The following is a 227,966-nucleotide window of genomic DNA, read 5'->3' as shown; positions in this document are numbered from 1 at the left end:
GACCAGGAATACCTTGGATTCCGTCACGGGGCGGTGGATCGCCTGGAGGATGTTGGAGAAGATCGGGCCGACCACGAAGTCGACCTTGTCGCGTTCGAGCAGGCCCTTGACCTTGGTGACCGCCGCATCCGGCTTGAGCTCGTCGTCAACCACGACGACCTCGACGTCGCGGCCGCCCATCTTGCTGCCGAGGTCCTTCACCGCGAGCGCAAAGCCGTCGCGCACCTGCTGGCCGAGCGCGGCGGCGGGTCCCGACAGGGTCACGATCACGCCAAGCTTCAGCTTCTCTTGGGCGAGGGCAGGGCTCATCGCGGTGCCGAGCAGCAAGGCGGCCGCAGCCAAGGTCGTTTGCGTCTTCATGATCTGTCCCCCGTGACATCAGGGCCTGCGCCGCAAGCCGCGTACTCCAATCCAAGCTTATGCCGATGATGGCGGCCGCGGCAAGCAAAGTGCACGGCGTCGCCATCCAGCGCGCAGGGCGCATGCAAACTGCGCGCCAATTATTTGAAGCCTAAAGAAATTCGCGTGCGGTCGATTGTTGCAGCTTTGGACTTGCGGCCGGCGCGGATTTATTTGAAGCTCAAAACGTTGGGGAATCCGCGCCGACGCCAATGCCGGCCGTGAGTGACTGCACCGAGATGCTCGATTCCGAGACCAAGGCCGTCGAAACGCCGGAGGACCATGCCGAAGAGCTTCGGCTGTGGCTGCGCCTGCTCACCTGCACGACCCTGATCGAGGGCGAGGTCCGCGGCCGGCTGCGACAGCGCTTCGACGTCACGCTGCCCCGGTTCGATTTGATGGCACAGCTCGACAAGGCGCCCGACGGCATGACGCTGTCCGACGTCTCCAAGCGCATGATGGTGTCCAACGGCAATGTCACCGGCCTCGTCGAACGTCTCGTCGAATCCGGCCATCTCGACCGGCGCACCTCGGATACCGACCGCCGCGTCCAGGTGATCCGCCTCACGAAGCTCGGCCGTGCCGAGTTCCGCAGGATGGCCGCAGAGCACGAGACCTGGATCGCCGATCTCTTCGCCGACCTGACGCCGAAAGACGTACGCGAACTGATGCGCCTCCTCGCCAAGACCAAGGCGTCCGCACAAAAATCGGCCGCGCGCAGGCGGCCCTGAGCCCGCATCCGGGCCGGCCCCTCCAATCCCCTTTTGCCGCAGGAAAAAGCACGCCGTGCCCAAAATCGCCTATTGCGCCAAATTGTTTTAAGCCTAAAATGTTTTTCCAGATAGTGCTGCCGGGTGCTTTCCATGCGCAAAGGAGCGTGCGATGGCCAACGCCGCCAAGGTTCAAGTCTCGGGCTCGCATGACGGCAACGCCGCGACAGCCCATGTCGATACATTTGCGCGGCAGCATCTGCCGCCGCCGGAGCTGTGGCCCGAATTCATCTTCACGCGGCCGGAGCTGCATTACCCGCCACGACTGAACTGCGTCAGCTATTTCCTCGATCGTTGGGTCGAGCAGGGCCATGGCGATGCGCCATGCGTGATCAGTCCGGCCGTCAGCTACAGCTATCGCGAGCTGCAAGCGCTGGTGAATCGCATTGCCAATGTGCTGGTCGGCAAGCTCGGTCTCGTCACCGGCGAGCGCGTGCTGCTCCGCTCGGCCAACAATCCCATGATGGTTGCGACCTATCTCGCGGTGATCAAGGCCGGCGGCATTTGCGTCGCGACGATGCCGCTGCTGCGCGCCAAGGAGCTGTCCTATCCGATCCAGAAAGCGGCGATTACGCTCGCGCTCTGCGACGGAAAGCTCTCCGACGAATTGGAGAAGGCGAAAGCCGCTGCGCCCGGTCTCAGGCACGTGGTCTATTGGGGCAATGGCGCGGCCAATTCGCTCGAGGCGCTGATAGCGGACGCGAGCCCAGAGTTCACTGCCGTCGATACCGCCGCCGACGACATCTGCCTGATCGCCTTCACGTCGGGCACGACAGGCGATCCCAAGGGCACCATGCATTTCCACCGGGACATGCTGGCGGTCTGCGACGGCTATGCGCGCAACATCCTGCGCGCCGAGCAGAAGGATCGCTTCGTCGGCTCGGCGCCGCTCGCCTTCACCTTCGGCTTCGGCGGCGTGCTGTTCCCGATGCATATCGGCGCCTCCTTCGTCGTGCTGGAGAAGACGACGCCCGACGACATGCTGTCGGCGATCGAGCAGTACAAGACCACGGTCTGCTTCACGGCGCCGACCGCGTACCGGGCCATGATCGGCAAGCTCGCGGGCCGGGATATCGCCTCGCTGCGCAAATGTGTCTCGGCTGGTGAGACATTGCCAAAACCGACATTCGAGGCCTGGCTCAAGGCCACCGGCATCAAGCTGATGGACGGCATCGGCTCGACCGAGATGCTTCACATCTTCATCAGCGCGACCGAGGACGAGATCCGGCCCGGTGCGACCGGCAAGCCCGTTCCCGGCTATGAGGCCAAGATCGTCGACGATGACGGCCATGACGTGCCGCCGGGCACGATGGGGAATCTTGCGGTGCGCGGGCCGACCGGCTGCCGCTATCTCGCCGACGAGCGGCAGCGCAAATATGTCCGGCATGGCTGGAATATCACCGGCGACACCTATCTGATGGATAGCGACGGCTATTTCTGGTACCAGTCGCGCTCCGACGACATGATCGTGTCGGCGGGGTACAACATCGCGGGTACGGATGTGGAGGCGGCGTTGCTGACGCATCCCGCGGTCGTCGAGTGCGGCGTCGTCGGTGCGCCGGACGAAGCGCGCGGCATGATCGTGAAAGCCTATGTCGTTGCCGCGCCCGGCGTGACGCCGGACGCTCAGCTCGCAACCGAGTTGCAGGAGCATGTGAAGCGCGAGATCGCGCCGTACAAATATCCGCGCGCGATCGAGTTCGTGACGCAGCTGCCGAAGACCGAGACCGGCAAATTGAAGCGCTTTGCCCTCAGGCAATTGGCGCGGGCGGCAGCGACGTCCTCGGGCGTCGCCGCAGAATGAGATGAGGATCAAGAATTGTCCGTGACGACGCCGAAAGGCCCACAGCTCGCGGTGCTGCCGACCGCAGCCGAGAACGGCACCCGCCGAGGCGCGCAGGTGCTCCAGCCCTCGGGCTGGCCGATGCCGAAGGGCTACGCCAACGGCATGGCCGCCGAGGGGCGCATCGTCGTGACCGGCGGCGTGATCGGCTGGGATGCCGAGGAGCGTCTTGCCGACGGCTTCGTCGCGCAGGTCGCCCAGACCCTGAGCAATATCGCCGCGATCCTGGCGGAAGCTGGTGCCGGGCCCGAGCATCTGGTGCGCCTGACCTGGTACGTCGTCGACATGGACGAGTACCTGACGAACCTGAAGGAGCTCGGCAGGATCTACCGTGCCGTCTTCGGCGCGCACTATCCGGCGATGGCGCTGGTTCAGGTCGTCCGGCTCGTCGAGAGGGCGGCACGCGTCGAGATCGAGGCCACCGCCGTCATTCCCCGCTGAATTCGCTCAGCTCGCTTTGGCGAGGTTGTCGTCCTCCGGCGAGTTCAGGTAGACACCCGACATGGTGTCGACCCAGCACAGATGATCGTGCACCTTCTTCACGCCCTCGACGTTCTCGGCGGCAATAACCGCGGCCTGCCGCGCTCGTTCCTCGGTGATGACGCCACTGAGATGAACGATGCCGTCGCGGACGATGACGTTCAGCCCGTACGGGCACCAGTCGTTCTTCTCCATGGTGTCGATGATGCGTACGCGAATGTGATCATCGTCGGCGGTCGGATCCGGTACCTCGCGGGCGAGACCCGCCACCGCCTGTAGCAGGTTGGCCCGCGAGACGATGCCGACGACCTTGTCGCCGCGCACCACCGGCAGGCGCTTCACGTGGTTCCGTTCCATGAGATCGACGATCTCCGCGAGTGCCGTATCCTCGGTGATGGTGACAGGCGAGGGGGTCATCACCTCCGCGACCCTGCGGCCGTGCTCGTGGACAAAGTCGCTCGCGGACTGGCCCGGCCCGAGAATGAATCGCAACCAGCGTCCCCGCTTGCGCCCGGTGCCGATTTCGCTGCGGCGAATGAAATCCCCTTCCGAGACGACGCCGACCAGCTTGCCGGCATCGTCGACCACCGTGAGGCCGCTGACGTGCCGCGACAGCATGATGTTCGCGGCCTCGACGATGCTGGTGTCGGGGGTAACCGAGATGACCGACCGGGTCATGATCTGGTGGGCGCGCATGGCAAAGCTCCGAGGGCTCGTTGAATGTTGAAGGAGAGCCTAGCTCCGGCGCCGCGATGAGGTTTGACCCAGGTCAAGTGGACGAAGCCAGTCCTGCCTGGTTGAGCAATTTTGATCCGTTCCCAGAATTGATGCAGCTCAAGCTGCTCCAAAGCGCCGGAGCATATCCTGCCGCGAACATACATCAGCGCGCAGGAACCTTCCGTCATGAGCGTCGTGCAGATACTTTCGCGAGCCGGGCAGCCGGTGGCGCCGGGATCCCCCGTCGAGCCTGCTGCGCGTGCCGCTTTCCCCGAGGGACCGGCCGTAAGGCCGGTCGCGGACTTGCAGCCTCAGTCAGAGCCATACCCGCTCGACCGCGCATTTCACGCGATGCTGGCTCGGTTCACCGGCGGAATTTCACCGGCCGCCCTGTCTCTGGCCTGGCTCGACTGGAGTTCGCATCTCGTGGTTGCGCCGCAGCGGCAGATGGAGATCGCCCATAACGTCCTTCGCGACAGCGGCCGGTTCCTGGAAGCGTCAGTGCACGCGACCTCGCCGGGCCAAAAGCCGTGGTCGGTGATCCAGCCGCGGTCGCGGGATCGACGCTTCAGGGAGCCGCAATGGGAGGCCGCGCCGTTCAATCTGCTGGCGCAAGCATTCTTGCTCGGAGAGCGCTGGTGGCACGACGCCACGACCGGCGTGCGCGGCGTGTCGCGCGCGAACGAAGCCATCGTCGAATTCTCGGTCCGCCAGATGCTCGACATGCTGGCGCCGTCGAATTTCGCCGCGACCAACCCGGAGGTGCTCGAGAAAACATTGCGGAGCGGCGGAGAAAATTTCGTCTTCGGCTGGCAGAACTGGTGCAGCGATCTGATGCGCATGCTCTCGCTTGCAGCGCCGGCCGGCGACGCGCAGTTCGTCGTCGGGAAGACGGTTGCCGCGTCTCCCGGAAAAGTCGTCTACCGCAACGAGCTGATCGAGCTGATCCAGTACCATCCGACGACCGCGCAGGTGCGGCCTGAGCCGATCCTGATCGTTCCGGCCTGGATCATGAAATACTACATCCTCGACCTGTCGCCGGAGAATTCGCTGGTCAAATATCTGACCGGGCAGGGCTTCACCGTGTTCGCGATCTCCTGGCGCAATCCGGATGCAAAGGATCGGAACGTCGCCTTCGACGATTATCGCAAGCTCGGCGTGATGGCGGCGCTGGACATGATCGGGCGGATCGTGCCGGGCCGGACGACCCATGCGCTCGGCTATTGCCTGGGCGGCACGTTGCTGTCGATCGCAGCCGCCGCGATGGCGCGCGATGGCGACAAGCGGCTGGGCACCATCACCCTGCTTGCCGCGCAGACGGATTTCACCGAGGCGGGCGAGCTGACGCTCTTCATCAACGAGAGCCAGGTTGCCTTCCTCGAAGACATGATGTGGCAGCGCGGCTATCTCGACACGGCGCAGATGGCCGGTGCATTCGCGCTGCTGCGCTCCAACGATCTGATCTGGTCGCGGCTGTCGCGCGATTATCTGATGGGAGAGGCAGCGCCGCCGAGCGACCTGATGGCCTGGAACGCCGACGCCACACGGCTGCCTTATCGCATGCATTCGGAATATCTGCGCAAGCTGTTCCTCGACAATGATCTCGCCGAAGGCCGCTATCGCGTCGACGGCAGGAGCATTTCACTCTCCGACATCCATGCGCCGTCGTTCGTGGTCGGCACGCTCGCCGATCACGTTGCGCCCTGGCGATCCGTGTACAAGATCCACTATCAGGTCGATGCCGATGTGACGTTCCTGTTGACCAGCGGTGGACACAATGCCGGCGTCGTCGCGCCACCGGACGAGCCCGGGCACAGCTATCAGGTCATGACCAAGGCTGCGGATGCGCCTTATGTCGGTCCGGAAGAGTGGCTGAAGCTCGCGCGGCATGTCGAGGCCTCGTGGTGGCCGGAATGGGCGCAATGGCTGGCGGCGCGCTCGGGTGAGCCCTGCGCCCCGCCCCAGATCGGGGGCGATCTACCCGACGCGCCGGGGCAACATGTGCACACCTAATCCTCAGGCTCGGCATTCGGCGCGAGGTCGGAGGAGCGGAACGGCTTGGCCTTGTCCAGTTTGCGGTAGGCTTCCACGGCGGTTCGCAGCAGCTTCTTTTCCCGCTTACGGTTGAGGAAGCGGATGTGCGCCTCGGGGACGGCCTCGTTCAAGGATGCCGCCAGCGTCTGCCCCCGCGCATCGTCGTTCAGCTGTCCGAGGGACCGTTGCGCCTTGCGCAATTGCTTGAGGATCGACTTCTGCTTCGTCAGCGATTCCTCGGCAAAAAGATCCTGGAGCGATTCGATCGAATAGGTCAGCCGCTTGTTGAGAAGCCGCAGCTTGTGCCGTTTCTCGACGTCGAGCTTGCGGAGTTTGCGCGCTTTCTTGAGCAGCGTCTTTTCCCACTCCGTCAGTTTCGCCGTGGCATGGTCGGCGAGCGTGCAGCGGCGCAGCCTGATGGCCTCCTTGCTGCGCCGGGTCGACCAGGGGCCGTGCTTGATCCAGGCCGAGGTCTGCTCGACGAGGCGGCGATACCGGGCCGATTGCAGCGCGCGTGCCAGCAGGCGGTGGCTCTCGGCGCGCTTCTCGTCCCAATGCTGGAGCTCGGCGATCACGGCGAGCTCCTCGCCGCTTTCGGCGACGACGCGTTCGATCGCCACGTCGAGGTCCCGCACCATGCCGAGCTGGCTGTTCAGCCATTTCAACTCGGTCCAGACGCTTGGCCGCAGCGCGTCGTCGACCATGGGCGCGAAAAATCGGATCGCGGTGCGCAGATGCGTCAGTGCGATCCGGATCTGATGCAGCGCCTCCGGATCGCCGCGGCATGTGCCCTCATGCTGAGCGAGGACGGCATCGAGATGGCGGCGGGCAATGATCCGGAATGCAGTGTCGCAGGCCATGCCCGGGCTGAGGCGGCCGGGCAGGTCGCCACGTCGCGCCGCGGGCTTGGGGCGCGCGGCCGCCGTCGAACTCTTGGTGGGTCGCGCCATCTTAGCCCGCGCCAATCAGATTCCCTATTTGCCCTCAGCGATCGCGGCGCGGCAGCGCTCCAGCGTCTGCGCTTGTGTCCCGGATGCATCGATGGTCGCCCAACCGACATGACCGATATTATAGTGCTCTTGCAGCGCGGCAACCTCTTGCGTGGCGTCAGAAGCGTCGGCTTGACGGCCGCCGATTCGCGTCTGACGGGTGGCGAGGTCTGCGATCAGGAATAATCCGTTGAGCGGCGCGCCGCAGGCGTGGGCCAAGGCGGCGAGGTCGTCCCGTTCGGATTCGCGCGCAAAGACCGCGTCGACGATGGCAGAATGGCCTTGCGCCAGCACCTGCCGGGCGCGCTGCATCAGCACCTCGTAGACCCGCGCCGTCACCTCGGGCCCATACGCGGAGGGCGGCAGCCGGTCGGTATGCCCGACCTGAAACAATTGCTTGCGGATGACGTCGCTGCGCAGCACGACGGCGCCCGGCTCGGGCGCCACGGTAGGGGCCAGTGCACGGGCGAGGACCGACTTGCCGGCGCCCGACATTCCGCCAACCGCGATCAGGCGAGGGGCGGGCGGATGGATCAACGCCCGGGCAAGGTCGAAATAGCGACGCGCTTCGTCGAGAACTCCGGTACGCTCGGCATCTGGCCGATTGAGCCGCGCCAGCGCCACCTGCGCACGGATCGCCGCGCGGATGGACATGAACAGCGGCAGCGCGGCCAGTGCGTCGAGCATTTCGACGGGCGCCATCGTCAGATACTGGTTCAGCACTGCGTTGGCCGCGTTCGCCTGGCCGTAGCGCAGCAGGTCCATCAGCGCGAACGCGAGATCGTAGAGCACATCCACGGTTGCCATCTGCGCATCGAACTCGATCGCGTCGAACAGGACGGGCCGGCCGTCGATCAGCACGATATTGGCAAGGTGCAAGTCGCCATGACAGCGGCGCACGAAGCCACGGCGGCCACGCTCCTCGAGCGTGGTGCGGACGCGCAGGAATATCTCGTGTGAGGCCTTGCCAAGCTGCTCGATCGCCGCCGCCTCGAGATGGTCGCCGGCGCGCAGCCCGGTGCTGTTGCCGTCGATCAGGTGGGGAATCGAAGTGATCCACGCAGCACCGTCCGCGATCGTCGCTTGCGCATGCGAGCCTGCGATCGCGTCCGCGATGGCTGCGGCCAGCTCCGCATCCAGCGGGCCCGCCTTCGCCAGATGATCCAGCGTGCGGCTTTCGTCGAACCGGGACATGTCGACCGCATACTCGATCGGCCGGCCGCTTCCGCCGACCTGCACCGAGCCGTCCGGCTCTTCCGTGATCGCCACGACGCGATGATAGATCTGCGGGGCGAGCGGCCGGTTGATCCTGATCTCCTCCTCGCAGGCTGCCTTGCGCTTTTCGAGCGTCGAGTAGTCGAGGAACGGAAATTTGACAGCTCGCTTGATCTTCAGCGCGCGTGTCCGATCGAGAAACACCGAAGCTGCGTGGGTGTCGATCCGGTCCACGCCGGGACGCGCGCCGAGCGCCTGGAAGACCCGTTCCTGGGTAGCAGAATCATCCGTCATCTCTGGGGGCATGTCCCGATAGGTCGGCGAACGCTGAAGCGCCAAGCTAACCCTTAGAGCCGGATCGCGGCCAGTCCTTGACATCAATCAAGGCGCGCCGTCGGCGGCTGGTTCCTGCCTTGAGAAGGATCAAGGGTCCCGACGAAAGGCAGCGTATCCTAACCGGCAAGGAGAATCCCGATGCCCATCAAGGATGTCTTTCTGCCGCTTGTAGGCCAGCCGCGCGGGCCGACGCTCGCAGCGATCGAGAAATGCGTGGCGGTGACCGCCGACCTCGGCGCCAGGATCACCGCGCTCGCGCTTGAGGACGAAGTTTTCGTGCGGCCGAAAGTCATACGCCCCGGCGATCCGGAGCCCCCGGAGGCCAGCGGTTCGATCGAGCTGGGCGACACGGAGCAACTCATCAGCGCCTTCAGCCATGCAGCCGCCCGCGCCAACGTTCGCGCCCAGAGCCGATCGGCCAAGGTGCCGGCAGACCAGCTCGCCTTGACCCTGGCCGAGCATGCGCGCTTTGCCGACCTCACCCTGGTCCCTGTAAAGCCGCATGACAGCCGAACGGAGCACATCATTGAAGCGCTCCTGTTCGAATCGGGCCGGCCGCTGCTGCTCTGCCCGGAACAGCATGTGGACGAGCTGCGACCGGAATTCGAGAATGTCATGATTGCCTGGGATCACTCCGCCCGTGCCGCACGGGCCGTCGGTGACGCGTTGCCCATACTTCAGGCCGCTGCGTCCGTACGGGTGCTCACGGTGACGGACGACAAGACCGAGGCGATCGCCCAATCCGGCATGAGTCTCGTCGATCATCTCAGGGAACATGGGATCCACGCCACGTTCGAAACGACGGAGGGCGGAGGCAGCTCGACCGGAAAGGTGCTCGGAAGCTGGGCGAATTCCCATGCCATCGACGCCATCGTGATGGGCGCCTACCATCATTCGCGCCTGAACGAGATCGTGTGGGGCGGTGTGACAAAGACCGTCATTGGCGAGCCACCGTGCTGGGTTATGATCTCCTACTAGGCGCGGACCAGTCTTTCGACCTGACCTTCAACCATCGGAACCACTAGCGGCCGGGCGCATTTGCTGTCATGTCCACCTATCGCCTGAAGAATCTGCTGTCGCCACGTTCGGTCGCGCTCGTCGGTGCGAGCGCCCGCCCGGTCTCAGTGGGGCGCGCCGTTCTGGAGAACATCCGCAAGGCGGAATTCAAGGGGCAGTTCGGCCTCGTCAATCCGCGCCATGCCGAGATTGCCGGCATTGCGGCGGTGAAAAATCTGAACAAGCTGCCTTTCGTCCCCGAGCTCGTGGTGATCACCGCGCCGGCGCGCGAGGTTCCCGGCATCATCGACCAGGCGGGACGTCGCGGCTCGGCCGGCGCGCTGATCGTCTCGGCCGGGCTTGGTCATGGACCGGGATCGCTGCAAGAGGAAGCCATCGCCGCGGCCCGTAAATTCGGCATGCGGCTGATCGGGCCGAACTGCCTCGGCATCATGATGCCTGCCGTAAGCCTCAATGCCAGCTTCGCCGCGCACATGCCGGGGGCGGGAAATCTCGCGCTGATCTCGCAATCGGGCGCCATCGCGGCGGGCATGGTCGATTGGGCCGCGCAGCGCGGCGTCGGCTTCTCCGGCATCGTCACGATCGGCGATCAGATCGACGTCGACATTGCCGACCTGCTCGATCATTTCGCGATGGATTACAAGACCCGCGCGATCCTGCTCTATATCGAGGCCATCAAGGATGCCCGCAAATTCATGTCCGCGGCGCGCGCCGCGGCACGGGTGAAGCCGGTCGTCGTGGTGAAGTCCGGCCGCATGGCGCAGGGGGCGAAAGCCGCGGCCACCCATACCGGCGCGCTCGCCGGCGCAGACGCCGTTTATGACGCGGCGTTCCGCCGCGCGGGCGTGCTGCGGGTCTCCGATCTGCGCGAGCTGTTCGACTGTGCCGAAACGCTCGGCCGCGTCGAATCGCCGGCCGGAAAGCGCCTTGCCATCCTGACCAATGGCGGCGGCATCGGCGTTCTCGCCATCGATCGGCTGGTGGAGCTCGATGGAATTCCCGCATCCATCTCGGCCGACGCTCGCGCGAAGCTCGATGCGGTGTTGCCGCCGACCTGGTCAGGCGCAAATCCCGTCGATATCGTCGGCGATGCCGATGCCGCGCGCTATGCCGCGGCGCTGGAGGTGCTGCTCGCCGATTCCGACAACGACGCGGTCCTCGTCCTCAATGTGCAGACCGCGATCGCCTCGGCCGCCGACATCGCAGCGACGGTGACGGAGCTGGTCGGCAAGTACCGTAAGCAGCAGGGCCGATGGGCCAAGCCCGTGCTGGCCGCCTGGGTTGGCGCCGATCAGAGCATCAGTCAGGCGCTCTCCGGCGCCGGTGTTCCGAACTACCCGACCGAAGATGATGCCGTGCGCGGCTTCATGCATCTCGTGAGGCATCGCGAAGTGGTGGAGGAGCTGAGCGAGGTTCCGCCGGCGATGCCCGACACGTTCGTGCCCGATGCCCGGGCCGCCAGGCAGATCGTCACCGCGGCGATCGCCGACGGCCGCAAATGGCTCGAGCCCGTCGAGATCAAGCACCTGCTCGAAGCCTACGACATCGCGATGGTGCCGACCTATGCCGCCGGTGATGTCGAGCATGCGGTGGCTCGTGCGAATGAAGTGTTCGCGCAAGGCGCGACCGTCGTGCTGAAGATCATGTCGCGCGACATCACCCACAAGTCGGATGTCGGCGGCGTCGTGCTCAATCTGACCACGCCGGAGGCGGTGCGCGCGGCGGCGACCGACATTCTCGCCCGGGCGAGGAAGCTGCGTCCCGAAGCCCGCATCGAGGGCGTCATCGTGCAGGCCATGGTGGTCAAGGCCAAGGCGCGCGAGCTGATCCTCGGGCTTGCCGACGATCCCACCTTCGGCTCCGTCGTCGTGTTCGGCCGGGGCGGGACGGCGGTGGAGATCATCAACGACAAGGCGCTGGCGCTGCCGCCGCTCGATCTGCAACTGGCCCGTGACCTGATCGAGCGTACCCGCGTCTCGCGTCTGCTGAAGGCCTATCGGGACGTACCTGCGGTGAAGCAGGATGCCGTCGCCATGGTGCTGGTCAAGCTGGCCCAGATGGCGGCCGACATTCCCGAGATACGAGAGTTCGACATCAATCCGCTGCTCGCGGATGAGACCGGCGTGACCGCGGTCGATGCCCGCGTCGCGGTGGGGCCGCCGCAGCGCAAATTCGCCGGTTCAGGACCCGCCAATTTCGCCGTTCGCGCCTACCCGTCACAATGGGAGCGCCGCCTCGTGCTCAAGGACGACTGGCGCATCTTCGTGCGTCCGTTGCGTCCCGAGGACGAGCCGACCATCCACGAATTCCTGCGTCATGTCACTCAGCACGACCTCCGCCTGCGCTTCTTCGCGCCGATGAAGGAGTTCACCCACGAATTCATCGCGCGGCTGACCCAGCTCGACTATGCGCGTGCCATGGCCTTCATCGCGTTCGACGAGGCGACCAACGAGATGGTCGGCGTGGTCCGGCTCCATTCGGACTCGGTCTATGAGAGCGGCGAATATGCGATCCTGCTGCGCTCCGATCTCAAGGGCAGGGGGCTCGGATGGACGCTGATGCAGCTGATCATCGACTACGCGAAGTCGGAAGGGCTGAAGACCATCTCGGGCGATGTGCTTCAGGAGAACACCACGATGCTCGACATGTGCCGGCAGCTCGGCTTCGAGGTGAAGCCGGACCCGACCGAGCCGGAGATTTGCGACGTTCGGCTGAAGCTTCGCTAGGAGCGCGCCTCGGCCGACGTTGCACTGGCGGACTCGTTGGCCGTTTTCCGCAGGCTCTTGACGATGATCGCGATCAGCGGCACCAGCACCGGAACGATTGTGCTGAGCGGATGGTGAACCGCGCCTGACACCTGGGCCTGAAGCGCGCGCGCCTCGATCTGAAGCGCCTCGATGGATGCGCCGTGGATCTCGTTGGCGAGCTCGATGTCACGGCCGGACGGAGGACGACCGGCGATGACGAAGAGAATCCCGGCGATGAGGAAATTGACGGCCCCGAGAATGGCCGCCGCCGCGATGGCGCTCCAGATCTGGACCAGCGCGAAATAGGCCGACAGCTCCAGCATCAGCAGCCCGAATGCAGCGATCAGAGCCGCAAAGGCGCGGAGGCCGAGGCCCGTCAGCAGATGGCGCAGCCTGATGTCCGCAACGATCCTGTCGGTACGCCAGAGTACGCGCAGGTGTTTGACCATATTTTCCGTATTCACCTAGTGTCTCCTCAGCATGAAGCCGACGACCACGCCGAGCGCGAAAGCCGAGGCAAGCGACGTGATCGGGCGATCAGCAACCAGGCCCTGAAGCTGCTCCTGCTCGTCGCTGACGGTCTCGCCGAGCTCGGCAAGCGCGGCCTTGATCTGATCGGCGAGAGCTTCAGCCCGTTCTTTCGAGCTGTCGAACATTTCCTCGCCGGCGGTGCCCAGGAGGCGCGTGACGTCCACTTTCAGTGCGCGAAGCTCGTCGCTCATCCTGTCGCTGTCGAACATGGATCTCGGTCTCCATTGAATACAGAAGGAACTTAGGGCCGCCAGCGCGGCTGCGGTTGATTTGAGTCAAGAGGCGGCGCGCGATCCCGGTCTTGAGACAGGTCAAACCGGCCGTCACACCCTGGCCTAGAAATGCCGGTCGAATAGGGACCGGTTGTCCCGATGAGGTGAAGCGTGAGCACCGAACCGCTGTTGCTGGCAACGCCCTCCGGCGATGCGCTGAACCTGCGCCCGGAAGGGCCCTGGACCGCAGCCAATGTGTCGACGCTTGAAACGCTCTCCCGCTCGGTCGGGGCGGATGTCGATCGATCGGCAGCCGTGACGCTCGACATGTCGGGCGTCAGTGCGCTCGACACGCTCGGCGCCTGGGTCCTGGAGAAGCTGTCACGCCGGGCCGCATCATCCGGCAGATCGGCGGAGTTCGTCGGCGTCGCCGATCATTTCAGCGGCCTGATGGACGAGGTGCGCCAGGTCAACCGCCACACGCCACCGCCTGCGCCTGCGCCAAATCCGGTTCTGCTCAGGCTGGGCGATCTCGGCAAATCCACGGTCGGGGCGCGTGAAGACATCACGATCTTCCTGCAAATGCTCGGCGCATTGTTCATGGCCGTGATCGGCGTGCTGCGCCGGCCACGGTCGCTGCGGCTGACGTCCCTGGTCTACCAGCTCTACCGCATCGGCTGGCAGGCCATTCCCATCATCGTGCTGATCACCTTCCTGATCGGCGCCATCATCGCCCAGCAGGGCTTCTTTCATTTCCGCAGGTTCGGCGCGGAATCCTACACCGTCGACATGGTCGGCATCCTGGTGCTGCGCGAACTCGGCGTCCTGATCGTCGCCATCATGGTCGCGGGGCGGTCAGGCAGCGCCTACACCGCCGAGCTCGGCTCCATGAAGATGCGGGAGGAGATCGACGCGCTCTCGACCATGGGCCTCGATCCCGTCCACGTCCTGATCCTGCCGCGCGTTGCCGCCCTCGTCATTGCGCTGCCGATCCTCGCTTTCATCGGTTCGATCGCGGCACTCTATGGCGGTGGGCTGGTCGCGCAGTTCTATGGCGACATGGGGCCGGCGATCTACATCGCGCGGCTGCATGAGGCGATCTCCGTCACCCATTTCGAGGTGGGGATCCTCAAGGCGCCGTTCATGACGCTGGTGATCGGGATCGTTGCGTGCAGCGAGGGGCTCCGCGTGAAGGGCAGCGCCGAGTCGCTGGGACGGCAGACCACGACGTCGGTGGTGAAGTCGATTTTCCTCGTGATCGTGCTCGACGGCCTGTTCGCGATCTTCTTCGCCGCGATCGGAATGTGACGATGGACGCGACGCAAGAGGAGTTCGCGATCCGCGTCCGCGACCTCGTGGTCGGCTTCGGCCGCCAGACCGTGCTCAATCAACTGTCGCTCGACGTCCGCCGCGGCGAGATCCTCGGGCTGGTCGGCGCTTCCGGCGGCGGCAAGTCGGTGCTGATGCGGACCATCATCGGCCTCATTCCGCGCCAGGCCGGCACCATCGAGGTCATGGGACAGCCGATCGGCGGCCGCACTGAAGGCGCGGCCACGACATGGGGTATCCTGTTTCAGCAGGGCGCGCTGTTCTCCTCGTTGACGGTTCGGCAAAACATCCAGTTTCCGTTGCGCGAAAATCTGGTGCTGTCGCAGGAGCTGATGGACGAGATCGCGATCGCCAAGCTCGAGATGGTCGGGCTGCGGCCGCAGGATGCCGACAAATATCCGTCGGAGCTATCGGGCGGCATGACCAAGCGCGCGGCGCTGGCGCGCGCGCTCGCGCTCGATCCGCCGATCCTGTTCCTGGACGAGCCGACCTCCGGCCTCGATCCGATCGCCGCCGGCGATTTCGACGCGTTGATCAGGACCCTGCAAAAGACTCTGGGGCTCACCGTATTCATGGTCACCCATGATCTCGCCAGCCTCACCACCGTCTGCGACCGCGTCGCCGCGCTCGCAGACGGCAGGATCGTCGCGATCGGTCCGATGCGCGAGCTGCTGCAATCCGAGCATCCCTGGGTGCGCGCTTATTTCCACGGCAAGCGCTCGCAGATGCTGCAACACGAAATGAGATGAGACATGGAAACCCGCGCTCCCTACGTGCTGATCGGCAGCTTCGTGCTGGCCGCGATCGTTGCGGTATTCGGCTTCGTCTATTGGCTCAACAACACCGGCGGCATCGGCCCGCGCACGAATTACCACGTGCAATTCCAGGGACCTGTGCCGGGCCTGCTGGTGGGCGCCGGCGTGCTGTTTAATGGCATCCGCGTCGGTGAGGTGACCCAGCTTGGGCTTGCGCCGGACAATCCGCGCTTCGTCAATGCGACGATCTCCGTGGCCGCGACGACGCCGGTGCGCACCGACACCAAGGTCGGGCTCGACTTCCAGGGGCTGACCGGCGTGCCAGTGGTGACGCTGGAGGGCGGCATGATCGTCGCCAAATCCGGTGCCCCCCTGACCTTGATCGCGGAGGCGGGCGCAGGCCAGAGCATGACGCAGGCCGCGCGCGACGCGCTGCGGCGGGTCGACACTGTGCTCGAGGACAATTCCGGTCCGCTGAAGGACACCATCGCCAACCTCAGGACATTCTCCGACGGCCTCGCGCGCAACACCGGCAAGATCGACGGCATCCTAGCGGGGCTCGAGAAAATGACGGGGGGCGGAACGCCTGTGCAAAAGGTCACCTACGATTTGCGCGCGCCGCGAAATCCCGGGCCTGCCGGCAAGACGCTCTCGGGGTCACTGGCCATTCCCGAGCCGACCGCCGTCGCGATGCTCCAGACCCAGCGCATGCTGTTCGCGCCCAGCGGGGACAATCCGGGCTTTGCGGAATTTCTCTGGGCCGACAGCATTCCAAAGCTGGTGCAGGCGCGGCTCATCGACAGCTTTGAGAACTACGACATCGCGCATGCGCCGCTGCGCACGACCGAACTCGGGGCAGCGGACTATCAGCTTCTGATCGACATCAGGCGCTTCCGGATCGCCACCGAGGGCGAGACAAGGGTCGAGATCGGACTGTCGGCGCGGATCGTCGACAAGAGCGGCAAGGTGGTCGCATCGCGGCTCATTGAGGCCAGCGAAAAGCTCGACAAGGTCGAGCCGGCCGCGGCCGTCGCAGCGTTCGATGCAGCCTTCGCCCGCATCGCCAGGGAGCTGATCGGCTGGACGGTGCAGGCGGTCTAGCGCCGTGATCAGAGCAGGGCGGCCATGCCCGCAAAAATTTGATCTGCGTCAATCGGCTCTGGCGCAGTGCAGTAAAATGCAGTCCGCGCGGTGGACCCGGCCTGATGCGGAGGCCGCCGGCGCATGGAGCGGTGGATGAGAGCTTCCGTGGTGACGATCGAGCCGAACGGGCATTTCTGTAGCGACTGTGCCGTACGCGGATCGGCGGTTTGCGCGTCGCTGGATACAGCTGAGCTCCGGGAATTCGAGCATCTCGGCCGCCGCGTCCACTTCGCCGCGGGCGAGACCGTGTTCTCCGAGGAGGACATCGCGACTTCGTTCTACAACGTCCTCGAAGGCGTCATGCGGCTCTACAAGCTGCTGCCGGACGGCCGGCGGCAGATCGTGGGCTTTGCCTTGCCCGGCGATTTCCTGGGGATGAATATCTCCGGCCGCCACAATTTTTCGGCCGATGCGATCGGCGCGGTGACGGTGTGCCAGTTCGCGAAGACGCCCTTCGGCCGTTTCATCGAGGACCGACCGCACCTGCTCAGGCGCATCAACGAGCTGGCGATTCGCGAGCTGAGCCAGGCCCGCGACCACATGGTCCTGCTCGGCCGTCGTTCTGCGGACGAGAAGGTCGCGACCTTTCTGCTCGGCTGGCGCGAGCGGCTGTTCGCGCTCAAGGGGGCATCCGACACGGTTCCCCTTCCGATGAGCCGCCAGGACATCGCCGACTATCTCGGCCTGACCATCGAAACGGTCAGCCGCACCTTCACCAAGCTGGAGCGCCACGGCGCGATCGAGATCATCCAGGGTGGTATCGGTCTGCGCGATCCGGCGCGCGTCCGGGCTCTGGCCGCGGCCTGACGGGGGTTTTCGCGATGCTCGCGGATTTTTGATCCCGATCAATGACGCCGGCCGCCTGCGACAAATAATGCCCCCGGACAATCCGGGAGAAGCATGATGCCGACTGACGCGCTGCTGATGATCATTGTCGTCGTCGCGATCTTCGTGACGTTCGCCGCAGCCCTGGCCTGGGCGGACCGGCAAACCAGCGCAGGCCGGCTCGACCGGGATTCCAAGCGCCAAAGCTCCTGAGGTCATCGTCAGGTCTGTTGGGCCGACAGCCCGATGCTCAGCGGCCGACTCCTGGCTCGGCGGCAGCGCCTCAACGCAACCAGCGGCTTGGGCAGGCTGCAACCCTGCATCGATTCCAGTGCATCGAGCATCCTTCGGATGCGGGCTTCGGGCATTCCTAGGGCATTTGCCTCAAACCATGCCCGTGCTTTCCGGTTGAAAAGCCTGATAACGTTGACTACGCAGGAACTTCAGTGCCTTGAGTCTTAGGAGCCCGCGGCGTGCCTCAGGACAAGACCGGCGACCCCCGACAGTCGGTGGGTAACAAACTATCGGTCCTGCGCAAGCACCCGATCTTCGCGGATCTGGAGCCGGACGCGCTCGATCAGCTCTGCCGCTACGCCAAGCACACCACCGTGAAGCGCGGTGCGACCATCGCCGCCAAGGGCGATCCCGGCAACAATCTGTTCGCAGTGATCTCGGGGACAGTGAAGATTTCCTCTTCGTCGCCCGACGGGCGGAACGCCATTCTCAATCTGATCGGTCCCGGAGAAATCTTTGGCGAGATCGCCGTTCTCGACGGTGCGCCGCGATCGGCGGATGCGACCGCCAACACCAATTGCGAGCTCTACATCATCGACCGCCGGGACTTCCTGCCGTTCGTGAAGAGCCAGCCGGCGCTGGCGATGAAATTCATCGAGCTGCTCTGCGCGCGACTGCGCTGGACCAGCCAGCAGGTCGAGCAGGTGATCCTGCAAAATCTGCCGGGCCGGCTTGCGAGCGCGCTGCTCGGTCTCACCGAGGAGCGCAAGCTCGATTCCGGCAGCGGCACGCTCGCCATCACGCAGCAGGAGATCAGCGAGATGGTGGGCATGACGCGCGAGAGCATCAACAAGCAATTGCGTGCCTGGTCCGGACGCAGCTGGGTCCGGCTCGAGCATGGCGCCATCGTCGTGCTCGACACCGATGCGCTACGCGAGCTCGCCGAGAGCGGCCTCGACGGCGAGTGATGGCCTCGACCTAATTGTCGATGATGGCGACCGCGCGGGTCCAGCCAGCGGATGCCCGTTCAATCTTCACCGGAAAGCATGACACCGTGAAGCCGGTCGAAGGCAGCTTGTCCAGATTGTGCAGCTTCTCGAGATGGCAATAGCCGATGTGCCGTCCCGCCTTGTGGCCCTCCCAGATCAGCCCGGCATCTTTTGTTTCGGCATATTTCTTCGCGGTGTAGATGAACGGCGCATCCCAGCTCCAGCCGTCGGTCCCGGTCAGCCGCACGCCGCGTTCGAGCAGGTACATGGTCGCTTCATAGCCCATGCCGCAGCCGGAATTGACGTAGTCGGCCTGGCCAAATTTGGCGCCGGCGCTGGTGTTGACGACGACGATCTCCAGCGGCGACAGCGTGTGGCCGATGCGCTTCAGCTCCGTCTCGACATCGGCGGCGGTCGCCACATAACCGTCAGGCAGGTGCCGGAAGTCGAGCTTCACGCCGGGCTGAAGACACCATTCCAGCGGCACCTCGTCGATGGTCCATGACCGCTCGCCGCGATTCATGGTCGGATGGAAGTGCCAGGGCGCGTCGAGATGCGTGCCGTTATGGGTGGACAACGAGACCTGTTCGACGGCCCAGCCCTGTCCGTCCGGCAAATCCTGGGCCTTCAAGCCGTCGAAAAATTGCAGCATGCGGGGCAAGCCCTGCTGGTGATCGACATACTGGATGGTCGGGTGATTGCCCGGGGGATCGGCCGTCACGTCGTTTTTGAGCGGCACCGAAATATCGATCAGCTTCCGCGGCATGGGCATGTCCCCGAAATGGTCCGTTCTGCTTTGCAGCATCTTGAGGGGGCTCGCGCTGCGGCGTCAAGTAACGCGCCGGTGTGGACGACTTCGGAGAAACGGTATCATCCGCTGAAGGCCCTTGCGAGCACCGCGCGATCGATCGATGCAACTCCAGCATTGATCGATGCCGGATTTGGCTTGGACAGGGAATGCCGCCCGCCCTAGGGACGACAATGGCGCTTGACTTCGCACCTGAAGTGGAGCGACCCAAGGCGGCCCGCAACTGCCCGACAACGACATAATCACCCCAGGAGGAAAGCCCAGATGAAGACACTGACCGGTATCATCGCAGCCGCTGTGCTGGCGATCTCCGCGCCGCTGGCGACCGCACGCGATTTCCGCTCTGCCGACATCCACCCCGCCGACTACCCGACTGTCGAGGCCGTCAAGTTCATGGGCAAGCAGCTCGCGGCGGCGAGCGGCGGCAAGCTCGGCGTGAAGGTGTTTCCCAATGGCGCCCTGGGCTCCGAGAAGGACACCATCGAGCAGCTCAAGATCGGCGCGCTCGACATGATGCGGATCAACGCATCGCCGCTCAACAATTTCGTGCCCGAGACCATCGCGCTGTGCCTGCCCTTCGTCTTCCGCGACACGCAGCACATGCGCACCGTCCTGGACGGGCCGATCGGCGACGAGATCCTCGCCGCCATGGAGCCCGCAGGCCTGGTCGGTCTTGCCTATTACGACAGCGGCGCGCGGTCCATCTACACGGTCAAGGCGCCGGTCAAGTCGCTCGCCGACCTCAAGGGCCTGAAGATCCGCGTGCAGCAATCCGACCTCTGGGTCGGGATGATCCAGAGCCTCGGCGCCAACCCGACGCCGATGCCCTATGGCGAGGTCTACACCGCGCTCAAGACCGGCCTCGTGGACGCCGCCGAGAACAACTGGCCTTCTTACGAGTCCTCGCGCCATTTCGAGGCGGCCAAGTTCTACAACGTCACCGAGCACTCGCTGGCGCCCGAAGTCCTCGTGATGTCCAAGAAGGTCTGGGACACGCTGAGCAAGGAGGATCAGGCGATGATCCGCAAGGCGGCCAAGGAGTCGGTGCCGGTCATGCGCAAGCTCTGGGACGAGCGTGAGCAGGCCTCCCGCAAGACCGTCGAAGCGGCCGGCGTCCAGGTCGTGACGATCGCCAACAAGCAGGAGTTCGTCGATGCGATGAAGCCGGTCTACGACAAGTTCGCCGGCGACGAGAAGCTGAAGGGCCTCGTCAAGCGCATCCAGGACACGAAGTAAGGCCACGGCATCGGGTCCGGTTCGCCGCGAGGCGACACCGGACCCTCGCGAGCAGACGCGCAAGGAGACGCGGCAAATGACAGACCCACACGTCGCAGGCCACGAGCAGGAGGTCGCCGGACGTCCGTCGACCGGCCTGCTGTCGCGGATCAATGCTCCCGTCGCTCGCCTGGGCATGTATCTGTCGGTGACCGGACTGCTCGTCATTGTCACCATCGTGTTCTACCAGGTGTTCGGGCGTTACGTGCTCAATTCCAGCCCGACCTGGACGGAGAACCTCGCGCTGGTTCTGATCCTCTACGTCACGCTGATCGGCGCCGCCGTCGGCGTGCGCGATGCCGGACACATCGGCATGGACAGTCTGCTGGTCATGCTTCCGGATCACCTGCGGGAGAAGATCGAGATCGTGATCCACGTTCTCGTGGCCGTGTTCGGCATTGCGATGGCCTATAACGGCTGGATCCTCGGTGCGTCGGTCGGAACCGTCAAGATTCCCAATCTCGGCCTGCCCGAGGTGATCCGTTACGTCCCGCTGATCGCCTCCGGCATCCTGATCGTTTCCTTTTCCATCGAGCACATCATTGCTCTCCTGCGCGGCGAAGAGGTCGTCCCCTCATGGAACTGATCATCCTCGGCGCCACGTTCTTCGGCTTCCTGATCCTCGGCGTTCCCGTCGCTTTCGCGATCGGCCTCTCGGCGATCTGCACCATCCTTTACGAAGGCCTGCCGGTCGCCGTCATCTTCCAGCAGATGATGTCGGGGATGAACATCTTCTCGTTCCTGGCCATCCCATTCTTCGTCTTCAGCGGTGAGCTGATGCTGCATGGTGGCGTCGCCGACAAGATCGTCAAGCTCGCCAAGAATCTGGTCGGGCACATCCGCGGCGGGCTCGGCATGTCGAACGTGGTCGCCTGCACGCTGTTCGGCGGCGTCTCCGGCTCGCCCGTGGCCGACGTGTCGGCGATGGGCGCGGTGATGATCCCGATGATGAAAAAGGAAGGGTTCGACACCGACTACGCCGTCAATGTCACCACCCATGCCTCGCTGGTCGGCGCCTTGATGCCGACCAGCCACAACATGATCATCTATGCGCTGGCCGCCGGCGGCAAGGTCTCGATCGGCGCGCTGATCGCCGCCGGTCTCCTGCCGGCGCTCGTGCTGATGATCTGCATGCTGGTCGCCGCCTACGCGGTCGCGGTGAAGCGCGGCTATCCCGCCGGCAAGTTCCCGGGCTGGGCCGAGGTGTTCCGTTCGCTCGCCGCCGCATTGCCTGGCCTTCTGATCGTCGGCATCATTCTGGCTGGCATCCTCTCAGGCGTCTTCACCGCCACCGAATCCGCCGCCGTCGCGGTCACCTACACGATCCTGCTGACCTTCTTCATCTACCGCACCATGACCCTGCAGAACTTCCTGCGGGCCGCGGCCAAGGCGGTGAAGACGACGGGCGTGGTGCTGCTGCTGATCGGCGTCTCCACCATGTTCCAGTACCTGATGGGTCTCTACGAGGTGGCCGATTTCGCCGGCGACCTGATGAGCAAGGTGTCCTCGCAGCCCTGGGTGATCTTCCTGCTCATCAACGTCATCCTGTTCGTGCTCGGCACCTTCATGGACATGGCGGCGACCATCCTGATCTGTACTCCGATCTTCCTGCCGATCGCGATGAAGGCCGGCATGGATCCGGTGCAGTTCGGCATGCTGATGCTGATCAACTGCGCGCTTGGACTGAACACCCCGCCGGTCGGAACGACGCAGTTCGTCGGCTGCGCCATCGGTGGCATTTCGGTCGGCGCGGTGATGCGCACCATCCTGCCGTTCTACGCTGCGCTGATTGCAGCGCTGATGTTCGTCACCTACGTTCCCGCCTTCTCGCTGTGGCTGCCGCGTCTCCTGATGGGATACAAGGGATAGCTGCCGTGCGTGCGCCGGCACTTGGCCGGCGCACCCGCCTTGCGTAGTTTGCGTCACAGCAACAGGGAGAATCTGTCCGTGACCGACTATCGCAAGCTCTTCGATCTCACCGGCAAGACGGCCGTGGTGCTCGGCGCCGCCTCAGGGATCGGCAAATCGTCGGCCGAGGCGCTGGCTGGGCTCGGCGCCCGCGTCGTCTGCGCCGATCGTGCGCTTGACGCGGCGGAAGCGACCGCCGCCGGCATTCGCGACAAGGGCGGCTGGGCCGAGGCTGCCAGCTGCGATGCCGCCAGCGCAGCGGACGTCAACGCGCTGGCGAAAACCGTGATGCAGAAATTCCCGCGGCTTGATATCGCCGTGACGACGCCCGGGCTCAACATCCGCAAGACCATCCTCGACTACACCGAGGAGGATCTCGACCGCGTCCTCAACCTCAACGTCAAGGGGACGGTCTGGTTCTTCCAGGCCTTCGGCCGCATCATGGTCGCGCAGAAGGGCGGCAGCATCATCGCCTGCTCCTCGGTCCGCGCGGTGACCATCGAGCCGGGCCTTGGCATCTACGGCTCGACCAAGGCCGCGATCGGCCTCCTGGTGAAGGGTTTTGCCTCCGAGGTCGGTCATGCCGGCGTACGCGTCAACGCGATCGCACCGAGCATCGCCGAAACCGCGCTGACCGGCCCGTTCAAGCAGCGGCCCGACATCTACAATCTCTATGCCGGCCACACCGTGTTCAACCGCTGGAGCAGCGCGGACGAGGTCGCGACCGCCGTGGCCTATCTCGCTTCGGATGCCGCAAGCTATGTCAGCGGCAGCACACTGTTCGTGGACGGCGGCTGGACCGCGGTCGATGGTCCGCCGACCGGCCTCACCCAGCTGCACAAATAGAGCGGCTGGCCGTCTAGCCGGCAAAGCCCACGCGCTGGCGCAGCTCCTTGTGCTCTACGCCGGTCAACAGCGCAATCAGCACGGCCGCTTCATTCGGATGTGCGGCCCGCGCGGTCACGCCAGCCGTGTACATGGTCACCAGCTCACATCCAGGCGGCAGTGATCCTGACAGCGCGATGCCGTCGGTGGCGATGATCTCGGTGGCCTGCGTGCAGCCGATCGGACGCGCTGCGGTGGACGTCGCAAGCTCCCGCATCGCGGTTGCGCCGTTCGGAAATATCTTGAGGCGCGATGCGACCTCATAGGCGATGCCGAGCTGATCCAGCACTTTTGCAACGTGCTGTCCTGCCGTGGACGCCTTGATATCAGGGACGTAGATCGCGTCCGCCGAACGCAACACCTCGCGCAAATCGGCTTCGGTCTTCGCCGTCACCTTGGGATCACGGTTGCGGACCGCCAACGCGGTCTCGACCCGGCCGACATCCGCGATCGAGGAGGGGACGACAAGCTTCTCCTCGGCAAGTTTTGCGAGGAGGGCCTGCGTCAGGATCACGAGATCGGCTGCCGTGCCCGTACGCAGTTTGTCGGCCATGATGCCGACCGCGCCGAACTCGCCGTCGATACTGAGGCTGGTCTTTGTCTTGAAAGCGTCGCTGAGGCCGCGCACCAGGCCTTGCGCCGCGCCACCGCTCAAAATGGTCAAGGTCGTCACGATGCAAGCTCCATGGCTGCGATGATCCTGTCGCGCGTGATCGGCAGATCGCGGACGCGCACGCCGAGGCAATCGTAGACGGCATTTGCGATCGCCGCCGTCACCGGCCCGTGTGCCGCTTCGCCCGCGCCGACCGGCTCGATCTCCGGCCGCTGGATGATCTCGACGTCGACCGCCGGCACCTCGCTGAAGGTCAGGATCGGATAGTCCGTCCAGGAGGTCGAGGTGATGCGGGTCCGGTCGAAGCGAACGCGCTCCTTCAGCACCCAGCTGGTCGCCTGGATCGCGCCGCCCTCGATCTGGTTGATGACGCCGTCAGGATTGATGGCTTCGCCGACGTCGACCGCGAGCGTCAAGCGTTTGACGCGGATGTCGTCGTCGCCTTCGATCTCGGCAATCGCGGCGCAATAGGCGCCCGTGTTCTTGTAGCGGGCAAAGCCGGCGCCGTGGCCGACGCCCGATCGCTTCTGCGGCTTCCACTGCGCGCGTCGCGCCGCGGCGCGGATGACGTCCTTCGCCCGTTCGTCGCGCAGGTGGCGCAGGCGGAACGCGATCGGGTCCTCGCCGCGCAAGGTCGCGATCTCGTCGAGCAGGGATTCGATGGCGAACACATTGCCTTGCCCGCCAAGCGTCCGCAGCGCCGAGGTGCGCACCGGCATCGTCAATAGCCGGTGGCTCGTGATCGTCCACGCCGGTAAATCATAGAGTGGAACCGAGTTGCGGTCGCCGCCGCCGCCATTGGCTGCCGGCGGATTGGTCGAGATCATGCGCGGGTAGGGATTTGCGATCTCGGTTGCGGCGAGCAACGCCGGCTGCGCCGCGCGTCCCGGTCGCGCCGCGTGGCCGTTGCTCCAGAGCATATGGCGCCAGCCGACGATCTCATTGTCTGTATCGAGATCGGCCTCGATCTCGATGGCCATCGCCGCGCCGAACGGCGCGTGGCTCATCTCGTCGTGGCGCGACCACTGCACCCGCACCGAGCGGCCGCCGGCCGCTTTCGCCAGCAGCACCGCATCGAGCGCGACGTCGTCGGCGGCATTGTGCCCGTAGCAGCCGGCCCCTTCCATGTGCTCGACGACAATGTTCTCGGCGGGCAGCTTGAGCACGATGGCGAGATCGGCGCGCAGCAGGTAAACGCCCTGGCTGTGGGTCCAGACGTGGACACGGTCGCCATCCCACTGCGCCATGGCGCAGGACGGCGCGATCGAGCCATGGGCGATGTAGGGGCGGGTGTATTGCCGCCGAAGCGTGCGCGCGGCTTTCGCTGTCGTTGCCGCCGCTCTGGTATCGATGACGGTCGTCTCGACCGGCTGGCTCTTCAGGAAGCCCGCCAGATCGTCTTCGTCCGGCAGCGCCTCGCCGGCCGACCATGTCGCGCCCTTGCGCAAGGCCGTCAGCGCCGCTTCCGCCGCGGCCTCGGCGTCGGCAACCACGCCGGCAAAGCCGCCGTCGCGGATGATGGCGACGAGGCCGGGGACGGCGCGTGCGGCTGTTTCGTCGAGCGCGATCAGCTTGGCGCCCGAGACGTCCGGACGCAGCACGCGTCCGTGCAGCAAGCCGGGCAATGCCCGGTCATGGATGAAGCGCGGCTGGGCGAACACCTTGTCGGGAAAGTCCACGCGCTGGACGGAATGTCCGGCGACGGCGCGCTTGGTCGCGATCTTCGCTGCCGCGCTTGCGGAGGCGTCGTGGTCGAGCGAGACATCGCCGGCCAGCTCCCAATAGCTGGTCCTGACATTGCCGGGACCCGAGATCGTGCCGTCCTCGATGTCGAGCGAGGACGCATCGACGCCGAGACGCTCAGATGCTGCGGCGAGGAAGCGTTGGCGAACGTCGGCACAGGCGTGGCGCAGCGCGCGGCCGGATTGCTGGATCGACAGGCTGCCCGAGGTGACGCCCTCGTTCGGGCTCGTCGCCGTCGAGGCTCGGATCATGTCGACCCGCGCAAGATCGACATCGAGCTCGTCAGCCGCGATCTGCGCCAGCGCCGTGACGATGCCCTGGCCGATCTCGACCTTGCCGGGCGAGATCGCGACGCGGCCTTCATCGGTGAACCTTACCCAGGACGACAGCTTCGGATTGGCTGTCAGGCTGACCGGCAGCTTTGGGGCAGGGGACGTCATGGCACTGCCATCTCCGAGGCCGCCCGCAACACCGCGCGCACCATGCGGTTATGCGAACCGCATCGGCAGAGGTTGCGATCGAGCGCCTCTCTCACCTCCGCCTCCGTCGGCGATGGATTGCGCTTGAGCAGCGCCGCCGCACTGATCAGAATTCCCGAGACGCAATAGCCGCATTGCATCGCCTGCTCGGAAATGAAGGCGCGCTGTAGCGCGTGCGACTGCTCCACTGTCCCGAGGCCTTCCACCGTGACGACGTCCTTGTCCGCAACCGACCACATCGGCATGTCGCACGAGGTCATCGCGCGGCCGTCGACCATGACGTGACAGGCGCCGCACTCGCCGGCGCCGCAGCCGAAATGCGCCCCGGTGATGCCGAGCCGGCTGCGCAGCACATCGAGCAGCATCTGGTCCGGATCGGCGTCCACGGCGATCGCTGCGCCGTTGAGCCGGAATTGAACGGTAGGCATGAGCAGTACCGCCTCAGGACTTGTCGAATTTCTTGACGACATCGGCCCATTTCTCGATGTCGCCGCGCAGGAATTTGTCGAATTCCAGCGGTGTCATTGACATGGGTACGGCGCCCTGCTCGGTCCAGAGTTTGACGATGTCCGGCCGCTTCACCATTGCGTTGACAGCGGCGTTGAGCTTGTCGATGACAGGCTTTGGCGTGCCGGTCGGCGCCATCAGGCCAAGCCAGATTGTCGCCTCATAGCCCGCGACGCCGGCTTCGCCGGCGGTCGGCACGTTCGGCAGCACGGCGGAGCGCTGCTTGCCGGTGGTCGCGAGCGCGCGGACCTGGTTCTCGCCGATGTTCGGCGCCATCGCCGGCACCGCGTCGATCATCATCTGCACCTGGCCCCCGATCACGCCGCTGCGCGCCTCGCCGCTGTTGCGATAGGGCACGTGGACGACGTCGATGCCGGCCATGGCTTTGAACAGTTCGCCGGCCATGTGATAAGGCGTGCCCTGGCCGGAGGAGGCGTAGTTCAGCTTGCCCGGCTGCGCCTTGGCGAGCGCGATGAACTCGGCAAGCGTCTTCGCCGGGACTTGCGGGTTCACCACGATGACGAGATCGGAATAGTTCACAGGTGCGATCGGCGCGAGATCGCGCATCAGCTCGTATTTGCGCTGCGCGGGTGTCAGCAGCGATTCGTTCGCGGTCTGCGTGTTGGACATCATCAAGAGCGTATAGCCGTCGGCCGGCGACTTCGCCGCTTCGACCGTGCCGATGACGCCGCCCGCGCCGGTGCGGTTCTCGATCACGAACGGCTGGCCAAAGCTCTCCTGGAGCACGTTGCCAATCAGCCGGGCCGCGACGTCGGCCGGGCCACCGGCGCCGAAGGGCACGACGATGCGGACCGCGTGATTGGGATAATCTTGCGCCAATGAGGGGGCTGCGGCGAATGCGCCGAGCAGGCTGGCGGCCAGCGCCAGCATGAATTGTCGGGCCGTCACGCCCACCTCCCTGATGTCGTTCTTGTTGGCGGCCACTGTAGCGGCAGGGCAGGCGGACTGTCGACGCTCACAAAGTCGATCGTCTCAGGGAATATCGGGCGGTTTTCGGTGTGGCCGCGCTCCATTTCGCAGGCGCGATAGGAACCGGGGGCGCGCGCGGTTTGAGCAAATCGCATGGGCAATGCCGGCAAAATGCGCTCGGCGGGCCAGTATTTTGATGTTACGAACTGGGACATGAACCAGCACGCCAAGATCGAAATCCGCCATTCGACCTGCCCGCATGACTGTCCGTCGGCCTGCGCGCTCGACATCGAGGTCGTCGAAGGCCGCAGCATCGGCCGCGTGCGCGGTTCGAAAAAGCAGACCTACACGGCCGGCGTCGTCTGCGCCAAGGTCGCCCGCTATGCCGAGCGCATCCATCATCCCGAAAGGGTGACATTCCCGATGCGCCGCATCGGGCCGAAGGGCTCGGGCCAATTTGCGCGGATCACCTGGGACGAAGCGCTCGACGAGATCGCGGAGCGATTCAATCAGGCCGAGCGCGAGTTCGGCGCGGAATCGATCTGGCCCTATTACTACGCCGGCACGATGGGCATCGTGATGCGCGACGGGCTGAATCGTCTGACGCACGTGAAGAAATATTCGCGCTTCTATCAGACCATCTGCGCCAATGTCGCGCGCATCGGTTACGCGATCGGCAACGGCAAGATCGCCGGCGTCGATCCGCGCGAGATGGCGCTGTCCGATCTCGTGGTGATCTGGGGCACCAATCCCGTCAACACCCAGGTCAACGTGATGACGCACGCCGCGCGTGCCCGCAAGGAGCGCGGCGCCAAGATCGCGGCGGTCGACATCTACGACAACGAGACCATGAAGCAGGCTGACATCAAGATCATCCTGCGGCCCGGCACCGACGGCGCGTTCGCTTGCGGTGTCATGCACGTCCTGTTCCGCGACGGCTATGCCGACCGCGCCTATATGGACAAATACACCGACTGCCCCGCCGAGCTCGAGGCGCATCTGAAGACGCGTACGCCGGAATGGGCGTCGGCGATTTCAGGTGTGCCGGTGGCTGAGATCGAGGCCTTTGCCAAGGCGGTCGGCGAGACCAAGCGGACTTTCATCCGCCTCGGTTACGGCTTCACGCGGTCGCGCAACGGCGCGACGCAGATGCATGCGGCGACCTGCATTCCTGCGGTGACCGGCGCCTGGCAATATGAAGGCGGCGGTGCCTTCTTCAACAATTACGCGCTGTGGCGCTTCAACGAATCCATCATCGAAGGCCACGACGCGATCGACCAGAGCGTCCGCGCGCTCGACCAGTCCAAGATCGGCCGCATCCTCACCGGCGATGCCGAGGCCCTGCGCGGCAAAGGCCCGGTCAAGGCGATGCTGATCCAGAACACCAACCCGATGACGGTGGCGCCGGAGCAGGCGCTGGTAGCCCAGGGCTTTGCGCGCGAGGATCTGTTCGTCGCGGTGCATGAGCAGTTCATGACCGAGACGGCGCAAATGGCCGACATCGTGCTGCCGGCGACCATGTTCATGGAGCACGACGACCTCTATTACGGCGGCGGCCATCAGCACATCTCGGTCGGACCGAAGCTGATCGACCCACCCGGCGAGTGCCGCTCCAACCATGAGGTGTTGCAGGCGCTGGCGCCGCGCCTTGGCGCCAGGCACCGGGGTTTCGAGATGACGCCGCGCGAATTGATCGATGCGACGCTGCAGCTGAGCGGCCACGGCGACATCGCCGGCCTCGAAGCCGACCTCTGGCGCGATCTGCAGCCGGACTTCCGCACCTCGCATTTCCTCGACGGCTTTGCCCATCCCGACAAGAAATTCCACTTCAGGGCGGATTGGGCGCATCCGCCGTTCGGCCAGACCATGGGCGATATCGACAGCATGCCTGATCTGCCGGACCATTGGGCGGTGATTGAGCACGCCGACCAGGCCCATCCGTTCCGGCTTGCGACCAGCCCCTCGCGCAGCTTCCTCAACACCACCTTTAACGAGACGCCGTCCTCGCAGGCGCGCGAGGGCAAAGCGAGCGTGATGATCCATCCGCTGGATGCAGCCTCCCTCGACATCGCCGATGGCGATGCGGTGACGCTCGGCAACAGCCGGGGCGAGACCACGCTGATCGCGACGCTGTTCGACGGCGTGCGGCGCGGCGTGCTGATCGCGGAATCCGTTCATCCCAACAAGAACCATATCGGCGGCCGCGGCATCAACATGCTGACCGGCGCCGAAGCCGTCGCGCCGATCGGCGGCGCCGCGTTCCACGACAATAAGGTCTGGATCAGAAAAGCCGCCGCGGCCTGAACGCGCACCTGCCTCGCCAGCAATTTGTGTCGAGGCGCTAAAGCGGCGCCGCGCTGCAGATTGCCCTTGCACCTGCCGCCCGCCCTACCGCAAATGGCTGCAAAACGGACAGCAAGGAAGCGACGTCATGACCGACAGCATAGCCGTCATCACCGAGAAGCGCGGGCAGGCGTTCTGGATCACCATCAACCGGCCGGACAAGCGCAACGCGCTGAACGGCGAGGTCATCGCCGGCATCAGCAAGGGTTATCGCGACGCCCATGACGACAAGGACGTCCGCGTCATCGTGCTGACGGGTGCGGGCGACAAGGCGTTCTGCGCCGGCGCCGATTTGCAGAATTCCGGCGCCGCTTTCGCGATGGATCATTCGAGGCCGAATGTCGACTATGCCGATCTGCTCCGCCTGTCGCAGAACGCAACCAAGCCTGCGATCGCGCGGGTCGGCGGGGTCTGCATGGCCGGCGGCATGGGCCTGTTGTGCATGACCGACATGGCGGTTGCGGCCGATCACGTCATCTTCGGCCTACCGGAGGTGAAGGTCGGTGTGTTTCCGATGCAGGTGCTGAGCCTGCTGCAGTCCATCGCGCCGCCGCGTCTCGTCAATGAATGGGCGCTCACCGGCGAGCCATTCGATGCCAAGGCCGCGCAAGCCGCGGGCCTTTTGAACCATGTCGTACCGACGGCCGAGCTCGACGCCAAGATCGACTGGCTGATCGGCCGCATCGTCGACAAATCCCCGACCGCGATCCGCCGCGGCAAATACGCCATGCGCGCGATCGCCTCGATGTCGTTCGACGAGAGCATCGCCTACACCGAAAGCCAGATCGCCCTGCTCGCGATGACCGAGGACGCCAAGGAGGGGCTGAAGGCGTTCGGCGAGAAGCGGAAGCCGGTCTGGACGGGAAAGTAGGTTAGGATTTCGTCGCGAGCGGGTATTCTGCGTCCGGCGGCGCGCGCTAATCAGAGGGAGAGTTGGCATTTAATCGAACGAGCAGTGATCTTGTCCGCTCCTGGCGGCGCTTCTTTGTGGCTGTGATCAACTGCTTGCCAGTACGTTTGGCGTAAGTTGGCAGTTGGCGGCTCGATCGATGTCGACCCGCAGCCCGCAACTCCGCATCCGTGAGATCGCTGTCGGCGCCTTCCGTGAATCCACCGTGCCGGAACGACGTAAATGAAAGTTCCTGGCGAAGGCCAGCTTCTGCGATTATCTTCTTTACCACGCTGCGCAGATAACGCAGGTCCTTGCGTGGGGTAATCCATGGAAGCGGAGTTGCTGTCCGGCGATGCGCGTGGTCACGTCGAAAGACTAGGCCCGGGGTAGAAGCCTTCGAGATTTCGTCCAGCTCAGTCATCAGTTCAGGAAATAGAGGGGCTCCAGCTTCGTCGAACAACGGCCACCAGGCTTCCTCTCCATTCTTTGGGTGCACGATCCTGACGCTGTTTGGCCGTTCGCTCGGGCGATAGTGCGAAATGTCGAAGGCGCCGAACACGTGCTGTTCGCGCTGTAACCATTCCCACGCCAGCAGAGCGGCAGTCCCGATCGACCGGTAATCAAGCTTCCTTGCGGCAGCTCGGAAGGCGACAAGTTCATCCCAAGTAGCAGTGGGTGTCGGCCGTATCGGTCGCCCAGGCGCACGAGACCTCAGTCCCATGCGCGAAAATGGATTGCTGGCAGGTACTATCTTTTCTTGGGCACGTTGGCCAACGAACCAGGCGCGCCGGCAGCATGCCATGGCCATGTTGGCATAGCGGCGGCGCTCCCGGACGATCACGTTTCCATCGCTGCTGACTTTTGAAGTAACTAGCAGCTTCCCATAAACTGCGTCCACGAAGGCTTTCGTGAAATCGGACAGTTTCTTTGATCCCGCCCGATTTCCGTCCTTCAACTCATGACCGGCGAAGAGCTCGAGGCTCCTCCTGTACAAGCGTTGTGTGTTGCTGTCGAGTTCTGCCCACTTCTGATGAGCTTGGAAGACTCCGATTAGCCAATCGAACGTGCCCGGTTCGGGAGAAACGGGCATTATGTCACTTAGCCCTTGCGAGCGCCAACTCTCGAATGCGGGCAAGAGGACCTGCTCGACCCGCTCGACGGCATTGGCATAATCGCTCCCTAAAGGTTCAGGCCTCAATTCGCAGCCCTGCCGACGAGCCCAGCTTGGCGGTGCGAAATAATAGGCGACCGTATTGTTCGCCAGCAGCTTTTGCCGACAATATCGAGGAAGCCTCGTTTCAACCGATATCATACCAGACATAAAAGATCCTCCTGTTCCTTTGTGTCCCTTCTTTGAGGTGGTTCTGCGAACTGATCCAATATCGCCTTCGACCAAACCGGCTGTCGTAGCCTTCCTGTTCCGCGACAGCTGACCGGCGGAGGGGCTTCGCCGCGGCGGATTGCGCGCCCCAGTTCAGCTGTGTCTTCAAAGTCTAAGTAGGCAGCCGCCAGGTCTGCCCTCATCATTGCAGGCCAAGTTCCAGCAGGTGGGTAGCGAGCAGGCAGCGGAGTACGCGGCGAGAATGGGCGGTCTGATCTCACTGATGGTGCCCGCAGCTGAACTCGGCGAACCAGGACATTCAATTGGGAAGGTCTGAATTGATCTCTCTAGGAATCGTGATCGGTCAACGAGAGTTGCAGTTGATCACAAAAGGGAGTCTTACAATCGAATATGTTGACCCTCTACTGCGCAGTGCGGTCTGGCGGAGATAGGTTAGATTAGCGCAGTAAAAAGGAGGCTTGGCGTGCGGTTATCGAGGAGGACTATTCTGATCGGAAGGAAATGATTCAGTGTTTCCGTTCCCGGTCGTCGTTGGGGGAGCCGCTAACAGGCAGTCAACTGCTCTAGATGAATCATCAATGTCCCTTCCAACAAATTCACAGCGGAGTTGCACAGAATTCAACGGATCGTTGTCGGGTGTCGGAATTTTCTTGTTCGCTGTACCAGGCTGGATCTGGTCGACGCAGCGCAAATTTGGACATTTGCTCGGCTGGCTTCCCATCGACCACCGGTCATGCCTTGCCGTCTCATTGCGTGCGTTAGCCGTGAACTGACAGCTCTAGCTATACATCGAAGCAACCGAGGATTTCGGAACCGTTTCCGCATGCTTCAGAGCTGAATCTAGGACGCGCAGACGAATGCGCCGGGGGCAATCTGGATCGTGTCGCGCGTGCGGCTCGAACCGCACCGGGCTCTCGTGTTGGGGTGGACGGCCCCCTTCCGCCACACTGCGTGGCAAGATGAGGTCGTCGCTGACCTCGCACGAAGGAGCCTCCCGTGGAAACGATTGTTCGCATCGGTTTGGATACGTCAAAGAGTGTATTTCAGCTGCATGGCGTTGATGGCACCGAGCAGCCGGTTTTGCGGCGTAAATTGAGGCGCGGCCAGGTTTTGGAGTTCTTCAGGCGTTTGCCGCCTTCGCTTGTGGCTCTGGAGGCCTGCGGCGCATCGCACTATTGGGCGCGGGAGCTGCAATCGCTCGGGCATGAGGTGGCGATGATCCCACCGCAATATGTCAAACCGTATGTGCAGCGCGGGAAATCCGACGCTGCGGACGCGGAGGCGATTTGCGAGGCGGCAAGCCGGCCGAAACTGCGCAAAAACTTTGTGCCTATCAAAAGTCCCGAGCAACAGGGTGCACAAATGTTGACGCGTGTGCGCAACCAGTTCATCGGAAGGCGGACCCAACTCGCCAATTCAATCCGCGGCTACGCCGCGGAATTCGGCTTTACCGCGCCCAAGGGGCTTTCGCGGCTTCAACAATTGCTGATCGACATTCAGACCGACGCAACAGTCCCCGAATTGACGAAGGAGCTGGTGGATGCTCTGGCAGCAGAACTGGCGCGCGTCGATGACCAAATCGCCAAGCTCGACAAGAAGCTCATGCAACTCCACCGAAGTAACGAGATGAGCCAACGGCTGGCAGCTATCCCGGGCGTCGGTCCGATCGGTGCGACGCTGCTGTCGATCAAGGTCGTGGATGCACGCGGGTTCAAGTCGGCAAGAAACTTCGCCGCCTGGCTTGGCCTGACACCAAAGAATCACTCGACGGCCGGAAAGAACAGGCTCGGCGTGATTACACGCGCCGGCGACGGCATGTTGCGAACCGTTTTGGTGGCTGGCGCGACGGCTGTGATCGCAGATATGCGCCGACGGGAGACACGCTCCTGGCCATGGCTGAAAGACATCGTCGCACGCAAGCCGCCGAAGCTGGTGGCCATAGCGTTGGCAAACAAACTGGCCCGGATTGCCTGGAAACTGATGGTCAGCGGCGAGCGGTATCGGCCCGCAAGCAACGTCGCGCAGATGCCGACATAGACTTGAACGAATTGCAGAGCTTGGCGCCGGACCGGCAGGTCTGACGCTGGGGGCGGAACTTGCAGGACAGGACGAGGTGGTACGTTCGGCGCAAGCCGGTCAGTGGAATGCTCCGCTCGGTTTACCGGCAGAAAATGCCGCTCTCGTGTTCGGATCTCACTGTCCGCGAAGCCCATCTTGGCCGGTGGTCGCAAGACCCGAAAACAGGCTGGACATATGAGCGCAAGCGATCCGAGCATGGCTGCCAGAGCCAATCCTTGCAAGTCGGGGGCCGTCCACATATGAACCGAGCCGCGCAGCGTCTCGGCCGTACGGCTTCGATCCCTCGCCAGAGCTTTGGTGCTCCTCGCCGGGGGCACTCGGGAAAGGGGCTCGCCTGCGGCGATCGCTATCACTGCCCCGTTCCCGGGTGCCGCTATTGAACCGGTCTCGTCGCTGCACTCGGTCCCGCGTGCCGCCTTCGGCGTCGCTATGCTCACGCTCCTGCGGGTGCCATTTCTCGAAGGCGATGCGCCGTTTGCGCACGCTTGATCAGGCCTGTGGCCTGGCAGAATTCGAAGAGGCCGAGAGTAAGAGTGCAGGCTGGGTTTTTCCGTGACGGGTTACAAGCTGCGAGAGAGGCTCGCGGTGCCCGTCGCGGAGACCCGCGATGTTAAACCCTACTGCTCGCGCGCGCGGCGGCCAGGACCGCGCGAACCTCTATAACGAAATCACCGACAAGATCATCGCCGAGCTTGAGGCCGGACGCGTTCCCTGGGTCCAGCCCTGGAGTACGGCCGCGGCGAAGGCGCCGCTGGCGATGCCGAAAAACGCGTCGACCAACCGGCAATCCTCATCCTCTGGGGAGCCGTGATCGAACGCGAATTTACAGGTCAAAGTTGGCTCACCTTTCGTCAGGCGCTCTCGCTTGGCGGCCACGTTCGCAGGGGAGAGCGCGGCACCACTGTTGTCTACGCGGATCGTTTCGTGCCGTATGACGAAAAGCGACGCGCCGCCGTGACCGACGAAGACGCGCAGGCGATTCCATTCCTCAAACGATTTACCGTTTTCAATACCGATCAGTGCGAGGAACTGCCCGATGACATTGCCATCGCTGCGCCCCCACCGCCGGCTGGGCTTATCGAACCCACGGTCGACGCCCTGATCAAGGCCAGCGGAATTCCATTTCGGATTGGTGGGGATCGCGCATTCTATGCAACAACCGAAGACTATGTTCAAGTCCCGCCGCCGCAGGCCTATTTCGAGCCCATCAACTGGCACCGCACCGCGTTGCATGAACTCGGTCATGCGACTGGGCATCCCTCGCGCCTCAACCGCGACCAGAACGGATCCTACGGTACGAAGAAATATGCCTTTGAAGAGCTGGTTGCCGAGTTGAGTTCCGCGTTCAGCTGCGCGTCGCTCGGGATCGTGCCGACCGTGCGCCATGCCGGCTATATCGGCTCCTGGCTTCAGGTCCTGCGCGAAGACAATCGGGCCATCGTGCGTGCCGCCTCACAGGCGAGCAAGGCTGCGGACTATTTGCTCGGCTTCGTTCCCGGGTCCATTGAGCCCGCGTCGCTGAGGTCGGTTGTCGCCGATCACGAGGTGGCGTGATGCTTGGCCTCGTGTAGCCGCGCGAGAGTGAGAGGAGGGGAGGCTGTTCGCGACGGGTTGGAAGCCGAGAGAGAGTCTCACGGCCGCCCGTCGTGGAGAGCCAAAATGACGAAAGAAAGATCACGCTGTCGCCTTCCTGGAACAAGGGTGCTCGACACCTATCCAGTCGCGCGCGTCAGTGAGCGGGAAGTCGCGTGATGTTCCCCGACACCGCCGAACTGGCACGTCGTCTCGCGCGCGAGGCCGAGGCAGTGTGCCGATACTATCTCTCCAATGGCAAACGGGCGGGGCGGTACTGGGTGGTCGGCGATGTCCACAACACGCCGGGCCGCTCGATGTTCGTGCGGCTCCAGGAATCGCCGAAGGGCGCAGCCGGCAAATGGACTGACGCTGCGACCGGCGAGCATGGCGACCTCCTCGACATCATCCGCGAATGCCGGGGTTTGCGCGACTTCGGCGAGGTCACCGAGGAAGCGAGGCGGTTTCTGAAGCTGCCTCGTCCTGAGCCGCAGCTGGCCTCGAAACCCGTTCGTTCGGTGGCGCCGGCCGGATCACAGGAAGCCGCCCGCCGGCTCTTTGCGATATCCAGCCGGATCGAGGGGACGGTGGTCGAAACGTATATGCAGCGTCGTGGAATAGCCCTTGTCAACCATGGTGGCAGCCTCCGCTTCCATCCTCGTTGCTACTATCGATCGGACGAGCATTCGCCGACCGAAACCTGGCCGGCGATGATAGCCTGCGTCACGGACCTCGCGGGGCGGATCACCGGCGCGCACCGAACCTGGCTCGATCCAGACGGCTTTGATCGCATTCGTCTCGGCAAGGCTCCAGTCGACACGCCACGACGGGCCATGGGCGACCTGCTCGGCAACGCCGTTCGCTTCGGCGTGGTGGACGACGTGCTCGCCGCCGGCGAGGGAATCGAGACCATGCTTTCATTGCGCTGCGTGCTGCCGACTCTGCCTATGGCCGCGGCGCTCTCGGCCAATCACCTTTCAGCCATGTTGCTGCCGTCTGGCCTGCGTCGGCTCTATATCGCCCGCGACGCAGATGCCGCCGGAGATGCCGTTCAGGCGACGCTCACCCAGCGTGCGCAAGAAGCCGGCATTGAAGCGATTGCGTTGTCGCCCCGGCTGGGCGATTTCAACGAAGACCTGCACATCTTCGGTATCGAGCTCCTCCGAGCAGAGTTGCGGCTTCAACTCGTACCAGAGGACGTCGTCCGCTTCCTGCATTCGTCGACATTAGCCGCAGAATAGGCCGGTGCTTCGATCGACGTTGATAGGTCGGTCATAACGAGGCCATTGCCGAAGGGCACGCGACCTCGGCCTTCTAGAGGGCGATCGGACGGCAATCGGACCCGGCCGGCAATGGCTACGTCCGGCTATTTTCCGCCGCGCGCCGGCGATGAGCAGACACGACAGCCATCAAACCGGCGCGCTTTGCATCGCGAGGCAAAATAGCCGACCTCCGCCATCCTCCGCTGCCGCTTCGGCCCTTGCGGGTTCTGGCCCGCTCCGCCCGCCGTCTGAGTGATCGCCACGAAGGCCGCGATGGGCGCGGCCGATCCGGCAAAGGGTCCCTCCAATGACCGACCACGACGACGTTGAATCGCCGCATGCCACTTCTCCAACTGACCACGTCCTCACCCGACTTCAGCTCTTCGGCTACCGTCCCTTCGACGACGAGCCCGACCCACGACCGCTTCCCGAGGGCAAGATGATCGCTGGCGCCGTCGCCGATGTGTTCGACGCCCTGGTCGCGACATTGAGCGACACGCGGCTCGAGCCGGACCTGGGCGAACTACTCTGGTCGACCGTCAACCTGTTCCATCGTGCCGTCGACCGCATCGAGCGCCGTCTCGATGACAACGAGCAGGCGCAGCAGAAGAGCCAGCGCGAGCAGAATGGCTCTGAGGTACGATCAGTCGAACTCGAGCGCTTGACGGCCGAAGGCATAACTTTGATCGAGCGCCGCAACTGCCTGGAGCTCTTCCGCGACCAGGCTATTGAGCGCTTTGAGGCACACACAGGCTCATCTTGGCGCCCTCGATCGGGATCGCTGGTGACCCATCGCAAGTTGACCGCAGCAATGATCGACTCCCGCGACTTCATCGCGGCGAAGCGTCGTGCCGAGACTGAGCTCATGCTGCCGGCAGGACCGAAGATCGCCCTCACCGGTGGGCTGGACTTCAATGACCACCACCTCATCTGGGACCGCCTCGACAAGGTCCACGCCAAGCATCCCGACATGGTCCTGCTCCATGGCGGCTCACCGAAAGGGGCCGAGCTTATCGCCTCCAAATGGGCGACCAATCGCAGGGTGCCTCAGATCGCCTTCAAGCCCGACTGGACGAGGCACACCAAAGCGGCACCCTTCAAGCGCAACGACGCCATGCTCGAGTTCCTGCCGATTGGCGTCATGCACTTCCCGGGCACGGGGATCCAGGACAACCTCGCCGACAAGGCGAAGCGGCTCGGCATCCCCGTCTGGAGGTTCGGCGGCGCGTGAGCGCTGCCTTCTCGCCTCCAGGCGTGAACGCGTAGTTGCATGCGCCGCAACTCTGCCTCGTTTTCGATCTTATGTCCAGGTCGCGCCGTGGTGGTGGTGGAAGGCGCGACTCTCAGATCTATGCACATGGAGCCACCACCATGCTCGCCATTGGGCTTATTCTCAAAACACTCGGCATCGGTTTGTTCTGCTGGGCGATCTTTGCGCTTGCTGTGTATGCCTTGCCGTTTTTCGTCGCACTGAGTATCGGGCTGACGGCGTTGCAGAACGGCGCCGGCGTCGTCGGCGCGCTGCTTATCGCAACGGCGGGCGGTGCGCTGACGCTCGTCCTCGGCCAGATCGCGGTTGCCGTTGGTCGGTCCCTGGACTTGCGCATCGCAATCGCGACAGCATTCGCTATTCCCGCCGCCGTCGCCGGCTATCATGTGGCGTTCGCTCTGTCCCAGATCGGTATGCCCTCGCTGGCTTGGCGAGAGATCCTAGCTTGCCTTGGCGCGGTCTGTATTGGGGGCACAACGTGGACACGCTTGACTGCTTTTGCAGAGCCGCGCTCGCTCGAACTGGCTGGGCTCGCGGCGAATCCATCGCACCCAGTTCTTCCAGCCGCTACGCGCGAGGGATGACCTTTCATCGCCTTCTTCGTCGAGCAGGCTCGCATAGATCGAAGCATTGAACGAGGGATGATCGGGACCTGAGCGCGGGAGGAGCAGTCCCCCTCGGACGGCCTCGCAAGTTGCCCGCGTTTCGGCCGGCCCACTAAGCCGCGGCGGAGCGGTGATGTCTCGATCGTTTCTTCGGAGGCGATACCGCCCATTGCAGCAGATTGTTTCTCTTTCTGCGCCGAATCATTCTCACCTCTTGTTCAGCACAACCGAGATACGCGACGACTTCTCCGAGATTGCGGTTCAGCACGCGACGCACGTGGCCTCGTTGATGGCTTGATCTGGCCGAAGACCGGCTTCGCCTCGATCGTCTGAGCCGCAACACCGTTGTTGCGACTTTCTTCCCCTGGGCTTCGCCCATTCCTCGCGAGACAAGAAAGTCGCCACAACGGTGTCCTCCGCTGCGCTCCGGCCCGCGAGCGGGTGCGTCGCCGATCGTCTTCGGCCTGCAGATCGCCATCGAGGCCGCGGTGGTCGCGGGCCCGAAACACAACAGGAGAAGTCACATGGCTAACATCGGTTCTTTCAAGAAGGTCGGCAATGATTTCCAGGGCGAGATCGCCACCCTGAGCCTGCAAGCCAAGGGCGTCCGTATCGTCGCCGAGACAAGCCGGTCCAACGACAACGCCCCCAGTTACCGCATCTACGTGGGTCGCGCGGAAATCGGGGCAGCCTGGTCGAAGCGCTCCGAGGAGGGCCGTGACTACCTCTCGCTCAAGCTCGACGATCCCTCGTTCAACGCGCCGATCTACGCGAACCTGTTCGATGACGAAGGCGGCGAGGGCTACACCCTCCTCTGGTCGCGGCCGCGAAAGAACGGCGAGTAAGGGCGCCTCACCAAGCCCCGTCCGGTCCGCCGGGCGGGGCTTTCCAAATCCTCCCTCGGCCGATGATCGAGCGTTGAACCACTGTGCTAGGTACTTGCTGCCGATCTGAGCAAAACTTCGTTTGACGGCGCGCTCGGCGTGTCCTTTGGAACATGCCTGTTCGAGACCTGCTCGACGCCGCTCCAGCAAGCTAGGTCGGCAGTCGTAACGCGTGTCCACATCGCGACTTCCCGGGACGCGGACCTGGCTCGCGGAAGGTCAGGACCGAGCTTTGGACACCTTCTCCTCAAGCAGATCTGCTGGCCTGACCCCCAACGCTTGGGCAATCTGCCAGATTGTGAGCAGTGTCGCGTTTTGAAGCCCTCGCTCCATGCTGCTGACGAAGGCCCGGTCAACGCCCATGCGTTCCGCTACGGCCTCTTGGCTTAAGCCAAGGGCGAGTCGAAATCGACGCGCGTTTGCTCCAAAGACCTTGCGAATGTCCATCCGCAGGATAGGAAGCAATCGCGTACTTTGGCGCTACGTGTTATAATACGCGGGCCTGGCTGTATTAGGGTCTCTGACCGAGCTCCAATTAAGGAAAATACCGGAAATGCCGCTTCTAGAACGCTCGCCCGAGGAGGTGGCATGCCATATGCTGCAGCTGGGAATTCTTCGAGCCGGCGAGGCTGGCGCTTCGCCATTTGATTTTGAATCTTGCGCATATTGTCGTCTCTGATGTCGAAGCCGCCGCTAGATCCTGACGTCGCGGATGTCGCGCCGAATGAGCCGGCGCTGACTGCCTATGACGAACAGCATGTCGTCACGTACGTTCGCCTTCTGCAGGCCGAGGGCGAGGGGGCGGACTGGCGCGAAGTGGCTCGAGTGGTCTTGCACATGGACCCCAAGCGAGAGCCAGAACGTGCGCGGAGCGCATATCAGAGTCATCTTGCGCGCGCCAAATGGGTAACTGAGCAGGGCCGCATGTTACGTGGTACGGGCTCCAAGTAGTAGAAAATGGCCGGCTGCCGACTTGCAGGCAGAACCATTTTCTTTTGCTGACGGGTGGTCATTCCGGGGCACCACGTGGTGCCAAATTAGGGGCTTCCTACAACCGCCTCGTTCATACCTATTGCGCCGCAATCCTTCTTAGCTAAGTGCAATGGGGCGGAAGCAATGCCTGAATTAGACTGGCGGTCGCCGGATTCCTACAAGAGCCTACAAGACGCCGAAATCACCGACATCGCCTGGGAATGTCTTCGCCGCAACGCCGACTATCGGCGTGAGTACGAGGTGATGATTGCCAACAGTCCGAACGGCGAAGTGACTGACGAATTTAGGAGGAAATGGGGTATCTGCTTTCGCCCATGACCCGCAGAGGTCCTTCGACGAGCAGACGATCTTTTGGGCGCCTGAGGTTTTAGCGGCGGTCGTCCCGGTCAAGGTCGCAATGGCCGACGACGGCCGGGCGCCGTCTCGGCCACTGCTCGACCTTACGACCGGCCAGATGCGCCGCGCTGTCGACGGCTGGCACGCCGTGCTGCGTATTGGCGCTGTAGATCATCGTGTCTGGTCCAAAGAGCCGCCGGTGCTCGGCGCGTCATACACGGCCGAACTGCCGTTTGATGGCGATTTCGACGCGCGTACGTATGCAGCCCGCCGGCTGTGGCGTGCGATGAATGGACGCGCGCCAGGCCCTGCCTTTTACCGATTATCTAGACACCGGCGCGAACGCCTGAGCGCTGCGATCCGTGCGCTCGATGCTCACAGAGCCGGCGGAAGCTACCGCGTTATCGCCGCGGCGCTTTTCGGCAAAAAGCGGATCCCCGATCGTGCCTGGAAGACGTATGATCTGCGCAATCGAACAATCCGCCTGGTGCAAGGCGGCCTCACGTTGATGCGCGGTGGTTACCGCAAACTTCTGCGGCCCGGGCGCAGACACGGATAGCCTTTCCGCTTAAGGGTATCGGAAATCGCCCCCTCAACATTCGGCATCCCCCTCCGAGATCCTGCTCCTCCATGATGACCGCACACACGCCGGCCTAGCCAGGCGTGGTGCACTGTCCTCCTGGAGTCCTCAAATGCCCGATCCGATGGCCGGTCTTCCCCCGCGATTCCTGCGTACACCTGAGGCCGCGCGCTACCTTGGCCTCTCCGGCCGCACGCTGGAGAAGCACCGCACGTACGGCACCGGACCCACTTATCGGAAGATTGGCGGACGTGTCGTCTACGCCGTCGATGACCTGAAAGCGTGGGCCGACCGCGGTGCCAAGACGTCGACATCGGATCCCGGCAAGGGGACCGTACTGCCCGCTAAGAAGCATCCGGCCTTGCGTCCCTACGCTGGCCAAGAACGTCGCTGATTGCCGCGTGAGAGTAACGATCATGCGACGCAAGCACCATTCCGAGCGCGACCAGCTTGAGCTTTTTCGGGCGCTGCCCGGCGATCTGGCGCCTCGCGATGCGCAGGATCTGATGGCGTATCCGTTCTTCTCCCTCGCAAAGACCAAGCGGATCGTGCCGATCGATTTCCGTGCAGGCGCAATCGCAATTCGTGTCGAAGCCGTCCCGGAACATGGCATGGCGACCATCTGGGATGCAGACGTTCTGATCTGGGCTGCTTCCCAAATCGTCGAAGCCCGTGACGCCGGCTTGAAGACGTCGCGCCTGATGGCCGCAACGCCATACGAGATTTTGACGTTCGTCGGCCGCGGCACCAGCGCACGTGACTACGACCGGCTGAAGGCGGGTCTCGACAGACTTCAGTCAACGACCGTGCTGACGTCGATCCGTCAACCGGCAGAACGGCGACGCCATCGCTTCTCCTGGATCAACGAGTGGAAGGAGACGGCGGATGCAAATGGCCGCCCATTCGGGCTCGAGCTGATCCTGCCGGATTGGTTCTACGCCGGCGTCATCGACGACGCGCTCGTGCTGACGATCGACCGCGCCTATTTCGAGCTCACCGGCGGCCTTGAGCGGTGGCTCTACCGCCTCGTGCGCAAGCACGGCGGCCGCCAGGATGGGGGCTGGAGCTTTGACCTTCTGCATCTCCATGCCAAGTCGGGCATCCTCTCGCCGCTCAAGCACTTTGCTTACGACGTACGTCAGATCGTCCAGCGCCAGGCATTGCCGGGCTATCACCTCGTGCTCACGCGCGATCCTGATGGCACCGAGCGGCTGAACTTCGCGCCAACGCCTGTTCATCCCTTAACGGCACGCTTGCGTCGGCGCGGTCTCATTCCAAATTCGGAGGACAACCTGTGAATCAGCTCGTGCTATCGGGGACCGCAACCCTCGTGCTATCGGGGACCCGATGCTCGTGCTATCGGGGACCGGAATCGAGCTTAAGAGCTTGTTTCTCCGCCCTTTCCGGCCGCTCTAACTTTACTAACATACTGACACTAACTTCTTGTTGTGAATCAGTACGTTGTGGGCAAGTCGGCTGCGCATGCAACGAGAACGCCTCATGCATCCACTCTCTCACGCGCAAAGCTTCGCTGCAATGCGATTCTTGTCGCCAACGCACGCGCGCGAACGTGATCGCGCGCAAGTCTTCGCGATCACTGACGTCAACATCATCGCCTGCTGCGCGTCACGTCCTTTTGCAGCCACTCGCTCATCGAGGAGAACTCGCTAACATCCGTGGTTGGCACGACGGCCACCACAAGCCGGAATTTGAGGAATGGGCGGTCAGGCTAACCAGCGCCGTGCTTGTTGGCTTCAAACGTCTGCACGAAGCCGCCGGCAAGAAAAGTTGCGATCTCACCCAAAACCCCGTCCCCTCGGGAGACGCCGCTCCGCCGTGGCGGAAGGAAAAGGCGCGCGTGGAAGCGGCCGGGTCGCGGAGGCCCTTACATCGCCGCAGCAACCCGGCCGCGCTTGCCGCCGGCGCCAAACCGGAAGGTGGTGCCATCGATCCAGATCTTGTGCAGCAGCACGGCGAGCGCGCGCGCCACGGCGGTCGCCGCGCGCTTCAGTCCCTTCTTCCTGGCCAGCCGCAAGCCCCACAAGCGGAGTTTGAAGTTTTTCGAAATGCGCGTGAGGATCGCGATTGCCGCCTCGTACAGCATCGCCCGCGTCAGCTCGTCGCCGCATTTGGAGATGCTGCCGATGCGATCGGTTTGTCCGGATTGGTAGCGCCGTGGCGTCAGGCCGAAATGGGCGCCGACATTGGTCGACTTCTTGAAGCGCGCCGGGTCGTCGACCGTTGCGCGGAATGTCAGCGCCACGAGCGCGCCAACACCGGGCACGGTCATCATCCGCCGCACACAGTTGTCGCTGCGCGCCGCCGCCAGCGCCAGGCGCTGCAGCTTTGCCAGCTGCAGCCGCATTGCGCCGCGGGCGTCCAAGAGCGGCGTGACGATGGCCTCCAAATCCTTCTTCCCGGCCATGATCTCGCGCACCCGCGCGTCGAAGCGGCCCACCGAGATCTCGCCGACCTTGAGGCCAAACGGGCGCAACAGGCCGCGGATCATGTTCTCCATATCCAGCACCTTACCGAGCAGCGCCTTGCGTCCGACCAGCAGCGCCCGCAGCGTCTGCGCGCCCTCCGATTTGACATGGACCGCACGGAACCAGCCGGTTCGCATCATTTGCGCGATGCCCTTGGCGTCGTTGCGATCGGTCTTGTTCAGCATCGCGTTCAGTGCCGCCTTGGCATGCCGGGTCTCAATGCAGGTCACAGGGAGGCCCTTTTCGGCGAGCGCCGTGAACAGCCAGGCCGAGTAGGAGAACGCCTCCAGCCCGACGCGCTTGAGGTGAATGCCCCATTCCGCCAAAAACAGCTCGATCGCGTCCGGATCGGTGTCGAGTTTCGCCTCCCGGATGACCTTGCCGTCGCCGTCCACCACGCAAATATTCGTCGCCTCCAGCGATACGTCGAGCCCTGCATAGAAGTCCATCATGCGCCTCCGCCGCCGATCGCCGGACCGCACCATGCGTTCCGTGCGCGAATCGCTGCGAGGCATTTTCGCAGCGGCACGGCCGCCGAGGGGGCACCGCTCAGTACCCCGGCTAACCAGAAATCCTTCGGATTTCTTCTAACGAACCTGGCAGCAAAGTGCATTGGAGGTGGCTGGCAAAGCCGGCCCGTCTGTCCCGCTGGGCTTCACAAGCCATACACGCAATTCCCAGCCGCCAAAGCGAACGGCTCCCAATTCGAGTCTAGGGGAGCCACGCCATGAGCGATCTTACCGAAGTAGAAGTGCTGTGGCTCGAGAAGCGCATCGAAAACCGGATTCGGTTCGGTCGCATTGTCAAGGAGCGGAAGCTTGATCGGAACCGTCGCGTCCTGTCATTTGCGCCCGGCAGCATCTTTGCCTTCGTCCGTTGGACCTCGAACGACTTTGGGACGATTATTTCGCGGATCGACATCTTGCGCGCGGTCGCGCCCGGACAGCGCTGCTTGACCGTGCCATATGTGAAGCCCGGCGGAGAGATTTTGCTACGTCTGTCGGGCTGGCCGAAGGTCGAGCGAGTGCTGCAAATGATCGATGCCGTTGAGGCGCTCGGCATCGATCCAGCTGATGTCGCGCCTGATCATTGGCATCATGTTCATAACCGCCTGTCCGTCAACGAAAACCCGCGCCCATACACGAAAGCGCGCCATCAGGCCTGGCTTCATCGCCAAAAGGTGATGCGATGACAGGCCGCCTAATGATGCTGGCCGTGACGATGGGGGTTGCTGCTGCGCTCGTCGCGACGATCGTCCTGCAGCCGCTTCCGCTTTACATCTGGAACGCATCCTCGAGCGTGCCGATCGGTCTCTACCGCCTCCGACCGGCGGACCAATTCCAAGTCACTGAATTGGTCGCCGTGCAGCCGCCGGAGCCGCTCGCGACCTTCCTCGACCTTAACGGCTATTTGCCCATTGGCGTCCCCATGCTGAAGCGCGTGCTCGCCCTTCCCGGCCAGACCGTTTGCAGAACCGGCCTCACGATTTCGGTCGACGACGTCGCGGTGGGCGAGGCGAGGGATCGCGACGGACGCGGGCGGCCATTGCCGAAATGGCAGGGCTGCCGCGTCGTCGGAAACGGCGAGATCTTTCTCATGAACTGGCAGTCTCGCGACTCTCTTGATGGCCGATATTTTGGATTCTTGCCGGCGTCAGCAGTGATCGGCCGTGCGATGCCGGTGTGGACGTGGGAGGAGTGATCGTGCGTATTCGACGTGTTTTCCTTGCCATTCCCCTGTTCGATCGATTGCGGGATCATTTCTCCCTCTCGATCGATGTCTGCAAGGCTGGCGCAACCCTGACCGCGTGCTTGGGTCGGTTGGGCACGCGCGTTTGTGCTGTCGTGCCCCTGATGCTTCTTCTGACCGCGTATGGCAGTGCTGCTTTGGCCCAGAGCGGATCAGCCGCCCAGCCGGCGATCAGTCAGACCGCTCACCCATTTGCCAGCTTTATCAATGAAGCCTCACAACGCTTTGCGATCGCGCCGAACTGGATCCGATCGGTCCAAAGCATCGAGAGTGCTGGTGATGTGCACGCCAGATCGCCAAAAGGCGCAATGGGCCTGATGCAAATCATGCCGGCGACTTGGGCGGAACTTCGCGAGCGTTACAATCTCGGGAACGACCCCTACGACCCGCGTGACAACATTCTGGCCGGCACGGCTTACTTGCGCGAACTGCTGGATCGGTATGGCTCCCCTGGGGTGTTTGCCGCGTACAACGCGGGACCATCTCGCTATGAGGAGCATCTCGCAGGCGGTCCTCTGCCAGACGAGACGCGAGTATATGTCGCAAAGCCTGCAAATCTGCTTACCATCGAACTGCCGCCGAGATGGAGGTCCAGTGGACAGTCATCAGCAGCTGCGACGCTATTCGTCACGCGATCGGATCTCATGAAAACGCGCGATCGGCTGCTGGCGCTCATGCCGTCGGGCGGTGTCACGACCGCAATCTCGGCGGGCGATGTATCGCACCTGGTTCCCCGGCCCATTGGCATGTTCGTCCCTCGATCGGATTCGGGAGCATCGCAATGACCAAGTGTGCGAGTTCGCAAGCTGATGGCGTATGCGCGATGCCTTCGGCCCGCGCTCTACTCGTCGCTTCGCTCCTCACCGAGCCACCCTTCGGGTGTCTCGGCCCTTCGGGTAATGATCGCTATCGCAAGCGCTCGCAAACGGTTGGCGGCGTCCGGGGGGACTACGAGTATGCGTCCGGCCGCTGCACGTGGCATCAGGTCTTGACATGATCGGCCGGCTTCCAACTCCACGGCAGCAATTCGTCGAGACGGTTGACGGGATGTCCGTCGATCATCCGCTGCAGCACGTCACGCAGGTAGGAGTAAGGTTCGATGTCGTTGAGCTTACAGGTCGCGATAAGAGAACAGATCACGGCCCAACGATACCGCGCTGTGCATGTCAAGAATATCGACATGCAGAAAATGCGTACGTTGTTGACCAACCGGAAGCTGCTCAAGCGCAAATTGATCGACCTCGAGAACCATGTTCGGGGTGCACTGCGGGCCTATGGATTGCTCGTCGGAGCGGTTGCCCGAGGTGCCTTTGAGGCCCGTGTCCGCGAGCTGATCGAGCACAGCGACCCGATTTTTGTGATGTCGATCCAGGTCATGCTGGACGTGCGCCGCGCACTCCTCGAGGGCTACGATCGGCTGCATCGCGTGCTCCTGCAGGTGGTCCAGCATGATCCTGTTTGCCGGCGTCTGATGACGGTTCCGGGCGTCGGTCCGGTCGTCGCTTTGTCATTCAAGGTTGGCGTTGATGACCCTCATCGCTTTGCCCGATCCCGCACCGTGGGCGCCCATTTTGGCCTGACGCCGAAGCGCCACCAATCCGGTACATCGATCGATTTTGAGGGGCGGATCAGCAAACAGGGCGATATCTCCGTGCGGGAGGCGCTGTGTGAGGCGGCTGCAAGTCTGCTGCTACGGGTCAGAAAATGGTCGGCCTTGCGGGCGTGGGGCCTGCGGATAGCCAAGCGGTCGAGCATGCTGTGTGCGATTGCCGCGGTCGCGCGGAAGCTCGCGGGTATTCTCCACCGGATGTGGGTCAGCGAGACCGACTTCCACGTCGGATTCGGCGCCAAGGTCACGCAACGGCTGCGCCTAAAGCCAGCGCAGTAGCAGCTACGTAGACGAGCATAGGATGAGGCTGGGACCGCTCCCAACATGCTGAGGAGGGAACGAATTTAGAGATCCGCGCGCGCGGTGAGCGTCCCCTGGCGGGGCCGCGAAACGGGGAATGTCCGCTATCTCTTGCCTGCTGCCGTCCTTCGGGAACGAGAGCGCCGGACTGCTTGGACAGCCCTGTTTACGAACCTGATGAAGAGCATGCGACGGCCGAAGTGCTGAACGCGAAGGAACGCATGGACCCCGCCTGGTGAATGCTGATCGCAAGCGTTGCGGTGACGCGTGTGCGTTGTCGATGCAGGGAGTCTGTCATGGCCGAAGTGCGAAGAGTCGAAGAAAAGCGTAGGAATGAGTTGACTTGTATGCGTCCGGTGCCTGCACATGAGCTCAGGTCTTGACAGGATGCTGAGCGTTCCAGGCCCACGGCAGCAGTTCGTCGAGACGGCTGATCGGGTGTCCATCGACCATTCGCTGCAGCACGTCACGCAGATATGCGTAAGGCTCGACTTCATTGAGCTTGCACGTCTCGATCAGCGAACAGAGGATTGCCCATCGTTCGCCGCCGCCGTCGCTACCGGCAAAGAGATGGTTCTTGCGGCCGAGCGCCACAGGTCGGATCGCCCGCTCGACGGAGTTTGTGTCGAGTTCGATGCGGCCGTCATGGAGGAATCGGGTCAATCCATCCCAGCGCGACAGCGCATATCGGATCGCTTCGGCGAGATTGCCGCGGCCGGGCAGTTGAGGGAGCTGCACCTCGAGCCAAAGGCGAAGGCTGTCAACGATCGGCTTGGCGAGGGCGCGCCGCGTAGCCAACCGATGCGCCGGCGATTGACCACGCACCTGCGCTTCGACGGCATAGAGGCTGGCGATACGACGCAAGGCCTCGTGCGCGTTGGGCGTGTCCTCGGCTTGCGCAATCTCGTAGAACTTGCGCCTGGTGTGCGCCCAACATGCGGCGAGAGTGATATTTCCGGCATCGGTCAGCCGCTCGAATCCCGCGTAGCCGTCGACGTGCAGAACGCCCTTGAAGTGCGCCAGATGCGCCACCGGGCGCTCCGCTTTCCGGTCGGGCGCGAACACATAAACCGCAGCCGGCGGCTCGGGTCCACCCCAGTTCCGTTGATCGCGGGCATACACCCACAGCCGTCCGGTCTTGGTGCGCCCTCGGCCGGGATCGAGCACAGGGATTGGAGTGTCGTCGGCAAACAGGTGATCCGACGCGAACATGTGTTCGCACAGCCGATCGTGCAGGGCCGCAAACCACCAGCACGCGCCGCCGACCCATCCGGCCAATGTCGAGCGCTCCAGTTCGACGCCATGACGGGCAAAAATCTGCGCCTGCCGGTAGAGCGGCGTGTGGTCGCAATATTTGCTGACCAGCACCTGCGCGAGCATGGCTGGCGTGGCCAAACCGCCGGCGATCGGTCGTTCGGGCGCGGGAGCCTGGGTGATCGTTCCGCAGCTGCGGCAGGCATATTTCGGGCGGCAGATGCGCACCACGCGCAACTGCGCTGGCACCCAGTCCAGCATCTCACTGACGCTCTCACCGACCGCATGCAGCGCGCCGCCGCAGCACGCACATCCCTCACTATCGACGTTGAGCACAACCTCTTCGCGGGGCAGATGATCCGGCAGCGGCTTGCGCTTCGGCTGCAGTTTCTGCGTCGGCGCAGACGTCTCAACCGAGGCTTGATCTGCCTCGACAGCCGACAGATCGATGTCCAGGTCTTCCAGTCCAAGGGCGAGTTGATCAGCGTCGAGACGCTCGGAACGACGCCCAAATTGTGCACGCCGAAGCTGTTTGATGATTGCCTGGAGACGCTGGATCTCGCTGTTCCGATGCGCGATGACCGAGGCAATGTCGCGCACCAGGCGATGCAGAAGCGCAGTATCCGACGGCAGATTGTCGAGGTCGAGCTGCATGACCGATTCTACTCGGACACGCTGATTCGACGAAGCAACTTCGCTATATTCTATGCGGGTTTTTGCGATTCAACCCGCGATGGCCGGTCGCCATCGACGCTCGGGTGTGCGCCAATCGATGCCTTCGATCAGCATGGCAAGCTGTGCCGGGGACAGCGTCACGGTGCCGCCGGGATCGCTCATTCTCGGCCAGATGAAGCCGCCCTGGTCGAGCCTCTTACTGAACAGGCAAAGCCCGCTGCCGTCCCAGAACAGGATCTTCAGCGTGCTTGCCTTCTTGCCTCGGAAGGCAAACAGGTGGCCGGAGAATGGATCCTTCTTGAGTTGTTCCTGAACGAGCGCGGCGAGGCCATCCAGGCCCTTGCGCATGTCGGTATACCCCAAAGCCAAATGCACTTTTACGCCGGCCGGCACGATCATCATCGAGCGGTCTCCTGCTCAATGACGTGGCGACGGACTGCATCCGGATCGCTGCCGACCGGTGCGAAGACGCGACGCCCATCGTCCAATTCGATAGCCGTCATGCCGTCGGGCGGCTGTAACAGATCGTTCAGGACGAGCGTTGCGGATTGCGCTCCGGCGACCTTCACAGCCGCCAACTTAGCCCGCACCCGCTTGCTGAACCCGAACTGGACCCGCCACCGGAACAACATGCTGGTGACGATGCCGTGGCGCCGGCAAACCTCGGCGGCGGTGGCGTCGGGGAGCTCGGACTCGGTCACTATCGCGAGCTTTTCCTCGTCACTGAAGCGACGCCGGTTGGCGCGTCCGTCGCTCGGCGGATCGACGGTTGGTGCATCCGTCAAGCGACTTCTGATGCGAGACCCCTTAGCAGCGCTGCTAACACTAGTGCTTATTAGTGGGCGGGCACTCGGATGAAGGTGCGTCCGCCAGTCGATTTCAACCTCATTGGCGTCGATCAGATCGCGCCACCGCCGCAGGCTGTGCTGCGATATGCCATGTGCCCGGGCATACGCTTGCATGCTCAGTCCGCACCACCTCATCGCTTCAACGTGCATCGCCCAGAACGCTTGCACGGCTCTGCAGCGGAGGTCCTTCGACACTGGAGCCCGCTTCTTGCGGAGCCGCTCCCGACGTTCCTCGCGACGCAATTCGGCGCGCATTTTCAACGTCTCGGCGTCAACCAGATGCTGCAGCCAGCGATCGAATGTGCCGCCACTGAGACGGTGCTGACGACAGTATTTGCGCTTGCTGAGACCGCTTCGCCGCCACGCTTCAACGTGTACCGACCAAAAAGAACGACGCGCTTCGTTCTTGAAATATTCCGTACCCACCGGAGATCCTCCAATGCAGCAAGGAACCCGATATGGAACGACGACGCACTCTCGGAAAGTCGTGCAGGATTCGGACGCTTACACCACGACGGCAGGACGGCTCTTCAAATCGGGCTTCGAGAGATCGGTGCACGGGAATAAGACGGCCGTGGCCGAATCCGGAGCCTGGTGCAACGACTTGGAAGGTCGTTGCCACACAGGAGAGCTCCGATGAAACTGTACGTTGGATTGGACGTCGGCCTTGAAGAAACCAGCGTTTGCATCGTCGATAGCGAGGGTCTTACGATCCGCGAAGTTAAGGTCAGCACGGAGCCAGAGGCGATCCGCTCCGCTGTGGAGGGTTACGCGGATCGCCTCGATAGGGTCGGGGTCGAGGCGTCATCGCTGGGTATCTGGCTGTATCGCGAACTGCAGTCAGCCGGGCTTCCAATCATTGTCGTGGAGGCGCGCCACATGCGCGTTTCGCTATCGACAATGCGCAACAAAACCGACCGAAACGATGCGCGCGGCATCGCGCAAATGATGCGGTTGGGCTGGTACCGCGCCGTGCATGTCAAGAATATCGACATGCAAAAAATGCGCACGCTGCTGACGAACCGGAAGCTGCTCAAGCGCAAATTGATCGACCTCGAGAACCATGTTCGGGGCGCACTGCGGGCCTATGGATTGCTCGTCGGAGCGGTCGCGAGAGGTGCCTTTGAGGCCCGCATCCGCGAGCTGATCGAGCACAGCGACCCGATTTTTGTGATGTCGATCCAGGTCATGCTGGACGTGCGTCGCGCCCTCCTCGAAGGTTACGATCGGCTGCATCGTGTGCTCCTGCAGGTGGTCCAGCATGATCCTGTTTGCCGGCGTCTGATGACGGTTCCAGGCGTCGGTCCGGTCGTTGCCTTGTCATTCAAAGTCGGCGTTGATGACCCTCATCGCTTTGCCCGATCCCGCACGGTGGGCGCCCATTTTGGCCTGACGCCGAAGCGCCACCAGTCCGGGACGTCGATCGATTTTGAGGGGCGCATCAGCAAACAAGGCGATATCTCCGTGAGGGAGGCGCTGTGTGAAGCTGCCGCAAGTCTGCTGCTACGGGTCAGAAAATGGTCGGCATTGCGGGCGTGGGGCCTGCGAATTGCCAAGCGGTCGAGCATGCTGTGTGCGATAGCCGCGGTCGCGCGAAAGCTCGCGGGTATTCTCCACCGGATGTGGGTCAGCGAGACCGATTTCCACGTCGGATTCGGTGCCAAGATCACGCAACGGCTGCGCCTAAAGCCGGCGCAGTAGCAGCTACATAGACGAGCATAGGAAGGCGCTGGGACTACTCCCAGCATGTTGAGGAGGGAACGAAATTAGAGATCCGCGCGCGCGGTGAGCGTCCCCTGGCGGGGCCGCGAAACGGGGAATGTCCGCTATCTCTTGCCTGCTGCCGCCCTTCGGGGACGAGAGCGCCGGACTGCTTGGACAGCCCTGTTCACGAACCTGATGAAGAGCATGCGACGGCCGAAGTGCTGAACGCGAAGGAACGCATGGACCCCGCCTGGTGAAGGCCACTGCAACGCGGTGTGGTGACGTTTGTGCGTCGTAGATGGAGGGAAGCAGCGATGCTTATTTTGCGAGGACTCGAGGAAAAACCTAGGAATGAGTTGACTTTGCCCGCCCGATTAGGAAGGCGAGATAAAAGGGGCTCGCCGGTCGAACCGCAAGCCACTGACATGGCTTGGGTTCTGGCGTGCCGGTCGGTCGAGGCGCGTGCCGCGCCATGCATTTTGACGAATGCAATCAAAGGCGTTTTCGGCACCGTGTGCGCTTTTGATCGTTGGGAAGCCCTGCCGTGAGCGTGGGCGACAGCGACCTGCGTATCCGGCCTGGGCGCATCCGCAGCACACGCTCGCCTAAGCCGAAGAGCTTCATCAACCAGGTGCTGCGGGCGGCGAAGAAAGCAGGACACACCTCGGGTCAGGCCGTAGCCGGCAGGCGTTCGGCAGCCTATGGACGTTCGACGTTCGGCCGGGGGCGCCTTGCCTTTAGCCGCGCCAGATTGTTCAGCCCGACCCGGCGCGTCGTGGTGAAGGCGCGCGTGGTTCGTCACAAGGGGCGAGCGTTCCGCTCAGCACCACTGACCGCGCACATCTCATATCTGAAGCGCGACGGCGTGACCCGAAGTGGTGAGCGGGCCGAAATGTTCGACGCCGGGAGCGACCGTGCCGATAGCGCGGCTTTCGCGGAGCGGTGTGAGGACGACCGGCATCATTTCCGGTTCATCGTCTCGCCCGAGGATGCCGGCGAGATGAGCGACCTCAGGGCTTTCACCCGCGATCTCGCCCGGCAAATGGAGATCGACCTCGGCACGCGGCTGGATTGGGTAGCTGTTGATCACTGGAATACCGACAACCCTCACGTCCATCTTCTCGTTCGGGGAGTAGACGAGGAAGGGGCGGATCTCGTGATCTCCCGCGACTACATCAGCCAGGGCCTGCGCTCGCGCGCTGAGGAATTGATCGCGATCGAATTCGGTCCAAAACCAGAGCACGAGATCCGCAATTCCGTGGAGAGGGAAGTCACGGCAGAGCGATGGACGCGGCTCGATCGCGAGATCCGGCTGGCAGCCGACGAAACCGGCTATATCGATCTTCGCCCCGATAATCCGGGCAGCTCTGATCCCGAGATCCGGCGCCTGATGGTTGGCCGCCTCCAGCACCTCGACAAGATGGGCCTTGCCGCGTCCGCCGCACCGGGCGAATGGGTGGTCGGGCTTGAGGCCGAACGCAGCTTGCGCGATCTCGGCATGCGCGGCGACATCATCAAGACAATGCACCGCGCCTTTACCGAACGTGGGGAAGTGCGTAGTGTTGCCGACTACGTCATCGAAGGTGGACCGCCGGCATCCCAGATCGTCGGACGCTTGATTGATCGAGGATTGCATGACGAGCTGACCGGCGAGGCCTTCGCCGTGATCGATGGAACCGACGGACGTGTACATCACGTCCGATTCCTCGGGATCGAGGCCTTCGAATATGCGCCGCCGATCGGCGGCATCGTCGAAGTCCGTCGCTTTGGTCAAGCTAGCGATCCGCGTCCCACGCTGATGCTGGCGACCCGTTGCGATCTTGACCTTGGTGAGCAAGTCACCGCGAAAGGGGCGACCTGGCTCGACCACAGGCTGGTCGAACGCGATCCGATGCCGCTCGCCATGGGAGGATTCGGCCGTGAGGCCCGTGAAGCCATGGAAGCGCGGACCGAGCGTCTGATTCAGGACGGCCTGGCACAGCGGCAGGGCCAACGCATTATCCTGAAACGCGATCTCCTGAACACGCTGCGTCGATGCGAACTGGACCAGGTGGGAGCCAAGATAAAAGGGGCTCGCCGGTCGAACCGCAAGCCACTGACATGGCTTGGGTTCTGGCGTGCCGGTCGGTCGAGGCGCGTGCCGCGCCATGCATTTTGACGAATGCAATCAAAGGCGTTTTCGGCACCGTGTGCGCTTTTGATCGTTGGGAAGCCCTGCCGTGAGCGTGGGCGACAGCGACCTGCGTATCCGGCCTGGGCGCATCCGCAGCACACGCTCGCCTAAGCCGAAGAGCTTCATCAACCAGGTGCTGCGGGCGGCGAAGAAAGCAGGACACACCTCGGGTCAGGCCGTAGCCGGCAGGCGTTCGGCAGCCTATGGACGTTCGACGTTCGGCCGGGGGCGCCTTGCCTTTAGCCGCGCCAGATTGTTCAGCCCGACCCGGCGCGTCGTGGTGAAGGCGCGCGTGGTTCGTCACAAGGGGCGAGCGTTCCGCTCAGCACCACTGACCGCGCACATCTCATATCTGAAGCGCGACGGCGTGACCCGAAGTGGTGAGCGGGCCGAAATGTTCGACGCCGGGAGCGACCGTGCCGATAGCGCGGCTTTCGCGGAGCGGTGTGAGGACGACCGGCATCATTTCCGGTTCATCGTCTCGCCCGAGGATGCCGGCGAGATGAGCGACCTCAGGGCTTTCACCCGCGATCTCGCCCGGCAAATGGAGATCGACCTCGGCACGCGGCTGGATTGGGTAGCTGTTGATCACTGGAATACCGACAACCCTCACGTCCATCTTCTCGTTCGGGGAGTAGACGAGGAAGGGGCGGATCTCGTGATCTCCCGCGACTACATCAGCCAGGGCCTGCGCTCGCGCGCTGAGGAATTGATCGCGATCGAATTCGGTCCAAAACCAGAGCACGAGATCCGCAATTCCGTGGAGAGGGAAGTCACGGCAGAGCGATGGACGCGGCTCGATCGCGAGATCCGGCTGGCAGCCGACGAAACCGGCTATATCGATCTTCGCCCCGATAATCCGGGCAGCTCTGATCCCGAGATCCGGCGCCTGATGGTTGGCCGCCTCCAGCACCTCGACAAGATGGGCCTTGCCGCGTCCGCCGCACCGGGCGAATGGGTGGTCGGGCTTGAGGCCGAACGCAGCTTGCGCGATCTCGGCATGCGCGGCGACATCATCAAGACAATGCACCGCGCCTTTACCGAACGTGGGGAAGTGCGTAGTGTTGCCGACTACGTCATCGAAGGTGGACCGCCGGCATCCCAGATCGTCGGACGCTTGATTGATCGAGGATTGCATGACGAGCTGACCGGCGAGGCCTTCGCCGTGATCGATGGAACCGACGGACGTGTACATCACGTCCGATTCCTCGGGATCGAGGCCTTCGAATATGCGCCGCCGATCGGCGGCATCGTCGAAGTCCGTCGCTTTGGTCAAGCTAGCGATCCGCGTCCCACGCTGATGCTGGCGACCCGTTGCGATCTTGACCTTGGTGAGCAAGTCACCGCGAAAGGGGCGACCTGGCTCGACCACAGGCTGGTCGAACGCGATCCGATGCCGCTCGCCATGGGAGGATTCGGCCGTGAGGCCCGTGAAGCCATGGAAGCGCGGACCGAGCGTCTGATTCAGGACGGCCTGGCACAGCGGCAGGGCCAACGCATTATCCTGAAACGCGATCTCCTGAACACGCTGCGTCGATGCGAACTGGACCAGGTGGGAGCCAAGGTCTCGGTAGACTCTGGCCTGCCTCATGTGAAGTCAGCGTCCGGGGAACATGTGGCAGGCACGTATCGCCAGCGGCTGACGTTGGCGTCGGGGCGTTTCGCCATGATCGACAATGGGCTCGGCTTCCAGCTCGTGCCCTGGTCGCGCGAGCTCGAGAAGAAGTTCGGCCAACACGTCACTGGAGTCGCGAAGGACGGCGGAGGCATCGAATGGGGCTTTGGCCGCAAGCGCGACCTGGGTCTCTAGCTATCTCTCGGAGTTGGTTACGGAAGGACCGTCGGGATGTCAGGAACCAAGATCCTCTGGGGCCAGGTAATCGTTGTCGGCCTGATCGTCTTGCTGGCCATCTGGGGAGCAACCGAATGGACAGCTTCGCGGCTCGCCTACCAGCCAGAGCTTGGACGCCCCTGGTTCGAGTTTTGGGGTTGGAAGATCTACTATCCGCCGATCTTCTTCTGGTGGTGGTTCGTCTACGACGCCTATGCGCCAGGCGTCTTCGTGGAGGGGGCCTACATCGCCGCGTCCGGAAGTTTTGTCTCAATCGCGGTTGCGATCGGCATGTCGGTCTGGCGTGCGCGCGAAGCCAGGAATGTCGAGACCTATGGATCGGCGCGCTGGGCTGAGCCGGGGGAGGTGAGGGCGGCTGGCCTCCTTGGCGCCGACGGCGTCGTGCTCGGCAAGTTGGCGAAGGATTACCTTCGCCACAACGGACCGGAGCACGTGCTCTGCTTTGCGCCGACCCGCTCCGGCAAAGGCGTGGGCCTCGTTGTTCCCTCGCTTCTGACCTGGCCGGACTCGGCGATCGTCCACGACATCAAGGGCGAGAACTGGCAACTGACGGCCGGATTCCGCTCGCGGCATGGTCGGGTGCTGCTGTTCGATCCGACCAATGCAAAATCGTCTGCTTACAATCCGCTTCTCGAGGTTCGCCGTGGAGAGTGGGAGGTCCGGGACGTCCAGAATGTCGCCGACGTTCTGGTCGACCCCGAAGGCTCGCTCGACAAGCGGAACCATTGGGAGAAGACTAGCCATTCCCTCTTGGTCGGTGCGATCCTGCATGTCCTTTACGCGGAAACCGACAAGACGCTTGCTGACGTCGCCGCCTTTCTGTCGGACCCGAGAAGACCAATCGAAGCAACGCTGAAGGCGATGATGACGACGCAGCATTTGGGCGAGCAGGGGCCTCATCCAGTCGTCGCCTCAACCGCCCGCGAGTTGCTGAATAAATCCGAGAACGAGCGCTCGGGGGTGCTCTCGACCGCGATGTCCTTCCTTGGACTCTATCGGGACCCGGTGGTGGCCGAGGTGACGAGCCGGTGCGATTGGCGGATTACGGACCTGATCGACGATGCCCGTCCGACCACGCTCTACCTCGTGGTCCCGCCGTCGGATATTTCTCGGACGAAGCCGCTGATCCGGCTGGTGCTCAATCAGATTGGCCGCCGCATTACGGAAGACCTGCAGAGCAAGGACCGCCGGCACCGAGTTCTGATGATGCTGGATGAGTTCCCGGCACTGGGACGCCTCGACTTCTTTGAATCCGCGCTCGCCTTCATGGCGGGGTACGGGATCAAGGCCTTCCTGATCGCGCAATCGCTGAACCAGATCGAGAAGACCTACGGTCCCAACAACGCGATCCTAGACAATTGCCATGTTCGCGTGAGCTTTGCGACCAACGATGAGCGCACCGCGAGGCGCGTGTCGGATGCGCTCGGCACCGCGACCGAGATGCGGGCCATGAAGAACTACGCCGGCCATCGGCTGAACCCGTGGCTTGGCCATCTGATGATCTCGCGCCAGGAGACCGCACGGCCGCTGCTCACTCCCGGCGAGGTGATGCAGCTACCTCGATTAGACGAGATTGTCATGGTGGCCGGGATCTCGCCAATTCGTGCCAAGAAGGTGCGCTATTACGAGGATGGACGCTTCACCGAGCGGGTTCTCCCGCCACCGGATCCGGCCAAGTTGGAACGGCCTTCCCGCGTGGATGGTTGGTCCAACCTCAAGGCGCTCGCGCCCGATAGCACTCCGCCTGCCCAAGCGGACCAAACCCAATCCGATACCGCCGACAGCGGTCTTCGTCGCGAGCCTGAGCTTCCCGACCACGTCGCCATCGTCAAGGAGACGACCGACGTGACGCCGTCAGAAGAGTTCGCCGTCCTCGACGACGATGAGGATGCTGTCCGTCAGTCTCGGATCCTGCGCCAGCAGATGCGCGGTGTCGCGCGCCAGGTGGCTCTCGATCCGAACGACGGCATAGATCTGTGAGGGGTCCATGCGCAATCGCATGAACGTGTACTTCCCGCCGGAGCTTCTGAAGCAGATCTCGGAACTTGCCGATCGCAAAAACCTCTCCCGATCGGCAATCGTCGAGGCGGCCGTCACGTCCTTCCTGTCGCCAGACGGCGCGGACAGGCGAGAGGCAGCCCTCGCCCGACGTCTCGACCGGCTATCGCGTCAGATGCAGAGACTCGAGCGCGACGTTGGGCTGACGGCTGAGACATTGGCTCTCTTCGTGCGCTTTTGGCTGACGATCACGCCGCCCTTGCCGAACGACGCCCAGGCAGCCGCCCAGATCAAAGGCCGCGAGCGGTTCGAAGGATTCGTCGAGACCCTGGGGCGTCGCTTGCAGAAGGGCCAGAGCTTTTTGCGCGAGATCCCCGAGGACATCTTTCGCGGCCCGTCGGATGATGCCAGCAGTTGATGGAGCCTGTGACGTTTCCTTCCTGGCCCGCCGCACTCATCACACCGGATCAAGTCGCCGTTCCTTTCTTTCGCTACGCCCGTGTACGACAGCGGCGCGTGCGCGCTTGAAGCAACAATTGCCCTGCCCTTTGTAAGGCTCCGTAATCAACGGGGCAAATCAATCAGACCAGGTCACAGCAACGGCGCGGGGCGCACGATCTCCGGATCGTACGGAGTCCACCACTCTGCACTCCACAGGGCCGCTCCCGCAGTAGCCGAGATGTGACCGCCAACGGGATGGCGCGATGACAAGAAAAGTATGTATCCAGCTCTCCGAAGAGGTATACGAACAGCTTGAGGCTGCCATGGAGCACTCGGGCATAGCCAAGAGCATGGTCGTGGAGGCCGCTCTTGAACGCTTTCTGGATCCGGCGCCAACCATTGAAGACGTCATGCACGAACGTCTCGATCGCATCTGCATACAGCTTGAGCGTCTTGAGCACGAAATCCGCATCGTCAGCGATACAGCCGCCGTTCACGCCCGATATCACTTGACCGTCACACCAGCGATGCCGCAGTCGCAGCAACGCGAAGCGTGTCAGCTCGGTCATGACCGGTTCAAGGTCCTGGCCGAGCAGGTCGATCGCCGGGTGCGCCTGGGCCGATCCCTGATGCGGGAAACGATCGAAGGGCTCGCCCCGACCAGCTACAACGGCTCGCTGCTTGAATGCGATGAGGATACTTCGATTGGCTCGGCAGCAACCGATCAAGAGACTCTCAGGGCAACCGTTGCAGATCCGACCCCCGAGCTGACCGCTGCCGTCGAGGAGGGCGGCGGCAATCCCAACTTTCGGCACTTGCCAAACGCGTTCTGCTGAGCCGGCTGGCGAGGTCGAAAGGAACGCGCCTGAATCCACGAGCAGCCCATTTGACGCCCGGATCTTGCAAGAGGCACCGCGGCTCTCAACCTGGCGTCTGGTCGCCTGCGTCTTTCTTCCGTTCGCAGCCGGTTATTACCTTTCCTATCTATTCCGGACGATCAACACGTTGATCTCCGATCCGCTCATCGGAGATATCGGCCTCGATGCCGCCGAGCTTGGGCTGCTGACATCAGTGTATTTCCTGGTCTTCGCGGCGGCCCAGATCCCCATTGGCAGCCTCCTGGACCGGTTCGGGCCGCGCCAGGTCCAGAGCACGCTGATGTTGATCGCTGCCGCGGGGAGCGGCCTGTTCGCTATATCAACGGCATTTGTCCCGCTCTTGCTCGCTCGTGCGCTGATCGGACTTGGCGTTGCGGCTTCCTTGATGGCCGGCCTGAAGGCGATTGTGGTGTGGTTTCCGAGAGAGCGCGTCGCCCTGGTCAACGGCTACATGATCATGCTGGGCTCGCTCGGAGCCGTTACCGCGACCGCACCTGCCGAAGCACTGCTCGGCTGGACAGGTTGGCGGGGATTGTTTGAACTCCTGGCCGTGGTAACGGCAGGTGTAGCTGCGCTGATTTACCTGCTGGTCCCCGAGAGGCCGCGGGCGCCGCGACAGCATTCTCTCTTGCGCGGTCTCAAAGAGATCTATTCGAATCCACGCTTCTGGAGAATAGCGCCTCTTTCTGCGGCCTGCGTCGGATCAGCCTGGGCCTTCCAGGCCCTGTGGGCGGCGCCCTGGCTCACGGACGTGGAAGGGATGGACCGGCCGAGCCTGACCACACACCTCTTCGTTATGGCCCTAGGAATCAGCGTCGGCGCATTGCTTCTCGGTACCGTGGCGGACCGGCTACGCCGACGCGGCGTCGAAACCGAAGTAATGTTCGCCGTTCTGGCGATGCTGTTTGTTGTGGCTGAGGTTATTCTGGTTCTGCGTGTGCCCGTGCCGTCGCTGCTAGCGTGGTCTGTCGTGTCAGTCACAGGAGCGGCCACCGTCCTCAGCTACGCCATCATAGCCGAGTACTTCCCAATTGAGCTTGCCGCGCGCGCCAACGGTGGCTTGAACCTTCTCCATTTTGGATGGGCGTTCGTGATCCAATGGGGCATTGGATTGGTCGTTGGGCAATGGGCACCGCAGGATGGTCACTACCCTGTTGTGGCCTATCAGACTGCGTATGGCCTGTGTGTTGTTTTCCAGGTGCTGGCGCTGGCGTGGTTCATTGCGCCCGGTGCGTATCGTCTGGTGTCGCCGCTCATCGGGCTGCTCCTTCACGAGCCCGTAGGCGACTGGAACGATGCAACAATCCCGCCGGCCGACGTCGCAATCCTGGAGCCGCATGAAGCTCCGGAATGGTGAAGCCAACTTTCCTCGGTTTTTTTCACATTCGCGGATGATCGTTCACGGTAGTGCGCCGGCACGACCTGTGTGTAAACGGGCTTCTCCAAAACCTTTCTTTTCCTACGCCAGACTACGAACGTGGCAATAGCCTTGTTGCCCCAGGCAAGCTTCTGCCTTTTCTAATCATCCCCGTCTGAGGGCGCCGTTTATGCCGCTCTCAATCGGTGGTGGGCAGTGGCAATTCATTCCTTTCAGTCGGAGGCGGTCTCGCGCGGTGCGCGAATGCTCCGCACTGCGCTTGGACCCGCCATAGCGCGTTACCTTGAAGACGAGGCGATCGTCGAGGTGATGCTAAACCCGGATGGCCGGTTGTGGATCGACCGGCTATCAGGCGGATTAATCGATACAGGTGAACAGCTCTCTGCCGCGGACGGAGAGCGCATCATCCGCCTGGTGGCCCATCATGTCGGTGCCGAGGTTCACGCCGCTGCGCCTCGCATTTCTGCCGAGCTCCCCGAAACCGGAGAGCGGTTCGAAGGCCTGCTGCCGCCTGTCGTGGCTGCCCCGGCATTTGCCATCCGCAAGCCCGCGGTCGCGGTATTCACGCTCGACGACTACGTTGGCGCTGGCATCATGACATCGGACCAGGCGACCTTGCTCCGCAAGGCGGTTGCGGAGCGCAAAAACATTCTGGTTGCCGGCGGTACCTCGACGGCAAAACGACGTTTACCAACGCCCTGCTCGCCGAGGTCGCGAAGACCAGCGATCGCGTGGTGCTGATCGAGGACACTCGCGAACTGCAATGCAGTGCGCCGAACCTGGTTGCCCTCCGCACCAAGGACGGGGTGGTCTCGTTGTCGGATCTCGTGCGGTCCTCGCTTCGACTGCGCCCAGATCGCATTCCGATCGGCGAGGTGCGGGGCGCAGAAGCGCTTGATCTTCTCAAGGCCTGGGGCACCGGTCACCCCGGCGGCATCGGTACCATCCACGCGGGCACGGCGCTCGGCGCGTTGCGGCGGCTCGAGCAGTTGATTCAGGAAGCGGTCATTACCGTGCCGCGCCCCCTGATCGCCGAAACCATCAACGTCATTGCCGTCCTTTCCGGCCGCGGCGCCGATCGTCGCCTCGCCGAGCTCGCTTGCGTGACAGGCCTTGGCGCGACTGGCGACTACAGCCTCTCACCAGCAGGAGATTTCAAATGAACTGTCGATTTCTAACCTTGCGGCACGCCGCTTCCGCGGTTGTCGCCGGAATGAGCGTGCTTGCGAGTGCGCCAGCCTGGGCTGCCGGCTCCAACATGCCCTGGGAGCAGCCGCTCAATCAGATCCTGCAATCGGTCGAAGGGCCGGTCGCGAAGATCATCGCCGTGATCATCATCATCGTGACAGGGCTGACCCTTGCCTTCGGCGATACGTCGGGAGGCTTTCGCAGGCTGATCCAGATCGTGTTCGGACTCTCGATCGCCTTTGCGGCATCCAGCTTCTTTCTCTCATTCTTCTCCTTTGGCGGCGGTGTGGTGATCTGATGGATGAACCGGTCGCAGGCTTTCTCTCACCCGTGCATCGCGCGCTGACCGAGCCGATCCTGATGGGCGGCGCACCGCGGTCGGTAGCCATTGTCAACGGCACCTTGGCTGCGGCGGTCGGGCTTGGTCTGCGCCTCTGGCTTGCAGGCCTTCTCCTCTGGTTCGTTGGTCACATGGCGGCGGTGTGGGCGGCCAAACGCGACCCGGCCTTCGTCGAAGTCGTGCGCCGTCATTTGCGTATTCCCGGACATCTCAGCACCTGAGCTCGCTCCATGATGAATCTTGCCGAGTACCGCCGATCCAGCACTCGTCTTGCCGATTTCCTGCCCTGGGCAGCCCTGGTCGATGAGGGCATCATCCTCAACAAGGATGGTTCATTCCAGCGGACTGCCAGATTCAGGGGGCCGGACCTCGATAGCGCGGTACCGGCGGAGCTCGTTGCCGTGGCGGGCCGCCTGAACAATGCGTTGCGCCGTCTGAGATCCGGCTGGGCCGTCTTTGTTGAAGCGCAACGCCATTCGGCAGGCGCCTATCCGCCGAACACTTTTCCAGACGTGGCGTCCGCGCTGGTTGAGGCCGAGCGCAAGGCGCAGTTTGAGGAAGAGGGCGCCCACTACGAGTCGAGTTATTACCTGACCTTGCTCTATCTGCCGCCGGCAGAAGACGCGGCCGGGGCGGAACGGCTTCTCTATGAAGGCGGCAATCGCACTCCGAGCGCGGACGCGTGCGAAGTGCTCACCGGGTTCATCGACGGAACCAACCGCGTGGTGCAGCTCGTCGAAGGGTTTATGCCGGAATGCGTCTGGCTCGATGATCAGGAGACGCTGACTTACCTGCATTCGACGATCTCGACCAAGCGGCATCGGGTCCGTGTGCCGGAGATCCCGATGTATCTCGACGCGCTGCTGGCCGACCAGCCGCTGACGGGTGGTCTCGAGCCGATGCTCGGCGATGCACACCTGCGCGTTCTGACCGTGGTCGGGTTTCCGACAGCGACCACGCCCGGGATTCTCGATGACCTCAACCGCCTGGCGTTTCCGTACCGGTGGTCTACCCGGGCGATCATGCTCGACAAGACGGATGCCACAAAGCTCCTCACGAAGATCCGGCGCCAATGGTTCGCCAAGCGCAAATCGGTCGCAGCGATCCTGAAGGAGGTGATGACCAACGAGGCATCCTCGCTTCTCGATACCGATGCCCACAACAAGGCGATGGATGCCGATGCCGCACTTCAGGAGCTCGGCGCCGACCAGATCGGCCAGGCCTTCGTCACGGCCTCCGTCACCGTTTGGGACGCCGATCCGCGCGCGGCCGATGAAAAGTTGCGGCTGGTCGAGAAGGTTATTCAGGGGCGCGACTTCACCTGCATGATCGAGACTGTGAACGCTGTCGAAGCCTGGCTCGGCAGTCTGCCTGGACATGTGTACGCCAACGTCCGGCAGCCGCCCATCTCAACGCTCAACCTGGCGCACATGATTCCGCTATCGGCGGTGTGGGCCGGGGAGGCGAGGGACCTTCATCTCAAGGCTCCGCCTCTCTTCTATGGCAAGACCGAAGGGTCGACACCCTTCAGGTTCTCGCTTCATGTGGGGGACGTCGGCCACGCGCTTGTGGTTGGTCCGACCGGTGCCGGCAAATCGGTCCTGCTGGCCCTGGTGGCGCTCCAATTCCGCCGCTATCCCGCCTCGCAGGTCTTTGCGTTCGATTTCGGCGGCTCGATACGGGCGGCTGCGGTCGCGATGGGCGGTGACTGGCACGATCTTGGCGGCGCGCTGTCACAAGATGCGACCCAGCCGCTTGCCCTGCAGCCGCTCGCATGGATCGACGACCCCTCGGAGAGAGGCTGGGCCACGGAGTGGGTCGCGTCCATCCTCGCCCGCGAAAGAGTCGAGATTACGCCGGAGGCCAAGGACCATCTGTGGTCGGCGCTAACCTCTCTTGCCTCCGCACCTCGTTCGGAGCGGACGCTGACGGGACTGTCAGTGCTACTCCAGTCGACGGCTCTGAAGCGGGCCCTGCAGCCATATTGCCTTGGCGGCTCCTGGGGCCGGTTGCTTGACGCGGAGTACGAGCGCCTCGGCGACGCTTCCGTCAAGGCCTTCGAGACCGAAGGGTTGATTGGAACGGGCGCGGCGCCCGCAGTCCTGGCCTATCTATTTCACCGCATTGGCGACCGGCTCGACGGCAGGCCGACGCTCATCATCGTCGACGAAGGCTGGCTTGCGCTTGATCATGCCGATTTCGCCGGACAGCTCCGCGAATGGCTAAAGACGCTGCGCAAGAAGAACGCGTCCGTCGTCTTCGCCACCCAGTCGCTATCCGACATTGATGGCTCGGCGATTGCTCCTGCCATTATCGAGAGCTGCCCGACGCGACTGCTGCTGCCGAACGAACGGGCGATCGAGCCTCAGATCGCGGCGATCTACCGTCGCTTCGGGCTCAACGATCGCCAGATCGAGCTGTTGAGCCGGGCAACCCCTAAACGCAACTACTACTGCCAGTCCCGCCGCGGCAACCGGATGTTCGAACTCGGCCTCGGCGAGGTCGCACTGGCTTTGACCGCGGTCTCCTCAAAATCCGACCAACTCGCGATTGACCGAGTCCTCGCCGAGCATGGCCACGAGGGCTTTGTGCCGGCTTGGCTTCGCCACCGCGGCGTCGGCTGGGCCGCGGATCTCATTCCCAACCTTGAGAACCTGGAGAAGTCGCAATGAGCCGTCGCCGATTGACCATGGCCGTCAAGATCCTTGCCGTATCGCTGTTGGCCGCAGGCTCCGCGCGGGCGCAGTGGGTCGTCTTCGATCCCAACAACTACGTCCAGAATGTTCTCACCGCGGCGCGCGAACTGCAGCAGATCAACAATCAAATCACCTCGTTGCAGAACGAGGCGCAGATGCTGGTCAATCAGGCGAAGAACCTGGCGAGCCTGCCATACTCCTCGCTTCAGCAGCTCAAGGCCTCGATTCAGCGCACCCAGCAGCTGCTGGCCCAGGCCCAGCGCATTGCCTACGACGTGCAGCAGATCGATAGGGCGTTCGCGATCAGCTATGCGCCGGCAACCAGCAGCCATTCTAATGCAGCGCTGATCGCGGGTGCGCACGGGCGCTGGCAGAACTCGGTGGCGGCGTTTCAGGATGCGCTCCGTGTGCAGGCCGGCGTTGTCGGCAACCTCGACACCAACCGCATTCAGACGTCGGCCCTCGTGAGCTCAAGCCAGAATGCGAGTGGCGCCCTGCAGGCAACGCAAGCCGGCAATCAGATCCTAGCTCTCCAAGCGCAGCAGCTCGCAGATCTGACCGCGGCCGTGGCGGCGCAGGGCAGGGCTCAATCGCTCGAATCCGCACAACGCGCGGCTGCTCAGGATCAGGGGCGCGAGCAGCTTCGGCGCTTTCTGACGCCCCGCCAGGGCTATCAGTCCTCCAACGTGCAGATGTTTCATTGATGAGTGACGTAAGGGCCTTCAGAGCGATGTCGCTGGCTATCACCGCGCTCGTCGGAACGGCGGCCATCGTCGCCTGCACGATCCAGCTGCGCGGGCCCGGCAATGAAATGAGCCCGACACCATCCCGCTCGAAGGCGAGCAATGCGCTCGAATCGGATCTGGGGCGATGCCGTACTGTGACCTCTGAGCAAGCGCCCACTTACGAACATTGCCAAAGGATCTGGGCCGAGAACCGTCGGCGGTTCTTCGGTCCAAGGGCAAGCACGGAGAAGCCAGCTGAAGGCGATCCAGGCGGCGCGCCGTCGTCGTTGCCGCCCAAGGACCAGAGCCGGCTGCCGCAGGGCTATCCCTCCATCGCGACGCCCAGGGGGGGTGATCAATGACGGGTACCAGAGTCATCGATCATTTCCTCGAAACCTTCACCCGCTACATCGACAGTGGTTTCGGGCTCGTCGGCGGTGAGGTTGGCTATCTCGCGACCACGCTGGCGGCCATCGACATTACAATCGCGGCCTTGTTCTGGAGTTGGGGCGCGGACGATAATCTCATCGCGCGGCTCGTCAAAAAGACCCTCTTCGTGGGTGTCTTCGCCTACCTGATCGGGAACTGGAACAATCTCGCCCGCATCGTCTTCGAAAGTTTTGCCGGTCTCGGGCTGAAGGCGTCCGGCACGGGCCTTTCGGCCGTTGATTTCGTCCGCCCCGGGAAGATTGCGCAGGTCGGCCTCGATGCCGGCCGGCCGATTCTCGAGTCGATATCGAATTTGATGGGCTACATCAGCTTCTTTGAGAACTTCGTCCAGATTGTTGTTTTGCTGTTCGCATGGGCGGTCGTCTTACTGGCGTTCTTCATTCTGGCGATCCAGCTGTTCGTCACCCTGATTGAATTCAAGCTGACGACGCTTGCGGGCTTTGTGCTGATTCCCTTCGGCCTGTTCGGCAAGACTGCGTTTGCGGCCGAACGGGTTCTTGGCAACGTCGTCTCGTCGGGCATCAAGGTCCTGGTGCTGGCCGTCATTGTCGGCATCGGCTCTACATTATTTTCCCAATTCACCTCCGGGTACAATGGCGGCCAGCCGACCATTGAAGACGCGATGACCTTGATTTTGGCCGCGTTGTCGTTGTTGGGTCTCGGCATCTTCGGTCCGGGTATTGCCAATGGGTTGGTTTCGGGCGGGCCGCAACTTGGAGCAGGCGCCGCGGTCGGCACGGGTCTTGCCGCCGGCGGCATTGTTGCAGCGGGAGCCGGTCTCGCCGCTGGCGGCGTCGGGCTCGCCGGGGGAACGCTCGCAGGAGCGGCGCGAGGAGGCAGCGTGATTGTAGGCGGAGCAACTGCTGCCTACCGGAGCGATGGTGTTCTCGGCGCTGCCGAGGCGGGCTCTTCTGCAGCAGCCAGTCCACTGCGCCGCGTCGCGGCGGCTCTGGGCGGCAGTGCCCAATCTGTCACCCAGGCGACAGGTGGCTCGGCCCAAGGCCCACCGGGTTGGGCGCAGCGCATGAAGCGCAGTCAGGCGATCAGCCATGGCGTGTCGGCCGCAAGCCACGCCGTTCGATCAGGCGATCACGGTGGGGGTGGTAGCTCGGTCGATCTCTCCGAGGGCGGGCGCTAGTCGCCAGAGAATTCTGTTTCGTTAGGGGAATGCCGATGTTCAAGAGGACTTCAGTTCACTACGGGCGAACGCCCGCGCCGGTGACGCCATATCAGAAGGCAGCCCGGGTGTGGGACGAGCGCATCGGATCGGCGCGCGTGCAGGCGAGAAATTGGAGACTGATGGCGTTCAGTTGCTTGACGTTGTCGTGCTGTCTGGCCGGAGGTCTGGTCTGGCAATCAACGCAGGGCACGATCACGCCGTGGATTGTCGAGGTCGATCAGATTGGCCAGGCCCAGAGAGTGGTGCCGGCCAATTCGGAGTACGACCCGACCGATTCACAGATCGCTTATCATCTGGCCCGCTTCATCGAGGACGTTCGCGGTCTGCCGGCAGATGGCATCGTCCTCCGCCAGAACTGGCTAAGGGCTTACGACTTCACCACTGATCGTGGTGCTGCTGCGCTGAATGAGTACGCCAGGAGCGATGATCCGTTTGCCAAGCTCGGAAAGGTGCAGATCTCGGTTGAAGTCTCAAGTGTCATCCGGGCGTCGCCGGACAGTTTTCGTGTGGCGTGGGTCCAGCGCACGTACGACAACGGATCCCTGGCGTCGACCGAGCGCTGGACCGCCATTCTGTCGGTGGTCATCCAGACACCGCGCGACGCCGATCGGCTGCGCAAAAACCCGCTCGGAATCTATGTGAACGCGATCAATTGGTCGAAGGAGCTGGGACAATGAGTTCGAAGGCCTTCGATCCCCACGCAGTCGTAGCCAGAGCGACGTCGCAAACAAAGAGTCGCGTTCCGGCGATCGTTCTTCTCACCTGTATGCTTGGCGGTTGCTCAACGTTCGTCCCGCCTGAAATCGCTTACGACGCCGAGGTGCCGCCGTTGGCGCCAGCGCCAGCCGATGAGCGGCCGCGTCCGATTCATATTCCGCCGACATGGAAGCCGGCTCTGGGCGGCAGATCAGGAGTCAAAGAAGACGTCGAGCCGGTGACCAGGATCGAAGCGGCTAATAGCGCCGCGCGGGTTGAGCCGCGGAAGCGCGGATATTTCAACGCGGCTCAGATCTATAGCTTCAGCGCCGGCGCGCTCTATCAGGTCTATGCGGCACCGGGGCAGATTACGGACATCTCGCTGGAGGAGGGCGAGCGACTGGTCGGCTCCGGGCCGATCGCTGCCGGTGATACCGTGCGCTGGGTGGTGGGTGATACCGAGAGCGGGAGCGGTGACACGCGCCGCGTCCATGTTCTGGTCAAGCCCACCCGCGCCTTGATCGAAACCAACCTCGTCATCAATACCGACCGGCGTACGTACTTGATCGAGCTTCGTTCGCGCGAGAAGCCCTATATGCCCTCTGTGGCCTGGTATTACCCGGAGGAGAGACAAGGGAAGGCGCGATCGTCACCGCTGACGCCGGTTCTGCCCGATCCTTCGCAGCGCCGCCTCCGCTATACCATAGAGGGTGACACTCCGCCCTGGCGCCCACTAGCGGCCTATGACGACGGGCGAAAAGTCTATGTCGAATTCCCGCAGGGCATCGTTCAAGGCGAGATGCCGCCGTTGTTCGTCCTGGGGGCTGATGGCAAAACTGAACTCGTCAATTATCGCGCTTACGGCAATTTGCTGATTGTCGATCGATTGTTCGCCGCCGCTGAATTGCGTTTGGGAGGCGAGCACCAGCAGAAGGTCAGAATTGTCCGGACCGATGGGAAGCCGTCATCATGAACGCTCGGCGCCAGCAGGGGAGCCAGCCACGGGCTGAGGCGCAAACTTCCGACGAACTGGCGACGGAGTTCCGGCTGAGGCCTGAATATCCACGCGTGACCCGCCTTTCGCGAAAGGTCCTGTTGGCGGGGAGTGCGCTGGGATTGATCATTGTCGCTGGAGCGGTCCTGTGGGCCCTCCAGAGCAACAGGACAGCGAGTTTCAGGCCGGACGAGCTCTATAGCACCGAGCATCGCAATATCGCGGAGAGCATTACCGCGTTGCCGCGCGATTACGCCGGCATCCCCCGCCAGGTACCGCAACTCGGCCCGCCGCTGCTCGGCGATCTTGGTAGACCGATCTTGTCCGCTCAGGGACAGTTCCCGACATCAGCCGCCGGCGCGCCCGACCAGGAGCAGCAGCGCCGGGATCAGGAAAGGGAAGCGGCACGCGTCAGCCGTCTGTTCTCATCGACGAACGTCCGGGAGACCTCGGCCGCCAGCACTCAGCCGCCAGCAGGCGATCGGGGCCTCCCACCGGCGACAAGATTCGACGATGACGATGGATTCGGGCCGAATGCGCAGGATCGAAAGCTCACCTTCGTCAACGCTCCGGTCGATCGCCGCACCACCAGCCCGGATCGTATCGCGAAAGCAGCCTCACCTTATGCGGTTCAGGCAGGGACGGTGATTCCCGGCGCACTCATCACGGGCATTCGCTCGGATCTGCCGGGGCAAATCACGGCACAGGTCACCGAAAATGTGTATGACACGCCGACGGGGCGCTTTCTGCTGATCCCACAAGGCGCGCGTCTGATCGGTACCTCCGACAGTCAGGTTACATTCGGTCAGTCGCGCGTGTTACTCGTTTGGACCCGGCTGATCATGCCGAGCGGTCGTTCGATCGTGCTTGAGCGGCAGCCTGGAGCTGATGCCGCAGGTTATGTAGGTCTGCAAGACGAGGTCGATAACCGCTGGGGCGAATTGTTCAAAGCGGCCGCGCTATCGACATTCCTGGCTGTCGGCACGGAGTTGGGTGCGGGCTCCGATACCAATAGCGACAACAGCGCAATCATCCAGACATTGCGGCGCGGTGCCGCCGGCTCACTGAATCAGACCGGCCAGCAGGTCGTTCGGCGCAGCCTCAATATTCAGCCGACATTGACCGTCCGGCCGGGCTTCCGGGTCCGGGTCATTGTCAATCGCGATCTCCGTCTCGAGCCCTACAGAGGATAGCAACCATATGGCGAAGCTGAAAATTACAGCGCTTCCGGACGATAAGCCGGTCAAGGTGACCGCGGAATTGCCGGCATCGGTCCATCGGGACCTCGTCGCGTATGCAGACGCCCTGGCGCGCGATACCGGTCACCCTGCTGATCCGACCAGATTAATCGCGCCGATGCTGGCGAGGTTCATGGCGACAGATCGTGGATTCGCCAAACTGCGACGTCTAGCTCAGTCGCGCGACGTAGGTGTCGGATAGCGTTCAGTCAATATGTCCAAGAAATTGAGCAACACCGGGTTCTCGTTGTCAGCTCTCCTATGAGCACAGAAGTCTACTCGACTTGGCCCAGTTCCGTCTCGTAACTCTCGGTACACCAGCCCGGCGAAACTCGCGCCGACGTCTGACTCCATTACGAGACTGACGCCCATTCCTGTACTGACTAAGCTCTTGATGATACCGCGACTGACGTCATGCCACTCAATCTTGGGACGGTCCTCAGGAAGCGAAAGCTTTGATGTCAACAAGTCCTCAAGTTCGCGCCCAGGGTCGTATTGGCTTAGGAGAACGGTTTCATTTCGAAGGTCCGTCCAAAAAACGGTCTCTCGAGCTGCCAATGGATGGTCCGCAGGCATTGAAACCATGACGCGCTCACTCCAGAGCATGAGACTTCTACAGTCAGCTGACGACAGGCGCCCAGGAGTGATAATTACGTCGAGCGTCCCGCTACGAAGCGCGCTGACCATTCGAAGGCGGGAACGCTCCATGGTTGCCAGCTCAACTTGCGGAAAGCGCTTCTTAAATTCTACTAAGCTGGCGCGCAGGTTCCCGGCCGACATCGATGTACAAAAACCAATGGCCAGTCGACCAACCTCGCCATCGCCGCTGGTTCGCCCGATTACGACCAAAGTGTCGACTTGCTCAAGGATCATCTGTGCGATTCGTAGGATCCGGCGTCCAGCAACAGTTGGCACAACGCCTCCGGTTGAGCGCTCAAACAGAGAAACTCCCACTAGGTGTTCAAACTGTTTGATCGAGCGACTTAACACGGAATGCCGAACGGTCAGGAGGTCAGCCGCTTGTCGAAAGCTTCCGCAGTCGGCCGCAGCTACAGCCGATCGTAGATGATGCAGGCTAATGGCCATCGCTTTAATAGCGCGCGTCATGCTGTTCGCCTATCTAATGTGGAGGGCCCCGGGCAGGAGTCCTAGCCGACCTTCAGAACCGGTTCCCAAAGGATAGGTGACTGAAGCCTTCCCGGACTACGAACTCGGATCAGGCAATCCATCGAGATTTCAAGATAGCCGGCAACGGCTAATGTGCTTCCCAATGTCCTCGGCTGCCCGACGCGACGAAGGGGCCACCCCGCGCGACGCAGGATGCGCTCCATACGAGCATCCGTCACCGTGATGATACCCGTGAGCCGCCGCGAAAGGCCAAACTCGATCATGCCTGCGAAGAGCTCGTAGGTAGCGCTGCTGAGCCCCTTCACCGCAGTATGGGTATCGAAATCAACATCAAGCGCGAAGCGGCTGCTTTCCCAAATGGATCGGTCGGGTTCGAAGGGACTTCCATCGAGTAACGAGGGGAAAGTATCTCGCAGCATGATCGGACCAACGGATGGAAGAAGTCGTACGCAGCCCTGAATGCGGTAGTTGCTTGCGCGCTGAATCAAATACACAGGATGGAGCGCGTCGAACTCATCGACCTCCATATCCCCGCTTGTTTGGACGTCCCAATCTAGTCGCTCTTTGAACACGCGGTACCTCAGCCGATGCATTTCCGACAGATCTTCTGCAAACGCTCCATACAAATCCGGTGTGATTATCTGCATCATCCTAGGTCTCCAAGGCGATTGGCACTGGAGTATTGAAGCGATACATTGCGGATCACAACCTCCTTAGATCCGGAGGTGCGTCACCAGTTTTCTACGATTATAAGGATCGGTTTGCCGCCGCTATACGGGCGACCGCCTGTATTGTCGACCTGACGCCAAGCTTTGCCTTCGCGTTTTCGAGGTGGAAGGCTACGGTGTGCTGAGATATTCCCATAATCCGACCCGCTTCCCATGCAGACTTGCCTTCCGCTGCCCACTTCAGACATTGGATTTCGCGCCGTGACAGAGTAGCACCACCTATGCTGACGTCAGGCGCTAGTTTGCGGCGCACATGAGCGTGGAAGGACATGGCCATCAGCTGCAAAGCCCACATCTGATTGTCTATCGTGCGCTCGAACGAAGCACGGCATTCGTCGGTTGCAAACGTAACGGCTGCAAAGGCCCCTTCGCTGTCATGAACGGGTATAGTGAATCCGCAGCGCAGGCCAAATTTGGCTGCTTCCTCGAACATCTCTCTCTCCTCATCCGACCTCGTCGCGGGACCAAGCCCTTCCCCCCATCGAAATGGCTCTGGGCGACGAAATGCCTGAGCAAGGACGGGATCGATGCGCTCATAGTTTCGGCGCAAGTAATGGGAAGTCCACGTTGTCGGATAGCTTGAGATCAACAGCGGTGTGGCACTTCCTGTCCGGGGTGGCGCAAGATATGCGAACGAGCAGAGGTCGAGGGCCGAGGCTGCTTTTGCCATAGCTTGTCTCAGGTCATCAGGACTCTTGCTCTCCACCAGCCTGTCAACGAAAGCTTGAAAAGTGCATCGCATAGGCGCACCTGTTTGCGCTTGAAGGGCGATCTCGGCGGTCAGAACGACCAACTGCTCTTTGGCCATCCTGCTCGGGATTAACTTGCTCCTCACTGCGGCCGAGGATATGAGCAGCCGATCTTCCAAGCTGCACTAGGATATCGATCAATTCCTGCTTAGCGTGCAAGCCGCCGAACGAAACGGCTCAGATCTGCATCAGCTTCCTGCTCCCGGTAGCTTTGAAAAGTAGGCTTCGAATTTGCCTGGGGTACCGTCAAACGCGGCGGCATCAGGTAAGGGGTCTTTCTTTTCGGTAATATTAGGCCAGAGGGCCGACATCTCCGCGTTCAGCACGCCGAAGATGGCGGTAGCGAGCGGAAGCCTGATCTTGCCGACCATTTTCGCGCTCTTCGATGACATCCTTCCCTGCAAAGTGGCCACACTTCTTGGGAGCCACTTGATCCTCCAACCGAATCGCATTGGCGCCAGCTCGCTCGAGCGTGCGCACCGTTTGGCGTACATTGATCGCATTCCCGAATCCGGTGTCCGCATCAACGATCAGGCAGTTCGATTGAATCACGTACCGCGGCGGTATGGGAGGCGATGTCGTTGAGGTTAATAAAACCCACGGCGGGGATGCCGTAGAAGTTGTTGGTCAACCCGGCGCCGCCCAGATAGACCGCCTTGAAACCCATGGACTCAATGACTCGAGCCGCGAGTGCATTTCCCGCGCCGGGCACGAGCAATTCGCGACGAGCCTCTAGATGGTCGCGCAGTGCTTTTCCGAGTTCTGCTTGGGCCATTGGGTTCGTTCCTAAAAACTTGTTGAAGGAGAAGAGGGGCCGGTTCCGCGCTCGGATCCGGTCGCATCGCAGTCACCCTCATTTCAATTGGGTTTGATTTCGGCCTTCTTGATCACTTGGGCATATCGCCCGACTTCTTCGGCCAGATGTCGCTCGAACTGTTCCGGTGTACTTGCCACGATCTCGCCGCCGGTCTTGCTAATCGACTCTCGAACATCGTCCGCATTTAGAACTTGGACAGCTGACTGGTTCAACTTCTTGACGACATCAATGGGCATCCCACGCGGGCCCAAGAGACCAAACCAGTTGCCTGTTTCAAAGTTCGGGAGTGTGGACGCCATAGTAGGCAGATTGGGCAGAACGCTGGAGCGCTTCTCCGAAGTCACCGCCAAGCCGCGCAGCGTGCCGGCTTCCATATGGGGTTTGACGGTTGCCAGATTGGCAAAACTGAATTGGACCTCTCCAGTCAGCAATGCCGTCGTCGCCGGCGCGCCGCCCTTGTACGCAACGGAGATCACCTTTGCGCCAGCCTGCTGCGCGAACATCTCGGCGGCGATGTGGCTCGTGGTTCCGATGCCGCCGTGCGAAGCACTTAGCCCAGAGCTATTCGCCTTGGAGAGTCGCACTAGGTCAGCGACCGACTTTGCGTTGGAAGATGCTGGCACTGTCAACACGAGCGGCTCGGACGCCGCCAGGATGATGGGCGTGTAGTCCTTGCGCGCATCGATCTTGAACTGCGATGCCATCAGCGTGGAGTTCACAGTGATCGCAGCAGAGGCGAACAGAAGTGTGTATCCGTCCGCGGGGGCCTTCGCGACAAAGTCCGCGGCGATCATGCCGCCAGCGCCGGGCCGATTTTCGACGATGAAGGGCTGCTTCAGCTGGGTTGCAAGTTTGGTGGCAAGCATACGAGCCACACCGTCAGTCATTCCACCGGGCGCCCAAGGCACGATGATGCGGACTGGCTTGTCCGGCCATCGCGCCTGAGCGAAACCGGAAAGCGGAAGGATGCACATGGCCGCGAGAGCTGCCAACTTCTTGATCATGATCTAATTCCTGGACAGTTAATGAGCCGCTGCGTGCGGCGCCGCGCCTTCGTGGGGCAGGCAGAAGGCATCAAGGGGAGCGGTCGGCGGATGGGAATGTCTATGTCTCCTTCGCTTGTTTTTCGTCCTTGCGGACGTTGGATGCCGCGCTGCTCGGGTCCAACCAACCCTCGATTGGGTTTGTGTGCTGGAGGCGCTTCTGCAGGTGGCGGTCAAGCGCGTTGGCCGCAGCCTCAAGCGGCTTACACGGATCGCATGCGACTTTGGCCTGCGCGGCGTGTCGTTTCCTCAAGTTCACGCAGCGTTTGCGGCAGCACTCCGCCGTGCCGCAACGACTGCAGTGCTGCCTGCGTGTCGACCTTGACGATCAACTGAAAGGCTTGCGAGCTTCCATCGCCCCTCCGGACGACAAGCGTCACGCCCGCGGTTGGTTTGAGCTCGCAGTCCAGACCCAGGATGTCCAACTCCTCGGAGCCGTCTAGCGCGAGGTCACGGCGAGTCAGACCCGATGTGAACTCAAGGGGCCAGATGCCCATGCTGATCAGGTTGTTGCGGTGGATGCGCTCGAAGTTTTCGGCAATCACGGACCTGATCCCCAGAAGCGCGGTAGCCTTCGCCGCCCAGTCCCGACTGGAACCGGCCCCGTACTCCTTGCCGGCAACTACCACGAGGGGCACATGACGCTTGTCATACCGCATCGCCGCATCAAAGACGGGGAGGACTTCGCCCTCCGGCTGGATCCGCACATAGCCACCCTTGATGCCTTGGGGGGCCAAGAGCTCGTTTACAAGTCCCGGGTTGCTGAAGCCGCCACGAATCATCACTTCGTGATTGCCTCGTCGCGTATTGAACTGATTGAAGTCTGCGCGGCGGACTCCATGCGCCCGCAGGTACTGGCCCGCCACACTGTCCTCTGAGATAGAGCCCGCAGGGGAAATGTGGTCCGTTGTGACCCGATCGCCAACGACAAGAAACACGCGGGCGCCGTAGATATTCTCAGCAGCCGGCTTGTCCATCTTCATGCCGTCGAGGTACGGCGGACGGCGTAGGTAGGTGGATTTCCCTGACCAAGCGAAGAGTGACGATGAGACGCCGGTCGACACAGTGTCCCAAAGGATGCGACCTTCATGGTTGTCAGAATCGGCGCGGGCGAATAGTTTGGGCCCTATTACGGGCGCGAGCGCATCGTCGATTTGCTGCTGGGTTGGCCAGATGTCGGCCAGGAACACCGGCGTATCATTGCGGCCGACAGTGATAGGCTCTCGCTCGAGGTTGCGTCGTACTGTTCCTGCCAGTGCGTAGGCAACAACGAGCGCAGGCGAAGCTAGGTACGCCAGCTTGACGCTGGGATGCACGCGACCTTCGAAGTTCCGATTGCCTGAAAGCACGGCAGCGCCGAGCAGTCCGTATTCCTTCACGCACGCGTTGACACGATCGTCGAGTTCGCCGGAGTTTCCGATGCAGGTCATGCAGCCGAAGCCAGTCACGTGAAATCCGAGGGCGTCAAGATCCGCCTGCAGCCCTGAGTCCGCGAGATAGCCCGCCGTAGGGCGTGAACCGGGGGACAACGAAGTCTTGACCCACCAGGGAACGGTCAAACCGCGTTGCCGAGCGTTGCGAGCCAGTAGGCCGGCACCTGCCATAAGTTGAGGGTTGGCCGTGGTCGTGCAAGACGTGATGGCCGCAATCAGGATGGCGCCGTCTTCGGGACGCTCGCTTTCTATCGGCACCGAGACCGGGGCATCGCCGCGCAGACGCTTGATCTCGGCGGACACGCTGGCTGGAACAAATCCCAATGCGACGCGTTCCGCTGGATTGCGGGGCCCGGCCAAGGTTGTTTCAATGCCAGAGAGGCTGGACGCCGACGACGAGGCCGCATTCACCCGAGTCATTGTCGGATTCACCGAGTCGGCGTCCTTTAGCCCGATCGTGGCGAGCGTGATGACCAGGTTCCGCCAGTCTTGGCCAAACGTGATGTTGGTCCTGGAAGAAGATCTTTCGGAGACATTGGCTGGAGCGGTCGAACAGGGCCGGTTGGACCTCGCATTCGTACGGCCGCCAATCCGCACACCCAACCAACTCTCTATCGACGCGCTAGGTGACGAACCCATGGTTGTCGCTATGCCGCGCGAGCATCGATTCGCACAGCGTTCTTCGGTCAAACTTCGCGAACTGGCGGCCGAGGACTTTGTCCTTCGCCGTCGCACCACGGGTCTGCAAGCCGCCATTCTCTCTGCCTGCCGGGAGGAAGGCTTCTCACCTCGGATTACCCAACAGGCACCGCAGCTTTCGACAATCATCAACCTCGTGGCCGCCTCGATGGGGGTTGCAATCGTCCCCGAATGCATGAATAGCGTCCGGCCGGAGCGGGTGGTGTTCGTGGCGATTTCCGACCTAGGCGTGCGTGCGCAGCTCGGCCTTCTTCGTAAAAAGGGTGGGAGTCACGTCGTACAGCGCTTCATGGAGGTCGCGCGCTCGGCCTCCCATCAGTCCCCACCGCGTGGACGCTCAGGGGGATCAGCCAAGTAGTCAGAGCGAAAAGGCCGCAAAATGGACACGAAGCCTCACCGGCCTCCAGCGGTGGGCAACACACAAGTGTCCGCCGCATCAAGCTGCGGAGTGGATACCAGAATTCTGAACGGGCGTTGCAAGAGGGACGCAACGCTTAGATCAGTCATGTTCAGCGCAGTCGCTGGGAATATCGCCGTGCTTCTAGCCAACTCCGTGGTCGCCTTCAAGAAGTGGCCACGTTTGCAGCCCGTTGTCCGGTTTGGCTGACACCGTCTAGCGGTGAATTTTGGTTGGGTTGCGGGATCCAAAATGCGCCGCGCCGGTCACCGGACACGCTGCGCGCGCCTGCGTGCTCTTGTAGTGTCCGCGATGCGTCCGTTAATGCGGCAGCGTCAGCCGCTGGAGTACAGCTTGTGGCCCTCCGGGTAGATGCAGCAGTCGTTTTGCGCATCCACGAGGAAGTCCTCGGGCCTGCAGCGAGGCTGGCCGCCGCAGCCAACGCGCTTCTCCACGCACGCCGCATCGCACGTCCCAACGTGCTGGGATCGACGGGATGTGAGCTCTTGGCGCCGGGCCAGGCGACCACCTGTCCCGACATGACGAGCCGGTTACGCCCGCGGTCCCTTGGCCGCATAGAGTTCGCGCTCGGCGGCCGCCATAGCGAGCCGCAGTCGGGAGCGCCCCGCGCGGGCAGGTGATTCACGCCGCCCCAGGCCACCGTCACGATCTTGGAAGACGAGTTCAGCGCGTGCAGCATGCCGAGTTCGCGGAGCGCTCGCCGCACATTCTCGCCGACGAGCTCGCAGCCCTCCGCATCGGTGTTCGGCAGCAGCAGTGCGATTCCTCGCCGCCGTAGCGGGCCGCGAGGTCGGGCGGCCGGCGGACCTGCGCGGAGAGATCCGCGCCAGCGCGCGCAGGCAGGCGTCGCCGGTCTCGTTAGAAACGTCAGCGGACGCGCTCCGTCTCGGCCACGAAGCCGGGAAGGGACATCGACCGGCAATCTTTCCGCCAGATCAGCGCAATCTCGGCCGAGAGCCGGTCGCCTAGCGCCAAGAAGCGAAGATCGACCGCGCCGACCCGCGACATCGAGGCTGGGACGATAGCCACGCCGGCACCGGCGGCGACTAGGCGCAAGGCGGATGGGATCTTCGTGACGATTTGGCTTTCGCGAGGCGTGAAGCCTGCCCGTTCACAAGCCGAGATGATGGTATCGGTGAGGCCAGGCCGCACGCGCCGGTGATAGAACACGAACGGTTCGTCGCGCAGGTCGGTCAGCCGGACGGTGCGGCGCGCCGCAAGACGGTGGCCCTTGGGGATGGCTACGACCAGCGGCTCGCTGGCAAATGCCCGCCGCTCCCAGCCGTCGTCCGTCGGAAGCGGAGGTCTGATGAACGCGGCGTCTAGCCTGCCTTCGCGCAGGAGTGAGACGAGGGCGACCGATAGTTGCTCCTCAAGGACGAGTTCGACACCGGGATAGCGCTGTCGGAAGCGCAGGAAGCAGGCGACGACGCGCGGATGGAAAATTCCCGTCTCCGTAAAGCCGACCCGTAGCCGACCGGCGTGTCCCGTGCCGATGCGCCGGGCCTCGTCCACCGCGGCGGCGAAGGCGTCTTCGATGGCGCGGGCGCGGGCCACGAAGGCGTGGCCGGCTTCCGTCAGCACCGCGCCTCGCGGCAGACGCTCGACGAGCGCTGCGCCGATCTCATGCTCCATGTCGCGGATCTGCTTCGAGAAGGGCGGCTGCGCGATTCCCACCCGCTCCGCTGCGCGGGTGAAGCTGCCTTCCTCGGACAGGGCGAGCAGATATCGGAGATGCCGGCGCTCCATGCCATACCTTAAAGATATAAATATGGTATCTGCAAGATATTTTACATACAGGTGGCGGGACGTTAGTGACTCCGACAACGAAGAGGCCGGCTGGTCGCGCAATATCCCGCGATCCTCTTGAAGCCGGGACCTTGGCCAACACCGATGGGAGGAGGAGACATGGCGTCCCACATCAGCAACGTGCGACCGAAACCCGCTCAGGTCCTGACCGACATCGCCGACTGCGTCATCGGCTACCAGATGAAGAGCGACCTCGCCTACGCAGCGGCGCGCAACTGCCTTATCGACACCCTCGGCTGCGGCCTCGAAGCGCTCGAATATCCTGCCTGCCTCATGCTGCTCGGACCGGTCGTTCAAGGCACCGTCGTGCCAAACGGTGCGAAGGTGCCCGGCACGCAATTTCAGCTCGACCCGCTGCAGGCCGCGTTCAACATCGGCGTGATGGTCCGCTGGCTCGACTTCAACGACACGTGGCTTGCGGCGGAGTGGGGCCACCCCTCAGACAACGTTGGCGGCAGCATCCTCGCGGTCGCAGAGTGGCTCTCACGCACGGCGGTCGCCGCCGGCCGGACCCCCCTGAAGATGCGCGACGTCCTCACAGCGATGGTCAAGGCGCACGAAATCCAGGGCTGCATCGCGCTGGAGAACTCATTCAATAAGGTCGGCCTGGATCATGTCGTTCTGGTCAAGGTCGCCACGACCGCGGTGGTCGCGCAGATGCTCGGGCTGACGCGCGACGAGATCATCAATGCCGTCTCGCTGGCGTGGGTGGACGGGCAGAGCCTTCGCACCTATCGCCTCGCGCCGAACACCGGCAGCCGAAAGTCGTGGGCGGCAGGCGACGCAACCAGCCGGGGGGGGCGCCTTGCACTGATCGCGAAGACCGGCGAGATGGGCTACCCGTCGGTTCTGACGGCGAAGACGTGGGGTTTCCACGACGTGCTGTTCAAGGGACGGCCGTTCGAATTCCAGCGACCCTACGGCTCCTACGTCATGGAGAACGTGCTCTTCAAGATCTCCTTCCCGGCAGAGTTTCATTCGCAGACCGGCGTCGAAGCCGCGATGTCGCTGCACGGCGCCCTCAAGAAGGCCGACAAGACCACGGATGATGTCGAGAAGATCACGATCCGCACGCACGAAGCTTGCATCCGGATCATCGACAAGCAGGACCCGCTGAACAACCCGGCCGACCGCGACCACCGCATCCAGTACATGGTGGCGGTGCCACTGATCTTCGGGCGGCTCACGGCTGCAGACTACGAAGACCGCGTGGCCTCCGACCCGCGCATCGACGCGCTGCGGGCGAAGATCGTCTGCGTGGAGGATCCGGCGTTCACGAAGGACTATCACGATTCTGAAAAGCGCTCGATCGCCAACTCGCTGACCGTCCGGTTGAAGGACGGCACGACCTTGCCTGAGGTCGTCGTCGAATACCCGATCGGCCACAAGCGGCGTCGCGGCGATGGGATTCCCCTGCTGGAAGCCAAGTTCCGCACCAACCTGGCCCGCAAGTTTCCGGCCAAGCAGCAGGCGGCCATCCTCGACGTCTCCCTCGACCAGGCGAAGCTCGAGGCGATGCCGGTCAACGAGTACGTCGATCTCTACGTGATCTGAGGGGGCGAAGCATGACCTATCTCGTTGCAGCGGATCTCAATAAAGAAACGGCCGGATCGCGGTTTCGCCAACTCCTGAAGCGGCGGGAGATACTGCAAATTCCAGGCACGCACAACGGACAGGCATCCCTGCAGGCGAAGGCTGCGGGCTTCGATGCGGTGTATCTCTCCGGCGCGGCCATGACCGCCTCGATGGGATTACCCGATCTGGGCATCATCACCATCGACGAAGTCTGCTTCTTCATCCGCCAGGTGGCGCGCTCGTCCGGACTGCCGCTGCTTGTCGACGGCGATACGGGCTATGGCGAAGCTCTGAACGTGATGCACATGGTCCGCGCCTTCGAGGATTCGGGTGCGGCCGCGGTTCACATCGAAGATCAGTTGCTGCCCAAGAAGTGCGGGCATCTGAATGACAAGAAGCTGTCCGACGCCCACGACATGGCCGCCAAGGTCGCCGCGGCGGCGAAGGCGAGGCGGGACCTTGTCCTTATCGCCCGCACCGATGCCGCGGCCAGCGAGGGGATGGACGGCGCCGTCGCTCGCGCCAAGCTCTATGTGCAGGCAGGCGCGGACGCGATTTTCCCTGAAGCGCTCAACACTGCGGAAATGTTCCGCGAGTTTGCCAAGCGGCTCCCGGGCGTCCCGCTTCTTACAAACATGACCGAGTTCGGTCGCACGCCGTTTTTCACGGCGGCCGAGTTTCAGGATATGGGCTACCACATGGTGATCTGGCCGGTCAGCTCGTTGCGTGTGGCCAACAAAGCGCAGGCCGAGCTGTTTGCGGCGATCAAGCGTGACGGTGGCGCCCACAAGATGATCGACCGGATGCAGACGCGCCAAGAACTCTACGGCACGATCGGTTACCACGAATACGAAGCGCTCGATCACTCGATCGTCACGACTGTCGTCCCGCAGCCCATACTCAAGCGCGGTTGACGACGATCGTGATCCTAAACCGTTCGCCGATGATGCCGGACGGTGAATCACGACGACCCCTGCAATTGCGCAGGACCTGAACTGCCTGGCCGGCGGACAAAGACCCGTCGTCCAGAAGCTGCAAGCAAAGCTGCCCAAACACAGAAAAAGCCGGGACTACGGTGCCCGGAGGGAAGAGGCGTGCCATGTTGCTGACCATTCTCGGATATTCCATGATCGTCGTCTTCATGGCGTTGATCATGACGGAGCGCCTCACGGCGATGATCGCGCTCATCATCGTGCCGATCGTCTTCGCGTTGATCGGCGGGTTCGGAACCGATATCGGCCCGATGGTGATAAGCGGGCTGCGGGCCATTGCGCCGACAGGCGTGCTTACGCTGTTCGCGATCCTCTACTTCGGACTGATGATCGACGTCGGCCTGTTCGATGCGCTGGTTCGGCTCATCATCCGATTGTCCAAGGGCGACCCGGTTCGGCTCGTCGTTGGTTCGGCCGCGATGGCCCTTATCGTGTCCCTCGATGGTGACGGTTCGACAACGTTCCTGCTGTGCGTCACCGCGCTGCTGCCCCTGCATAGATATCTCGGTATCAACCCGCTGATCCTTCCCTGCGTAATTGGGCTGAGCAATAGCGTCATGAACATCGCGCCCTGGGGCGGCCCGACCGCACGCGTCATGAGCGTGCTGCATCTCGACGCGAGCCAGGTCTTCCTGCCGCTGGTCCCCGGCATGACAATGGCGTCGCTGGCCGTACTCGGCATCGCCTATTACCTCGGTCGCAAGGAGCGGGCGCGGCTGAGCAAGATCGGCAAGCCGGAGGCGCCCGACCACGTCTCGGCGTTCGGCGGCGATGTGGATTTCAGTTCGACCGATCTGCCTGCTCCGGAGCGTCGTCCGGCCTTGATGATCTTCAACTTGGTGCTCACCGTCGCTCTCCTGGTCTGTCTTGTCGGAGGCTGGCTGCCGCTGCCTGTGTTGTTCATGGCAGCGTTCGCAATCGCGATCACGGTGAACTTTCCGAAACAGAAGGATCAGAAGGAGCGCATCGCAGCGCATGCGGGCAGCGCTGTATCGGTCGTGGGCATCATCTTCGCGGCTGGAGTGTTCACCGGCATCCTATCGGGGACCAAGATGATGGATGCCATCGCGCAGAGCGTAGTGCACATGGTCCCGGCGCCGGCGGCCGGCCATTTGCCGTTGATTACGGCTCTGCTAAGCGCGCCGTTCACCTTCTTTATCTCTAACGACGCCTTCTACTTTGGCATCGTGCCGATCCTGGCGGAAACCGCAAAAACCTACGGCATCGCGCCCGAGATCATCGCCCGCGCATCTTTGGTGGGGCAGCCTGTCCACTTCCTTAGTCCGCTGCTAGCTGCCAATTACGTGCTGATAGGCCTTGCGGGGGTGGAATTCGGCGCGCACCAGCGGTTCACGATGAAGTGGTCGTTCCTGCTGATGTTGGTGCTGCTGGTCGCATCTGCCCTCGTCGGCGTCATCCCGGTCTTCTGAGCCTGTCCGTGCCATGAATAGCTATGGGGAACTCAACACCTTGTTCGAGCGGTTCTTCGCGCTGGTCGAGGCGTCGGTTCGGCTTCCTCCAGGCACGGACCGGCGCACCGCGTTTAGGAATATTCGCGACTACGGATATCGCATCGATGAAATCGCCGCGAAAGGGAGCCGACCTCTCGACGCCGATGCGGGCTCAGCGAGACGACAACGAGTATCGGAAGTGACGCGCTCGCGCGACGGCAGAACTAGTAGCTCACCCGCCGATACACGCGATAGCCGTCATCGACGCCGAACTGCGGATGTTCCGTGGTCAGCGGTGAAATGGTCTGGTTGTTGTCGCCCGCCAGAAAAAGGAGTCTTTCGCAACTTGCCGTAGCACTGATTCCGCCAACATCACGACTGCCCCCACGCCTTTGCGCTGGCAATTGCACGTGCTGCTACATCCGGCGCCCATACGATAGTAGCGCGTCATCGCCCATCGCCGCTGCGATCGGTGGTTGCGCCGGATTTGAACCTACTCCGAGACCATTGTGGGACGACGGATTGCGCACGCACGGTGGCTTTTGGCGGAGGCGCCGTGTTCGGCGCCAGGCTACCCGTCGCTAGGAAAATAGGGCTTCCGAAATAGTAGGGGTAGCGATGTAGCGGACCAGGGACTCGAACCCCCGACCAAGGCTGCTGCGAGACCATCTCTCGATGTATAACAAGGCGCAGGGTTTCAGTAGCGCGGAGGCTACCCCGCGTTAGCCTTCAGCCCCGCCGCCTGGATGCCGGCGACCGCGCAGGCCTCGTCATTGTCGGAGGTGTCACCGGAGACGCCGACGGCGCCGAGCAGCGTGGTGCCATCCATGATCAGCACGCCGCCGGGGACCGGCACCAGCGCGCCTTTTGCAATCGTGTTAACGGCATCGATGAAATAGGCCTGCTCCTGCGCGCGCTGGAACAGCGCACGTGAGCCCATGCCCATCGCGAGCGCGCCATAGGCCTTGCCATGCGCGATCTCGGCGCGCATCAGGCTGATGCCGTCCTGCGCGGCGGCGATCTTGAGCACGCCGCGTGCATCCAGTATGGTAACGACCAGCGGCTTGAGCTTCAGCTCGACGGATTTTGCGAAGGCGGCGTCAAGGATTTTTCGGGCGGTGTCGAGGGTGAGGTCAGCCATGGCTGGGTTCCTTTGTAGTAGGGTTGGTTGAGGAATTGGTCTCGGCGCGGTCGAGGCTCATCGCCAGCACGCGCGCGACGTGAAGCGCCTCGCGCTGGGCGCCGTCGTGGATCTGGTGCCGGCAGGAGGTGCCGTCGGCGACAACCAGTGTGCTCTGGTCCGCGCGGCGCACGGCCGGCAGCAGCGACAGCTCGGCCATCTCGATCGAGGCATCATAGGTGTCGGCGCCATAGCCGAACGCGCCCGCCATGCCGCAGCAGCTGGACTCGATGGTCTCGACCTTCAGGCCGGGGACGAGGCGCAGCACCTGCTCGACCGGCTTGAAGGCACCGAAGGATTTTTGATGGCAATGGCCGTGCACGATTGCTTTTTCCGTGACGTTGCCGAGCGGCAGTTGCAATCGGCCGGCCTCGGCCTCGCGCACCAGAAACTCCTCGAAGGTGAGGGCATGGGCGCCGACGGCCTTGGCGTCGTTGTCCTCGCGCAGTGAGGCGAGCTCGTCGCGCAGCGTCAGCAGGCAGCTCGGCTCGAGGCCGACGATCGGCACGCCGCGCGCGGCGAAAGGCGCGAACGCGGCGACGAGCCGGTCAAGCTCGGCCCTCGCTTCGTCGACGAGACCCGCCGAGAGGAACGTGCGTCCGCAGCAGAGCGGGCGGCTGCCGCTCGCAGGTTTTGGCATGTGCACGCGATAGCCGCCGGCGGTGAGCACGCGCAGCGCGGCGTCGAGGTTCTCGCGCTCGTAGATGCGGTTGAACGTATCGGCGAACAGCACGACCTCGCGGCCGCCCTCCGGTCCGACGCTCTCGGTTGGCGGCACGAACACATCGCTGCGGAAGGCGGGCAGGGCGCGGCGCGCGCTGATGCCGGCAAAGCGCTCGAACAGCTTTCGCAGCATCGGGCTGCTGTTGCGCAAATTCGCCAGCGGCGCGAAGCGCGCGGCGAGGCCGGCATAGCGCGGCAGGTACCCGACCAGGCGATCGCGGAGAGTGAGGCCGTGGCTGGCGGCGCGCGCGGCGAGCACCTCGATCTTCATCTTGGCCATGTCGACGCCGGTCGGACATTCATGGCGGCAGGCCTTGCAGGAGACGCAGAGTTTGAGCGTCTCCATCATCTCGTCGGAAGACAGCGTGTCGGGGCCGAGCTGGCCTGATATCGCGAGCCGCAAGGTGTTGGCACGGCCTCGCGTGACATCCTTCTCGTTGCGCGTGGCGCGATAGGACGGGCATATCACGCCGCCCTCGAGCTTGCGGCAGGCGCCGTTGTTGTTGCACATCTCGACCGCGCCCTGGAAACCGCCACCGGCGCCGGGATAGGCGGACCAGTCGAGCTTGGTCTTCAGCTCGCCGACGCGATAGTCCGGCTTGAAGCGGAACAGCGAGCGATCGTCCATCTTGGGCGCGTCGACGATCTTGCCGGGATTGAGGACGCCATCGGGATCGAAGCGCTGCTTCACCTCGCGGAAGTCGGCAACCAGGCGCTCGCCGAACATGGTCTCGTGGAATTCCGAGCGCACCAGGCCGTCGCCATGCTCGCCGGAATGCGATCCCTTGTATTCGCGCACCAGCGCGAAGGCTTCCTCGGCGATGGCGCGCATCGCCTTGACGTCCTTCTCCAGCTTCAGGTTCAGCACGGGGCGCACATGCAGGCAGCCCTCCGAGGCGTGCGCATACATCGTGCCGCTGGTGCCGTGCTTCGCGAACACCTCGTTGAGCCGCGCGGTGTAATCGGCAAGATGCGGCAGCGGCACGGCGCAGTCCTCGACGAAGGAGACGGGCTTGCCCTCCTGCTTCATCGACATCATGACGTTGAGGCCGGCGGCGCGGAAATCGGCAATCCCGCCCTGCAGCGCTGGTTCGGTGATCTCGACCACGCCGCCCCATTTGCGCGTGTCGTTATTCCAGCCGAAGCCGAGATCGCTCATCAACTCGGTGAGCTGTTTGAGGCGTTGCAGGTTATCCGCCTGGTCCTCTTCCGCGAACTCGACCACCAGCACCGCATCCGGATCGCCCTTGATCGCGGCGGAGATGATCGGGCGGAACATCGCGATGTCGCGGCCAAGCGCGATCATGGTGCGGTCGACCAGCTCGACCGCGATCGGCTTCAGCTTGACCAGGTGCTGGGCCGCATCCATCGCCTCGTAAAAACTGCCGAAATGGCAGACGCCGAGCGCCTTGTTGCGGATGACAGGCCACAGTTTCAGCTCGACCTTGGTGGTGAAGGCGAGGGTGCCTTCCGAGCCCACCAGCAGATGCGCCATGTTGTTGGGCGCGTTGCGCGGCACCAGCGCATCGAGATTGTAGCCGCCGACGCGGCGCTGCACCTTTGGGAAGCGCGCCGCGATCTCGTCGGCCTCGCGCGTGCCGAGATCGAGCATGTCGCGGAACAGGGCGCGGGTGCTGTCACTGGCTTCGACGTCGGAGAGATCGCGCGAGACCTCGCCGAAACGGCTCAGCGTGCCGTCGGCAAGCGATGCCTCCATCGACAGCGTGTTGTCGCGCATGGTGCCGTAGCGCAGCGAGCGGCCGCCGCAGGAATTGTTGCCGGCCATGCCGCCGATGGTGGCGCGCGACGCCGTGGAGACGTCGACGGGAAACCACAGGCCGTGCTTCCTAAGTTGGCGGTTGAGGTCGTCGAGGACGATGCCGGGCTCGACCACACAGGTCCGGCCCTCGACGTCGAGTGACAGGATGCGGTTGAGGTGCTTCGAGAGATCGACCACGAGGCCGTCATTGACGGTCTGGCCGCATTGCGAGGTGCCGCCACCGCGCGGAGTGACCTTGCGGCCTTCGTTGCGGGCAATCGCCAGCGCCCGCAACGCCTCGTCCATGGTCTTGGGGACCACCACGCCCGCCGGCATGATCTGGTAGAACGAGGCGTCGGTGGCGTAGCGGCCGCGGCTGAAGGGGTCGAACAGGACGTCGCCGGTCACTTCCGACCGCAGGCGCCGTTCGAGCGAGGAGGCGTTTGTCATCCCTGATCCCGGACTGCCCCAGCGAGGCTCAGGCCTTGCTGAGTTATTCATTATGGTTCCCGACCGATTATATTATGAATTCAAAATGAGCAAGCCGGGCCGCCCCTAGGGCGAAGCCGGTGCGTCCTCTTGGGGCTCGGTCAGATGCTCGATCGCAGCCGTCCGCTTGTTGCGCAGGTGCTGGAACAGGATGTCGCTGAGCTCGCTGGCGGCTCTCCGGCGCAGCGCGTCCAGGATGGCCTCGTGCTCGCGCATCGCCTCGGCCCAGCGCTGCCGCTTGCGGGCGAAGTTCGCGGAGTAGCGGACGCGGCGAATGCGGCCGGCGAAGTTGGCGTAGGCCGTTTTCAGCGTCTCGTTGCGCGCGGCCGCGACGATGCGCTCATGGATGCGCTGGTTGGTCTGGAAGTAGCCGTGCATGTCGCGATGCAGATAGTGGCCATACATCTCGTAATGCAGCTGCTCGATCGCGGTGATTTCCGCATCCGTAATGGCCTCGCAGGCAAGGCGCCCGGCAAGGCTCTCCAGCCCCGCCATGACGTCGAACAGCTCTTCCAGGTCGCGCTGGCTAAGCTGGCGCACCCGCGCGCCGCGGTTGGGCAATAGTTCGATCAGCCCCTCGGCGGCGAGCACTTTCAGCGCCTCGCGCAGCGGCGTGCGGGAGATGCCGAGCATCTCGCAGAGCTGCCGCTCCGGCACGCGCGCGCCTTCGGGGATGTTGCCCTCGACCACGTAGTCGCGCAGTCGCAGCAGGATCTCGCCATGAAGCGAGGCCTCGTGACGGTTTTCCTGGCGATCGCCGCCATTTGCGGTCGGCGGCGTGATCGGAACCCCGGTGTCGGGAATCGTGGATTTCATTTGCTGCACAGTAGTTTGCCTGCTGGGGCGCGTCGACGTCCACAATCGAATACCAAATTTCGATTGAAAGGACAAAAAATGAATGCAAAATAGCCTCCAGAGCCGGCCAAGGTCCGCCGACAGGGAGGTTTTCATGCATCAGGGACGCCATTTCCTTCAGATTCCGGGCCCGAGCCCGGTCCCCGAGCGCGTCCTGCGCGCGATGGACATGCCTGTGATCGACCACCGCAGCGCGGAGTTCGGCGAGCTCGGCCGCACCGTGCTCGAAGGCAGCCAGAAGATTTTCCAGACCAAAGGCCCTGTCATCATCTTCCCGTCGTCGGGGACCGGCGCCTGGGAGGCCGCGATCGTCAACACGCTGTCGCCGGGCGATAGGGTGCTGATGGTCGAGACCGGCCACTTCGCCACGCTGTGGCGGCAGATGGCCGGCCGCTTCGGCATCGAGGTCGACTTCGTGCCTGGCGACTGGCGCCGCGGCGCCGATCCCGCCGTGATCGAAGCAAAGCTCGCCGAGGACAAGGCGCGCGCGATCAAAGCCGTCATGGTCGTGCACAACGAGACCTCCACTGGCGCGACCAGCCGCATCGCCGAGATCCGCGCCGCGATCGATCGCGCGAGCCATCCCGCGCTGCTCATGGTCGACACCATCTCCTCGCTCGGCTCGGTCGACTACCGCCACGACGAGTGGAAGGTCGACGTCAGCGTTAGCTGCTCGCAGAAGGGCTTCATGCTGCCGCCCGGCCTAGGCTTCAACGCGATCTCGGAGAAGGCCCTGGCTGCGTCAAAGACCAACAAGATGCCGCGCTCCTATTTCGACTGGGAGGAGATGCTCAAGCCCAATGCCAAGGGCTTCTTCCCCTACACGCCCGCGACCAACCTGCTCTACGGCCTGCGCGAGGCGATCGCGATGCTGCTCGAGGAGGGGCTCGACAACGTGTTCACGCGGCATCAGCGGCTCGCGGCCGCAACGCGTGCCGCCGTCAATCATTGGGGTCTCGAAGTGCTCTGCCAGGAGCCGTCGGAATTCTCGCCGGTGCTGACCGCGGTGCTGATGCCGCCCGGCCATGACGCCGATCAGTTCCGGAAGATTGTGCTCGAGAATTACAACATGTCGCTCGGCTCAGGCCTGTCGAAGGTCGCCGGAAAGGTGTTCCGCATCGGCCATCTCGGTGAATGCAATGCGCTGACGCTGCTTGGCGCGCTCACCGGCGTGGAGATGGGTCTCTCGGTTGCCGGCGTGCCGCATCGTTCGGGCGGCGTCGATGTCGCGATGAAGCTCTTGGAGCAGCGTCCACAGGGCAATGCCTCGCCGCATCTGAAAGTGGTCGGCACTTAAGCCGCGCGGGACACGCGGCTGAAAATCATAACAAGCAATCAGGGAGGGGTGGAGATGGGAATTCGGTTCAAGGCGACGCATGTCGTGCTGGCGATGCTCTGCGCGATGTATTTCATCACCTATGTCGACCGGGTGAACATCGGCACCGCCGCGAGCGAGATCCAGAAGGAGCTGGGTCTCTCCAATACCCAGCTCGGCCTCGTCTTCTCCGCCTTCGCCTATCCCTATCTCTTGTTCCAGGTGATCGGCGGCTGGGTCGGCGATCATTTCGGCCCGCGCAAGACGCTGTTCTGGTGTGGCATGATCTGGGCGGCCGCCACCATCATGACCGGCTTCGTCAACGGGCTCGCGGCGCTGTTCGTCGCGCGCTTTGCGCTCGGTTTCGGCGAGGGGGCGACGTTCCCCACCGCGACACGCGCGATGCAATATTGGACGCCCGCGAACCGCCGCGGCTTCGCGCAAGGCCTGACCCATTCCTTCGCCCGGCTCGGCAATGCCGTGACGCCGCCGGTGGTGGCGCTCTTGATCCTCTGGCTGACCTGGCGCGGCGCCTTCGTCGTGCTCGGTTTCGTGAGCCTGATCTGGGGCGTGATCTGGGTCTGGTACTTCCGCAACGAGCCGAAGGACCACGCCTCGATCCACCGAGGCCGAGCTCGCGGCGCTGCCGCCACGCCCGACCGGCGAGCGGCCGCGCGTGCCCTGGGGCCCGCTGCTCGGGCGGATGTGGCCGGTGACGCTGACCTATTTCTGCTACGGCTGGTGCCTGTGGCTGTATCTGAACTGGCTGCCGCTGTTCTTCAAGAACAACTACAATCTCGACATCAAGAACTCGGCGCTGTTCGCCTCCGGCGTGTTCTTCGCCGGCGTCGGCGACAGCGTCGGCGGCGTGCTGTCGGACAAGATCCTCGACCGCACCGGCAATGTCCGCCTGGCGCGGCTCAGCGTCACCGTAACAGGGTTTACGGGGGCGCTGCTCTCGCTGTTTCCGATCCTGTTTGTCCACGACATCACGATCGTCGCGCTGTGCCTGTCGGCGGGCTTCTTCTGCGCCGAGCTCGTGATCGGCCCGATGTGGTCGATCCCGATGGACATCGCCCCGAAATATTCGGGTACCGCGTCGGGAATCATGAACACGGGCTCGGCCTTCGCCGCCATCGTCTCCCCGCTGGTTGCCGGCTTCGTGATCGACACGACCGGCAACTGGTACCTGCCGTTCCTGATGTCGATGGGCCTTTTGCTGCTCGGCGGCGTCTCGGCCTTCCTGATGCATCCGGAACGCCCGTTCACCGAGGCGAGGGCCAACTGCCCTCAGGCCGGGTGGTGGCTGCGGAGTAGGGGCGTTCACAATTGCCCGTCATGCCCGGGCTTTGTCCCGCCTGCGCGGCCGAAGCCGCTTCGGCGCGGCGAAGGCCCGGGCATCCACGTTCTTCGCGCTGCGGGGCAAGGCGAGGACGGCCGGGACAAGCCCGGCCACGACGCTGTGGAAATAGGGGCGGCGGGGGGCCCGCCGGTTATGCATGGGAGACGTCTTTAGGAGAGGGGACAAGCCGGTCAAATGGTGCTATTCGGCGGCCACCAAAATCAAGGCTAGACCGGGAAGGACGCCGATGACCGTGCATACTGGAAGGCATTTCTTACAGATTCCAGGACCGACCAATGTGCCCGACCGCGTGCTGCGGGCGATGGACATGCCGACGCTGGACCATCGCGGTCCGGAGTTCGCCGAGCTCGGTTTCGCCGTCCTCGCCGCGATGCAGCGCGTGTTCCGCACCAAGCAGCCCGTGATCATCTTCCCCTCGTCCGGTACCGGCGCCTGGGAAGCGGCGATGGTCAACGTGTTCGCGCCCGGCGACAAGGTCTTGATGTGCGAGACCGGCCAGTTCGCCGCGCTGTGGCGCGGCATCGCCGACAAGTTCAAGCTCGACGTCGACTTCATCCCGAGCGACTGGCGCCACGGCGCCGACCTCGCCGAGATCGAGACGCGCCTGGCCGCCGACAAGCAGCACAAGATCAAGGCGGTCTGCGTCGTCCACAACGAGACCTCGACCGGCTGCGTGACGCCGCCCCTGGAGGTGCGCAAGATCCTCGATCGCGTGAAGCACCCGGCGCTGCTGATGGTCGACACCATCTCCGGCCTCGGCTCGATGGAATACGAGCACGACGCCTGGGGCATCGACGTCTCGGTTGCGGGCTCGCAGAAGGGCCTGATGCTGCCGCCGGGCCTCGGCTTCAACGCCGTGTCGGAGAAGGCGCTCAACGTCGCCAAAGCCAATCCGGGCATGCGCTCCTATTGGGACTGGCAGGAAGTGATCAGCTTCAACAAGCTCGGCACCTTCCCCTATACGCCGGCGACCAATCTGCTCTACGGCCTGCGCGAAGCGGTGAAGATGCTGGAGGAGGAGGGCCTCGAGAACGTCTGGGCCCGCCACAAGCGTCACAGCGCGGCGACGCGCGCCGCGGTCAAGGTCTGGGGCCTCGAGACGCAGTGCGCCGATCCCGCCGCGCATTCGCCCGCTCTGACCGGTGTGCGCGTGCCGGAAGGACACGACGCCGACGCCTTCCGCAAGGTCGTGCTTGAGAATTTCGACATGTCGCTCGGCACCGGCCTGAACAAGGTCAAGGGCAAGGTGTTCCGCATCGGTCATATCGGCCATTTCAACGATCTGATGCTGATGGGCACGCTCGCCGGCGTCGAGATGGGCCTCGATCTTGCAAAGATCCCGCACCGGAGCGGCGGCGTGCTGGCGGCCATGGACGTCCTGAAGGGACGCGACGTGGTGCCGATGACCAAGGCCCAGGTGGCGTAAGGTTCAGGCGGCCTGAACCAACCTAAGAAAGTGAGCGCGCGATGAACGCACCGACGACTGCCAACGAAGACCTGCTCTACTCCGTCACGGACGGCATCGCGCGGATCACCTTCAACCGCCCCCAGGCGCGCAACGCAATGACCTTCGCCATGTATGACCGCATGGCGGAGATCTGCCAGGAGATCAACGCCGACCGATCGATCAAGGCGCTGATCCTCACCGGCGCCGGCGACAAGGCCTTCGCCTCCGGCACCGACATTTCGCAATTCCGAGCGTTCAAGACCGCGCAGGACGCGCTCGACTACGAGGCCCGTATCGACCGCGTGCTCGGCACGCTCGAGCAGTGCCGCGTGCCGGTGATCGCGGCGATCGCGGGCGCCTGCACCGGCGGCGGTGCCGGCATTGCGGCCTGCTGCGACTTGCGCATCGGGACCGAAACGACGCGCATGGGCTTTCCGATCGCGCGCACGCTCGGCAATTGCCTTTCGATGTCCAACATCAGTCGCGTCGTCGCGCTGGTGGGACCGGCCCGCACCAAGGATCTGATCTTCAAGGCGCGCCTCGTCGAGGCGCCGGAAGCGCTTGCGCTCGGCCTGCTGAATGAGGTGGTGCCCGACGTCGAGACGCTCCAGCGCCGCGCCGACGAGACCGCAAAGCTCGTCGCCAGCCACGCGCCGCTGACGCTCGAAGCCACCAAGGAAGCGGTGCGCCGCATCCGCCGCACGCTGTCGCGCGAGGAAGGCGAGGATCTGATCCTCAAGGCCTATATGAGCGAAGATTTTCGCGAAGGCATGGACGCTTTCCTCAACAAGCGTACGCCCGTCTGGAAGGGCAAGTAGCGCGTCCGGCGCGATCCTGCGCCGCGCGATGCGCGGCGTCATGACGATCGGCATCACCGTATCGCAGGCAAGATGCAGCATTGCATCGCGAGGCGTATGGATACTGTCATGTGTTCGGAATAGCCTGCTGCCGCGTGATAGGCGGGGATGCTGCATGATGAGGAAGATTGGGCTCGATCAGGCTGCGAGCTACGGCGGGCGGCCGCTGCGACACATGCTCATGTTGCTCGGCGTCGCCGGCTGGATGCTTATGGGTGCCACCGGTGCCCACGCCCAGTCGTTCCGCCAGGGCGTCGCCGCGTTCCAGCGTCAGGACTATGTGACGGCTTCCCGCATCTTCATTCCGCTCGCCGAGCGCGGCAATGCGCCGGCGCAGACCTATCTCGGCTTCCTGTTCGAGACCGGCCGCGGCGTGCCGATGAACTACACGGAAGCCGCGATGTGGTACCGCCGCGCGGCGGAGCAGGGCGACAGCCGCGCGCAATATTCGCTGGGCCTGCTCTATGACCGCGGCCAGGGCGTGCCGCAGGACATCGTCGAGGCCTCCAAATGGCTCAACCTGTCGACGGCTGCCGCACCGCCGCCGGTGCGGGAGTCGCGGGCCCGGATCCGCGATGCCGTCACCACCAAGATGACACGCGGGGAGATCGCGCAGGCCCGTCTGCGGGCGCTGGAATGGGCGCCGAGCCGCGAGCATTGATCGCGAATATTCCGGCTGGCGCGCCGCGGCCATGGTGACATCGTGCCAGTGTTTTGCCCGACGTGCCAAATGGATTCCATAAAATCCGAAATTGCCCCGCGTCGGCCGACAAGTCATTGATAAAGCTGTCCCCGTCTACTGTGCATGGGGTTGTTTTCGAGCTTTTGTACGGGGCGGGCTGCCAATCACGGCCAGTGGCGGTATGAGGCCTTAGCCCGGCAAGCCGCCGAGCCAGTTCACATACCAGGTCTCGCCCAGCCAGCCGATCCAGATCGCCGGCGCCAGGAACAGCCCGAACGGCAGGAAGGCGGTCGCGCGCAGCCGCTTCCTTTGCAGAACGGCGTTGCCGACATAGGCGCCGATCGCGAGCAGCGCGGCAAGCTCGATCACCGCAACCACGGTGGCAAGATCGAGCCAGGCCCCGCACACTGCCGCGAGCTTGACGTCGCCGAGCCCGAGCCCGTCGCGGCCGCGCCAATAACGGTAGACCAGCATCAGCAGCAGTAGCGGCAACGCGACCGCCACGGCGCGGGCCAGCGGCCAGAGCAGCGCCTCGATGCCGATGTCGGGTACGAAGGCGCCGGCGCGGAGCAGGGCGAGGGCAAAAGCTGCGCCCGTCAGCTCGTTCGGGATGAGGTAGTGGCGCGCGTCATTCGCCGCGATCGCCAGCATCAGCGCGGCCAGGAATGCGCCGTAGAGGCCTTCCGCGCCGGGCGCGATGACGAGGCTCGCGAACACGCCCAGCAGCAGGGCGATGCCGAGCGCCAGTGAAGGGGCCGTCTCTTCGTCCGCCACCTGATCCGTCACGGTTATCGTCTGGGCATGGTCCTTCCGGAAAGCCGCCGCGCGCTTGTCCCGATCATGCTCTAGCGTGCCACCTTGGGCGGGTTCACGGTTACCACGGGATTGCTGGTCCCGACCAGGCGGCTGTTCATCTTCGTGCGCATCTCCTCGGCGATGACATGCGCATCGACGCCGTCCTTGATCACGGTCGGCCTGATGAACAGGATCAGCTCGGTGCGGGCACGCGTGTTGGTCTGATGCGAGAAGGCATCGCCCATGCCGGGAATGGAATCGAGGATCGGAATGCCCTGGCGCTGCCTGTTCTCGGTCTCGCTGATCAGGCCGGCCAGCAGCACGGTCTGCCCGCTCGTCACCGCGATCGAGCTCTTGACCCGGCGCTGCGAGATCGTCGGCGTCAGCGAGTTGGCACTGCCGGCAGCGACGCTCGAGATCTCCTGCTCGATGTCGAGCACGACGTTGCCGTTGGCATTGGCACGCGGCAGCACGCGCAGGATGATGCCGGTGTTCTTGTAGTCGATGGTGTTGACCACGGTGTTGTTGGCGGTCAGCACGGTCGCGGTGCCGGTCGAGAACGGCACCTGGTCGCCGACCTGCAAGGTCGCGGCCTGGTTGTCGAGCACCACCAGCGAGGGATTCGACAGCACCTTGACGTCGGTGACGTTATGCAGCGCATCAAGCACGACGCGCGGCGAGTTTTCCGAGCCGATCAGGAAATTGAAGCCGGGCAAGGCGCGCCCGAGCAGGGCGCCGGCGGCGGCGTTGACCGCGTTGCTCGTCGGCTCGGTGTTGCTGCCGATCGTGGCGCTGTTGCTGATGCCCGAGATGGTGTTGGAGATCGAGCCTTTCTGGCTCGCCAGGAAGAACTGCACGCCATAGTTCAGCTGATTGTTCAGCGTCACCTCGGCGATGGTCGCCTCGATCGCGATCTGGCGCTGCGGCCGGTCGATCTGGCGGATGGTCTGCTCGACGATGCGCTGCGCGTCCTGGTTGGCGTAGACGAGCACGGCGTTGTTGGTGACGTCGGCGGTGATCCGCACGTTCTGGAGGATGGCGTTGGCGCCGGGCTTCGCACCGCCGCCGCCCGACAGTCCGCCCCCGAGGCCGTTGTCCTGCGCCGGCGTCGCGGAGGCGGCCGGAGCGGGACGGGCGCTGAACGCCGAGCCGGCGGGGCCGCTGACCGGCGTGGTGGCGCCGGCGGCGGCGGTCGGCAATGCGCTCAGCGAGGCGATCGGATTGGTGGAGGACGACGTCGTCGTCGACATGCCCGAGCCGGGCGAGATCTGGGTCGACGCGTTGTCGAGCGTCGAGCTGTTCGCCGAGCCCTGGTTGAGCAGCATGTCGTTCAGCATCGCCACGATCACCTTGGAGTTGCCGTAGCGCAGCGGATAGGATTTCAGGTTCACCCCGTCGGTGTCGGAGCGGTCGAGCCGCGCGATCCAGGTTTGCGCGCGCTTCAGATATTCCGGCTTCTGGCTCACCACGAGGATCGAGTTGAGCCGCGAGATCGCCTGCAGCTTGATCACGTTCTGGCTCATCCCGCCTTCGCCGGAATCCATGATCTTCTCGATCTCGCTGATGACGGGCTCCGGCGCGGAATTCTGCACCGGGAAGATGCCGACGGATTGTCCGCGCATCCAGTCGGCATCGAAGGAGAGAATGGTGTCGACGGCGGTCGCCCGGTCGGAGCCGCTGCCGCTGATGATCAGCGTGTTGCGGGCGTTGTCGGGACGCATGGTCGAGGCCTTGACGCCGAAGGCGTCGAGCAGCTTGAAGATGTTCTGGGCCGAGACATAGCGCAGCGGCACCACCGAGATGCCCTGGCCGGCCGCGACGTTCGCGCGGTCGACGCCGCCGGGACCTGCCTCCGGCGCCGGCAGCAGCCGATAGCCGGTACGGTCGCGCACCAATGCGACGCCGGACATGCGCAACGCGTTCTCCAGCACGTAGGCCGCGTCCGCCTTGGGCACCGGGCGCACCGAGGCCAGCGTCACGGTACCCTGCACGCGCGGGTCGATCGTGTAGCCGACATTCAACACGTCACCGAGGATCACCTTCGCGACGGTCGCCACCGGCGCGTTCTCGAAATTGAGATCGTAGCCGCTGCCGCCGCCATCATCACGCTCGGCCACAGCACTGCCCTGCGGCGTTGCATCATCGCCGAGATAGATTGCGGGCTTGGACGATTTCGACTGGGCGATGCCGCTCGCGCCAGTATCTGCGGGTTGACGCGGCTGCAGGTCGAGTGAGCGAACTTTATCGGCAATGTCCTGCGCGCGCGGATCTTTTGGGTCGGCCTCGATGGATTGGTCGGCGGTGACGATGCAGGCGCCGAGCAGGAAAGCGGACGACAACAGCATGAGCGCTCCAGGCAACGCTCTCCGGAGGCGCAAAAGCGGTTGGAGTAGTTTGAACGAAATATGACGAGTGCCGCTTCGAGTGGCCGAAAAATGCGTTTGATCCGTCATGGATCGTATGCGCCGAAATTTGCGTCGCCGCCATTTCTTGCTAGTAAACCTATCGTGGACTCCATAGTCGTGAGCAGGCCGGATGGATGTGTTGCTAACGAGCGTGGTGCGGTGAAGGGCATGCAAGACGTCGCGGTCGACACCTTCAAACAGCATCTTCTTGCAAAGCGCTCGTTGCCGTCACCTGCGCTTGCGCGCCTCGATGGTCCGACAGATGCCGGATCCGGTCGGTCGCTTCGCGAGCTGTGGGAGACAATGGACCTTTCGTCAGCTGAATTTGCCGACGAGGTCTCGGAACATTTTCGGCTGCCGCGGCTGGGTCTTCCGCAGTTACTGTCAATCACGCCTTGCCTCGACGGCTTCTCACATAGATTCCTGCGGGAATCGACCATATTTCCATTCCGCTCTTCGAACGGAACTTATGGAATAGCGATTGCCGATCCTTTGGATGCCGCCGCCATCCGCGCCGCCGAGATTGTCTTCGGCACACGGGTCGACATTGTCGTCGCGTCGTATGAAGATATTACGACAGCTCTCGACCAAAGGACCGGCGCCGCCGAAACAAGTGCGGACGAAGGCGTCCGGTTGCAGCAGCAGTCCGACGACGACATCGAAAGCCTGCGCGATCTCGCCAGCGGCGCACCTGTGGTGCGCGCGCTCAATGATCTATTGGAGCGCGCGGTGGACTTGCGTGCCAGTGACATTCACGTCGAGCCATTCCGCGCCGGGCTCACGGTGCGCATGCGCGTGGACGGCCTGCTGCGCGCGCTGTCGTCGCCGCAAGCCATCCCGCCGCAGGCGCTGATCTCGCGCATCAAGATTCTCGCCAGCCTCAACATCGCCGAACGGCGCCTGCCGCAGGACGGCGCCGCGCGCGTGCGCGTCGGGCGCAGCGAGATCGACGTTCGTGTCGCCACCATGCCGACGCAGCATGGCGAGAGCGCCGTCATCCGTCTGTTGCCGCGCGACCGCGGCCTGCTGGAGATGAGCAAGCTCGGGCTCGGCGCGCGCGACGAGGGCGCGATGACGCGGATGCTGGCGATGCCGCACGGCATGATCGTCATCACCGGGCCGACCGGCAGCGGCAAGACCACGACGCTTGCGACCATGCTGTCGATCCTGAACGAGCCGACACGCAAGATCCTCACCATCGAGGATCCCGTCGAGTACGAGATTCCGGGCATCAACCAGTCGCAGGTCAAGCCGTCGATCGGGCTGACCTTCGCCTCCGCCATGCGCGCCTTCGTGCGCCAGGACCCCGACGTGATCATGGTCGGCGAGGTCCGCGACGCCGAGACCGCTCATATCGCCATCCATGCCGCGCTGACCGGCCATCTCGTGTTGACGACGTTGCACACCGAGACGGCAGCGGCCGCCGTGCCGCGCCTGATCGATCTCGGCATCGAGGGATTTCTGCTGAAGTCCACCTTGCGCGCCGTGGTGGCGCAGCGCCTCGTGCGCATGCTCTGCGACCGCTGCAAGGTGCCGCATACGCTGACCGAGGCCGATCTTGCCAAGGACCCGCGCTTTGCGGTGATCGGCTTCAAGTGCGGCGAGGTCGTGCACGAGGCTGGCGGCTGCGAACGCTGCGGCGGCACCGGCTATCGCGGCCGCAACGGCGTGTTCGAGATCCTCGAAATGTCCGATGAGGTGCGCGGGCTGATCGGGCCGCAGACCGACTCCCACTCCATCGATTCCGCCGCGATGCGCGGCGGCATGACGACGATGCTGGAGGATGCGGTCGCCAAATGCCGGGCCGGGCTCACCACCGTACCCGAGGTCTTCCGCGTGACGACGGTGCGCTAGAACCCATGCCGAACTATCGCTACCGCGCGCTCAATGCCAACGGCGAACTGATCTCCGGCGCCATTGCTGCGCCCGCGCCGGGCGACGTCGGGCCGCGGATCGAGCGGCTCGGCCTCGTGCTGGTCGACAACGTCACGCCGGAGGAGGGCGGCGCGGCCGCCGGCGTCTTCAGCCTCTTCAACAAGCCGAAGCCGGAAGACGTCACGATCTTCACTCGCGACCTCGCGCTGTTGCTGCGCGCCGGCGCCCGCATCAATGACGGGTTGGAGCTGCTCGCAGCCGATCCCGATTTCGGCCGGCTGCGCCCGGTCGTGGCCGACATCCGTTCGCGCGTCGTCTCCGGTGAAAGCTTCGCCGAGGCGCTGGCACGGCACGAGGGGCTGTTCCCGGCGATGTATATCGCGTTGGTCCGGGTTGGCGAAGCCTCGGGATCCCTCGATCAGGTGCTGGAGGTGCTGGCCGGCGAGCGCGCGCGTGGCGAGGCCTTGAGGCGCCGGCTGTCGGATGCGATCCGCTATCCGATATTCGTGCTCGGCGCGGCCGGCTGCGTGCTGCTGTTCTTCCTCAGCTTCGTGCTGCCCCAATTCGCCAGCGTCTTGCAGGATTTCGATGCCAAGGTCGATCCAGTGGTCGGCGTCTTCCTCAACATCTCGACCTTCCTGCGCAGCAATTCCGACACGATGCTGGCCGGCCTTGCCGCCACGATCGCAGCGGCATGGCTGTTGCTGCGGCAGCAGCGGATCCGCCGCGGCATCACCAATGCGATCGTGCGTCTGCCGGCGATCCGCAACGTGATGAGCGCGTACCGGACGGCGCTGTTCTGCCGCAATCTAGGTCTGCTGCTCGGCAGCGGCGTCAATCTCACCACCACGCTGCGCATCCTGATCGACATGATGGCGACGACCGGACCGTCCACGGTCTGGAGCGATGCCGCCGATCGCGTTCGCCATGGCTCCAAGCTCTCCGACGCGCTGGCCGACACCGAGGCGCTGCCGGCGATGGCGGTGCGCATGCTCCGGCTCGGCGACGAGACCGGGCAATTGCCGATGCTCTCGGGGCGCGTCGCAGAATTCTACGAAACGAAGTTGCAGCGAACGCTCGACCGTGCGGTCGGCATCGCGGGGCCGGCGGCGATCATCGCGATCTCGCTGGTGGTCGGCGGCCTGATCACCTCGGTGATGACGGCGCTGATGTCGGTGAGCCAGATTGTCGGTTAGGCCAGGCTACGCGAGTAACGGGCAGGTAAGGGGAGAGACTTGAAGTGACCAAACATCCATCGTCAAGGCGCAGCCGGCGGCGCGCAGGCCGAGGCGAAGCCGGCTTCACGCTCGTCGAGATGCTGGTCGTCATCACCATCATCGGGATGATCATGGCGCTGGTCGGCCCGCGGGTGCTGAACTATCTCAGCGAGTCCAAGGCGAAGGCGGCGAAGATCCAGATCGAGAGCTTTTCCAGTGCGCTCGATCTCTATTACCTCGATCTCGGCCGCTATCCGACGTCGAACGAGGGCCTCACCGCGCTGACCCGCAGCAACAACCAGGCGGGCTGGAACGGCCCCTATTTGCGCGGCGGCATGGTGCCGAACGATCCATGGGGCCACATCTACGTCTATCGCTCGCCGGGCGCGAGCGCGCCTTACGAGATCATCTCGCTCGGATCGGACGGCCAGGAAGGCGGCAGTGGTACGGCAGCCGACATTGTCAGCGGCGCGCGCTGAGGGCCTCGCTGAGGCGCGCGGCTTTGCGCTGATCGAGATCCTGTGCGTGCTCGCCATCATCGGCTTGCTCGCGGCAATCATCCTGCCGGCGGTCCCGCGCACGACGACGCGCGCCAAGCTGGAGAGCTATGCGGTTGAGACCGCGGCGCTGCTGAAGGCCGACCGCAACGCGGCGCTGCGCCGGCAGACCAGAGTGACGACCACGGTGGATGCAGAGGCGCGTGCGATCCGTTCCGGCGTCACCGGGCAAATCATCCGTCTGCCCCGCGACGTGGTCGTGGCGGCGACCTTGGCCTCGCGCTGTGCCAACCGGACGGCGGGACAGTCGATCGATTTCTTTCCGTCGGGCATGTCGTGCGGCGGCACGATCGCGCTGGCGCGGCCCGGCATGGGTTATGAGGTGCGCGTCAACTGGCTGACCGGAGGCGTCGAGATTGTCCCGCAGAAGCTGCTCTGACGGCGCCGCCGGCTTCACCCTGATCGAGGCGCTGGTGGCGCTTGCGATCATCGTGGCCGTGCTCGGAACCATCGGCTCGGTCATCGCCACGACGGCGAAGGGCACGCGTTCGATCGACCAGCGCCTGGTGCTGGCCGGCACCGCAGAGCGGCTGCTCGCGGATCTGCCGCCGCGGGCCTTGCTCAAGCCGGGCCGGCAGAGCGGCGAGCTGGCCGGCAGCCGCTGGCGCGTCGACATCACGCCGATGAACGTGGCGGGCGATGATCCCGCCGCCAACCGCTTCGTGCCGATGGCCGTCAATCTGCGGCTCCAGCGCGCCGACGGAGCGGCGATCCAGATCACGACGGTGAAGCTGGTACCGAGGGCCGCACAATGAAGCGCCTGCGCCGCGCGCTGGCCGACGAAGCGGGCTTCACCCTGCTCGAAGTGTTGCTTGCGACGCTGCTGATGACGCTCATCCTGGCGGCGCTGGCGACGGTGACGGCGCAATGGCTGCCGAACTGGAATCGCGGCATCGCCCGCGTGCAGCGGGCCGAGCGTCTCGCGACCGGGCTCGACCGCATCGTCGCCGACCTCTCGGTCGCCGAGCAGATCACTGTGAACGGCGATGCCAAGGTGCCGCTGTTCGACGGCGCCGAATTGTCGGTGACGTTCCTGCGCACCGCGATTGGCCCGAGCACGCGACCGGGTCTCGAATTCATCCGCCTGATCGAGAAGGCGGACTCGCAGGGGCTGGCGCTGGTGCGCGAGCGCGCGCCGTTCCAGCCGATGCCGACCGACGGGCAGATCCGCTTTGTCGACCAGGTCGTGCTGATCCGCGCGCCGTTCCGCCTGAGCTTCTCCTATGCCGGGCCGGACGGCCAGTGGCAGCCGACCTGGCGCGGCCAGCCGCAACTGCCGGATCGCATCCGCATCACCGTGCGCAACAGCGCGACCGGGCAGGTGCTCGCGGTCTCGGGCGCGGTGATCCCGCACATCACCGCGCCGGCCGAATGCGCGCGGGCCAAGAATCCGGCGACCTGCGTCGCGGCGCGCGGCGGGCCGCAACAGGCGCAGAAAGAGGAGCAGCAATTGTGAGCCGTCCGGCGCAGAATTGCAGAGAGCTGCGCGATTCCCGCGGCTTCATCGTCGTCGCGGTGCTCTGGATGCTGGCGGCGCTGGCGACGCTCGCGCTGATCTATCTGACCTATGTCACCAACACGGCCGTCACCGTCGCTGTCAACGCCGACCGGTTGCAGACCGATGCGCTGATCAACGCCGGGCTCGAGCTCACGGCCTACCGGCTCTCGGCGCAGAACGAAGCCGTGCGTCCGACCAGCGGCACCTTCAATGCCCGCGTCGGCGCAGGCCGGGTCAGCGTAACGTTCCGCTCGGAGGCCGCGCGCCTCGATCTCAACATGGCGCCGAAGCCGATGCTGGCGGGCCTGATGACGGCGCTCGGCGTCTCCGCGAGCGACGCGCCCGTCTATGCCGACCGGATCCTCGCCTGGCGCACCTCGACGGAGGCCGGCCAGGACAATCCGGAGGATTCCTTCTACCGCACGCTCGGTGCGCCCTATCTACCGCGCCATGCGCCGTTTCCGCACAGTGACGAGCTCTGGCTCGTGCGCGGAATTCCGGCGGCCGTCATCGAGCGTGTGCTGCCCTTCGTCACCGTGTTCAGCAACATGCGGACGGTGAATCTGCTGGACGCAGCGCCGCAGGTGCTGGCGGCGCTGCCGGGCATGACGCCCGAGACGCTGCAACAGGTGCTGCGCGACCGCACTGACCCCAAGGTCGATCCGCGCTCCCTGGTCACCCTCGCCGGGAGCGCCAACGCGACGACCGACGGCTCGCGGGCCTACCGGCTGACAGTCGTTGCCGAGGCGCCGTCGCACCGGCGCAACTCGGCCGAGATCGTCATCCTGCTTCTCGAAGGCAGCGATGAGCCGTATCGTGTATTGTCGTGGCACAACGCCTATGACGGCTCTGCCGGAAAGCCTCTGTGAGATGAGTTCGCTCGATTCCCTCCGCGCCATTCTCGATACCTGGACCGGCACCGTGGCCGGCACGGCGGTTGCCGGCCTCGAGCGGATGGTGTCGCCGCGCGTGGTGCGGCTGGTCGAGACCGAGACCGGCGCGTTCGCGCTGGAGACGGCGAAGCCGGAGAACGGTTCGAAGGAGATCGCGTTCGAGGACGGCAAGTTCGCAAGCCCCAACCTGGCGCAGATCGTCCGCGGCAGCCGCGTCGAGATCGTGCTGCGGCCGGCGCGCTTCCTGTTCCGTCCGCTGGAGCTGCCGGCGCGCGCGGCCGATTTCCTCGAGGGCATCGTGCGGGCGCAGATAGACCGGCTGACGCCGTGGAGCGCGGGCGACGCCGTCTTCGGTTGCAGCGCTCCGGTGGCGCACGGCAGCGAGAGCATCACCACCGAGATCGCGGCGGCCCCGCGCAAGCTGGCGATGGGCTATGTCGAGGCGGTCGCGCCCTTCCATCCGGCGGCGATCGCGGTTGCGACTGAGACGGCCGAGGGCGGGCGCATCAAGGTGTTCGAGCAGAGATCGCGCGGGGCGGTCGACCCGGCGCGGCTGAGCCGGACGCTGCAACTGGTGCTGGCCTTCGCCGCCGTCGCCGCGGTGATCGGATCGGTCGCAGCAGGCTATCTCGCTGACAGCCTCAGCGCGCAGGAGAGCGAACTCGAACGGCAGATCACCCAGCGCCGCGCCGCGCTCCGCGGTGCCGACGGCGGCGAGCGCTCGCCGCTCGCCCAGCTGGAACGGCGCAAATACGAGACGCCGGCGAGCGTGATCGTGCTGGAGTCGCTCAGTCGGATATTGCCCGATCATACCTATGTCACCGAGCTGCATCTGGCCGGCAACAAGCTCCAGATCGGCGGCATCACCCGCGATGCGCCCTCGCTGATCCCGCTAATCGAGCAGTCCCAGCATTTCACCCGCGCGACCTTCTATGCTCCGACCACGCGCAGCTCGTCCGATCCCGGCGAGCGCTTCCACATCGAGGCGCAGATCGAGCCAAGGAACGTGCCATGAACAGCACCATGAGCAGCGCCAAGGTCGCCGGAGGAAATGCGGTCACGCGGGCGCTCGCAAGCTCGCCGCTGATCGCGGTCACGCTCTATGTGGCGGTTGCCGGTGGGCTGCTGCTGATGGCGGGCCTGTCGATCGCCGACGTCATCGCCCATCGCCAGGCGCTGGCGCAAACCTCTGACCTGCTCGACCAGCTGCGCGGCCGCAAGGGTGGCGCCAAGAATGCCGCGGCAGCTTTGGCCGAGCATCCGGGCACGCCGTTCCTGGAAGGGCCGACAGTGACGGTCGCGGGCGCCAATCTGTTGCAGCGGGTTGCGGCCGCAGTCGGCAATGTCGGCGGCTCGGTGCAGTCCTCGCAGGTCGACGTCACGGGCGCGCAAGTGAAGGACGGCTTCGTCGGTCTCGTCGTGAGCTGCGAGCTGGACCAGCCGGCGCTTCAGAAGCTGCTCTACGATCTCGAAGCCGGCATGCCGTTCCTCTACGTCGATCAGCTCGATGTCCAGGTGCCGCAGACCACTGCGCTGAACGAGGCCGGCACCGGCCGCGTCAGGGTGATCCTGGGTGTCTCCGGCCAATGGCAGGCGGGCAAATAGGGGGCTTTGGCCGGTCGCCCGGGTTCCGGTTCGATGCGGGTTGATGGCGACGCGCATCGGAACTAGTTTGCTGCGACGAGCGTCCCGCGAGCTTCCAAGGGAATTTTCGATGTCCGGGTGGCTGAGACCGACAGGATTGGCTGCGCTGTGCGCGGCAGCCGCATTGACGGCTCAGGGCATTGCCGAGGCTCCGGCCGCGACCTCTTCGCGCATGGATATCCTGTCCGACGATGCCGCGGGCAGCCCCGCCGAAAGCGTCGATGTCGGCGCGATGCGGTCGATCGCGGGCCCGGCGCAACCTGTCAGCAAACCCGTCCCCCGCGGCAATCCGCTGTGGGCGGTGCCGTTCTCGGCGCTGACGACGACCCAGGAACGCCCGATCTTCTCGGCCTCGCGCCGGCCGCCGCCGCGCGCGGTTGCCGCCTCTCCGGTCGAAGAGGTGCAGGCACCGCCGCCGCCCAAGCCGGCCGAGGCGCCACCGCCGCTGCTGCTGCTGGTCGGAGCCGTGGTGGGCGAGGGGGATGCGATCGCGATCCTCGTCAACCGCACCGACCAGTCGATCGTGCGCCTACGGCAGGGCGACACGCTGGGCGGCTGGTCGCTGACCTCGGTGCAGCCGCGCGAAGTGACGTTCAAGCAAGGCGATCGCAGCGAGATGTACTTACTGCAGCGGAAGGTTGAACCCGCAAGTCCACCCGTTGAATAGCATCCCGCCTGCACGGTGCGTTCCTGGGTGACAGTCGATCGCGTCCATTGGCCCTCTGGGTTCTTTGACCGCATTGCGGTCCATCTCGCCGGCAGCGAGACGCCATCTGTCGCGACCGGAGCAAAGCGCAAATGATTGGTGGCAAAGTAGTTTGGGAAGCGGCGCGTCATCGAAAGCAGTTCTGCCATCCTAGCCAACGCCGCGCCATCCGAACCCGCATGGCGGGAACAATACGAGGCATCTCTCAGCACGCAAAGGAGCGGCCATCGACTGCAGATTGGTGGCGGCGCGGACCGCTCTTGGAAGATCGATTGCAACCGGGCGCTTGCAATCCATCTCATTCCAAAGTCATAAGCGGGGCGGTGCCGGCCCGGCTTGAACTGGCCGGTATTCGCCCGCACAATGCGATCCGCGAGACTTCGCGAATTGCCAATCCGAACAAGAACATAGGCAAAAAACTTGGGGAAGACGCGCGTGGGACATGGAATGAAGGCTGCAATCACGCTGGCGGTCGCGCTTTGCGGCACGCCGGCCTTTGCCGGCTGGGAGCCGACCAAACCGGTGGAGATCGTGGTGGCAGCGGGCGCGGGCGGCGCCTCCGACCAGATGGCGCGCATGATGCAGGCCGCGATCCTGAAGAACAACCTGATGAAGCAGCCGATCGTGGTCTCGCTCAAGGGCGGTGCCTCGGGCGCGGAAGCGCTGATGTACATGAAGTCGAGCGAGGGCGATCCGAACAAGGTGCTGATCGCCTATTCGCTGATCTACATGCTGCCGCTGTCGGCGAAGATCCCGTTCAACTGGCGTGAGCTGACCCCGGTCTCGGTGATCGCGCTCGACCAGTTCGTGTTGTGGGACAACAGCGCCGGCCCCAAGACCGTGAAGGAGTTCGTCGCGGCTGCGAAGGCCGCGAGCTCACCGTTCAAGATGGGCGGCACCGGCTCCAAGCGCGAGGACCACGTGCTGACCGTGTTCCTGGAGCAGAAGACCGGCGCAAAGTTCTCCTATCTGCCCTACAAGTCCGGCGGCGAGGCCGCGACCCAGCTCGTCGGCAACCACACCGAAGCCAACGTCAACAATCCTAGCGAAAATCTCGAGGTCTGGCGCGCGGGCCAGGTGCGTCCGCTCTGCGTGTTCGACAAGGAGCGCATCTCCTACACCAGCAAGGTGACGGACACGCAGTCCTGGGCCGATATCCCGACCTGCAAGGAGGAGGGCGTCGACGTGCAGTATCTGATGCTGCGCGCGATGTTCCTGCCCGGCAAGGTCACGCCGGAGCAGCAGGCATTCTATGTCGAGCTGTTCCACAAGGTGACGCAGACCGCCGAGTACAAGGACTACATGGAGAAGCAGGCGTTGAAGCCGATCTTCCTCACCGGCAAGGACATGGTGCAATTCCTCGAAGAGGACGACGCCCAGAACAAGTCGCTGATGACGGAAGCCGGTTTCGTAGCGAAGTAGTCGTCTCTTCTACTCCCTGTCCCCGTTCTTACGGGGGAGCGACGAGCTTCGCTCGCGCTGGGAGGGGCGGGGTGAGGGGCTCTCTCCACGAGTTCAACTCTCGCCGTCCCCGTGGAGACTCCCCCTCGCCCCAACCCTCTCCCCGCAGGCGGGGAGAGGGAGAATTGATCGCACTCCGTCCCTAAGAACAGAGCATGTCCCAAACCGATCTTGAAATCGTCGTCGACGATCCGACCGCGCCTGAAGACGACTCTCGCTCCGTCGTCTCCTCCGGCGCGATCGAGATCGTCGTCTGCCTGTTGCTGCTCGCGCTCGCCGTCACGCTCGGCTACGACAATTGGCGCACCGGCGCGTCCTGGGACGCGACCGGGCCCGAGCCAGGCTATTTCCCGTTCTATCTTTCCGTCATCCTCGGCGGCGGCAGCCTCTATGGTCTGGTCGTGGCGCTGATCGCCCACCGCAAGGCATCCGAGACCTTCGTGACGCGCGCGCAGGCCCGCCGCGTCATGGCGGTGTTCGTGCCGACGCTGCTGTTCTGCGCGGTGACGCAGTTCCTCGGCCTCTATGTCGCGAGCTTCCTCTTGATCGCGGGCTTCATGCGCCTCGTCGGCAAGATCGCGCTGTGGAAGTCGCTGCTCACCGCTTTCCTGTTCACGGCGATCATGTTCGTCACCTTCGACATCGCCTTCGACGTCATCATGCCGAAGGGGCCGCTCGAAGCGGCCTTCGGCCACTAGGCGGTCCCGCGATGGAAGCTCTCGGTCTCCTGCTTCACGGCTTCGCCGTCCTGCTCACGTGGAAGACACTCGTCCTGATGATGGTCGGGCTGGTGCTCGGCATCTTCGTCGGCGTGCTACCCGGCCTCGGCGGGCCCAACGGGGTCGCCATACTGCTGCCGCTCACCTTCACGATGGATCCGACCTCGGCCATCGTGATGCTGTCCTGCATCTACTGGGGCGCGCTGTTCGGCGGCGCGATCACCTCGATCCTGTTCAACATCCCCGGCGAAGCCTGGTCGGTTGCGACCACCTTCGACGGCTATCCGATGGCGCAGCAGGGCAGGGCGGCGGAGGCGCTGACCGCGGCGTTCACGTCCTCCTTCGTCGGCTCGCTGGTCGCGGTGCTCCTGATCACCTTCCTCGCGCCGATGATCTCGTCCTTTGCATTGAGGTTCGGCCCGCCCGAGTTCTTCGCGGTGTATCTGCTCACCTTCTGCTCCTTCGTCGGCCTCGGCCGTGAAGCCAAGCACAAGACCGTCATCTCGATGGCGCTGGGCCTCCTGCTCGCCGGCATCGGCATGGACACGGTGTCGGGCAATCTGCGGATGACCTTCGGCTCGTCCGAGCTGCTCCGCGGCATCAACTTCCTCGTCGCCGTCATCGGCCTGTTCGGCATCAGCGAGATCCTGCTGACGATGGAGGAGCGCCTCGCGCTGCGCGGCCATGCCGCGAGCATCTCGCTCCGCGTCGTGCTCGGCGTCTGGAAGGACCTGCCGAAATACTGGGTGACGCTGCTGCGCTCCTCCTTCATCGGCTGCTGGCTCGGCATCACCCCGGGCGGCGCGATCGCTGCGTCGTTCATGGGCTACAATCTGGCAAAACGCTTCGCCAAGGAGCCCGAGAGCTTTGGCAAGGGCCGCATCGAGGGCGTGTTCGCGCCGGAGACGGCGGCGCATGCCTCCGGCACCTCGGCGCTGCTGCCGATGCTGGCGCTCGGCATTCCCGGCTCCGGCACCGCGGCGATCCTGCTCGGCGGCCTGATGGTGTGGGGGCTCAATCCGGGCCCGCTGCTGTTCGTCGAGCACAAGGACTTCGTCTGGGGCCTGATCGCCTCGATGTATCTCGGCAATATCGTCGGTCTCGTGCTGGTGCTGACGACGGTGCCGATCTTCGCCTCGATCCTGCGCGTGCCGTTCGCGGCGGTGGCGCCGATGATCGTGGTGTCCTGCGCGATCGGCGCCTATGCGATCCAGAATGCGATGTTCGACATCTGGCTAATGCTCGGCTTCGGCATCGTCGGCTACGTCTTCAAGAAGATCGGCATTCCCCTGGCGCCGTTCACGCTCGCGCTTGTGCTCGGCAACCGCGCCGAGGATGCCTTCCGCCTGTCGATGATCGGGTCCGGCGGAAACCTGAAGGTGTTCTGGTCGAACGGGCTGGTCGGTTCGATCACGACGCTGGCGATCGTGCTGCTGTTCTGGCCGGTGATCGATGGCGTGCTGGCGCGCGTGCGATCGCCACACCCACACGGGGTAAAGCCGACTATGTGAGCGAAACGAACCCGATCGTGGTTTGAAGCGACTATCTCTTCGGAAGCAGGCCTGGATCCAGCGCAATCCTCGATTGCGCGATTGGGCAGGACCAATCGGCACCACGACCGGTCCAACCGGGTTGCAGTAATAGCCGGGATCGGGGCGACGCACAGATCGTCGTTCACGCAACTGCAAAAGCCCCGGCTCGCCGGGGCTTTTTGTTACGTCTGTTTGCCTGCATTGCCTTGACGCGGGGCACAGGGTGACATCGCAATAGTCTCGACCAAGTCATGGCTTCGAGAAGCAACGCCGGCCTCGAGCCAGCCTTCGTCGTTTCTGTTCTGACTTTGGAAATCCGGCCGGCCCGATCGGCGGACAAGTGTGATCGAGTTGGAGCGATCGACGTTCGATCGTAGGACGCGGCGTAATGTGCTCTTCTGGAAGCGCGCACATCGTTCAAGCAGGTGAACAGGCAACGTCGTCTCGAAAGGCCCGGCGGTGACGCCGGGCCTCGTTATTTGATCGTGAAACGGTCAGAGGTCGTGACGCTTCTCTCGCTTGTCGGTGACGTTAATCGGGATCAAAATTCAAGCGTAGATAGAATTTTTCCGACCTCATTTTTCGGAGGATATCATGAGCATTGAACGCTACCGGGCTCGCAAGGGTGCGGAGATTTCCCACGCAGTCGCAGCCGAAGCCCGCGGAGGCTACACGATCGAGGTCCATTTTCTGGGTGGACTGACAACCAAGCAGAAGGCTGCCTTCAAGCTCGCAGCAAACCGGTGGACGCACGCCATCGTGGGCGATCTGCCCGACGTCACGGTCGGTGGCGAAAGGATCAACAATCTTCGCATCACGGCGCAGGGCACCGACATCGACGGCCCCGGCAACGTTCTCGGCCAGGCGGGGCCGAACCGTTTGCGTCCGAAGAATGCCGGCGCCGCTGCATTCCTGCCGGCAACCGGCGACATGCAGTTCGACACGGCCGATCTCGCGGCGATGGAAGCCGACGGCACCCTGAACGACGTCATCACGCACGAGATGGGCCACGTGATCGGCATCGGAACGATCTGGACGAACAAGAAATTGCTAAGGGGAGCCCACACCAGCAATCCGACATTCGTCGGTGCCAACGCCATGCGCGAATACGGCAAGCTCCGCGGCTCAGCGACGCTGCCCGTTCCCGTCGAAAACACCGGTGGTGAAGGGACGAGGGACTCGCATTGGCGCGACACGGTGTTCGGCGCGGAACTGATGACCGGCTTCGTAAATGAAGGCGGTAATCCGATGAGCCGGGTCACGATCGCGAGCTTGCAGGATCTCGGCTACGAGGTGAATATGGAGGTTGCCCAGCCGTACCATCTGCCGGATCACCTGCACATGGCGGAGGCGGGTCTCGTCGCCGCGCGTGCCGCCATGACAAGAGGCATCGTGCTGCGGCGAATTCCGATCACGTTGCCCGAGGAAAGCTTGGGCGTTTAGGCCTAAGGCATGATCCGGACCCGAAGGGCTGCGTTAGCGCAAAGTGCGAAGCGGTTTTCCGAAAGGATCATGCTCAAACAACAACCTGAAGCGCGATGACGTTTCGTCAATCTCATCGCGCTTTAGGGCCTCAAGCCAAAGGCCTGCCAAGCGAGGCTCCGTCGGGCGGCAAAACTTAGGGAAACCGGACCATGGAGGGCATGAAGCGACCGGAAGCGATCGTGCTTCCAGATTCGTCGTTGATCCCGTCGGACTGCTTGATCTCGCCTCCGCCCAATCAGTTCACCCACGAGGTGGCGAGATCGCAGCCGTTTTATGCCTCGCGCGGCCTGCCGAGCGGGCCACCGACCGGACAGTTCGAGGCTGGAGCCAAGGTCGTTCTGCTCTATCATGACGGCGGAGAGCTTTGCCGGGTTGTCGATGCCGCCGGCCACTACGTCGACACGCGGTTCGACGGATTGCGGAAGATGTAGACGATCGCGCAACCCGCCGATGCCGGACCTCGTCATGGCAGGGATCGTGCGAGGAACGGCCGCGCCGTCACACCACCTTGGCGTCCCGCAGTTTTGCGATTTCGTCCGCACTGAGGCCGAATTCCTTCAATACCTCTTCGGTCTGCTCACCGAATTCCGGCGGCCGTGCCACCATCTTGCTCGGCGTGCGCGACAGCGTCACGGGTTGGCCGACCAGGCGGATGCGGCGGTCCTCGTCGTTCGGCACGTCCTGCGCGATGCCGAGATGCTTGACCTGGGCGTCCTCGAACATCTGGTCGATCGCATAGATCGGCCCGCAGGGCACGCCGGCCTCGTTGAGCTCCCGGACCCAGGTCTCGGTCGATTTCGTCACCGTGCGCTTCTCGATCTCGGCGTTGAGCGCATCGCGGTTCTTGGAGCGGGCGGGGGCCGTTGCATAATCGGGATGGCCATAGAGCTCCGGTGCGCCGATCGCCTGCGCGCAACGTTCCCAGATCCGGCCGCCGGTCGTGGCGATGTTGATGTAGCCGTCCGAGGTCTTGAACACGCCGGTCGGGATGCTGGTCGGATGATTGTTGCCGGCCTGCTTGGCGACCTCCTTCTCCATCAGCCAGCGCGCGGCCTGGAAGTCGAGCATGAAGATCTGGGCCTGCAGCAGCGAGGTCTGCACCCACTGCCCCTTGCCCGAGACCTCGCGCTCGAGCAGCGCGGTGAGGATGCCCATGGCGCAGAACAGGCCGGCGGTGAGGTCGGCGACGGGAATGCCGACCCGCATCGGGCCTTCGCCCGGCGCGCCGGTGATCGACATCAGCCCGCCCATCCCTTGCGCGATCTGATCGAAGCCCGGCCGCTTGTGGTAGGGGCCGTCCTGGCCGAAACCGGAGATGCTGCCATAGACGATGCGCGGGTTGATCGCCGCGAGGCTCTCATAGTCGATGCCGAGCTTCTTCTTCACGTCGGGCCGGAAGTTCTCGACCACGACGTCGGCCTTGGCCGCGAGACGCTTGAACACGGCGAGCCCGCGCTCGTCCTTCAGGTTCAGCGTCATGGCCCGCTTGTTGCGGTGCAAATTCTGGAAGTCCGAGCCCCGCCGGGGCCCGCCCGGCTGTTCGCCGCCGGCATCCTCGGTCAGCGCGTCGATCTTGACGACATTGGCGCCCCAATCCGCAAGCTGCCTCACACAGGTCGGCCCGGACCGGACGCGGGTCAGATCGAGCACGGTGAAGCGTGACAGGGCTTCCGAGGCATGCGGAAAGGGCATCGTAAAAGGCTCCGGGCGAATTGCGGAGCCACCATAGTGCCGAAACATCACGCGGCAAGCCCGGTCTGGCGCCGAGGCCACCAGCCGAAATGCGATGCCTGGCAGATCAGCGCGACAGGCGCTTGAGCTCGGCGCGCGCCTGCTCGGCCAGCGGGTCATCGCTGTGGCGCGCAATGAAGAGCTCGAATGCCTCCCGGGTTCCCTTTCGCCGGGCGGCTTCGTATTCCTCGGCCACCGCGGCGGACGGATCGCGCGCCATCGGCATGGAGGCTGCGCGTCCTGCTTTCGCGCTTCCCTTGGCGCCGTCGTCCGCTTTGGCTTTCCCGACCATGACAGGCTGTTCTCCAAAGGGCCTCTGGTCCGGTCCGGCGAGCACTGCCAGCGCTCCGATCAGACCGGCTGAAAACGGACCCAGTTTCATGATTTCCCTTACGATTATACGGCTTGGCGGAACCTGCATCCTGCCGTACTCCGTATCCCTAGTGGATTTGATGGCTAACATGACCTCCCGGAAGGGGATGCGCGCCGATGCCCATTTTAAACCAAATGTATATCTCTCAAGCTAGAATCATGCGCCTGCACTTCGAATCGTGCTGAAGCATCGCTCGGGAGAGTTTCTTGGCTAACGCTGTCACTGTCAGTGCCACCAACAACGCCGAGATCGACGGCCTGCTGTCGGGCTATAAATGGTCCGGCACGATCACCTACAGCTTTCCCGACTCGCCCAGCGACTACGCCAATCCCTACCGCGGCGGCAGCAGCGAACCGACGCAGGCCGGCTTCGCCGCGGCGCCGAGCCAGATGCAGGCGGCGATCAATTATGCGATCGGACTGATCCTCAGCTACACCAACGCCAGCATCCAGTACGCGGGCACGAACGGCGCCGATATCATGATCGCGCAGTCGCCCGCAGCCAATCCGACCTCATACGCCTATTATCCCGGCAATTATGCGTCCGGCGGAGATATCTGGTTCGGCACCAAATACAATTACTCGCTGGCGCAGCTCGGCAATTACTACTTCGCGACCGCGCTGCACGAGCTCGGCCATGCCTTCGGTCTCAAGCACAGCCAGGAGGCCGGGGGCCCCGCTAACGTCGCGGTGCCGAGCGCGCATGACGACAGCGAATACACCGTCATGAGCTATCGCAGCTATGTCGGTGCCTCGACGACGTCCGGCTACACCAACGAGGCCTACGGATATCCGCAGACCTACATGGCCAACGATATCCTCGCGCTGCAAACGATGTACGGCGCGGACTACACGACCCAGAGCAGCAACACGGTCTACACCTGGAGCCCGACGACGGGGCAGGAGTTCATCGACGGCGTCGGACAGCTCGCGCCGGGCGGCGGCGCCGGCGGCTCGGCTAACCGCATCTACGAGACGGTCTGGGACGGCGGTGGCGTCGATACCTACGACCTGTCGAACTACACGACGAATTTGAGCATCAATCTCAATCCCGGTGCGGCGTCGGTGTTCTCCACCGTGCAACTCGCCAATCTCGGCGACGGACATTACGCGTCGGGCAATGTCTACAACGCTTATCTCTACAACGGCGATGCGCGCTCCTACATCGACAACGCCACCGGCGGGTCCGGCAACGACACGATCGTCGGCAACGCCATCGCCAACGTGCTGAAGGGCGGCGGCGGCAACGACACCATCAACGGCGGCTCCGGCACCGATACCGCCGTGTATTCGGGTAACCGCGCGAATTATATCGTCAGCTATAACGCGAGTACGCAGACCTTCTTGATAAGCGACCAGCGGGCTGGCTCACCTGACGGCATTGATAGCGTCACTGGCGTCGAGTACTTCCAGTTTGCCGATCGCACGATCGCGAGCTCCTCAGTGATCCCTCCGATCGTCATCGACGCCGTAGGCTCCACCAAACTGGACCAGATCGGCGGCTATTATTTCCTCGATCCCGTCAGCGGCGGTACGGGTCCATCAGTAAAATATGCTGGCACTCCATTTGCTGCATCCACTCAGGGCGGAGCCTGGACGCCGATAGGGGCAGAGCAGACGGCAAATGGATATCAGATTGCGTGGAAGGTGATCGGTTCAGATCAGTACGCGGTCTGGAACGCCGACAGCAACGGCAACTATGTCTCCTCCGCAACCGCGGTCGTCCCAGGAGGCAGTGCGATCCTTGAAGCATTTGAGAGTAGTTTCCAGCAGGACCTCAATGTCGACGGCGTGATCGGCATACCTGCCGCGAGCATAACCATGGTCGAAGCCGCTGGCTCCACCAAGCTGGACCAGATCGGCGGCTATTATTTCCTCGATCCCGTCAGCGGCGGTACGGGTCCATCAGTAAAATATGCTGGCACTCCATTTGCTGCATCCACTCAGGGCGGAGCCTGGACGCCGATAGGGGCAGAGCAGACGGCAAATGGATATCAGATTGCGTGGAAGGTGATCGGTTCAGATCAGTACGCGGTCTGGAACGCCGACAGCAACGGCAACTATGTCTCCTCCGCAACCGCGGTCGTCCCAGGAGGCAGTGCGATCCTTGAAGCATTTGAGAGTAGTTTCCAGCAGGACCTCAATGTCGACGGCGTGATCGGCATACCTGCCGCGAGCATAACCATGGTCGAAGCCGCTGGCTCCACCAAGCTGGACCAGATCGGCGGCTATTATTTCCTCGATCCCGTCAGCGGCGGTACGGGTCCATCAGTAAAATATGCTGGCACTCCATTTGCTGCATCCACTCAGGGCGGAGCCTGGACGCCGATAGGGGCAGAGCAGACGGCAAATGGATATCAGATTGCGTGGAAGGTGATCGGTTCAGATCAGTACGCGGTCTGGAACGCCGACAGCAACGGCAACTATGTCTCCTCCGCAACCGCGGTCGTCCCAGGAGGCAGTGCGATCCTTGAAGCATTTGAGAGTAGTTTCCAGCAGGACCTCAATGTCGACGGCGTGATCGGCATACCTGGCGCGAGCATAACCATGGTCGAAGCCGCTGGCTCCACCAAACTGGACCAGATCGGCGGCTATTATTTCCTCGATCCCGTCAGCGGCGGTACGGGTCCATCAGTAAAATATGCTGGCACTCCATTTGCTGCATCCACTCAGGGCGGAGCCTGGACGCCGATAGGGGCAGAACAGACGGCAAATGGATATCAGATTGCGTGGAAGGTGATCGGTTCAGATCAGTACGCGGTCTGGAACGCCGACAGCAACGGCAACTACATAGCGAATGTCGTTGGCGGGGTGTCCGGCGCCAGCACGGCACTGAAAGGTTTGGAGGCCAGTTTTCACCAGGACTTGAATGGCGACGGTGTGATTGGGGCCGCAGCCAGCGTCATCAAGGCGTTTGAGTCGACCAGCGTGGTCGAGATTGGCCACAATTTTCATTTTGATGGTGTCGGCGATGGCACGGGTCCTGCATTGACTGCGGCAGCTCTGGCGGGTCAGTTTGAAGCCTGGACTCCGATCGATTTGGAGCAGACTGCAACCGGGTATGACGTTGGTTGGAAAATATCGGGCGCCGATCAGCGTACCTTCTGGGACGCCGACAGCAGCGACACCCCCCAACAGGACTTGAATGGCAACGGAGTACTTTGCGTTCCGACGCTTGTGATTGCAACGAGCGGCCACTTGCAAATCACTCGAACTACTACATGGCCCGAGCTCGGGATCGCTGGCAACGATTTTTCTGTATTTCACCACGCCACCGATGGCAGCCCCGTGGTAGGCGCCGATGAATCTACTTTGGTCGCTGTTCGCAAGCAGCTGACAGAGCTCTTGCACGAACCTCCGAGCGATCGATCGCACGCCATGTCTCAGTCAGGATACGATTTTCATGATGCCCTCAGGGGGCGGGACCTAGCCGAGTTACATATCGCCGACCTGAATGCAGGCTCTTTTATAGTTCATTAGTCCCGTGGACGCTTACGTTATGACGAGCAGAGCGGTGGCGATAGTTATGATGGCGAAATAATTCCGTCGGTCCTTTCGTGGAGCGTGCGCGCGCCTGAGCCGCCCTCGTTTGAGAAGCAGTATTCGATCATTTGGATACTGCAGGTCGTTGGTTCGAATCCAGCTGCCCCGACCAACTAACCCGCTGAAACTGCGGCGACATTCGTTCTCCTTTCCATGATGATTGCGCCCGCACTATCTCCGGGGAAGCACGAGCGCGGATTTAGACCATTTCGAACAGGTTTTGTGCAGCCGTCGACGTCGTTTCAATGCAGTGTGTTCTCCATTGCCGTCTTGGCTTCAATCATCCGCAGAGCCATCGGCAAGGTCACGGCGGCGTCGATCTCGACCCGATTACCCGGCAAGGCGCGGAATTGACCGGCGGCCTTGCCCTTGAGCGGCGCCAACATTGCTGAAGCGATCGCCGAGCTGACCTGACATCGAACGAGGGCGTTTCCGTCCTCAACGGCCAGGATTAGGTCGGTACCGCGGCGGGCGAGTAGGGCGCCGAGATCATTGGTAGACGCTTCAGTGCGAACAGCGGTTTGGGTGCGCATAGTGTTTTGCCTTTCGAGCAAGATGCGAGTCCAGGGGCGAAATGACCGACACTAGGCGGCCCCGCGCACCTTTGGGCGTGCGCCTTGGACATACGCGCGCGGCCCCTGGACAAGATTTGTGATTGCCGCTCACCGGATTGGCTATCGGCTAGTGTTTCGGGCTTTCGACCCGCGATCAGGATGCGGCCTGCGGAAAAATCAGCAACGAATATTTTGTCTGGAAAAGTCTAATACGTAAAACCAGACAGGCTAAGCCTTGAGCCCTCTAGCGCATTTGTCGATTTCATCGTTTTTGTCGGATTTTCGGACTGTGCATTACTCGGCAAGAATTGCGCGCTTTGATTGGGTTGTCGCGCACAAACCTTCGAGCAACGCCAAAAGCTTAGACGCCATGCACAGCAAGCAAGAGGGGGCGAAGAGCGGACCGGCGATCGCGCCAGGTGAGGTGGTGGGCCGCATGCGAAGCTTATCGATCAATCGGCCGGCGAGACTCGGCGCATCCACCTCCCGGGCCACTCTCACCCTAGGGGGAGGAGCCGGCTTGTAGTCCAAAGGCCGCAAAGCCCCTCGGCTAAATTTCAGATTTTTGGAAGTTCGCGGTATTTTCAGAACGTGCCTATTCTCGTCGGACTTGGTTTGCTGAAATCGACCGTGGCCGGTAAGTCCCAGAGAGTGGAGCTTGAAATAGATGCCAGCCAGGCCGCTCGGCATCACTCAGCTGATTGCGCCCCTACAGAAGTCACGGCGGGCTTAGGCTTTTGGTTTGCCCCAGCCAAACAGTGTGGCACCAACGCTGACGACGGTATTCAGCTTATCTCGGCCTGTGGGGTCGAGTATTGAGAAGGTCCCCACTACAAAGCAGAGAGCCGCGAACTGGACCGCGACGCTTCGAACTGCCGCATCGCTGAAGTAAGGCCATAGCAGCCAAATGACGGTTGGCGCACCTAACGCGAGGACGCCCCCTTGCGCAATCGCGAACAAGCGACTTACCCATCGTATTGAGGATGCAGAAGGCGCGGGCGGCTCCGAGCCAGCCAGACGAGCCAAATCACAGGTTGCCGCCGCAATCAAAGCCTCTCCAAGCATCCGGGCAAGTTCTTCGCGTGTCGCGACGCCTGGTGTGGCAAGCCAAGCAAGTTTTTGGCGTAGACCCGCCGCGGCCGCTGCTAAGGGAGGCCGCACAACCGCATCGGCCGACGCATCGTCGCGGGCGAGCATTCGCACCATGGGGCCTTCCAGTAGGGTGGCGGCCGCTCGAAGGAGCATTGAAATCTCGTTTCGCCGGGCGAAGCTCCGAAAATCCACAGCACCCCCGGCGATGACGGCGGTGTACGCGTCCGCCAGAATGCAAACGAGGGCGACGTCTGGCGAATGCGAACCGATCCCCGTTCCGCTGCTTATCTTGAACCAAATGAAACCGAACGTTGTGAACCAAAGAGATGCCACACCTGCCGCTGTCATTGCGGGCCAAATAGAGCCCGGATGACTATCGTGCAGCGCTAGGCCGAACATCACCAGAAAGAAGGCCAGCCCCGCCACGCCAATCCAGCGCGACCTCGTCGTGAATCGCGTCGCGCTGCGCATTGCTGGGCGGCTGAACTCGACCAATTGCTTCCATTCAAGGCCTCGCATCTGAAGCTCTGCGGCTACGAACAACACGCAAAAATAACCGATGAGAAACAGGAATCTTGCGAGCGTGATTGCATCGTCGTCGAGTTCTGGAAGGAACAAGTTTGCCGGGAAAAGCAACGAATGTCCGAATCCAGAAATCCAAAGGGGTAGCGTAAGGATCAGGAGGAATAGAAACGCCCATCCTTGCCTTTTCTTACGGTGTAGCTCCGCCACAGCGAAACTTCTGGCTAGCGCCGGAATCGCCCGGGATATGTCACTGTGTTGTAGTCCGAGACGGGCCATGGATCGTCTGAACCCCCTGGCTCGCGTTCTGGAAGCCGCGGGTATCTCAGCTGTCGAAAAGATAGTTTTACGCCAACACCATCGAATCCAGGCCGTCAGCCGCCCGCGCGCCTGTTTGGTGTATCGGCGAAAGGGCTTGATCTGTGACATGACCGCACCGGCATCTATGTGGGCCAGAACCAGATCATGCACTATCGGGGCGCACTCCGCCAATGCATGACTTCATCGACTCGTAAATCGAAGACAACCAGCAGCGCGCCGAGACCATTTCGGATTAATCGGATCGGCCAACAGGTTGTATGATTTCTGTCCCGGGTGACGGATTGCCGTGGCTATGGCTCTTATATGCACTTCAACGAGCTTTAGGTTCCAAGCTAACAACGATCGATACTTTAAGACGCGTTGTCCCGGACAGGTGTTGCAACCTAGCTACAGCATCGTCCAGGTGGACCGATTATCCTTCCATTGCAGGTGGGCGAACGCACCGATTCACTGAAGTTCTTTCCTGGGGAGATAATGCGCATGAAGAAACTGTTTGCAGTCGCCGCTGGCGCCGGAGCGCTGGCTCTGGGCTTGGCGGCTCCGGCCAGTGCAGCGGACTTGGCTGCACGGCCGTACACTAAGGCGCCGCCGCCCATGGTCGCGACAATCTATGACTGGAGCGGCTTCTATATCGGCGTTAACGGAGGTTATGGCTCCTCGCATACCTGCGCGGACGTGGTTGCGGTTGGCGTCGTTCCGGTTGTGCCGGCGGCTGCCGAAGGGTGCCACAATGCCACCGGTGGCACCGCTGGTGGTCAAATCGGCTACCGTTGGCAGTCGGCCAACTGGGTGTTCGGCGTTGAGGGCCAGGGTAACTGGGCCGATTTCACGGGCAGCAACATTGGTCTTTTCACCGGGGCTGACAATCGCTCACGGATCGATTCGTTTGGTTTGATAACTGGCCAGGTGGGATACGCTTGGAACAATGTGCTGCTCTACGTGAAGGGCGGCGCCGCTGTGGTCGGAGATCGCTTCGACACGTACATTCCGCCTGGGTTCATCGGAGCTGGCACCCTGTTGGCGTCTGCACGCGACACGCGTTGGGGCGGCACGGTCGGAGCTGGCATCGAGTTCGGTTTTGCATCGAATTGGTCGGTGGGCTTCGAGTATGATCATATCTTCCTCGGACATCACGACGCGGTCTTCACCACCCCGGCTGCGGGTGTTTTCGGAACGGCTCGGATTGGACAGGATGTCGACATGGGACTCGTTCGGGTGAATTACCGTTGGGGTGGCCCGGTCGTCGCGAAGTACTAAGCAGCGTTCGCTGAATAAAATAGGCCGGCTCAAGAGCCGGCCTTTGCCTTTCCTGCATGTGCGGCGGATGTGAAGACGGCGCCGCCAATCACGACAGAGGCCGGATCCAGGTCAGCGGCAGAGCTCGTGCCTTGCATAACGCTGTTCGGCTTACCTCTCGAAAGCAGACATCGCGGCATGGGCGTCCTCGGCAGCTCCAGGATGCTATCCGCTCAGCCCTCGGAAGCGGACGGTGCGAGGTCAAGAGGGGAAGTCAGCCACGGGCCACAAGGCGACTGGGGTTGCGGCTAATCAGAAAAGAAACGAGTGGGACTAAACGTAAGCTCCCAATGGGTGTTATCGCTGACGTTCTCGTGCATCCAACCGATTTCAACGCTCTTGGTAAGACGTTAGCGCTGATGTCATAAACCAATTCCGAGGCTGCGGGCTCTGCCTCAACGAGCCCTCGGATCGCTTCATTAGCTTCGAGAGTTTAGCCACCGACGTACGAGATTTAGAATGTGCCTTGAGCAGCTTGACGTCCTCTTTGGTGTACTTTGCGCTTGCTCTTCTTTGCCACTCGAAGTTCTCCAACGTGATCACGCTCGGAGTTAAAGTGGTCGAGCGATGCGTCAAGCGCGGGTGCTGTGCACGGCCGGGCTGGTCCGACGGTTTCTTACTCCGACAACCCCACCAGGTATGGGATCATGGGCGTGGGCTCGGGTCCACCGAGTCCTGAGACAAAAGCGCGCCAGTTGGCGCTGGCGGGCCTTCTGTTGCGATCTGTGAACCACTTCACAAGGGCAATAGGTGTCCTCTGCTATGAGTGAGCCATCATCGTTTGAAAAATGCCCCTAGCGTTCGCCGGGGGGTGCTTGGCAGATACCCACAGGATCGACTTGGGCTGCTGATTTGAGCGCCGGTGGTTAACGCTGCCCGGGTCACGCTGTCACAATTCTTTGACAGACGAGTGCAAATCTTGCCGGCGCTGGGATTTCAGTGCCCAGGCTGGAATGCATTGCGAACGTGCCGAGCGCACATAGTCCGCTCGCGCGGTGTTCAAAAGGTCTCATATTTTCGGGGTTGGTGCATGTTCAGTGCGGAAACGACTGCTCTCCTTAGAGCCGTGCTTGAAGAAGTCTGCGAGGAAATTCCCGTCAGCGAAGTCGGCGTCAGAACGCACGTCGCCTCAAAGATCCTTGAGGCCGCGGCAAAGGGGCAACGTTCGACCGATGCATTGAGAACGGCGGGTCGCAAGGCCCTGGAACCACCAACGAGGTGGCGTTGATTGTAGGCGCGCCGGCTCACGGTAGGGCCATTTGCTATGCGCGAATCCCATCTCGCGCTGCTCTTGGCTTCCCGGGTTGCTGCAGTGATATGCCCCAGCCGAAGGTTGGTGTTTCCAACTGTGCCTTCTCCTGCGATGGCACGGGCGGCGAGAGCGGGCTTCTCTTGGCGCCTGAAAGGGATAGAATACCGTAATGGCGGAGCAGGTCACAATCTTCTTCTATAGAATGTTTATGGATCCCGAGGCCCTTCAAGCGAAAGGACTTCGGTCGCGCCAGGTTAGACAGGCTTACGTCGAGCGTTTTGCGCTTAAGCTTGGTGCACGTGCCACGCTGGTCGCGAGCAGAGATGGCCGGGTCTACGGCACGATCATGCGGCTTACTCACGCCGAGGTCGACCAGCTATATTCGGACCCTAGCGTCGCTGCGTACCGGCCGGAGCCTGTTCTTGCGCAGCTGGCCGACGGCTCAGCCGAGCTCGCTCTTTGTTTCAATCTGCCGATTGCGCCGCAGGGCGCGAGTGGCAATCCGGAATATGCCAAAGCATTGCAAGCTGTTGCGCGAAAGATGGGGTTGCCAGAACCCCATCGCTGGGCTCGCGAGCTGAGGCGGCATGTTCATGCTGCCTACTAATTTGCTTCGCCAGGGTCACCCCGTGAATTTCCCGGCGTCCTCTTCTGCGGGGCCTCAATGAATGTCATCGGACTCTTGATTTGCTTTGGACTCATGGCATGGGGACTGGCTCGCATATGGCCGGTGCTGCTCGCTTTAGGAGGGTGACCACCTAGCGGATTCCAGCAGCGTCCTAGCTGCCCTCGCGGTTCCCCAACCAGCTGGTCCCGAATGGGGCTTCTGCACCAAGGCTGGGGTCAAACGGGTTTGCACTTCCTTGATGCGAGAGGTTCCGCGGCCGGCACACCCCAAAATCAAAGCTCGGGGACTGCTCAGAACTACAGCTAAATCGCAGTGAATGTGGCCATTCAGTCACAGCTGTCAGCGATAGACGTCTGCTAAAAAGCCTTTTCGTTTTTTGGGAGTTCAGCATGCCAAATGATGTCGCTCAGACCTCTGCGGGACGCAACGACCAAACCAAGGTCGCTTCAAACCAGGCTCGCGTGTCGCGTCCCTCGAAGGTGCCTCAAGCAGAACAGGCCGCCGATGATGCAGCTCCGTATGTGCCAAGCAAGTGGAGCTGGGGCCCCCCGAGCGCTTCGTCCGAGTGGTAGCACCTTGGCACGCGCGAACTGATTCGGATCGATAGCGGGAAATCTCATCGGTCGCGGGTGGCCGCTCCAACTATCGTTCGCATGGAACGGAGAGCTTGCTGATGGAGCGCCAAAGCAAGGCGCAGCACCGGCGGCAAAGGCTGCCGTGAGGCCACCAGCGGCCGCGATTGCAGCGCTGAAACACAACTCTTCAGTCGCAGCCGCCTAAACCTCGCTCCACGGGGGCCGTGATGCGGGAAACAAATGCGGCCGAAGCGGATCTAGTCAAATGGACTCCGTCCTTGCCTAAATCGCTCCGGTTGAACTCTTCCCGTTTCGTCGACATAGTAATAACAACCGGAGAAAGTTTGCCGATCTCGCGAAGAAGGTCTGAAGTTCTTTGCTTCTGCAACGGGTCGTTTCCATCGTTTGCCCCTAGCGCGACGACCACGGCAGCCGGCTTTGAGCTAGCTAAAATCTCCGGACCAACCCGGAGGAAGTCGGAAGTCGTGGCACCTCCGATGCCGCCGCTAACAACAGGCTTCCCGCAAAGAGCCTTGGGAAAATCAGCCATCTCGATCAGGCTATCGCCCAGGACAACGATCGGCCTGTCCAAACCGTCGAGAGACGATCTGATTATTGTCTTTCGAACATCCTGATGGTCTTGAAACTGATGACGCGTCACCTCGCCGAACCTGGCGCGCATTCTCTGCAGCTCAGAGAACGAGGCTCCGAACGCCACGAAAATATAACCGCTAAAGCCCAGGGGACCGCGAGTCTCATGGAAAGCGCTTCTATACCAAGGAGTGGAAATTGATCAATGTTGCAGATGCTCAGGTCGAAGGAGTCACGTCAGACAGGCGGTGTCTAAGAATTTCATTACAACTCGATTGCCGGTGGGGCGGCTCCCGACACTCCGGCTCAGCAGACTCCTGAATGAATCCGCCCTCGTTAAGGCCGCACTCTCCGATTCACGTGCTGACTCGCATCACGCGGCAACATTGGGCTGATAGCATTTTGCGCAGTAAAGTCTGCCAAGTCTCACGAATGGAAGTTCGGTTAATCTGTACATCACCGCCGCGATGGCGACGCTGCAAAGCATACAGAGGGCGCCAATAAGCAGTGGCGGTAGGCCGTTGAGCACTCGAAACAGCACGCCAATCACGATCATGTGCCAAAGGTAGAGAGAATAGGAGATCTTTCCGAGAGAGAGCAGGGGACGCCATTCAAGGGCCCTCTGTACATTCCGGTCTGAAATGCGGACCGCGATCAAACCAGCCGCTGCAAGTCCGACATAGACAAGCCCGATTAGTCCGGATTGTTGCGATCGAAAATCGGTATAGTAGATCACAAGCGCGAGTAAGCCATATCGCAGGTATGGCTTGTCGGTCAGAAAGGCGCTCACCTCCTCTATGAAATGAGAAAGTGCGATTCCCGCGAGAAAAAACGACGCATAGAACGTCGTCATGAGGAGCCACGCATAGTCGGCGGTTTGCCAAGAGCTAGTCTTTGCAAGGAAGATGGCGGCGCCAAATACTAGGGACGAAAAGACGGCCGGCGAGAGTATGAATGCAGCGATGAGTAGCGAGACTCGCCACTCATAGACCAGACTCCATACTGGTCTGAGCAAGGCGTCCTCGCCCGTCAGCGGGAGATGCTGAAAATACTGGTCTGGGGTGATGCCTGCCGGCCAAGACGTGTCGTTGAACCATGCCGATAGGTTTGGAGCTGGTGCTGGTGCCCAAAACAAGTAGATCAGATACGAAGCTGTCACGGCAACTATGCATGGCGGGAACAGCCTAATGGCGCGTCGAAACACAAATGAAAGATAGCCCGGCCATTCAGTCTGGATCTGCTTGTAGAGCACAAAACCGCTGAGCACAAAGAACAAGTCAACGGCCGCCGGAGGCTCTGAAGAGTTTCAGGCCGTTTGTATCGATGAACGAGAGTGCTTGATCGGTAAACGATAGGTGCGAGGTTACGACAATTAGCGCCGCCAGCCCACGAATCGAGTCCGAGTAGAGAAGCCGTTCCCTGCCCATACGACGGATTTACCACCACAACCTCGGATCGAGCAACTCCGCGGAGAATCGCCAGTTCTTGCCGAATGCTAACGGCTAAGCACGATGGGCACGGGCCCGAAGAGCAGGGGGGCGTGTCGACAGCGGGACTGTGGACTGGGAAAAGGCTTGTTCGGAAGCGAGGCCGCCGGTCACGCTGGTGCGCGTTCGTCTTAGGATTTCACTTTGCCAGTGGTCTCGTCAAGAACGCGCCCATTCGTATCTTCGATCCACGCTTCACGGCCAGTTTTGCGAAACTCAGCGACGTCAGCGACCGCTTAGTTCCAGACATCCTTAAGGATTGAAGCTACGGTCTTATCTGCACCACGTACTTTCACGTACCAAGTCATAGAGACCTTCCTCCGATTATAGTTCGCGGTCCATCGCCGGATGGCTTCGGTTTTTGATCTTGATCCAGTGCTTCTGCCGACCACCACGATACGGTTTGTCGCGATGTTTGGAAACCAGGCCTTCTAGTCCCAGACGGCAGGCAGCCCGGAATAGATCGGGGCCGATCTCGCCGCGCTCGAAGGGCGCCACGCTGATCCCACCTGGCCGCCGGGCCAATAGCTGCTGCAGATTTGCCTTGCGCCGGTGGAGCGGGAGGGACCGCAGATCCTTCCCGCCCATCGCGAGGATATCGAAGGCATAAAGCTGCATCTCGTGGTCGTGCTGCCGGCTGTGCAGCGCGTTGAAGTCGCTGATGCCGTCCACGCCGAGGATGACGGCCTCACCATCGATCACAAACTGCTTCTGCCGGTTCTTCAACGCTGTCCCTGCAATCCAGGGGTAGCGCTTCGTCCAGTCGGTGCCATTGCGAGAGAGCAGGCGCACGTGGGCGTCCTCCCGAATGACCAACATCCGGTAGCCGTCGTGCTTCACTTCGTGGATCCAGTCCGGCCCTGAAGGCACTTGCTTGGCTGCGGTGGCCAGGCAGAGCTCGTACACCATACGCATGGGGCGGGAGATAATATTTTCGGCGGAGCTACGAGTCGGGAACAAGTGGCAAAGATGCAAATTATCTCCTTGCTCCGGCGCCCCTAAAGCCCCCTGAAGTCGGAGCGGGACCCCAAACGGCCCCAGCAGCCGACCCTCTGCTGGGGCCGCTGTTTTTGGTGGCCGCGAAGCTATGAACAGGGCGCGCGTCGGCGGCCTCTTATGCTAGGAATATGACGTGCCGCGCCGATCGTGCGGAACGTCGCGGCGCCGGCCGCAGGGGTCGTACCAGAGCGGCGCCTGCGGCCTTTTCTGTGGGAATTTTGGACAAACATCCGGGAATAGTGGGCAAGCGCAGGAACTGCAGATAGGAAATGTGCTTCTGTCTCGCGGTGATGGCCTCTGTCCCACGAGGCACGAGCCTGTCCGGAGGCCTCAGCATCATCATGCCCCCCGGCCCGATGCTGAGGCCACCACGGGCGCCGTTTCTGTGCGAGGCGTCGATTGGACGAAACTTGGAGAGTCCTGTTTGCGATTAGTGCCACGGTTGTTGTCGCCGTTGGCTCCTTCTTCGCCATCCGGTTTATTATCGGTTTGCACCTTTGACCTCGATCTGAGTGGATCGCAAGTTCCAGTGGTCCACGATTGCAAGTCGTCCATCACCACGCTCGAAGTCAGGGCGAATGTCGGCGCCGCGAGCACCGCAGCCTTTGCAGACGAACCGCGGCTCGATATCAGACAACCGAACATCATCAGGCCAGCGATCGGCGCTCAGCGCAACGTGGTGCCCGCAATGGCAGTAGACCAGCATATCGCGCAGCCCCATCTCGCGCATCTCGCCGAACGTGATCGTGAGTGGCCGGCCGTCGGCGTGCGTAGGAGTGTGGCGTCGGATTGGGCGAGGCATGCCGCCATCAAAGCTGCACCGTAAGTACTCGCAAATTATCAATTCCTAGCGGCTCGGAAGGCCGGCGAGCTACTGCCCATCGTGGGTGTGGAAAGGCCGATCGCCGAGGACAGACAGCCGGCGGCGACTGGCAGCACATGCCCGTCGGTCGATGCGGTAAGGGCAGAACCCGCCGGTCAACGATGGCGTGCTTACTTCCTGGAATTTGCCCAATCTCTGGCTATGATCTCGGGGTCGATTCGGGTGTATCCATTGGATGAAAATGGGCATCATCCAGGCGGTCACGTGGGCGGGGTTGATGACCCTTGCTGCGCTTCTCATCTCTGCTTGCGTGAGTTCCGACCAAGCGACGTCGGCGGTTCGTTCAGGCGCACCATGGGCGCGGGACCTCAACGAGCCGCCCCCCAGTCGAGAGCCTCCAAACACTGCGCAGATAAAGGCCGATCTAACTGCGGCGCGCGAGAGAGCACGGCGTTAGGACGCGGGCTTCGGTTATCGCGAACCGCCCGCCGGTTCATGCGGCGGGCCTCACGCACCATCACTCGGGCACGCCGTTCTTACCTCTCGAGTCGAGAAGTTGCGGCAAGGGCGGCATCTGCGCCTTGGGTGTCTGGACTGGCTTGTCCGGCACCCCATCTGATTCTTCCTCCTGCTTTCGGCGGACGAGCACACCGATGATGCCGAGGACGACCAGCGAGGCCCCTATGACTATTAACCAAGGGGCAAGCTCCTGCAGACTCACGTTAGCGGGCTACATCGGCAGTTGGAAGAAGCCATAGGCACCAAGGCCCAACAGCGCCGCCCAAAATGCCCAGTTCCAAGATCGCAACCCTTCAGAAAAACGGAACATGGCACTGCTCACTGATGCCCCAGTGAGACTATTACCGAAAAGGCGTGACATGGCCAGACCATCGCCCCCGATTCACGCCGTCGGGTTCCCGAGGTAGGCAGATGGCGTGGGGCCTTGGTCATGCGGAACGTCGCGGCGCCGGCCGCAGGGCCGCACCGCGGATCAGCGCCTCACTATGCCCTACAGCGACGAAATGAGCAGACGCGATCCAGGGACGATAGCCATGCGGTAGGGACGGGTTTCAGATCGATTTTCTGTGTACTCTACTCGTTATCCGCCGGGCGGAGGCGCAAGCTCTTTGAGGCCAGCTTCGATCAGCGCCACTTCATCTTGGATTGCTATAACCGCTTTCTCTGTGGTGACGCCCGAAACGGCTTGCAATTGAGCGAGCATCTCACGGCGATGAGCCAGCAACTCCGTCAGAGCTCGCCGATCTCGCACCTTCACGTAGCCAGCGACAATTAGCTCCATGGCCTTCGACATCGCCGCGCTCCATGCAATCACTGCTGTTCAGGTGCTCGCCAGAAGGCTCATGTAGTCGCTTTCAACCGCGGTTGGGTAACGAAGCCAAGCCGTCGCTGGGCACGATCGAAGGCGTCCAGCTCCGGGCATATTCAAAACTCCGCGCTTGCCGGCGGCCTCGAAGATAGTCGTGGAAGCCCGGACCCAGCGTCTTGCGCCCTCACTGCCGCCAGCCATCCTTGTCGAGTTCGACCAGGAAGCCCTCTGGCATGCGTGGCGTTTTGGGCAGCACGACGACGACCTCAATCACCTGTTTCAAGATCTCTGTAGCTAAGTCAGCAATCACCAAAGCGAAGTCATCCTCAATCTCCGCAGCGGTGCTTTCGTCCTTCGCATAGACGTACAAGAGCGGTCCGTCGACTTCGGCGAATCTGACGCCAGCGAACACCCGATAGAATACAGTCGCGCCTATTACACCGGCTAACTTTGCCTGTATTGCGTAATCCTGAGTATTGGTGAGATCCATGGCGCGGAGATAAACTCACATCGCGCGAAAACAAGTCATAAAAAAATTCAGCAGCCTAGGTGTGGTCTTGACGCATATCATCCAGCTAGAGCCCTATAGCCGCCGGTCACGCTGGTGCGCGTTCAATCCTGCTCTTCGTTCCAAGCTGCGCTCGTTCTCGCGATCAAAAGGCTCACGAGCTAAGGCGCCGTCTAAGCTCTGCCACAGACCAGCAGAAAGAAAAAGGCCGCCAGCAGGCGGCCTGTTTTGGATTTCGTCCTCTGCTATTTCTTGAGGGCGTCCGCGGCATCCCGCGTTGCATCCTTGATATCTCCTGCGGCGTTGTGGGCGGATCCCTTGGCCTTATCGATCTTGCCCTCGGTTTCCAGGTCCTTGTCCATCCGGCCAGCAGCTGCCGCAAACTACACCAACACGAGCATCGCCGCATCCGGGCTGCTTGGCCCGGCCTTCGCGGCAGGCCACTTCGGTGCATACGCGCTTGGAGCTGGCGTTGGCCTGGGCGGCAATTTCAATATCGACGTCTTGGAGAAATAGTTGTCTGCTATCAATGTTTTACTTCAGTCGAAATCGGCGTCCGTTCTCACGGACGGAGCGATTTACCAACTATACGGAACTTTGGTCGGCGTCGGACCAAAGGTGCGGCCGATGCCGCACCTAAAGTGCGCGGTGGCGATGCGGCGCGTATCTCGGCTGGGCACCGATCTGTGAGGAAATCAGCGCCGCTGCGCCCTCATTCGATAAATTGAAGAAGATTATGCCGGAGCTGCTTAAGGCGTGCGCGGTGGCGTACGAGCAATTGCTCGAACAATGTACGGCGGGACCATATATTGAGGTCGTAATCGCCGGCATCAACGGCCAGGGGCAACTAGAGGCCTACATAGCGCCTTCGCATGACCGGTACGGCAAGGCTTGAAGCATTATAGATCTTGAGGGACTTTCCGTCACGCCCACCAACAAAGCAGTTCATCGCCGCGTCATCGAGATCGCGAACGGCCGAACTGCTGATGAGCTAGATCCCGCGGTTGACGGCCTTGCGTTCTTGGAGGCGCAACGGGCGGCTGACACTGGCGCATTCGTCGGAGGCTTCGCGCAATTGACGACAATCGCAGCCGGCAGCATTTCCACGCGCATCATTCATCAGTGGGATGAAGCTGTCGTTGGGCGGAAATTGGCTGCGTGAGGTAGGCGTAGGCACGTGGATGAACAATGAAGATTGAGCTTCACAACCTTCCGCCCGACCTAGCCGCGCCGCCACCGGACGCAAAAGGCTGGCTCGCCTATCAACCATCTACCCGCAAAGTCTGGTGGAAGATCGATGGTGAGTGGACCGTCGCGCATCAAAAGGCCGCAGTGGCAAGCCACCGCGGCCGGCCGGGTTAAAATGTGTAGGTGAAATATGGGATCCAGCCCCGGCAGAAGTAGCCTATCCCGACTATGCCGAGTCGCAATGTCGTCGATGCCACACCTTGGAAAATGTTGCGTCTACGTCAGGGCTACTGACGGATGGAGGAAAGGGAGAACTCGCCGGGGCTGGCTATAGCGAGCCCTCAACCTCCACGCGCGAGCCGCCGCCTCGCAACACAACAGCCTGCATGCGATCGCGTCAGATTCATGTCGTCCCGATATCGAAATCTGGCGAACGGGCTCGATCACCGCTGATGGCCGAGGCCGATGCCCAAAGTCAATGCTTTCTGACGTAGCGCGCCCTCGGTGCGCTTAGTCATCTTGGCGAGTTTCATGACCGGAGTCCGAGCCTTCGAGTGCGCCTTCAATTCTTTGATGTCTTCTTTCGTCCATTCGCGGCGGACAGGTTTCTTAGTCTTCTTAGCCACTAGGTGACTCCATCAACGTTGATGGTCGCCGTTTAACACATGGCGCAGTGCGCGCAAACCTGCCGGTTGGTAAGCCGGTGAGGGGGAGAACCCGCCCATCGACTTTCGTCCCGCGTTATTGCGGACCGCGCTTGTGGAGGCTGATGATGACGATCCGGATGATGCAGTCGGAGATCGTTTCCCCATTGCGTTGCAACTTCTCCAGCCAATGTAGCGTCTTCGCGTCAACCGGGACCCGCCAGCTTACCGTTGGGTAGTCGCTGTTTCGCCTCTTCGGGTATTGGTTCTACCGAACTCTCGATTAGGGCGCGGCACTCGTCGGTGATTTCGATGTCCGGCATGATCGACGAGGAGGCCTTGAGTAGTGGTGATCGCGACCCATTCGCCTGCCTTGGCTCGAATGGCCAGTTAAATCGCGGCAATGCTCAGCCACAGCAGGTCGATAGGGTGACGCGAGCGAGAAGACGATTGCGCTCATCAGGGCGGCGATGGCTCAGCAGCACGACGATGCTATCAACGAAGGTGGTTGCGGCAGTCAAGGATGCCAAAGCAAGGCGGGTACTGGCTTAGGCTGCGGCGAGACGGGTGGCGGCGTGAGGGCGGCGCTGGACGCAAATATTGCGGAACACTTAACCCAGTTTTGGTATTGGAAAAAGGTCATGGCGCTCCTCGTGAACAAGATGCTCAAGCTTTAGAGCTCGCTATCGCGGGCGCCGCGACGTGTTCCTGCTGAGTTATTTGCAAGATCACCTGGGTAGGCCGGTCGCATGGTTTACCGGGTTACTAATCCTCGCCCTGGTCGTTGTCGGGCTTTATCGCCGCTTTCGGAAGCTCTAGCACCTCCTGCTTTGGGGCTGGCGACGTATTGATCACCTTCAACACACAACACGTTCCTTTCCTCGACCACCCATACGCCATTCTCTTTATCCTCCTTGGTCTGGAGTATCACATCCATTTCTATACCCGTGCGCATGACGATCGGATGCCGACCTTGAAGCACATCGCTTAAGAACACTTCGTCTTTGATTGGGGCTCCGAACTCTCCCTCGTGGAACGAGAAGCGCCAGCGACTTTCGCCCGGCAAAAGCACCGGACTTATTAGTGTGACTCGCTCGGGTTCTTCGCGCGTGCGCTTTTCAACAACAGACTCTTCTTCGAGCAGGGTGGTGTATCGCGGAAATTCGGACCTCTGCACAATCACGGCTGGTTTGGAGCCCGGCTTTGGAGTTGCTCCCACGCCCTTCACCGCCGGGTCCTTTTCCAACTCCCAATACACCTGCTGCACATTCCGTTCGGCGAGAGGCAATGGAGCACTATGTTGGATTAGACGTGTCACTGAAACTGACTTCGATCTGAATCGTCGATCGGACAGGAAAGGTCGAGCGCGAAGGGGTGGTTACGTCTGACCCGGAGGCGATCGCGACGTTCATCAAATTGCACGTGTCACACGTCGTTCGGATTGGACTCGAGACCGGAGCAACGTCGACGTGGCTATGGACCGAGCTGAATAACATCGGGTTACCCGTTATCTGCATTGACGCCAGGCCTGCGAAGGCGGCTCTGAAGATGCAGATCAACAAGAGCGACCGAAATGACGCTGCTGAGAAAGCGCGCATCATGCAATGTGGTTGGTACAAGGAGGTTTGCGTCAAGGATCTCGAAAATCATGCGACCAAAGCCCTTCTTGTCAGTCGAGCTCTGCTCGTCAAGACCAAGCGGGATATCGAAAATCAAGTCCGGCGGCTCCTCTAGAATCTTTGGGCTTGTCATCGGACGAGCAAATATGAATGTACTTGCTGTGCGCGCTGCGCAGTTGGCCGAGGATCGGTCGAGCTTTTTGCCGCGGTAGATCCATTGCTGAAGGCACGCGAAGCCGTCGAACAACAGATTGCGGACCTTGACCGCAAGGTGCTGCGGCTGGCTCGCAACAATGCTCAGGTGCGACGGCGGCTCCTGGCGTCGGCCCGGTCACGGCCTTTGCTTCCTTGCGACGATCGATGACCCCGCTCGCTTCAAGAGGTCACGAAGCGTCGGAGCCTACGCAGGGCTAACGACTCGCCGATACGCATCCGGGGAGATTGACTGGACGGGCGAATCTCGAAATGCGGCCATAAGATGCTGCGAAGTAACCTCTACGAGGCGGCCAATGTGCTGACACGCGTAGCAAAATGGTCAGCACTCAAAGCGTGGGGCATTCGGCTTGCGAAACGAAGCGGCCTTCGCAAAGAAGGTTGCGGTTGCCCGAAAACTTGCTGTCATTCTGCATTGGATGTGGATCGATGGTACCGAATTTAAATGGTCATCAAGGGATGCTGCTGATCAGCCTGCATAAAGGAGAGTTCCCGCCGAACAGCGGGAGCGAACGTCCCTGCCGGGACGCTGGCGTTGGTGAGATCGCCCCTGGCTTTGCGGTGCTCGAAAGGACAAAGCGCGCTTCACACATTGATCCGCCAACATCATCTTACGCCATCATGCGGAGGGCGCGCCCCTACCGCGGATAGAACCATGGATCCGGCAAGGACGTTCAAAGAGAGCTTGACCTCACGCCCGGAATTAGAGAACAGCCAGGGTCAGAAGCGGGCACTAGCCACTCACTCGATCACCTCGTCAGCGCGGGCGAGCAGCTCCGGCGGCACCGCGACGTCAAGCGCTTTCGCAGTCTTGAGGTTGATCGACAGCTCCAGCTTGTGAGGCAACGCGCGGCGAGTAGCCATCTTCTATGCAAGTTGCGAGACAAGCCAAGTCAAGTACGCCGCGCCGACCGGCGGGAAGATCATGGCTGAACTCTTCAAGAGCACGCCGAGGCACGCTGCTCCGCCGCTACACGCTTCCCAGTTCGAAGATAAGAAGTGGCCTGCGGCAAATAGACAAACCCCGAAAGAAACAGCAGCGCGTGCGTCCGTTCCCATTGTCGTGTCTGAAACGGCATCAAAAATTTCTTGAACGCTGTATTCAAGCAGGCACCAAACTGGCCACAGGAGCACGCATACGGCTTGCCGTAGCCCCAAGCGTCTCTGGTGGCGGCGATAGAAATGCCCAGCTGTGATCAGGAAGCCTAGAACATATACCCATAGAAACGGCATCAGCGGCTTAAATGAAGCCATTTTTTTCCGATCCCCGAGCTGCAATTATAAGTTCAGAATCAGGATTTTAAATACAAAAACGATTGTTGCCAACAAATTAGACGTTAGTGGTGACCTCAGGTTGAGCAATCTCGCGTCAGGAAATCTCGCCGGCGCCGCGTTCAGCGTTAATCCCCTGTGACACCCGGTTCTTGGCTATTTCTATTGGCATAAGCGCGATGGCGCGAGCCAGAAGAGCAGGACAGGCAGCTGCATGTCGCACCGGTCGCAAGTCTTCCCCGCGGCGCACGATGGCATGATGTGTGAGCGCTTCCGTCGTGTCGCGCGTGACATCTATAGCCCTTGCCCAGGCCGTGACTGACCCGCGCGCATCGCGGGGGGACCATTCGGCCATTTTCCGCTTCAGCCGAAGACGGCGGACAGCATGCGACAGAGCGTGCCTATCTATCGGCTTATCTCCTTCCACCGAGTGGACGGGAAGAACGAGGGGCTGTCCCTCGTACAGTCTTTGCGTAATCGCCTGCTTGATCAGTAACACTGGGCCGCAAAGCCAAGCACAAGTCTGCATATCGTTCGGCTCGCGGGGGGAGCTGAGGAGAGCGGCCTAGGGTCCTTGGGCATTAGCGGCTGCTCTAAGTAGCAGTCTAGTTCGATGAGGACTATGATACCTCCTAACAACAGGCCAACTTGGGCTTCTGCCTATTTGCTTGATACCTAGACGGGCCTTTCCGAGTTGCGACGGACAGCTTCGAAGACCGACAACCAAGTTCCGCGGAAGTCGGCTCTCGGCCTTGGCTGATTTGCCAGACTAGTCGTGGCTGCACCGGCAAGTCTCGACAATCACGCCGCGGACTGCTAGCCCGTCACCATGCCGAATGGGTTTTGCCGTTATGGAAGAGGCACTTGAGGGTGTATCGTAGATGGATTGAGGGCGGGAATGGCGTGAAAAAAGGTCCATCCCAGCTGCTCGGTAACTCGGCGTGGAACGCGACGGCCTTCGCGGTCGCGGTGCTGCTCAATCTCGCGATTCTCCCGTTCGTGATTTTCCGGCTAGGCCTCGCCGCGTTCGGTGTCGCCGGCCTCGTGACGGCCTGTGTCGCACCGGCGCTGATGTTCAGCAATGCACTTGGTCTCTCGACGGCGCGCGAGTTCGCGCAAAGGCTGGGACCAACCGATCGCGACGAGGCGCGCCGGTTTTTCGCGACCGCCCTCGGGCTCGCCATCGTCCTGGGCAGCCCGATCGCAGCTTTACTCGGCCTTACGGGCGCGCCGCTCGCGCGGCTGGGATTTCATCTTGGTGGTCCGGCCGCCGATGACCTCGGGCTTGCCTTCGGATTAGCCGGTGCCGGCTGGTTGTGCCAGTGCGTGCTTGCGGTGTTCCTCTCGCTATTCACCGCGCGTCAGGACTATCGACGGATCGCCTCGATCAGCATCACGGGCACGGTGGTGACGACAATGTCGATGCTGCTGCTGATACCATATGCGCCGCGCGCCTCGACCTTCCTGGGCTGTCAGGCCTTGGGCTTCGCGACCAATCTGCTGATGGCCATCGGCTGGTCGCGGCGTGCGATCAGTGACTGGCTGGCGCCGCCTGCGCTTGATCGCAGCGCGCTGCACGCATTGTTCAAGCTTGGTGGCTGGCAGGTCGCAGCCCAGGGCGGCGCGCTGTTTGCTGGACAGGCGGACCGCTACCTGCTCGGCGCGCTGCTGCAGCCGCAATTCGTCGGCTTCTACAGCGTCGCGCAGCGGTTGGAGGAGGCGGTCTATATCGGCGTGCTGAAGATCGGCGAGATCTTGTTCCCGTTCTTCAGCACGTTGCAAAAAGAGGGTGACGATCGCAAGGTCGACCTGCTGCTTCGCTCATCGTGGATCCTCAATGTGCTTGCCGCGAGTGCGCTTGGCGGCCTGATCCCGGTCGCTGGCGCATTGCTGCATCGATGGACCGGCGCCGAGGTCGCCGCCGAGGCTCAGCTGGTGCTGGTAGTGCTCTCGATGAGTGGAATATTCGGGTCCAGCGCCAACGTGTTTGCGTTCTATCTGCTGTCGCAGGGGCGCTCCAGTTCCAATGCGGTGATCTCGCTGGTCACTGGAATCTTCACGCTGGCGACCAGCGCCATCGCGTTGCCCTATCTCGGCTGGCAGGCAGCCGGTTGGAGTTCCTGCGTCGGAATGGTCGCGCAGATGGTGACCACCGTGCTGCTGTTGCGGCGGAGCTTCAGGCTTTCCACGATGTGGTCGCGGATGGTGCATTTCGTCCTGATTCCGCTCGGCACGGGAGTAGCCGTGGGGCTGGCGCTGCGCTCTCAGCTCAGCCCTGTGTCATTCGACCACGCGCCGTCTTGGTGGTATGTTGTGTCGCTTTACGGCGTGTCGGCGACGGCAATCTTTGTCGCCGCCGTTGCTATGTCGCAGTTGGGTCCTTATCGCGCCGTCTGCTGGCGGGATCTCCGCGTCATCATTACTTGCTTCCTGCCCTTCAAGGCCGCGTAGACATGTGTGGTATCGCAGGCATCGTCAATCTGCGCGGCGCTCCGGTGGCGCCGGCCGACATCTCGCGGCTCACCAGCCTGATCGCGCATCGCGGTCCGTTCGGTGAGGGCACCTGGTACAACACGAAGCGAAACGTCGCGTTCGGCCATCGCCGTCTCGCCATCATCGATCCCGGCGAGGGGGGCTATCAGCCGATGGTGTCGGGCGATGGCCGCCACGTGATCGTCTATAATGGCGAGATCTACAACTTCCTTGAATTGCGTCCCGAACTTGAAGCAAAGGGCGCGGTCTTCCGCAGCCAGTCCGACACCGAAGTGATCCTTGCCGCCTGGCAGGCGTGGGGCGAGGACATGCTACTGCGGTTCAACGGCATGTGGGCGCTGGCGATCTACGACACGGTCACGGACGATCTGTTTCTTGCGCGCGATCGTTTCGGCATCAAGCCCATGCTGTACGCGCTGTCGTCAGAGCGGTTCGTGTTCGCCTCCGAGCAGCGGTCGCTGGCGCGGAGCGGACTGGTCGAGACGTCGCTCGACGTCGACGTGGCGCGGCGGCTGTTGCTTGATCCGTTCGGCATCGAAGGCAGCGAACGGACCCTTTTCGCGCAGCTCCGTCGGCTGCAGGGCGGTCATTGCATGTGGCTGCGCCAGGGGCGTGTGCAGGTGCGCCGTTGGTGGCGGACCGTGGATCATCTGCCCGCGATCCCGGATACCGAAGGCGAACGCGCCGCGCGCTTTCGCGAATTGTTCCAGGATTCCGTCGCCCTGCGCATGCGTAGCGACGTTCCGATCGGGACCTGTCTATCCGGCGGCTTTGACTCCTCCGCGGTGATCTGCGCGATGGCGACACATGCGAAGGCCGGCATGGGACCGCGTGACAGCACCGCCTGGCGGCATGCCTTTGTCGCGACCTTTCCCGGCGCCAGAAACGACGAGCGGCCGATGGCGGAACAAGCGGCCGCGTGGGCCGATGTGGCGCCGAGCTTTCTCGAGATCGGGCGCTCCGACGCGCTCACCGACATCGACCGGATCCTCGATGATAACGACGACGTCTATATCGGGCTGCCGAGCGCGCCGTGGCTGATCTATCGCGAGCTCCGGCGCCAGAACGTCACCGTGTCGCTCGACGGCCACGGGGCGGACGAATTGATGGGCGCCTATCTGCAGGAGGGGCAGTCAACTGCATTTCGTATCCGGAACGCGGCAGCCGCGCTCACGTCACGGTCGCAGCTGGCACAGCGCGGCATCGATTTCTTGCGCGCGCAGATGATCAAGCGCCAGGGACATTACTTCCTGCGCGGAGGCCTGAACGCTGTGCCTGCACCGCTGCCACTGGTCGCCGAAGGCGACGAGTTACCGAGCGTGTGGGGCGCGCTGAACCGGCGCCTCTATCGCATGTTCCACTCGACCACGCTGCCCACCATTTTGCGCAATTTCGATCGGCTTTCGATGGCGCACGGGATCGAGGTTCGCATGCCATTCATGGACTGGCGGCTGGTGACCTATGCGATGGCTTTGCCGGAGGCGAGCAAATCGGCTGACGGGATGACCAAGGTGGTGGCGCGGCAGGCGATGGCCAACCTGATGCCCGAAAGCATCCGCACCGCGCGCCGCAAGGTCGGGTTCAACTCGCCGATGCCGGAATGGCTGAACGGACCGCTGGCCGGCTGGACTGCGGAGCTGCTCGATCGGAATGTGCCGGCATTTGCCGAGTTCGTCGACGAAGCGCCGCTGCGAACGGTGGTCGGCCGCCTGACTGCGTCGCAGAACTGGGATTGGCAATCCGTCGGCCGGATCTGGCCATACCTCAATATGAAATGGATGTTGGCAAGGACCGCGTAATTGATGCGTCTGTTCCAAAATAGCGGTCTCTATCCGTCCTATCTGCCGCGGCTGAATCAGCTCGCGGCAAAAGCGTCGACCTTCGCGGCGCGTCGCGACGCGTCCCTGCAGGATCGCTTTGGTGCGGCGCATATTCTCGAGCCCGTGCTCGACGGCGCACCCGAAGCCTTCTTCACCAATGGCGACGACAAAGTACTGCAGCGCCAATGGGCGCGCGAGCAGGGCATGAAGGGCACCCCAACGCTCGAGGCCATCCTGCTCGCGCAGATCGAGCATCATGGAACCGAAGTGTTCTATAATCTCGATCCGGTCCGCTATCCTAGTGCGTTCGTTGCCAAGCTGCCCGGATGCGTGACGAAGACGCTGTGCTGGCGGGCGGCGCCCTCCGGCAATGCCGATCTGACCGCCTATGGTGCGGTGCTTGGAAATTTCCCCTCAATCCTGGAGTCCTGGCGTGGCAAGGGCTGCCGGGCGGAGCTCTTCTTCCCCGCGGTCGATCCTGTCATGGAGCAGTACGGTCGTGGCGAACGGCCGATCGACGTGGCGTTCATCGGTGGATATTCGCGGCATCATGGCGCGCGGGGTAAGACCCTCGAACAGGTCGCAGCCCTGGCGGCCGATCGCAAGCTGGTGTTCTGCCTCGATGCGTCGCGGCTGACGCGGCTTGCCGAAAGCGCCGTCGGTCGGTTGCTGCCGCTGCGCAAGCATCGTCGTCCCGACGTCATCGCCCGAATCGCACGGCAGCCGCTGTTCGGCAGGGACCTCTACCAGCTGTTCGGATCAGCGAAGATCGTGCTCAACGGCGCAATCGATATGTCCGGCAACGATCGCGGCAATATGCGGTGCTTCGAGGCGATGGGGTGCGGGGCGCTGCTCGTGTCGGATGCGGGCAACTATCCGGACGGGATGGATCCAGGGCAGACCATTGTGACCTACGAGGCGGGCAACGACTGCATCGCCCAGATCGAGAATTGCCTGCAGAACTGGGATGAGATGAAGGTGAAAGCCGAGCGGGGACGACGAGTGGTTGGAGATTTGTATAGCAAAGAGCGCCAGTGGGCCCTATTTGAAAACCTCTTGGAGCACATCTAGGAGCAGGCATGCACGTCGACGGTGTAGTTTTCAGAATTAAGGAGATGGCTGACGCGCTTGCATTGCCTATCTACTTTGCGAGAGGACGTCGCCCGTGGTCAGTTGGTTATTTTACACGCAAGAAGAGCGCCATTCGGATAGCGATCGACGCGGCCGCAGTCCGACGGGGGCGCCCCCTGTCGGAGGCATTTGGCATCGGCATCGATGAGAGGGTCGTCGAATATCCATGGTTGTTCGATCGGTTGCGCCGCGATGGTGTCCAGCTGGGTCGAATGCTTGATGCGGGATCGACATTGAATCACGAGTACATTCTCGGCCGCGAACCGCTGCGCAAGGCAGACCTCACGATCATGACGTTGGCGCCGGAAAAGCGGTGCTACTGGTATCAGGGCTACTCCTACGTATTCGGGGATTTTCGCAAGACGAGGTTCGAGGACGGCTCCTTCGACACCATCATAAGCATATCCACTCTGGAGCATGTCGGGCTGGACAACACAATGCTCTACACCGATGATCCGGCTAAATCAGAAGACAACACGGATGGCTTTGCCGATGCGATGCGGGAGTTTCGGCGGATCATCGCTCCTGGCGGACGTTGCCTGATCACGGTGCCATATGGGCGATATGAGAATTTCGACTGGTTTCAGGTTTTCGACCGGGGCATGATCCAGGCCCTGATCGACGCTTTTGCGCCCTCATCCTACGAGCTCGAATTCTTCGGCTACGAGAAGACGGGCTGGCGCCGAGTAACGGAGGCTGACGTTGCGAATGCGACTGCTTTTGATCCGCATAGCGGGCGCGGCCGGCTCGACGACAAGGCTGGCTGCGCACGCGCCATTGCCTGCATCGAGTTGATCAGATGAATCTGGACTACTGGCTGCAAAGGATGCTGGGACGCGCAACTTGTCGTCTTGGGCCCCACGCCAGGCTGATGCCGACTGCACGCATTCGTAATATTCGAGGTGACTGTGATTGCATCGTCATCGGTGAGAACAGCGTTATCCGCGGTGAGCTTTTGACGTTTGCCCATGGCGGGCGGATCGAAATCGGTTCGTGGTGTTATGTCGGGGAGAATTCCCGAATATGGTCCGCCGGGTCGGTGCGCATTGGAGACCGGGTGTTGATCGCGCACGATGTGAACGTCTTCGACAATCTGACCCATCCGGTGGACCACGTGGCGCGCCACCGGCAAATCCAGGAGATGTTTACCAAAGGTCATCCGCGCCAACTGAATCTCGATGAGCGTCCTGTCGAGATCAACGACGATGCCTGGATCGGGGCCGGGGTTTTCCTGATGCGAGGAGTTCAGATCGGCGCCCGCGCGATTGTGGCGGCTGGTTCGGTCGTCACCGGTGACGTCGCCGAGGACACGATTGTCGCCGGAAACCCCGCGCGAATTGTAAGGTCAGTCCGTGAAACTTAGTTTGGTTAGGTCACCATGATCGTCTGGATTACAGGCGCGAACGGGTTCATCGGCCGCCACCTCGTGCATCAGTTGGCGGGCGCAGGCCATGCCGTGCATGGCGTCGGACACGGTGCGCTTGACGCAACGGAAGCCCGACGGCTTGGCTTGCAGAGCTGGATCAACGGTGAGATCGATGCGGCCAATCTCAACGCGCTTGCGGCTGCGCACGGGCTGCCGACGCACGTCTATCATCTGGCCGGCGGATCATCGGTCGGCATCTCCATCGAACGCCCGTTCGAGGATTTCTCGCGGACGGTCGCGAGCACCGCACGGCTGCTCGAATGGCTGCGCGGATCAGCACGAGACTGCGCCGTGATCGCGGCGTCGAGTGCGGCGGTCTATGGGGCCGACCATGTCGGCCCGATCGCCGAAAGCGCCATCGCAACTCCGATGTCGCCCTATGGGCAGCACAAGTTCATGATGGAGCAATTGTGCCGAAGCTACGCGCAATCGTTTGGTCTCCGCTGCACGATCGTTCGGCTGTTCTCGGTCTATGGGCCCAATTTGCGCAAACAGCTGCTCTGGGACATCTGCTCGCGGTTGCAGGCCAAGGAACAGGTGCTCACGCTTGGCGGTGTGGGCAGCGAGATTCGCGACTGGACCGACGTTCGCGATGTCGCGAGGCTGCTTGCAAGCGTTGTGGAACCGGCGTCGCAGGGAAACTGCCGAGTCATCAATGGCGGTTCGGGCCGCGGGACGAGCGTCGCCGACGTCGCGACCGCCCTCGTCCGGCGCTGGGGCAGCAGCACCGTCGTGCGACACTCCGGCGTAAGCCGGCCCGGAGATCCCATCAGCCTGTTGGCGGATGATGCAATGCTGCGCCAGATCGGGTTCGATTGGCGCATTTCGCTCGATCAGGGCCTTGCCGATTACGTGGCCTGGTTCAAGGGGCGGCATTCGTGACGCCCCACCCATTGCGGTTCGCGTTTGGTCACATTTCGCGGCGGATTTGGGCCGGCGGGTTCAATTATCAGCGCAATCTGTTCGCGGCGCTCGCCCATTTTCTGCCCGGCGAATTTGTTCCGGTCGTCTTTGCAGGGAAGAGTGCCGATGCGAGTGAGCTCGCGGAGCTTGCCGCAGTATCAGACGTCGAAGTCGTCCGATCGGAGGCGTTCGATGGACAGCCCGGCTTGGCTGCGGCGCTCGGGTTTGGTCTGGACCGCGGAGCCGCGGCGGCGTTTCACTCCGCGCGCGTCGATGTTGTCGTCGAAGCGGCACGCTTCTTCGGCTGGCGGCTGCCGATCCCGACAGTGGCATGGATTCCGGATCTGCAACACCGTTCCCTGCCGCAGGTGTTTCCAACGACCGCACGCTGGCGCCGCGAGATTGGCTTCCGCGTTCAGATCGCATCGGGGCGAACCATCATGCTGAGCAGCGAGAGCGCGTTGCGCGATTTCAGGGCTTACTATCCGCGTGCCAGGAATCGGATCAGCGTGGTGCGCTTTGCGACCCGGCCTCCGGACGCGTTCCTGAAAACGGACCCGCTGGAAGTGATCGCGACGTATCATCTGCCGCCGAACTATTTCTATCTGCCCAACCAGTTCTATCGCCACAAGAACCACCAGCTGGTCATCGATGCGTTGGGGATCCTAAAAGGTCGCGGGGTCGACGTCCTCGTTTGCGCGTCCGGCAGCACGGAAGATCGGCGCGAGCCGGGCTACTATGATCTGATTAATTCCGAGATCAAAAAACGCGGCCTCGAAACCCACTTCCGTCACCTCGGCGTGATCCCGTTGCCGCACGTCTACGCGCTGCTGCGGGCTTCGACCGCATTGATCAACCCATCGCGCTTCGAGGGTTGGAGCACAACCGTCGAGGAGGCGAAATCGTTCGGCGTCCCGATGATCCTGTCGGATATCGACGTGCACCGAGAGCAGAGCTCAGGTGCCGCCCGCTATTTCGGCATCGATGATCCGGTCTTGCTGGCCGACCACCTGATGGAGGTCTCGAAGATGAATAACGCGGCGCCGGTGCGAAGCATTGTTCCATATCAGGATGATAGCGTCCGCGCATTCGCGGCAAGTTTTTCGGACGCGTTGCGACGAACCCTCGCGGGCTGAAGAACCGAGAGGCTCAGTGGTCGAACCGCGATGGAAACAGTCGGCTCAAAAAACTTGGACGATGCCGAGCCCGGAGCGATGCGAACGGATCTTTAGCGCTTGGATCAACAACGCGGTAGGCGCGCCCATTGGTATTGGGGTCGCTGTTGTCGCTGGTCGAGAAGATCAAAGACGACTGCCAATGGGAATACCGCCCCATGCCCTTCTCGACGATGTTTGCGTGCTCGCTATGAGCTGGTCCGAGGGGGTGACCGTCTTCGGTCATCTCAAGTCGAGATCGGTTCGGTGCATCATCACTCTCCGAGATCGACCCAGGGATCAGGGCTAGATATTGCCAGGCATTGCCGCCAAAATGCTTGAAGGGCGGAGAGATCATTCCCGGATCGGGGTCGCGCCAAGGCGGCAATGTATCGAGGTAGAGCGCGATGGGAACGTACAGGATCGCCGCACCAATGGTCGCGACAAGGAGCCTTCGCTGAAATTGCTTCGACATGCCGTGTCCGGTTCTAAAGTCAGGATGTAGGACAAACTAGGGCTGGATGCTGTATTGGCTCGCGCTTGGCGCGATGATTAGTCAACATCGAACGCTTGATGGTCATGCGAGGCGCTCTTCAAGTCTGCCGTCGATGGCGACAGTGGGGGCTTTCGCTCTGCGATTCAAAAATCGAGCGCGGCGTCAGATACCACAGTAGGAAAAGAACGGCTGCGCCGTGAGATAGCAGAGTCGTTGTCAATGGGACATTCAACAGGAGCTGGGGAAAGATCGAACCCGATACGAGGATGAAGCGGGAAGGCAGTCCCGAGGAAAGCCGATTGGCAAGGGCGATTACAAGCCCGCTAACAAAAACCGGGATCGGCGCCAGCAGCGGGCCGACCGAAGCGATCCCTTCAGTGGCGAACAGAGAGGCATTGAAATTGCCGAGAGCGTATGCCTCCTGCATGATTTCGCCCAACTGACGGGGATACGGACACGAGACGAGAGCTTTGACAAACGTAATCTGACAGAAAGACGTCAGCTGGTGATTGAAGAAGAAATCGTTGTAGATGTCCATCGCATTGGAAGGCGTAGCGATCATTCGAAGATTGACGATGTCGAGATAGCGCGTGTCGCGCATGCCGAAGGCGGCGTACAGGACGACGCCGACAACGAGTGGCACGAACAGCGAGACGACAACCGTAATCCGACAGTCGAGTAAGCGCGTGAGCACGGCCATGGCCAGGAGCCATGCCGGAGTGAAAAACGCGACCTTGTTGAGAGTGATCGGGTAGAACAGCAGCAAAAGGACAAGCGTTAGGGCAGCTCGCCAGTAACTTCGCCGCTCGACAAAGCACGCAAAGGCGAAGGGTAGCAGGGCGTTCGACGCGACTCCAATGCAGTAGATGAGCAGGAAGGGCATGTTGATCTTGCCACGGAAGACATACATTTCATCCAGTGAGACCATCTTGAAGCTATAGCTTGCCGCGACCAGGATCGTGATTGCACCGAGTGCCAGGATAAATGTGGGCGCGCGCTGGAAGGTTGCTTCGCTAATCGCGAACCTTCGCTGGATCCGTGACGTGACGAACAGCGACGGGACCAGGAACGCTATCATCGACGCGACGGCAGAGACGCCACTGAGCCAGTGATTGTACTCGAAGCGAGAGAAGCAATTTAGCCACAGATAGCCGACGACCATCGTATAGAAATAGAAGCCGAGAAAGTAGCCGAAGCTGAATGGAGCAAGGAGGAATAGGTAGGAGAGAACGGCAAACGAGGCGATCGTTGCAATCGCGACGTTGAGCAATGCCGGATCATAGTAGATATGGTAACTGGCGTAGCCACGGCTAAGGTAGGCGAGCGAGACGCAGCAGGCGACGATATGCAAGCCAATCAGTACGCCCAAGCTCACGCGGGTCGACATGTTGCCTGCCATTGCGGTCCCATTCGTATTCATGCGGCTCGTCGCGATGCAGATTGTCCATGGCAGATGAGCGCGGCGGAGTTTGCAGACTCGGACGTTCGAGAATTCGACCTGCTTGCGTCGTGAGCGAGCGCCTGTTGGCTCAGAGAAACAACAATTGGCATAAAGCGTTTGCCGTCTTTCATTGGTCTAATGCGGTCGCCAGCGCGATAGGATCACTTCATCGTAACAGCCGCAAAAATGTCCGGAGAATGCCGTGGATGCGCGGCCCGCTATCGCGGTCCGATCGAATGGATCATGCCTTTGGGTCAGGTTGCAGTCGGACGCGCCCCAAAGGAGCATTCGTGTGCAATCATCGCCCACCTTGGCATTTCCGGTCATCGCAACTATTCCTCGACGAGTTGCTGGTCCCCAGTCCTAAGAGGACGCCCAAGAGTCGCATAAGCTCAACCTAGTTCACGAGGGAACTCTCGGTTGCTACAATACGATTGCCTTGTCGTGTAAACACCAGGAAACAGATTGACAAGTCGCTACTTATGGAACGAGGCGAGTTGTGGAATCGCGGCCTAAGTGTCCGTTTGAGTCGGAAGTGTTTGATCGGCCTTTTTCCTTCAGCTGCCGCACCCTAGGCATGGCACCTAGCAGATGATCCGGAGAATGGCAGTGGCGTCGGCACTGCATACGTCGCTGCTCAGCGAGCCGCGATTAGCGAGATGTCGTGCGCGGATCGGATTGTGCGCTCGAATCTGCTAACGATATCTCACCATGCGTTAAAATGTCGCCATAGAGTCGGGTGATCGCGCGACCGATGATTCTTGCAGAGAATCGCTCCGACACGAGGCGTCTCGCAGCTGCCCCGAAGCTTGCTCGCAGTGCCGGCGATTCAGCAAGCCGGAGAATCGCTCTTGCCAGTGCTGCGGAATCCTCAAGAGGCACCAATAAACCGGTTTCATCGGTAAGCACGATCTCTCGACAACCGGGGGTGTCCGTTGCGATCAGGGGTCTGCCGCACGCGGCCGCTTCCATCAACGCTCCTGGTAGGCCTTCGCGATACGAAGGCAATACTGCGATATGTGCGGCGCGCCACAACGAGACGATGTTGTCGATGTGCCCGAGCCATGTGATACCTGGCCGCGCGATCCAGGCTTCGATCTCGTCGTGTGACACCGACGATGGATTGGCTGGGTCAGGATTGCCTGCAATGATGAGGTTGATGTCGTGTCCTTGATCGCGGATCAAATCATAGGCGCGAACAACCGTGCGGATGCCTTTGTCGACCAGCAACCGACCTGCGAAACCAATCGTGATGGGACCTGCCGGCTCAGGAAGCGGCTGCAATGATTCGTCGTCCACGCCAGATCCTGAGATCAATGTCATGCGGTCGGATTTGGCGCCAAGCGCTAGAAGCGCTTCGCGATCATCGAGGTTTTGCACGACAGTATAGCTGCGATCCCGGTTGAGCAGCCAAGGCAATAGCCGGGACAAGGCTCGCTTCAGCAGGCGCGACTGCGAACTTGATGACGAGAAGATATAGCCTAGCCCCGTGATCGCGTTGACGACAGGGAATGTTTGGTCGAGGGCAGCCAGCGAGCCAAAGACGCAGCATTGCACACCGGAATGATGCACGATGCTCGGCTTGATTGCGCGTTCTACCTCTCGGATCGCTTTAATCGAGGCGGCGGCAGTTAGCATCGCCCTCTGACCGCGTTGGAGCGGAATCCGGTGGAGGACAAAGTTCTCGGCTTCAATCGAGTCGGCTCCGCTACTCACGTTGGTCGCCACATGGACCTCGAGGCCGGCTTCACGCGCTGCGCGGGCCATCGGGAGGCGATTGAGCAAGAAGGCCCAGTCCTCGTTTACGATGTAGAGGATGCGACCCTTCAGCTTGGCTTCTTGCGAAATCATTGGTCAGTTCGAATCAGGGGGCGGGACGGCCGGATGTGGTTGGCGAGACCGGCATGAGAAATCTGTCTCGTCTCGAAGATAGGGCAGTTCAGGGCCGCAAGTCCGCACGCGCGGAGTGGTGAGGCCGATCAGCATCCTTGCAATCGTCGCGAGCAGCCCTGACCGTACACGGGATAACGTCCGGCCGCCAGCGCTGCGGCCGCGACCAAGTTGATCGAGCACCGCATCATGAGATGCAATGGGCCGATGATCTCGAGCAGATGCGTTGATCGCATCGGGCGCGTTGGAAAAGACGAGAGGGCGATCGTCAGGCGGAATATGCCTATGCAGGTAACACGGATTGGCGGCTGTTGTGCCGTGTTGGTCGATCCAAGAGTGCTACCCAGCCGCAACAATGCTGTCGCCCTGCAGACGGCGCTGATGGCTTTCGATGTGACCGCTTCTAGCTGCGTCAGTTCCAACCATCAACCCGCCTATCCGATCCGCCGACCGCCCATCAAGGAGCGTGCGGAAGCACGATGGGAAGCGCGTAATCGCCATTCGGTTTGCCGTCGGGCTGTTCCGGAGCGTGGAAACGTGATTTCCGGATACCGTCAGTGCGATCGTCTCGGTGGTGGTGCCCGCTCGCGGTTGCGTCATCGAGCGAGCTCATCCGTACGATATGAGCATTTGCATTGAGACGCTCTCTGCATCAATTGAACAGCCTGATACTCTACGTAGAATCAAGCAATTGGTTTGTTCACGCAATGAACGTCCAGCTTGACGTTCACGGCGTGAACGCGGTATCAATCCGGACCGGAAGGGGGTTTCAATGGATCGCGCGTTGCCAGGTCCTAGCGGCGAGGACGAAAGGATCGTCCTGAACTTGCTTAATTCCGTCGATGATGGCGCGCAATCGCAGCGCCGCATTGCGGAGGAGCTTGGCATTGCGCTTGGCCTCGTTAACGCCTACCTCAAGCGATGCATTAAGAAGGGCTTCGTAAAGGTCAGCCAGGCGCCGGCGCGTCGCTACGCCTATTACCTAACGCCGAAGGGCTTCGCCGAGAAATCGCGGCTGACCGTGGAGTATCTGTCGTCCTCCTTCTCGTTCTTTCGTCAGGCCAAGGCTGATTGTGCGAAGGTCCTGCAATTGGCGGGGGCGCAGCATTTCCAGAATCTTGTGCTTTATGGGAGGTCGGACTTGGCCGAGATCGCCATGCTTTCGGCCGTCGATTGCGGTGTTTCGATCGTCGCAGTTGTCGACGAGAATGCGGGCGATACGCGCTTTGTTGGGATCCCTGTCGTTTCCGGCTACGATCGTGTTGCCGTTCCCTTTGACGCGGTGATGATCACCGATGTGGCTAATCCCAGTCGGGCTTTCGATGAAGCGGTGCGCCTTTACGGACCAGGCCGTGTGATGGTTCCAAGCTTGCTGGGCTTGAATCTCCACGAGCGTCAAGATGCAGCGCAATGAATGCGTCAAATACTCGTTCCTCACTGCTCTGTTTTTTCAGTGATTTGATTGTATCTACAGCGAAGGGGAGAGGGGCGCAGTAATGTGCGGCATTGCGGGTTTCATGCGACTTCGGCAGAGCGGCCGGGGGCCTCTGTCGCAGGGTGTCCTCGACGAAATGACCGATAGGCTCGCCTATCGTGGGCCGGATTCGCGCGGCACATGGCTCAACAGCGAGCGAGGCGTGGGCTTGGGCCACCGACGCCTCGCGATACGTGATCTGACCCCTACGGGCGCTCAACCGATGACATCGGGGTGTGGGCGGTTCGTCATCGTCTACAATGGTGAGGTCTACTCCCATAATGAGATTGCGGCCGATCTTGAGCGGACCAATCGTCGGCTCAAAGGTCATTCGGATACTGAGGTCATCCTCGAGGCTTGCGCGGAATGGGGCATCGAAAACGTCGTGCCGCGCCTCATCGGGATGTTTGCCATCGCGCTTTACGACAAGCAGACGGGCGACCTGGTTCTTGTGCGCGACCGCGTTGGGATCAAGCCGCTTTACTGGAGCGTGATTGACGGGGTGTTGAGCTTCGGCTCGGAATTAAAGGCGCTGCGCGCCGTTCCGGGCTGGACGCCAGTCCTTGATCGGAACGCGATGGCTTCGTTCATGCGCCACAACTACATCCCGGCGCCTTTCACGATCTATAAGGATACCTTCAAGCTTGAACCGGGCACCATACTCAAGACCAAGCTTGGCGGGGAAGTTTCGATTGAGCGCTTTTGGAATCTCCGAGACCTCGTTGAGAAGTCGGTGGGCGGCAAATCAAAGATCGACGACGGCGAAGCGATCAATCGCCTTGATGCTCTGCTGTCCGATGCGGTGAGGCGCCGGTTGGTTGCGGACGTGCCGATTGGTTCGCTGTTATCGGGAGGGATAGACTCCTCGCTCGTGACGGCTCTGATGGCAGAGACCGCAGATCGAAAGATCAACACGTTCTCGATCGGTTTCGCAGAAAAGGGATTTGACGAGGCGCCTTTTGCTCGGGAGGTCGCGCGCCATCTCGGAACTGACCACACCGAATTATATGCCGACGCATCGCATGCCTTGGACATGGTTGAGCATCTCCCGCAATGGTACGACGAACCGTTTGCCGACTCCTCTCAACTGCCGACGGCCCTAGTGTGCGAACTGACTCGCCAGCACGTCAAAGTCGTGCTTTCGGGAGATGGTGGCGATGAATTGTTTGCGGGCTACGGCCGCTATGCCTACGCCCTCGACATGCAAAAGGTCGTCGGCCCCACCCCAGAGGCTTTGCGTAGCGTGCTGGTTCGAGGTCTCCGTGCGGTTCCGAGGCGCGTCTTGGATCAAATCGGCGAGGTGTTGCCGGGCCGCTGGCGGATGAATGGTCTCGGTTCGAAGGTTGAACGGTACGCCCAGGCCATTCTCGAGGATGATCCCGACACGATCTATCGCGGGATGCTGAGCCATTGGCGCAGTCCCGACGACCTGGTGATCGGAGCCTCCGAGACCAAGGGGGTGCTTTGGGACAAGCGTCTCTCGACCGGCGTTCCGAACTTTCTTGACCGCATGATGCTCATCGACACGCTGACCTATCTGCCTGACGACATTTTGACGAAGCTCGATCGCGCCAGCATGATCGTTGGACTGGAAGCCCGGGTTCCGCTCCTAGATCACCGCGTTGTGGAATTTTCCTGGACCCTTCCCCGACATATGAAGTATCGCGATGGCGTTGCCAAATGGGCGTTGCGTGAGGTGCTCTATCGCCGTATCCCGCGTGCACTGCTTGATCGTCCGAAGATGGGGTTTGGCGTGCCGCTCGCGGAGTGGCTGAGAGGGCCGCTGAGGGGATGGGCGGAAGAATTGTTGTCTGAGAACAGATTGAAGGACCAGGAATTGTTCTCTCCCGCACCGATCAGAGAGCGATGGGAGGCGCACCTGGGCGGTGCGAATTGGGCCTATCCGCTATGGAATGTCTTGATGGCGCAGGCGTGGCTGTCAGCTAATCCGGAGGTGTCGCTGTGATCGCAGCGTCATCACTTCTTGGCTCGGTGTACGGGCACCGCGAGCTCGTGGCTGAGCTCGTGAAGCGTGAATTGCGTGATCGTCACACCGGGCAGCTGCTGGGCGCGCTGTGGGCTTATGGCCATCCGCTGCTGCTCATGCTGATGTACTCGCTCCTGTTCGCCTACGTATTCCCGACGCGCGTAGGCAGCAGCGGTGGGCATCCCGACTTTGCCGTCAATGTCCTGATCGGCATCGTCTCGTGGCTGGCGTTTCAGGATTTGCTGGCGCGCTCCACCACGATACTGACGGCTCATGCAAGCCTCGTGAAGCAGATCATTTTTCCGGTCGTGGTGTTGCCCGTCAAGACCGCGATCGCCTGCGCGCTTCCATACTCAATCGCGCTCTTGTTCACGATCGGTTACGCGGCGATCAGCGGAACTCTGACCTTCATGGTTCTAACTGTACCGTTCCTGATCGCGATCCAGCTCATTGCGATGACCGGCGTCGCTCTCATGCTGTCGGCCCTCGGCATCTTCTTTCGCGATTTGCGAGACATCGTGACGATCTTCTGCACGGTCAACCTCTTCGCGCAGCCCATCCTGTTCAACCCGTATGCAATGCCGAGCTGGATGAACTGGGTTTTTCATTTCAATCCGTTCAGCTACCAGGTTTGGTGTTGGCAGGACGCGCTCTATTTCGGAACGTTTCAACATCCGGCGGCCTGGATTGTTTTTCCCCTGGGCGCGATTTCCTGCCTGGCAATTGGCTACGCGGTGTTTTCTCGCCTGAGGCACGGCTTTGGTGACGCGCTATGACCGGAACCGAAATTGCCATCCGTGCCCGCGGGCTGCGAAAAGCATACCGCGTCTACGCGCATGCATTCGACCCGCTCGTGGAAGTCATTCGCCGCGTTCCACGCCACACGGAACGCGTGGCTCTTCAGGCCGTCGATCTCGACCTAAAGCGCGGCGAGATCGTCGGAATTCTCGGCCGCAACGGCGCCGGAAAATCGACGCTGCTCAAGATTATCGCTGGTACACTCGAGCGCTCGTCGGGTGATCTCGACGTCAACGGCCGTATCACCGCAATCCTTGAACTGGGGACCGGTTTTCATCCGGATTACACCGGACGAGAGAACATCTTGATGGGCGGGCTGTGCCTCGGCATGCCCAAGGTGGAGATCGAACGCAAGCTCGACTCGATCATCGATTTTAGCGAATTGCGGGACGTTATCGATCAGCCGTTCAAGACCTATTCCACCGGCATGCAGGCGCGCCTCACGTTCGCCACGGCGATCAGCGTCGAGCCTGACATCCTGATCGTTGACGAAGCCCTATCGGTTGGCGATGCGCGCTTTCAGATGAAATGCTTCGGCTGGATCCAGCGGCTGAAGCGGAAGAACGCGACGATATTGCTCGTATCCCACGACACCAACACGATCACGACTTTCTGCGATCGCGCGCTGATTCTGGAAGGTGGGCGCGTCTTCGCGGAAGGTGAGGCCGGGCCGATATCGGTGATCTATCACAATCTGCTATTTGGCAAGCCGGAGGCCCCGACGGCGATCGAGCCCGAAGATGCGCCGTCGCCTGAGCTGCAGGATTCCATCAGTCAGGTAGCTGTTGAGAGTGCGGGCGTTTCCGAGCCGCCGGCGGAGGATGTCGCTCCGAAGGTTCGATATGGGACGGGTGAAGGGCGCTTGCTCGATTGGGGCATATTCGATGAGCGCGGGCGACGCGCGACGCTCCTCAACAGTGGAGATAGCTATCGCTTTTCGATGCGGCTACGCTGCGATGGGGACATTGCGGCATTGTCCTGTGGTTTTGCAATCAAGGACCGCAAGGGAACTGTCGTATGGGGGGCGACCAACCTGACCAGCCAAGGCGCGGCGTGGCAGGCCCGCGCCGGCGACGTTCTGACAATCGTGTGCGATTGCAAGATGTGGTTGGCCGCGGGCGACTTCTTTTTGACGCTCGGCGCCGCACATCTCCATGATGGAGCAAAGATCGATTTCGTCGAGGATGCCATCCAATTCCGGGTCGTTGGTACGCAGGGGGCTTTCACGACGGCCCTGGTCAATCTGGAGAGCGAGATTGTGATCTCATCTGAACGCGAGGATGTCGCTCGAGTAGGCGGAGCTGTCGGAGGATGTTGAAGCGAATAATGGCGCCATTGCTGGGAACGCGCGCGCTGACCGAGAGCGATGCCTCGGTGCAATCCGCTCCGGCGCCCGTGCAACCTGCTCAGGCCCCGGTCTACAGCTCTGATGCTGCTCGGCTCGCGGCGGAGATCGAGATCCTAGCGCCGGACAAGGCCGTTCAGCTTCTTACGATCTTGAAGCGAGGGCTGGAGCCCCAATCCTCGGAATTCGAGCGCTATCTCTCCGCCGAGGCGCTGACCACAGCCATCTATCCGACGTTCAAATTCTCCGAGTTTGCCCGGATATTTCTCGAGGATGAGGCATTTCTTGCCTACTACATGCGGTTCATGGACGTAGGTAACTGGCATTCGCTCGATCGCAAATATGCGATGAATGAGTTGCTGAAGCTCGTGCTTCATCTCGACGGCGATGCCGCTGAATGCGGCACGTACAGGGGCGCGACGGCCTACCTGCTGTGCCAGGCTTTCAGGAAAATGCCGATCAGCATTCATCTCTTCGACAGTTTCGAGGGGTTGTCCGAGCCGACTTCCGTCGATGGCACATACTGGCGGAAGGGCTCTCTGACGGCGGCCGAAGATGAGTTGAGGCAGAGCCTGCAGGAGTTCGACAACTACCGGACCTACAAAGGCTGGATCCCCACGCGATTTGCCGAGGCGGCCGAATGCCGGTTCCGCTTTGTGCACATCGACGTCGATCTCTACCAGCCGACGCTCGACTCGCTGCACTTCTTTTATCCTCGCATGGTTGCGGGTGGCATTATCCTGCTCGACGACCACGGGTTCAAATCATGCCCGGGTGCGAAGCAAGCCGCGGACGAATTCTTCGAATCGAAGGCCGAGAACCTCGCGCTCCTGCCAACGGGGCAGGCCTTCACGATCAAGCAGTAGAATGGAGCTTAGCTGCTTCCTACCATGGTGAGAAAGCTCTGAGATGGCTGCGGAACGCTTGAAATGGACTCCTGAACTGGTCAATCGGTTCTGGGACAATGTGGGGCAAACCCGGCTGACTGAACTCAGTTTCGCGAAGCTTGGCGGCCGTAGCGTCATTACGGCGATCGATCACATACTTCCAAAGCACGGACGCATTCTCGATTTCGGTGCCGGCGATGGTCACCTGCTGCGCTTCATGGCGCAGCGGGGCCTCACTGTGGCGGGATACGAGCCGTCGAAAGGGCGCGCGGCAAATCTGCAGCGTGCGCTGGAGAATTTCGATGGATTCCTGGGCGTCGTGGGCGATGACTCGACCGAGACCTTCGATGTCGTGATCATGTCCGAGGTCATCGAGCATGTCTTGGACGAAGTCCTAGACGCCACGCTCGATCGTTTGGCGCGTTTTGTGCGCCCCGGCGGGATGTTGGTCGTCACAACCCCCAACAACGAAGACCTCGATCTTGACATGGCGTACTGCCCGGTTAGCAATTTGCTGTTCCACCGTTGGCAGCACGTGCGCTCACTTGATCAATCGTCGCTGAAGACGCTTCTCTCGCGATTTGGTTTCGATGAAGTGGTCACACACCAGGTCGGATTCGACGACAACATCTTTGTCCCCCACGATGCCTCCTGGAGCGGAAAGCCTATTGTTGATCCGCTGCCAGACTGGCTCGAGAACATACGCCAGAACAAGCCAAGTCAAGCAGGGGCAGGGAACCGACTTCTGTTCATTGGGCAGAAGGGGCCCGCGGCGGATTATGAGAAGCAATTGACGACGTTTCAGGCTCTTGCTGCTCTAGCGATGTTGAAGGTACCGGCGGCAAAGTCGTTGCCGGTTCGCAGTGGAATCTTGATGATCATCGGTTCGTTGGGCCCGGGGGGCGCTGAACGGCAGATGGTCGCCTTGGTCGAACAGATCGTATCGCGGGGGGTGGCTTCAGTTGCGGTGGCGCTTGTCCATCCGCCGGCGACGGAGCGCGAGAATTTCTTCCGAGCCCGGTTGCAGAAGGCGGGCGTCAGAATCATTGATGGCTTCTCTGCCGCAAGGTCTCCAACTGGATCTGTCAAGATAGCAAATTCTGATCCGTTCGAGGTGTTGCCGCCCGAGCTCGCTGACGTAAGGGCCTACTACGACCTTCTCGCCGACGTGAATCCTGAGACGGTATATCTCTGGATGGATGAAGTTTGCATCAAGGGCGGCATTGCGGCGACTGTACTGCAGATTCCCCGAACGTTGCTCTGCTTTCGGAATATGCCATCGTACAATTTCCCTTACTATCATGGATACCATCGTGATTGTTATCGGTTCTTGGCAGAGCAACCGAACCTGCAGATGCTTAATAACAGCCATGCGGGTGCGCGGGCGTATGCCGCTTGGCTTGAGCTCCCAGAGTCAGCGATCAAGGTCGTGCACAACGGCATCGACCTCGACAATGATGCCAAGACGGCGGTCTTGAGAAGACAGTACCGAGCCGCGTTGGGGATCGATGAGAAGACGCTGATCGTTGGCGGAGTCTTCAGAATGATGACGGAAAAGCGTCCGTTCCTCTGGCTCGACGTCGCCGCGATGATACGTGAGAAGATGCCGGCTGTGCGCTTCTTACTGGTAGGCAATGGTGCGCGGTTCGAAGATGTTCGCGCGCGTGCCGAACAGCTTGGGTTGACTGGCGCATTGGTTTTTGCCGATCTGGAACAGCGCCCGGCCGCCGCAATCGCGGCAATGGACCTGTTCTTTCTGTCGTCCCGTATCGAGGGTCTTCCAAACGTTATTCTCGAAGCTCAAGCGCTTGGGGTTCCTGTCGCTACGACCTCCGCTGGAGGTGCTCCCGAGGCTTTGCTGGATGGCAAGACAGGGCAGATATTCAAACCAGATACAACAGCGCAGGTTATGGCTGATACTATCGTAGACTTGCTAGGCAACTTGCGCTGGAGAAAGAAAGCTGCGCAACTGGCGCCACAACACGTCCATAATTGTTTTAGTATAGCGCTCATGGCCGACGGGATGCTGGCCGCTCGCGATCGAATTGCGATTCCTCCGGTAGCCGATAGCGAGGTTGTTGAGGCGGGGCCGCCGGCCGATCCTGTTGTGGAGAAGGCAGATAAACGATCTTGGACGCTGCAGTGGTTTACGGCCAAGCTCCCGTCCTGGATGTATCGATCGTGAGGGGGCGACCGGGCCGAAGGTGGCCCCAGTCTAGAGGGCCCATCGAGCGGGATCAGGCAAGCCATGATTGCAAGATTTGAACAAGGGCCAGCCTGGCCATATGTCTAGGGGGCAAGAACGTGGGCAAGGAGGAACAAACGACGTTGAAGGGCGATGCTGCATGGCGGTCGCCTGGGCGGACCCTTTCCATGTTTGCAGTCGGTCCAAAATTCGTGGCGAAAGCATTCGCAGGCGCCGTCCGTCGCAGTCTGCCGCACGGCACGATTGCATTTATTCGGCAGTACCGGCTGCGCCGACCTCCAGCCGTTACGTTCAAAAATGCGTATTTGTTTGCTTGGTCGAAAATGGCTCGCTGTCGCCCCCTGTTGGCGCGAGATCCAGCGGAACTCAGCATGGTGGAGCGCATTGAGCGTCGAATGCTCAAGTTCGTCCTGGCGATGCCCGATGGACGACATCGTCGCGCGCTTAGGCGGTTTGGTATCCAGTTGGACAGGCAACGTCTCTCTGGCGCGAGGAGCTCGATTGCCCGGCATCACGGTGTAACGATGATGATCGGCACGCTCGGCCCAGGCGGTGCAGAGCGCCAGTTGGTGGTCACGGCGCGCGGAATTCATGATCGCCGCAAATCAGACATCCGTGTAGCGTGCGTCAATCTGTCCTCCCCTGTCAGCAAATTTTTTCTGCCAGAGCTAGAGTCCAACGATATTGCTGCGAGTGTCATCGGCACTGAGGTTGATGGCAACCTCGATCCGGCGCGGCGGGCGGTCGTCGACGCCTTGCCGCCGGAACTGCGAAACGACGTGGTCCTCTATGCCAAGACATTGAAGGCGCAGCAGCCTGAGGTTGCCCATCTGTGGCTCGACGAAGTCAATATCAAAGGGGGCATCGCGGCCGTGCTGATCGGCGTGCCAAAAATCATCATCTCGCAACGTAGTTTGCCGCCAATCAACTTCGTTTTTCACCAGCCCTACATGCGTGAAAGCTACCGGTGGCTCTCGCGTCAGCCGGCGGTCAAGATGATCAACAATAGTGCGGCCGGCGCGAGGGCTTACGAGGCGTGGCTTGGATTGGCCAAGAACTCGATCGGCGTCGTTCGCAACGGTTATGCCTTTGATGAATCCGAGCTGGCGGGCTACAAGGCGGACACCGCCAAGCTCCGCCAGCGTGTCGGGATTGAACCCGGTGCGCTGGTTGTGGGGACCGTCATGCGCTTTACCGAGGAAAAGTGCCCCATGCTGTGGCTGGAGATAGCTGCGCTCATCCGCCGAGAACTGCCCGACGTGCGTTTTCTTATTGTTGGAGATGGACCTCTGCGTGCAGCCATGGAGGCTCGCTCGGCCGCCGACGACTTGGCGGGGGCTGTGTCTTTCGCGGGACATCTGAAGCAGTCGATGGTCGCTATTGCCAGCATGGATGTGATCCTTCTGACGTCTCGTGCTGAGGGACTTCCGAACGTCTTGGTCGAAGCGCAGTTCCTGGGGGTGCCTGCGGTGACGACGCCGGCCGGCGGCGCGCCGGAGGCTGTCGATCACGGCAAGTCGGGCTGGGTTCTCCAGGGTTGGGACGCGGCATCGAGTGCTTGCCAGATCGTGCGCCTTTTGCGAGACGGCCAGTGGCGAGAGGCCGCGGCGAAATATGGTCCTGAGTTTGCGTTTAAGCGCTTCGGGGTTCAGCGTGCGATCGATGAAACGCTCGCGGTGTATGGTTAAACGGATTCCAGAGGACAATTTGATGGACCAGGTAGAAGAGAAGCGCTTCGAGTTCGGAAGGAACTGGCACAACTTCATTCAGAAGAATTTGGACACGGAGAAGGTTCAGACTTCGAAGCGTCACATCCTTCAGTTCATGGCGCGTTCCGATCTCAATGGCCTGACGGTTCTCGATATTGGTTGCGGCAGCGGGCTCCATTCGATTGCCATGTTGGATGCAGGCGCTGCCCGGGTAGATGGTTTCGACTATGATCCGGATTCGGTCCGGGCAAGCAAGTTTGTCCAGTCGCAAGCGGGTAATCCTGCTAATTGGACCGCGGAGCAGGGCTCGGTTCTCGACGACGCCTACGTTGCCAAACTGCCGCTCTACGATCTGGTGTATTCGTGGGGTGTGCTGCATCACACGGGTGAGGTCTGGCATGCGATCCAGAATGCAGCTAGCCGTGTGAAGCCGGGTGGACTGTTCTACATCGCGCTCTACTCGGCCGACGTGCAAAAGGACCCGACTCCGGAATTCTGGCTGGATGTGAAGCGCCGATACGTTGCTTCCGGTTGGCTGCGGCGCAGGCTGATGGACGGTTGGTACATTTGGCGTTTCGAAATGTACCGAGATCCGCGCAATTTGCCCGCGTTCCTGCGACGGGTGCGGGAATACAAGAAAATGCGCGGCATGAACAAATTTACCGACATCCGCGACTGGCTCGGCGGCTGGCCCATGGAGTTCGTCTACGACAAGGAGGCTATCGATTTCGTCGAGAAGATGGGCTTCAGGCTCGACAAGATCGCGACCGGTGAAGCAAATTCCGAGTTCCTGTTTGTACGGAAATCGTAGCGCAACGGCGCGATGTCCTCCGCCGCAGGACATCGCGACAAGATGCTCGCGGTCGCGGCGAGGACGTCATTGATTTCCAGGCCATGAGCCCGCGCCCGATCATATACGTGATTGGCTCCCTCGATGTCGGGGGAGCCGAGCGGCATCTGACACAGATTATCCCGAAATTGGATCGTGCCCGGTGGAAGCCGGTCGTCTGCTGCATGACCGAAAGAGGCAAGCTCGCGGAAGGTCTGGAGGCCGCTGGCTTCGAGGTGATAGCCCGTCCGGTCGTGCGACGTTCCGGCGGTGCATCAAGGGTCCGAAGCCTCGCGCGTCTCGCTGAAACGGCTTTCTGGCTTTGTCGGATCATGCGCCGGTTTCGTCCGGCAATCGCTCATTTCTTCTTGCCCGGGGCTTACATCCTGGGGGCGCCGGCGTCGATGCTGGCGCGCGTCCCCGTACGGATCATGAGCCGACGAAGCCTGAACAACTATCAGCGCAACATGCGCTTCAGTCCTGCGATCGAGGGCAGGCTGCATCGCCATATGTCTGCCATTCTCGGGAATTCGAACAGCGTGGTGCGTCAACTGCATGACGATGAGAACGTCCCGGCGGATCGGCTGGGCCTGATCTATAACGGCATTGATTTCGCGAAGTATCAAAAGTCTTCGACGGTGCGACAGGGCGTGCGTGCGTCCCTCAAGATTGATCAAGACGCGCTTGTTTTCATCATGGTGGCGAATCTCATTCCTTACAAGGGACATCAGGATTTGCTCGTGGCCTTCTCGATGGCTCGCGCCCGTTTGCCCGCCGGGTGGAGGCTGCTGGTGGTGGGGCGAGACGACGGAATTGGCGGGGCGTTGCGCGAACAGGCAACGAATTTGTATATTGCCAACAACGTGCTCTTTCTCGGTTCAAGAAGCGACGTGCCTGATCTGCTGTGTGGGGCGGACGTCAGCGTTCTGTCCTCGCACGAGGAGGGGTTCTCGAACGCCGTCCTCGAGAGCATGGCCGCCGGACTTCCGGTGATCGCGACCGACGTAGGTGGGAATCCCGAGGCGAATATCGACGGAGAAACCGGGTTCATTGTGCCGCCGCGTGATCCTGCGGCAATGAGCGAAGCTATAGTTCTCCTTTCCGCGGACGGGGCATTGCGCACCAGGATGGGGATGAAGGCGGCGGACCGGGCCGAAACGAACTTCAGCCTGGATGCTTGCGTGTCGCGCTATGAGGATCTTTATCGTGGCTTGCTGGAGGGCAAGAGTCCGGGAGAGATCCCGAGCATCCGGCTGTCGATGTAATTCACCCCCACCGTTCGCGCCAGGCTTCGAACATCAAGACGTCCCAGAGCGGGTACTGCCAATTGCGCTCGCGCGACAGATGCTCGGCCCAGTGCCGGCGAATCAGGGCGACGTCGAAGAGCTCCGTCTCGCGCAATCGCTTCTCGGAGAGCAGGTTTTCCGCCCATTGCCGCAACGGTCCGCGCAACCATTCGCTGAGCGGAACGGAAAAGCCCATCTTTGGACGCTCGATGAGATTTCTCGGGACGTGACGGTACAGAACCTGACGCAACAGCCATTTGCTGACGCCGCGCCGGATCTTGACGGAGTGCGGGAGCCGCCAGGCCATTTCGACGACGCGGTGATCGAGCAGCGGCACTCTCACTTCGAGCGCGACCGCCATGCTCGCACGATCCACCTTGGTCAGAATATCGTCGGGAAGATACGTCACCGAGTCGAGGAATTGCATTCGATCCAGCAAATTCGGAAAGTCAGCCCGTACGGAACTGTCCCACAAGACCCCACGCGCTTCCGCAACCCCAGGCGCGATATTGCCCGGGTCCCAATGACTGATCAGCCTTCTGTACAGTTCATCGGCATCGTTCAGCCCGAGCACGTTCGCGAATTTATGGATCTTGTCGCCGGGCAGCCGTGGATAACTATGTTCCGGAAGGTAGTCGAAAATGGCGTTCCATCGCTCCGAGCTTACCGAAGTCAGTCCCGCAGCAACTGCCTTTCGCAGCGGGGCTGGCACCAGCGAAAGCATCCTCCAGGAATGGCGGGTGAGCTGATATCGGTTATAGCCTGAGAAGAGTTCGTCGCCGCCATCGCCCGAAAGCGCGACGGTGACGTACTTGCGTGTCATCGCCGAAACCAGGTAGGTCGGAATCTGCGAGGAATCAGCGAACGGCTCGTCGAAGATCTCGGAAAGCTTCGGTACGACTTCGAGCGCTTGCCGCGACGTCACGATGAGTTCGGTGTGGTCCGTCCCGAGATGCTTGGCGATTGCAGCGGCGTGAGGCGCCTCGTTAAAGGCCTTTTCGTCGAAGCCGATCGAGAACGTCTTCACGGGTCCAACATTTGCGGCTTTCATCAACGCGACGACCGTCGCTGAATCGATTCCGCCGGAAAGGAATGCGCCGAGCGGCACGTCGGCCATCGTGCGCTTGCGGACGGCATCGACAAGGAGCGTCTCGAGTTGTTCAACCAGCGACGCCTCGTCTCCAGTGAGCGGGTTCCTCAGCCCGCCGAGGGCTACCTGCCGGGCATCCCAGAATTTCTCAGTTCGTGGTTCGCGACCGAACTCCAGCGTCAGAATGGTTCCCGGCTCGAGTTTGTAGACATCCCGATAGATTGTGTGTGGAGCAGGGATGTAGTTGTACCGCATGAACGAGGCGACCGCCGCCGGTTCGATCCGAGGCGTCCATCCCGGATGCTGGCGAAGCGCCTTGAGTTCCGAGCCGAACATGAACAGTCCGCCGATCTTGGCCCAATAGATCGGTTTGATGCCGAGACGATCGCGAATGAGCGTCAGGGTTCGCTGTTGCTTGTCCCAGATCGCGATCGCAAACATTCCGATCAGTCGGTCGACCGTGGCGCGGATTCCGAATCGCGCAAATGATTCGATCAAGACCTCCGTGTCCGAGTGTCCCCGAAAACGATGACCGGTCGCTTCGATCTCGGCTCGGATCGGGAGGTGACTGTAGACCTCGCCGTTGTAGACGATCACGAAGCGGCCGTCGGCCGAGTGCATGGGCTGGTGCCCGGCGGGTGAAAGATCCACAATCGACAGGCGGCGGTGAACGAGTGCAACACCGGCTTCGGCGTCGAGCCATATGCCGTGATCGTCGGGTCCGCGATGTTCCAGGCTGACGTCCATGGCGTGAGCGGTTGATTTCAGCTGATCAACTGATGCCCGGCGGCTGGGGTCAGCGAGAAATCCGGCGATTCCACACATCGTGCCCTACAGGAAGGCTTGCAAATCGGTCAGCTGGCAGGAAGCGATCCAAGCCGACCGCCGTTCCGGCGGAATGGCATCTCGACCACGGGAACAAGACAGCAATCCAGCGTTGATGGCCTGGCTCAGGCCCGAACCAATAGCCACGACGGCGACGGATGGAGCAACGCTGGCAGTACTGGTAGCGACAGAATTCAAGAGCCGACGCATGCGGGTGTGTCGCAGGTGCCTAAAAAGGGACCAGAGGAGCCGGAGAAGTTACATTGCCTTGGTATTCTGTTTGGGGCGCGCTGGCAATAGCATGGGCTTTCTCCGGCAAAATCCTTGAATTTTAAGGACTTTCGCTCTTGCGACGCAAGCGGTAGGGCGGCTAAACAATCGGCGTCGATGGTGAGCCTGGGCCGGAACTTCCTTGATGTCACATTCCCGAGAGATTGCTGTTATTGGATTGGGTTATGTTGGGCTTCCCGTTGCGGTTGCCTTTGCGCGCAAGGGGTTTCCCGTCGTCGGTTTTGACGTAGACGGCAGCCGTGTTACCGAGCTCAGCAAGGGGTATGATCGGACGCGTGAAGTCGACGCCGACGATCTCCGCCATGCCTCGTTGACGTTCTCCGTCGATCCGGCGGCGATCCGTGGCTCGGATTTTTTCATCATCACTGTGCCGACGCCAATCGACGATTCGAACCGGCCGGATCTGGGGGCGATGATTGCCGCGTCGCGCACGGTCGGGGGTGTGCTCAAGAAAGGCGACATCGTCGTCTACGAATCGACGGTTTTTCCTGGCGCGATCGAGGAGGAATGTATCCCCATCCTGGCGGAGGTCTCAACAGGCTTGAAGCCGGGCGTGGACTTCGCCGTTGGATACTCTCCCGAGCGGATCAATCCTGGCGACAAGCTGCACCGCTTCGAGACCATCATGAAGGTCGTCTCCGCTCAGGACCCCAAAACGCTCGATATTGTCGCTGATGTTTATGGGTCCGTCGTGACGGCTGGCATCCATCGCGCACCTTCGATCAAGGTGGCCGAGGCTGCCAAGGTCATCGAGAACACGCAGCGAGATCTCAACATCGCGTTCATGAACGAGCTGTCGCTGATCTTTCAGGTGCTGAATATCGACACCGGAGACGTTTTGGCGGCCGCGGGCACAAAATGGAATTTTCTGCCGTTTCAGCCCGGCCTCGTTGGTGGACACTGCATCGGCGTCGACCCCTACTATCTGACTTTTCGTGCCGAGCGAGCGGGCTACCATCCGGAGGTCATTCTGGCCGGTCGCCGGATCAATGATGGCATGGGTCAGCGCATTGCCCGCGAATGTGTTCGAATGCTGCTTTGCGGCAAGGGAAGCGGAGGCCGAAGCACCGTCACGGTGCTCGGTCTGACCTTCAAGGAGAACGTTCCGGATACCCGCAACTCCCGTGTGGTCGACATCATTCGCGAGCTCGAAACATTCGGTATCCACGTGCAGGTGCACGACCCTCTCGCGAACGCGGGGGATGCAAGGCATGAATACGGGCTGACGCTGACCGATTTGGATGCGTTGCGCCCGGCCGATGCGGTGATCTTGGCCGTGGCACACGATAGCTATCTTGCGGGTGGTTGGCCGCTTCTCCAACGACTTCTGGATGGCGGCACGGGTCTCATCCTCGACGTCAAGGCGAAGCTCGACCGTAGCGTGACGCCCGCCGGCATCGAACTCTGGCGGCTGTAGAAGGATGGCTGAGAAAGCGATGTCGCACGATACACCATTGGTCACCGGAGCTGCCGGGTTCATCGGCTTTCATGTTGCCCAGCGCCTCCTGGCGGCGAGCCGCAGGGTTGTCGGCCTGGACATCGTCAACGACTATTACGATCCTCGGCTGAAAGAAGCGCGTCTCGAAATCCTGAAGCGTGACCCGAACTTTACCTTTGTGAAGCTCGATTTGACGGATCGCGCGGGTATCAAGGCGCTCTTTGCCGAGTATCGTTTTCCGGTGGTTGTCCATCTCGCCGCCCAGGCCGGTGTGCGCTATTCGCTGGAGCATCCACACGCTTATGTGGATGCGAACCTGGAAGGCTTCATCAACATCCTTGAAGGCTGCCGCCACAACGGCTGCGGCCACCTGCTGTTTGCGTCATCATCATCGGTCTATGGCAGTAATACGAAACTGCCGTTTTCGGTGCATGACAATGTCGACCATCCGATCAGCCTGTACGCTGCATCGAAGAAGGCCAATGAGCTGATGGCGCATTCCTATAGCCATCTGTACGGCATCCCAGCCACCGGATTGCGGTTCTTCACGGTCTATGGTCCATGGGGTCGTCCGGACATGGCCATGTTCATTTTCGCAAAGGCGATTTTGAGCGGAACGCCGATCAAGTTGTTCAACAATGGTGATATGCGGCGTGACTTCACCTTCGTCGACGATATCGCGGAAGCGATTATCCGGCTCATGGAGCGTCCGCCTCAGGGGCAAGCAATCCGGCCGACCGCCGCGCCCGATCCTTCGAGCAGCAGGGCGCCCTGGAAAATCTACAATATCGGCAACAATAATCCCGAGGAGCTCCTGCACGTCGTTTCATTGCTGGAGAAGGAGCTCGGCCGGACGGCAATCAGGGAACTGTTGCCGATGCAGCCTGGCGACGTGCCGGCGACGTATGCCGATATCGACGATCTGGCGCGGGACATCGGATTTCGACCTGCGACCTCCATCGAGGACGGAATCGCACGATTTATCAAGTGGTACCGCGAGTACCATAAGGTCTGACGGGGAGCCGGCATTCGTGGTCGGCCACGGATCGGGTTTGCGCCCGAGAGCCGGGCGATGGACCTCGCGGGTTGGCCCATCGTCCGCTGCCTGATCGGCGTATGGCCTTGCTTTATCCCGGGTTTTCTGGGTAATGGAACGCTAGCGTGCGGCTCGCAAGGCCGCTTGTTCCCGGCTCTTCGGCTGGCTGCAATAGCCGGCCGCGAGATAAGACAGGGCCTTTGCATGATCAGATTCGGCCTGCTCGGATGCGGGCGTATCGCCAAGCGTCATTCCGATCTCCTGGGTGGCAATCACATCGAGGGAGCAAGCCTGGTCGCGGTCTGCGATCCGATTCGCGCGCGCGCTGATGCAGTCGCGGCGAAGTTCGGCGTTGCGGCCCATTACGACATGGACGACTTCCTGACCCGCAAGGATATCGACGCGGTCGCCGTGCTGACGCCGAGCGGTCTGCATCCCGCGCATGTGGTCGCCTGCGCGAGGGCCTGCAAGCACGTCGTCGTCGAGAAGCCGATGGCGCTGCGTCTGCAGGACGCCGACGACATGATCCGGGCCTGCGACGAGGCCGGCGTCAAGATGTTCATCGTCAAGCAGAACCGCTTCAACGTGCCGGTGGTCAAGGCGCGCGAGGCACTCGATGCCGGCCGCTTCGGCAAGCTCATCCTGGGGACGGTCCGGGTGCGCTGGTGCCGCGACCAGGCCTATTACGACCAGGACGATTGGCGCGGCACCTGGGCCTATGACGGCGGCGTGCTGACCAATCAGGCGAGCCACCATGTCGACATGCTGGAGTGGTTCTTCGGTGACGTCGTGAGCGTGCATGCGCGTGCGGCGACGGCGCTGGCCAGCATCGAAACCGAGGACACGGCCGTTGCAACGCTCAAGTTTCGCAACGGCGCGCTCGGAATCATCGAAGCGACCACCGCGGCGCGTCCGACGGATATCGAGGGCTCGCTGTCGATCCTGGGCGAAAAGGGCACCGTCGAGATTTCGGGTTTCGCGGTCAACCAGATCCGGCACTGGCGCTTCGTCCACGAATTGCCGTCGGACAGGGACGTCGTCGAGAAATTCTCGGTCAACCCGCCCAATGTCTACGGCTTCGGCCATCAGGCCTACTATCATCACGTGGTCGATTGCCTGGAGAACCAGCGCGCAGCGCTGGTCGACGGGCTTGAGGGTCGCAAGAGCCTGGAGCTAATCTCGGCGCTGTATGAATCGATCGAGACCGGCGAGGAGGTCGCGCTGCGCTTCACGCCCCGGCTGAGCCGGCTGGGTGTCGTTTCGTGAATCGGCCGGACGTGCATCAGGCCAGCGTGCGTGACGTCGTGTTCGGTGAGCGCGTCAAGATCGTCGAGCCCTGCAACCTTTACGGTTGCACGCTCGGCGACGATTGTTTCGTCGGGCCGTTCACCGAGATCCAGAAGGGCGTGGTCGTGGGGGCGCGGACCCGCGTGCAGTCGCATGCCTTCATCTGCGAACTCGTCACCATCGGCGAAGACTGCTTCGTCGGGCACGGCGTGATGTTCGTCAACGACACGTTCGCGACCGGCGGCCCGGCGCGCGGACGCAAGGAGTTGTGGCGTGAGACTGTGATCGGAAGCCGCGTGTCGATCGGCTCCAACGCCACCATCATGCCGGTCAAAATCGTCGACGACGTCGTCATCGGCGCAGGATCGGTGGTGACCAAGGACATTACGACGCCCGGCACCTATGCCGGCAATCCGGCGCGCCGCCTGGTGGCGAGCCAATAGGGCAATAGAGGTATATCGATGGCTGTGCCGTATGCCGACCTGCAACTGCAATACCAATCGATCAAGGGTGAGATCGATGCGGCGATCGCCGGCGTGATCCGCGACAACGCCTTCATTCGCGGCAGCTATGTCGACACCTTCGAGCGCGAATTCGCTGCGGCTGCGGAGATCGCGCACTGCGTATCCTGCGCCAACGGCACCGACGCGCTCTACCTCGCCACGCGGGCGCTGAAGGTGCAACCGGGCGACGAGGTGATCACGACGGCGCATTCCTGGATCTCGACCGCGGCGATGATCACCCATGCCGGCGCCACCGTGGTCTTCTGCGACACCGACGACGCGACCTTCACGATCGATCCGGCGGCGATCGAGGCCGCGATCACGCCGCGCACGGTTGGCATCATCCCGGTGCATCTGTACGGCCAACCAGCCGACATGGACGCTATCATGGCGATCGCGCAAAAGCACAAGCTGTGGGTGATCGAGGACTGCGCCCAGGCCCATCTCGCGCGCTACAAGGGCCGCATGGTCGGGACGTTCGGCGAGGCCGCGACCTACTCGTTCTATCCCGGAAAGAATCTCGGCGCGATGGGCGACGCCGGCGCGGTCGTCACCAACGACAAGGCGCTGGCCGAGCATATGGCGATGCTGGCGCGCCACGGCGGATTGGTGAAGCACCAGCACCATATCGAGGGCATCAACAGCCGGCTCGACGGCATGCAGGCCGCGATCCTCTCGGCCAAGCTCCCGCATCTCGCCGCCTGGACCGAAGCGCGGCAGGCTGCAGCCGAAGTCTATGATGCCGGTCTCAACCAGATCGAGGATGTCGTGGTGCCCGAGGTCGCGCCGGCGCGCAGCCACGTCTATCACCTCTACACGATCAGGCATCCGCGCCGCGACGCGCTCGCCGCCCATCTAAACGCCAATGGCGTGCAGACCGCGATCAACTATCCCACGGCGCTGCCGTTCCTGCCGGCCTATGCGCGGTTCAACCACCGGCTCGAGCAATTCCCCAACGCCCATCGCAATCAGGGCCGGATTCTCTCGCTGCCGATGTTCGCCGAGATCACGCGCCAGCAGCAGGACGAAGTGATCGATTTGGTGCTGACGTTTTGATCGCGAGCGCCCCGTGCAGCCTTCAAAGACCCATACGGCCGACCAATCTCGCCATGAAAGTTGAGGGCTGCTCGAATTACTACAGACCGTCCCCTCTGGATCGGACAATTCGCTTTCTGGAAAAATGGTGGCTCAGGATTCGAAGCGGCGTAATGTTGATTATCGGCATCAAGGGCAGTAGGGCGAGTATCTCGTGGAGTATCTGCTCGGCCTTGGGATGAAGCGTAGATCATCCTCGTTCAACACGGCGCGTGTCAATCAACCTGCTTTTCTTTATCTCTCTGTACTGAGAAGCTATTTTGTTCCGGTGTCCAGCCCCGTTGCAATAGCTTATGAGGAGAAGCTAAGAGCGGGCAGCCCATGCGCTGCCACATTCCTTCTTGGCCCAGAAGTTTAAATGTCGTTTCGATCCACTTCTCCGGTACTTGGATTAGATTAGGGCGTTTCCCCAAAGCGACGCGATACGCGGCTATCATCTCTGCCACACTGACCGCCCTAGGATCGGAGACAATAAACGTTTCGCCGATTGATCGAACATCCCTCAGAACGAAATCAACGGCCGAACTAAAATTGCTGATTGATAATACCGATCTGGGTGCTTTGAGGCTTCCGAATGGAAGTGGGACCGGCAAACGTGCACATTTCCTCATCAAAGCAAAATTGCCCTTTTCTTTGAACCCATACATGACTACTGGCCGAAGGATGGTGAACGGAACATCCGCGGCGCGGACGATATCTTCTGCCGCCAGTTTAGAGCGGCCATAAGCATTTGTCGGCCGAGGTGGATCTGCCTCGGTCAGATTTACGTCAGCATACGAACCTGACTGCGCTGCAATTGATGAAACATAAACGAGTTGTTTCGTGCCACACTCTTTTGCTGCTTGCGCAAGTGATGCTACGGCTTGAACGTTGACTAAATTATATAGATCATCACTCGCAAAACTGTGCGCCAAACCGGCTAGATGTACTACCGTATCACATTGATATAATAGTGATCTCCAGTCAAAACGGCTGGTCAAATCCGGTAGCTGGATATTTGTTATATTCGGATGCTTAAACCCAAAAAATGAGCGTGAACCCGCAATGACAGTGTATTCGCGTTCCGCAAGATATTTGACCAAGTGGCGGCCAACAAAACCACTGGCACCGGTCACAAGCACAATTTTGTTGTTGCCTAATTCGGTCAAGGTTGTTGAGCTTGAAATCTTACCCGGGGGGCTGATTCTTGAGCACATGAGCGTGTTCGGTGAATAACGAGTGTCTGCTACGACTGTCAAACAACGCGGTCTTATAGGGCGTCACCCATTAGCAACAAGTCCCTTTGTATACGTAAGTCCGGCTAGCATTCAAGGTTGCCGCGCGGGGACGTTGATGTCTGCCCTGGAACCTTTTATAGCGGCCACAAAGGTGTTGGTCGTGTGATACACCAATAGAATGGACAAGAACCGGGTGTCCGATGGGATTAGCTCTCAACGTTGCAGTGCTGTTGCGCGAATGGCTTCTCGCTCGCGAGGCGAATGGACCAGTCCTAACCCTTGGTGTCATGGATGTTGGGTTCACCGAAAGGACGTTCAAATCTGCTATCGGCAAACTCTCGCTATGGCCTCGTAGTGATGTGCAGATGACCGCTCAGGCTTACTTCGAAACCTGCGGAATGTCGGAACTATCCAGCATGGATGTAAGCCGATACGAAGGCGCCGATTTTGAATTCGACCTAAACAACGAAGACCTCCCTACAGAACTGGTCGGGAGATTTGGCGTCGTTTTGAACGGCGGAACGCTTGAACACGTTTTCCATGTCCCCAACGCGCTGACGAATATCACTCGAATGCTTAAGCCAGGTGGCCTGGCCATTCACATTCTGCCTATGAGCAATTGTATTGATCACGGCTTCTACCAATTCAGCCCTACTTTGATGTTGGACTACTACGCCGCCGCCAGGTACGAACTCCTGCACTCGGCGTCTATCCATTTTGAAATACAAGCACCAGGCTCTTGCCAAGTTCGCCCAGCGCTGACGGGGTCCTTCGGTGAAGGGCTGCTCGGGACGATGGACAACAAAATTGCGTTCCATATGTTCGCGGCGCGAAAGCTGCCGAATTCACTCGATAAGGCCGTACCGATACAAAGTCTGTACGGAAGAAAGTTCACGGGGGAAGCTCCAATATCAAGATCGATCGATTGGTTTGCTCCGTTCGAGATGAAGGATGGCAAGCGAACTACGGCTTATAAGCCTAGGGAGGTCCTAATCTCGTCTGCATCGGGTGCGTCCGATGGACAGACATGGACCTCCATTCTTCCAGACCACGTTCCTCCCGGAGATAATAATTCGAATCCCATCGCATCAGTGCTAGGCCTATTTGAGGATGGCAAGCTGCTCGGACCGCCCCATTCATCCCACGAAACGATCAGAACGATCGGCAAAGGCGCATATTCTCATTGGGGGAGTGCACTATATTTTTCTACCAGCGACGGCTCGGATCCAAACACCAATGGTCGGCGGTACACCTGCAAATTCTGACTGCTCTAGTCGTCTGGCAATTGGTTGCACTGAATCGCTGACACGCCGGCGAAAACGTTGTACGCTGCTCGCTGTTGACCGAAAGGTCCGGTCGCGCAGCAATTGTCGATCAGCCACGCATAGACAATCATCGCGGTCTTTCTGTCGAAGCTTGCAGCTGCCTTCACCGCACGCGCCGTCAGGCCGAGCAGCGGTCTCGCCTCATCGATTATCTTAGTTCAGCTACGCGGTTTGTTCGCAGCATCGTCAGCGGATGCGATGTCATTCTGCAGTCGTTGTTCCGGGCCTCCTGTGTTTTTTTGGCGATGTAGTTCGGGTTGACGAGACAGCGTTAATGTTCAAATGGTACAATCGTCGATTGAACATTCTACTTCACCCCTAGAGGAACGTATGACGAAGCGGGTGGCCTTGATCACCGGTGTGACCGGCCAGGACGGCGCCTATCTCGCCGAATATCTGCTGTCGCTCGGCTATGTCGTGCACGGCATCAAGCGCCGCTCGTCCTCGTTCAACACCGCGCGCGTCGATCACCTCTACCAGGACCCGCATGTCGGCAATGTGCCGTTCCTGATACACTATGGCGACATGACGGATTCGACCAATCTGATCCGCCTGATGCAGCAGATCCGCCCCACCGAGATCTATAATCTCGCTGCCCAGAGCCACGTCGCCGTCAGCTTCGAGAGCCCGGAATACACCGCCAATGCCGACGCCATCGGCGTGCTGCGCCTCCTGGAGGCCATCCGCATCCTCGGCATGGAGAAGGAGACGCGGTTCTACCAGGCCTCGACCTCCGAGCTTTACGGCCTCGTGCAGGAGATCCCGCAGAAGGAGACCACGCCGTTCTACCCGCGCTCGCCTTACGGCGTCGCCAAACTCTACGGCTACTGGATCACGGTGAACTACCGCGAAGCCTATGGCATGTTCGCGAGCAACGGCATCCTGTTCAACCATGAGAGCCCGATCCGCGGCGAGACCTTCGTCACCCGCAAGATCACCCGTGCCGTCGCCCGCATCGAAGTCGGCCTCGAAGACACGCTCTATCTCGGCAACCTCGAAGCCAAGCGCGACTGGGGCCATGCCAGGGACTACGTCGAAGGCATGCACATGATCCTCCAGGCCGACAAGCCTGATGATTTCGTGCTCGCCACCGGCGAGACGCGTTCGGTGCGCGAGATGGTCGAGCTGGCTTTCGCCCATGTCGGCCGCCGCATCGCATGGCGCGGGCAGGGCGTTGACGAGACCGGCGTCGACGAGACGAGCGGCGAGGCCGTGGTGAGAATCGATCCCACCTATTTCCGCCCGACCGAGGTCGATCTCCTGGTCGGTGACGCCAGCAAGGCGCGCCAGGTGCTCGGCTGGAAGCCGAAGCGGACGTTTGCACAGCTCGTCGAGGAGATGGTAGCGAGCGATCTGGCGGACGCGAAACGGGACGCCGGCCGTGGCAAGCACAGCGTTTGAGCTGAAAGGCAAAAGCGTCTACGTCGCCGGCCATCGCGGCATGGTCGGAGCCGCGCTGGTGCGCCGGCTCGAACGGGAGGATGCGAGGCTCGTCACGGTGGACCGCCGCGAGCTCGATCTCTGCAACCAGGCCGCCGTGTTCGACTGGTTCGCGCGCGTGCGGCCGCAGGTGATCTTCCTTGCCGCCGCCAAGGTCGGCGGCATCGTCGCCAACAACACGCTGCGCGCCGAGTTCATCTACGACAACATAGCGATCGCGGCCAACGTGATCCATGCCGCGCACCAGAACGGCGCCGAGAAGCTGATGTTTCTGGGCTCGTCCTGCATCTATCCGAAGCTGGCGCCTCAGCCGCTGCGCGAGGATTCCGTGCTGACCGGCCCGCTGGAGCCGACCAACGAGCCCTATGCGATTGCCAAGATCGCGGGCATCAAGATGGTGGAGGCCTATCGCAGCCAGTATGGCAGCGATTTCATCAGCGTGATGCCGACCAATCTCTACGGCCCCGGCGACAACTATCATCCTGAGATGAGCCACGTGGTCGCCGCCCTGATCCGCCGCTTCCACGAGGCGAAAGTGTCCGGCGCGACGAATGTCGTAGTCTGGGGCACCGGCACGCCGCGGCGCGAGTTCCTCTTTGTCGACGACATGGCGGATGCCTGCGTGCACCTGATGAAGACCTATTCGAGGCCTGAGCTCATCAACATCGGCACCGGCGAGGACATTGCCATCGCCGAATTCGCGCGTGTCGTAGCCGAGATCGTCGGCTACAGCGGCGAGATCAGCTTCGACACCTCGCGTCCCGATGGCACGCCGCGCAAGCTGCTCGACGTCGGCCGCCTCAATGGGCTCGGCTGGCGCGCGACCACCTCGCTTCACGATGGCCTGAAGCGCGCCTATGCAGTGTATTTGTCGCAAGTATAGATGCGGCGAGTGCGCGTCTGTCTTTGCGATTTTAGCACACGCACCGCGCGGAAAGCGTACGGGTTGCTCAGCGGATCCGACGGAGCCTCTCATTGATGCTGGTCTGCTTTGCGTAGCCAGTTCTTGCTTGGCTGATCCTGGCTTGCTGGCGTGTTTTGCAGACGGCCGGTCCGATAGCCTCAAGGGCGCCATTCAGGACCAGGGGCCGTTCGTTGCTGGTAAGATCAAGAATGACGGCTCTTGGGCTCCTGGCGCGCGCTCGGCTGTTGGTTGTGCCGAATGTCCTTTCTTGCGTGAACGGCGGTTTCTCCAGCTCGCACTGGATGGGCACGATCCTGTTCAACAGAGGGGTACGGCGCTCCGGTCCGGCCTGCACACCGATGGTTTCAATCGCGGCGCTGGCTCGTCGGCGGCGGTGTAGCCTCAGATCTTCGGCATTTTGGCTCCTGGCTGGCTTATGAGAACCGAATACCAGACAAGAAGGCCCATCAACGAACTGACGATGTGGGCAACCTTCCAACGGCCGCGACATCGCCTTAAAACCCCCTGGTGCAGGCGATCAGCACCTCCTTTGTTTACGCTTCAACTGGCCCGCTTTGGTCGTGGCGAAGTACTGATCAGATCTCACGATCTAATGTCAAGGCCTCGGCATCGCGGGGCTTAGTAACCGCCACACTTTTCGGAAGCCGCCGCAAATCCAGAGTCGATGAGATCTAACTGGGTGGATTGGCGAAGGGGCATGGCGGGCTGCACGTCAGAGCGCCATGATGGTCGGCGCGAATCAATCGCGCGCGCCGGCGGCATCTCCGCGTTGGTGGTGGCCGCGCGCTCGGCCAGCGCGTCGGCGATGTCAGATGTCGCATCTCGCGACCAGCCCTCGATCGGCTTGAATCGAAGCAAGAAGAGCTGTCGTTGCAATGCTGGGTCGGCCGAATACGATCTGCTGCCGTGAGGCTGGGGTGAAGGTATTGACCTCGTATATCGGCTTTTGTCCATTGTTCGCATGGTATCTTCTGCGCAAGACAAGCGGCTCCGGAGGCCGTACTGCCTTAAGCCCGCGACCGCGAGGCGAGATACCGGCGCGCCGACTCAGTAATGCTCCAACTGCCGATGAATGCCAGGCCTTTCTGTCGCAACATTGTTGCTCGTTTTGCAGGCAACGGCTATTGTTCTCACGCCTGTGGGGTAAAGACGAGAGCGTGTGACGGGCGTCAAAGCGACAAACGGGGCTATTTCGCGCGAACGGCAACGAGCAGGATGCAAGAGAGGCGCCCGCGAGTACGATGCCGTCCAACTGCTCAGATATTGAAATGTAGCCGTGCTTGCCGGAAAATCGGTGGCCCCTTCCAAGTTGGGTTAGTGAGCTTTGATGCGTCCCGCAGTATTTTTTGATCGCGATGGCGTGCTCAATGAGGACGACGGCTATGCTTTTGATCCGGCCAGGATCCGGTGGGTGGAAGGAGCGCACCGTGCCGTAAAAGCAGTCAATGATGCCGGGTACTTTGCTTTCGTAGTAACGAACCAATCGGGAGTCGCGAGGGGGTTTTTCGAGGAGCGGCACGTTCGCAATTTGCACGAATGGATGTCGCGTGAGCTTGCTATCGTCGGTGCGCATATAGATGCGTTCGAGTTCTGTCCACATCATCCCGATGGTTCGATCGAGCGATATCGTCTCGTCTGCAACTGCCGCAAGCCGCGACCGGGAATGATTACAGGTTTGCTTGAGCGTTATTCGGTCGATATGGATGCTAGCTTCATGATCGGGGACAAGCAAAGCGACCTTGCAGCGGCGCAGGCCGCCGGCATCACAGCCTATCTGTTCAATGGGTCTAATCTTCATGCCTTCATCACCCCGCTATTAACGAATTGGTCCGACAATCCTCCGCATCAACCGCTCTGGCAGCATGGAGGTGCGGGAACGCAGGATTGACTCGTCGCCATCGCCAGGGAGAGGCCGGTCGCCTGCGAGTTCGCGAACTCAAGGCGGGACATTGACGTGAAAGCGACAAAATCGAAGCCTTCAGCCGCGCGGCGATCACGCGGGCGCGTGCACGATTCCCAAATCTACAATTTTACGAAGGTGGCGAGCCTCTGTACATCGTCCCGGCCGAAGTTGTTGAACGTCGCGACGTTCGAGCTTGGCATTTCTATTTGAAGCCATGGGGCCAGCTATATTCCGGATTTGGCGTTCCGTATTGGGTCTATGTCACGAACGCGGAGCCATGGCCGGCGACCAAGCGATAAGATCCCTTTGGAAGGCTCACGTGAGCTGCCTCCCAGCCCTGACTTGCCGCCGGAGGTCGGGAGCGGCCTTGGCCGCCATAATTTCGCTTGAGCGTCAAGTTCCGCCGTTATGGCTCGCCATAACTGCTTTCCGTGCGGCCTGCCTTTCTTTTCCGGTTCGCTACCTGCAAATCTCTGTTTCGCAAAGCGGGTTTAACCGGCAAGCGCTCGATTTTCGAGGAAAATGGACCTTTCTGCCGTCGACTGGCCAATGTTTTTAATTTCACCGTTCTTTTCCGTGGTGGCAGAGAAACACCAAAAGAAATTCAGCGGGAGAGGGGGCTCTACCGCTCGTCCGCGATCACCTTGCCGTCGTTCGGCAGCGCACCCGGGCCGACCAATTCGACATTGCCGCCAAGTTTTGTCACCGCGCGCAAGGTGGCGGCGATCTCATCGCGTAAGCTGTCGCTCGCGACGGCCGTTTCCGCTTTCAGCGTCATGGCATCGGTCTCGCCCTGACGCGCGACGACGAGCCGCAGCCGGCCGAGCGCGGAATGACGCTTGCTGATCTCGGCGACCTGCTCGGGCCGGACGAACATGCCCTTGACCTTGGTGGTCTGGTCGGCGCGGCCCATCCAGCCCTTGATCCGCATGTTGGTGCGGCCGCAGGGGCTGGTGCCCGGCAGCGCGGCCGTGAGATCGCCGAGCGCAAGCCGGATCCAGGGGTGGTGCGGGTCGAGCGAGGTGACGACGATCTCGCCGACATCGCCCGGAGTCACGGGATCGCCTGTGCCGGGCTTGACGATCTCCAGGATCAGATCCTCGTTCACGACCATGCCCTCGCGCGCTTCGGTCTCGAACGCGATGAGGCCGAGATCTGCGGTGCCGAAGGCCTGGTAGGCGTCGATGCCGCGCGCCTTGATCTCGGCCTGGAGCGACGGCGGGAAGGCCGCGCCCGAGACCAGCGCACGCTTGATCGAGGAGACGTCGCGCCCCGCAGCTGCGGCTGCATCGAGCAATATCTTCAGAAAATCCGGTGTGCCGCTGTAGCCGACCGGACGATAGGCCTCGATCAGCTCGAATTGCTGCTCGGTATTGCCGGGGCCGGCCGGGATCACCGCGCAGCCGAGCGCCCGCGCCGAGGCGTCGAAGATGAAGCCGCCAGGGGTGAGGTGATAGCTGAATGTGTTGAGCACGACGTCATCGGGGCGGAATCCGGCCGCAAACAGCGCCCTCGCGCCGCGCCAGGGGTCGGCCTGTCGCCCCTCCGGCTCGAAGATCGGGCCGGGCGAGGTGAAGAGGCGGGCGAACGAGCCCGGCGCCGCTGCGACAAAGCCGCCAAAGGGCTGGGAGGCCTTGTGCAGGGCCGGCAGCTCCGACTTGCGGAGCACCGGCAAGGCCGCCAGCGCCGCCCGGGAGGTCACGGCGGTGGGGTCAATGCCTTTCAGCCGCTCGGCATAGGCTGGCGCTGCCATCGCGCTGCGCAGCACCTCCGGCAGGCGGGAAAACAGCTCGGTCTCGCGCGCGGCCGGTTGGCGCGTCTCGCGGTCGTCGTAATGGGCGGTCATGGCGGGTCTTTCCGGGTTGGCATCCGTTGCGCGCCGCCGCCGGCATGGGTATCAGACGGCCATTGGCTCGGCTTGAAGAGGACGCGATGGCGGACGAAGGAATGATTGCGGCGGGCGTCGTCGCGCGCCTGAAGCGCCGCATGATCGAGGACGCGCTGCCGCTGTGGTCGACGATCGGCTGGGATGAGGCCGCAGGCGGCTTCATCGACCGGCTGCACCGCGACGGAACGGCGGACACCGCCGCGCCGCGGCGGGTATTCGTCCAGGCCCGCCAGATCTGGTGCTACGCCAAGGCGGCGCAGATGGGCTGGTACCCGCAGGGGCGCGCCATCGCGCTGAAGGGGCTGGAGCACCTCCTGGCGAAGGCGAAGGCGCCCGACGGCAAGCCTGGCTATGTGCACCGACTGACGCCGGAGGGGGCGGTGCAGGACGCGCGGCGCGATGCCTATGACCACGCCTTCATCCTGTTTGCGCTCGCGACCGTCTACACCCTCGACCAAGACGCCCAGGTGCGCGCCGAGATCGACGCGCTGCTCGCCTTCCTCGATGGCCACCTGCGCTCGCCGCATGGCGGCGTCCACGAAAGCCTGCCGGTCTCGCTGCCGCGCCGGCAGAACCCGCACATGCACCTGTTCGAGGCGATGATCGCGTGCTTCGACGCGACCCACGATCTGTCGTTCCAGAACCGCGCCGGCGAATTCTTCGCGCTGTTTCTCGCCAATCTCTACGACAAGCAGAAGCACATCCTGACCGAGTATTTTGAGGAGGACTGGTCGAAGATCGAGCCGGTCAGCGTCGAGGCCGGCCATCAGGCGGAATGGGTCTGGCTGCTGAAGGGTTTCGAACGAATCACGGGATGCCCGACCGGGCAGCGCCGCGCCGAGCTGCTCGCGACCGCGCTGCGCTATCGCGACGAGGCGACCGGCTGCCTCACCGACGAGGGCGATGCTGTCGGCAACATCCGCCGTGCGACGCGCCGGCTGTGGCCGCAGACCGAGATGGCGAAGGCGTGGATCGCGCAGGCCGAGTCCGGCGAGGCGGGCGCCGCGGACGAAGCGCGTGCGGCGCTGGTGCTGCTCGAACGGCATTACCTCAGCCATCCCGTCAAGGGCGGCTGGTACGACCAGTTCGATCGCGACGGCAAATCGCTGGTCGACACCATTCCTGCGTCGTCGTTCTATCATGTTCTCTGCGCAGTCACCGAAGCGGAGCAGGTGCTCGAGTGAGTTTCAGAGCCACCGCTTGCGGCGCTTGAAACTCTTGAGGTTCTTGAAGCTTTTGCGCTGGTCGCCGGTGCCGCCGAGGTAGAACTCCTTGACGTCTTCGTTATCGCGCAGCTCGTCGGCGGTGCCGTCGAGCACGACCTTGCCCTGCTCCATGATGTAGCCGTGGCTCGCCACCGACAGCGCGGCGCGCGCGTTCTGCTCGACCAGCAGGATGGTGACGCCGAGGTCGCGGTTGATCTTCTGGATGATGGAGAACACCTCTTTCACCAGCAGCGGCGAAAGGCCCATCGACGGCTCGTCCATCAGGATCATCTTCGGGCGCGCCATCAGCGCGCGGCCGATCGCGAGCATCTGCTGCTCGCCGCCGGAGAGATAGCCGGCCAGGCCAGTGCGCTCCTTCAGACGCGGAAAATAGTTGAAGACCATGTCGAGATCGGCATCGACCTCGCGGTCCCTGCGGGTGAAGGCGCCGAGCTTGAGGTTTTCAAGCGAGGTCATGTCGGCGACGATGCGCCGGCCCTCCATCACCTGGAAAATGCCGCGGCGGACGATCTTGTCAGGATCGATGCCGTTGATGCGCTCGCCCTCGAACAGGATCTCGCCGCGCGTAACCTCGCCGTCCTCGGTCTTGAGCAGCCCCGAGATCGCCTTCAGCGTCGTCGACTTGCCGGCGCCGTTCGCGCCCAGCAGCGCCACGATCGCGCCCTTGGGGACGTCGAGACTGAGGCCGCGCAGCACCAGGATGACGTCGTCATAGACGACCTCGATGTTGCGCACGGCGAGGAGGGGAGGCGCGGGGACGACGCTGGGGGAGGTGCGAACGGCTTCTGCGGTCTCGGTCATGTTTCATAACTCTCTGCTGTCGTCGCCCGGCTTGACCGGGCGACTCAGTATTCCAGAGACGCCTGAGATTCACGGAGAAGTCGCGGCGTACTGGATCCCCCGCCTTCGCGGGGGATGACAGTTGTGTGTGGGGAAACGGCGTGGCTCACCAGCCCAGCAGCTCCGGCTTGCGCTGCAACTCGACGGTCTTGACCTTCTCGAGCTTGATCGTGCCCTTGGCCATGAGGTCGTTGAGGTCGCCGTCGGTCGCGCCCGACACCTTGGTGCGGTAGAGGTCGACCTTCAGCGTGCCGCGGTGGTCCTTGTCGGTCCAGGTCGAGGGATTGCAGACGCCTTCCATCCCGGCCGGCACCCAGTCCTTCTTCTGGTAGAAGCCCTTGGCGACGTTCTCGCCGGTGGCGCCGCCGTTCTTGGCGGCCCAGTCGAGCGCCTCCTTCATGTACAGCGCCGAGCAGACAGCGGCGATATAGTGCACCGGGCGATAGACCTTGCCGGTGGGGTCCGACATCTTGGAGATCTCCATCACCGTCTTCATGCCGGGCGCATCGCCGCCCCAGCTCACCGCGGTGCGCAGCGGGAAGATGACGCCATTGGCGGCATCGCCCGCGGTCTTGGCGGCGTTCTCGTCCATGCCCCAGACATTGCCGAGGAACTGGATGTCGACGCCGGCGGTCTTGCAGGCCTTCATCACCGAGATGTTGGAGGCCGCGGTGTTGCCGAGATAGGCGTAATTGGCGCCCGAGGATTTCAGGCTGAGGCACTGCGCGCTGTAGTCACCAGGGGAGAGCGCGAACACCAGCGGCGGCAGCACCTCGAAGCCGAGTTCCTGCGCCATGGCTTCGCCGGCGGCCTTCGGCGCGTTCGGATAGGGATGGTTGGCGCCCATATGCACGAACTTGGGCTTGCCGGACTTGCCCTTGGCCTTCCAGTCCTCGGCGGCCCACATCAGCATCGCCCGCAGCGAGTCCGAATAGCTCGGGCCATAGAAGAAATTGTAAGGTGCGGGCTTGGCCTTGCCGCTGACCCCTTCGGGATCGGTGAGCGCGGCGGCATAGGAGCCGGACATGTCGGGAATCTTGTCCTGGGCGAGGAAGCCGGTCAGCGCCTCGGTGTCGGCGGTGCCCCAGCCCATGATCGCCGCGACCTTGCTGTCCGGCGCCGACCATTTCTTGTACAGCGCGATCGCGCGCGGAACCTGGTAGCCATAGTCGTTGGTGTCGACATTGAGCTGCTTGCCATTGACGCCGCCATTCTTGTTGACCCAGGCGAAGGTGTCGGCGACGGCCTGGCCGTAGGGCGTGCCGACGTCGGAGGTGCCACCCGAGTAATCGGCGAGGTGGCCGATCGCGATCTGCGCCTGCGCGCCCGCCGAGAATGCGGCAATCGCGATCGCGAGCGATGCGGTGCTCAAAAGGGATTTTGTCTTCATTGGTTGCCTCCTCCTGTTTATTCGTTGGTTCGTCAGTTTCCGTGCTCAGTGCGAGAACGGGTAGAGTTTCCAATACGCCTTGATCTGCCGCCAGCGATGCGCGAGCCCGTCGGGCTCGAACATCAGGAATGCGATGATGATCACCCCGATCGCGATCTCGCGCAGGAAGGTGATGTTGTTGTTGAGCGACAGCGCCTTGTCGATCGCGCCGCCCTTCAGATAGAGGCTGATGAACTCCATCGTCTCCGGCAGCAGCACCACGAAGGCGGTGCCCATCAGCGTGCCCATGATCGAGCCGGTGCCGCCGATGATGATCATGGCCAGGAACAGGATCGAGCGTTCGATGCCGAAACCCTCCTGCGAGACCACGAGCTGATAGTGCGCATAGAGCGCGCCGGCGATGCCGGCGAAGAAGGCGGCGAGGCCGAACGACAGCGTGCGGTATTTGGTGAGGTTGATGCCCATGATCTCGGCGGAGAGATAATGGTCGCGGATCGCCACCAGCGCGCGGCCATCGCGCGTGCGCATCAGATTGGTGACGAGGATGTAGCTCACGAGCACATAGGCCAGCACGACGTAGAAATACTGCTTATCCCCGCGCAGCGTGTAGCCGAAGATCGAGAATGGCTCGGCGCTCGCCGGCACCGAGCCGCCGGAGAACCATTCGGCGCGGGAGAAGAAGTCGAGCAGGATGTATTGCGCGGCCAGGGTCGCAATGACGAGGTAAAGGCCCTTCAGCCGCGCCGCCGGAATGCCGAAGATCAGCCCGACCAGCGCGGTGACGATTCCGGCGAGCGGGATCGCGAAGAACACCGGGATCGGCGCATTGTTCGAGATGTAGGCCGAGGTGAAGGCGCCGAGCAGGAAGAAGGCGGCATGCCCGATCGAGATCTGGCCGGTGAAGCCGACCAGGATGTTGAGGCCGAGTGCTGCGATCGAGAAGATACCAATCTGGATCAGGATGCTGAGCCAGTAGCCGCTGAAGAATTGCGGCGCGAGGCACAGTAGCGCAACGCCGGCGATCGCGAAGTTGCGGCTGGTCGTGGTCGGGAAGATCGTGGTGTCCGCGGCATAGGAGGTGCGGAAATCACCAGCGGGGATGAGGGCAGGGCCGGCCATAGGTCAGATCCGCTCGATGTCGTGGGTGCCGAACAGGCCGTAGGGCTTGATCATCAGCACGATGATGAGGACGTAGAACGGCGCGATCTCGTAGAGATTGCCCCAATGCAGATATTGGCTGTCGACATATTGGGCGACGTTTTCGAGCAGCCCGATGATGATGCCGCCGAGCACCGCGCCGCCGACCGAGTCGAGCCCGCCGAGGATCGCCGCCGGGAACACCTTGATGCCGTAGGCGGCGAGGCCCGAGGATACGCCGTTGACGACGGCGACGACCACGCCCGCGACGGCAGAGACCGTCGCCGAGATCGCCCAGGCCATCGCGAACACGCTCTTGACGGAAATGCCGAGCGACTGCGCGACCTGCTGGTTGAACGCGGTGGCGCGCATCGCGAGGCCGTATTTCGAAGCGCGGAAGAACCAGGCCATGCCGATCATCATGGCGACCGAGACCACGAGGCTCATGACATAGACGGTCTGGATCTGGAGGCCGAACAGGCTGACTGACTGGCTCTCGAACACGCGCGGGAACGGCTGCGGGTTGACACCGAACATCCATTTCAGCGTCGCCTGGAGCACGGTGGAGAGGCCGATCGTCACCATGATCACGGAGATGATCGGCTCGCCGATCATCGGCCGCAGGATCAGCACCTGGACCGCGATGCCGAACACGAACATGAACACCAGCGTGATCGGCATGCCGATCCAGAACGGCACCTGGTATTTGGCGAGCAGCGCCCAGCACACCCAGGCGCCGACCAGCAGCAATTCACCTTGCGCGAAATTGACGACCTGCGTCGCCTTGTAGATCAGCACGAACGACATCGCGACCACACCGTAGAGCGTGCCGACGACGAGGCCGTTGACCAGGAGCTGGATGAGGAAGGCGCTGTTCATGTCGGTTGACCCAGCTCGTCATTGCCGGGCTTGACCCGGCAATCCATCGATGCGGAAGGAAGATTGTTCGGAAGAGGATGGATGCGCGGGTCAAGCCCGCGCATGACGACCATTTGTGTCACTCCGCAGCCTCCGCCATATGTCCGTGGCCGCCGAGATCTACGACGCGCAGCGTGGTGCGCACCCTCTGCGTGGTGCCGTCCTGGAAGCGGATCACGGTGTCGACGGGGATGTCGGCATCGCCGCGATAGATGGCGTCGATGATGCCTTCGTATTTCTCGTTGATGACGCCGCGGCGCACTTTCCTGGTGCGGGTGAGCTCGCCGTCGTCGGCGTCCAGTTCCTTATAGAGCAAGAGGAAGCGCGAGATGCGCTGGGCCGGCGGCAGCGTGGCGTTGACGGTCTCGACCTCCCTCTGCAGCAGCTTATAGACCTCGGGCCGCGAGGCGAGGTCGCTGTAGGTGGTAAAGGAGAGGCGGTTCTTCTCAGCCCATTTCGAGATGATGGAGTAGCGGATGCAGATCATCGCCGCGAGCGCGTCGCGGCCGGCGCCGAGCACCACGGCCTCCGCGATATAGGGCGAGAACTTCAGCTTGTTCTCGATGAACTGCGGCGAGAAGCGCTCGCCGCGCGAGGTCTCGGCGAGATCCTTGATGCGGTCGATGACGACGAGCTGCTGGTTGGCGTTGAAATAGCCGGCATCGCCCGACAGCATCCAGCCGTCCTTGATGTCGGCAACGCTCGCCTCGGGATTCTTGTAATAGCCGAGGAACATGTTGGGATGCCGCACCACGATCTCGCCGACGCCGTGGACATCGGCATTGTCGATGCGGATCTCGACGCTGTCGGCCATCGGCACGCCGGTCGTGTCAGGATCGACCTTGCCCTCGGGGTGCAGCGTGTAGGCGCCCAATAGCTCGGTCTGGCCGTAGAGCGTGCGCAGCGGCACGCCCATGGCCTGAAAGAACTTGAACGTATCAGGCCCGAGCGCCGCGCCGCCGGTGGCGGCCGAGCGCAACCGGGTGAAGCCGAGGCGGTCGCGCAGCGCGCGAAACAGGATCGCGTCGGCCAAGCCGGACCGCTTGCCCTGTTCGAGCGCGGCAAGACCCGACTTCATGCCGATGTCGAACAGCCGCTGCTTGAAGGGCGTCGCGTCCATCACCTTGGCGCGGACGTCGGCGGCGATCGATTCCCAGACCCGTGGGGCAAAGAGCACGAAGGTCGGCGCGATCTCGCGCAGATCGTTCATCATCGTGTCGGGCTCTTCGACGAAGTTGATCTTCATCCGGCAGAGCAGACCTTTGCCGAGCACGTAGACCTGCTCCATGATCCAGGGCAGCGGCAGCACCGAGACGTATTCGTCGTCCGGCCCCTTCGGGTCGAAGGCGAGATAGGTCGCGCAATGGCCGAGCACGCGGCCGGCGGCGAGCATGGCGAGTTTGGGATGTGAGGTAGTGCCCGACGTGGTGCAGAGGATCGCGACGTCCTCGCCCTTGGTCGCATCTACGAGCTTGTCGTAAAGCTCCGGCTCCCGTGTGGCCCGCGCGCGGCCGAGCTCGGCAAATTTCTCCGCCGACATCAGCCGCGGGTCGTCGTACTTCCGCATTCCACGAGGATCGGAATAGATGATGTGCTTCAGCTTCGGCACGCGGTCGGCCAGCGTCAGCAGCTTGTCGACCTGCTCCTCGTCCTCGGCGAAGACGAGCTGCGCCTCGCCGTAGTTCAGGAGATAGGAGGCTTCCTCATCCAGCACGTCGCGATAGAGCCCGAGGCTCAATCCACCGATCGCGTGCGTGGCGACTTCCGCCGCCACCCAGTCCGGCCGGTTGTCGCCGATGATGCCGATCACGTCACTCCGGCCGAGGCCGAGCTCGATGAGGCCGAGCGCGAAATCGCGCACCCGCGTCTGGTAGTCGTTCCAGGTGAACAGGCGCCAGAGCCCGAGATCCTTCTCGCGCAGCGCGATCTCGTTGCCATGTTCCTTCGCGTTGAGCCGGAGCATCTTCGGATAGGTGTCGGCCTGCGCGACGCGGCCTGCATAATCCATCATGCCGCGCTCTCCTGTGCGGGCGGGGCATCATCGGGATCGACCAGCGCCTCGTCTTCTTCACCAAGATAGGCGCGCTTGACGTGGGGATCGGCGAGCACGGTGGCCGGATCGCCCTCGGCGATCTTGCGGCCGAAATCCAGCACCATGACGCGGTGGGAGATGTCCATCACCACCCCCATGTCGTGCTCGATCATCACCACCGTCATCCCGAACTCCTCGTTGAGGTCGACGATGTAGCGAGCCATGTCCTCCTTTTCCTCGAAGTTCATGCCGGCCATCGGCTCGTCGAGGAGGATGAGGCGCGGCTCCAGCGCCATGGCGCGGGCGAGTTCCACGCGCTTGCGCAGGCCGTAGGGCAGGGTGCCGGCGGTCGCCTTGCGCACCGACTGGAGGTCGAGGAAATCGATGATCTCTTCCACCTTGCGGCGATGCTCGAGCTCTTCCTTGCGCGCGCGGGTGAGCCAGTACAGCGATCCCGTGAGGAAATTGTTCTTCAGGAGGTGATGGCGCCCGACCATGATGTTGTCGAGCACGCTCATGTGGTGGAACAACGCTAGATTCTGGAAGGTGCGGCCGATGCCGAGCGTCGGACGCGCGTTCGGCGTCAGGCCGGTGATGTCGCGGCCCTGGTAGAACAGCTGGCCTTCGGTCGGCTTGTAGCGACCGGAAATACAGTTCACGATCGAGGTCTTGCCGGCCCCGTTGGGGCCGATGATCGAGAACAGCTCGCCCTCCCTGATGGCGAAACTGACATCGGTCAGCGCACGGACGCCGCCGAATCGCAAGGACACGCCGCGCACTTCGAGACTGGTAGCCACCAAACAAATCCCTCCCGGTGATGGCGCATTCAGTGGCGCTCTTCGTCCGTTCGTCGGTGCGATCCTAGTACGGCCGAGCCGGCGAGGCCATGCAGCGATTGGTCCCGTCCGGAGCCGCGCCACTCTGATCCCGAACGGGATCAAAAGCCGCATCGCCCAAGGTGGCTCTCAATAGGGGAAAGCGCTATTTTGAAATGTCTCCGGCCTGACAATTCTGCGACAAAGTTTTTCGGACCGAGGCGGCCTCCATCTTTCGTCGGATGGCAGCGGAATTAATCATGTTGCAATGCAGCAGAAAGGCGGAGTGACAAGACGGTGCGGCTGGCCCGGGGATCATGATTTCAGAGGATCATCTGAAGCGCGTCGCCGCCTGGTCGCGCGAGCTCACGCCAGCGGAGATCGAGGTCGCTCGCGCCGGGATCACGGAGCGGTCCTACGGCACCGGCGAGACCGTGTTCATGCGTGGCGACACGTTTGCCTATTGGGCCGGCATGGTCAGCGGGCTCGCACGGATGGGCGGGGTCTCGCGCGATGGCAAGGAGACCAGCCTTGCCGGGCTGACGGCGGGGGCCTGGTTCGGCGAGGGCAGCGTGCTCAAGAATGAACCGCGCCGCTACGACGTGGTCGCGCTGCGCAACAGCCGCGTCGCGTTGATGGAGCGCAGCGCCTTTATGTGGCTGTTCGAGAACAGCGTCGGCTTCAACCGCTTCCTGGTGCGCCAGCTCAACGAGCGGCTCGGCCAGTTCATCGGCATGCTCGAGGTCAATCGCACGCTGGACGCCACCGCGCGTCTCGCTCGCAGCATCGCCTCGCTGTTCAATCCGATCCTGTATCCGGAATCGACCCGGCATCTGGAGATCACCCAGGAGGAGATTGGCGCACTCTCGGGTATGTCGCGCCAGAACGCCAATCGCGCGCTGAACCGGCTGGAGAAAGAAGGTCTGCTGCGGCTCGAATATGGCGGCGTCACCATCCTCGATATCGAGCGGCTGCGCGGGTATGGGGATTAGCGCGCGTTGGCGGGAGCGTGGACAGGCCAGAGGTCGGCGCGCCAGCGGATCGCGATCGCCAGCATCGCGACGAAGCCGGCGGCTGCGTAGAGCGAGCCGGTCGCGGAATAGCCGATGATGTCGATCAGGCTGCCGGCCGCGAGCAACCCGATCGGCAGACCGTAGATCACCATCATGCGCACGCCCATCACGCGGCCGCGCAGATGCGCGCTCGCGGTGCGCATCAGGATCACGGCCGCCGAGATCATCGACATGCTCTGGGCGATGCCCGCGAGCACGAGGCAAGCCATCGCCACCGGCATGGTCCTGATCTCGACGAACACCAGCAGCATGGCGTACCAGGCCAGCGTCGCGCCGATCAGCAGCCGGGCGATGCGCAATCCGCTGACGAGGCTGAGCGTGATCGAGCCGATCAGCGAGCCGACAGCGAAGCTCGCCGAGAGGTAACCGAGGCCGGTCTGGTCGGTGTGAAAGATCTCCCGCGCAATGTAGGGCAACAGTCCACCGGTGAAGGGAAACGCGGTGAGATTGGCCAGGAAGGCAACGCAGAGCGCAGCGCGCATTCCCGGGCCATTCCAGGCGTAGACGATCCCTTCCTTCAGATCGTCCAGCAATCGTGACATCGCGTGGCTGTTTGCCGGAAGATCGCTCGTGGTGACGGTCCTTTTGGGCCGGGTCAGGCAGAGCATGAGAAGCGCGGCCACGAAGTAGAGGCAGGCGATCGCGACATAGACGAGGCCGATGCCGAGCACGGCGAACAGTCCGGCGCCCGTCAGCGCTCCGGCGATGCGGGCGCTGTCCTGGGTCGTACGTGCCACGCTGATGGCGCCCACGAGGTGCTCGGCCGGCATGATGTCAGCGAGCAGCGCGCCGCGCACGCCGAGATCCGATGGACGGATCAGACCCATGATCGCAACGATGATCATGACGTTCAGCGGCGACAAATGACCGGTCAGTGCCAGGGCCATGATGGTCGACGAGAGCACGGTGTAGGCAAGACGCATCACGACCAGGAGATCGCGATGACCGATGCGGTCGCCGATCATGCCGAACACCGGTGCGACCAGCGTCCCGACGAACTGGAGCGAGGCAAGCACGGTCAGCAGCAGCACCGAGCCGGTCTCGACCATGATGTACCAGCCAAGCACTAGCGTCTCGACCTCGAACGCCCAGGAGGTGAGCAGGTCGGACGGCCACTGGAAGCGATAATTGCGGATGCGGAACGGCGCGAGCGCGGAAGGTCTCGTGGGTGTGCTCAAGATGCGTTGACGGGTTTCAGGACGATTCCCGGTCCTTATTATTTGTTCTTCTGTTCGGCAGGGTAGTCCAGGCGATGCGTCTGTCAATTGGCGCTACCGCATGCCGCCATGCTTGCCGATGATCTACGGTGCGTCTGTGCGTCTGCAGCATTGCCTCGTTACCCAGCCGATACGAAGAGGCAGACGAGCCGCCGCTTGCTCTTCTGGTGCACAAAGCCCATTCTGGTCCGCATTCTGAGGCCCATTTGATAGGGCCAACAGATCGCGCCATCGCGGCTTCCGCGAGGTCTTGAGCCATGAACTGCTCCGGCTGCGGTTTCGAGGTTCAGAGCGGCTTTGCCTTCTGCCCGAAGTGCGGCACGAAGCAGCCGAACGCGTGCCCCGGCTGCGGCTTTCCATGCGCGCCGGATTTCGCGTATTGCCCGAAATGCGGCGTCCTGGTCGGCGAGGTCCATCAACCTGGAGCGCAGGCGCGGCCGACGGCGCCGGTCAGGGCATCATCACCGCCACTGGTGCCGACAGCAGACCCTCAACAGGTATTTCGACCGCAGCAGGACAAGATCGACAGCGAAGCCAATCGCCGCACCATCACCGTGCTGTTTGCCGATCTCAGCGGCTTCACCGCGATGAGCGAACGCCTCGACCCCGAGGTCATGCAGACGCTTCAGAACGAGTTGTTCGAGGAGCTGACGGCGGCCGTGCAAGGCTTTGGCGGCTTCGTGGACAAGTTTATCGGCGATGCGCTGCTGGCGCTGTTCGGTGCGCCGGCTGCGCACGAGGACGATCCGGAGCGGGCGGTCCGTGCTGCCATCGACATGATCAAGCGGACGGCGCAGCTCAGCGAACGGGTGAGGGCGTTTGCCGGTTCACCTCTGCTGCTCCATGTCGGGATTAACACCGGGCACGTGGTCGCGGGTGGATTGGGTGTGGGCGTTGCCAAATCCTACTCGGTGACCGGCGACACGGTGAATACCGCTCAGCGGTTGCAGTCGATGGCGCCGCCGGACCAGGTGCTGGTCGGGCCGTTGACTTACCGTCTGACCCGGCACGCATTCGCGTATGAATCGCTTGGCGAGATCTCGCTCAAAGGCAAGATGGGCAGCGTCCTGGTCCATCGTCTCAAAGGGCTGCTCGACATGCCGCGCGCGGCACGAGGCCTCGACACGCTGGGCCTCAGTGCGCCCCTGATCGGCCGCGACGCTGAACTTGCCCGCGTGATCGGCAGCCTCGATCGCGCGTGCGGCGGGGCGGCGCAACTAGTGCGGCTGGTCGGCGAAGCGGGCATCGGCAAAACGCGCCTCGTGAACGAATTCGTCGCCCGTATCCGCGATGAAGAGCGCTTCGAGGGTGTGGCGATCCGGCAGGCGGTCTGTTCGCCGCTCGGCGAACAATCCTACGGTACGCTCGCCGCAGTGCTGCGCAGCGCCTATGGCATCGCACAGAAGGCCAGCGCCGCGGAGACTGAGGCCAAGCTGACTGAAGCGCTGTCAGAGCTTGGCCTTGCGGCCGAGGAGGCGGAGCGGTTGATGCCGCTCTATGTCCACGTTCTCGGTCTCGGGGGCGCGGACCCCGAATTGCAGCATATCGAGCCCGAACAGCTCCGGCGCCAGATATTCTTTGCGATCCGGACCGTCTTCGAACGGCGCCTGGCCTTGTCGCCGCTTCTGATCATTGTCGAGGATCTGCACTGGGCGGATGCCGTATCCCTCGAAGCGCTGCGATTCCTGATGGACCGGCTGGAGCGCACGCGGCTGATGCTGTTGTTTACGCATCGACCAATGCTGGAGCTGGATCAGTTCAGTTCGGGTCGGATCAGCCACACAACCATCCGCTTGCCTCCGCTCGGTGACGCCGACGGACAAAAGCTGCTCGCGGCTTTTTTCAGTCTCGGTTGGCGTGAGCCGCCCGGAAGTCTGTTTAGCCGGATCCTGGAGCGCGCGAGCGGCAATCCACTTTTCCTCGAGGAGATCATCCGCGGTCTCATCGAAGCTGGCGCCCTGGAACGTGACGGCTCGCAATGGCGGATCAAGTCGGATGAAGCCGCCGCCGATATTCCTGCGAGCATTCAAGCTCTGTTGTTGGCGCGCCTGGATCGGCTGCCGCATGAGGTGCGTCGGTTGGCGCAGGAGGCCGCGGTGATCGGCCCCCGCTTCGATGTGGCTCTGCTCGGCGCGATAGCAACCGGGCAGGCGAAGGTCGAAGTGGGAGTAGAACTTCTGTGCGACGCCGAGATTGTCGAGGAAGTCGCGGGCGCTAATTCGATTTCGCCGCGATGCTACCGTTTCACGCAGACCATGCTTCAGGACGTGATCTATCAAAACCTGCTCTTGCAGCGGCGGATCGAGCTTCATGGACGCATTGGTGCCGCGCTGGAGCAGCTCTATGGCAACGAGCCCGAGCGGCTTGAAGACCTCATTTTGCTCGGACATCACTTCAGCCTCAGTGCCCGCAAGCCGAAAGGCGCGCGCTATCTGCGCGCGGCCGGCGATCGCGCGCGCGCAACCTATGCCAATGACGATGCCGTCCGTCTCTACCAACAGGCCCTCGCTGTGCTGTTGACCGGTGGCGAATGCGACCCGGAGCGGCTGGTTCTGTACGAGCGGATCGCGGATCTCTGTGGTGCGGCCGGCCGTCGCAACACGGCCGAGGAGCACTACCAGAGTGCGCTGGAAGGGTACCGCGTCGCAGCGGATCGCATCGGCGAAGCGCGAATTCTTCGCAAGCTTGGCCGGTTGTTGTGGGACGCCGGCAAGCGGATCAAGGCCGAGACGCATTACGCCGAGGCGGCTGAACGGCTTGGAGGGGTCGAAGCGCCCATCGAGCGGGCGCACCTGTCGCAAGAACGCGGCCGCCTGGCATTTCGCATGGGCGATCATATGGCCGCCGCGAGATGGGCCGACCAGGCGCTTGGCTACGCCCGATCCGCGCCTGCCGCCGCGGACGAACAGGCCGGACTCGAGGCGGCGCGCGCCATTGCCGAGGCCCTCAATACCAAGGCGGTTGCCCTGGCGCGGCTTGGACGACACCAGGATGCGGTGCGCGAAGTGGAGCAAAGTGTCGAAGCAGCCGAAGCCGCCGGCCTTCTCAACGTGGCATGCCGCGGCTACACCAATCTCGCGGTGCTCTACACGATTGTCGACCCGGCGCAGGCCATGAAGGTTTGCCGGCGCGGGCTGGATGTCGCGCATCGTATTGGCGACCTCGGGTTCCAGGCGCGCCTTCTTGCCAATTTTGCCGTCGCCTGTTGCACCTTCACGGACAAATGCACCGACGAAGGCGTGCCCGCTGCCGAAAAGGCGATCGAGATCGACCGGGCGCTCGATCAGCGCGAGCATCTCCCCGTACCCCTGATCGTACTGGGGCAAATCCATCAATGCCATTTCCGGCCCGATCAGGCTGCCCGCTGCTACAATGAGGCCATCGAGGTCGCGAGCGAAACCGGCGAGCCGCAACAGCTCTTTCCATGCTATGATGGCCTGGCGACATTGAACCTCGATCGCGGCGATATGGCTGAAGCCGAGCGCTATTTCGCGCTGGCCGATGATGTCTGCACCAGGCACGGGCTTGATCCCGCCGGACTGATTGTACTGCCATTTCTTGACTAGGTCATGTGAAGGAGTTCAACCATGTCAGAACGTCATGTCGATGGACCGCTTCAACCGGGCGATCGCGCGCCCAACATCGTGCTGGACGCCATCACGCGCGAAGGGAAGGTCGCACTCGAGGATTTTCGCGGGCACAGTCCGATATTGGTAGGCCTGTTTCGAGGTTTGCATTGCCCGTTCTGCCGCCGCCATATTGCGGCACAGGCGCAGCTTGACGCAGCCCTGCGCGACAAGGGTGTCGAAAGTCTCACCGTCGTCAATACGCCGACCGATCGGGCGCGGCTCTACTTCCGATATCACCCGTTGCCCAATCTGCTCGCCGCGTCTGATCCCGAGCGGGTGTCGCACCGTGCGTTCGGCTTGCCCAATCTCGAGTTCACCGAGAACGAAACCGAGTGGCCGCGCAAGGTGGGCATGGACGTGGTCATGAGCATGCAGGTGGACATTCCCGGAGAATTGCCCGGGCCCATGAATCGCTTGGCGGCTGCCGAGCAGCTCAACAACAAGGATGGCTACGAGATGACGGAAGCCGATCAGCGCATGGCGGCAACCGGCCACGGCCAGCTGTTCGGCCAGTTTCTGCTCGATCGGGAGGGAATTGTACGCTGGACCTTTACCGAGGTACCCGAGGGCGGCCAGCGCATGTTCGGGATGCCGAGCCCGCAGGAGTTGATGTCGGCTGCCTCGCAGGTAGCTGGCTAGGCGTCGCGTATCGTGTCTTGCGCGCGTCGGACTCTCAGGTCTCTCGTGACGGCAACTTCTCGGCAAGCCTGACCGCCATCGCGGAGATCAGTGGCCGCATGAAATAGGCGTTCTCCGCCGGAACGATGTCGGCGCGCAAGCCATGTCCGGCAAGTTCGCCGGATACCGCGGGTCCCACCGACGCGATCAGCGTCCGCTCGAAGCCTATGCGCAATTTCGCTTCGCTGCCATGGGCCTTCGCCGCTTCGATCAGGCGGCGGACCTGGCCGAGATTGGTCAGAGCGATGCAATCGATCCGTCCCTCCGCCATGTCGTCGATGGCGGCGACGATGTTGGCATCCGCGGCCTTGGAATCGTAGACATAGGGCAGCACGGTATCGACCTCGGCGCCTTGCGCGGCGAGCGCGCCGGTCAGCGTGCTGTGGTCCTTGTCCGGATAGAGCTGGAGGCCAAGGCGATGCCCCTTCAGGTCCAGCTTGCCCAGCATCTCGATTACGCCCTCGCTGGTCGGCTTCTCCGTGGTCTGCTGCGCCTCGAGCGAGACCTCGCGCAGCGCCTTGCCGGGCTTCGGCCCACGGGTGAATTTTCGCGATTTGGCCAGCGACGTGACGAGGGCCTGGTCAAGGCCGCGAGCGCGCGCGAGCTTCATGATCCGCCGCAGGCCTTCGCCGGTCATGAGCACAAGATCGTCAAAGGGCTTGTCGATGGCGCGGCGGATCCAGGCTTCGACCGGGGCGGGGTCCGGTGCATCCTCGATGGTGAACATCGGACATTGCACGACCTCCGCGCCTTGCTCGGCCAGAAGCTTGGAAAACTGCGCTTCCTCGCGGGTTTCCAGGATCAGGATGCGGGTGCCGTTCAAGCGGTCGGCCATGGGCGTGCTCCGGTCAGTCAAATCGCAATGTTACGTTCATCCTGACTCCGCGGTCGGGATTGGCGCAAGGGCAGGGTCGGTGCTAGAGCAGGGCGCAAATCGCGGACCGTTCCGCGGCCCTTGCACAAACCTTCATCAAGAGCCATGCCCGACCATCAATATGTGCTGACCCTGTCCTGTCCGGATCGCCCCGGCATCGTCTCGGCGGTGTCGACCTTCCTGACGAATTCCGGACAGAACATTCTCGACGCCCAGCAGTTCGACGACGTCGAGACCAAGAAGTTCTTCATGCGCGTGGTGTTCACCGCCGCCGATCTCGCCGTGGAACTGTCTGCGCTCCAGACCGGCTTTGCCGCGATCGCAGAGCGTTTCGGCATGGAGTGGCAGATGCGCGACCGCGCCGCGCATCGCAGGGTGATGCTGCTGGTCTCGAAGTCGGACCATTGCCTGGTCGACATCCTCTATCGCTGGCGCACCGGCGAATTGCCGATGACGCTCGCCGCGATCGTGTCCAACCACCCGCGTGAGGTCTATGCGGGGCTCGATTTCGGCGGCATCCCGTTCCGCCATTTGCCGATCACCAAGGAGACCAAGGCCGAGCAGGAGGCGCAGATCCTCGATCTCGTCGGCAAGACCGGGACCGATCTCGTCGTGCTCGCCCGCTACATGCAGATCCTGTCCGACGATCTCTCGGCAAAGCTGTCCGGGCGCTGTATCAACATCCACCACTCGTTCCTGCCGGGCTTCAAGGGCGCAAAACCCTATCACCAGGCGCATGAGCGCGGCGTCAAGCTGATCGGTGCGACCGCCCATTACGTCACGCGCGACCTCGACGAAGGCCCGATCATCGACCAGGACGTCGAGCGCATCAGCCATCGCGACACGCCGGAAGATCTCGTCCGCAAGGGCCGCGACATCGAACGCCGCGTGCTCGCGCGCGCGATCCGCTATCATCTCGATGACCGCGTGATCCTCAACGGGCGCAAGACCGTGGTGTTCGTGGATTAGCGAATCGTGAGTGGCGAGTAGCGCATAGAAAGAGCGGCCATATTCGCCACTCCCTATTCGCCATTCGCTCCCTTAACGTACCGCGCCGCCCGACGCTGACCCCGTCGCGCCCTTTTGCGCCTGCTCTTCCTTCTCGCGATCGGCCGCCGGCAGCAGCCGCTTGCGTTCGCGTTCCTTCATCCATGCCTCGTACTGTGCCGTGCCCGGCCGCGGCGGGGCGTCCGCCGGCAAGCCGCCAGCCCATCGCGGAATGTAGTCGCCCATTTCGGCCGACATTCTCTCGTTGACCGTGCCGCAGCCGCACAGCCCCGCAGCGAGCGCAATGAGGGCGAGGACGGAGCGGAAAGACTTGGGCATTGTGGGAGCACGGCTTCTGTCATGGGGCGCCAGCTCGGGCTGGCGTCGGGAGAGTAGCCTTCAACAAGGTAAAATAGGCTTATTCGAGGTAGGTAATTTGTTACCGAGCCTTTACTACCACGACCTCGCCGATGTCGGAATTCTGCAAAAGGTGGACGAAATCGTCCATCCACGCCACCGCTCGCGTTCCTAGACTGCGACAGCAGTCTCGCGACAAATTGGCTTGGGCAGCGGAAGGGCTTTTTCGTTGACAGGTCCATTTTATTTGTACAATCGTACAAATGGAGGCGGGCGCGAGCGGGAAACTCAGGTTACCCCAACGTAACCGCGACACTGCTCCTCGCCGTCGGCAAATCGGAACGCTCGGCTTGCGCCGAAGGGTCGCCAAACGTCCGATTGACAATGAGGGCGCGAAAGACGCCATGTGGCGCGCGATATCGCGCGTGCGTGAGCTAAACTGAGGCAAGGACCGGGCACTCGGTCCGTCGCACAAGAGGTCAGGAATTAAGGGGAGGGACATTTGATGTTCGAACGCAAAATGTTTTCGCGCACTGCAGCGGCAGCCGCTATCGCAGGCCTTGCGACGCTCGCGCCGGCCAAGGCCGAGGACACCGTCAAGGTCGGCCTGATCCTGCCGATGACCGGCGGCCAGGCCTCGACCGGCAAGCAGATCGAAAACGCGATCAAGCTCTACATGCAGCAGAAGGGCGATACTGTCGCCGGCAAGAAGGTCGAGATCATCGTCAAGGACGATGCGGCGATTCCGGACAAGACCAAGACCGCCGCGCAGGAGCTGATCGTCAACGACAAGGTCAATTTCATCGCCGGCTTCGGCGTGACGCCGGCGGCGCTCGCCGCCGCGCCGCTCGCTACGCAGGCCAAGATTCCGGAAGTCGTGATGGCGGCCGGTACCTCCATCATCACCGAGCGCTCGCCCTATATCGTGCGCACCAGCTTCACGCTGGCACAGTCCTCGACCATCATCGGCGACTGGGCGGTGAAGAACGGCATCAAGAAGGTCGCGACGCTGACCTCGGACTACGCGCCGGGCAATGACGCGCTCAACTTCTTCAAGCAGAACTTCACCGCCGGCGGCGGCGAAGTGGTCGAAGAGGTGAAGACCCCGCTCGCCAACCCAGACTTCGCGCCGTTCCTGCAGCGCATGAAGGACGCCAAGCCCGACGCGATCTTCGTATTCGTGCCGGCCGGCCAGGGCGGCAACTTCATGAAGCAATATGCCGAGCGCGGCCTCGACAAGGCCGGCATCAAGGTGATCGGACCGGGTGACGTCACCGATGACGACCTGCTCAACAACATGGGCGACGCCGTGCTCGGCACGGTCACCGCGCACCTCTACTCGGCGGCGCATCCCTCGCAGATGAACAAGGACTTCGTCGCGGCCTACAAGAAAGCCTTCGGCAACCGTCCTGGCTTCATGGCGGTGAGCGGCTATGACGGCATCCACCTCATTTACGAGGCGCTGAAGAAGACCAATGGCGATACCAACGGCGACAAGCTGATCGAGGCGATGAAGGGCCAGAAGTGGGAGAGCCCGCGGGGCCCAATCTCGATCGACCCCGAGACCCGCGACATCGTGCAGAACATCTACATCCGCAAGGTCGAGAAGGTCGACGGCGAGCTCTACAACGTCGAGTTCGCGACCTTCGAAGCCGTCAAGGATCTCGGCAAGACCAAGAAGTGACCCGCGAAAGCGGGTCATCCCGGGGCGCGCATTAGCGCGACCCCGAGATCTCGAGATTGTTGAAACGAGATTCCGGGTTCAGCGCTGCGCGCTGCCCCGGAATGACGAACGACTATCAGGATTAGTCCAGCCTCGATGACCGCAATCCTCACCAACCTGTTCGATGGCGTTGCCTACGGCATGCTGCTGTTCGTGCTCGCCTGCGGGCTCGCGGTCACGCTCGGCCTGATGAACTTCGTCAATCTCGCGCACGGTGCCTTCGCCATGGCCGGCGGCTATGTCTGCATGGTGCTGGTCAACCGGATGGGCTGGCCGTTCTTCGCCGCGCTGCCGCTCGCCTTCGTCTCCTCGGCCGCGATCGGCATCCTGCTCGAGCGCACGCTCTACCGTCATCTCTATACGCGCAGCCATCTCGACCAGGTGCTGTTCACCATCGGTCTGACCTTCATGTCGGTCGCAGCCGTCGACTACATTCAGGGCTCCTCGCGCGTCTTCATCAACCTGCCGGCCGCGCTCCAGGGCCAGTTCGACGTGTTCGGCGTGGGCATCGGCCGCTACCGATTGATGATCATCGTGATCTGCGGCCTGCTCACCATCGGCCTGCAGATGGTGCTGGCGAAGACCCGTTTCGGCAGCCGCCTGCGCGCCGCGGTCGACGATCCCCGTGCGGCCAGCGGCCTCGGCATCAACGTCCCGCAGGTGTTCGCCTTCACCTTTGCCTTCGGATGTGGGCTCGCCGGTCTCGGCGGCGCGCTCAGCGCCGAGATCCTCGGCCTCGATCCGTATTTCCCGCTGAAGTTCATGATCTACTTCCTGATCGTGGTCACCGTCGGCGGCTCGTCCTCGATCACCGGACCATTCCTGGCCTCGCTTCTGCTCGGCATCGGCGACGTCGCCGGCAAATATTACGTGCCGAAGATGGGCCCCTTCGTGATCTACACCATGATGATCGTGATCCTGATCTGGCGCCCGAACGGCCTGTTCGGCCGCACGGCCGCGCGTTGAGTTTGCCGATGAGCGCTTCTTCCGACGTCGGTTATCACGCCCAGCGCCAGGCGCGCTGGCACTATGGCGAAGTCGCCTTTTGGCTGATCGTGCTGGCCTGCGGCTTCCTGTTCCCCACGCGTTATCTGATCATGACCGACATCCTGCGCCTGGCGCTGTTCACGATGTCGCTCGATCTGATCCTCGGCTATGCCGGCATCGTCTCGCTCGGCCATGCCGCCTTCTTCGGCGTCGGCGCTTACGCTGCGGGACTGCTTGCGCTGCACGGCATCGTCAAGGAGCCCGTGCTGGCCCTGATCGTTGCCGGCCTTGCCGCGATGGTGCTCGGCTTTGCCACCAGCTTCCTGGTGATCCGCGGCGTCGACCTGACGCGGTTGATGGTCACGCTCGGCATCGCGCTGCTGCTGGAGGCGCTCGCCGAACGCTTCTCCAACATCACCGGCGGCACCGACGGCCTGCAGGGGATCGAGATGCAGCCGATCTTCGGCGAGATTCCGTTCGACATGTTCGGCAAGGCCGGCTTCTTCTATTCGCTCGCCGTCCTGTTCCTACTGTTCCTGTTCGCCCGCCGCGTCGTGCATTCCCCGTTCGGCCTGTCGCTGCGCGCGATCAAGAACAATCCGCTGCGGGCTGCCGCGATTGGCATCCCTGTCAATCGTCGACTGATCGCGATCTACACGCTGGCTGCGTTCTATGCCGGCATCGCCGGTGCGCTGTTCACCCAGACCACCGCGATCGCCTCGCTCGACGTGTTCGCCTTCGAGCGTTCCGCCGACTTGATGCTGGTGCTGGTGATCGGCGGCACCGGCTATCTCTATGGCGGCCTGATCGGCGCGGTGATCTTCCGCATGCTCCAGGAAGTGTTCTCCACCATCACCCCGCAATACTGGCAGTTCTGGATCGGCCTCGTGCTGGTCGTGATCGTGCTGGTCGGCCGCCAGCGCCTGCATCGCTGGGTGCTGTATGTGCCGAACCTCGTCATCAAGCAGGTGGCCGGGCGCAAGGCCGTCGTCGCCGTGCCGGAGAGCGACGCATGACCATCGCGCTCGAGACCCAGAACCTCGAAAAGACCTTTGGCGGCCTGCGCGTGACGCGCGACCTGTCGCTCAAGGTCAAGCAGGGCGCCCGTCACGCGCTGATCGGCCCGAACGGCGCCGGCAAGACCACGGTCATCAACCAGCTCACCGGGGTGCTGAAGCCGAACTCCGGCCGCATCCTGCTCGAAGGCCAGGACATCACCGACCTGCCGGTGCACAAGCGCGTGCTGCGCGGCCTGTCGCGCACCTTCCAGATCAACCAGCTCTATCCCGACCTGACGCCGCTGGAGACCATTGGCCTTGCCGTCTCCGAGCGTCTCGGCCATGGCGGCGACTGGTGGCGGCGGATGGGCACGCGCAACGACGTCAATGACGAGATCGCCGATCTCCTGAGGCGCTTCCATCTGCTCGACGTCATGAACGAAGAGACCGTCACACTGCCTTACGGCAAGCAGCGCCTGCTCGAGATCGCGGTTGCGATCGCCGCCAAGCCGCGTGTGCTGCTGCTGGACGAGCCCGCCGCCGGCGTGCCCGAGAGCGAGCGCCACGATATTCTCGCCGTCGTAGGCAGCCTGCCGCGCGATGTCACGGTGCTCCTGATCGAGCACGACATGGACCTCGTGTTCTCGTTTGCCGACCGCATCTCGGTGCTGGTCTCCGGCGCTCTGCTGACCGAAGGGCCGCCCGAGCAGGTCGCGCGCGATCCGCAAGTGAAGGCAGTCTATCTCGGCGAGGAGGCGGTCAATGTCTGACCTGCTCGCGATCGAGGCCTTGCGCGCTGGCTATGGCGAGGCGGTGGTGCTGCCCAACATGAGCCTGCGCCTCGCAGAGGGGCAGGTGTTGGCGCTGCTCGGCCGTAACGGCACCGGCAAGACCACGCTGATCAACTCCATTGTCGGCGTCACCCGCCGCTTCTCCGGCACCGTCGGGCTCGCCGGCACCGATGTCACGGCCTTGCGGCCCGATCAGCGGGCGCGCGCCGGCATCGGCTGGGTGCCGCAGGAGCGCAACATCTTCCGTTCGCTCACGGTCGAGGAGAACATGACCGCGGTGGCCCAGCCCGGCCCATGGACGGTCGAGAAGGTCTACGAGATGTTCCCGCGGCTGAAGGAGCGGCGGAGCAACTTTGGCAACCAGCTCTCCGGCGGCGAGCAGCAGATGCTGGCGATCGGCCGTGCGCTGACCCTCAACCCAAAGGTCCTGCTGCTGGACGAGCCGACCGAGGGCCTGGCCCCCATCATTGTCGAGGAGCTGCTAAAGGCGATCGGGACCATCACCCGGGCTGGCGGCATCTGCTCGATCATCGTTGAGCAGAACGCCCAAAAGATTCTGGGGCTGGCCGACCGCGTTGTGATATTGGAGCGCGGAACGATCGTCCACGACGCCCCGAGCGCCGCGCTGAAGGCCGACCCGTCGGTCCTGGAGCGCCACCTCGGTGTCGCAGGGGCGGCGGCCCACTAGAAAATACCCGGGAGTACCAAATGCAGCGAACCAAAGCCCCCTTCCGCGCCGACGAGGTCGGCAGCCTCCTGCGTCCCGCCAAGATCAAGGACGCGCGAGCCAGGCTCGAGAAGGGTGAGATCTCGGCCGACGATCTGCGCAAGATCGAGGACATGGAGATCGAGAAGGTCGTGCACAAGCAGGCCTCGGTCGGCCTGAAGCTCGCGACCGACGGCGAATTTCGTCGCTCCTGGTGGCATTTCGACTTCCTCGCCAAGCTCACCGGCTGTGAGCTGTTCCACCCCGACACCGGCATCCAGTTCACGGGCGTGCAGACCCGTCACGACGCGGTGCGTGTGATCGGCAAGCTCGATTTTCCCGACGCCCACCCGATGCTGGACCACTTCCGCTTCCTGAAGAAGGTTGCCGATCAGGCCCACGTTACGGCCAAGATGACGATCCCGTCACCGGCGGTGCTGCACTTCCGCGGCGGCCGCAAGTCGATCTCCAAGGACGTTTATCCCGATCTCGACGCTTTCTACGAGGACCTCGGCAAGACCTACCGCAAGGCCGTCAAGGCGTTCTACGACGCCGGTTGCCGCTATCTCCAGTTCGACGACACCGTCTGGGCCTATCTCTGCTCGCAGGACGAGTTGCAGAAGGCGCGCGAGCGCGGCGACAATCCGGACGGTCTCCAGCAGATCTATGCCCGCATCATCAACTATGCGCTGGCCGAGAAGCCCGCCGACATGGTGGTGACGACGCATGTCTGCCGCGGCAATTTCCGCTCGACCTGGATCTCCTCGGGCGGCTACGAGCCGGTGGCGGAGACCATGCTCGCCGGCACCAATTATGACGGCTACTTCCTCGAATACGACTCTGACCGCGCCGGCGGCTTCGAGCCGCTGCGCTTCCTGCCCAAGGGCAACAAGGTCGTCGTGGTCGGCGTCATCACCTCGAAGTTCGGCGAGCTCGAGAAGAAGGACGACATCAAGCGCCGTCTGGAAGAGGCCGCCAAGTTCGCGCCGCTGGAGCAGCTCGCGCTCTCTCCGCAATGCGGTTTTGCATCGACCGAAGAGGGCAACATCCTCTCCGAGGAAGAGCAGTGGGCCAAGCTCGGCCTTGCGGTCGAGATCGCGAAGGAAGTTTGGGGCCAGTAAGCCTCCGCTCCCGGCGAGGCGGGAGAGTCTCGCCACTCTCTCTGTGTCGTCCCCGCGAAAGCGGGGACCCATAACCCCAGGGAAAGGTTGTAGGACGAGCCGGCAACTGCGAGTCTTCGCCCAAACCACTGCCTGTGGTTATGGATCCCGGATCTGCGCTTCGCTTGTCCGGGATGACATCGTGTTTGAAGCGCGCTCGTCTCGCGACAGACGGACCAGACCCACCGTCACTTCTCCGCCAGGTAAACCTCGCCCAGCAGCGACGAGTTCGACCACGGCACCTGCTTGTTCTTCGTGCTCGACACCACTTCGGCCCGCACCCGCGTCAGCATCTGCTGCACCTCCAGGCCCGGCGTGCCGATATGGCGCGACAACGCGGCGGAGAACGGCGAGTTGGCGCCTTCGCCGTCGAGCGCGACTTGGCCCGGCGCGGTGGCGAAGGCGATCAGCGTGCCGGCGCCGAGCGTCGCACCGGCACCCAGGCTCGTCGGCGCGGCAAGGCCGGAGGCGCCCTCGATGGCACGATTGGTGCCGGCGCTCGCCACCTTCTGCGCCATCGGATTGTTGCGGCAGGCATCGAAGATCAGAATGTTGGTGCGGACCTGGTCGTCGAGGCCGGCCATGATCGCGTCCATGTCGATCATCGCCTCCGTCATGTTCGCGCCCGGCTTGAGCTCGACGTCGACGGGAATGAGATAGTTGTGGCCCTCGACCTGCACGCCGTGGCCGGCATAGTAGACCAATGCGACCTGCGCCCGTGCCGCGTCACGCAAGAAGTCGCGCGTCATCTTCTGCATCGCGGCGCGGTCGAGATCGACGCCCTCCGACACCGTGAAGCCGATGTCGCGCAGGCTCTTGGCGACGGCGCGCGCGTCATTGGGTGGATTGGGCAGCGCCTTGACATGCGCATAGCCGCCATTGCCGATGATCAGCGCCATGCGCGTGCCGCGAACGGCCGGAGCAGGCGAAGGCGCGGGCGCGGTGCCGGTTTGCTGCGGAGCAGGGGCCGCCGCCGGCTGCGTTGCGGGTGAGGGTGCATCGCGCGGGATCGGCGCGGTGGCGTCGGTCACCAGCGACAGCCGCACCTTTGCGGTGGCCTGGTTGGCTTTGCTGATGGCGTCGGAAGCCACGATCGCCAGCGTGGCATTGTAGTCCTCGCGCGCGTGGGCGTAGTCGCCTTTCGCCTCATAGGCCAGCGCGCGATGAGTGTAGCCGGAGATCAGCACGCTGTTCGGCGGCGTCATGATGTTGACCGGCGGCTTCTCCTTGGCGAGCCGGATCGCCTCGCTGCCGTCGGCGATGGCGCGATCGAGCTCGCCCTTGGCGCGCCAGATCGATGTGCGGTTGATCAGTGGCTGCGGCAGCGTCGGATCGAGCCGGATCGCCTGGTTGATGTCGGCGAGCGCGCCGTCGAGATCGCCGAGCGCTTCCTTCGAGATGCCGCGGTTCTGGAACGAGAACGCCGATTTTGGATCGGCCTTGATCGCGGCATCGTAGTCGGCGATCGCCTTGGTGTAGTCGCGCTTGCCGCGCCAGGCATTGCCGCGATTGTGGAAGATGATGCCGCTGGGCGGACCGAGCTTGAGCGCATCGTCAAAGTCAGCGATCGCGATGTCGTAGTCGCCCTTGTCGTAATAGGCCGATCCCCGCAGATTGTAGACCGCCTGGGTCGGCTTCAGCCGGATCGCTTCGGTCGTATCCGCGATGACCTTGGCGTAGTCGCCCTTCTTGTTCCAGCCGACCGCGCGCCAGAAATAGACGGTCGCGAGCTGCTCGCCCTTGAACACTTTCAGGGCGATGATCTTGGTGCAGGCGTCTACCATCTGGTCCGCCGGCGTGGTCTCGGTGGTGCAGAGCGGGCCAAGCTGACTGCGCGTCTGCGCCAGGACAGGCGCGGCCCACAGCGCGGCGGTGAGCAGGCAGAGTGCGGCGAGCAGGCGACGCATGGCGGTGATCCCATAAGAGGAGAGGCGCCTGTTTGTTGCCCGGCGGTGCCCTGGGGTTCACGCTCTCGTCATTGGACGTGGAGTACAGCAGGAAGGGCTATTCCCTCAGTGGGCAGAATTTGCTACGAGATAAGGGCCCAACGCCGCTGCCCACCGCCTTCCCACCGATGAAAAACGACGAAATCCTGAGCCAAATCACCGAGTTCTGCCGCAAGGCTGACATGGCGGAATCGACCTTCGGGCGCCGCGCGGTGAACGATGGGAAGCTCGTGCATCGCCTGCGCGAGGGCAAGCGCATCACCATCGACACGCTGGAGCGGATCCAGGCCTATATCGCGGCATCGACGACCGGCGGCCTGCCGCCGCCGCGGGGCCTCCAGGTGCCGCCGGAAAAGCGCGATCCGCGCGGCAATTTCCGCTTCTTCGAGAACCGGCAGAAATATCTGCTGTTCGTCCACACCTGCAGCGAGAAGCGGGTGATCGCCGAGCGCGTGGCGCTGGAACTCTCCAGCATCCATCCGCGCCCGCCGGCGCTGCGCATCTTCGACGCAGGCGTTGGCGATGGCACCGTGCTGGCGCGGGTGCTGCGCGCGACGCACCAGCGCTATCCGCACATGCCGTTCTATGTCTCCGGCAAGGAGCTCAGCCTGGAGGATCTGCGCCTGACTTTGGAGAAGGTGCCTGACCGCATTTTCGAGCATCCGGCGTCAGTGTTCGTCTTCACCAACATGTTCTACTCGGAGGCGCCCTGGCTGACGCCGGCGTCGCCTGCGGCGGCGGCCGCCACCGTCTGGCACGAGGTCCCGCTGCGCGGCGCCTCATCGGGCGAGTTCGAGCAGCAGATCGCCGAGCTCAGGCCGTTTCTGGAGCAGAACTGGCGCGCTGCCATCAGCACACGCACGGCCATGCCCCTCTATGAGCGGCCCGTCGTTCTCGTGCTCTATCGCGAGGACCACCGTTTCCTGCTGGATTCAACCATTCCGCGGCCGGGCCAGACCGAGGCCAATTTCGACCTCGTTATTGCATCCCAGCCATACCGGGCCCTGTCTTCGGTCAATTTCCGGGCAAAACGGATCATCGCGCCCCTGGCGCGGGCGCTTCGGCCCGGCGGGAGACTGATCGGAATCCACTCCCATGGCCAGGATCCGGGCATGGAAATGATCCAGGCGATCTGGCCTGGAGAAACCCCTTTCGCGGTCAGCCGGCATGAGATATTGCGCGCGGTTAAGTATGAGCTCGGATCGTTGGGCCGCGACCTAAATTTTAATGCTTATGCGGACAACCGCTCGATCTTCAGGTATGATATGGAAGCGCTGCCCAACGAGGTAACGGGTACGATCGGAACCTCGACGGCCTTTGCAGCGTGGAATGCGGCGGTGTATGTGGCGCAGATCGAGGACGACCGATTGACAGAAATGACTCAAAACGGCCGCACTTTGGATGCCGCCCGGGACGTGCTGCGCAAGTACAACGGGCTCTGGTTTCTCGACGAATCCTACGTCATCTCGCGACGGCGTGATTGACATAATCCAAGTCTAAACATCGCAAACACCCGCCAGCTTAACGGCGGCGGAACAAGGGGTTACTGATGCGCGCGTCCTATCTCTTCACCAGCGAGTCCGTGTCCGAAGGCCATCCCGACAAGGTCTGCGACCGGATCTCCGATGAAATCGTCGATCTGTTCTACCGCGAAGGGCCGAAGGCCGGCATCGACCCCTGGCAGATCCGCGCCGCTTGCGAGACGCTGGCGACCACCAACAAGGTCGTGATCGCCGGCGAGACCCGCGGCCCGAAGTCGGTCACCAATGACCACATCGAAAGCGTCGTCCGCAACGCGATCAAGGACATCGGCTACGAGCAGGACGGCTTCCACTGGAAGACCTGCGACATCGAGATCCTCTTGCATCCGCAGTCGGCCGACATCGCGCAGGGCGTCGATGCGCTGCAGCCGGGCGAGGTCAAGGAAGAGGGCGCTGGCGACCAGGGCATCATGTTCGGTTACGCCACCAACGAGACGCCTGACCTGATGCCGGCGCCGATCTTCTACGCTCACAAGATCCTGCGTCTCATTTCCGAAGCCCGCCACTCCGGCAAGGAGAAGGTGCTCGGTCCGGACTCCAAGAGCCAGGTCACCGTGCAGTACGAGAACGGCAAGCCGGTCGGCGTGCGCGAGATTGTGGTGTCGCATCAGCATTTGGTCGAGGACCTCTCGTCGAACCAGATCCGCGACATCGTCGAGCCCTATGTGCGCGAAGCGCTGCCGAAGGACTGGATCACGCCGAAGACCATCTGGCACATCAATCCGACCGGCAAGTTCTACATCGGCGGTCCCGACGGCGACTCCGGCCTGACCGGCCGCAAGATCATCGTCGACACCTATGGCGGCGCGGCCCCGCATGGTGGCGGCGCGTTCTCCGGCAAGGACCCGACCAAGGTCGACCGCTCGGCGGCTTATGCCGCCCGCTACGTCGCCAAGAACATCGTCGCGGCCGGTCTTGCCGACCGCTGCACGCTGCAGCTCGCCTACGCCATCGGCGTTGCGCGTCCGCTGTCGATCTACATCGATACCCACGGCACCGGTAAGGTGTCGGAGGATCAGCTCGAGAAGGCTGCCGCCAAGGCGATGGACCTGACCCCGCGCGGTATCCGCACCCATCTCGACCTCAACCGCCCGATCTACGCGCGCACCTCGGCCTACGGCCATTTCGGCCGCACGCCGGACAACGAGGGCGGCTTCTCCTGGGAGAAGACCGATCTCGTCGAGCCGCTCAAGCGCGCGCTCTAATCTTGTGCGTCATTCCGGGTTCGTGCGCGAACCCGGATCCTTAAATCCTCACGTCGCGATTCGGGGCACCTCTTCGAGGTGTCCCGGAAAACGCGCTCAACAACAGGACACTCGCAATGAACGCGAAGCCCGGCTTCACCGATTACATCGTCAAGGACATTTCGCTCGCCGATTTCGGCCGCAAGGAGCTCTCGCTCGCCGAGACCGAGATGCCCGGCCTGATGGCCACCCGCGAGGAGTTCGGCCCGAAGCAGCCGCTGAAGGGCGCGCGCATCGCCGGCTCGCTGCACATGACAATTCAGACCGGCGTGCTGATCGAAACGCTGGCCGCGCTCGGCGCCGACATCCGCTGGGTCTCCTGCAACATCTATTCGACGCAGGACCATGCCGCGGCGGCGATCGCGGCCGCCGGCATTCCCGTCTTCGCCGTCAAGGGCGAGACGCTGAAAGATTACTGGGACTACACCGCAAAGCTGTTCGACTGGCACGGCGGCGGTCACCCGAACATGATCCTCGATGATGGCGGCGATGCCACCATGTACGTCCATCTCGGTCTGCGCGCCGAGAACGGCGACACCGCCTTCCTCGACAAGCCCGGCTCCGAGGAAGAGGAAGTCTTCTTCGCGCTGCTGAAGAAGCAGCTCAAGGAAAAGCCGAAGGGCTACTTCGCCGAGATCGCCAAGAGCATCAAGGGCGTTTCCGAAGAGACCACCACGGGCGTGCATCGTCTCTATGACATGCAGAAGGCCGGCACGCTGCTGTGGCCCGCCATCAACGTCAACGACAGCGTCACCAAGTCGAAGTTCGACAACCTCTATGGCTGCCGTGAATCGCTGGTCGACGGCATCCGCCGCGGCACCGACGTGATGATGTCGGGCAAGGTCGCGATGGTCGCCGGCTTCGGCGACGTCGGCAAGGGCTCGGCCGCCTCGCTGCGCCAGGCCGGCTGCCGCGTGATGGTGTCGGAAGTCGATCCGATCTGCGCGCTGCAAGCCGCGATGGAAGGCTACGAGGTCGTGACCATGGAAGACGCCGCGCCCCGCGCCGACATCTTCGTCACCGCGACCGGCAACAAGGACATCATCACCATCGACCACATGCGCGCGATGAAGGATCGCGCCATCGTCTGCAACATCGGCCACTTCGACAACGAGATCCAGATTGCGGGTCTGCGTAACCTGAAGTGGACCAATATCAAGCCGCAGGTCGACGAGATCGAGTTCCCGGACAAGCACCGCATCATCCTGCTGTCGGAAGGCCGTCTCGTGAACCTCGGCAACGCGATGGGCCACCCGTCCTTCGTGATGTCGGCATCCTTCACCAACCAGACGCTGGCGCAGATCGAGCTGTTCGCCAACAACAAGGACGGCAAGTACAAGAAGGAAGTCTACGTGCTGCCGAAGTCGCTCGACGAGAAGGTCGCGCGCCTGCACCTCGCCAAGATCGGCGTCAAGCTCACCGAGCTGCGCAAGGACCAGGCCGACTATATCGGCGTGAAGCAGGAAGGCCCGTACAAGTCGGACCACTACCGCTACTGAGCCGCAGGTTCGGCCGAAGATCGACGCGAAGCCCCGGAGCGATCCGGGGCTTCGTTGTTTCGGCACGTGGAATTCAACTCGCTTTGCAGTTGCAGCACGGTTGATTGCCGATTGACGGCCCGCAGCGGCAGGCGGACAATCCTCCTCGGCGGAGGAAACCATGCAACAAGAACATTTCGACGTGCTGATCGTCGGTGCCGGGCTATCAGGCGTCGGCGCGGGCTATCATTTGCAGACGAAGTGCCCCACCAAGAGTTACGTCATCCTGGAGGGGCGCGACTGCATCGGCGGCACTTGGGACCTGTTTCGCTATCCCGGCATCCGCTCCGACAGCGACATGTTCACGCTCGGCTATTCCTTCAAGCCGTGGACCGATCCGAAGGCGATCGCCGACGGACCGCAGATCCTGAACTATGTGCGCGAGACCGCTAGCGAGAACGGCATCGAGAAGCACATCCGCTTCCGTCATCGCGTCAAGCGCGCGGCGTGGTCGACGCCGGATGCGCGCTGGACCATCGAGGCCGAGCGCATCACGGGCGAGGGCGCGACCGAGCTGGTACGCTTCACCTGCAATTTCCTGTTCATGTGCTCGGGCTATTACAAATACGAAGCGGGCTATATGCCGGAATTCAAGGGCGTTGCCGATTTCGCCGGCCGCATCGTGCATCCGCAGAAATGGACCGAGGACATCGACTATGCGGGCAAGCGCGTCGTCGTGATCGGCTCCGGTGCGACCGCGGTGACGCTGGTGCCGGCGCTCGCCGAGAAAGCGGCGCAGGTCACCATGCTGCAGCGCTCGCCGACCTATGTGGTTTCCCGCCCGGCGCAGGATCCCGTCGCCAACAGACTGCGCGGCAACCTGCCGACGCGGCTGGCATATCATGTCATCCGCTGGCGCAACGTGATGTGGGGGATGTTCTTCTTCCAGCTCAGCCGGCGACGGCCCGCCAAGGTGAAGGACCTCATCCTCAAGGGCGTGCAAATGGCACTTGGGCCCGACTACGACGTCGCGACCCATTTCACGCCGCGCTACAATCCCTGGGATCAGCGGCTGTGCCTCGTGCCCGACGGCGACCTCTTTAAGGCGATCCGCGAAAAACGCGCCGCTGTCATGACCAACGAGATCGACACCTTTACCCGCGACGGCATCCGCCTGAAGGACGGCAGCGAGCTTGCCGCTGACATCATCGTCACGGCGACCGGGCTGGTGCTCCAGGTTGTCGGCGGTCTCGAGGTCAGCGTCGACGGCCGCGCCGTCGATTTCGCCAAGACGCTGACTTACAAGGGCATGATGTACGCCGACGTCCCGAACATGGCCTCGGCCTTCGGCTATACCAACGCGTCCTGGACGCTGAAATGCGATCTCACCTGTGAATATGTCTGCCGGCTCATCAACTACATGGACCGGCACAATTTCCGCCAGTGCATGCCGCACAATGACGACCCTGATATCACCGCGCAGCCGTCGCTCGATTTCACCTCGGGCTATGTGCAGCGCTCGGTCGCGAAAATGCCCAAGCAGGGCTCGAAGCGGCCGTGGCGGCTCTACCAGAACTACGCGCTCGATATCGTGTCGTTGCGCTTCGGCCGGATCGACGACGGCGTGATGCAGTATTCCTGATCACGCCGACGCCTGCCTCTATGCCCTGCGCATGATGAGCGCGAGACCGAGGTCGATCGCGAGCGCGAGCACCACGGCGCCGCCGCCGAGGGCGAATAGCACGAGATAGTCGCCGCCGGTCTGCGCGTAGATCCAGGAGAAGCCGTAGGCGGCGGCTGCCTGGAACAGCGCAAAGCTGCTGGTGGCATGGCTCCATGTCGCGCGCTGCTGCTCGGTGGAGTGCGGCACGAGCTCATGGATGCGTCCGAGCACCAGCGGTACGATCCCCGGCGTGAAGCCGCCGACCACGACGCTCGAGACGATCAGCGAGAGCGGCGCGGTGCTGACGGTGGGCAGCAGCACGGCAGCCGCCTCGATCAGGAATGCCGCGCGCAGGGCCGGACCAAAACCCGAGCGATCGCCGAGATGGCCGGTGACGAGCGGGCCGACGATGGCGCCGAGGCCGTACAGCACCCAGTAGCGCGAGCCCGCGGCAATGCCCTGGCCGAGGCCGCGCGCGACGAAATCGACGATGAAGACCATGTGCGGCACCAAGGCCACCGCGTTGAGGCCGTATTGGACCAGCAGCGCGCGGGCAGCCGGCGAGGTGCGGTGGTGCTTCGCTTGATGCGAAGGCGCAACATCAGCCTTGCCTTCTGCGGGCCAGTTCCACCAGCTCGCGAGCGTGAGCACGGCCGAAAGCACGCCGAGACCATACCAGCTCTGTTGCAAGCCCTGTTGCAGCAACAGCGGCACCAGCGTGCCAGATGCGGCGACGCCGAGGCCAACCCCTGCGAAGATCACGCCGCCGACAATGCCGCGCCGCGCAGCTGACGTGTGCGGCAGAATGACGGAGGCCGACAGCACCATGATGATGCCGCCGGTCAGGCCCGACAGAAAACGCCAGGCGAAGAACCAGGTGAACGATACCGGCGTTGCGCTGGCGAAGAAGGAGAGGGTGGCGAGCAGCATCATCGCCCGCAGCGCGCGGACCGCGCCGATGCGTGCGGCGACAGCGCGCGCCGCGAGCGCGCCGGCGAGATAGCCGGCGAGGTTCGCTGCGCCGAGATAGACGACGTCGGAGGCGCTGAACCATTTTGCGGCGATCAGGGCCGGGATCAGCGGCGTGTAGGAAAACCGGGCGAGGCCAAGCCCGATCAGTGATGCTGACAAGCCCGCCACCGCATAGCGCCAGGTTGATTGCGATGTTGATCCCGGCCGCGGATGCGGCCGGGTCTCGATCTGTTGCTTCATATTCGCGTTGGTCATGTCATCCTCCTGCGCGCACGATGGCGCCCGGATCATCCGGCCTGGGCTGCGCGGCGGCGCCGGAATTCCAGCGCGGGCAGGCCGCCCCAGCCCCAATTGTCGGTGTCGACTTCCTCGATCACGACGAATGTGGATTCGAGCGGCTTGCCGAGCACGTCGCGCAGGAGCTCGCTCGAGCCCTTGATCAGCACCGCCTTCTCCTCCGCGGTGAGCGACGCCGCGCCCGCCATCGTTCCTTCGCGGGTCACTTGAATGGTGACGATAGGCATCGTGCTTCTCCTCGGCCTTAGTGGCCGGCGCTCTGGCCGCCGTCGACATGCAGGATCTCGCCGGTGACGAAGGAGGCACCCTCGAGATAGAGCACGGCATCGACGATGTCGGACATCTCGCCCATATGGCCCACCGGATGCAGCGCGCCGAGCTGCGCGTGCGTCGCGACCGGATGCATCGGCGACTTGATGATGCCGGGCGACACCGCGTTCACGCGGATGCCGCGCCTGGCATATTCGATCGCAAGCGACTTGGTCGCGGCACTCAGCCCGCCCTTGCTCAGCGAGGCCAGCACCGAGGGCACGTTGGAATTGGCCTGATCGACCAGCGTGGTCGTGATCTGCACGATGTGACCCGAACCCTGCTTCTCCATCTCGGCGATTGCGAGCTGCGTGATGTTGAAGAAGCCCGCGACATTGGTGCCCATCACCGCCGCATAGTCCTCGGCCGTGTACTGCGTGAACGGCTTTGCGACGAAGATGCCGGCATTGTTGACCAGCGTGTCGATGCGGCCGAAGCGGGCGATTGCCTGGGAGACAACCCGTTCGGCAGTGCTCTGATCGGCGATGTCGCCGGCAACGGCGAGGACATCGTCATCGCCCGACGGCTTGATCGACCGCGCCGTTGCGACGACGCGGTAGTTGCGATCGCGAAAACCCTGGACCAGGGCGGCGCCGATGCCCTGCGATGCACCGGTGATGATGGCGACCTTCTGCTCGATACCCATGACGGGCTCCTGTTGTTGAACCTGCGCCAGCAACGGCTGGCTTGTCCGCTGAAGTACGCCGCAGCGCCCCGGCTGCGAATACACGTTGTCCGGCAGACACCGTTACGCGGCGCGAGCGAATGCCGGATCGGCGCCCGGCGGAGGTTGTCGCGGCGGGGGCGAACGCCTAGCCTGTCACTCGAATGTGAAGGGGCGGCGCGAAGGCATGGATCGTCTGGATGCGATGAAGGTGTTCGTGGTTGCGGTCGACGAGGGCAGCTTGGCTGCCGCAGGCCGCAAGCTCGGCCGCTCGCCGGCGGCGGTGAGCCGCGCCATCGCCTTCCTTGAGGAGCGCGTCGGCGCCGAGCTGCTGCACCGGACCACGCGGTCGATCAGGCTGAGCGAGGAGGGCGAACGCTATGTCGCGATCTGCCGCCGTGTGCTCACCGAGCTGGAGGAAGCCGACGACATCGCCGCCGGCCCGCGCACGGCGCCGCGCGGCCTGCTCACGATCACCGCTCCCGTTGTCTCGGGCGAGATGGTGCTGCGGCCGATCCTCGACGGCTTTCTCGACGCCTATCCGACCGTGTCGGCAAAGCTGTTGCTGTTCGACCGCGCGGTCAACCTGATCGAGGAGGGGGTCGATATCGCGCTGCGCATCGGTCCTCTTGCGGACTCGGCGATGGTGGCGATGCGGGTCGGCGGGATCAGCCGCATCGTAGTGGCCGCGCCGCGATATCTGAAGCAGCATCCGCGCATCACCGAGCCCGGCGATCTCGCCAAACATCAGATCGTCGCGATGGCGCACCTGCCCAATTCCTGGACCTTTGCGCCGCAGGCGGGGTCGCCCGCCGCCCGCACCGTGCAGTTCACGCCGCGGCTCGTCGTCAACAGCACCTATGCGGCCGTGGCGTCCGCAGTCGCCGGGCGCGGCGTGGTGAGGATGTATTCGTACCAGGTGGCCGAGCAGGTCGCGCGCGGCGAGCTCGAGATCGTGCTGGCCGGCGATGAGGATCCGGAGATGCCGGCGCATCTGATCTGCCCGCAGGGCCGGCTTTCGGTGCCCAAGGTGCGGGCCTTCACCGACTTCGCCGTGCCCCGGCTGAAGAAGCAGTTTGCGCTGCTGACACAGAGCATCAAGGCGCGCTGAGCCACTTCGCGCCTCCGTAATGCGCTGTTTTGCGTATACGGCGGCCCGGCCGAATCGGCGATGGTTCCGGAACGGTTAACGCCGATTTTACGGATGAGTCCTAGCCTGCCTCGGCCGGGGTTATTCGCAAGGCCGAGGTGAGCCCAATGGAAGCCCAGAAGATCGCGGTCGACGCCGTCGTCGCGCTGACCGATTGCGACCGCGACGCCGTCATCTCCTTCATCCGCCGGCTCTATCTCGCCGGCGTCACTGACCCCAAGCGCCTGACCTTCAAGGGCCTCCAGGCGCTGTCGCGGGCTTGATTTGGCCGGTTTCGGCCCTTTCCCAAGTTCCGTGCGAGCGCTCTCCCCAGCGTGATTGCAACCCATCGGCGAATATCTTGCCGCTCGGGCCGCGTCGGGCTACACGACAATCCGGCTGGGTCACTTGGGATTTGGGGAAATGCTGAGACAGCTTTTTGCGCCGCAACTTGTTATTTTGTATGTGCTTGCGGCATCGACAATCTACGTCCACTTCCGCGGCAAGCAGCGGCTGCGCTTCGCGCGCCAGCTTGGCGACCACTCGACCTATCTCGCACCCTACAACGTGCTGATGTATGCGGGCTCCGCCGTGCCGAACAAGCCGGTGATCTCGGTCGATCAGTTTCCGGAGCTGAAGCCGCTCAGCGAGAACTGGGAGACCATTCGCGACGAGGCGGTGCGCCTGTTCGACGAGGGCTTCATCCGCGCGGCGGCGAAGAACAACGACTGGGGCTTCTACTCGTTCTTCAAGAGCGGCTGGAAACGGTTTTACCTGAAATGGTACGACGACTTCCTGCCGTCGGCGAACACGCTGTGCCCGAAGACGGTGGAGCTGCTCAAGTCGATCCCGAGCGTGCACGGCGCGATGTTCGCGATGCTGCCCCCAGGCGGCAAGCTCGGCGCCCACCGCGATCCGTTCGCGGGCTCGCTGCGCTATCACCTCGGCCTCGTCACGCCGAACTCGAACAAGTGCCGCATCCTCGTCGACGGCGTCGAATGCGTCTGGCGCGACGGCGAGGCCTTCATGTTCGACGAGACCTTCATCCACAGCGCGGAGAATGCGACCGACGTCAACCGCATCATCCTGTTCTGCGACGTCGAGCGCCCGATGAAGTACGGCTTCATGACCGCGATCAACCGCTGGGTCAGTCATCACATCGTCAAGGCGTCGGCGACCCAGAACGTCGAGGGCGAGAATGTCGGCGTGCTCAACAAGGTGTTCGGCAAGCTCTACGAGATCCATCTCGGCAGCCGCAAGGTCAAGGAGTGGAACCGCAACGTCTATTACACGCTGAAGTACTCGCTGACGGCGCTGATCCTCGGCCTGATCGTGTTGTCGGCGTTGCGGTAATCCGCCCTACGAGGGAACTCAAAAAGCCCCGGAGTGATTTTCCGGGGCTTTCTTATTATGGATGGGCTCTGGTCGTGATCACACCGGCTTGGCGCCGGTGTTGATGATCGTGCCCACATGCTGCCCGCGCAGCGCCGCGCTGATGCGGCCGGGCACGAGGCCGTTGACGACCTGCACGCGCGCGATGTGGCGTGCATTCGCCATCACCTCGAGGAGCGCGGGATCGAACGGCAGCGTGCCCTTGAGCTTGGCAAGCTCGATGAAGCTGGTCTCCTTCAAGAGCTCAGCCTTCTTGCCATCGGCGCCGTTGGGGTCGTTGGTGTAGACGCCATCGACATCTTCCACGATCGTGAGACCGGCAGCCCCGAGTGCGTCCGCCAGCAGGAAGGCGCCGGTATCGGCCCGATGCAGCGGGATGCGCGTGGTCGGGAATTCGTGATGGTGGTAGGGCGGGAAGGCGCTGCCGACGACCGCGCGGGCCGCCTGGAGGTGGATCGCGAGCTGGCTCGCGATGGTGGGATGCTCGACATAGGAGACGCCCTCCGGCGCGAGCAGGCTTGCGAGGATATGGCCGTTCTGGCCGGCCTCGCTGGCCGCGAGCGGGGCGAGCGAGCCAACGGGAAGGCCGAGGTCGAGGCCGACGCTGTAGAGATGGCGGGCGCGGATGCCGGCCCCGGTCAGGATCAGGAGGCGATACTCGGGCAGCAGCGCGCGCAGCTCGTCGACGAGCGGGAGGATCGCTTCATAGCCGCGGTCCATGACGCGGCCGCCGATCTTGATCACCTGCAGCCAAGGTAGCAGCTTGATCGGGCGGTTGCCGGCGACGGGACGGGTGAGGTCGCTGTCCAGAAGAGTCTGGCGCGCGAGCGGCGAGGCGACGTGCTTGATCTGGTTGGTGTCAGCCATGACGGGGTGCTCTTCAGCTCGCGGTGATGATGGTACCGACGTGCTCGCCCGCGAGCGCGCGGGTGAGATTGCCGGGGACGAGGCCGTTGATGATCTGCACCTCGCGGACATGGCGCGAGGCGGTGAGCAGATCGAGCACCGGGAATTCGAGGATTGAATCCTGCAGGCCCTTCGCCTTCATCTCCGCGACAGAGATTTTCGGGATGAAGGTCGCGTTCTTCGACGTCTTCGGGTTGGCGGTGTAGAGGCCGTTCTCGTCCTTCACATAGATCATCGCCTTGCAGCCGAATTGCTCGGCGACGAGGAAGCAGCCGGCATCGGTGCGGTAGGGCGGGATCACGCCTTCGGCCGCGGGACGCATCCACAGGCTGTAGGGCGGCATGCCGCTGAAGATCACCGCGTTGACCTCGGCAAGGAACAGCGGCACCGACGAAAGTCCCGCGCTCGAGACGGCGGAGATGCCGTGCTTGGCGAGCAGCTGTCCGAGCATCGCGGCGTTCTGGTCGGCAACGGAAGCGCCGAGCTGCGACAGCACGCCGGCCGGCAGGCGAAGCCCGGCCGCGATCGAATAGAGATGCCGCGCGCGCGTGCCGGCGCCGGTGCCGATCAGCAGCTTGTGCGCCTTGCGGGCCGCGACGATCTCCTCGACGACCGGATAGACCGCGGCACGGCCGCGATCGATCATGCTCTGGCCGCCGATCTTGATGACGGTCGCATCCGGGAGGATGCGGAAATCCGAAGCCTTCTCCGTTGCGGCCACAAGCTGCGGGTCGGTGAGCGAGCGCTGCATCAGCAGTGCTTCGAGCTCGGTGGTCGTCGTCGACATCAGAGACACCTCTCGTTGTCAATGCGTTCTCTACGGTGGCCTCGTCGGTCCTGACCGCTGGGGCGAGTCTTGCTGGATAGTTCGGCCCATGGCAACAAGATTGCCAGCATTCAACGGCTGAATTTGGAGCAGGCGAATGGCCTCCTTGCCAACCGCGACCCCCGAGATCATGCAGTTCTTCCGCCAGTGGCTGGAAACCTTCGCCGGCTATGTCCGCGAGGTCGACTACGCCTCGGCGCGACCGCTCTTTCATCCGGACGTGCTGGCCTTCGGCACGCATAACGACGTCATCCCCGGCCTCGACCAATGGGTCAAAACGCAATGGGACAACGTCTGGCCGAAGACGACCGACTTTCGATTCATCCTCGAGCAGGTCTCGATCCTGGCATCCCCCGACGGCACGATGGCGACGGTGATCGCGCCGTGGACGAGCACGGGCTATCATCCCGATGGTAGCGCGTTCCCGCGTCCGGGCCGGGCGACCATGGTGTTTTCGAAAAATGGCGATGGCTGGCTGTGCGTCCATTCGCACATGTCGCTCAACCGCGGCGTCCCCCAGACGTCTCACGCCAACCGGTCCGTGAAGGTCTGGTAGCGGAAATCCAATCCCCGCGCGCGCTCTTACTGATAACGATCGCACGTGGTTGTGGTATGTCTTCATCTCAACTGTTGGGGGGGAGCATGAAGGCGATATCGTACATAGTTGCGAGCCTGGTGCTCGCGACAGCCACAACTGCAATGGTAAGTGCCGCGCCAAAGCACGCGATCCAGGAGGCCACCGATAGCGGCTCGGGATGCTCGGGGACAAGTTGGCCCGGTCTCTCGCCACGCCCGTGCAGATTGCCGGGTGTCACAACCTATAATGAATGCACTAAATTAATCAGGGAACGGACCGGGGCCGGCACCAATACTTGGTGGATATGCTCTAGCGGTCAGTACAAGGAGTGAAAACAGGCATCGCCGTGAAGTCGATTGCGATGCTTTCGCGACGATGCATGTAAAAGCCCCGGAGGTGCGCTCCGGGGCTTTGTCGTTCGAAGCCGCAGCGAGGCGCTATTCCGCCTGACCGATGTTCACCTTCAGCGTGCCGACGCCGTCGACGCCGCATTCGAGCTTGTCGCCGGGCTGGAGCTGCGACACGCCGGCGGGGGTACCCGTCATGATGATGTCGCCGGCGGCGAGCTTCACCTGCTGCGAGAGCTGCCAGATGATCTCGGGCACGTTCCAGATCATCTCATTGAGGTCGCCCTTCTGGGCTTCCTTGCCGTTGACCGTGAGCCAGATCTTGCCCTGCGAGGGGTGGCCGATCTTCGAAGCCGGCTGCACCGCAGAGGCGGGCGCGGAGCCGTCGAACGACTTGCCGATCTCCCACGGACGCTCCTTCTTGCGCGAGGCGATCTGGAGGTCGCGGCGGGTGAGGTCGATGCCGACGGCATAGCCGTAGACGTGGTCCAGCGCCTTGTCGGCGGGAATGTTGAGGCCGCCGCTCTTGAGCGCGACGATCAGCTCGACCTCGTGATGGAAATCCTTGGTCAGCGGCGGATACGGGATGGTGGTGCCGTCGGGCACCAGCATGTCCGCGTGCTTGGCGAAGAAGAACGGCGGGGCACGCTCGTCATTGCCCATCTCGCGGATGTGCTCGAGATAGTTGCGGCCGACGCACCAGATGCGGCGCACGGGATAGCGGCCGGCCTCGCCGACGACGGGAAGCGAAGCCTGGGGCGGAAGCGGGATGACATAGGAGGCGGCGTTCATGGAGCGGTCTCGCTGCTCTTGAGGTTGATGAGGAACTCTATGCGGTTGCGCTGATCGGCGCCAGAGCGCCGGCATCGCGATGTTGCAGCCGGAAGAACGAGGCATAGCGCCCGCCGCGGCGCAGGAGTTCGTCGTGACGGCCCCGCTCGACGATCTCGCCGCCCTCGACCACCACGATGCTGTCGGCGTGCATGATGGTGTGCAGGCGGTGCGCGATCACGATGGTGGTGCGGTTCTGGCAGAGGTGCTCGATCGCCTCCTGCACCTGCCGCTCGGATTCGGAATCGAGCGCGGCGGTGGCTTCGTCCAGGAGGATGATCGGCGCGTTCTTGATCAACGCGCGCGCCACCGCGATGCGCTGGCGCTGGCCGCCCGAGAGCTGCGTGCCGTGCTCGCCGACCGGCGTGTCGTAGCCGAGCGGGAAGCTCATGATGAAATCATGCGCGCAGGCCGCTTTCGCAGCTTCGATGATCTCGGTCTCGCTCGCGCCGGGCTTGCCGAAGGCGATGTTGTTGCGGATGGTGTCGCGGAACAGATAGACGTCCTGGCCGACATAGGCGGTCTGCGCCCGCAGCGACTTGCGCGAGACCGCGCCGATCGACTGGCCGTCGATCACGATGTCGCCTTGCGTCACCTCGTAGAACCGCAGCAGCAATGCCAGCACGGTCGACTTGCCGCCGCCGGAGGGGCCGACCAGCGCGGTGACCTTGCCGGGCTCGGCCACAAAGCTCATGCGGTTGAGGACGGTCTCGCCGTTGCGATAGGAGAAGCTGACGTCGCGCAGCTCGATGCGGGCGTCGGTGAGCTTCAGCGCCGGCTTGTCGTCGTCGGAATGCTCGCTCGCCGGGCTGTCGACGACCTCGAGCAGCATGCGTGCGCCGACCAGCTGGCTGTTGAGATCGATGTTGAGCCGCGCCAGCCGCTTGGCCGGCTCGGTCGCCATCAGGAACGCAGTCATGAATGAGAAGAACGCGCCGGGCGTGGCGTTGAGCGCGACCACGGCATAGCCGCCGTACATCAGGCAGCCGGCGACGGCGAAGCCGCCGAGCATCTCCATCAGCGGGTTCGAGCGGTTGGCGACGCGGGCCATCTTGTTGGCATTGCGCTCGACGATCGCGATGTTCTCGTCGATGCGGCTCTGCATGGTCTGTTCGAGCGTGAACGCCTTGACGGTGCGGATGCCCTGCAGCGATTCCTGCATCGTCTCCATGATGTCGGCGGTACCGGTGAACTGGTTGTAGGCGAGACCCTTGATGCGCTTGACCAGCTTGCGCAGCACCAGCATCGCCGGCGGCACCGCGACGAGGCCGATGAACGTCATCAGCGGATCCTGCCACACCATTACGCCGATCATGGCGAGCAGCATCAGCAAGTCGCGGCCGACGGCGTTGACCAGCATGTTGAGGACGTCGGTGATGGACTTGGCGCCGGCCGTCAGGCGCGCCAGGAATTCGGACGAATGCCGCTCGGAGAAAAAGCCGACGCTCTCGCGCATCAACTTGGCGAACAGCTGGCGCTGGTTGGTGGCAAGGATCGCGTTGCTGATCTTGGTCAGGATCACCATGTGGCCGTAGGTCGCCACGCCCTTGATGAAGAGCAGGATCACAGTGATGCCGGAGAACATCGCGATGCCCGGGACGTTCTTGTCGACATAGGCCTGGTTGATGACCTGGCCGAGCACATAGGTCGCAGCCGCGGTCGCGCCGGCGGCGAGCGCCATCAGCGAAAAGGCAACCAGGTAGCGCCGCCAGTAGACGACGCCCTGTTCCATGACCAGGCGGCGAATCAGGACCGCTGCCGCATAGGGATCGTCAGTGATTTTCTTTGGAAACTGGGCCATCCGGTGTCCATTGACGGCGCAGGGAAAAGCCTGCCTGCGCGTCAGGGATCGAATGGCCTCTGTGCCCGCTAAAGCTCCGCTTTTCAAGTCCAATTAAGGACTTGTGCGGGGATGGATTTTAGGCCGAGGCGGCGTGGCGGACTTCGCCATGGCGCTCGCGGAACAGCTTGTCCTCCCAGGCCAGCGCGTGGGCCGCGATGGTCTCGAGGTCGTCATATTGCGGCTTCCAGTCGAGCAGGCCGCGGATGCGGCTGGTGTCGGCGACCATGGTCATGATGTCGCCGGGCCGGCGCGGGGCGTATTGCACGGCGAAGCTGCGGCCTGAAACCCGGCGCACCGCGTCGATGGTCTCCAGCACCGAATAGCCGCGGCCATAGCCGCAATTCAGCGTGGTCGAGGCGCCGCCGTTGCGCAGGTACGCCAGGGCCGAGCGATGCGCCTGCGAGAGGTCGCTGACGTGGATGAAGTCGCGGATGCAACTGCCGTCCGGAGTCGGATAGTCGGTGCCGAACACGTCGATCTTGGCGCGCTGGCCGGTCGCAGCCTCCACCGCGATCTTGAGCAGGTGCGTGGCGCCGACGGTGGCAAGGCCGATGCGCGCCTGCGGATCGGCGCCGGCGACATTGAAGTACCGCAAGGTCACGTACTGCATGCCGAAGGCGGCGGCGACGTCGTGCAGCATGATCTCGGTCATCAGCTTCGAGGAGCCGTAAGGCGACAGCGGCCGCGTCGGCGCGTGCTCGGGCACCGGCACCTGGTCCGGATTACCGTAGACCGCGGCGGTCGAGGAGAAGATGAAGCGGCCGATGCCGCGCTTGACCGCGACGTTGAGCAGATTGCGCGCGGTCATGAAATTGTTGCGGTAATAGCCGAGCGGATCGCGCATCGAATCCGGCACGACGACCGAGCCGGCGAAATGGATGATGCTCTCGATGTCGTGCTGGGCGATCACGCCTTCGAGCAGGTTCTCGTCGCCGGCATCGCCAATGAACAGGGGCACGCCTTCGGGCAGGTAAGCGGAGAAACCGGTCGAGAGATCGTCGATCACGACGACATCCTCGCCGGCTTCCGCCAGCGCCAGAACCGTGTGACTTCCGATATAGCCGGCACCGCCGGTGACTAACACAGTCATGATCTCACCCGTCTTCGATCAACGCGGGATGCTAGCGTTTGCGTGGTGAAGAGGGGGTATCGGCGCGGCCGAACTGGTCACTATGCTTAATGTTGCGTATAGGGACTTTGCGAAACGGAGTGTGACGTGGCGAATTCCCCCGGCGATCTCGAACTGATCGTGCCAAATCTGCACAGGCGCTATTCCGGGGTCACCGCGACCAACCGGATGGTGGCGCCGCGGCTCGCGAAACTGTTTCGCGCCGCCTGGTTCGGCACCGACGCGCCGGAGGGGATCGCACGGATGAGCGGTGCCGATCTCCTGAAATTGTGGCGGCGCAGAAGGCCGCTGATCTGGCATGCGCGGCGCAACAACGAGATGATCGCAGGCGTCGTGCTGCGCGCGCTCGGCTGGCCGCTCAAGCTCGTCTTCACCTCGGCCGCGCAGCGGCATCACACCTGGATCACGCGCTGGCTGATCCGCCGCATGGACGCGATCATCGCGACGAGCGACATCTCGGCCTCGTTCCTGAAGGTGAAGTCCAGCGTGATCCCGCATGGCGTCGACACCGACGTCTATGCGCCGCCGATCGATCGCGCTGCTGCCTTCGCGGAAGCCGCGCTGCCGGGTCGCTACGCCATCGGCTGCTTCGGCCGCGTCCGCGCGCAGAAGGGCACCGACCTGTTCGTCGATGCGATTTGCCGCCTCTTGCCGCGCTATCCGGATTTCACCGCCGTCATCGTCGGCCAGATCACGCCGGAGCAGACGCCGTTCGCAAATGACCTGAAGAAGCGCATCGAGGCCGCCGGCCTGCAATCGCGCATCATCATCACCGGCGAATTGCCGATCGAGGACGTGCAGCGCTGGTATCAGCGGCTGACCATCTACGCCTTCACCTCGCGCAACGAAGGCTTTGGCCTGACCCTGATCGAGGCGATGGCGACTGGCAGCGCACTGGTCGCCGCCCGCGCCGGCGCCGCCGAGCTCGTGGTTGAGGATGGCGTGACCGGCGTGCTGATCCCGACCGGTGACGCTGATGCGTTAGCTGCGGCCGTGGAGCCGTTGATGCGCGATGTGGCGGCCGCAACGGCGATGGGCGAGCGTGGGCGGGCACGGGTGCTCGATCAATTCAGCCTCGATGCGGAAGCAAAGCGGATCGGCGAGGTCTATCGGCCGCTGCTGTGAGCCATCGTTTTCACCGGCCGCAAACGAGAAGTTCGAAAACAACCCCATGCACAGTAGCCGGTGCCAGCAGAATCAATGGCTTGTGATCGGCGAATGCGGATTTTACGAAATCCCGTTGACTCGTCGGGCAAAACACCGGCATGATGTCATCATCGGCACCGCCTCGACGGCCGTGCGCAGTCAGCTTCACATTGGGCAGCGCACATACGGCATTTGCACCGGCACCGGGTCCTTTGAGCTGAGCGTGATGTTGTTTTCGCCGGAGAATGTCAGATCGAATGTCACGTCTGAAATCGAGACGCCGTCCGAGCACGACGCGATCAGCCGCATGTTTGGCCCATCTTCGCGCAATGATCTGACGGTGCATTTTTCAAATGTGCCGGTGATTTGCTTGCCCTGGACGATCAAGCCGCCGGCGTGGAGATCGGCATCTTTCTTGAAGGCGAGCTTGTCGTTCTCTTTGGTGAACATTTGGCCACAGGCCGAGGCGTCGATCGACCAGGCTCCATTCAAATCCGCAGCCTGTATCGCGGCCGATTGCGTCACGAGAAGTAATACCGTCACCAGTGGATTGAAGGTCCTCATGAAACTCTCCGACTAGAGGGGCAAGGTCGCACAATCAGCCTCTTCGATGCAGCGCGCAGTAAGACGTGGTCCTTCGTATCGGGCGTGATCGATGTGACCCCGGTTCAGCCCCGGCAAGTGACAGCTGCGCTGCCCTTTCTCCGCCATGCGCTCGAATGTCTTTGCGCCTCGGTGTCTTCCGAACTGACGGGCGTTCGATCATCATGGCAAGGATTATGCGCCGCAGCCTGTGTTCTCTTGATCTGGATCAATCCTGAAGTTGCCTGTCTGCTACGGCACCAAATATGGCGCGCGGCAATACTTCGACTGGTTCAAATACGAGTTCTGGCGCTTCGTGTTCGTCCAGCACGAGGTCGAGAAGTTGGCAATGACCGCGATTGCATTTCCGCCGATGCAGAAGGGCGCGAGCTTCAACCTCGATGCCGTCAAGGCCAAAATCGAGGCTGCAAGAACGGCGATGGCAAAATGAGCTGTGTTGACGATCGTCATGAATGGGGCGGCCCGGATACGGGCCGGCCAGCGCCCTGAGGCGACGTGCAGCAATGTTGGCTGGGAGCCAGGCGGTCCCGACTCAAGCGCGATGAGATCAGGGTGGAGCGTCATCGCGCTTCAGTTTGCTGTTTGAGCACGATCCCCGAGCACCCGCTGCGCAATCTCCACCACCTCGCTCGCCGCGATGTCCCGCATGCAGCGGTGGTCGTTCATCTTGCAGATCGTACGTTGGCAGGGCTGGCAGGACAACACGCTCTTGTCCTGCACCACGGTTGCGGCAAGGCCGTTCAGGGGGGCCCAGAGATAGGGGCTGGTTGGGCCGAAAATGCCCATGGTGGGCGTACCCAAGGCGGCGGCGATATGCATCAGGCCGGAATCGTTGGTGATGGCGACGCCGGCGGCGGCCATGGCGAGGACGCCGTTACGCAGATCGTTGCCGGTGAGGTCGCGGACGCCAGACCCGCCCGCCGCGACGATCTCCTGGGCGAGGCCCTTTTCGGCGGGGCCGCCGACCACCCAGACCTCGAGCCCGCGCTCGGCCAGCAGCCGGGCGGCTTGCGGATAATAGGTCCAGCGCTTGGAGACGCCGACCGAGCCGGGGGCCAGCGCCACGGCGGCGCCGGCGCTTAGCCCATTGGCCTCGCGCCAGCGGGCAATCTCCTCGGCCGGGACCCGCAGTTGCGGCACCGGCCATTCCGGGGGCAGGGGCGCGCCGACGGGCTGGGCCAGGGCGGCATTCTCGTCGATGAAACGGGGCAGCTTTCTTTCACCCCAGCGCCAGTGGTTGATCAGTCCGAACCGGAACTCGCCGACCCAGCCCACTCGTTCGGGGATGCCGGCCAGGGTCGGCGCAATGGCCGCCTTCCAGGTTCGGGGCAGCACCAGGGCCGTGCCGTAGTTTTCCGCGCGCAGCAGCTTTGCCAGGCCGAACTGGCGGCGCACCGCGAGCCGGCTGCGCGGCAGGTCCCAGACGATGCCGCGGCGGACCCCGGGCATGTAATCCACCAGCGGGGCGCACAGGGTCGTGGTCAGGAGGTCGACCGGCCGGTTCGGCCAGCGCTCCTTCAGCACCCGGACCACGGTGTGATTCCGGACGAAATCGCCGATCCACATGTAGGGAATGATCAGGATCGGGCGCGTGTCGTCCGGATCTGCATCTCCACTAAGTTGCGAATCAATGTTCATTCGTTAATAGGACCGCGACGAGCTTGGTATGGCGGTTCGGTTAGCCGCTCCAGGCCGGCAGGTAAAGCCGGGGACAGCGCCGATCCAAAACCGCTTACACTTTGGTGGATCATGCGCTAGGGCAGGATCGGGCCGCAAAAATCGGGCAGGTAGGTGGAATGTTGCTGGTGACCGGCGGGGCCGGTTTTATCGGATCGAATGTCGTGGCCGCGCTCAATGACGCCGGCCGCAGCGACGTCGTGGTCTGCGATCTGCTCGGCAATGACGGCAAGTGGCGGAATCTCGCCAAGCGCCAGCTTGTGGATATCGTCCCCCCAGTCGAGCTGCTCGACTGGCTGAAGGGCCGCAAGCTCGACGCCGTGATCCATCTCGGGGCCATTTCCGAGACCACCGCGACCGACGGCGATCTCGTGTTCGAGACCAACTTCCGCATGTCGATGCGTCTTCTGGACTGGTGCACGGCCGGCGCTGTGCCGTTCATCTACGCGTCCTCGGCGGCGACCTATGGCGATGGCGAGGCCGGTTTTGACGACGACGCCTCGTTGCCGGCACTGAAAAAGCTACGGCCGATGAATCTGTACGGCTGGAGCAAGCACATGTTCGATCTCGCGGTCGCCGGGCGCGTAGCGAACGGCGATCCGCTCCCGCCGCAATGGGCAGGGCTGAAATTCTTCAACGTGTTCGGCCCGAACGAGTACCACAAGGGTACGATGATGGGCGTGCTGGCGCGCCGCTTCGATGACGTCAAAGCGGGCCGTGCCGTGCAGCTGTTCAAGTCACACCGCGAGGGCATCGCCGACGGCGATCAGCGCCGCGACTTCATCTATGTCGACGACGTCGTCCGGGTCGTCATGTGGCTGCTGGCGACGCCATCGGTGTCCGGCCTTTTCAACGTCGGAACCGGCAAGGCGCGCAGTTTCAGGGATCTGATGTTGGCCGCCTATGCCGCGCTCGGCACCAGGCCCAACATCGAATATGTCGACATGCCCGAGAGCATCCGCAACGCTTACCAGTACTTCACCCAGAGCAAGGTCGATCGCCTGCACCGCGCCGGCTACAACGGCGGCTTCACGCCGCTCGAGGATGCGGTGAAGGCCTATGTCGGGGATTACCTCGACCGGCCTGACCGCTTCCGCTGAGATTTCAGGACCCATGGCGACGCCCATTCTCGATTTCGATGCCCTCGCGCAAACCATCTCAGGCCGAACGGTGCTGTGCATCGGCGACATCATGCTGGACGAGTTCGTCTATGGCGAGGTGTCGCGGATTTCTCCGGAAGCGCCGACGCCCGTGATCGCGGCACAGCGCAGCGAGATCCATATCGGCGGCGCCGGCAACGTCGCGCGCAATGTCGCCTCGCTCGGCGCGCGCTGCGTCTTCGTCGGCCTGGTCGGCGAGGACGATGCAGGCAAGCGGCTCGCTTCCGCGCTGGCCGAATATCCCGGCATCGAAAGCGCGCTGGTGTGCGATCCGTCGCGGCCGACCACGCGAAAAGTCCGCTTCGTCTCCGAGCATTTCTCCACCCATATGCTGCGTGCGGATTGGGAGCAGGCGCTAGCTGCCTCCGATGACATCGAGACCAGGCTGATCGAAACGATCCTGCCGCTGATCGCGCGCGCCGACATCGTGCTGCTCTCCGACTACGCCAAGGGCGTGCTGACCGCGCGCGTGATCCGCCACACCGTCGATGCGGCGCGACAAGCCGGCAAGCCCGTGATCGTCGATCCCAAGAGCCTGAACTGGGCGATCTATCGCGGCGCGACGCTGCTCACGCCCAATCGCAAGGAATTTGCGGAGGCGACGCGAAGCCGAGCCGACTCGCCGCAAGACATCGTCGATGCCAGCGAGGACGTGATGCGGCTCGCCGATTGCGAGGCGATCCTGGTCACGCAGGGCGAACGCGGCATGACGCTGGTGCCGCGGAATGGCGAGGCGGTTCATGTTCCGGCCTTCCCAGTGAAGGTGCGCGACGTCTCCGGCGCCGGCGACACCGTCGTCGCGGCGCTCGCGGTCTCGCTCGCTGCGGGTGCGGACTGGGACACGGCGCTGCGCATGGCCAGTGCGGCAGCGGCCGTTGCCGTCGGTAAGCAGGGCACCGCCAGCGTCAGCGCGGCCGAGCTGCGGCGCAAGATCCTGCCGCATGCTTATCTTGCGGCCGAGGAGAAGATCGTGCTCGAGCCGGGCGCGCTCGATGCGCAGCTCGCCGAATGGCGGCGGCAGGATCAGCGGATCGGCTTCACCAATGGCTGCTTCGACATCCTGCATCCCGGCCATGTCAAGGTGCTCACTGCGGCGCGCGCCGCCTGCGATCGCCTGATCGTCGGCCTCAACAGCGACGCCTCGGTGCGGCGGCTGAAGGGCGCCGATCGTCCGGTGCAGGACGAACGCGCGCGCGCGGAAGTGCTGGCCGCGCTCGAAGCCGTCGATCTCGTCGTCATCTTCGAGGAGGACACGCCGATCGACCTGATCACCCGCATCAAGCCGAGCGCGCTGGTGAAAGGCGGCGACTACACCCGCGAGCAGGTGGTCGGCCATGAGGTCGTCGAGGCCGCGGGCGGGGTGGTCGTGCTGGTCGACATCCTCCAGGGTTTCAGCACGACGGCGCTGGTCCACCGCGCGCGGGGAGGAGCCAAGTGACCGCTCAAGCGACCGGCCGGGCGACGGCGCCGCCCGGGGAGACGACCACCCAGATGCTGTCGCGGCGCTTGCGCAGCCCGGCCGCCTGGAGCGAGACGGCCGACCTGTTCGCGATCCTGACCGTGGTCGCGCTGCCCTGGTCGACCTCGCTCACGGCGATCTTCAACGTCGCGTTCCTGATCTGCATGGTGCCGTTCCTCGACGTCAGGGCATTCCTGCAATCGCTGACGCGTCCGATTTGCGCGGCGCCGATCGCGCTGGTGCTGCTCGCGCTGGCGGGCACGCTGTGGTCGGAAGCGGACTGGGGCGCGCGCCTCTATGCGCTCAGTCCGACCGCCAAGCTGCTCGTGCTGCCGGCGCTGCTCTATCATTTCGAGCGCTCGCCGCGCGGAGACCGGATCTTCATCGCCTTCCTGGTGTCCTGCGCGCTTTTGTCGGTGATGTCCTGGCTGGTCGCCTTCTATCCCGATCTGACGCTCAAGCCCGACCACTCCGAACGCGGCATCTTCGTCAAGAACTACATCAACCAGAGCCAGGAATTCACGCTGTGCGCGGTCGGACTCGCTTATCCGATCGTGATGCTGCTTCGCCAGAAACGCTATTGGTTCGCAGGCTTGCTGACTGCGCTGGCGCTGAGCTTCTTCGTCAACATGGCTTTCGTGGTGGTGTCGCGCACCGCGCTCGTCACCGTTCCGATCATGTTCGGTGTGTTCGCGCTGCTGCACCTGCGATGGCGCAGCATCGCGATCATCGTTGCGGCGCTGCTCGTCGGCGCCGTTCTCGCCTGGCAGACCTCGTCGCAATTGCGCAAGACCGTCGAGACCTTTGCCAGCGACTACACGCGCTACAAGGAAAAGGGCGAGCCGACTTCGGCGGGCCTGCGGCTCGAATTCTGGCGGAAATCCCTCGGCTTTTTCGCGGAAGCGCCGATCAAGGGGCACGGCACCGGCTCGACGCGCCGGCTGTTCGAGCAGGTCGCGACACCCGGTGGCGGGTACCTCGCGTCCGCCGAGGTGATCGGCAATCCGCATAATCAGACGCTGAACGTCGCCGTACAATGGGGGGGCATCGGCATCGTCATCCTCTACGCGATCTGGATCCTGCATCTGCGCCTGTTTCGCGGCGACGGGCTCGCCAACTGGGTCGGCCTGCTGGTCGTGGTCCAGAACGTCTTCACCTCGCTGTTCAACTCCCATCTGTTCGACTATCACGAGGGCTGGATGTACGTGATCGGCGTCGGCGTCGCCGGCGGCATGGCGATCCGGGCACAACAGGCCGAGGCGAAGCTGGGGGAAGCCGGTTCCTGAACGGCCGCGTGACTGGCAACTCCCGCGGAGATGGGTTATCAGCGCGGATCAGGTTGCACCTAGCTGGATTTTCATCGGTCGTCGGATGACGCGTCTTTCGCATCTCACCTTGCGCAATTTCCTGATCGCGCTCCATGACCTGCTGGCGACGACAGCGGCGCTGTTCGCCGCCTTCTATCTGCGCTTCGAGGGCGGCGACTTTTTCTACGACCGCCTGCCGCTGCTGTTCCGGATCCTGCCCTACTTCCTCGCCTTCAGCGTGGTCGTGTTCTTCCTGTCCAACCTGACCACGACGAAATGGCGCTTCATCTCGCTGCCTGACGCGCTGAACATCATCCGCGTCTCCACCGTGCTGACGGTCGCCCTGCTTGCGCTCGACTACATCTTCGTCGCGCCCAACGTCCGCGGCGCCTTCTTCCTCGGCAAGGTGACGATCGTCCTCTACTGGTTCCTCGAGATCGCCTTCCTCAGCGCGCCACGCATGGCCTACCGCTACTTCCGCTATACGCGAGTGCGGCGTCACGCGCGGGACGAGGATGCCGCGCCGACCCTGCTGATCGGCCGTACCGCCGATGCCGAGGTGCTGCTCCGCGGGATCGAGAGCGGGGCGATCAAGCGCATCTGGCCGGTCGGCGTCCTGTCGCCGTCGCGGTCCGACCTCGGTCAGCTCATCCGCAACGTCCCGGTGCTGGGCGGCATCGACGACATCGAGGACGTCTTCGCCGATTTCGCCAAGCGCAACAAGGCGATTGCGCGCGTGGTCATGACGCAGTCGGCGTTCGAGCCCGAGGCGCATCCGGAATCGATCCTGATGCGGGCGCGCAAGCTGGGTGTGATCGTCAACCGCATGCCTTCGCTGGAGAGCGGCGATACGCCGCGCCTCACCGCCGTCGCGGTCGAGGACCTCCTGCTGCGGCCGAGCGAGAAGATCGACTATGCGCGCCTGGAAGCGCTGATCAGGGGCAAGGCTGTCATCGTCACCGGCGGCGGCGGCTCGATCGGTTCGGAGATCTGCGAGCGCGTCGTCGCCTTCGGGGCCGCGCGGCTGCTGATCGTGGAGAATTCCGAGCCGGCGCTCTACGCGGTCACGGAGACGCTGGCCGCGCGCGGCGCTGTGGCCGCGATCGAAGGGCGGATCGCCGATATCCGCGACCGCGAGCGCATCATACGCCTGATGGCCGAGTTCAAGCCTGACATCGTGTTCCACGCTGCAGCGCTCAAGCACGTGCCGATCCTCGAACGCGACTGGAGCGAGGGCGTCAAGACCAACATCTTCGGCTCGATCAACGTGGCGGACGCAGCCGTTGCCGCCGGCGCCGAGGCCATGGTCATGATCTCGACCGACAAGGCGATCGAGCCGGTGTCGATGCTGGGCCTGACCAAGCGCTTCGCCGAGATGTACTGTCAGGCGCTCGATCACGATCTTGCGGTGGCAAGCGGCGGCGCCAAGCCGCCGATGCGGCTGATCTCGGTCCGGTTCGGCAATGTGCTGGCCTCGAACGGCTCGGTGGTGCCGAAGTTCAAGGCCCAGATCGAGTCCGGCGGCCCGGTGACGGTGACGCATCCCGACATGGTGCGCTACTTCATGACCATCCGCGAGGCCTGCGATCTCGTCATCACGGCGGCAACGCATGCGCTCGGAACGCAGCGTTCGGACGTCTCGGTCTACGTGCTCAACATGGGCCAGCCGGTGAAGATCGTCGATCTCGCCGAGCGCATGATCCGCCTGTCCGGCCTCCAGCCGGGCCACGACATCGAGATCGTGTTCACCGGGATGCGGCCGGGCGAACGGCTGCATGAGATCCTGTTCGCCTCCGAGGAGCCGACCCGCGAGATCGGCGTTGCCGGCATCATGGCCGCGCAGCCGAACGAGCCGCCGATGCAGACGCTGCGCAAATGGATCGTGGCGCTGGAACAGGCGATCGCGCGCGACGATCGGGCCACCATCAGGACCATCCTGAAGGATGCGGTTCCGGAGTTCGGGTCGACCGCGGCTTGACCATGCAGTCCCAAGGCAAGATCGTCGTCGCGAGCCAGCATTATCCGCCCGATCCGAGCACGACCGCGGCGATCATGGCCGAAATCGCCTGCCGCATCGCCGGGGATCGCGAGGTCGTCGTGCTATCGGGCTCGCCCGGCGCATTGCCGGCCTCGCAGATCGGCCCGGGCAAGCCGCGCGTCGTCGCCGTCAAGAACCGGATCACGGGCAAGGCAGCGCTGGTGCGGCGCGGTGCCTCCGAGCTGCTGTTCGCAGCGCGCATCTTCCTCGCGCTGATCCGGGAATTGAAGCGAGGCGACGTCGTGCTCACCGTCACAGCACCGTTCATGCTGCCTTATGCCGTCGCCGCGGCAGCGAGGCTCAAGGGCGCACGCTCGGCGCTGGTCATGCACGACCTCTTTCCCGACGTTCTGGTGATGGCGGGCATCCTCAAGCCCTGCTCGATCGTCACGCGGACGATGCGCGCCGCCAACAGCCTGATGTTCCGCGCACTCAACGCGGTCATCACCATCGGTCGCGACGCGGAGCGGCCGCTGCTCAGCTATTCCGGCATGAGGCGGAACAAGATCCGCTTCATCCCGAACTGGGCGACGCTCACACCGGCGCCGCGTCCGATCACCTCGGACAATCCGTTCCGCCAGGCGATTCCCGCGCGCTTCATCGTCGGCCTCTCGGGCAATCTCGGCTTCACTCACGATCCCGAGATCGTGTTCGAGGCGGCGCGGCTCCTGAAGGACGAGCCGGACATTCATTTCCTGCTGTCGGGCTGGGGCATTGGTTTCGAGCGGCTGAAGCAGTTGCAGGCTGAGGCGAACCTCGCCAATGTCTCCTTCGTTGGGCGGGTCGAGGATGCCGAGCTCGAGGCGTTTCTGGCATCCGCCAATCTC

At 62.6% G+C, this 227,966-nt stretch carries 204 protein-coding genes and 5 pseudogenes (2 of these 209 only partly in view); 133 read left to right on the top strand and 76 right to left on the bottom strand.

Features of this window, described 5'->3' with window-relative positions:
* Positions 1–360, bottom strand: partial view of an ABC transporter substrate-binding protein gene (locus WN72_RS33320; protein WP_092215921.1) — the 5' portion only. Its footprint begins 816 nt before the window's first position; the window shows 360 of its 1,176 coding nt (coding positions 1–360); the start codon lies at positions 358–360; its stop codon lies off the left edge, out of view.
* Between the two features lie 251 nt (positions 361–611).
* On the opposite strand from WN72_RS33320, the gene WN72_RS33315 reads away from it, so the two are divergent.
* The 3 genes from WN72_RS33315 to WN72_RS33305 all read left to right on the top strand — a co-directional run bounded on the left by WN72_RS33315 (position 612) and on the right by WN72_RS33305 (position 3,453).
* On the top strand, positions 612–1,130 hold the full coding sequence (locus WN72_RS33315; protein ID WP_027562495.1) for a MarR family winged helix-turn-helix transcriptional regulator: 519 nt from the start codon (positions 612–614) through the stop codon (positions 1,128–1,130).
* A gap of 151 nt (positions 1,131–1,281) precedes the next feature.
* Positions 1,282–2,973, top strand: a complete 1,692-nt coding sequence (locus WN72_RS33310) for a benzoate-CoA ligase family protein (RefSeq protein ID WP_092215919.1) — start codon at positions 1,282–1,284, stop codon at positions 2,971–2,973.
* Positions 2,974–2,994: 21 nt separating this feature from the next.
* The gene (locus WN72_RS33305; RefSeq protein WP_092216149.1) at positions 2,995–3,453 is read left to right on the top strand and encodes a RidA family protein; all 459 of its coding nucleotides are present in this window, start codon (positions 2,995–2,997) and stop codon (positions 3,451–3,453) included.
* A gap of 6 nt (positions 3,454–3,459) precedes the next feature.
* Here WN72_RS33305 and WN72_RS33300 read toward each other — a convergent pair whose 3' ends face one another.
* Positions 3,460–4,188 (bottom strand): CBS domain-containing protein, encoded by a 729-nt coding sequence (locus WN72_RS33300; protein ID WP_092215917.1) that lies wholly within the window; start codon positions 4,186–4,188, stop codon positions 3,460–3,462.
* Between the two features lie 207 nt (positions 4,189–4,395).
* Between WN72_RS33300 and WN72_RS33295 the strand changes: the two genes are divergently transcribed.
* Complete coding sequence (locus WN72_RS33295) at positions 4,396–6,222, top strand: PHA/PHB synthase family protein (RefSeq protein ID WP_092215915.1); 1,827 nt, start codon at positions 4,396–4,398, stop codon at positions 6,220–6,222.
* Here the strand turns inward: WN72_RS33295 and WN72_RS33290 are convergent.
* Complete coding sequence (locus WN72_RS33290) at positions 6,219–7,193, bottom strand: CHAD domain-containing protein (protein WP_092215913.1); 975 nt, start codon at positions 7,191–7,193, stop codon at positions 6,219–6,221. The two genes, WN72_RS33295 and WN72_RS33290, sit on opposite strands and share 4 nt — an antisense overlap.
* Positions 7,194–7,217: 24 nt before the next feature.
* Positions 7,218–8,741 (bottom strand): bifunctional aminoglycoside phosphotransferase/ATP-binding protein, encoded by a 1,524-nt coding sequence (locus WN72_RS33285; RefSeq protein WP_092215911.1) that lies wholly within the window; start codon positions 8,739–8,741, stop codon positions 7,218–7,220.
* A 180-nt stretch (positions 8,742–8,921) separates the two neighbouring features.
* Here WN72_RS33285 and WN72_RS33280 point away from each other — a divergent pair, with 180 nt between their 5' ends.
* The gene (locus tag WN72_RS33280) at positions 8,922–9,761 is read left to right on the top strand and encodes a universal stress protein (RefSeq protein ID WP_092215909.1); all 840 of its coding nucleotides are present in this window, start codon (positions 8,922–8,924) and stop codon (positions 9,759–9,761) included.
* Between the two features lie 68 nt (positions 9,762–9,829).
* Positions 9,830–12,526: a bifunctional acetate--CoA ligase family protein/GNAT family N-acetyltransferase gene (locus tag WN72_RS33275; RefSeq protein ID WP_092215907.1), complete on the top strand. Its 2,697-nt coding sequence runs from the start codon at positions 9,830–9,832 to the stop codon at positions 12,524–12,526.
* Here the strand turns inward: WN72_RS33275 and WN72_RS33270 are convergent.
* Positions 12,523–13,011: a phage holin family protein gene (locus tag WN72_RS33270; protein WP_092215905.1), complete on the bottom strand. Its 489-nt coding sequence runs from the start codon at positions 13,009–13,011 to the stop codon at positions 12,523–12,525. The genes WN72_RS33275 and WN72_RS33270 overlap by 4 nt on opposite strands.
* The gene (locus tag WN72_RS33265) at positions 13,012–13,287 is read right to left on the bottom strand and encodes a hypothetical protein (protein WP_092215903.1); all 276 of its coding nucleotides are present in this window, start codon (positions 13,285–13,287) and stop codon (positions 13,012–13,014) included.
* 174 nt (positions 13,288–13,461) lie between these two features.
* Between WN72_RS33265 and WN72_RS33260 the strand changes: the two genes are divergently transcribed.
* The 6 genes from WN72_RS33260 (at position 13,462) to WN72_RS33240 (ending at position 18,544) form a co-directional block, all read left to right on the top strand.
* A complete protein-coding gene (locus WN72_RS33260; RefSeq protein ID WP_092215901.1) occupies positions 13,462–14,598 on the top strand; it encodes an ABC transporter permease in 1,137 nt (378 codons plus the stop codon).
* A gap of 2 nt (positions 14,599–14,600) precedes the next feature.
* Positions 14,601–15,368, top strand: a complete 768-nt coding sequence (locus WN72_RS33255; protein WP_167380795.1) for an ABC transporter ATP-binding protein — start codon at positions 14,601–14,603, stop codon at positions 15,366–15,368.
* Positions 15,369–15,371: 3 nt separating this feature from the next.
* Positions 15,372–16,475: an ABC-type transport auxiliary lipoprotein family protein gene (locus WN72_RS33250; RefSeq protein ID WP_092215896.1), complete on the top strand. Its 1,104-nt coding sequence runs from the start codon at positions 15,372–15,374 to the stop codon at positions 16,473–16,475.
* A gap of 135 nt (positions 16,476–16,610) precedes the next feature.
* Positions 16,611–17,324: a helix-turn-helix domain-containing protein gene (locus WN72_RS33245; RefSeq protein ID WP_092215894.1), complete on the top strand. Its 714-nt coding sequence runs from the start codon at positions 16,611–16,613 to the stop codon at positions 17,322–17,324.
* Positions 17,325–17,420: 96 nt separating this feature from the next.
* Positions 17,421–17,555, top strand: coding sequence for a hypothetical protein (locus tag WN72_RS47545; RefSeq protein WP_265440920.1), 135 nt, complete (start codon positions 17,421–17,423; stop codon positions 17,553–17,555).
* Between the two features lie 260 nt (positions 17,556–17,815).
* Entirely contained in the window at positions 17,816–18,544 is a 729-nt protein-coding gene (locus WN72_RS33240) for a Crp/Fnr family transcriptional regulator (RefSeq protein ID WP_027562510.1), read from the top strand.
* 10 nt (positions 18,545–18,554) lie between these two features.
* Here the strand turns inward: WN72_RS33240 and WN72_RS33235 are convergent, their stop codons facing one another.
* Positions 18,555–19,331, bottom strand: coding sequence for a cyclase family protein (locus tag WN72_RS33235; protein ID WP_092215892.1), 777 nt, complete (start codon positions 19,329–19,331; stop codon positions 18,555–18,557).
* 306 nt (positions 19,332–19,637) lie between these two features.
* Here WN72_RS33235 and WN72_RS33230 point away from each other — a divergent pair, with 306 nt between their 5' ends.
* From WN72_RS33230 to WN72_RS33215, 4 genes are all read left to right on the top strand, one after another.
* Positions 19,638–20,609 carry a TRAP transporter substrate-binding protein gene (locus WN72_RS33230; protein WP_027562512.1) on the top strand — a complete coding sequence of 324 codons (972 nt, stop codon included), beginning with the start codon at positions 19,638–19,640 and terminating at the stop codon, positions 20,607–20,609.
* 76 nt (positions 20,610–20,685) lie between these two features.
* Positions 20,686–21,234 carry a TRAP transporter small permease gene (locus tag WN72_RS33225; RefSeq protein ID WP_092215890.1) on the top strand — a complete coding sequence of 183 codons (549 nt, stop codon included), beginning with the start codon at positions 20,686–20,688 and terminating at the stop codon, positions 21,232–21,234.
* Positions 21,225–22,517, top strand: a complete 1,293-nt coding sequence (locus WN72_RS33220) for a TRAP transporter large permease (protein ID WP_092215888.1) — start codon at positions 21,225–21,227, stop codon at positions 22,515–22,517. The genes WN72_RS33225 and WN72_RS33220 overlap by 10 nt, the downstream gene beginning before the upstream one ends.
* Before the next feature lie 78 nt (positions 22,518–22,595).
* Positions 22,596–23,402, top strand: a complete 807-nt coding sequence (locus WN72_RS33215; protein WP_092215886.1) for an SDR family NAD(P)-dependent oxidoreductase — start codon at positions 22,596–22,598, stop codon at positions 23,400–23,402.
* Between the two features lie 13 nt (positions 23,403–23,415).
* Here WN72_RS33215 and WN72_RS33210 read toward each other — a convergent pair whose 3' ends face one another.
* From WN72_RS33210 to WN72_RS33195, 4 genes are read right to left on the bottom strand one after another with little or no spacing between them, the layout of a single operon-like run.
* Positions 23,416–24,114 (bottom strand): molybdate ABC transporter substrate-binding protein, encoded by a 699-nt coding sequence (locus tag WN72_RS33210; protein WP_092215884.1) that lies wholly within the window; start codon positions 24,112–24,114, stop codon positions 23,416–23,418.
* Positions 24,111–26,237 (bottom strand): xanthine dehydrogenase family protein molybdopterin-binding subunit, encoded by a 2,127-nt coding sequence (locus tag WN72_RS33205; RefSeq protein WP_092215882.1) that lies wholly within the window; start codon positions 26,235–26,237, stop codon positions 24,111–24,113. The genes WN72_RS33210 and WN72_RS33205 overlap by 4 nt, the downstream gene beginning before the upstream one ends.
* Positions 26,234–26,704 carry a (2Fe-2S)-binding protein gene (locus WN72_RS33200; RefSeq protein WP_092215880.1) on the bottom strand — a complete coding sequence of 157 codons (471 nt, stop codon included), beginning with the start codon at positions 26,702–26,704 and terminating at the stop codon, positions 26,234–26,236. Before WN72_RS33200 ends, WN72_RS33205 begins: the two co-directional genes overlap by 4 nt.
* A 13-nt stretch (positions 26,705–26,717) precedes the next feature.
* Entirely contained in the window at positions 26,718–27,674 is a 957-nt protein-coding gene (locus WN72_RS33195) for a tripartite tricarboxylate transporter substrate binding protein (RefSeq protein ID WP_194483053.1), read from the bottom strand.
* A gap of 252 nt (positions 27,675–27,926) precedes the next feature.
* Between WN72_RS33195 and WN72_RS33190 the strand changes: the two genes are divergently transcribed.
* Together WN72_RS33190 and WN72_RS33185 are read left to right on the top strand one after the other, a co-directional pair.
* The gene (locus tag WN72_RS33190) at positions 27,927–30,017 is read left to right on the top strand and encodes a molybdopterin oxidoreductase family protein (protein WP_092216147.1); all 2,091 of its coding nucleotides are present in this window, start codon (positions 27,927–27,929) and stop codon (positions 30,015–30,017) included.
* A gap of 127 nt (positions 30,018–30,144) precedes the next feature.
* On the top strand, positions 30,145–30,927 hold the full coding sequence (locus tag WN72_RS33185; protein ID WP_027562521.1) for an enoyl-CoA hydratase/isomerase family protein: 783 nt from the start codon (positions 30,145–30,147) through the stop codon (positions 30,925–30,927).
* A gap of 46 nt (positions 30,928–30,973) precedes the next feature.
* On the opposite strand, the gene WN72_RS33180 is transcribed toward WN72_RS33185, so the two are convergent.
* Positions 30,974–32,269, bottom strand: a complete 1,296-nt coding sequence (locus WN72_RS33180) for a hypothetical protein (protein ID WP_143130591.1) — start codon at positions 32,267–32,269, stop codon at positions 30,974–30,976.
* A 1,017-nt stretch (positions 32,270–33,286) separates the two neighbouring features.
* Here WN72_RS33180 and WN72_RS33175 point away from each other — a divergent pair.
* The 6 genes and pseudogenes from WN72_RS33175 (at position 33,287) to WN72_RS33150 (ending at position 39,923) form a co-directional block, all read left to right on the top strand.
* Entirely contained in the window at positions 33,287–34,327 is a 1,041-nt protein-coding gene (locus WN72_RS33175; protein ID WP_092215878.1) for an IS110 family RNA-guided transposase, read from the top strand.
* A gap of 649 nt (positions 34,328–34,976) precedes the next feature.
* A pseudogene (locus WN72_RS33170) lies at positions 34,977–35,923 on the top strand (ArdC family protein).
* A gap of 197 nt (positions 35,924–36,120) precedes the next feature.
* Positions 36,121–37,182 carry a DUF7146 domain-containing protein gene (locus WN72_RS33165; RefSeq protein WP_092215874.1) on the top strand — a complete coding sequence of 354 codons (1,062 nt, stop codon included), beginning with the start codon at positions 36,121–36,123 and terminating at the stop codon, positions 37,180–37,182.
* A 328-nt stretch (positions 37,183–37,510) separates the two neighbouring features.
* A complete protein-coding gene (locus WN72_RS33160) occupies positions 37,511–38,434 on the top strand; it encodes a DUF2493 domain-containing protein (RefSeq protein ID WP_092215869.1) in 924 nt (307 codons plus the stop codon).
* A 140-nt stretch (positions 38,435–38,574) separates the two neighbouring features.
* A complete protein-coding gene (locus WN72_RS33155) occupies positions 38,575–39,057 on the top strand; it encodes a hypothetical protein (protein WP_092215867.1) in 483 nt (160 codons plus the stop codon).
* A gap of 545 nt (positions 39,058–39,602) precedes the next feature.
* Positions 39,603–39,923, top strand: coding sequence for a DUF736 domain-containing protein (locus WN72_RS33150; protein ID WP_092215865.1), 321 nt, complete (start codon positions 39,603–39,605; stop codon positions 39,921–39,923).
* Positions 39,924–40,181: 258 nt separating this feature from the next.
* Here the strand turns inward: WN72_RS33150 and WN72_RS33145 are convergent, their stop codons facing one another.
* Complete coding sequence (locus tag WN72_RS33145) at positions 40,182–40,409, bottom strand: helix-turn-helix domain-containing protein (protein WP_092215863.1); 228 nt, start codon at positions 40,407–40,409, stop codon at positions 40,182–40,184.
* Positions 40,410–40,640: 231 nt separating this feature from the next.
* On the opposite strand from WN72_RS33145, the gene WN72_RS47150 reads away from it, so the two are divergent.
* From WN72_RS47150 to WN72_RS33125, 5 genes are all read left to right on the top strand, one after another.
* Positions 40,641–40,913: a DUF2285 domain-containing protein gene (locus tag WN72_RS47150; protein ID WP_092215861.1), complete on the top strand. Its 273-nt coding sequence runs from the start codon at positions 40,641–40,643 to the stop codon at positions 40,911–40,913.
* 165 nt (positions 40,914–41,078) lie between these two features.
* Positions 41,079–41,273: a transcriptional regulator domain-containing protein gene (locus tag WN72_RS33140; RefSeq protein WP_092215859.1), complete on the top strand. Its 195-nt coding sequence runs from the start codon at positions 41,079–41,081 to the stop codon at positions 41,271–41,273.
* Positions 41,274–41,352: 79 nt separating this feature from the next.
* Positions 41,353–41,850, top strand: a complete 498-nt coding sequence (locus WN72_RS33135) for a DUF2285 domain-containing protein (RefSeq protein WP_092215857.1) — start codon at positions 41,353–41,355, stop codon at positions 41,848–41,850.
* A gap of 133 nt (positions 41,851–41,983) precedes the next feature.
* On the top strand, positions 41,984–42,265 hold the full coding sequence (locus tag WN72_RS33130; protein WP_008561544.1) for a helix-turn-helix transcriptional regulator: 282 nt from the start codon (positions 41,984–41,986) through the stop codon (positions 42,263–42,265).
* A gap of 22 nt (positions 42,266–42,287) precedes the next feature.
* Positions 42,288–43,169, top strand: a complete 882-nt coding sequence (locus WN72_RS33125; protein WP_092215855.1) for a replication initiator protein A — start codon at positions 42,288–42,290, stop codon at positions 43,167–43,169.
* 587 nt (positions 43,170–43,756) lie between these two features.
* Here the strand turns inward: WN72_RS33125 and WN72_RS33120 are convergent.
* On the bottom strand, positions 43,757–44,806 hold the full coding sequence (locus WN72_RS33120; RefSeq protein ID WP_092216146.1) for an IS110 family RNA-guided transposase: 1,050 nt from the start codon (positions 44,804–44,806) through the stop codon (positions 43,757–43,759).
* 278 nt (positions 44,807–45,084) lie between these two features.
* Here WN72_RS33120 and WN72_RS33115 point away from each other — a divergent pair, with 278 nt between their 5' ends.
* Genes WN72_RS33115 through WN72_RS33105 form a run of 3 tightly spaced genes read left to right on the top strand, consistent with a single transcriptional unit; the run spans position 45,085 to position 46,891 of the window.
* Positions 45,085–45,549, top strand: a complete 465-nt coding sequence (locus WN72_RS33115) for a DUF2840 domain-containing protein (protein WP_092215852.1) — start codon at positions 45,085–45,087, stop codon at positions 45,547–45,549.
* Positions 45,546–46,058 carry a S26 family signal peptidase gene (locus tag WN72_RS33110; protein ID WP_092215850.1) on the top strand — a complete coding sequence of 171 codons (513 nt, stop codon included), beginning with the start codon at positions 45,546–45,548 and terminating at the stop codon, positions 46,056–46,058. Before WN72_RS33115 ends, WN72_RS33110 begins: the two co-directional genes overlap by 4 nt.
* Positions 46,059–46,060: 2 nt before the next feature.
* Positions 46,061–46,891 (top strand): lytic transglycosylase domain-containing protein, encoded by an 831-nt coding sequence (locus WN72_RS33105; protein WP_092216145.1) that lies wholly within the window; start codon positions 46,061–46,063, stop codon positions 46,889–46,891.
* A gap of 196 nt (positions 46,892–47,087) precedes the next feature.
* Here WN72_RS33105 and WN72_RS33100 read toward each other — a convergent pair.
* Positions 47,088–47,258 (bottom strand): annotated as a pseudogene (locus tag WN72_RS33100) (transposase domain-containing protein); the annotation flags it as partial.
* A gap of 28 nt (positions 47,259–47,286) precedes the next feature.
* Here WN72_RS33100 and WN72_RS33095 point away from each other — a divergent pair.
* A complete protein-coding gene (locus WN72_RS33095; RefSeq protein ID WP_159073954.1) occupies positions 47,287–47,994 on the top strand; it encodes an IS110 family RNA-guided transposase in 708 nt (235 codons plus the stop codon).
* A gap of 393 nt (positions 47,995–48,387) precedes the next feature.
* On the opposite strand, the gene tnpC is transcribed toward WN72_RS33095, so the two are convergent.
* From tnpC to tnpA, 3 genes are all read right to left on the bottom strand, one after another.
* A complete protein-coding gene (gene tnpC / locus WN72_RS33090) occupies positions 48,388–49,923 on the bottom strand; it encodes an IS66 family transposase (protein WP_092215846.1) in 1,536 nt (511 codons plus the stop codon).
* Positions 49,924–49,992: 69 nt separating this feature from the next.
* The gene (tnpB, locus tag WN72_RS33085) at positions 49,993–50,346 is read right to left on the bottom strand and encodes an IS66 family insertion sequence element accessory protein TnpB (RefSeq protein ID WP_092215844.1); all 354 of its coding nucleotides are present in this window, start codon (positions 50,344–50,346) and stop codon (positions 49,993–49,995) included.
* Positions 50,343–51,218, bottom strand: coding sequence for an IS66 family insertion sequence element accessory protein TnpA (gene tnpA, locus WN72_RS33080; protein WP_092215842.1), 876 nt, complete (start codon positions 51,216–51,218; stop codon positions 50,343–50,345). The genes tnpB and tnpA overlap by 4 nt, the downstream gene beginning before the upstream one ends.
* 210 nt (positions 51,219–51,428) lie before the next feature.
* Here tnpA and WN72_RS33075 point away from each other — a divergent pair, with 210 nt between their 5' ends.
* From WN72_RS33075 to WN72_RS32990, 18 genes and pseudogenes are all read left to right on the top strand, one after another.
* Positions 51,429–52,493: an IS110 family RNA-guided transposase gene (locus tag WN72_RS33075; protein WP_092221147.1), complete on the top strand. Its 1,065-nt coding sequence runs from the start codon at positions 51,429–51,431 to the stop codon at positions 52,491–52,493.
* A 547-nt stretch (positions 52,494–53,040) separates the two neighbouring features.
* Complete coding sequence (locus WN72_RS33070; protein WP_194482938.1) at positions 53,041–54,654, top strand: relaxase/mobilization nuclease domain-containing protein; 1,614 nt, start codon at positions 53,041–53,043, stop codon at positions 54,652–54,654.
* 61 nt (positions 54,655–54,715) lie between these two features.
* Positions 54,716–56,479 carry a relaxase/mobilization nuclease domain-containing protein gene (locus WN72_RS33065; protein WP_194482937.1) on the top strand — a complete coding sequence of 588 codons (1,764 nt, stop codon included), beginning with the start codon at positions 54,716–54,718 and terminating at the stop codon, positions 56,477–56,479.
* Positions 56,480–56,515: 36 nt separating this feature from the next.
* The gene (locus WN72_RS33060; protein WP_092219902.1) at positions 56,516–58,501 is read left to right on the top strand and encodes a conjugal transfer protein TraG; all 1,986 of its coding nucleotides are present in this window, start codon (positions 56,516–56,518) and stop codon (positions 58,499–58,501) included.
* Between the two features lie 7 nt (positions 58,502–58,508).
* Complete coding sequence (locus WN72_RS33055) at positions 58,509–58,937, top strand: ribbon-helix-helix domain-containing protein (RefSeq protein WP_092219904.1); 429 nt, start codon at positions 58,509–58,511, stop codon at positions 58,935–58,937.
* A 286-nt stretch (positions 58,938–59,223) separates the two neighbouring features.
* Positions 59,224–59,796 (top strand): ribbon-helix-helix domain-containing protein, encoded by a 573-nt coding sequence (locus WN72_RS33050; RefSeq protein WP_092219906.1) that lies wholly within the window; start codon positions 59,224–59,226, stop codon positions 59,794–59,796.
* 64 nt (positions 59,797–59,860) lie between these two features.
* A complete protein-coding gene (locus WN72_RS33045) occupies positions 59,861–61,195 on the top strand; it encodes an MFS transporter (protein WP_092219908.1) in 1,335 nt (444 codons plus the stop codon).
* Positions 61,196–61,459: 264 nt separating this feature from the next.
* Positions 61,460–62,379 (top strand): annotated as a pseudogene (gene trbB, locus WN72_RS33040) (P-type conjugative transfer ATPase TrbB).
* A gap of 50 nt (positions 62,380–62,429) precedes the next feature.
* Positions 62,430–62,702 carry a TrbC/VirB2 family type IV secretion system protein gene (locus WN72_RS33035; protein ID WP_244553990.1) on the top strand — a complete coding sequence of 91 codons (273 nt, stop codon included), beginning with the start codon at positions 62,430–62,432 and terminating at the stop codon, positions 62,700–62,702.
* Positions 62,702–62,965, top strand: a complete 264-nt coding sequence (locus WN72_RS33030; protein WP_092219914.1) for a VirB3 family type IV secretion system protein — start codon at positions 62,702–62,704, stop codon at positions 62,963–62,965. Before WN72_RS33035 ends, WN72_RS33030 begins: the two co-directional genes overlap by 1 nt.
* A gap of 9 nt (positions 62,966–62,974) precedes the next feature.
* Positions 62,975–65,416 carry a conjugal transfer protein TrbE gene (trbE, locus tag WN72_RS33025; protein WP_092219915.1) on the top strand — a complete coding sequence of 814 codons (2,442 nt, stop codon included), beginning with the start codon at positions 62,975–62,977 and terminating at the stop codon, positions 65,414–65,416.
* A gap of 17 nt (positions 65,417–65,433) precedes the next feature.
* Positions 65,434–66,144 (top strand): P-type conjugative transfer protein TrbJ, encoded by a 711-nt coding sequence (gene trbJ, locus WN72_RS33020; protein WP_244553980.1) that lies wholly within the window; start codon positions 65,434–65,436, stop codon positions 66,142–66,144.
* A gap of 26 nt (positions 66,145–66,170) precedes the next feature.
* Entirely contained in the window at positions 66,171–66,527 is a 357-nt protein-coding gene (gene trbK-alt / locus WN72_RS33015; RefSeq protein ID WP_244553981.1) for a putative entry exclusion protein TrbK-alt, read from the top strand.
* Positions 66,524–67,753 carry a P-type conjugative transfer protein TrbL gene (trbL, locus tag WN72_RS33010; protein WP_092219921.1) on the top strand — a complete coding sequence of 410 codons (1,230 nt, stop codon included), beginning with the start codon at positions 66,524–66,526 and terminating at the stop codon, positions 67,751–67,753. The genes trbK-alt and trbL overlap by 4 nt, the downstream gene beginning before the upstream one ends.
* A 35-nt stretch (positions 67,754–67,788) precedes the next feature.
* Entirely contained in the window at positions 67,789–68,472 is a 684-nt protein-coding gene (gene trbF, locus WN72_RS33005) for a conjugal transfer protein TrbF (protein WP_092219985.1), read from the top strand.
* Positions 68,473–68,561: 89 nt separating this feature from the next.
* Complete coding sequence (gene trbG, locus WN72_RS33000) at positions 68,562–69,464, top strand: P-type conjugative transfer protein TrbG (protein ID WP_244553991.1); 903 nt, start codon at positions 68,562–68,564, stop codon at positions 69,462–69,464.
* The gene (locus tag WN72_RS32995; protein WP_092219924.1) at positions 69,461–70,678 is read left to right on the top strand and encodes a TraB/TrbI/VirB10 family type IV secretion system protein; all 1,218 of its coding nucleotides are present in this window, start codon (positions 69,461–69,463) and stop codon (positions 70,676–70,678) included. The genes trbG and WN72_RS32995 overlap by 4 nt, the downstream gene beginning before the upstream one ends.
* Before the next feature lie 7 nt (positions 70,679–70,685).
* Positions 70,686–70,925, top strand: a complete 240-nt coding sequence (locus WN72_RS32990; protein WP_092219926.1) for a DUF2274 domain-containing protein — start codon at positions 70,686–70,688, stop codon at positions 70,923–70,925.
* Here the strand turns inward: WN72_RS32990 and WN72_RS32985 are convergent.
* The 8 genes from WN72_RS32985 to WN72_RS32955 form a co-directional block, all read right to left on the bottom strand.
* Positions 70,898–71,830 carry a LysR family transcriptional regulator gene (locus WN72_RS32985; RefSeq protein WP_092219928.1) on the bottom strand — a complete coding sequence of 311 codons (933 nt, stop codon included), beginning with the start codon at positions 71,828–71,830 and terminating at the stop codon, positions 70,898–70,900. The genes WN72_RS32990 and WN72_RS32985 overlap by 28 nt on opposite strands.
* A 41-nt stretch (positions 71,831–71,871) precedes the next feature.
* Positions 71,872–72,501, bottom strand: a complete 630-nt coding sequence (locus WN72_RS32980) for an acyl-homoserine-lactone synthase (protein WP_092219930.1) — start codon at positions 72,499–72,501, stop codon at positions 71,872–71,874.
* A 97-nt stretch (positions 72,502–72,598) separates the two neighbouring features.
* The gene (locus tag WN72_RS32975; protein WP_092219987.1) at positions 72,599–73,321 is read right to left on the bottom strand and encodes a LuxR family transcriptional regulator; all 723 of its coding nucleotides are present in this window, start codon (positions 73,319–73,321) and stop codon (positions 72,599–72,601) included.
* A gap of 195 nt (positions 73,322–73,516) precedes the next feature.
* Positions 73,517–73,699 carry a DUF3470 domain-containing protein gene (locus tag WN72_RS32970; RefSeq protein WP_167381147.1) on the bottom strand — a complete coding sequence of 61 codons (183 nt, stop codon included), beginning with the start codon at positions 73,697–73,699 and terminating at the stop codon, positions 73,517–73,519.
* Positions 73,620–73,808 (bottom strand): hypothetical protein, encoded by a 189-nt coding sequence (locus tag WN72_RS47145; RefSeq protein WP_347341973.1) that lies wholly within the window; start codon positions 73,806–73,808, stop codon positions 73,620–73,622. The genes WN72_RS32970 and WN72_RS47145 overlap by 80 nt, the downstream gene beginning before the upstream one ends.
* A 43-nt stretch (positions 73,809–73,851) precedes the next feature.
* Positions 73,852–74,103 carry a beta/alpha barrel domain-containing protein gene (locus WN72_RS47140; protein ID WP_244553983.1) on the bottom strand — a complete coding sequence of 84 codons (252 nt, stop codon included), beginning with the start codon at positions 74,101–74,103 and terminating at the stop codon, positions 73,852–73,854.
* An 83-nt stretch (positions 74,104–74,186) separates the two neighbouring features.
* Positions 74,187–75,149 (bottom strand): Bug family tripartite tricarboxylate transporter substrate binding protein, encoded by a 963-nt coding sequence (locus WN72_RS32960; RefSeq protein ID WP_092219934.1) that lies wholly within the window; start codon positions 75,147–75,149, stop codon positions 74,187–74,189.
* A gap of 242 nt (positions 75,150–75,391) precedes the next feature.
* Positions 75,392–76,981, bottom strand: coding sequence for an aconitase family protein (locus tag WN72_RS32955; protein WP_167381149.1), 1,590 nt, complete (start codon positions 76,979–76,981; stop codon positions 75,392–75,394).
* Between the two features lie 10 nt (positions 76,982–76,991).
* Between WN72_RS32955 and WN72_RS32950 the strand changes: the two genes are divergently transcribed.
* Entirely contained in the window at positions 76,992–77,678 is a 687-nt protein-coding gene (locus tag WN72_RS32950) for a LysR substrate-binding domain-containing protein (protein WP_092219989.1), read from the top strand.
* A gap of 927 nt (positions 77,679–78,605) precedes the next feature.
* Here WN72_RS32950 and WN72_RS32945 read toward each other — a convergent pair.
* Positions 78,606–79,487, bottom strand: a complete 882-nt coding sequence (locus tag WN72_RS32945) for a LysR family transcriptional regulator (RefSeq protein WP_092219938.1) — start codon at positions 79,485–79,487, stop codon at positions 78,606–78,608.
* A gap of 159 nt (positions 79,488–79,646) precedes the next feature.
* Between WN72_RS32945 and WN72_RS32940 the strand changes: the two genes are divergently transcribed.
* Together WN72_RS32940 and prpB are read left to right on the top strand one after the other, a co-directional pair.
* A complete protein-coding gene (locus tag WN72_RS32940; protein ID WP_092219940.1) occupies positions 79,647–81,101 on the top strand; it encodes a bifunctional 2-methylcitrate dehydratase/aconitate hydratase in 1,455 nt (484 codons plus the stop codon).
* Positions 81,102–81,112: 11 nt separating this feature from the next.
* Positions 81,113–82,036, top strand: coding sequence for a methylisocitrate lyase (gene prpB / locus WN72_RS32935; protein ID WP_092219942.1), 924 nt, complete (start codon positions 81,113–81,115; stop codon positions 82,034–82,036).
* On the opposite strand, the gene WN72_RS32930 is transcribed toward prpB, so the two are convergent.
* Positions 82,023–82,265 carry a hypothetical protein gene (locus tag WN72_RS32930; RefSeq protein WP_167381148.1) on the bottom strand — a complete coding sequence of 81 codons (243 nt, stop codon included), beginning with the start codon at positions 82,263–82,265 and terminating at the stop codon, positions 82,023–82,025. The two genes, prpB and WN72_RS32930, sit on opposite strands and share 14 nt — an antisense overlap.
* On the opposite strand from WN72_RS32930, the gene WN72_RS32925 reads away from it, so the two are divergent.
* Positions 82,249–83,544 (top strand): CitMHS family transporter, encoded by a 1,296-nt coding sequence (locus WN72_RS32925; RefSeq protein WP_244553984.1) that lies wholly within the window; start codon positions 82,249–82,251, stop codon positions 83,542–83,544. The genes WN72_RS32930 and WN72_RS32925 overlap by 17 nt on opposite strands.
* A gap of 733 nt (positions 83,545–84,277) precedes the next feature.
* Here WN72_RS32925 and WN72_RS32920 read toward each other — a convergent pair.
* From WN72_RS32920 to WN72_RS32910, 3 genes are all read right to left on the bottom strand, one after another.
* A complete protein-coding gene (locus WN72_RS32920) occupies positions 84,278–84,706 on the bottom strand; it encodes a GlcG/HbpS family heme-binding protein (RefSeq protein ID WP_092219944.1) in 429 nt (142 codons plus the stop codon).
* Positions 84,699–87,677 carry an FAD-binding and (Fe-S)-binding domain-containing protein gene (locus WN72_RS32915; protein WP_092219946.1) on the bottom strand — a complete coding sequence of 993 codons (2,979 nt, stop codon included), beginning with the start codon at positions 87,675–87,677 and terminating at the stop codon, positions 84,699–84,701. The genes WN72_RS32920 and WN72_RS32915 overlap by 8 nt, the downstream gene beginning before the upstream one ends.
* A 105-nt stretch (positions 87,678–87,782) precedes the next feature.
* Complete coding sequence (locus WN72_RS32910; protein ID WP_167381150.1) at positions 87,783–88,532, bottom strand: GntR family transcriptional regulator; 750 nt, start codon at positions 88,530–88,532, stop codon at positions 87,783–87,785.
* Positions 88,533–88,665: 133 nt separating this feature from the next.
* Between WN72_RS32910 and WN72_RS32905 the strand changes: the two genes are divergently transcribed.
* From WN72_RS32905 to WN72_RS32885, 5 genes and pseudogenes are all read left to right on the top strand, one after another.
* A complete protein-coding gene (locus WN72_RS32905; RefSeq protein WP_430640408.1) occupies positions 88,666–89,868 on the top strand; it encodes a pyridoxal-phosphate-dependent aminotransferase family protein in 1,203 nt (400 codons plus the stop codon).
* Between the two features lie 54 nt (positions 89,869–89,922).
* Positions 89,923–91,203: pseudogene (locus tag WN72_RS32900) on the top strand (MFS transporter).
* A gap of 272 nt (positions 91,204–91,475) precedes the next feature.
* The gene (locus WN72_RS32895) at positions 91,476–92,675 is read left to right on the top strand and encodes a pyridoxal-phosphate-dependent aminotransferase family protein (protein WP_167381151.1); all 1,200 of its coding nucleotides are present in this window, start codon (positions 91,476–91,478) and stop codon (positions 92,673–92,675) included.
* A gap of 41 nt (positions 92,676–92,716) precedes the next feature.
* The gene (locus tag WN72_RS32890) at positions 92,717–93,514 is read left to right on the top strand and encodes an enoyl-CoA hydratase/isomerase family protein (RefSeq protein ID WP_092219954.1); all 798 of its coding nucleotides are present in this window, start codon (positions 92,717–92,719) and stop codon (positions 93,512–93,514) included.
* A 154-nt stretch (positions 93,515–93,668) separates the two neighbouring features.
* On the top strand, positions 93,669–94,214 hold the full coding sequence (locus WN72_RS32885) for a tetratricopeptide repeat protein (protein WP_244553985.1): 546 nt from the start codon (positions 93,669–93,671) through the stop codon (positions 94,212–94,214).
* 210 nt (positions 94,215–94,424) lie between these two features.
* On the opposite strand, the gene WN72_RS32880 is transcribed toward WN72_RS32885, so the two are convergent.
* The 3 genes from WN72_RS32880 to WN72_RS47910 are packed head-to-tail and all read right to left on the bottom strand — an operon-like array spanning position 94,425 to position 97,517.
* The gene (locus tag WN72_RS32880) at positions 94,425–95,021 is read right to left on the bottom strand and encodes a prepilin peptidase (RefSeq protein ID WP_092219956.1); all 597 of its coding nucleotides are present in this window, start codon (positions 95,019–95,021) and stop codon (positions 94,425–94,427) included.
* A gap of 59 nt (positions 95,022–95,080) precedes the next feature.
* The gene (gene gspD, locus WN72_RS32875; RefSeq protein ID WP_244553986.1) at positions 95,081–97,375 is read right to left on the bottom strand and encodes a type II secretion system secretin GspD; all 2,295 of its coding nucleotides are present in this window, start codon (positions 97,373–97,375) and stop codon (positions 95,081–95,083) included.
* Positions 97,272–97,517: an RIFT barrel domain-containing protein gene (locus WN72_RS47910; protein ID WP_430640409.1), complete on the bottom strand. Its 246-nt coding sequence runs from the start codon at positions 97,515–97,517 to the stop codon at positions 97,272–97,274. Before WN72_RS47910 ends, gspD begins: the two co-directional genes overlap by 104 nt.
* Positions 97,518–97,603: 86 nt before the next feature.
* Here WN72_RS47910 and WN72_RS32870 point away from each other — a divergent pair, with 86 nt between their 5' ends.
* The 15 genes from WN72_RS32870 (at position 97,604) to WN72_RS32800 (ending at position 111,453) form a co-directional block, all read left to right on the top strand.
* Positions 97,604–99,289: a GspE/PulE family protein gene (locus tag WN72_RS32870; protein WP_194482935.1), complete on the top strand. Its 1,686-nt coding sequence runs from the start codon at positions 97,604–97,606 to the stop codon at positions 99,287–99,289.
* Positions 99,290–99,294: 5 nt separating this feature from the next.
* Positions 99,295–100,506: a type II secretion system F family protein gene (locus WN72_RS32865; RefSeq protein ID WP_092219962.1), complete on the top strand. Its 1,212-nt coding sequence runs from the start codon at positions 99,295–99,297 to the stop codon at positions 100,504–100,506.
* A 44-nt stretch (positions 100,507–100,550) separates the two neighbouring features.
* Entirely contained in the window at positions 100,551–101,006 is a 456-nt protein-coding gene (gene gspG / locus WN72_RS32860) for a type II secretion system major pseudopilin GspG (protein ID WP_027564731.1), read from the top strand.
* On the top strand, positions 100,969–101,463 hold the full coding sequence (locus tag WN72_RS32855) for a prepilin-type N-terminal cleavage/methylation domain-containing protein (RefSeq protein ID WP_027564730.1): 495 nt from the start codon (positions 100,969–100,971) through the stop codon (positions 101,461–101,463). The genes gspG and WN72_RS32855 overlap by 38 nt, the downstream gene beginning before the upstream one ends.
* Positions 101,441–101,839, top strand: coding sequence for a type IV pilus modification PilV family protein (locus WN72_RS32850; RefSeq protein WP_092219964.1), 399 nt, complete (start codon positions 101,441–101,443; stop codon positions 101,837–101,839). The genes WN72_RS32855 and WN72_RS32850 overlap by 23 nt, the downstream gene beginning before the upstream one ends.
* Entirely contained in the window at positions 101,836–102,540 is a 705-nt protein-coding gene (locus WN72_RS32845; RefSeq protein ID WP_092219966.1) for a general secretion pathway protein GspJ, read from the top strand. The genes WN72_RS32850 and WN72_RS32845 overlap by 4 nt, the downstream gene beginning before the upstream one ends.
* A complete protein-coding gene (locus WN72_RS32840) occupies positions 102,537–103,451 on the top strand; it encodes a type II secretion system minor pseudopilin (protein ID WP_244553987.1) in 915 nt (304 codons plus the stop codon). The genes WN72_RS32845 and WN72_RS32840 overlap by 4 nt, the downstream gene beginning before the upstream one ends.
* A gap of 1 nt (position 103,452) precedes the next feature.
* Positions 103,453–104,490, top strand: a complete 1,038-nt coding sequence (locus tag WN72_RS32835) for a PilN domain-containing protein (RefSeq protein WP_167381152.1) — start codon at positions 103,453–103,455, stop codon at positions 104,488–104,490.
* Positions 104,487–105,080, top strand: a complete 594-nt coding sequence (gene gspM / locus WN72_RS32830) for a type II secretion system protein GspM (RefSeq protein WP_244553988.1) — start codon at positions 104,487–104,489, stop codon at positions 105,078–105,080. The genes WN72_RS32835 and gspM overlap by 4 nt, the downstream gene beginning before the upstream one ends.
* Before the next feature lie 109 nt (positions 105,081–105,189).
* Complete coding sequence (locus WN72_RS32825; RefSeq protein WP_244553989.1) at positions 105,190–105,786, top strand: hypothetical protein; 597 nt, start codon at positions 105,190–105,192, stop codon at positions 105,784–105,786.
* Positions 105,787–106,272: 486 nt separating this feature from the next.
* A complete protein-coding gene (locus WN72_RS32820; protein WP_167381153.1) occupies positions 106,273–107,247 on the top strand; it encodes a Bug family tripartite tricarboxylate transporter substrate binding protein in 975 nt (324 codons plus the stop codon).
* Between the two features lie 194 nt (positions 107,248–107,441).
* Positions 107,442–107,984, top strand: a complete 543-nt coding sequence (locus tag WN72_RS32815) for a tripartite tricarboxylate transporter TctB family protein (protein WP_092219972.1) — start codon at positions 107,442–107,444, stop codon at positions 107,982–107,984.
* A gap of 11 nt (positions 107,985–107,995) precedes the next feature.
* Positions 107,996–109,516, top strand: coding sequence for a tripartite tricarboxylate transporter permease (locus tag WN72_RS32810; RefSeq protein WP_092219974.1), 1,521 nt, complete (start codon positions 107,996–107,998; stop codon positions 109,514–109,516).
* 615 nt (positions 109,517–110,131) lie between these two features.
* The gene (locus WN72_RS32805; protein ID WP_092219976.1) at positions 110,132–110,980 is read left to right on the top strand and encodes a leishmanolysin-related zinc metalloendopeptidase; all 849 of its coding nucleotides are present in this window, start codon (positions 110,132–110,134) and stop codon (positions 110,978–110,980) included.
* 191 nt (positions 110,981–111,171) lie between these two features.
* Positions 111,172–111,453, top strand: coding sequence for a hypothetical protein (locus WN72_RS32800; RefSeq protein WP_092219978.1), 282 nt, complete (start codon positions 111,172–111,174; stop codon positions 111,451–111,453).
* Positions 111,454–111,520: 67 nt separating this feature from the next.
* Here the strand turns inward: WN72_RS32800 and WN72_RS32795 are convergent, their stop codons facing one another.
* Positions 111,521–112,714 (bottom strand): CaiB/BaiF CoA transferase family protein, encoded by a 1,194-nt coding sequence (locus WN72_RS32795; RefSeq protein ID WP_092219981.1) that lies wholly within the window; start codon positions 112,712–112,714, stop codon positions 111,521–111,523.
* 106 nt (positions 112,715–112,820) lie between these two features.
* Complete coding sequence (locus tag WN72_RS32790; protein ID WP_092219983.1) at positions 112,821–113,135, bottom strand: hypothetical protein; 315 nt, start codon at positions 113,133–113,135, stop codon at positions 112,821–112,823.
* A gap of 197 nt (positions 113,136–113,332) precedes the next feature.
* Between WN72_RS32790 and WN72_RS32785 the strand changes: the two genes are divergently transcribed.
* A complete protein-coding gene (locus tag WN72_RS32785; RefSeq protein ID WP_347341957.1) occupies positions 113,333–116,605 on the top strand; it encodes a M10 family metallopeptidase C-terminal domain-containing protein in 3,273 nt (1,090 codons plus the stop codon).
* Between the two features lie 305 nt (positions 116,606–116,910).
* Here the strand turns inward: WN72_RS32785 and WN72_RS32780 are convergent, their stop codons facing one another.
* Both WN72_RS32780 and WN72_RS32775 read right to left on the bottom strand, forming a co-directional pair.
* Positions 116,911–117,222, bottom strand: coding sequence for a hypothetical protein (locus WN72_RS32780; RefSeq protein ID WP_143130535.1), 312 nt, complete (start codon positions 117,220–117,222; stop codon positions 116,911–116,913).
* Between the two features lie 729 nt (positions 117,223–117,951).
* Positions 117,952–118,950, bottom strand: a complete 999-nt coding sequence (locus WN72_RS32775) for a hypothetical protein (RefSeq protein WP_092213117.1) — start codon at positions 118,948–118,950, stop codon at positions 117,952–117,954.
* 687 nt (positions 118,951–119,637) lie between these two features.
* Here WN72_RS32775 and WN72_RS32770 point away from each other — a divergent pair.
* From WN72_RS32770 to WN72_RS32765, 3 genes are all read left to right on the top strand, one after another.
* Positions 119,638–120,414: an outer membrane protein gene (locus WN72_RS32770; protein WP_092213760.1), complete on the top strand. Its 777-nt coding sequence runs from the start codon at positions 119,638–119,640 to the stop codon at positions 120,412–120,414.
* Positions 120,415–121,483: 1,069 nt separating this feature from the next.
* Entirely contained in the window at positions 121,484–121,681 is a 198-nt protein-coding gene (locus WN72_RS47135; protein ID WP_092213119.1) for a hypothetical protein, read from the top strand.
* 193 nt (positions 121,682–121,874) lie between these two features.
* Positions 121,875–122,312 carry a gamma-glutamylcyclotransferase gene (locus WN72_RS32765; RefSeq protein WP_092213122.1) on the top strand — a complete coding sequence of 146 codons (438 nt, stop codon included), beginning with the start codon at positions 121,875–121,877 and terminating at the stop codon, positions 122,310–122,312.
* A gap of 783 nt (positions 122,313–123,095) precedes the next feature.
* Here WN72_RS32765 and WN72_RS32760 read toward each other — a convergent pair.
* From WN72_RS32760 to WN72_RS32735, 6 genes are all read right to left on the bottom strand, one after another.
* Entirely contained in the window at positions 123,096–123,590 is a 495-nt protein-coding gene (locus WN72_RS32760; RefSeq protein WP_143130536.1) for an SGNH/GDSL hydrolase family protein, read from the bottom strand.
* A gap of 282 nt (positions 123,591–123,872) precedes the next feature.
* Entirely contained in the window at positions 123,873–124,766 is an 894-nt protein-coding gene (locus WN72_RS32755) for an acyltransferase family protein (protein WP_244553690.1), read from the bottom strand.
* Positions 124,767–125,310: 544 nt separating this feature from the next.
* The gene (locus WN72_RS32750) at positions 125,311–125,895 is read right to left on the bottom strand and encodes an ATP-dependent DNA ligase (RefSeq protein WP_092213130.1); all 585 of its coding nucleotides are present in this window, start codon (positions 125,893–125,895) and stop codon (positions 125,311–125,313) included.
* Between the two features lie 571 nt (positions 125,896–126,466).
* Entirely contained in the window at positions 126,467–126,787 is a 321-nt protein-coding gene (locus WN72_RS32745) for a hypothetical protein (protein WP_092213132.1), read from the bottom strand.
* 1,120 nt (positions 126,788–127,907) lie between these two features.
* The gene (locus WN72_RS32740; RefSeq protein WP_092213137.1) at positions 127,908–128,120 is read right to left on the bottom strand and encodes a hypothetical protein; all 213 of its coding nucleotides are present in this window, start codon (positions 128,118–128,120) and stop codon (positions 127,908–127,910) included.
* Positions 128,121–128,319: 199 nt separating this feature from the next.
* Positions 128,320–128,625, bottom strand: coding sequence for a hypothetical protein (locus WN72_RS32735; protein ID WP_092213139.1), 306 nt, complete (start codon positions 128,623–128,625; stop codon positions 128,320–128,322).
* 1,206 nt (positions 128,626–129,831) lie between these two features.
* On the opposite strand from WN72_RS32735, the gene WN72_RS32725 reads away from it, so the two are divergent.
* Complete coding sequence (locus tag WN72_RS32725; protein WP_167380637.1) at positions 129,832–130,005, top strand: hypothetical protein; 174 nt, start codon at positions 129,832–129,834, stop codon at positions 130,003–130,005.
* A gap of 269 nt (positions 130,006–130,274) precedes the next feature.
* On the opposite strand, the gene WN72_RS32720 is transcribed toward WN72_RS32725, so the two are convergent.
* Positions 130,275–130,457 (bottom strand): hypothetical protein, encoded by a 183-nt coding sequence (locus WN72_RS32720; protein WP_092213141.1) that lies wholly within the window; start codon positions 130,455–130,457, stop codon positions 130,275–130,277.
* A 488-nt stretch (positions 130,458–130,945) separates the two neighbouring features.
* On the opposite strand from WN72_RS32720, the gene WN72_RS32715 reads away from it, so the two are divergent.
* Positions 130,946–131,152 (top strand): hypothetical protein, encoded by a 207-nt coding sequence (locus WN72_RS32715; RefSeq protein WP_092213143.1) that lies wholly within the window; start codon positions 130,946–130,948, stop codon positions 131,150–131,152.
* Positions 131,153–131,229: 77 nt separating this feature from the next.
* On the opposite strand, the gene WN72_RS32710 is transcribed toward WN72_RS32715, so the two are convergent.
* Both WN72_RS32710 and WN72_RS47995 read right to left on the bottom strand, forming a co-directional pair.
* Complete coding sequence (locus WN72_RS32710) at positions 131,230–131,742, bottom strand: hypothetical protein (protein WP_143130537.1); 513 nt, start codon at positions 131,740–131,742, stop codon at positions 131,230–131,232.
* A 233-nt stretch (positions 131,743–131,975) separates the two neighbouring features.
* Entirely contained in the window at positions 131,976–132,341 is a 366-nt protein-coding gene (locus WN72_RS47995; RefSeq protein WP_244553667.1) for a hypothetical protein, read from the bottom strand.
* A 46-nt stretch (positions 132,342–132,387) separates the two neighbouring features.
* On the opposite strand from WN72_RS47995, the gene WN72_RS47125 reads away from it, so the two are divergent.
* Entirely contained in the window at positions 132,388–132,612 is a 225-nt protein-coding gene (locus tag WN72_RS47125) for a transposase (RefSeq protein WP_244553691.1), read from the top strand.
* A 436-nt stretch (positions 132,613–133,048) separates the two neighbouring features.
* Here the strand turns inward: WN72_RS47125 and WN72_RS47120 are convergent, their stop codons facing one another.
* Both WN72_RS47120 and WN72_RS32700 read right to left on the bottom strand, forming a co-directional pair.
* Complete coding sequence (locus WN72_RS47120; RefSeq protein WP_430640360.1) at positions 133,049–133,171, bottom strand: hypothetical protein; 123 nt, start codon at positions 133,169–133,171, stop codon at positions 133,049–133,051.
* Between the two features lie 3 nt (positions 133,172–133,174).
* Positions 133,175–133,561, bottom strand: a complete 387-nt coding sequence (locus WN72_RS32700; protein ID WP_143130538.1) for a hypothetical protein — start codon at positions 133,559–133,561, stop codon at positions 133,175–133,177.
* A 921-nt stretch (positions 133,562–134,482) separates the two neighbouring features.
* On the opposite strand from WN72_RS32700, the gene WN72_RS32695 reads away from it, so the two are divergent.
* From WN72_RS32695 to WN72_RS32665, 7 genes are read left to right on the top strand one after another with little or no spacing between them, the layout of a single operon-like run.
* Positions 134,483–136,030 (top strand): lipopolysaccharide biosynthesis protein, encoded by a 1,548-nt coding sequence (locus WN72_RS32695; RefSeq protein WP_092213147.1) that lies wholly within the window; start codon positions 134,483–134,485, stop codon positions 136,028–136,030.
* A 2-nt stretch (positions 136,031–136,032) separates the two neighbouring features.
* Positions 136,033–137,871 carry an asparagine synthase (glutamine-hydrolyzing) gene (asnB, locus tag WN72_RS32690; RefSeq protein ID WP_092213149.1) on the top strand — a complete coding sequence of 613 codons (1,839 nt, stop codon included), beginning with the start codon at positions 136,033–136,035 and terminating at the stop codon, positions 137,869–137,871.
* A gap of 3 nt (positions 137,872–137,874) precedes the next feature.
* Positions 137,875–138,963, top strand: a complete 1,089-nt coding sequence (locus WN72_RS32685; protein ID WP_092213762.1) for a glycosyltransferase family protein — start codon at positions 137,875–137,877, stop codon at positions 138,961–138,963.
* Between the two features lie 8 nt (positions 138,964–138,971).
* Complete coding sequence (locus tag WN72_RS32680) at positions 138,972–139,826, top strand: methyltransferase domain-containing protein (RefSeq protein WP_092213151.1); 855 nt, start codon at positions 138,972–138,974, stop codon at positions 139,824–139,826.
* Complete coding sequence (locus WN72_RS32675) at positions 139,823–140,386, top strand: acyltransferase (RefSeq protein ID WP_092213153.1); 564 nt, start codon at positions 139,823–139,825, stop codon at positions 140,384–140,386. Before WN72_RS32680 ends, WN72_RS32675 begins: the two co-directional genes overlap by 4 nt.
* A 15-nt stretch (positions 140,387–140,401) precedes the next feature.
* A complete protein-coding gene (locus WN72_RS32670) occupies positions 140,402–141,331 on the top strand; it encodes an NAD-dependent epimerase/dehydratase family protein (RefSeq protein WP_092213155.1) in 930 nt (309 codons plus the stop codon).
* On the top strand, positions 141,328–142,488 hold the full coding sequence (locus WN72_RS32665) for a glycosyltransferase family 4 protein (RefSeq protein WP_092213157.1): 1,161 nt from the start codon (positions 141,328–141,330) through the stop codon (positions 142,486–142,488). The genes WN72_RS32670 and WN72_RS32665 overlap by 4 nt, the downstream gene beginning before the upstream one ends.
* 13 nt (positions 142,489–142,501) lie before the next feature.
* Here WN72_RS32665 and WN72_RS32660 read toward each other — a convergent pair whose 3' ends face one another.
* The 3 genes from WN72_RS32660 to WN72_RS32650 form a co-directional block, all read right to left on the bottom strand.
* The gene (locus tag WN72_RS32660; protein ID WP_092213159.1) at positions 142,502–142,981 is read right to left on the bottom strand and encodes a hypothetical protein; all 480 of its coding nucleotides are present in this window, start codon (positions 142,979–142,981) and stop codon (positions 142,502–142,504) included.
* Positions 142,982–143,099: 118 nt separating this feature from the next.
* A complete protein-coding gene (locus WN72_RS32655; RefSeq protein WP_244553668.1) occupies positions 143,100–144,401 on the bottom strand; it encodes a hypothetical protein in 1,302 nt (433 codons plus the stop codon).
* A gap of 693 nt (positions 144,402–145,094) precedes the next feature.
* Positions 145,095–146,294, bottom strand: a complete 1,200-nt coding sequence (locus tag WN72_RS32650) for a glycosyltransferase family 4 protein (protein ID WP_092213163.1) — start codon at positions 146,292–146,294, stop codon at positions 145,095–145,097.
* An 811-nt stretch (positions 146,295–147,105) separates the two neighbouring features.
* On the opposite strand from WN72_RS32650, the gene WN72_RS32645 reads away from it, so the two are divergent.
* The 9 genes from WN72_RS32645 to WN72_RS32605 all read left to right on the top strand — a co-directional run bounded on the left by WN72_RS32645 (position 147,106) and on the right by WN72_RS32605 (position 158,833).
* Complete coding sequence (locus WN72_RS32645; RefSeq protein ID WP_092213165.1) at positions 147,106–147,747, top strand: winged helix-turn-helix transcriptional regulator; 642 nt, start codon at positions 147,106–147,108, stop codon at positions 147,745–147,747.
* An 82-nt stretch (positions 147,748–147,829) separates the two neighbouring features.
* Complete coding sequence (gene asnB / locus WN72_RS32640; protein WP_092213167.1) at positions 147,830–149,773, top strand: asparagine synthase (glutamine-hydrolyzing); 1,944 nt, start codon at positions 147,830–147,832, stop codon at positions 149,771–149,773.
* On the top strand, positions 149,770–150,570 hold the full coding sequence (locus tag WN72_RS32635; protein ID WP_092213169.1) for an ABC transporter permease: 801 nt from the start codon (positions 149,770–149,772) through the stop codon (positions 150,568–150,570). Before asnB (WN72_RS32640) ends, WN72_RS32635 begins: the two co-directional genes overlap by 4 nt.
* Positions 150,567–151,910: an ABC transporter ATP-binding protein gene (locus WN72_RS32630; RefSeq protein ID WP_092213171.1), complete on the top strand. Its 1,344-nt coding sequence runs from the start codon at positions 150,567–150,569 to the stop codon at positions 151,908–151,910. Before WN72_RS32635 ends, WN72_RS32630 begins: the two co-directional genes overlap by 4 nt.
* Before the next feature lie 8 nt (positions 151,911–151,918).
* Entirely contained in the window at positions 151,919–152,803 is an 885-nt protein-coding gene (locus WN72_RS32625; RefSeq protein ID WP_167380638.1) for a TylF/MycF/NovP-related O-methyltransferase, read from the top strand.
* A gap of 43 nt (positions 152,804–152,846) precedes the next feature.
* Positions 152,847–155,009, top strand: coding sequence for a methyltransferase domain-containing protein (locus tag WN72_RS32620; RefSeq protein WP_092213175.1), 2,163 nt, complete (start codon positions 152,847–152,849; stop codon positions 155,007–155,009).
* Between the two features lie 119 nt (positions 155,010–155,128).
* Positions 155,129–156,718, top strand: a complete 1,590-nt coding sequence (locus WN72_RS32615) for a glycosyltransferase (RefSeq protein WP_143130539.1) — start codon at positions 155,129–155,131, stop codon at positions 156,716–156,718.
* 22 nt (positions 156,719–156,740) lie between these two features.
* The gene (locus WN72_RS32610; RefSeq protein ID WP_167380639.1) at positions 156,741–157,550 is read left to right on the top strand and encodes a class I SAM-dependent methyltransferase; all 810 of its coding nucleotides are present in this window, start codon (positions 156,741–156,743) and stop codon (positions 157,548–157,550) included.
* An 83-nt stretch (positions 157,551–157,633) separates the two neighbouring features.
* Complete coding sequence (locus WN72_RS32605; protein ID WP_092213180.1) at positions 157,634–158,833, top strand: glycosyltransferase; 1,200 nt, start codon at positions 157,634–157,636, stop codon at positions 158,831–158,833.
* A 1-nt stretch (position 158,834) separates the two neighbouring features.
* On the opposite strand, the gene asnB (WN72_RS32600) is transcribed toward WN72_RS32605, so the two are convergent.
* Positions 158,835–160,769 carry an asparagine synthase (glutamine-hydrolyzing) gene (gene asnB / locus WN72_RS32600; protein ID WP_092213182.1) on the bottom strand — a complete coding sequence of 645 codons (1,935 nt, stop codon included), beginning with the start codon at positions 160,767–160,769 and terminating at the stop codon, positions 158,835–158,837.
* 415 nt (positions 160,770–161,184) lie between these two features.
* Here asnB (WN72_RS32600) and WN72_RS32595 point away from each other — a divergent pair, with 415 nt between their 5' ends.
* The 5 genes from WN72_RS32595 to WN72_RS32575 all read left to right on the top strand — a co-directional run bounded on the left by WN72_RS32595 (position 161,185) and on the right by WN72_RS32575 (position 166,380).
* Positions 161,185–162,477: a nucleotide sugar dehydrogenase gene (locus WN72_RS32595; RefSeq protein WP_092213184.1), complete on the top strand. Its 1,293-nt coding sequence runs from the start codon at positions 161,185–161,187 to the stop codon at positions 162,475–162,477.
* 19 nt (positions 162,478–162,496) lie between these two features.
* Positions 162,497–163,513 (top strand): NAD-dependent epimerase, encoded by a 1,017-nt coding sequence (locus tag WN72_RS32590; protein ID WP_092213766.1) that lies wholly within the window; start codon positions 162,497–162,499, stop codon positions 163,511–163,513.
* A 225-nt stretch (positions 163,514–163,738) separates the two neighbouring features.
* Positions 163,739–164,800, top strand: coding sequence for a Gfo/Idh/MocA family protein (locus WN72_RS32585; protein ID WP_092213186.1), 1,062 nt, complete (start codon positions 163,739–163,741; stop codon positions 164,798–164,800).
* Positions 164,797–165,264 carry an acyltransferase gene (locus WN72_RS32580; protein WP_092213188.1) on the top strand — a complete coding sequence of 156 codons (468 nt, stop codon included), beginning with the start codon at positions 164,797–164,799 and terminating at the stop codon, positions 165,262–165,264. The genes WN72_RS32585 and WN72_RS32580 overlap by 4 nt, the downstream gene beginning before the upstream one ends.
* Positions 165,265–165,282: 18 nt before the next feature.
* Positions 165,283–166,380: a DegT/DnrJ/EryC1/StrS family aminotransferase gene (locus WN72_RS32575; RefSeq protein ID WP_092213190.1), complete on the top strand. Its 1,098-nt coding sequence runs from the start codon at positions 165,283–165,285 to the stop codon at positions 166,378–166,380.
* 254 nt (positions 166,381–166,634) lie between these two features.
* Here the strand turns inward: WN72_RS32575 and WN72_RS32570 are convergent, their stop codons facing one another.
* Complete coding sequence (locus WN72_RS32570; protein WP_167380640.1) at positions 166,635–167,567, bottom strand: NAD-dependent epimerase/dehydratase family protein; 933 nt, start codon at positions 167,565–167,567, stop codon at positions 166,635–166,637.
* A 269-nt stretch (positions 167,568–167,836) separates the two neighbouring features.
* Between WN72_RS32570 and WN72_RS32565 the strand changes: the two genes are divergently transcribed.
* The 3 genes from WN72_RS32565 to fcl all read left to right on the top strand — a co-directional run bounded on the left by WN72_RS32565 (position 167,837) and on the right by fcl (position 171,284).
* Complete coding sequence (locus tag WN72_RS32565; protein ID WP_092213194.1) at positions 167,837–168,901, top strand: methyltransferase domain-containing protein; 1,065 nt, start codon at positions 167,837–167,839, stop codon at positions 168,899–168,901.
* A 390-nt stretch (positions 168,902–169,291) separates the two neighbouring features.
* On the top strand, positions 169,292–170,362 hold the full coding sequence (gene gmd / locus WN72_RS32560) for a GDP-mannose 4,6-dehydratase (protein ID WP_194482934.1): 1,071 nt from the start codon (positions 169,292–169,294) through the stop codon (positions 170,360–170,362).
* Positions 170,343–171,284 (top strand): GDP-L-fucose synthase, encoded by a 942-nt coding sequence (fcl, locus tag WN72_RS32555; RefSeq protein ID WP_092213198.1) that lies wholly within the window; start codon positions 170,343–170,345, stop codon positions 171,282–171,284. The genes gmd and fcl overlap by 20 nt, the downstream gene beginning before the upstream one ends.
* 660 nt (positions 171,285–171,944) lie before the next feature.
* Here fcl and WN72_RS32550 read toward each other — a convergent pair.
* Positions 171,945–172,184, bottom strand: a complete 240-nt coding sequence (locus WN72_RS32550) for a hypothetical protein (protein ID WP_143130541.1) — start codon at positions 172,182–172,184, stop codon at positions 171,945–171,947.
* A gap of 466 nt (positions 172,185–172,650) precedes the next feature.
* Here WN72_RS32550 and WN72_RS32545 point away from each other — a divergent pair, with 466 nt between their 5' ends.
* Complete coding sequence (locus tag WN72_RS32545; RefSeq protein WP_092213204.1) at positions 172,651–173,214, top strand: D-glycero-alpha-D-manno-heptose-1,7-bisphosphate 7-phosphatase; 564 nt, start codon at positions 172,651–172,653, stop codon at positions 173,212–173,214.
* Between the two features lie 637 nt (positions 173,215–173,851).
* On the opposite strand, the gene WN72_RS32540 is transcribed toward WN72_RS32545, so the two are convergent.
* Complete coding sequence (locus tag WN72_RS32540; RefSeq protein ID WP_143130542.1) at positions 173,852–175,075, bottom strand: phenylacetate--CoA ligase family protein; 1,224 nt, start codon at positions 175,073–175,075, stop codon at positions 173,852–173,854.
* Positions 175,076–175,161: 86 nt separating this feature from the next.
* Here WN72_RS32540 and WN72_RS32535 point away from each other — a divergent pair, with 86 nt between their 5' ends.
* The gene (locus WN72_RS32535; protein WP_167380641.1) at positions 175,162–176,301 is read left to right on the top strand and encodes an AGE family epimerase/isomerase; all 1,140 of its coding nucleotides are present in this window, start codon (positions 175,162–175,164) and stop codon (positions 176,299–176,301) included.
* A 3-nt stretch (positions 176,302–176,304) separates the two neighbouring features.
* Here WN72_RS32535 and WN72_RS32530 read toward each other — a convergent pair whose 3' ends face one another.
* The 6 genes from WN72_RS32530 to WN72_RS32505 all read right to left on the bottom strand — a co-directional run bounded on the left by WN72_RS32530 (position 176,305) and on the right by WN72_RS32505 (position 183,457).
* On the bottom strand, positions 176,305–177,144 hold the full coding sequence (locus WN72_RS32530) for an ABC transporter ATP-binding protein (protein ID WP_092213206.1): 840 nt from the start codon (positions 177,142–177,144) through the stop codon (positions 176,305–176,307).
* Between the two features lie 145 nt (positions 177,145–177,289).
* Entirely contained in the window at positions 177,290–178,573 is a 1,284-nt protein-coding gene (locus tag WN72_RS32525) for an ABC transporter substrate-binding protein (protein WP_092213208.1), read from the bottom strand.
* Positions 178,574–178,618: 45 nt separating this feature from the next.
* A complete protein-coding gene (locus tag WN72_RS32520) occupies positions 178,619–179,692 on the bottom strand; it encodes a branched-chain amino acid ABC transporter permease (protein ID WP_092213210.1) in 1,074 nt (357 codons plus the stop codon).
* Positions 179,693–179,695: 3 nt separating this feature from the next.
* Positions 179,696–180,589, bottom strand: coding sequence for a branched-chain amino acid ABC transporter permease (locus tag WN72_RS32515; protein WP_027564919.1), 894 nt, complete (start codon positions 180,587–180,589; stop codon positions 179,696–179,698).
* A gap of 118 nt (positions 180,590–180,707) precedes the next feature.
* Complete coding sequence (locus WN72_RS32510; RefSeq protein WP_092213213.1) at positions 180,708–182,639, bottom strand: long-chain fatty acid--CoA ligase; 1,932 nt, start codon at positions 182,637–182,639, stop codon at positions 180,708–180,710.
* A complete protein-coding gene (locus WN72_RS32505; protein ID WP_092213770.1) occupies positions 182,636–183,457 on the bottom strand; it encodes an ABC transporter ATP-binding protein in 822 nt (273 codons plus the stop codon). The genes WN72_RS32510 and WN72_RS32505 overlap by 4 nt, the downstream gene beginning before the upstream one ends.
* Positions 183,458–183,792: 335 nt before the next feature.
* Between WN72_RS32505 and WN72_RS32500 the strand changes: the two genes are divergently transcribed.
* A complete protein-coding gene (locus WN72_RS32500) occupies positions 183,793–184,467 on the top strand; it encodes a Crp/Fnr family transcriptional regulator (RefSeq protein ID WP_027564916.1) in 675 nt (224 codons plus the stop codon).
* Here the strand turns inward: WN72_RS32500 and WN72_RS32495 are convergent.
* A complete protein-coding gene (locus WN72_RS32495) occupies positions 184,464–185,726 on the bottom strand; it encodes an MFS transporter (RefSeq protein ID WP_092213215.1) in 1,263 nt (420 codons plus the stop codon). The genes WN72_RS32500 and WN72_RS32495 overlap by 4 nt on opposite strands.
* 296 nt (positions 185,727–186,022) lie before the next feature.
* Between WN72_RS32495 and WN72_RS32490 the strand changes: the two genes are divergently transcribed.
* Positions 186,023–189,331: an adenylate/guanylate cyclase domain-containing protein gene (locus tag WN72_RS32490; RefSeq protein WP_092213217.1), complete on the top strand. Its 3,309-nt coding sequence runs from the start codon at positions 186,023–186,025 to the stop codon at positions 189,329–189,331.
* Positions 189,332–189,352: 21 nt separating this feature from the next.
* Complete coding sequence (locus WN72_RS32485; protein ID WP_092213219.1) at positions 189,353–190,033, top strand: redoxin family protein; 681 nt, start codon at positions 189,353–189,355, stop codon at positions 190,031–190,033.
* A 34-nt stretch (positions 190,034–190,067) separates the two neighbouring features.
* On the opposite strand, the gene WN72_RS32480 is transcribed toward WN72_RS32485, so the two are convergent.
* Positions 190,068–190,907 carry a uroporphyrinogen-III synthase gene (locus WN72_RS32480; RefSeq protein WP_092213221.1) on the bottom strand — a complete coding sequence of 280 codons (840 nt, stop codon included), beginning with the start codon at positions 190,905–190,907 and terminating at the stop codon, positions 190,068–190,070.
* A 144-nt stretch (positions 190,908–191,051) separates the two neighbouring features.
* Here WN72_RS32480 and purU point away from each other — a divergent pair, with 144 nt between their 5' ends.
* Positions 191,052–191,915, top strand: coding sequence for a formyltetrahydrofolate deformylase (gene purU / locus WN72_RS32475; protein ID WP_092213223.1), 864 nt, complete (start codon positions 191,052–191,054; stop codon positions 191,913–191,915).
* 72 nt (positions 191,916–191,987) lie between these two features.
* Here purU and WN72_RS32470 read toward each other — a convergent pair whose 3' ends face one another.
* Positions 191,988–192,272, bottom strand: a complete 285-nt coding sequence (locus tag WN72_RS32470; RefSeq protein WP_092213225.1) for a hypothetical protein — start codon at positions 192,270–192,272, stop codon at positions 191,988–191,990.
* 523 nt (positions 192,273–192,795) lie between these two features.
* On the opposite strand from WN72_RS32470, the gene WN72_RS32465 reads away from it, so the two are divergent.
* The 6 genes from WN72_RS32465 (at position 192,796) to WN72_RS32440 (ending at position 198,616) form a co-directional block, all read left to right on the top strand.
* The gene (locus WN72_RS32465) at positions 192,796–193,974 is read left to right on the top strand and encodes an ABC transporter substrate-binding protein (RefSeq protein WP_092213227.1); all 1,179 of its coding nucleotides are present in this window, start codon (positions 192,796–192,798) and stop codon (positions 193,972–193,974) included.
* 135 nt (positions 193,975–194,109) lie between these two features.
* A complete protein-coding gene (locus tag WN72_RS32460; RefSeq protein ID WP_027564908.1) occupies positions 194,110–194,979 on the top strand; it encodes a branched-chain amino acid ABC transporter permease in 870 nt (289 codons plus the stop codon).
* A gap of 8 nt (positions 194,980–194,987) precedes the next feature.
* Positions 194,988–196,016, top strand: coding sequence for a branched-chain amino acid ABC transporter permease (locus WN72_RS32455; RefSeq protein ID WP_092213229.1), 1,029 nt, complete (start codon positions 194,988–194,990; stop codon positions 196,014–196,016).
* Positions 196,013–196,768, top strand: coding sequence for an ABC transporter ATP-binding protein (locus tag WN72_RS32450; RefSeq protein WP_092213231.1), 756 nt, complete (start codon positions 196,013–196,015; stop codon positions 196,766–196,768). Before WN72_RS32455 ends, WN72_RS32450 begins: the two co-directional genes overlap by 4 nt.
* Positions 196,761–197,477, top strand: a complete 717-nt coding sequence (locus WN72_RS32445; RefSeq protein WP_092213233.1) for an ABC transporter ATP-binding protein — start codon at positions 196,761–196,763, stop codon at positions 197,475–197,477. Before WN72_RS32450 ends, WN72_RS32445 begins: the two co-directional genes overlap by 8 nt.
* 20 nt (positions 197,478–197,497) lie before the next feature.
* Positions 197,498–198,616 (top strand): cobalamin-independent methionine synthase II family protein, encoded by a 1,119-nt coding sequence (locus WN72_RS32440; protein ID WP_092213235.1) that lies wholly within the window; start codon positions 197,498–197,500, stop codon positions 198,614–198,616.
* Positions 198,617–198,843: 227 nt separating this feature from the next.
* Here the strand turns inward: WN72_RS32440 and WN72_RS32435 are convergent, their stop codons facing one another.
* Positions 198,844–200,562, bottom strand: a complete 1,719-nt coding sequence (locus WN72_RS32435; RefSeq protein ID WP_092213237.1) for a caspase family protein — start codon at positions 200,560–200,562, stop codon at positions 198,844–198,846.
* Positions 200,563–200,729: 167 nt separating this feature from the next.
* On the opposite strand from WN72_RS32435, the gene WN72_RS32430 reads away from it, so the two are divergent.
* The 4 genes from WN72_RS32430 to WN72_RS32415 all read left to right on the top strand — a co-directional run bounded on the left by WN72_RS32430 (position 200,730) and on the right by WN72_RS32415 (position 206,506).
* Positions 200,730–202,085 (top strand): hypothetical protein, encoded by a 1,356-nt coding sequence (locus tag WN72_RS32430; protein WP_092213239.1) that lies wholly within the window; start codon positions 200,730–200,732, stop codon positions 202,083–202,085.
* A gap of 65 nt (positions 202,086–202,150) precedes the next feature.
* Positions 202,151–203,347 carry a methionine adenosyltransferase gene (metK, locus tag WN72_RS32425; protein ID WP_092213241.1) on the top strand — a complete coding sequence of 399 codons (1,197 nt, stop codon included), beginning with the start codon at positions 202,151–202,153 and terminating at the stop codon, positions 203,345–203,347.
* A gap of 116 nt (positions 203,348–203,463) precedes the next feature.
* Complete coding sequence (gene ahcY, locus WN72_RS32420) at positions 203,464–204,885, top strand: adenosylhomocysteinase (RefSeq protein WP_027564898.1); 1,422 nt, start codon at positions 203,464–203,466, stop codon at positions 204,883–204,885.
* Between the two features lie 160 nt (positions 204,886–205,045).
* Positions 205,046–206,506, top strand: a complete 1,461-nt coding sequence (locus tag WN72_RS32415) for a flavin-containing monooxygenase (protein ID WP_092213243.1) — start codon at positions 205,046–205,048, stop codon at positions 206,504–206,506.
* Positions 206,507–206,524: 18 nt separating this feature from the next.
* On the opposite strand, the gene WN72_RS32410 is transcribed toward WN72_RS32415, so the two are convergent.
* From WN72_RS32410 to WN72_RS32400, 3 genes are read right to left on the bottom strand one after another with little or no spacing between them, the layout of a single operon-like run.
* Positions 206,525–207,754: a YbfB/YjiJ family MFS transporter gene (locus WN72_RS32410; protein ID WP_167380642.1), complete on the bottom strand. Its 1,230-nt coding sequence runs from the start codon at positions 207,752–207,754 to the stop codon at positions 206,525–206,527.
* A 32-nt stretch (positions 207,755–207,786) separates the two neighbouring features.
* Complete coding sequence (locus WN72_RS32405; protein ID WP_092213247.1) at positions 207,787–208,023, bottom strand: tautomerase family protein; 237 nt, start codon at positions 208,021–208,023, stop codon at positions 207,787–207,789.
* Positions 208,024–208,040: 17 nt separating this feature from the next.
* Complete coding sequence (locus WN72_RS32400) at positions 208,041–208,751, bottom strand: SDR family NAD(P)-dependent oxidoreductase (RefSeq protein WP_092213249.1); 711 nt, start codon at positions 208,749–208,751, stop codon at positions 208,041–208,043.
* Positions 208,752–208,956: 205 nt separating this feature from the next.
* Here WN72_RS32400 and WN72_RS32395 point away from each other — a divergent pair, with 205 nt between their 5' ends.
* The 3 genes from WN72_RS32395 to WN72_RS32385 all read left to right on the top strand — a co-directional run bounded on the left by WN72_RS32395 (position 208,957) and on the right by WN72_RS32385 (position 211,251).
* Positions 208,957–209,880 (top strand): LysR family transcriptional regulator, encoded by a 924-nt coding sequence (locus WN72_RS32395; protein ID WP_092213251.1) that lies wholly within the window; start codon positions 208,957–208,959, stop codon positions 209,878–209,880.
* 146 nt (positions 209,881–210,026) lie between these two features.
* The gene (locus tag WN72_RS32390; RefSeq protein WP_167380643.1) at positions 210,027–210,182 is read left to right on the top strand and encodes a hypothetical protein; all 156 of its coding nucleotides are present in this window, start codon (positions 210,027–210,029) and stop codon (positions 210,180–210,182) included.
* A 139-nt stretch (positions 210,183–210,321) separates the two neighbouring features.
* Positions 210,322–211,251 carry an aspartyl/asparaginyl beta-hydroxylase domain-containing protein gene (locus tag WN72_RS32385; protein WP_092213253.1) on the top strand — a complete coding sequence of 310 codons (930 nt, stop codon included), beginning with the start codon at positions 210,322–210,324 and terminating at the stop codon, positions 211,249–211,251.
* Between the two features lie 78 nt (positions 211,252–211,329).
* Here WN72_RS32385 and WN72_RS32380 read toward each other — a convergent pair whose 3' ends face one another.
* Both WN72_RS32380 and WN72_RS32375 read right to left on the bottom strand, forming a co-directional pair.
* A complete protein-coding gene (locus WN72_RS32380) occupies positions 211,330–212,157 on the bottom strand; it encodes an amino acid kinase family protein (RefSeq protein WP_092213255.1) in 828 nt (275 codons plus the stop codon).
* A 13-nt stretch (positions 212,158–212,170) separates the two neighbouring features.
* Positions 212,171–212,983 carry an amino acid kinase family protein gene (locus WN72_RS32375; protein ID WP_092213257.1) on the bottom strand — a complete coding sequence of 271 codons (813 nt, stop codon included), beginning with the start codon at positions 212,981–212,983 and terminating at the stop codon, positions 212,171–212,173.
* A 136-nt stretch (positions 212,984–213,119) separates the two neighbouring features.
* Between WN72_RS32375 and WN72_RS32370 the strand changes: the two genes are divergently transcribed.
* Positions 213,120–213,578 carry a YybH family protein gene (locus tag WN72_RS32370; protein WP_092213259.1) on the top strand — a complete coding sequence of 153 codons (459 nt, stop codon included), beginning with the start codon at positions 213,120–213,122 and terminating at the stop codon, positions 213,576–213,578.
* Between the two features lie 458 nt (positions 213,579–214,036).
* Here WN72_RS32370 and WN72_RS32365 read toward each other — a convergent pair whose 3' ends face one another.
* From WN72_RS32365 to galE, 3 genes are all read right to left on the bottom strand, one after another.
* On the bottom strand, positions 214,037–214,738 hold the full coding sequence (locus WN72_RS32365; protein ID WP_027564889.1) for a fumarylacetoacetate hydrolase family protein: 702 nt from the start codon (positions 214,736–214,738) through the stop codon (positions 214,037–214,039).
* 37 nt (positions 214,739–214,775) lie between these two features.
* Entirely contained in the window at positions 214,776–216,578 is a 1,803-nt protein-coding gene (locus WN72_RS32360; RefSeq protein ID WP_092213261.1) for an ABC transporter ATP-binding protein, read from the bottom strand.
* 118 nt (positions 216,579–216,696) lie between these two features.
* A complete protein-coding gene (gene galE / locus WN72_RS32355) occupies positions 216,697–217,710 on the bottom strand; it encodes a UDP-glucose 4-epimerase GalE (RefSeq protein WP_027564887.1) in 1,014 nt (337 codons plus the stop codon).
* 126 nt (positions 217,711–217,836) lie between these two features.
* Between galE and WN72_RS32350 the strand changes: the two genes are divergently transcribed.
* The gene (locus WN72_RS32350; protein WP_092213263.1) at positions 217,837–218,874 is read left to right on the top strand and encodes a glycosyltransferase family 4 protein; all 1,038 of its coding nucleotides are present in this window, start codon (positions 217,837–217,839) and stop codon (positions 218,872–218,874) included.
* Positions 218,875–219,060: 186 nt separating this feature from the next.
* On the opposite strand, the gene WN72_RS32345 is transcribed toward WN72_RS32350, so the two are convergent.
* The gene (locus WN72_RS32345; protein WP_027564885.1) at positions 219,061–219,459 is read right to left on the bottom strand and encodes a hypothetical protein; all 399 of its coding nucleotides are present in this window, start codon (positions 219,457–219,459) and stop codon (positions 219,061–219,063) included.
* Positions 219,460–219,733: 274 nt separating this feature from the next.
* Between WN72_RS32345 and WN72_RS32340 the strand changes: the two are divergent.
* A pseudogene (locus WN72_RS32340) lies at positions 219,734–219,928 on the top strand (arylsulfatase); the annotation flags it as partial.
* 140 nt (positions 219,929–220,068) lie between these two features.
* Here WN72_RS32340 and waaF read toward each other — a convergent pair.
* Entirely contained in the window at positions 220,069–221,136 is a 1,068-nt protein-coding gene (waaF, locus tag WN72_RS32335) for a lipopolysaccharide heptosyltransferase II (protein WP_092213265.1), read from the bottom strand.
* 158 nt (positions 221,137–221,294) lie between these two features.
* Here waaF and rfaD point away from each other — a divergent pair, with 158 nt between their 5' ends.
* The 5 genes from rfaD to WN72_RS32310 all read left to right on the top strand — a co-directional run.
* On the top strand, positions 221,295–222,275 hold the full coding sequence (gene rfaD / locus WN72_RS32330; protein ID WP_092213267.1) for an ADP-glyceromanno-heptose 6-epimerase: 981 nt from the start codon (positions 221,295–221,297) through the stop codon (positions 222,273–222,275).
* 13 nt (positions 222,276–222,288) lie between these two features.
* Entirely contained in the window at positions 222,289–223,773 is a 1,485-nt protein-coding gene (gene rfaE1 / locus WN72_RS32325) for a D-glycero-beta-D-manno-heptose-7-phosphate kinase (protein WP_092213269.1), read from the top strand.
* 53 nt (positions 223,774–223,826) lie between these two features.
* Complete coding sequence (locus tag WN72_RS32320; RefSeq protein ID WP_092213772.1) at positions 223,827–225,080, top strand: O-antigen ligase family protein; 1,254 nt, start codon at positions 223,827–223,829, stop codon at positions 225,078–225,080.
* 85 nt (positions 225,081–225,165) lie between these two features.
* Positions 225,166–227,079, top strand: coding sequence for an SDR family NAD(P)-dependent oxidoreductase (locus WN72_RS32315; protein WP_092213272.1), 1,914 nt, complete (start codon positions 225,166–225,168; stop codon positions 227,077–227,079).
* Between the two features lie 2 nt (positions 227,080–227,081).
* Positions 227,082–227,966, top strand: the 5' portion of a protein-coding gene (locus WN72_RS32310; RefSeq protein ID WP_167380677.1) for a glycosyltransferase family 4 protein. 336 nt of this gene lie beyond the right edge of the window; only the first 885 of its 1,221 coding nucleotides appear in the window; it begins with the start codon at positions 227,082–227,084; its stop codon lies beyond the right edge, outside the window.

Origin of the sequence: Bradyrhizobium arachidis (genome assembly GCF_015291705.1) — a bacterium.
In the GTDB taxonomy this organism is placed as follows: domain Bacteria; phylum Pseudomonadota; class Alphaproteobacteria; order Rhizobiales; family Xanthobacteraceae; genus Bradyrhizobium; species Bradyrhizobium arachidis.
Note: the sequence above shows the minus strand (reverse complement) of the source record. Positions and strands in the feature narration are given on the sequence as shown.

What these genes read in the sequence shown, in the direction of transcription:
- WN72_RS33315 (WP_027562495.1), top strand. Translation starts at nt 612, where the DNA reads ATGCCGGCCGTGAGTGACTGCACCGAGATGCTCGATTCCGAGACCAAG.
- WN72_RS33310 (WP_092215919.1), top strand. Translation starts at nt 1,282, where the DNA reads ATGGCCAACGCCGCCAAGGTTCAAGTCTCGGGCTCGCATGACGGCAAC.
- WN72_RS33300 (WP_092215917.1), bottom strand. Translation starts at nt 4,188, where the DNA reads ATGCGCGCCCACCAGATCATGACCCGGTCGGTCATCTCGGTTACCCCC.
- WN72_RS33295 (WP_092215915.1), top strand. Translation starts at nt 4,396, where the DNA reads ATGAGCGTCGTGCAGATACTTTCGCGAGCCGGGCAGCCGGTGGCGCCG.
- WN72_RS33290 (WP_092215913.1), bottom strand. Translation starts at nt 7,193, where the DNA reads ATGGCGCGACCCACCAAGAGTTCGACGGCGGCCGCGCGCCCCAAGCCC.
- WN72_RS33285 (WP_092215911.1), bottom strand. Translation starts at nt 8,741, where the DNA reads ATGACGGATGATTCTGCTACCCAGGAACGGGTCTTCCAGGCGCTCGGC.
- WN72_RS33280 (WP_092215909.1), top strand. Translation starts at nt 8,922, where the DNA reads ATGCCCATCAAGGATGTCTTTCTGCCGCTTGTAGGCCAGCCGCGCGGG.
- WN72_RS33275 (WP_092215907.1), top strand. Translation starts at nt 9,830, where the DNA reads ATGTCCACCTATCGCCTGAAGAATCTGCTGTCGCCACGTTCGGTCGCG.
- WN72_RS33265 (WP_092215903.1), bottom strand. Translation starts at nt 13,287, where the DNA reads ATGTTCGACAGCGACAGGATGAGCGACGAGCTTCGCGCACTGAAAGTG.
- WN72_RS33255 (WP_167380795.1), top strand. Translation starts at nt 14,601, where the DNA reads ATGGACGCGACGCAAGAGGAGTTCGCGATCCGCGTCCGCGACCTCGTG.
- WN72_RS33250 (WP_092215896.1), top strand. Translation starts at nt 15,372, where the DNA reads ATGGAAACCCGCGCTCCCTACGTGCTGATCGGCAGCTTCGTGCTGGCC.
- WN72_RS33245 (WP_092215894.1), top strand. Translation starts at nt 16,611, where the DNA reads ATGAGAGCTTCCGTGGTGACGATCGAGCCGAACGGGCATTTCTGTAGC.
- WN72_RS47545 (WP_265440920.1), top strand. Translation starts at nt 17,421, where the DNA reads ATGCCGACTGACGCGCTGCTGATGATCATTGTCGTCGTCGCGATCTTC.
- WN72_RS33235 (WP_092215892.1), bottom strand. Translation starts at nt 19,331, where the DNA reads ATGCCGCGGAAGCTGATCGATATTTCGGTGCCGCTCAAAAACGACGTG.
- WN72_RS33230 (WP_027562512.1), top strand. Translation starts at nt 19,638, where the DNA reads ATGAAGACACTGACCGGTATCATCGCAGCCGCTGTGCTGGCGATCTCC.
- WN72_RS33225 (WP_092215890.1), top strand. Translation starts at nt 20,686, where the DNA reads ATGACAGACCCACACGTCGCAGGCCACGAGCAGGAGGTCGCCGGACGT.
- WN72_RS33220 (WP_092215888.1), top strand. Translation starts at nt 21,225, where the DNA reads ATGGAACTGATCATCCTCGGCGCCACGTTCTTCGGCTTCCTGATCCTC.
- WN72_RS33205 (WP_092215882.1), bottom strand. Translation starts at nt 26,237, where the DNA reads ATGACGTCCCCTGCCCCAAAGCTGCCGGTCAGCCTGACAGCCAATCCG.
- WN72_RS33200 (WP_092215880.1), bottom strand. Translation starts at nt 26,704, where the DNA reads ATGCCTACCGTTCAATTCCGGCTCAACGGCGCAGCGATCGCCGTGGAC.
- WN72_RS33195 (WP_194483053.1), bottom strand. Translation starts at nt 27,674, where the DNA reads ATGCTGGCGCTGGCCGCCAGCCTGCTCGGCGCATTCGCCGCAGCCCCC.
- WN72_RS33190 (WP_092216147.1), top strand. Translation starts at nt 27,927, where the DNA reads ATGAACCAGCACGCCAAGATCGAAATCCGCCATTCGACCTGCCCGCAT.
- WN72_RS33185 (WP_027562521.1), top strand. Translation starts at nt 30,145, where the DNA reads ATGACCGACAGCATAGCCGTCATCACCGAGAAGCGCGGGCAGGCGTTC.
- WN72_RS33180 (WP_143130591.1), bottom strand. Translation starts at nt 32,269, where the DNA reads ATGTCTGGTATGATATCGGTTGAAACGAGGCTTCCTCGATATTGTCGG.
- WN72_RS33165 (WP_092215874.1), top strand. Translation starts at nt 36,121, where the DNA reads ATGTTCCCCGACACCGCCGAACTGGCACGTCGTCTCGCGCGCGAGGCC.
- WN72_RS33160 (WP_092215869.1), top strand. Translation starts at nt 37,511, where the DNA reads ATGACCGACCACGACGACGTTGAATCGCCGCATGCCACTTCTCCAACT.
- WN72_RS33155 (WP_092215867.1), top strand. Translation starts at nt 38,575, where the DNA reads ATGCTCGCCATTGGGCTTATTCTCAAAACACTCGGCATCGGTTTGTTC.
- WN72_RS33150 (WP_092215865.1), top strand. Translation starts at nt 39,603, where the DNA reads ATGGCTAACATCGGTTCTTTCAAGAAGGTCGGCAATGATTTCCAGGGC.
- WN72_RS33145 (WP_092215863.1), bottom strand. Translation starts at nt 40,409, where the DNA reads ATGGACATTCGCAAGGTCTTTGGAGCAAACGCGCGTCGATTTCGACTC.
- WN72_RS47150 (WP_092215861.1), top strand. Translation starts at nt 40,641, where the DNA reads ATGTCGAAGCCGCCGCTAGATCCTGACGTCGCGGATGTCGCGCCGAAT.
- WN72_RS33140 (WP_092215859.1), top strand. Translation starts at nt 41,079, where the DNA reads ATGCCTGAATTAGACTGGCGGTCGCCGGATTCCTACAAGAGCCTACAA.
- WN72_RS33135 (WP_092215857.1), top strand. Translation starts at nt 41,353, where the DNA reads ATGGCCGACGACGGCCGGGCGCCGTCTCGGCCACTGCTCGACCTTACG.
- WN72_RS33130 (WP_008561544.1), top strand. Translation starts at nt 41,984, where the DNA reads ATGCCCGATCCGATGGCCGGTCTTCCCCCGCGATTCCTGCGTACACCT.
- WN72_RS33125 (WP_092215855.1), top strand. Translation starts at nt 42,288, where the DNA reads ATGCGACGCAAGCACCATTCCGAGCGCGACCAGCTTGAGCTTTTTCGG.
- WN72_RS33120 (WP_092216146.1), bottom strand. Translation starts at nt 44,806, where the DNA reads ATGGACTTCTATGCAGGGCTCGACGTATCGCTGGAGGCGACGAATATT.
- WN72_RS33115 (WP_092215852.1), top strand. Translation starts at nt 45,085, where the DNA reads ATGAGCGATCTTACCGAAGTAGAAGTGCTGTGGCTCGAGAAGCGCATC.
- WN72_RS33110 (WP_092215850.1), top strand. Translation starts at nt 45,546, where the DNA reads ATGACAGGCCGCCTAATGATGCTGGCCGTGACGATGGGGGTTGCTGCT.
- WN72_RS33095 (WP_159073954.1), top strand. Translation starts at nt 47,287, where the DNA reads ATGCAGAAAATGCGTACGTTGTTGACCAACCGGAAGCTGCTCAAGCGC.
- tnpC (WP_092215846.1), bottom strand. Translation starts at nt 49,923, where the DNA reads ATGCAGCTCGACCTCGACAATCTGCCGTCGGATACTGCGCTTCTGCAT.
- tnpB (WP_092215844.1), bottom strand. Translation starts at nt 50,346, where the DNA reads ATGATGATCGTGCCGGCCGGCGTAAAAGTGCATTTGGCTTTGGGGTAT.
- WN72_RS33075 (WP_092221147.1), top strand. Translation starts at nt 51,429, where the DNA reads ATGAAACTGTACGTTGGATTGGACGTCGGCCTTGAAGAAACCAGCGTT.
- WN72_RS33060 (WP_092219902.1), top strand. Translation starts at nt 56,516, where the DNA reads ATGTCAGGAACCAAGATCCTCTGGGGCCAGGTAATCGTTGTCGGCCTG.
- WN72_RS33055 (WP_092219904.1), top strand. Translation starts at nt 58,509, where the DNA reads ATGCGCAATCGCATGAACGTGTACTTCCCGCCGGAGCTTCTGAAGCAG.
- WN72_RS33050 (WP_092219906.1), top strand. Translation starts at nt 59,224, where the DNA reads ATGACAAGAAAAGTATGTATCCAGCTCTCCGAAGAGGTATACGAACAG.
- WN72_RS33035 (WP_244553990.1), top strand. Translation starts at nt 62,430, where the DNA reads ATGAGCGTGCTTGCGAGTGCGCCAGCCTGGGCTGCCGGCTCCAACATG.
- WN72_RS33030 (WP_092219914.1), top strand. Translation starts at nt 62,702, where the DNA reads ATGGATGAACCGGTCGCAGGCTTTCTCTCACCCGTGCATCGCGCGCTG.
- trbE (WP_092219915.1), top strand. Translation starts at nt 62,975, where the DNA reads ATGATGAATCTTGCCGAGTACCGCCGATCCAGCACTCGTCTTGCCGAT.
- trbJ (WP_244553980.1), top strand. Translation starts at nt 65,434, where the DNA reads ATGGCCGTCAAGATCCTTGCCGTATCGCTGTTGGCCGCAGGCTCCGCG.
- trbK-alt (WP_244553981.1), top strand. Translation starts at nt 66,171, where the DNA reads ATGTCGCTGGCTATCACCGCGCTCGTCGGAACGGCGGCCATCGTCGCC.
- trbL (WP_092219921.1), top strand. Translation starts at nt 66,524, where the DNA reads ATGACGGGTACCAGAGTCATCGATCATTTCCTCGAAACCTTCACCCGC.
- trbF (WP_092219985.1), top strand. Translation starts at nt 67,789, where the DNA reads ATGTTCAAGAGGACTTCAGTTCACTACGGGCGAACGCCCGCGCCGGTG.
- trbG (WP_244553991.1), top strand. Translation starts at nt 68,562, where the DNA reads ATGCTTGGCGGTTGCTCAACGTTCGTCCCGCCTGAAATCGCTTACGAC.
- WN72_RS32995 (WP_092219924.1), top strand. Translation starts at nt 69,461, where the DNA reads ATGAACGCTCGGCGCCAGCAGGGGAGCCAGCCACGGGCTGAGGCGCAA.
- WN72_RS32990 (WP_092219926.1), top strand. Translation starts at nt 70,686, where the DNA reads ATGGCGAAGCTGAAAATTACAGCGCTTCCGGACGATAAGCCGGTCAAG.
- WN72_RS32985 (WP_092219928.1), bottom strand. Translation starts at nt 71,830, where the DNA reads ATGACGCGCGCTATTAAAGCGATGGCCATTAGCCTGCATCATCTACGA.
- WN72_RS32980 (WP_092219930.1), bottom strand. Translation starts at nt 72,501, where the DNA reads ATGATGCAGATAATCACACCGGATTTGTATGGAGCGTTTGCAGAAGAT.
- WN72_RS32975 (WP_092219987.1), bottom strand. Translation starts at nt 73,321, where the DNA reads ATGCGATGCACTTTTCAAGCTTTCGTTGACAGGCTGGTGGAGAGCAAG.
- WN72_RS32970 (WP_167381147.1), bottom strand. Translation starts at nt 73,699, where the DNA reads ATGGTCGGCAAGATCAGGCTTCCGCTCGCTACCGCCATCTTCGGCGTG.
- WN72_RS47140 (WP_244553983.1), bottom strand. Translation starts at nt 74,103, where the DNA reads ATGGCCCAAGCAGAACTCGGAAAAGCACTGCGCGACCATCTAGAGGCT.
- WN72_RS32960 (WP_092219934.1), bottom strand. Translation starts at nt 75,149, where the DNA reads ATGATCAAGAAGTTGGCAGCTCTCGCGGCCATGTGCATCCTTCCGCTT.
- WN72_RS32950 (WP_092219989.1), top strand. Translation starts at nt 76,992, where the DNA reads ATGCCAGAGAGGCTGGACGCCGACGACGAGGCCGCATTCACCCGAGTC.
- WN72_RS32945 (WP_092219938.1), bottom strand. Translation starts at nt 79,487, where the DNA reads ATGGAGCGCCGGCATCTCCGATATCTGCTCGCCCTGTCCGAGGAAGGC.
- WN72_RS32940 (WP_092219940.1), top strand. Translation starts at nt 79,647, where the DNA reads ATGGCGTCCCACATCAGCAACGTGCGACCGAAACCCGCTCAGGTCCTG.
- prpB (WP_092219942.1), top strand. Translation starts at nt 81,113, where the DNA reads ATGACCTATCTCGTTGCAGCGGATCTCAATAAAGAAACGGCCGGATCG.
- WN72_RS32925 (WP_244553984.1), top strand. Translation starts at nt 82,249, where the DNA reads ATGATCGTCGTCTTCATGGCGTTGATCATGACGGAGCGCCTCACGGCG.
- WN72_RS32930 (WP_167381148.1), bottom strand. Translation starts at nt 82,265, where the DNA reads ATGAAGACGACGATCATGGAATATCCGAGAATGGTCAGCAACATGGCA.
- WN72_RS32920 (WP_092219944.1), bottom strand. Translation starts at nt 84,706, where the DNA reads ATGGCTGACCTCACCCTCGACACCGCCCGAAAAATCCTTGACGCCGCC.
- WN72_RS32915 (WP_092219946.1), bottom strand. Translation starts at nt 87,677, where the DNA reads ATGACAAACGCCTCCTCGCTCGAACGGCGCCTGCGGTCGGAAGTGACC.
- WN72_RS32910 (WP_167381150.1), bottom strand. Translation starts at nt 88,532, where the DNA reads ATGAAATCCACGATTCCCGACACCGGGGTTCCGATCACGCCGCCGACC.
- WN72_RS32905 (WP_430640408.1), top strand. Translation starts at nt 88,666, where the DNA reads ATGCATCAGGGACGCCATTTCCTTCAGATTCCGGGCCCGAGCCCGGTC.
- WN72_RS32895 (WP_167381151.1), top strand. Translation starts at nt 91,476, where the DNA reads ATGACCGTGCATACTGGAAGGCATTTCTTACAGATTCCAGGACCGACC.
- WN72_RS32890 (WP_092219954.1), top strand. Translation starts at nt 92,717, where the DNA reads ATGAACGCACCGACGACTGCCAACGAAGACCTGCTCTACTCCGTCACG.
- WN72_RS32885 (WP_244553985.1), top strand. Translation starts at nt 93,669, where the DNA reads ATGATGAGGAAGATTGGGCTCGATCAGGCTGCGAGCTACGGCGGGCGG.
- gspD (WP_244553986.1), bottom strand. Translation starts at nt 97,375, where the DNA reads ATGCTGTTGTCGTCCGCTTTCCTGCTCGGCGCCTGCATCGTCACCGCC.
- WN72_RS47910 (WP_430640409.1), bottom strand. Translation starts at nt 97,517, where the DNA reads ATGGCGGCGACGCAAATTTCGGCGCATACGATCCATGACGGATCAAAC.
- WN72_RS32870 (WP_194482935.1), top strand. Translation starts at nt 97,604, where the DNA reads ATGCAAGACGTCGCGGTCGACACCTTCAAACAGCATCTTCTTGCAAAG.
- WN72_RS32865 (WP_092219962.1), top strand. Translation starts at nt 99,295, where the DNA reads ATGCCGAACTATCGCTACCGCGCGCTCAATGCCAACGGCGAACTGATC.
- WN72_RS32845 (WP_092219966.1), top strand. Translation starts at nt 101,836, where the DNA reads ATGAAGCGCCTGCGCCGCGCGCTGGCCGACGAAGCGGGCTTCACCCTG.
- WN72_RS32835 (WP_167381152.1), top strand. Translation starts at nt 103,453, where the DNA reads ATGAGTTCGCTCGATTCCCTCCGCGCCATTCTCGATACCTGGACCGGC.
- gspM (WP_244553988.1), top strand. Translation starts at nt 104,487, where the DNA reads ATGAACAGCACCATGAGCAGCGCCAAGGTCGCCGGAGGAAATGCGGTC.
- WN72_RS32825 (WP_244553989.1), top strand. Translation starts at nt 105,190, where the DNA reads ATGTCCGGGTGGCTGAGACCGACAGGATTGGCTGCGCTGTGCGCGGCA.
- WN72_RS32820 (WP_167381153.1), top strand. Translation starts at nt 106,273, where the DNA reads ATGAAGGCTGCAATCACGCTGGCGGTCGCGCTTTGCGGCACGCCGGCC.
- WN72_RS32815 (WP_092219972.1), top strand. Translation starts at nt 107,442, where the DNA reads ATGTCCCAAACCGATCTTGAAATCGTCGTCGACGATCCGACCGCGCCT.
- WN72_RS32810 (WP_092219974.1), top strand. Translation starts at nt 107,996, where the DNA reads ATGGAAGCTCTCGGTCTCCTGCTTCACGGCTTCGCCGTCCTGCTCACG.
- WN72_RS32805 (WP_092219976.1), top strand. Translation starts at nt 110,132, where the DNA reads ATGAGCATTGAACGCTACCGGGCTCGCAAGGGTGCGGAGATTTCCCAC.
- WN72_RS32800 (WP_092219978.1), top strand. Translation starts at nt 111,172, where the DNA reads ATGGAGGGCATGAAGCGACCGGAAGCGATCGTGCTTCCAGATTCGTCG.
- WN72_RS32795 (WP_092219981.1), bottom strand. Translation starts at nt 112,714, where the DNA reads ATGCCCTTTCCGCATGCCTCGGAAGCCCTGTCACGCTTCACCGTGCTC.
- WN72_RS32790 (WP_092219983.1), bottom strand. Translation starts at nt 113,135, where the DNA reads ATGAAACTGGGTCCGTTTTCAGCCGGTCTGATCGGAGCGCTGGCAGTG.
- WN72_RS32770 (WP_092213760.1), top strand. Translation starts at nt 119,638, where the DNA reads ATGAAGAAACTGTTTGCAGTCGCCGCTGGCGCCGGAGCGCTGGCTCTG.
- WN72_RS47135 (WP_092213119.1), top strand. Translation starts at nt 121,484, where the DNA reads ATGTTCAGTGCGGAAACGACTGCTCTCCTTAGAGCCGTGCTTGAAGAA.
- WN72_RS32765 (WP_092213122.1), top strand. Translation starts at nt 121,875, where the DNA reads ATGGCGGAGCAGGTCACAATCTTCTTCTATAGAATGTTTATGGATCCC.
- WN72_RS32760 (WP_143130536.1), bottom strand. Translation starts at nt 123,590, where the DNA reads ATGCGCGCCAGGTTCGGCGAGGTGACGCGTCATCAGTTTCAAGACCAT.
- WN72_RS32750 (WP_092213130.1), bottom strand. Translation starts at nt 125,895, where the DNA reads ATGGTGTACGAGCTCTGCCTGGCCACCGCAGCCAAGCAAGTGCCTTCA.
- WN72_RS32745 (WP_092213132.1), bottom strand. Translation starts at nt 126,787, where the DNA reads ATGCCTCGCCCAATCCGACGCCACACTCCTACGCACGCCGACGGCCGG.
- WN72_RS32740 (WP_092213137.1), bottom strand. Translation starts at nt 128,120, where the DNA reads ATGTCGAAGGCCATGGAGCTAATTGTCGCTGGCTACGTGAAGGTGCGA.
- WN72_RS32735 (WP_092213139.1), bottom strand. Translation starts at nt 128,625, where the DNA reads ATGGATCTCACCAATACTCAGGATTACGCAATACAGGCAAAGTTAGCC.
- WN72_RS32725 (WP_167380637.1), top strand. Translation starts at nt 129,832, where the DNA reads ATGAAGATTGAGCTTCACAACCTTCCGCCCGACCTAGCCGCGCCGCCA.
- WN72_RS32715 (WP_092213143.1), top strand. Translation starts at nt 130,946, where the DNA reads ATGGCTCAGCAGCACGACGATGCTATCAACGAAGGTGGTTGCGGCAGT.
- WN72_RS47125 (WP_244553691.1), top strand. Translation starts at nt 132,388, where the DNA reads ATGCTCAGGTGCGACGGCGGCTCCTGGCGTCGGCCCGGTCACGGCCTT.
- WN72_RS47120 (WP_430640360.1), bottom strand. Translation starts at nt 133,171, where the DNA reads ATGGCTACTCGCCGCGCGTTGCCTCACAAGCTGGAGCTGTCGATCAAC.
- WN72_RS32700 (WP_143130538.1), bottom strand. Translation starts at nt 133,561, where the DNA reads ATGGCTTCATTTAAGCCGCTGATGCCGTTTCTATGGGTATATGTTCTA.
- asnB (WP_092213149.1), top strand. Translation starts at nt 136,033, where the DNA reads ATGTGTGGTATCGCAGGCATCGTCAATCTGCGCGGCGCTCCGGTGGCG.
- WN72_RS32685 (WP_092213762.1), top strand. Translation starts at nt 137,875, where the DNA reads ATGCGTCTGTTCCAAAATAGCGGTCTCTATCCGTCCTATCTGCCGCGG.
- WN72_RS32680 (WP_092213151.1), top strand. Translation starts at nt 138,972, where the DNA reads ATGCACGTCGACGGTGTAGTTTTCAGAATTAAGGAGATGGCTGACGCG.
- WN72_RS32675 (WP_092213153.1), top strand. Translation starts at nt 139,823, where the DNA reads ATGAATCTGGACTACTGGCTGCAAAGGATGCTGGGACGCGCAACTTGT.
- WN72_RS32670 (WP_092213155.1), top strand. Translation starts at nt 140,402, where the DNA reads ATGATCGTCTGGATTACAGGCGCGAACGGGTTCATCGGCCGCCACCTC.
- WN72_RS32660 (WP_092213159.1), bottom strand. Translation starts at nt 142,981, where the DNA reads ATGTCGAAGCAATTTCAGCGAAGGCTCCTTGTCGCGACCATTGGTGCG.
- WN72_RS32655 (WP_244553668.1), bottom strand. Translation starts at nt 144,401, where the DNA reads ATGGCAGGCAACATGTCGACCCGCGTGAGCTTGGGCGTACTGATTGGC.
- WN72_RS32650 (WP_092213163.1), bottom strand. Translation starts at nt 146,294, where the DNA reads ATGATTTCGCAAGAAGCCAAGCTGAAGGGTCGCATCCTCTACATCGTA.
- WN72_RS32645 (WP_092213165.1), top strand. Translation starts at nt 147,106, where the DNA reads ATGGATCGCGCGTTGCCAGGTCCTAGCGGCGAGGACGAAAGGATCGTC.
- asnB (WP_092213167.1), top strand. Translation starts at nt 147,830, where the DNA reads ATGTGCGGCATTGCGGGTTTCATGCGACTTCGGCAGAGCGGCCGGGGG.
- WN72_RS32630 (WP_092213171.1), top strand. Translation starts at nt 150,567, where the DNA reads ATGACCGGAACCGAAATTGCCATCCGTGCCCGCGGGCTGCGAAAAGCA.
- WN72_RS32625 (WP_167380638.1), top strand. Translation starts at nt 151,919, where the DNA reads ATGGCGCCATTGCTGGGAACGCGCGCGCTGACCGAGAGCGATGCCTCG.
- WN72_RS32620 (WP_092213175.1), top strand. Translation starts at nt 152,847, where the DNA reads ATGGCTGCGGAACGCTTGAAATGGACTCCTGAACTGGTCAATCGGTTC.
- WN72_RS32610 (WP_167380639.1), top strand. Translation starts at nt 156,741, where the DNA reads ATGGACCAGGTAGAAGAGAAGCGCTTCGAGTTCGGAAGGAACTGGCAC.
- WN72_RS32605 (WP_092213180.1), top strand. Translation starts at nt 157,634, where the DNA reads ATGAGCCCGCGCCCGATCATATACGTGATTGGCTCCCTCGATGTCGGG.
- asnB (WP_092213182.1), bottom strand. Translation starts at nt 160,769, where the DNA reads ATGTGTGGAATCGCCGGATTTCTCGCTGACCCCAGCCGCCGGGCATCA.
- WN72_RS32595 (WP_092213184.1), top strand. Translation starts at nt 161,185, where the DNA reads ATGTCACATTCCCGAGAGATTGCTGTTATTGGATTGGGTTATGTTGGG.
- WN72_RS32590 (WP_092213766.1), top strand. Translation starts at nt 162,497, where the DNA reads ATGTCGCACGATACACCATTGGTCACCGGAGCTGCCGGGTTCATCGGC.
- WN72_RS32585 (WP_092213186.1), top strand. Translation starts at nt 163,739, where the DNA reads ATGATCAGATTCGGCCTGCTCGGATGCGGGCGTATCGCCAAGCGTCAT.
- WN72_RS32575 (WP_092213190.1), top strand. Translation starts at nt 165,283, where the DNA reads ATGGCTGTGCCGTATGCCGACCTGCAACTGCAATACCAATCGATCAAG.
- WN72_RS32565 (WP_092213194.1), top strand. Translation starts at nt 167,837, where the DNA reads ATGGGATTAGCTCTCAACGTTGCAGTGCTGTTGCGCGAATGGCTTCTC.
- gmd (WP_194482934.1), top strand. Translation starts at nt 169,292, where the DNA reads ATGACGAAGCGGGTGGCCTTGATCACCGGTGTGACCGGCCAGGACGGC.
- WN72_RS32540 (WP_143130542.1), bottom strand. Translation starts at nt 175,075, where the DNA reads ATGACCGCCCATTACGACGACCGCGAGACGCGCCAACCGGCCGCGCGC.
- WN72_RS32535 (WP_167380641.1), top strand. Translation starts at nt 175,162, where the DNA reads ATGGCGGACGAAGGAATGATTGCGGCGGGCGTCGTCGCGCGCCTGAAG.
- WN72_RS32530 (WP_092213206.1), bottom strand. Translation starts at nt 177,144, where the DNA reads ATGACCGAGACCGCAGAAGCCGTTCGCACCTCCCCCAGCGTCGTCCCC.
- WN72_RS32525 (WP_092213208.1), bottom strand. Translation starts at nt 178,573, where the DNA reads ATGAAGACAAAATCCCTTTTGAGCACCGCATCGCTCGCGATCGCGATT.
- WN72_RS32520 (WP_092213210.1), bottom strand. Translation starts at nt 179,692, where the DNA reads ATGGCCGGCCCTGCCCTCATCCCCGCTGGTGATTTCCGCACCTCCTAT.
- WN72_RS32515 (WP_027564919.1), bottom strand. Translation starts at nt 180,589, where the DNA reads ATGAACAGCGCCTTCCTCATCCAGCTCCTGGTCAACGGCCTCGTCGTC.
- WN72_RS32510 (WP_092213213.1), bottom strand. Translation starts at nt 182,639, where the DNA reads ATGATGGATTATGCAGGCCGCGTCGCGCAGGCCGACACCTATCCGAAG.
- WN72_RS32500 (WP_027564916.1), top strand. Translation starts at nt 183,793, where the DNA reads ATGATTTCAGAGGATCATCTGAAGCGCGTCGCCGCCTGGTCGCGCGAG.
- WN72_RS32490 (WP_092213217.1), top strand. Translation starts at nt 186,023, where the DNA reads ATGAACTGCTCCGGCTGCGGTTTCGAGGTTCAGAGCGGCTTTGCCTTC.
- WN72_RS32485 (WP_092213219.1), top strand. Translation starts at nt 189,353, where the DNA reads ATGTCAGAACGTCATGTCGATGGACCGCTTCAACCGGGCGATCGCGCG.
- WN72_RS32480 (WP_092213221.1), bottom strand. Translation starts at nt 190,907, where the DNA reads ATGGCCGACCGCTTGAACGGCACCCGCATCCTGATCCTGGAAACCCGC.
- purU (WP_092213223.1), top strand. Translation starts at nt 191,052, where the DNA reads ATGCCCGACCATCAATATGTGCTGACCCTGTCCTGTCCGGATCGCCCC.
- WN72_RS32470 (WP_092213225.1), bottom strand. Translation starts at nt 192,272, where the DNA reads ATGCCCAAGTCTTTCCGCTCCGTCCTCGCCCTCATTGCGCTCGCTGCG.
- WN72_RS32465 (WP_092213227.1), top strand. Translation starts at nt 192,796, where the DNA reads ATGTTCGAACGCAAAATGTTTTCGCGCACTGCAGCGGCAGCCGCTATC.
- WN72_RS32460 (WP_027564908.1), top strand. Translation starts at nt 194,110, where the DNA reads ATGACCGCAATCCTCACCAACCTGTTCGATGGCGTTGCCTACGGCATG.
- WN72_RS32455 (WP_092213229.1), top strand. Translation starts at nt 194,988, where the DNA reads ATGAGCGCTTCTTCCGACGTCGGTTATCACGCCCAGCGCCAGGCGCGC.
- WN72_RS32450 (WP_092213231.1), top strand. Translation starts at nt 196,013, where the DNA reads ATGACCATCGCGCTCGAGACCCAGAACCTCGAAAAGACCTTTGGCGGC.
- WN72_RS32445 (WP_092213233.1), top strand. Translation starts at nt 196,761, where the DNA reads ATGTCTGACCTGCTCGCGATCGAGGCCTTGCGCGCTGGCTATGGCGAG.
- WN72_RS32440 (WP_092213235.1), top strand. Translation starts at nt 197,498, where the DNA reads ATGCAGCGAACCAAAGCCCCCTTCCGCGCCGACGAGGTCGGCAGCCTC.
- WN72_RS32435 (WP_092213237.1), bottom strand. Translation starts at nt 200,562, where the DNA reads ATGCGTCGCCTGCTCGCCGCACTCTGCCTGCTCACCGCCGCGCTGTGG.
- WN72_RS32430 (WP_092213239.1), top strand. Translation starts at nt 200,730, where the DNA reads ATGAAAAACGACGAAATCCTGAGCCAAATCACCGAGTTCTGCCGCAAG.
- metK (WP_092213241.1), top strand. Translation starts at nt 202,151, where the DNA reads ATGCGCGCGTCCTATCTCTTCACCAGCGAGTCCGTGTCCGAAGGCCAT.
- ahcY (WP_027564898.1), top strand. Translation starts at nt 203,464, where the DNA reads ATGAACGCGAAGCCCGGCTTCACCGATTACATCGTCAAGGACATTTCG.
- WN72_RS32415 (WP_092213243.1), top strand. Translation starts at nt 205,046, where the DNA reads ATGCAACAAGAACATTTCGACGTGCTGATCGTCGGTGCCGGGCTATCA.
- WN72_RS32410 (WP_167380642.1), bottom strand. Translation starts at nt 207,754, where the DNA reads ATGACCAACGCGAATATGAAGCAACAGATCGAGACCCGGCCGCATCCG.
- WN72_RS32405 (WP_092213247.1), bottom strand. Translation starts at nt 208,023, where the DNA reads ATGCCTATCGTCACCATTCAAGTGACCCGCGAAGGAACGATGGCGGGC.
- WN72_RS32400 (WP_092213249.1), bottom strand. Translation starts at nt 208,751, where the DNA reads ATGGGTATCGAGCAGAAGGTCGCCATCATCACCGGTGCATCGCAGGGC.
- WN72_RS32395 (WP_092213251.1), top strand. Translation starts at nt 208,957, where the DNA reads ATGGATCGTCTGGATGCGATGAAGGTGTTCGTGGTTGCGGTCGACGAG.
- WN72_RS32390 (WP_167380643.1), top strand. Translation starts at nt 210,027, where the DNA reads ATGGAAGCCCAGAAGATCGCGGTCGACGCCGTCGTCGCGCTGACCGAT.
- WN72_RS32385 (WP_092213253.1), top strand. Translation starts at nt 210,322, where the DNA reads ATGCTGAGACAGCTTTTTGCGCCGCAACTTGTTATTTTGTATGTGCTT.
- WN72_RS32380 (WP_092213255.1), bottom strand. Translation starts at nt 212,157, where the DNA reads ATGGCTGACACCAACCAGATCAAGCACGTCGCCTCGCCGCTCGCGCGC.
- WN72_RS32375 (WP_092213257.1), bottom strand. Translation starts at nt 212,983, where the DNA reads ATGTCGACGACGACCACCGAGCTCGAAGCACTGCTGATGCAGCGCTCG.
- WN72_RS32370 (WP_092213259.1), top strand. Translation starts at nt 213,120, where the DNA reads ATGGCCTCCTTGCCAACCGCGACCCCCGAGATCATGCAGTTCTTCCGC.
- WN72_RS32365 (WP_027564889.1), bottom strand. Translation starts at nt 214,738, where the DNA reads ATGAACGCCGCCTCCTATGTCATCCCGCTTCCGCCCCAGGCTTCGCTT.
- WN72_RS32360 (WP_092213261.1), bottom strand. Translation starts at nt 216,578, where the DNA reads ATGGCCCAGTTTCCAAAGAAAATCACTGACGATCCCTATGCGGCAGCG.
- galE (WP_027564887.1), bottom strand. Translation starts at nt 217,710, where the DNA reads ATGACTGTGTTAGTCACCGGCGGTGCCGGCTATATCGGAAGTCACACG.
- WN72_RS32345 (WP_027564885.1), bottom strand. Translation starts at nt 219,459, where the DNA reads ATGAGGACCTTCAATCCACTGGTGACGGTATTACTTCTCGTGACGCAA.
- waaF (WP_092213265.1), bottom strand. Translation starts at nt 221,136, where the DNA reads ATGAACATTGATTCGCAACTTAGTGGAGATGCAGATCCGGACGACACG.
- rfaD (WP_092213267.1), top strand. Translation starts at nt 221,295, where the DNA reads ATGTTGCTGGTGACCGGCGGGGCCGGTTTTATCGGATCGAATGTCGTG.
- rfaE1 (WP_092213269.1), top strand. Translation starts at nt 222,289, where the DNA reads ATGGCGACGCCCATTCTCGATTTCGATGCCCTCGCGCAAACCATCTCA.
- WN72_RS32320 (WP_092213772.1), top strand. Translation starts at nt 223,827, where the DNA reads ATGCTGTCGCGGCGCTTGCGCAGCCCGGCCGCCTGGAGCGAGACGGCC.
- WN72_RS32315 (WP_092213272.1), top strand. Translation starts at nt 225,166, where the DNA reads ATGACGCGTCTTTCGCATCTCACCTTGCGCAATTTCCTGATCGCGCTC.